Below are 230686 nucleotides of genomic sequence, written 5' to 3'. Positions count from 1 at the left end.
GGCTGAATGCCTTCAAACCACTGGTCATAGACTTCATTCATAGCAGCAAAGTCTGCCATATCTTTTATCCAAACCGTTACTGATAGTAGCTTTGATTTATCGCTACCCACTTCTTCTAACAACGTTTGAATTTTTTCCAAACAAGTCAATGTTTGCGCTTTGATATCGTCTTCTGCATTACCTACCTGACCACACAAATAGATAGTCTGGTTATGGATTACAGTTTTGCTCATACGTTGATTGCTATGCAGCTTCTTAATCATGTTATATACCTTCAATTTATTAATTTAAGTCTGTGCTAAATCTGTCAAATGCGCTGTTAATTAGAAAAACGCTGAGCACTGAATGGCGCAACATCTACTAATAATGGCTTGTCATGAATCATCTCTTCAACCAGACGCCCTGTCATAGGCCCTAAAGTAAAGCCTTGATGACTGTGACCAAAGGCAAACCATAGTTTTTCATGCTTGTCTGCAGGACCAATAACTGGCTTCATATCAGGCATACAAGGACGTGATCCTGCCCATGCTTCAGACTCTACCGCGTCTTCTAACGGTAAGATTTTTCTTGCCAGCTTCAGAACCGTTTTTAATTGACCAAAGTTCTTTGGTGCATCCATGGTAGTCATCTCAGCACCGGTCGTGATACGGATACCCTGCTGCATTGGCCCCATCACAAAGCCTTTGTCCATATCGAACATACTGTGATTGATGGTGTTTTTTTCTGTCACTTTGAAATGCTGATGATAGCCACGCATTGGGAACAATGGCAGATTATAGCCAAGTGGCTTGATCAAATCATTAGACCATGGACCTGCTGCGATAACCAACTTATCACTATAATAAGTGTCATTATCAGTAATGATTTTCCAACCTTCACCGTCTTGTACGATTTCTTTTACATCGCTCTCTTTAATTGTACCGCCCATCTCTTGGAAATTTTTCGCATAGGCTTTTACTAGCGAACTTGGGTTTGACACTTGCCAAGAATTTTTCCAATGAATCGCACCAACGAAACCTTCAAAATTAGCGCTAGGCTCCATGGCTTTTAGCGCTTCAAGGTTTAGTACATTATGCTCAACGCCTTGATTGCGCGCATCAATGGCTGATGCTTGTGCTTCTTTAAACGTTTCTTCCGAGCGATGCAATTGCAACCAGCCGTCACGAGTGATTAGTTCGTCAGCACCAGATGCTGAAATCATTGTCTGATGCTCACTGGTACAATGCGCGATCAGTGTCTGCCATTCTGATTCTATTTTTTTGACCGAAGCGGGCGTAGAGTATTTCCAGTACTGTAGCAGCGCTTGATGGTAACGCAAAATTGCTGGAATACGATAGCGAATATCAGTGCCTTGGTTCGGCAATACTCTGATCATTTCAGTCAGTTGACGAGGAAAAGGATGGGTATGAATGGCTTCGCGCTGAATCAATCCTGCATTGCCATACGAGGTCTCTGACCCTGGCAACTTCTTGTCTAACATCAGTACTTTTGAATTATTTTTTTGTAAATGCCACGCGACTGACGTGCCAACCATACCTGCACCGATAACGATCACTTCATAGCGCATAACCTATCCTTTTCTTATGGTGTTAATACAGAGTATCTAATATGAGGGTCTAACGGAATAAGGTGGTAATAGTAACGCATTGAGCTGAATATTAAACCCCAATCTCATAAATATTTTTGCTATTAAATACTTTTGGTTATGGGGTTTTTGAAAAGGTATTTTTGATAGGAATAATGAGGGTTTGGTTGATAAAATAGTAACGATCAGCCATCATTTTTAAAAATACTAGATGCGACTTAGTGCTATCAATTTCTGTGCTATAGTTTGGTCTTTTTTTAATTTAGAAATGATCAGCCGCCTAAGCATTTTAATTATAAAATCTGATAAACAGTATTTATGATGTGCCAGCAAGGTCAGGGCTAATATTTGATGATTTGGAAGGTTTAACAAATGAGTATTTACGCACAAAGACTGGCCTCTCAAATTGAGTTCATCAAGCAGTGTGCTTTGATGAAAAAAGCGCCTACTCAAGATTTTGCTAAACACAGTGATTTCACTTGTACCGAGGAGCAATTATTAGGCTTGCCGGGTATCAACCTTAACATCACCGACGATACCCCAGAGGACGTTTGGCTTCGTTTAGAGCGATTGCGTGAAAATCCAGCGCCTAAACCCAACAGCGCACTGTTAGCACATTGGTTAAAGTTTCCAGTTAAGTTTAGCGAGCAACCGTCATTAAAAGAAAAAACATCTGTGCAATCATTCATCGATGATGGTCTGTTGTCTTCCACAGAAGTCGTTACTCCATTTGAAGTTGAAAACAGTCATCAAAATGAGTCGTTAGATGAAGCACCATTAAAGACAGAAGTTTATTTAAAAGACTTTCCTGACAGAGCATCTCTACAAGATGAATTTAACGATTACCTCAAAAGCATTTGGCAACCTTGGCTAGCAGAAGAAAAGCTCGTTCGCCAAAGCATTGCTTTGTATTCTAGTCTATTCATGCTGAATCAACAGCTTCAAGGCAATCTCGCTGATGCACAGCTAGAGTTAGTATGGGGTGTAGGTATTGCTCTAAGAAAAAGCGCTGATTATGAGCAAAGCAGCAAGCAAATAAAGTATCCACTATTGACGCAATCTGTTGAAATCACCTTAGATCAAAAGACAATGGCATTGCTAATCAAACCTACCCTATCTGCTCCCACGCTTGAAACGGAACCTTTTTCTATAGAAGAAAATCAGGGTTTAGCGAAGTTATTAAAGAACAGCAAAGAATTTTATGATTCAGAAGAGGTTTCCTTAAGTCCTTTTTTGCCAAGTAGCTATGAGCCCATCTTAAAATCAGCCGTTACTTTGCTTGACTCCTCTGGCGTTTATCAACCAGATCATACTAGTGCAGACGATCGAAAAATCCCTAAAGCGCAGAACAACCTGATTGTTACTGATACATGGGTCATTATGGCTCGTCCTAGAAGTAACAATATCTTTTTGCAAGACTTAAACAACTTATCCATTCAGCTAGAATCGGTCACTGATATCGATTTGCCGAGCGCTCTTAAGGCAATGCTGACAGAGCCTGCTACAGAAAATAAAGAAAATATACTGCCTGCTTATCGTGGTTTGTCTATGGTGAGTGGCAGTGATAGCTATATCGGCACGCCAGCCGAGCTATATTTCCCCAAAGCGTTCAACGATGAACAAGTACAAATCATACAACAGTTAGATGTTCACGATGGAGTCGTCGTTCAAGGCCCGCCCGGCACAGGCAAAACCCACACTATTGCCAATGTCATTTGTCATTACTTAGCACTTGGCAAGCAGGTACTGGTCACGTCGATGAAAGACCCTGCGCTAAAAATGCTACAAGGGCAACTGCCTGAATCTATTCGCCCTCTCGCCGTTAGTCTACTGACCAGTGAAAACGAAGGGTTAAAGCAGTTTGAACATACCATCAAAAAAATATCGAGCGAAGTGTCTAGTATCAATCGCGAGGCCTATAAGAAAGACATCCTCATGCTTGATAATCAAATTGATACCATCCATGCACAGTTAGCCAGCACTGATCATAAAATTACGGCTTGGGCACGGTTAAACCTTGATGATATCACTATCGACAATGAAACTATCAAGCCCATAGATGCCGCGACTGAGGTTGCTCAAAACAGACAGCTTACCGAAAGCTTTCCCGATAAGTTGGGTATCGAAGAAACCTTTAAACCTCGATTTACTCATGCTGATATCACAGCGCTAAAAGATGCAAGAGTAAATCTCGGCAATGATTTGGGTTATCTTAATAAAAAGATTCCTGCCGTTGCAGACATGCCTCCTACCAACGCTATCAAGCAACTTCATAAGGATTTGAGCTATCTCAATGAGTCGCAAGCAGCTGAACAGCAAGGGGCGCTACCAAGCTTAATCAATGACAGTGCTAGTACGATAGATATTGCTCAAAAAACCACTACTCATACATCTCATTTAATTGATTTGCTGCAAAAAATTGTCGCGGCTGGGCAGCGCTGGACGACGGATATTCAGCAGCATCTATCTAATGAGACTAAACAAGACATCATCGGCCATCTCACTATACTGAACGATGAGATCAAAGCGCTTTTTGATGAGAGAACTGTTTATTTAACCAAACCTATTACAATGGCTGATGATTTTGATAAAAATCCAAAGCTCATTGACGCGGTGAAAAATTTATCTGAAGGCAAAAAGCCATTTGGTCTCGCTGGCATTTTTGGTAAATCTGCTGAGAAGAAAAGCCTTGAGTCTATTACGATAGTCTCGTCAGCGCCATCAAGTACGGCAGACTGGCAGTATATATCCAGCTTTATAACGTTTAGAAAAAAATCTCAAGCGCTTATCCTTCGCTGGAATGCTTTATCAAATGAGCTGTCCTTACCGATATTTGAGGTATCGGCCAATAATCTGTCTACGTTACATTCAGCCGTTCATCTATACGATGAAGTCGTTGCTAGTAACAACTTGCAGCGCAGTATCAAGCAGGCGTTAAGCACTATATTCATAGATTGGGATATTATTTCTGCAGCATCGTATGACACAGATATTTTGACTGAGATTGAAAGTGTTCTTAAACAACATTTAAAGAGACATAATCTGGCTGAAAGTCTCACGTTAAAAGAGACCTTACTCAATAACCTTGCTGATTGTACAGGCACGATTATTGAAAAAATGACGGCCTTTGTCACTCAAAATATTGGTGACCCGAGTTTATCTGATGATGAATTACAAGCAGACTATCAAGAACTGCTTAATGAGCTGCAACGAGTAAATAATCTTGCAACAGACTTACAGACAGTCGCTGACGTTACCCAACTCATTGAAGATAACGGTGCACCGCTTTGGGCAAAGAAATTGCGTTATGAACCTCATAATAATTCTCAAGACACCTTGGCATCAGATAACTGGCAGCAGATTTGGCGAATTGCTAGATTGACCAGCTTTATAGACAGCATCGATGGTCGCAAAGAGTTGGTTCAACTGGCCAAAACTCGTGGCAATTTAGAAGTAAATCTGGCAAGACTCTATCAAGAAGCCATCACCAAAAGAGCTTGGCTAAAGGTCGCAGAAAATGCGACGCCAAACGTAAGAGCATCTTTAGAAAAATACCGCTCTGCCATTATGCGTATCGGTAAAGGAACCGGCAAAGGCGCGCATTATTATCGCCGTGAAGCGCGAGAAGCCTCTGCGGGAGCAAGTGCTGCTATCCCGTGTTGGATTATGCCGCATTATCGTATTTCTGAATCCTTGCCAGCAGAGTTTGGCAGTTTTGACTTGGTTATCATCGATGAAGCCTCTCAATCTGATTTAACGGCATTACCAGCCATTATGAGAGCCAAAAAAGTGCTAATCGTTGGTGACGATAAGCAAGTATCGCCAGAAGGTGTCGGTCTCGACATCGAAAAAATTCGCAATCTGATGGCACAGTATTTGAGCAATCAAGTCCCTGTCTATCGCTCACAGATGTCGCCTGATCGTTCAATCTACGATTTATTCAAAGTCGTTTTTGCAGATAGCAGTGTGATGCTAAAAGAACATTTTCGCAGTGTTGCACCTATTATTGAGTTCTCAAAACGTGAGTTTTACAATCATGAGCTGATACCTTTACGTAAAGCCAAGCCCTCAGAACGCTTAGACCCACCATTGATTGATGTTTATGTCACTGATGGCTATCGTCTTAAAGGCTCTGATATTAATCCTTCAGAAGTCAGATTTATTGTCGATGAAATCAAGTTCATCGTTTCTGATCCAGCTTACAAAGGTAAAACCATCGGTGTTGTCTCATTGCTAGGCAATAAGCAAGCACATAATATTATGGAGATACTCAACAAAGAACTAGATGAAGCGGTAATGACTGCTTTTGACATCGCTTGCGGTGATGCCAGAACCTTTCAAGGTAAAGAGCGCGATATCATGTTTTTGTCATTGGTAGTGGTACCCGGAGCGGCCCATGCACAAACGAGAGACACTTTCGCCCAGCGGATGAATGTCGCTGCTTCAAGAGCGCGCGATAGAATGTATTTAGTACGTAGTATTGAACTGGATGAACTAAGCCAAGCCGATTACTACCGAGCAGAGCTTATTAAACACTTTCAAGCGCCATTTATGCAAAATGAAGAGCAAGTAGCTGACTTGAGTGATAAATGTGAGTCTCCCTTTGAGACAGAAGTCTTCGATCTTTTGGTGGAGAGAGGCTATCGAGTGGTTTCACAGGTCAAAGCAGGTGCCTACCGAATCGATATGGTTGTCGAGGGTGAAAACGATAACAGTCTAGCCATTGAATGTGATGGCGATAGATATCATGGGCCTGACAAATGGGACAGCGATATGCAACGTCAGCGTATTTTAGAGCGTGCTGGCTGGAAATTTTGGCGCTGCTTTGCGTCCACTTTTGTCACTCGTAAAAATGAAGTTATCCAAGATTTATTTGCAGAATTGGAACGTTTAGAGATTTATCCAATCACTACCGACACGGCATATAGCAGCTCGTATGTTGAATCTAGAATCGTCACTACGGTTGAAAAATTATAAACCGTAAAAGATAGTCGTATCCAGCGAGTTGGTAGACACTTAAATATCAGGAACATAAACGATATCAAAGTCAGGCTCAAACATTGAAAAACGAGTATGAATCATCTACAGATACTGAACAGTGCTCTACAACCGTTGCTTGATAAATACTGGATGACGATAAGGCACCAGATATCATACTTTGGAATTGTGTTTTATCAACTTAATAAATATCGATATTAATTCGCTTTTTATGTTCAGACAATCCCATAAAATTATTAGTATAATTTCCTTAAATTCTTAACAAAATATCACTGTAGCCTGTTATGACGCTTAAGCCTTTATTCGTATCTTTGTTTATCTTGCCGCTATTTACTATGACTGCCTGTGCCAAAGAGCCTTCGGTTGATAGCGACGGCATCCCGAAAACTCGAGACAATTTAACCGATGCTGAACAGCAGCAGTTAGACGACTTTTTAGCGAAGCAAAAAGCCAATATGCGCTTTATTGAAGGTGGCAGCTTTGAGATGGGTGATTTTGGTCCTAAGCTCGACTGGACCGATGGCTTGCCCTTAACTGGACAATCTGATAATAAACCGCTGCATAAAGTGACGCTTGATAGCTTTAGTATGAATGCCTACAAGGCAACCTATAGCGACTTTGATATCTATAGTATGGCAACAGGGCAAGATGAAGAGGGAATGCAACCTATAACAATAGAGATACGCCAACCGAATGCAGCAGCTGGTATTAATTGGCAAACGGCACAGCACTACTGTCAATGGTTAGGTCAACAGCTAGATGTACCCATGAGCCTGCCAACCGAAGCACAGTGGGAATATGCTGCGCGTAATCGCGGACAATATATATTATTTCCAACCGATACGGGAGAGATAGATCCTGGACGTAATATGTGGACGTATGAAGAGCAAAGTAAGTTTAGCAATAAATATAATACTTCTTTAGCGGTTCCTATGTTGGGATTCTATCCTCCTAATCTTCTAGGACTCTATGATTTAGTCAATCAAAACTACGAATGGATGATCGATTGGTACGATCCAGAATATTATACTAATAGTCCAGAGCATAACCCGCAAGGATCAGAGACAGGCACTGAGAAAGTATTACGAGGTGTGACTGCTACTGAAGGCTCAGCAGGTAATGTACATGCGGGAGGTGCAGTTACCATTAAGCGATTTCAGAAACAACCAAACCCGCCTCTAATATCTGATGATACTAATGTGAATCAAAATGCTTTCACTTCTGCACGTTGTGTGGCTAATTTTAGTAAGTCTATGTCATAAAGAAACATTACGCTCTGATTGGTTAGACATCATAAGTATCATCACCATTTCTTTTGATTGGTGATGTATCTTTAAAACTGTCAAAGACTGAACGACTATAAACAAATTTAAGAGCTTGAATATGAAAAAACTACTTACCACCATACTGGATCATCACTCTCATCTATAGTCTTTTTAATTGTCTCGACCGTTACCTCATCAGCAGATAGCTCTGCGATGAAGCGTGAGACTTTATCGAAGTATCCTGAGTAACTTGAAAAATAATCGGGAGCGGTTAAAAATAATTGGCTCTTGGCCCGACTACAAGCAACATAAAATAACTTACGCTCCTCTTCTAGCGCCTCAAAGTCATCCAACGAGCGATGATGCGGCGTGATACCATCGACCAATGAATTAACAAACACCACTGGCCACTCCAGCCCTTTGGCACTGTGAATGGTCGAAATAGTCACTTTATCTGTGTCATTATCCTCTGGTTTATCCATGGCTGCGACCGAATCATTAGGCGGATCGAGTGCCAAATTTTCTAAGAAGTTATCAAGGCTACTGTGTTCTATTGCCAAATTTTTGAGCACACGAAAGTCCTCGTTGCGCTCTCGCCAATTTTCCTCAATCGTTTTTAGGATGGGAACATAAAACGCTAAAACATGCTCGATGACTGTCTCGACGGATTCAGCCTGATTTGCCTTAGTCAGCGTATTATATAAAGGCTCAAGCTGTGCGCTTTTTTTAGCAAACTTTGGCGTGAGTAGTGGCTCAAAGGAGTTGTCATCGGCATTAATCGCTTGGGTCAAACGCGTCGCGGTGACCGTCCCCACGCCTTGGAACAAGGTCAAAATACGGTGCCAAGCAATCGTATCATTCGGGTTGTAGAGTACTTTAACAAAAGCCAAAACGTCTTTGATATGTCGCCTTTCAATAAACTTAATACCGCCCACCACAATGAATGGAATATGACGCTCCATAAACTCTAGTTGCACATAGTTAGATTGAAACGACGTGCGGCACAGTACCGCAAAATCATTGTAATCATAATCCGACTTTAGCTCGATGATTTTTTCGGCGATATACTTGGCTTCTTTTGTCTCGTCACTTAAACGGCTAAATACTGGTTTTTGCCCAATTATTGATGCGCCAGAGTACAATTTTTTTTGATAGCCTAGCGTGATCTGCGCTGACAGAGCATTGATATAATCCAAAACAGCAGGCGTACTGCGATAGTTTTGCTCGAGCTTAATCAGCTTGGCATCGGGATAGGTCTCACCGAATAACAGAATGTTTTCGTAATTGGCACCGCGGAAAGCATAAATACTTTGATTGTCATCACCGACTACCATCAGCGAGACCGACTCAGATGCACCAATCAAATCTATCAGCTGCTTTTGCGGAATGTTGGTGTCTTGATATTCATCAACCATGATGTAGCGATATTGGTTTTGTAGCATTTGGCGAAAGGTATCATTCGTCTTCAAATGGCGCACGACCTGACTGATAATATCGTCAAAATCGTAGAGATGATTGGCACGCTTATACTCATGAAAATCGACCGCCAATTGTTCGATAATAGGAATATGCACGGCGATATCAGGATAACTGCTTTCGATTAAATCACGGATATGAATACGTCTATTCCGAGAGCTAGAAATAATATTTTGCAGTGTCTTTTTGCGCGGGAATGCTTGGCTCTTATTTTGCGCGGTATACTTTTTTTCTTTGTGAATTAAGTCGATGGCATCTTCACTATCGCCCGTGTCTAAAATCGTAAATCGCGGATTGATACCGAGCAGCCCTGAATACTGACGCAGCAGCATATTACAGAATGAGTGAAAAGTACCACTGGTGATATCGTTGAGCCGCTTATCCGTTGGCAGTTTATCCTTTACCAAGTCTTCATCAGACTGTTTATTAAATAAGGTATTCGCAAGTAAGGTTTTGGCACGGCTTTTTATTTCATTGGCGGTTTTACGGGTAAAGGTCAGTAGCAAGATGCTTTTGGGCGTGACCCCATTCTCTAACAAATAACTGGTACGGTACGTGAGCGTTTTGGTCTTGCCAGAGCCTGCACCTGCAATGACCAACACTTTGCCTTCGATAGTGGTGGCTGCTAATAGTTGGTCAGGATTTAACTCACGGGCATAGTTTACTTTCAATCCTAATTCACTATTGAGCCTTTGATTCAGTAGCTCAATATTTGCATCATCATTAGCATCGATTAAATTTGCCTCTAGCTTTTTAATCGCCTGCTCAAGTCGTGCCAGCTTGGGCTTAATCTCGATGAAATTCTGGGGATAATTGTAGTGGCGCGTATCGAAAATCGTGGGTGTCATTATAGGGTTTTGCCTTTCGTTTTATTTTAGCGGCCTTTATCAATACGGCGCATTTATACATAGTGTTTTGCAGATTTGACTGAGCGCGCTTGGTGTTCATAATGAAGATTACTCGTACAGTGTAACGAGTCGTAGGCGCTTACCTGTCATACGCCTACAAGCCAAACTATCGTTTTATAGCACAGCTTACCATAATCGATAAAACAGCAAAATTGCCAGTAATGACCAAACTCAAAATCTCAGTATACAATACAACAACCTCACCCCTATTCAGGTAAATTTGCTACAATATGCCCAATTTTGATTTATCATTTAACCAATCTTTATACCAACTGATTTTATTATTATATTGAGAGAATGTTATGGGTTTTAATTGCGGCATCGTCGGCCTACCAAACGTGGGTAAATCTACCTTGTTTAATGCGTTGACCAAAGCGGGTATCGCCGCTGAAAACTTTCCATTTTGTACCAAAGATCCCAACACAGGTATCGTACCAGTACCTGACCCACGCCTAAAGAAACTGGCTGATATCGTTAAGCCTGAGCGCGTATTACCAACGACGATGGAGTTTGTGGATATCGCAGGTCTAGTCGCTGGTGCTTCAAAAGGCGAAGGCATGGGCAACCAGTTCCTAGCCAATATCCGTGAGACTGATGCGATTGCGCACGTCGTACGCTGTTTTGATGATGACAACGTCGTCCACGTTGATGGTCGCGTCAGCCCTATTGATGATATCGAAACCATTAATACTGAATTGGCATTGGCAGATTTAGAGGCCGTTGAGCGTGCCATTCACAACCAAACCAAAAAGGCCAAAGGTGGTGATAAAGACGCGCAAGCATTGCTTGATATCTTTAAAAAAGTTGAGCCTTTATTAGCAGAAGGTAAAGCGGCACGCGCAGCGAACCTAGATGCTGATGAGAAAAAGCTCATCAGAAGTTATGGTTTAATCACCCTAAAACCAACCATGTATATCGCCAACGTCAGTGAAGATGGCTTTGAAAACAACCCTTACCTTGATGCGGTACGCAACTATGCGACTGGCGAAGATTCTATCGTTATCGCTCTATGCAACCAAATCGAATCTGAAATCGCTCAGCTTGATGAAGACGACAAAAAAGACTTCCTAGCTGAGATGGATATGGAAGAAGCCGGACTTGATCAAGTCATTCGCGGTGGTTATGATTTGCTAGATATGCAGACTTACTTTACTGCTGGTGTTAAAGAGGTGCGCGCTTGGACGGTTGCAGTTGGCGCAACGGCTCCGCAAGCCGCTGGCGTGATTCATACCGATTTTGAGCGCGGCTTCATTCGTGCTGAGGTCATTGCGTATGACGACTTTATCGAATACAACGGTGAAAAAGGCGCAGCTGCCGCTGGCAAATCACGCTTAGAAGGCAAAACCTATATCGTACAAGATGGCGATATCATGCACTTTAGATTTAACGTGTAACGTTAAGCGGTGCATCCTGACTGATAGTTAATAAGCCGATGTTGGAAATTCTCCATCATCGGCTTTATTTTATCTTAACATTGTTATATTATAACATATCTTTATTTTACTATTTGAGGACTTATACTGTGACTGACTATTTCTCTTTTTCTAGATTTGCCAGTGTTGCGCTTGTAGGAAGTATCATGACAGGCTCTCTATTGGGCTGTCAGCCTAATGCAGAAAGTGATACGGTAGTATCTGAAGAAATAACACCCGTAGACGATCACGCTGAACATGCTCATGAAGAGCACGAAGGGCACGATGCTATGGAACAAGGTCATGAAGGACATAGTCATGAAAGTCATAGCCACGAGGAAAGCGCGCATGCAGGACACGATCATGCAGAACATGCCAGCAACAGCACACCATTCTCTTGTGAGCCTACGGCTACTATCGGCGTGTCCTACCATGATGATACTACACCACAGACAGTGCACCTACTGATCGATGGTATCGAATACGATTTGACCGCTACCTCTGATAGCGACGCCAGTACTGAAAAAACCATCTATACTAGTGATATCGGATTAGATAACACCCATGGCATTATATGGCAAGTAAATAGTGACAAGGCAACGTTGCGAAATAAAACATTGGGCAGCAATGTAGCTATCGAAGAGGAAGAAGTGCTTTTTAACTGCCAGAAATCTTAGTAGCTGTACCAAGGGCGCTATTTTGCTATGCTAGAGGCTTCCTTGGTTTCGGATGTTTCAATATGCTAACTACTCCAACCTCTTTGCCGTCTCCTACCACACAATGGTCTCGCCTTCTCAACTCGCAGCGTCTTGGTGCTGCCAAAAAGTTTAACGCCAATACGAGTACTCGCTCTCAGTTTCACAAAGACTACGACAGACTGGTATTTTCTCACTCCTTTCGGCAGTTGAATCAAAAAACCCAAGTCCATCCATTAACCAATCAGCTCGGTATCCATACACGTCTGACTCATTCGCTTGAGGTCTCCTCTATTGGACGCTCTTTAGCAATGATGGCAGCAGAAAAGCTCCATGATAAATTAGCCAGCGGTCTACCAGCAGGCGTATCGCCAGCCGATGTCGGTGTCATTGTACAAGCAGCGTGCCTCGCTCACGATATTGGCAACCCGCCTTTTGGTCATGCGGGAGAGTATGCCATTCGAGATTGGTTTAGGCAGCCTGACCCTGAAGCGATATTACAAAAGTTAAGTAGCAACGAGCGCTTGGACTTGCTGGCCTACGAAGGTAATGCACAAGGGTTTCGACTGTTGGCGCGTAATGAGCACCATCCTGATAAAGGTGGTATGCGTCTCACTTGTGCAACGCTAGGCGCTTTTATGAAGTATCCGTGGCTTGCCTCTCACAGCAACGATGTCAATGATAAACACCACCATCAAAATGTACAAAAATTTGGCTGCTTTTATAGTGAGTCAGCACAATTAGAAGAGTTGGCAGCCTGTTTGCATTTACCACGTTCAACACAGCACGACGGTTTTGCGCGTCATCCGCTGGCTTATTTACTAGAAGCAGCAGACGATATTTGCTATGCCTTGATCGATTTAGAAGATGGTATCAATCTCAATATGCTGACCTATAGTGAGGTTGCCGCCATATTTTATGAGCTGATTGGTGAGCGCCCTAACAGTATCAATCTGCCCGTACACATGTCTGTCAGGCAGAGCTTAGCGTCATTGCGAGCCCGTGCGATGATGCGCTTGGTCAATACCGTGACTGATGCTTTCGTCGCCAACAGTGATGCATTGCTGGCTGGTACACTACAAGGCAGTCTATTTACCCATTGTGATGCAAATGTGCAAAATGGCATCTTGCAGGCCAAGCAATTGGCACGCGAAAAAATATTCAATCACCCAAGCAAAGTACGTATGGAATTGATGGCCAATCAATGCTTGCACCGATTATTAGACGCCTTTGTACCACTGGCTTGGACAAAGGCAAAAGCTACCCCCATCTCCTTTGAGCAGCAGCGCCTATTAATGTTGTTACAGCCACATCTCGATGAGCATCGGCGGATATTATCAGATAATGTCTATCACAATATTTTAAATATATTGGACTTTATCACTGGGATGAATGATCATGAGGCGTATCGATTGGCACAAGAGTTACAAGGCCATTGGGGTGCAATGGTTTAAAAGACCCGTGCAAGTTTAGTAAATTAACACAAGTTGCGTATTTCAGTCGTATTTTTACGCTGAAATGAGTATGATAAACCCTTATTGGACAATTTTGAAATATTATGAGCAGTCGCGAACAAAAGAAACTTCAAACTCGGCACGCCTTTTTTAATGCCGTGCTTGATTTATGTATGACAGGGCAGTCTTTTAGCTCAATCAGCCTCAGGCAAGTAACGCGTGAGGTTGGCGTGGTGCCGACCGCTTTTTATCGGCATTTTGATGACATGGAATCGCTTGGTCGAGCATTGGTGGTAGAAGAGCTAGGCGGTACGCTGGCGATCCTAAGCGATAGCTTGCAAATTGGGCGTAAACGTAGCTTTGATCGCCAAATTGCTAAGAGCATTCAGCTGTTCTTGTATATGGTTAGTGATCAGCCTTATTACTGGCAATTTTTAGTCAGTGAGCGCTACGGTGGCTCAGAAGCTGTACGCAAAGCCATTAATGAACTTGTCAAAAAACATGCTCAAAGCTTGGCTGATGATTTAGCGCTACAGCCTGCTTTTACTCATATCAATGCCTATGACCGTCGCCTACTGGCTGAAGCTGGGGTAAATATGTTCTTTTCTTGGATTATCGATTGGTTGGAGCTGACTTATACTGAAGACCATGATGATGAAATCGATCTGAATGAGATTGAAGAAAATAAACAGCTGATGCTCCATAATTGCACTCGCCAAGCACAAATGCTGTTTTATGGGGCTTATAACTGGAAGTCTACGGAAGAGACGCACTTAGGAGATTAGGTGACGTCAGCTATTCTACCTCGGCACTGATTGAGACTCTTTTTAGGTGGCTCAACGTTAGAAACTGGGTCTAAATGCCCATAAACGCTGTGTCACCACCTTAATTTCTTTGGCTTGTTTATTATTGCCATTCTCATTATTTCCATTATTATTGTTAGGCGTGCTGTTATTCGCATTATTCCCTACTGCCGCGCTAGCGTCAGTCGCAATTTTACTAATCAATACGGTTGCAAACCGTTGTCTTTGTTGACCAAGACTTGCACTATCCGTTGCGGTAATAAGCGCCATAAAGGCTTGGCTATCGACTGCAAGCAGTGGTTTTAACGCCTTTCGCTGATCATCATTTAAGCTGCTCAACATCGGCAATTTCCACACATCATCGATAGAGGCTAACGCCTGCTTTGCCCGCATATCGACCAATCCCTGCATCTGCTGGCTGGTTGCGCCATCTATCAGTGCAGCCAGCAAAACTGGACTGGCAGTATTGACATTAATAGGCACATAATAAGGAACCGCCGTAATATAAGGACGTAGTGCCGCTAGTACTTCAGCATTTACCCCTCGAATCTCTTGTAATTGATCGACACTCACCAATGCTTGATTGGGCAAAGTCTTACTCGCTGAGCCACTTGATTGCTGAGAATAAACCACACTCTCATCACCACCGTCTTGGTAAACGTCGCTATCTGTATCTTGATAATCAAGAACAGCAATGGCAATATCAGGTTCTAGATTTAATTGTGTCAACAGTCTTTGAAATATGGCTACAGCGGCACTATCAACCGCGCCATTCTGATATAAATTATTAATATTAAAACGACTGGCTTCATCACGCAATTCGATACTGATGCTATGATTAGCTAAAAGATAAGGCGGTAATGGCTGCGCCCAAATATCTTGCTCGCTATCTGTGTCATTCAGCTTATCGTCAGCACGAATCATCGTGATGGCCAATTGCTGACCAGCATTGATATCTTGTGACAGCTGATTTTGATCAAACAATAAACCGCTACGCCTAATAGCAATCTTTTGACTGGCAAGCATTGCCCCCGCCACCACGGTAATACTGACCACCAATAGTAAGATAGTGAGCAGCGCTACTCCGCGCTGAGAGTGCGCTGTCATTGACTTAAGCCGCCTTTATTATTGACCCAGTGGTACATTTTAAATATTACTTCCTGCATTGTTATTTACATTGCTATTCGGGTTGTCATTATTAGTATTATCACTACTATCGTTATTGCCATTATTAGCAGCATTGTTATTGCTTTTGTTGGTATTGTTAATTGGTATTGGTTGGGGAGCAAGCGCCCACTGCCAAGTGATGGGCATATCCTGATAAGTAAAATTGACAGCAATGCCTTTCGGCAATAAAACCACTGCTGGCTTGGCGCTTACGGCATTGGCCGTTTGCCCAGAGGTTGTATTTGTACTGCTATTGCCGTTATTACTGCTGTCTGCATTAGGAAATTTGGTGCTCAGTTCAGGTAAATATGCTTGCCAACGCCCTGCGGTGATGCCTTCTAACAATACACTGTCTAGGCTGATGCTATCGCGCCCACCATCGATGCTGGTATATTGGCGGCGAATTAAACGCTCATCTGCAAAAATGTATTCGATATGCTGGACACTCATGCTACTTTGATAACGTGGATCGGGGTCGGCAAAACGAACAAAGCTGACATGCTCACCATCCAAGCTCATAAAAGGCTCAGGCACTGTTTCATTGGCTTGGGCACTATTGTTTGTGCTATCACTGGCATTTGTACTGTTATTTGTCACACTGATATTTTGAGTATTTGGTATTTGATAAGGGATAATTTGACCCATGTCTTGCTGTAGCTGCAAATAAGCATATTGCAAAACAGCTAAGTTATCAGCATGAAATTGTGCACGTTCTCGGGCGCGGTTGACGCTATCAAACACCTGCCAGCCAGCCACCGCCAGCATCGCAAATATTGCCATGGCAACCATCAATTCAAGTAGCGTAAATCCACGCTGCGACTTCACGGATTGCCTCCAGACTGCCCTGCAATATCAGCGCCCAAACTGCTTAAGTCCAAACTACCAATGTCTTGCTCCGCATTGCTCAATATTACATTGATATCAGTCACGGTGGTGCGCGTCTGTCCATCTATAATGGGTGCGACAGCGATATTCACCTCTTTTAAAGCAGGCGTAATGGCATCACTGACCGTCATCACTACTTGCCAATCACGCCCTTGAGCATTGATTGTTTGTGTGCGATTGGCCGTCAGCCAAGTCTCTTGAATACGCAAATCAGCGGCCGCATTCTGTGCGACAAAATGTGCCAGTGTGCGTGTGCGTAAGACATCCACTGAGCTGAGATACGCACTACTGGCACGGCTAGCAGCCACAGCAACAACCGCTAAAATCGCTAACGCTACCATTACCTCAATCAGAGTAAAGCCGCTTTCATGCTTTGATAGCATTGGCTTTTTGTTTATATCAGCAGATATAATGCCATCCTTATCTATCATCAGTTACAGCCCTTGTCCGATTGTCATACTACCATCAGGCATAATGGTAATGACCTCGCCCACCAGACGCGAATTGTGCAGCACCTCAATGGTGACAGGCGTTGCTTGCCCTGTACCAAACCATAATATTTGTGGGACTGCTTGATTGGCAAACCAAGGCTGCAATGTTTGTCCCTGTTCAGGCATTGATAGGTTGCCAGCCTCCAAGCTTTGCACCCTTAAACTAACCCCAGCAGGTAACTCCGGCAAACTGACTTCTGGCTCAATCTCCCAGCTAGGCACTGGCTGTTGCTTTCCCATCGCCCCCGACATACTTGTCAGATCAGCAGACAATTCCATCGAATTTTTAGACGTGCTGTCCATGCTATTTGACGGGATCTCATTGGTCTGATAGGCAATATAAGGATTTGATAAAGTAACAATCACAGGAGCTACCTGACCTTGTTTATCTGCTTGTAAACTTAAACCCATCGGCTGCATACGCTCAGCAGACAACAACCGTACATAGCTCAGTGAATCCGTTAAATGCTCATAAAAAGCACGGTTTTTACGCGATTCACTACTACCCACCGACAAGCTCATCATGCCGGCAAAGATAGATAGAATAACGACCACCACTACAATTTCGACAAGGGTGAATCCCTGTTGTGCCTGAGCAAGGCTTGAGGATTTATAAGGGGAAACGTAAGCGTTTTGTACTGGAAAGGATTTATGCTGATAAACAAGAGGTAAGAGATATCTATCCGTGTTTTTATGTTGCAAATATTGATGACTTAAGTGTGAATAGCAAGTGACCGCTGAGCTGGACGGAGTCTTGGCAGTGACCGGCATATTGCACCTATAAACCTATAAGTAGGTTGTGGTATGAAGAATAAAACTATGATTGGGCGGTACAGCTGGTAAGCATGTATCCATTTTTAGCATGGATGCACCGTGCTGCGATAACGAATATAGCAACACGAATTTAAAAAATTTGGGTTAAAAGACCATAAGTTAAACAAAGATATTAATAACTGGTATTACGGTGCTCTTCTGACTCAGTATCGATTTGCTCGACCAACTCCTGCATATCTTCATCCATCACCTCATCGTCAGCCGCAGGATAATGGCTCGGCAACTCAAGCATTTGCTGAACGAAGGCATAACGTAGGGTATCACGGCGACCCAAATACCGCTGGTAAAAGCTTGAATTTAATAGTCCAGCACCGCCCTGACCCATCGCCCAAATCGAGGACAAATAGTCGCGCGTGCTCAAACTACTGTGCTGCTCTTGTAAATACGCACTGATAATGTCAATCAAGCGTTTCATACGCTGACGGCGAATATCATATAGCTCACCAAACAAGCGATTAAGACCCGTCACTGATGCCGCCAAACGCTCTTCGATTTGATTGAGCAACATAGCTTTTTGTGGGTTGAATAACTGCTGAAAGATCATACGAGCAACGCCTGCTGATGGACAATCATCAATACGATTAATCTCAAACAGTTGTTCTTCATAGCGGATAATAATACGCAAATATAGTTCATCTTTACTGGAGAAATGCTTATACAGTGTACCTTTAGCCAGATCAAGCTGGTCTGCCAAACTGTCTAAAGTAATATCACCATCGCCTGACTCAAGTAGCAATTGCTCTGCCATCGCTAAGATATTCTCTTCTCGTGCCTTGAACTGATGCTGACGACTCATAATCTCTCCTAAAACCTGACAAGATTAAGCATATGACCATCGTGTGGATGAATGCATCGGCGACAAGCGTATAACATCATACAAAGTCTGCTCGAAAACCACCAAAGGAGATATGCTTATGTTTGCTAAATAGTCATTGATAATCATAGGCTTACGCTCCACATCATAAATACAAATAACGTAAAGCAATAGGACTGTATCATAAATGACTGAGTGGTCATAGCATAACCATTTTAGTGATACTGTGCCAGTAAATTCTCAAAGTTTTTTGCAGTTAATGCCCCAACATCATTGCTACTACAGCCATACATCTCTGCCAGACAACTGGCGACATACGGTACGTAGGCAGGCTCATTCGGTCTACCACGCTTGGGCACCGGTGCTAGATAAGGGCTATCGGTTTCGATAAGCAGTCTATCTCTAGGCATGTTTTTTGCTGCATTTTTAATCATTTGAGCACTCTTAAAGCTAACAATGCCCGAAAATGAGATATAAAACCCTAAGTCAAGTGCACGCTTGGCCGTCTCCCAATCTTCGGTAAAACAATGAATAATACCGTGCTCAGCGCCTTCTGATTTTAGGATATCAATCGTATCTTCTTTGGCATCACGCATATGAATGACGAGTGGCTTTTGCAGGCTTTGACTGGCATGAATATGGCGAGCAAGACTGGCTTGCTGCTCTTTTTTGTTTTCCGTTGACCAGTAATAATCTAATCCTGTCTCCCCAATCGCCCATACATGGTCGGCATCAGCCGTTTCGATCAAACGTTCAACTGTCGCTGATTGCAAGACACTAATATCTTCACAAGGATGAATACCGACGCTCATGCCAAGATTTAGCGCCTCATCGCTATAGGTGCTGACAATATGAGCAATCTCATCATATTCGGCAAAATCACACATAATCGCCATTGCCCGAGTGACATTGGCAGCTTTCATCGCGTCAATCGCGCCAGACAATTTACCATCATACTTGGTTAAATCTAAGCGATTAAGATGGCAATGGCTATCAGTAAACATAAGTAATCTCGTTAATAAAAATGAATAAAATGTGTTAGAACAATAACTTATAACATAAAATTAGTAGTCGTAAGAGCATTAATTGCTCTGATAAGTGCGCTTTTCAAGTCATGATTAGCAAACTTATTTTTAGTACAAAGGCAGCTTTTAATGAAGCGGCACCACTCGCATTACTTCTTCTATGGTCGTCACCCCTTCACTAATACGCTTTGCACCCGATAAGCGCAGTGGCTGCACACCTTCGCGGTACGCTTGCTGCTTAAGCACATCTAAATTGGCATCGGCGGCGACCAGTTTTTTTAGCTCATTTGACAACGGCATGATCTCATATAGACCAACGCGACCTTGATAGCCCGTATGGCGACAATGCTCGCAGCCTTGCGCCGTATAAATTTGCGCTGGAGCGTACGCACGCCAAGGCTGAACCAGTTCCTGCCACTGAACAGCAATTTCACTGTCTGGGATCACGTCTAGGGCTTTTTTGCAATGCGGACATAACGTTCGTAGCAAACGCTGCGCCATGACGCCTAATATCGTCGCTGAGGTTAAAAACGGCTGAATGCCTAAATCATGCAAGCGAGTAAGTGAGCTTGGTGCATCATTGGTATGCAACGTCGAGAGTACCAAATGTCCAGTGAGTGATGCTTGTACTGCCATATTGGCGGTTTCGGCATCGCGAATCTCACCAACCATAATAATATCTGGGTCTTGGCGCATCAAAGAGCGAATACCATCTGCAAAATGCAAATCAACGCCTGGATTGACCTGCATTTGGTTGAAAGCTGGTTCAATCATCTCGATGGGATCTTCAATCGTACAAACATTAACTTGTTCTGTGGCGAGCTGCTTAAGCGTACTGTACAACGTCGTGGTTTTACCAGAACCCGTTGGCCCTGTGACCAAAATAATACCATTTGGATGCGCGGTCAGCTCATGCCAAGTATCGAGCTGCTTACCTGACAAACCAAGCTGAGCAAACGAGCGCACCAGCACTTCAGGATCAAATACCCGCATCACCAGCTTTTCGCCAAAGGCCGTCGGCATCGTCGATAAGCGCAGCTCAGTTTCCAGACCCTTTGGCGTACGGGTTTTCAACCTGCCATCTTGTGGTTTGCGTTTTTCTGCCACATTCAGTCGTCCTAATATTTTAATCCGCGCCGTCACCGCGACAATGATTGCCAAAGGCATCTCATAGACGGTATGTAGCACGCCATCGATACGAAAACGGACTTTACCCGTCTCACGGCGAGGCTCTAAATGGATATCACTGGCTCGCTGCTCAAAAGCATATTGCAACAACCAATCGACAACTCTGACAATATGTTGATCGTTAGCATCAGGGTTGGTATTGTCGCCCAGTTGCAATAATGCCTCAACATTGGTGACATCAGCCGCCGCCCGCTTATGGACACTATTTGCTCCTGCAATCGCTTGGGTGACTTGGTAAAACTCTTGACGGTAGCGATTGATTTGCTCAGGATTGATATAAACCGTACGATAGCTTTTAGACTTGATTAATTTTTCGATACTTGTCTGCCACTCAGTACAAAACGGCTGGTCTGTACCGATGACGACTTCATCATTCGTCACTTCAATGGGCAAAATATGCTGTGAGCGGGCATATTCAAAGGACATCAGTTGAGTGACGGCTGGGACATCGACTTTTAACGGGTCAATACGGACAAGTGCCATGCCTGCTTTGGCAGCCAACCATTGATTCAACCATACCAAAGTCAATTTATGCTCAACATTTTTATCCAGTGCATGACCGTTTGGCAGACCAAATTCACTGATGGTCAGGAGTGGATGCTGCGCTTTATCACGGCGGCTCGTCATCACTAAATTGTAGCCACGCTGATCAATCACCTTATCTGCCAACAGTTCATCTAAGCACCAACGTAAATCAATCACGATTGAATATTTCTGAGCAGACATATTTTTCTTCTTTTATTATTGATGCATTATTTATTGATGCGTTATTTATTGAGAAGTGATTTATGGATAATTCATGCGGCAGTAATGGCGTCACTGGGCACTAAAAGCTCACTTTGACAACAGCCGTTATCTGCAATTGCCCTGATTCTATCAACTGGAAGCTCACATCGGCAGACTTATAACGCATGACAAACGGCGTATTTATCTCCGCGCGACGATAAGCTGGACGCGGGTCTTGCGCAATTAATGCTTTAATAATCTCGATATCGGAAATAAGCAATTGCTCTTGCATTTGTTGAATAAGCGTCGCTACACTATCATTTTTTGCATGAATAGCTTTCTTATTATTTTTATTCTCAGTCTCAGTCCCATTGTCATTGTCATTTTTATCGCATCGTCCAGCATCAACCAACGTCATAAATTGCTCGTAAGCAGACTCCGTGATAATTATCTCTAATAAATCTGGCGCAGTTGGCGCAAACCCACTTTTTGCATCACTGAGCGCATCGCTATAAGCGACATAGGGCTTAATATCGATAATCGGCGTACCATCTATCATATCGGCACCGCTAATAATAAGTAACACGCGCCCATCACAAACCTTGATACTTTCAAGCTTAACGACAGATAACCCAAGCGCTGAAGGTCGATACATACTGCGACTGGCGAATACCCCTATTTTTTGATTGCCACCGAGCCTTGGTGGGCGGACTTGCGCACGAAAGCCAGTGCCGCCTTTGCCAATATGAGTGTCTTTATTGGTATAGTTATGATGAAACTGCCAACTGATCCAGATATGGCTGAACGCGTCTAAACCGGCAAATGCTGCTGGCGAGTCATAAGGCGCTATCATCTCAATGATACTGGTGAGCGCAACCAAATTCGGCTGGCGTGGCGCACCAAATTTCTGTGATAGCGGCGCACGATGGTAGCCAATCATTGGCGCATGGTGGTAACCCGCCAAAGAGATATTATCATCGGACATCATGTTTCTCCAAAAAGCCGTTCAATAGTAAGCATCTGCTTTTATGAGAACGTTTAGCGCATATTATTCAGTGATACAAAATTACTCACTAACGATATTCCATTTTATCATGCCGCATCGCCGCTGCTAGACGGATTTTTATTTTAAATTTTGGTATTATGAGCCATAAATTCGATGAGAGCCTTTATTTTTCAACCCTTATAAGCCATCTACAGCAACAGCCATTTTCGTGGTTTGACAGGTGACAGATTCAGTCGTATCTATCCTTAGACCTTATCAGTCCCTCTCCTGATTTTAAATGCTTAATAAGGTGTTAGAATATCGCCCCATCACATTGGTTAAAACATCGGCTATGCTACTTACTTTGCGTGACAGAGGTTTTAAACGATTGGCTGTTCCAATAGTGATTGAAAATTTACTACCCTTCTATACCCTTTTTCATTGAAAATTTTAATTTAACACTCATTTAAACTTAATAAAACCGATAGCAACTTATTAACGAGGACTTTATGTCAAAACTTCGCACCGAAACGGTCACAGAGGTTCATCACTGGAATGACGCTCTATTTAGCATCAAGACAACTCGCGACGATGGCCTGCGCTTTCGTAATGGCGAATTTGCGATGATCGGAATCGTTGTCGATGGCAGACCGCTATTGCGCGCTTATTCGATTGCTAGCCCGAACTACGAAGATCACTTAGAATTCTTTTCTATCAAGGTTCAAGATGGCCCATTAACCTCGCGCTTGCAGCATATCAAAGTCGGTGACGAGCTGTTGGTCAGCAAAAAACCAACGGGCACTTTGGTACTAGATGATTTACTGCCTGGCAAAAACCTTTATATGCTCTCTACAGGCACTGGACTGGCGCCATTTTTATCGTTGGCACGTGATCCTGAAGTCTATGAACGCTTTGAAAAAATCATCTTGGTACATGGTGTGCGCCATGTCGATGATTTGGCGTATCGTGATATGTTTGAAAACGAATTACCTAACGACGAGATCTTTGGTGAATGGTACCGTGAAAAATTCATCTACTACCCAACAGTGACTCGTGAGGATTTCAAAAATCAAGGTCGCGTGACTGACTTAATGACCTCAGGAAAGCTCTTTGAAGACATTGGCTTACCACCGATGAATAAAGAAGACGACCGTGTCATGATCTGCGGTAGCATGCCATTTAATGCTGAAGTTTCAGCGATTTTGGACGATTTTGGTTTGACTGTTTCACCACGCATGGGTGTTCAAGCAGATTATGCCGTTGAGCGCGCTTTTGTAGGCTAAAGCATTTTTTTGATTTAATTGAAAATTATATCAAATAATTCTTGACGGATAAAAATAGGCTGCTATAATACGCAGCCTATACAGAGTTAACCCTGTAGCCCAATTCGATAATCTCTATCTAATAGACCTTATCTTCTAACATGCCAGTGTGATGGAATTGGTAGACATGACGGATTCAAAATCCGTTGCCTAATAAGCGTGTCGGTTCGAGTCCGACCACTGGTACCAATATTAGTAACAAATCAGCCTCCTCATCAGGAGGTTTTTTTGTGCCGGTAATATTATTGCTATACTTACTTCTCTATTTCAGATTGCAGCACCGCAATTATCTTAATGGGCACGGCAAACTCCCACGGCATGCCAGCATTACAATAAAAATGTCCGTCACGAAATGATACGATATAAGCCGTAAAATCATTACCACAATGATCCATCATTGCTTGCTCATCACTATCATCACAAACCGCACACCATACTTTTTTATCGCCGCGTGCTAGCATCGCCCTTGTTAAATCGCTCCCTTTTAGTTCATTATTCATCATCAGCTCCTTAGTCATTCTAAACTCTCTAACATCAAGCTCTTAAAGAGTTAATTTTACCAAAACTCCATTTTCGATCTTGGCATGAGCGATAAGTAATGTCTTTTTTACATGGTCATAGAGGCGCACAAGGCATTACTTATTGTTTTATAATCATCCATTAGCGCGGATACTATATTGTAAAACACCAGAATCAAAACTGTAACATCTAAATGTGAGATTTATGACAAACGGTGAGGTGGATACGACAGGTGGTGCAAGAGTACAAATGAGTTTGATTTACAGTAGACTTAGATAATTCAATAGCAGAAATATGTTTGCTAAATACGATTTTTTTGAATTAATACCTCTGTTTATCATTAACTAACTCTATGATATATAAGATTTATGACATATAAAATTATTCATATATCATTGCTAGTGTCCTGCTAACCTAGCAAAGGAGTCTATCGATAAATCCAAATTTTGACACTCAATCAAAGCGCTTGAATCAGGTAAAATAGTGAGTATGACAACTTCTATAAATGCTAGCCCTCGTAAAATCATTCATATAGACATGGATGCTTTTTATGCCAGTGTGGAGCAGCGTGACTTTCCTGAACTGCGCGGTAAGCCACTGGTGGTTGGTGGCGATCCAAGTGGTCGCGGCGTGGTCGCAGCAGCCAGCTATGAGGTGCGTAAATTTGGTGTACGCTCTGCCATGTCTTGTTATGAGGCGCGTAAACGTTGCCCAGAAGTCATTTTTGTTAGACCACGTTTTGAGGTTTATCGCGCAGTTAGTAGCGATATTCGCCAGATTATGTACCGCTTAACGCCACATGTTGAACGATTGTCTCTAGATGAGGCGTATCTCGATGTTACAGGGCTCCAAGTCCATAAAGGCTCAGCTACCTTGATGGCGAACTGGCTAAGGGCACAAATACTAGCGCATACTGGGTTAACCGCCTCAGCAGGTGTGTCGTTTAACAAGATGTTGGCTAAAATTGCTTCTGATATCAATAAGCCCAATGGTACGGCTATCATCACGCCAGCGGATGCTGATGCCTTTATCAGTACGCTACCTATCGAGCGCTTTCATGGTATTGGCAAAGCCACTGCCAAGCGCTTACATGCGATGGGTGTAAGTACTGGCGCGGATCTCAAGCGAATGCAAGCGGCTGTCTTGGTGCAGGAGTTCGGCAAGCGTGGGCAGTTTTATCACGATATTGCCCATGGGCGTGATGAGCGTGCTGTCAAATCTGAGCGTGCGCATAAATCTGTGGGTTCTGAGACCACATTCAAAGACAATCTAAATGATAACCATGAATTACGTATACAAATTTATGAACAGAATGCCGATGCCTTTCATCAACTACAACAAAAACAGCTGGTCGCCTATACCATTACTCTAAAAGTTAAATACGCAGACTTCACTCAAATCACCCGCTCACACACGCTATCGACTGCCTTTAACAGTGCTGATTCTGCCCATTATTGGTTGGACAAACTGTTTTTAGACATTCCTCGTGAGCTACCTATCCGCTTAGTCGGTGTTACTTTCTCTTCATTAACACCTGCCGCCCAATTGTTGCCGCAGTTAAATTTGTTTGAATAACATACTGACGCTCATCGCTTTTGTTAATTATTCATTCTAACAATTAATGCTTAGGCTATTTAATGTACAAGCCGTTTTGTGCGCATGAGTCGTTACTAAACTGTCCTTTCATGACATCGTTTCTGCTACAATTACGCCAAAATTTACATTCATTTAAAGATTGATTATGACCGATTTTCACACTATAGACCCTACTACTGCCGCCTCAATTGATGCCGAAAAAAACAACAATGATTTGAATTATTTGAGCGTTGATGACTATGATTATGAGCTGCCAGATAGCCTGATTGCACGCTATCCTCTCTCACAGCGTTCTGCCTCAAAACTTTTGTATTTGCCCGCCAATAATCAAAAAGACTCTACGCTTGTAGAAGATCGCTTATTCACTGAGTTACCTGAGTTATTAAATGAAGGTGATTTGATTGTATTTAATGATACAAAGGTGATGAAAGCACGCCTCTTCGGGCAAAAGGACACTGGCGGTAAGCTTGAAGTATTGATTGAACGCTTGGTTGATATCTCAGATTTAGAGACAGCGACTTTATATGTAGAGGCTGAAAAATCTGTAGAAGCTGCAAATGACAAACCCGTGAATCAAGAACATATTGCACTTTGCCATGTTAAAGCCAGTAAAGCGCTCAAACTTGGACAACACTTGCAGCTTGCTGACGGTCATATGAAGGCGGTGATGATTGGTCGTCAAGACAACTTATTTATTTTAGCGTTTGATGCGCCGATCTTGCCGCATTTAGAGCTTTATGGTGAGCTACCTATTCCCCCCTACTTTGAACGCCATGCGGATGAGACAGACAATACTCGTTATCAAACGGTTTTTCATGATCCAACCAAGCTTGCGAGTGTGGCTGCACCGACTGCAAGCTTACACTTTGATGAATCGGTACTGAGTGAACTTGCGGCAAAAGGTATTCGTACGGCTTTTGTGACTTTACACGTTGGCGCTGGTACATTTGCGCCAGTAAAAACGGACAACCTGCTCAATCACACCATGCATAGTGAGTATGCACATTTACCACAAGCAACCGCTGAGCTCATCAATCAAACCCATGCGAACGGTAAACAAGTCATCGCTATTGGCACCACGGTCACACGCGTGCTCGAAACGGCTTATCAAAAAACAGCCGTTAATGGGCAGCCTCTCTCCAGCTGGTCAGGTGACACTGATATATTCATTTACCCAGGGTTTAAGTTTGGTGTGATAGATCGACTGTTGACCAATTTCCATTTACCCAAATCAACGTTGTTAATGCTGGTGTCGGCATTTTCGGGTAAAGATGCCATTGAGCATGCTTATCAACATGCGATTAAAGAACACTATCGCTTCTTTAGTTATGGCGATGCAATGCTGCTGGATAGAAAGCGAGATTAAACAATACTCAAACATTTTTTGTATTGTCCACAACAGTTGTGAAATAAACTGGTAAACTAAATGGTATTTTGTTATAACAGCACAGATAACTTATATCTTAAAGGTCTGCACATGTCTTGTCATTTATCTCATCGGTTGACTACGGTACATCGCGCGGTCTCGATGGCACTACTTTGTTCCGTAGGCTATGCGGCTCTCGTATCGAGTGCACAAGCTGCAACGATTGGTAAGACTGTTGTGACCTCTGCCCAGCATGAACCGCTAGCTGCGAGCATTGTGGTCAGTGATATCCGAGCCGCTGACTTTTCAGCAAGTTTGGCAAACTCTACTATTTATCAGCAAATGGGCTTGGCCCAAACTGATTCGATGACCGTACGTTTTAAACCTACCTCAGCGACCAGCGGTCAAGTATTTATTACTACCTCAAAACCTGTATCTACACCTTTTGCTGATGTGGTTTTAAACATAAATGATAAGGGTCAACGCAACGTCATTCCCAAGACATTGTTGATGCCGCTCAATAGCCGTCTGCCCATTGACACGCCTAAAAATATCGTTACTGGCGCAAAAAAACCGAATCTACCCAGTGTGTCCTCTAATACGGCTAAACCGTTGACCGTTAGAGAAGGTGCACCGCCGCCATTAACATTATCACCCATACTAGCGACTACTCACTCGTCAACGAGCGAGTTGGTGGCGTCTAAATTGCCAGTACCTAATATCCAAGCGCCTACAACGACTCCTACCTCGCAAGGCAACAATCTTGCTTATGCGCCTAGCCGACTAGATAACGGTCGTCTAAACAACGTTAACAATACTCTTAACGCTAACGACAATAATCGTAATCCAACCAGTCGATTAGACAATGGTCGCTTGAGTGCAAATGGCAACGTTACCACAATGGGTAACAGCAATATCGACCTCAATTCTGCTAAGAATGTAGCGAATGATACAGCCCTAGTCAATAACAAGACCATGCCAATAGATAATAGTCTATCAGCGACAGCTGTCACTGATAAACAGCTCGATATTTTGAATATTCAAGTCACTCGCCAGATACAGCCGAGTAGCAAATCAGAAGCTGGCATGATGGCTGCTTCTCCTATTATGCCAACGCCGAGTGACAACAAAGCAAGTACACCAAAAGCCAGTCTTGACACTAGCAATACAGCTGTCGCCACTGTCCCATCTAGTGTCACCAACAACGCCTCTATCAGTACGGCAGCCAGCACTACTACTGCGTCCCAATATCAAGTACAGCGCAACGATAGTCTATGGGTTATTGCACAGCAAATTGCGCAAGAAAATGACCTAGACATTCAAACAGTAATGAAGCAGATTCAAACGCAAAACCCTGATGCCTTTATTAATAAAGACGCGGGTCAACTCAAAGCGGATGCCAAGCTTAGCTTGCCCAGTTACGATGTTGTACCATCACAACAAAAACTAGAAGCGGCGATTGAGGCGCAAAGACAATATAGCCGCAGAGCAAACTCACCTGTGGTAAAAAAGGCTGCCAAAGCACCCTCTAAAAAACCGTCTGAAACAAATCAAGTCGCTAAACAGCGTAAAAAACCCATGATTACTAAAACACAAACTCTGCCAAAAGCACAATTTTCAGTGCTCGCACCTGGTCGTAATGGCAACGCAGATGGCACCCAAGCAACATCAGCAGCGGCAACAGGTAATGGTCTCAGCACAGATATATTAGCCACGCTCAAGGCCTCAAGACAAAGTACAGCAGCCCAAGCTCAGCAGCTGTCAAAAACCAGCAGTGCACTTGATAGCTATACGAGAAAAATTCAATTACAAAACCAAAAACTGGCTGAGCTCCAAGCTCGTCTCAAAAAACTACGCAATCAATAATTGCCTAACTGATCAACGCAGTGTGCTGTGATCATAGGCGTGGGAGTAACTATGGACAATATGCTATATATCATCGCCGGATTGGTACTTATTCTAATAGTAGCCGGTTTACTATTGTACAAAAAGAAAGCGCAAAAGCCCTCAGCGCAGCCGGGCATGAGTACCGCTACGCCAGCTCCGATGCCAAAAACGGATCACAACACTCCTGCCCAAAGCCACAAAGATGATGACAATAAGTTTGATCATATTACGATTGCCCAGCGCTTCATGGATCAACAGCGTTATGACAAAGCCATTGAAACCCTCAGTCGCGGCCTAAGCGAAAAACCGAATGATGGTCAATTATCTGTTAAATTACTCAGCATCTACGCGACTATTAATCAGCCAGAGAACTTTAACAAAGTTTATGATGCCATCAAGACGCAAAGCGACCCAAAAAGTCTTGCGCTAGCTGATGAGTTAAAAGCTTTATTTTCGGAAGAGCAGAATCAAGTCGCAGCAAAAGAGGCACCCGTAGAAGATAATAGCCATTTTGAAAGCATAGATTTTGACTTACCGATTAATCAAATCGATAGTAAGAACGCGCCATCTGATCAGCCAGCAACCTCTGAAGACAACCGTAGTACGCTGATTGATGACAGCATGTCTAATTCGGCAGTGACAAACACATCTTATGAGGCCAATCTTACTAGCGACAATGTAGAGGATAACTTTGATCTTACGCTGAGTGATTTAGAGAGTAATATTAGCGCATCTGAGGCGACTGATACGGCACCAGTCACGTCATCATTAGAGATGACAGATGATGAAATCTTGAACACTGCCAATATCGACATAACTGATAATGATGTCGCGGTGTCCGCAGAAGATAATGATCTCAATGATCTTAGTGATTTTGACTTCAGCTTTGATTCATCTGAAGAAACTGATGCGCAGGCAACGGATTCTGTCATTCCAGACCGCCCTGATAGTATTAACGATGAAATGACGCTAGAAGATGACGCGTTCATTTTAGACTTTGATGATCTAGCAACTGATGTCGATAAAGATATTGACGAGACTTCTGAAGCATTGTCTATCAACACTGTCCAGAATGACGAAGAAAATGATTTCACTTTGTCTTTAGACAGTCTCGATGCGCCAAACAACATAGAAACATTAACAGAAAGCGAAGTGCCTGTACTTGAAGAAAATAGTGATAATGATAACTTCATTATTGAAGAAGGTCGTTTCGAAACTGAAAGCTTTGAAACTGAAAGCTTTGAAACTGAAAGCTTTGAAAGTATTAATCTCGAAGCACAATCGCTTGATAATAATGATTCAGAATATGCTCTTTCTGAAGAATCTAGTGTCACACCGACAGCCCCGCTGCTATTCGATGATAACTCTTTATTAGACAATGAATTCGATACTCACTCTTCAACAGCACTCAGCCCAGTTGCTCCAATTGAGGACGAGTCTACCCTTACAGCCGAAGATGCCGCTGAAACAGCAGAAGACTTTTCCTCACGCTTTGCGGCCGACTTTGACTTTGTGAAATCATTAGATAGCACTCAAGTTACGCTAGATTTGGCAGGCCAATATTTACAATTGGGTGAATACGACAGTGCCAAACGCTTATTGAATGAGGTATTAATTCAGGGCACTAGTGAGCAACAGAACCAAGCAAAAGTATTACTAGATCGTACTGCGTAAAAGCCCCATCGTTCTTTGGTCAGCAAGTATTCTATAACACTAAGAATACTTGCTGATTTTTTTTGCATTTAACCTTTATACTATTTATTATTACTGAGCGCTATTAGCATCCAACCTTAAACTCTCTTTTTTATCACATACTTCTTTATTACGGCTCATACTATGCCATTTCCTGCTATGACAAATACATTATCCAATCCTGTCAAAATCATTTATGCTGGCGGTACTTTTGGTAGCTATGGACGACCCTTAGCACCGTTATCAGCAGAAGCATTCTTACCGACTTTACAAAAGCTATTGACTGACCAAGATAACGCTAACCACTTGCCTCAAATCTCATGGCTGGATAACACCTTAATTAAAGACAGTAGCCAACTTACCCCTAACGACTTTGTACATTTTTATCAGCTTTTGCTAGCAGCCTATGCACAAGGCGACAGGCGTTTTGTGCTCATCACTGGTACAGATACTTTGAGTTATTTGGGTGCGTTTTTAGCAGAAGCGTTTGCTGGCAGTGATATTTGTATAGTCGTCACTGGTAGTATGCGCCCACTGTTAGACAGCGAGGTGATACATTCCTATGATATCGATGACCATAGCGACGCATGGGATAACCTCAGCGATTCACTAAAACTGGCTGCTGCTGGTGAGTCGGGTGTGAAGATTGCTTTTGGCGGTGAGTCTTGGCCTGCGCAAACGGTACAAAAAATTCATAGCCATGATTTGATGGCATTTGCGGGTCACTCCAGAGCCGCCTATCCTGCCAATAGTTATATCAAAAACTTACCGGATACCCGCCGCCAGCATTGGCTCGATGATCAGCAAGCAATGATTAACCATATCGAATCTCGAGCTGAGCAAGCACGCATTCATGCTTTATATTGCTTGCCAAACGACACTGAGGTAATGACTAGCCAGCTACAGGCGTTATTATCACAGCCGCCATGTGGCATTATTCTATTAGGATTTGGCGCAGGTAATGTTCCTTATTCACAAGCGCTAGCAGAGGCACTAGAGCTTGCTTATAAAAATGGCCACATGGTGATATGCGCTAGCCAGTCTCCATTTGGCGGTGTCAGTGACAGCTATGCGGCTGGTAGTTGGCAATATGAGTATCATGTGATTGCTGGCGGACGCTTAACGATTCCTGCTATCTATGCACGATTATTATGGCTATTGCTGCGTTATGACAATCCCACTCGGCGCAGACAGCGTTGGTTGAACAATGTCAATCAGGCGGGCACCACTATTAAGAAACGTTAGACTATCGTTAAATATATTTACTTTATAAGAACCAATACCAATCATGTCCAATACCAATCATGTCCGAGATTAACATGTCCGAGATTAACAGCAGCAACGCTGAAACGCCCACAACCTATACATTAGCCATTGCAATTGAGTTCTTGGGCACGCGCTATCATGGCTGGCAGCGACAACGAGAAGTATTAGGCGTACAAGAAGCGTTAGAAACCGCTATCGGTAAAGTCGCAAATGAGGCGGTAGAGGTCGTCGCGGCTGGTCGTACCGATGCAAGCGTTCATGCCAGCAATATGATTGCCCACTTTACGACACGTGCCTATCGTCCTACTCATAACTGGCTGCGCGGGGTAAACAGTCTATTGCCTGATGATATCGCCCTGCGGTGGATTCAACCAATGCCTGACGACTTTCATGCGCGTTTTGGTGCCATTGCCCGTCGCTATCGCTACATCACGCTGAATCAAGCACAGCGCCCTGCTATTTTGAATCACCAAGTCACTCACATCTATGAACCGCTCGATTTAGCAGCGATGCAACTGGCGGCGGCTGAGATCGTCGGTACCCACGATTTTAGTAGCTACCGCGCCGCTGCTTGCCAGTCTAATCAGCCAGTACGCTCAGTCAGTCACGCAAGACTCTTTGCTCATGGTCAGTTTATCGTTTTTGACATTCAAGCAGATGGATTTTTGCATCATATGGTCCGCAACTTAATGGGCACCTTGTATGCCATCGGTCGACACGAGTTGCAGCCAGAAGCCTTTTTAGATATTTTAGCCAAAAAAGATCGTACTATCGCACCGCCTACTGCCTCTGGTGATGGTCTATATTTTATCAATGCTTACTATCCTGAGCATTTTCAACAACGACTGCCAAATGCTCCTTTAACCCCTCTTTGGCTAAATTTACCTGACTGAATAAATAGAAGTTGGCATACATAACGGTTACAGGCTGTCAAGTAAAAACCTAGTGCTGTATTGCTTTAATCCGCTAACTTACGTATAATATGGGCTTATTTTTAATTGATTGATACCAACTATGGCAAAAGACGATATTATTGAATTTGAAGGCGAAGTCATTGACACCCTTCCAAATACCCTGTTTAGAGTTCGTTTAGAAAACGGACACGAAATCATTGCTCACATCTCAGGTAAAATGCGCAAGCATTATATCCGTATCTTGACAGGTGATAAAGTTAAGGTCGAAATGACACCTTATGACCTATCAAAAGGTCGTATTACTTATCGTGGCAAAAACTAATTTCTTATAAACTAAAATGGTTATAAAAGCATTTATATAAATACAGCTGGCTTGCTAAATGGCTTCTTTTCGCTGATAGCTGATATAGACGCTTGGGTGGTTTAACTGATAATAATAATGAAAATGCTAACCTGCTCATTATTGCCTATCAATATTTTAGTGATTCAGTCTTAGTTATTTGTTTTTATCATAAAAAATACCGCTAAATTTCAGCGGTATTTTTTTGTCTAAATGTTATGAGTTGACTTACTTTCAAATTTTTAAATCATGATTAATAAGTAGCATGATTAAGAAATAGTGAGGCATTATTTAAACTCGACAGTCGCACCGTTTTGGATCACCCCTAGCAAAGCAAGTGCATCCCAATTTGTCAGGCGTATACAACCCGCTGAAGCTTGACGGCTGATACCATCAGGATCTGGTGAGCCATGAATACCATAAGAAGGCTTACTAAGCCCGATCCATACCGAGCCCACTGGATTATTAGGGCCAGGTGGAAGAATAGACTTGCTACCGTCTTTAGCAGTATAAGTATAATTAGGCTCATGTACCTTCACCTCTACCGTATGCGTCCCTGTTGGTGACGGTGTTGCCGTACTACCTACTGTGGTCGGATAGCTGGCAACTAAGTTGTCTTTATCATCATAGGCATATAGCGTTTCAGTGGCTTTATCAGCAACGACTCGACTGACAGGCTTGGTATTTGGATTGCCAGGATTATAAACTGTGATGGTTTCACCCGCCGTAAAGCTAGCCTTAGGGTTTAACGCTTTGAGATAGCTTTCACTAATATGGAATTTTTCTGCTAGCCCTTCCGTGATGCTCTCGTAATACAATCCCTCAAGTTTGGATTTGGCTTCAGCACCAGCTGGTATTTCTGTCATTTTAATATTAACATCCGCATCAGTTATCTGATAGCTGACTAGCACTGGCTGCACCGTGAGCTCTTCATTCTTTGTCAGCGCTTGCCATGTTTCGTTGGTTAGCGTGTCAGTGACTGCCAAACCATTTGCTTGTTGAAACGCTTGCATGGCCTTGCGGGTATTTTTGCCCCAATAACCATCAACAGGGCCTACACCATTGTGATGCCAATTTAATAAGGCTTGCAATTTAGTACCAATGACACGGTCGATATTCATCCCCTCTTTCCAAGTGGCATCATTCACCTTTTGCGCAGCAACTGATAAATTGTCTGTCGTATACTTGATAGTAGGTAGGAATTTGTTCGAAGCATTTGCGGTTTTGCTATCACGTGCTAGCTTTTGGCTAACGCCATTGGTCACAGGGCTGACTTCTTCAATAGCATTAGCATTCGCCTTATTAGCATTATTAGCATTATTTTTGCTAATACTGGCTTCATCGTTATTGGTCGGTGTTTGGTTGTCAGAGTTATTGGTCGTTGCTTGATTGTTAGCATTGACACTATCCAGTGGTGCTGCAACGCTCTGCCCCATGAAAACTGCCGTAGAAAAACCAATCATCGCTACTGCTGTGCTGATTTTTTTTAATTGATACACCTCATGCTCCTAATTTTTTATAAAAATAATAAGTTTTATTTTGTTATGTTGTCATCAAGGCTTGTTATTTTGAGTTGTAACGCCTTCATAACCAACTTTACTCAAACACCTTTTCATCAGCTCTCTTCTAACGTGAAAGTCTGAGATTCTAGTGGTTTGTAAGCTGTTAATAGTGTCATATTACCTTGTGAGCATATAACAGCTTTATGTTAATAAAGCCCTTGTCCTGCGGTGTCTGTGTTAAAACAAGTACTTTTTTACAACTATCTGGTTTAGTATGTTACCGCTGGAAAGCGATTAATAATAAACATAAAAAAACCCATAATTTGCTGAGCAAACTATGGGTTTAGAACGACGATAAACGACAAATATGAGAATTTTTCCCTATCGAAATAAAACAGGGGAAAATTCAATCTATATCACTATAGTGGGACTAGAGTAATTTAGCCAACACTGCTTGACCCATCTCTTGGCACCCTACTTGCTTCAATCCAGCTTCACTACTGTCCAAGATATCAAGCGTACGCAAACCGTCATCAAGGACATCACTCACTGCTTGCTCAATCGCTTGTGCCGCTGCTTCTTGCTTAAAGGTATAACGCAGCATCATCGCAACCGATAAAATAGTCGCCAATGGGTTGGCTTTGTCCTGCCCAGCAATGTCAGGCGCTGAACCATGACAGGGCTCATACATGCCTTTGCCTGCTTCATCAAGACTGGCAGATGGCAACATACCGATAGATCCAGTGAGCATAGCAGCTTCATCAGACAAGATATCACCGAACATATTGCCTGTCACCATGACATCAAACTGCTTAGGATTCTTGATCAATTGCATACAAGCATTGTCAGCATACATGTGCGATAACGCCACGTCGCTATAATCTGCTTGCTGCATTTGGGTCATCGTTTGCTTCCACAGCTCGGTGACTTCTAATACGTTTGCCTTGTCCACTGAGCAAACTTTCGCTGCTGTGCCTGCTGCTTGCGCACGGGTTTTTGCTAATTCAAAAGCAACTTTACCGATACGCTGAATCTCGCTTGTGCTATAGACCATGGTGTTGTAGCCCTGCTGTTCACCATTCTCTAGTGTGCGGATTCCACGTGGCTCACCAAAATAGATACCACCCGTTAACTCACGAACGATAAGCAAATCCAAGCCTGAAATAATCTCAGGTTTGATACTAGACGCATTGACCAACTGCGGGTAAAGCTTTGCCACACGTAGATTAGCGAACAAACCAAGCTCACCACGTATTTTAAGTAAACCACGTTCAGGGCGCTTGCTGCGTTCAATACCATCCCATTTAGGGCCACCGACCGCTCCTAACAATACCGCATCTGCTGCACGGGCACGGTCTAGCGTCTCATCTGGCAAAGGCTCACCTGTTGCGTCAATGGCCACACCGCCAATCAATCCAGATTCAAGTGTCAAATCTAACGCAAATTTCTTATTGACCGCATTCAGTACGTCAATGGCTTGAGTCATAATTTCGGGACCGATACCATCGCCCGCTAATGTTAAAATCGTTGCCATACTAATCCTTGTGGGTAGGTAGTTTTTTATTTATGTTAGGGCGTGTCCTCATTTTAAAAATGGTGATAAAAATTGCCGTCAAACAAGGAAAGTAGCGCAAATAATATCGAGATATTGATAAACTATTTAACGATGTTTAGCAAAATTTAGCCATTTTTAACTCATTTAGAGGATAATCAATTGAATTGAGGACTCGCCCTAATACTATAAATTTACGATATTTTCCTAAGAACGATTTTTAGTGCCTTCAACAACACAAAAAACCGTGGTCAATCTGCTATTTTTAAAACTCAAATAGGCTTTAAGCTTTGGCTTTTACTTTCGATGATGCAGGCAATGCTTTCACGATACGAGTTTCTATAAACTCTCCTTGATGCTCAGCAGACAGCTCTTTACAAAAGCGGCGCTGTACAGTGTTGCCTTGATACAGATCAACACATAGCGGCTGTGGTGAAGCAGTGTCTAATAAGCTGCCAGAATTATCGTTAGATTTTTTCTGATAAGCCCGTAATTGATAAGTATCAGCTTCAATAAAATCGTGAATTAAAGTAAAACGCTCAACATAGCCCAAATTGTTTTCTGGATAGAAATTCACCTGTACTTCGCGTTTTGCAGGTTTTACTCGCGCATAATAATTGGTTAGACCCGGCATGCCTGAAGCAGACAAAGGTACAATTTTAATCTCATTTTTATGAGCGAGTGGTGTCATATCTATGTTTGCGTGCATTGAGGTTTGTGCATGCTTATTGCTGGTATGACTTTTGACCTTTGCACTCATATCTTTCATAGCAACCAGCATGGCAGGATTGATAGGCTCATGCGTATCAGCCCCTATCACTCGTGTCTTATCTATCCGTGCAATTTCACAATGATAAGTTCCTATACAGGCAATATTGACTTCACCCGCAATCGGTTGAATCTTACCTGCCCATGCTTTGGCGTTTTCTGCCTCATCTATTTTCTGATACCCAGTCAATAGCTGACAGCCTGACAGCAATAAGCTTGCGGCAACAACCGTACTTGTCCATAAAGCATAACGTTTTTTATTCATAATGGCGGCTACTATTTATGAGAGAAATAATAAAATATCGTAAAAAAACTACCCTTCATTTTAGCCAGTTCACCGCCATAACTCAACGTTACATTATTACTGTTCAGCAGTTTTATGAGTAATGGCTTGCAGATTCATTATTTATGCTCGTACATCGTTAAATATCCATGGTGTTTTTTGCATCATCTTATGCTCATAATCTTTAATGGCATCGCTTTGCTGCAAAGTTAAACCAATATCATCAAGGCCATTTAACAAGCAATGTTTGCGAAAAGCATCCACGTCAAATGCATATTCTTCACCTGTTGAGGTGACGACGACTTGGCGTTCAAGATCTGCGCTTAGCTCATAGCCTTCATTAGCAAGCGTGTCTTTCATTAATGTATCTACAATTGCCTCGTCCAAGACAATTGGTAGCATGCCATTTTTAAAGCAATTGTTATAAAAAATATCTGCAAAGCTTGGCGCGATTACCGTACGAAAGCCATATTCAGACAACGCCCAAGGCGCATGCTCACGGCTCGAGCCACAGCCAAAGTTGCGGCGTGCCAGCAAAATAGTCGCGCCTTGATAACGCGGCTTATTTAGCACAAATTCTGGATTGATAACGCGTGTGCTATTGTCTTGCCCCGGATATCCTTCGTCAAGATAACGCCAATCATCAAACAAATTGACGCCAAATCCTGTGCGTTTAATAGACTTTAAAAACTGTTTTGCAATAATTTGATCGGTATCGACGTTTGCGCGATCTAATGGGCAAACGATACCCGTTTGAGTGTTATAAGCTTGCATGAGTTTTCCTTAAAATATCGATTACTAACGTAAATTTTTTTGACGGTCTAATGAATCTTAAAAGAGCGTGCCATTTGTTTAACAATACTTGTCATTTTAGTTTTTTCACTTTCAGGATAGTTCAGATGTAATACTGCTTCCTGACCATCCTTAACTTTAATAACATGATAGAAAACTTGACCGTCTTTTCTATAGCCGCTTGCTGTATAGGTTTTATCTTTTAACAGCTCGTAAGTAACTGTCATGCCTGTTTTATATCGATGCTGCTTCTCTTTTAGATAATCACTATCTGTATAAAAGAAAACAGTTGGTGTATTACTCCCAAAGACCAAAATAGTGGCATTAGAATTGGGTAACTTAAAATGACGACCATCACCATTATCTGCCTCAGGCAACCATGTCAATTGATTTGGCACATCGACACAATAGGCAAATCTTCCATTACAGTAATCACGAGCCATCGCTAGCTGAGAGCTACCCAATAAACAAAATAAAACAAACAGCATTTTCATTTTTATGCTCTATAGAAATGCAAAGCTAAAACGTCCGCACATCGACAAAGTGACCGGCCAATGCTGCTGCTGCTGCCATTGCTGGGCTGACCAAATGCGTACGACCACCATTGCCCTGACGACCTTCAAAGTTACGGTTAGACGTTGAAGCACAATGCTCTTGTGGCTCAAGCTTATCAGCATTCATGGCAAGACACATCGAACAACCCGGCTCACGCCACTCAAAACCCGCCTCAGTAAACAAGGCATCTAAGCCTTCTGCTTCAGCCTGCAATTTCACTTGCCCAGAACCTGCCACAACGATGGCTTCTTTGATATTGTCCGCGACTTTACGACCTTTAATGACTGCGGCGGCATCACGCAAATCTTCGATACGCGAGTTGGTACATGAACCAATAAAAATGCGATCAAGCTGGATATCCGTAATTTTTTGCCCAGCGTCTAAACCCATATAGGTGTAAGCGCGTAACCAGCCCTCTTCTTGCGCTTCATCAAGTGCTTGGTCAGGCGTTGGTACCGATTGAGTAATATCAACCACCATTTCAGGTGAGGTGCCCCAAGAAACCTGCGGCGCAATCTTGCTACCATCCAACTCAACAACAGTATCAAATACAGCGTCATCATCTGAATATAAGGTACGCCAGTAAGATTCCGCTTGCGCCCATTGCTCAGAGGTTGGCGCATAAGGACGACCTTTGACGTACTCGATGGTTGTGTCATCGACCGCAACCATACCCACGCGAGCACCCGCTTCGATCGCCATGTTACAAACGGTCATGCGACCTTCCATACTCATGTCTTCAAATACTTGCCCAGCAAATTCGATAGCATGGCCTGTCCCGCCAGCCGTGCCAATTTTGGCGATAATAGCCAATACCACGTCTTTTGAGGTCACGCCAGCACCAAGCTTACCAGTGACACGAATTTGCATATTTTTTGATTTTTTCTGAATCAAGCACTGAGTTGCCAATACATGCTCAACCTCTGATGTGCCGATACCGTGCGCTAAGCAGCCCAGCGCGCCATGAGTAGCAGTATGCGAATCACCACAAACAACCGTCATACCCGGTAACACCAAACCTTGCTCAGGGCCAACGACGTGTAAAATGCCTTGACGAGCATCATTAATCGTAAACTCAGCGATATCAAATTTGGCGCAATTTTCATCCAATGTCACTACCTGCAAGCGTGATACCTTGTCTTTGATACCAGGCACGCCTTCTAAACGCTCTTTAGTGACTGTAGGTACGTTATGGTCAGGACTGGCGATGTTAGCCGACAGGCGCCACGGTGCTCTATTGGCCAGCTCCAAGCCTTCAAATGCTTGCGGACTGGTCACTTCATGCAACAGATGGCGGTCGATATAAATCAGGCTCGAACCATCGTCACGCTTGGTGACTTCGTGAGCATTCCAAAGTTTGTCATATAACGTTTGACCTGCCATGTTGCTATCCTTTATTGGTTGCTAATTACTGGTTTTTTTACTTGCTTATAGTCATTCCACTATAAAAGTATTACTGCGTTAACCTCGCTTGAAGTATTTCATATACATCTACACTCGGTTGCCTTGTACTACTTTTAAATTGACTCGACTATAGCCTATGGTAAAAATTTTATACGTCGCGATACTTTATCATCAGCGGCATCGTCAGCAGCGCTTGTATCAAAATCGATATTTTTATATTGGCGATTTTACATTGATGACCATTATCAGCACTTAAAACGTGCGATGAGCTGCAAATAGTCAATTTAATAGAATAAATATGTCACAATACGTCTTGATGTCTTGTGATTATAGCAGGCTAATCCTATAATAATAATTGATGATTTTTGCCCAGACGCAAACTTTTATTTCTAATACATTGTGATTGGGTCAGCCAACTTTTATTTATAGCTCGCAAAGTAGCTAAGGACATCCGTTTGAACACCACAAACTTGACGACATTCGTTACCGTTATGCACACTGGCAGCATCTCAGGTGCCGCAGAAAAACTGTTTATCACACAGCCTGCCGTCAGTAAACGCATCAAAAATTTGGAAGATGAATTCAACATTACTTTGTTTGATACGGTGGGACGCGGCATTGTACCGACCCAAGCAGCCAATGAAATGCTGCCGCACGCCAAGCGTTGGCTAGAAGATTATGAGAATTTTAAGATTAATCTGCAACACTCTCAGCATATCGTATCTGGCAAATTAGTGATCGGCACCAGTCATCATATTGGCTTGCACCATTTAGCGCCTGTACTTAAGCATTTTATCCAAGCTTATCCTGCCGTACAACTAGAAGTACATTTCGTCGATTCAGAAAAAGCGCACAAAGCCGTGCTCGATGGCGATTTATCATTAGCATTTTTAACATTGCCGCCCGTTTATGATAAGCGCTTGACCTATCATACGCTATGGTCAGACCCTCTTTACTTTATGACAGGTACGCTATCGCCTTTAGCGACCAAATCTAATGTGACACTAGAGCAATTGGCGCGCTATCCTGCTATTTTACCGTCTGCCAACACCTTTACCAGTCAAATTACCTTAGCTGAATTCGCCAAGCACAATCTGAAACCTTATGCCACGATGAGCACCAATCCTCTTGAGTCTATTCGCATGCTGGTTTCTGTTGGTCTGGGATGGTCTGTATTACCGCAAACCATGATCAGTCAGGATTTAGAACGTATCGATATGGCAGATAATATAGAGTTACAACGCTATTTGGGTGTGGTTATCAATCCGAAATTGACGCAATCTAGCAGCGTTACTGCTTTGTTAGACTTGTTAGCGCCTATTGAATAAGACTCCCGCTAAATGAGGATTAGAGCGTGCTATGGAATCTAAAAAGCACGCTATTCGCATTTATGACCCTCATGCGTTATAATACGCTTGATGTTGTTTTTATAACAAAAATTTACTATAAGAACACTGATAGTCATATATTGAACACTTCGAGTAATATATGATGGTTAACAGTAGGTTTAATGGTTTTAAATGATTGGTTATATAGGTGGCCGATACTGATAAATGAGTCGCAAATGCGAGCAATCGATATTATTTAATATGACATTCTTATTGATCTCTAAGCACTGCGAATTCATATTAGCCCTAGAACAGCATCAATCATATAAAACTAACAGCAGATATTGAATAAAAGCCATTATGTCCTACTTAATGGCTTTTTTCGTCTTTAGATATTGTTTGGGACATCGTCCTATAACACTTAATCTTTATAGTTAAAATAATTACCGCCAACCATGTTGGTTAAGGACAATTTATATGAACGGAGTTTCTAGTGGCGTGCTGGTATCACTTGGCGCCTATTTTTTAGTGATGATTGGTATTGGCATTTACGCTTACTTTAAGCAAGCCAATGATACTGAAGGCTATATGTTAGGAGGACGCAGTTTAGGTCCAGCAGTCACTGCACTATCGGCAGGTGCATCAGATATGTCAGGTTGGTTACTACTTGGCTTGCCCGGCTATATGTATGCTGACGGTGTCGTGAGTATATGGATCGCACTTGGTTTGACACTTGGTGCATTTTTAAACTACCTTATCGTGGCACCGCGTCTTCGCGTTTATACCGAAGTGGCTGACAATGCCATCACTCTACCCGATTATTTCGCCAACCGCTTCGAAGATAAGTCGCACATGCTACGTGTTATCTCAGCCGTGGTTATCATTTTATTCTTCACGGTTTATACAGCTGCAAGCCTAGTAGGCGGTGGTAAACTCTTCGAAAGCTCACTGAATCTTTCTTATAGCACTGGTCTATGGGTCACCGCTGGCGTTGTCGTTGCTTATACGTTATTCGGTGGTTTCTTAGCCGTTTCGATGACTGACTTTGTACAGGGTATCATCATGCTGTTTGCGATGGTCATTGTTCCTGTCGTCGCTTTCACTGATCTGGGTGGTATTTCAGCCACCACACAAGCGGTTAGAAATATCGATCCAAGCTTGCTTAACATTACTAATGGTATGAGTATCCTTGGCATTGTGTCATTGATGGCATGGGGTTTAGGTTATTTTGGTCAGCCACACATCATTGTACGTTTTATGGCCATTCGCTCAGTCAAAGATGTCCCTACTGCCCGTAACATCGGTATGAGCTGGATGATTGTCAGCCTTATTGGGGCACTGATGACAGGTTTTGCTGGTCGTGCGTATGTGCAAAAGACAGCGATGACTTTAGATGATCCTGAGACCATCTTTTTAGTATTTACGCAGTTTTTATTCCATCCATTGGTTTCAGGCTTCTTATTAGCTGCAATTTTAGCTGCGATTATGAGTACCATCTCATCACAGCTATTGGTGGTATCAAGCTCGTTAACTAAAGATGTCTATAAGTTGTTTTTTGATCAAGATGCACCTGAGGCGCGTCAAGTATTGGTCGGCCGCATTTCCGTAATCATTGTCGCCGTTGTTGCCATTTTACTGGCGTCTAATCCAGAAAGCTCAGTATTGAATTTGGTTTCTAACGCTTGGGCAGGGTTTGGTGCAGCATTTGGACCGTTGGTTATTTTCAGCCTAATCTGGCGCGGTATGAACCGTAATGGTGCAGTTGCTGGTATGGTGGTCGGTGCATTGACGGTTATTCTATGGATTTATGGTCCTTTCCAGATGAACGGCATGGCACTCAATAGCTGGTTATATGCTATCGTTCCCGGCTTTATCTTAAGTACAATCGCCATTTTTGCGGTAAGTATCATGACAGGCGGTCCAAAAGCCTCTGTTACTGCGAAATTTAAAGAAATGGAACTCAATTTAAATAAATAAGCTTATCGATATAATTATCACTATAAAAAACCCTCGCCATCATTGGCGAGGTTTTTTATTGATGACTATTAAATATAATACCTAGGACATTGGTACATAAGTAAGCTATGGTTATTTCTATTAGAGATCTCATACTTAGCTAATAGCGCTATAACATTTCATAATTCAGGTGTTAACTTTTCACTCAATCATCACGCTTGTAGCCACTTATGCTATGTCATTAATCATCTAACTTGTTAGTGTAAGATATACTACTGAATAAATTTATAATGCACCTCAAATATCAAAGATAAATGGATAAGCAGAACTACCTCAGCGAGGCTAAAGAGTTAGAGATATGGCGGTTATGATATCCATTAGCGCTGGCACAATACCGAGCACCATAGGGTCATCGATATATAAGATCATCTATAAGAAAAGATACTATTAGCGCTGAGAGGTCAATGAGTCTTGGACTTAAGTGCGTTTCAAGAAGCGTATATTTCAGCTGAAGTATACTTATGATCGTAATAACTCAATGATGTTGTGGCTTATGTTTGAGGCAAATATCGTTTAATTGCGGGCAAGAAACCAATCACTGCCGTCTTAGACATCGTCTAAAAAAGCTGTCAAATAAATTTATTATTTTGCTAAAAACCTTTATGCACACTTTATGACGCTAAAAACCTTTAGAGTCGTTGATTTAATGTTCTTTTATATCAATTTCTATTTCGAACACCGATAAAAAAGCGACCCATCATGGATCGCTTTTTTGTATTGATACTGCTAAATATGCGTATTATTTAGTGTCTTGGTAAGACAACTTCACACCGAAGATATATCCATCATTGTCTTGAAAGTCACCAACAATTTTGTCACTTGGCAACACACCTTGGGCATCGCCAAACCATAGGTATTTGCCACCTGCTGATACTGCCCAGTTTTCTGTCACGTTATACTTTGCACCTAAACCAGCACTGTAATAGCCTTCAATAGGACCTAACGAAGTGACAGGGTTACCAGCACCACTATCCCAACCAACGGTACCACTAATTGCAAGTGCTGGCGCAACACGCTTGGCTAGACCAAGCTCTACTTGCCATTGATCCTCTTCGTACTCAACCAAGTTCAAACCATCAGGTCCATAAGATCTTTTACTAACCTCATTATATAGTGGCGGCGTAATCTTAAAGTCACCCCAAGGTACCCAGCGCACTTTTGCAGTTGCTAACGTCGTTGGATTAATACCGGTTTGAAAATCAAAGTTTACGGATTTAGGAGTAGTAATTTCCATATTACTAGTGCGATTGGCTGCAGCTGGATCACCAGCTATAACGCCAGCTAAAGGATAGGTTTCAGCCACTTTCATGTTGTGATCAATTTCAGAGCGATAGGTCAGTGCTGCTTTTAAGGCAATTTCAGGTTTGCTATAAGCAATACCGGCTATATAACCATAATCCATATCAGGGCTGTTACGTGAGGTATAGCCAGTAGCAGGACCATAAGCCAAACCTCGTAATTTCACTTCAGACTCAATACGCTGAGCGACTGGACCACCGTATACTTGAAACTCTTTATTGGCACCAAATTTTGCGCCAAGAATGGCTGTCAGACTATTACTACGTACTTCAACGTTAGTACTTTCTCCTGCATTAGCTGCTTCTGCTTGTGCTATCGCATTTGCTGTACCGAGACCAGTGGCCTGATTCACAAAACCTTGCGCTGCTGCTGCTTGAGCTTGAGCTTGTTGTGCAAGACCTTGTGCGACTTGAGGGTCTGTAGCTGTTGCAGCTAATTGTCCAAGTCGTTGCGCTTCAGCACCTGCTGCTTGAGCCTGCTGTGTCAAACCTTGAATTGCAGGGCCAAGAGTGTTGGCATCAAACTGGCCACCCGTTAACTGAGTTATTGAGGCATTAATATCGCCTTTCGACACAAAATTGTTATCACCAGTATATTTCGCTGCTGCGCCAAAGGGCTCATCATATAAGACACCAACACTAAAGGTTTCATTGATATCTGTTTTTACACCATAACGAAAGAAGTCATAATACTCAGCGATATCGCCAGTCTTATCACCTCTAACATAGGTGTTATTCGTAGGAACGTTATTGGCGCTATCATAACCACTAACATCAGCATCGATATAGGTGTAAACAGCTTCAGCATAGGTGCCATCTTGGAGGAAGGCTGTGACATCCTGACCTGAACGGTCAAGACCAGCAGCACTGGTTACGCTAGCTACAGAAAAAGCGGCAATCGCTACTGCAAGGGTTTTTAAATGAAAAGTATTGCGCATTGTGTATCTCCAAACGTCCTTGTTGTTTTACTACTTAAATAATCAATATTTAGCATTGCTGCGCATAACTTTATGATTATAAAAGTCGTGTCCTGAGATGAATACTAATGCCTTTTTGACACTAAAACAACAATTAAAGTGCTTTATTTCCCGAATATGACTGGACAGTACAAATAAGATACACGTACAAAATTAATATCTAGTTTTTCATTCTCATAATTTTTAAATTGCTATCAGTATTTATTAGAGAGAGCAGGCAGATACTTATCTGTTATAACTTAATAATTCTAAAACACTCTAATCTTTTATTAAACTTAAACACGCTGGCATAAAAAAGCGACCCAATCAGGATCGCTTTTTATTATTTAGACTATGGATTTATAACTTAGCAAATGACACATCACATTAGTTTGCTTGGTAAGAAAGCTTCACGCCAAGTGCAAAACCATCGTTGTCTTCAAAGTTACTAACCACGGCTTTAGTCGGAATTTGGCCTTTAGCATCACCGAACCATAGATACTTACCACCAGCTGATACTGCCCAGTTTTCAGTCACATTGTACTTGGCACCCAAACCAGCACTGTAGTAGCCTTCGATAGGGCCTAGCGAGGTTACAGGGTTACCAGCACCACTATCCCAACCGACAGTACCTGTCACTGCTAATGCTGGCGTCATGCGCTTGGCGAGACCTAGCTCAACTTGCCATTGATCTTCATCGTAACTAACTAATGCCAAGCCTTCATCATCTTTTGTCGATACTTTACTGACATCATTGTATAGTGACGGTACGATAGCAAAATCACTCCAAGGCACCCAACGGACTTTCGCAGTAGCTAGCATGGTAGGATTGATACCCGTCTGGAAATCAAAGTTGACTGATTCTGGTGTGTTGATTTCAATATCAGAATGTCTGGTAGTCGGCAACGCTAGGCCAGCGGTAGCACCTGCAGCCGTAGCAATTGGAAAAGTCTCAAAAGCTTTTGCATTGTGCTTGATTTCAGAGCGATACGTCAAAGCAGCTTTAAGTGCAATTTCAGGCTTGCTATAAGCCATACCAGCGATCCAGCCATAGTCTTGGTCATTACTGATGTGAGTGGTATAACCCTTGGCTGAACTGTATGCATCACCGCGCAATTTTACATCTGCCTTTACGCGCTGAGCAACTGGACCACCATAAGCTTGAAACTCTTTGTTAGCGCCAAATTTAGCACCAAGAATACCAGTAATGCTCTCAGTACGTACTTCTACTTGCGTCGCTTCGCCGGCTACTGCTGCTAGACCTTTAGCGGCTTCAAGACCAATAAGCTGACCTTGAGCGGCTTGTAACTGCTCAGCAGTTAAACCACCTGGATTACCTGGAGCAAGCGCCCCTTGCAATTGTGGTATTAATACGTTATCGACATAAGCTTCGGTAATATTAGGGTTTTTTGTAAAGTCTTGAATGATAGCGTCACGATCACTGTCGGTAACGAAATCGTTTTGACCGTTATAATCAGCGGCGGCACCAAAAGGCTCATCATATAAAATACCGATGCTAAACGTGTCGTTAATATCTGCTTTTACACCATAACGGAAAAAATCATAAGACTCTGCGATATCATTGAGCTTATTGCCTGACAAGTCTTTACCACTCACATCGGCATCGATATAAGTATAAACAGATTCGGCGTAGGTGCCATCTTGTAAGAATGCAGTGATATCTTGACCTGAACGATCAAGACCAGCAGCACTAGCAACGCTAGCAATAGAAAGAGCAGCAACAGCTACTGTGAGAGTTTTCAAATGAAAATTTGCGCGCATTATGTATCTCCAAACGTCCGCATTGTTTTACTACTTTACTTAATTTTAATAAGCAAGCAGCATCCGAGGTGGAGGATAGTAATGATTTTCGAACATTAAAACAACTGCAAAAACACATTATTTCCCGATTATGACTGAACAGTATCTGTATTTCACAATGCGGATATAATAGTTATAAATTTTCAACCATTTAGTTTTTGCAGATATTAATAATGAGGGGGTCTTTCTGCCATTACATCAAAAGGTGCAATGCCGCCTTCAGGATCCTGACTTTCCACTTGTTTATAAATCAGCTGCAACTGTCGTTGTAATGTCTGAATATCTTTATCTTGCCGCGCAATCACCTCATCGAGTCGCTCTACTGTCATCTCTAGATGCGCCATACTCATCTGTAAATCAATGACTTGTTGCGTTTGTAGATCAGCATGCACAGCTAAAGCCTCGTTCTGAGCCTTATCTTGAGGATTAAATTGATTCATATTTTTCTCTGAATTATCATAAACATAAGACTGGTAGGATTCATTAATAAAAGGGCTCGATGACCGATAAAAAGTAGCAATTAGACGACGATGCTCTTTATAAAATTGCCGCCTTGAACAAAAGTCATAAATAGTGCGGATAAAATCATTTACGCTCACTACAGTCACGTGATGGCATGTTATACTGCTCGCAATTTTGCAGCAACCCCTACCTCACTATTATATAAGCTTAAAATATTCTATGGCTCTGATACATTTAAAAGATATCCACCTTGCTTTTGGCGTCGCTCCTGTTCTTGATGGCATTGATTTTGCTATTGAAGCAGGTGAACGTGTCTGTTTAATTGGCCGTAATGGCGAAGGCAAATCCACCTTATTTAAGCTAATTAACGGCACCTTACAACCTGATAGCGGCGAAGTCATTATCAATAGCAGCGTGCGCGTTGCGATGTTAGAACAAGACGTTCCCGAGACAAGCGGACGTATCCTAGACATCGTTATGGGTGGTAGCAGCCGCACGGCTGAGCTGCTTATCAACTACAATGCCCAAACAGACTTATGCGCCAATGGCGACATGGATGCTTGTGAGCGTATGGCCGATTTGCAGCATGATATCGATGCAGTACACGGTTGGGATTTAGAGCGCGAAGCCACCCGCCTTATCAAAACCATGGGTCTGGATCCAGATGATGATTTATCTTCATTATCAGGTGGTCGTAAGCGCCGTGTACTACTAGCACGCTCATTGGTCACCAAACCTGATGTACTGCTGCTTGATGAACCAACCAACCATTTAGACGTTGATAGTATTGAATGGCTAGAGCGCTTTTTATTGGATTGGCAAGGTCTAACATTGTTGTTTGTCACCCATGATAGAGCATTCGTCAATAAACTATCGACTCGCATCATTGAGCTAGATCGTGGTCAATTAACCAGCTATGACGTTACTCAAGGCGAAGGTGGCTATGCACGCTATCAAGAGCTCAAAGAGCTACAGTTACTCGCTGAAGAAAAAAATAACGCCAACTTTGATAAAAAACTGGCACAAGAAGAAGTTTGGATTCGCCAAGGTATCAAAGCCCGTCGTACCCGTAATGAAGGCCGTGTCCGCGAGCTAAAAGCACTGCGTGAAGAACGTAGTGATCGCCGTGAGCAAGTGGGTAATGTGAACATTACGATGGGTCAAGGCGAGAAAAGCGGTAAACTTGTCTGTAAAGTTAAAAACTTACATCTTGAGTATGATGGCAACGTATTGGTTGATGACTTTACCACCACTATCATGCGCGGCGATAAAATCGGTATTGTCGGACCCAACGGTGCGGGCAAAACCACACTGATTAAAGCCCTACTCGATATGTCTGATGATGAAGTCACCAAAACTGGTAGTGTTGAATTAGGCACTAACTTAAAAATTGCCTTCTTTGACCAGTTGCGCGATCAGTTAGACCTTGAAGCCAGTGTGGCGCAAAACGTCTCTGAAGGCTCAGACTTCGTAGAAGTGGGCGGTCGCAAGACGCACATCATGAGCTATCTACAAGATTTCTTATTTGCCCCAGAGCGCGCGCGTACCCCTGTCAAAGCACTATCAGGTGGTGAGCGTAACCGCGTACTACTTGCCAAGCAGCTATTAAAGCCTGCCAACATTCTGGTACTCGATGAGCCAACCAACGACTTGGATATGGCGACACTTGAGCTACTAGAAGAGTCAGTCGCCAGCTTTGGCGGTACGATTTTGCTAATCAGCCATGACCGCTCATTTATGGACAATGTCGTTACTTCTACTTGGGTATTTGACCAAGATGAAGACGGCAAAGGTATCGTCAAAGAGTATGTCGGTGGTTATCAAGAGTATTTGGTACAAAAAAACCGTGAGCAAGCCGCACACGCGGCTAGAGCACCAGCCAATAATGCAAATACTGCCAGTAAAGTTACCAATAAGACAACCGCAGCAAAACCTAACAAAGCTGCCAAAAAGCTCAACTTCAATGAACAGCGTGAACTGGACAATTTACCAAAAGAAATCGCTGCATTAGAAGCTGAACAAGCCCAATTGCAAGAGAAATTAGCAGATGGCTCATGGTTCACCACTGACGTTAATGCAGCGACTGCTGCCAGTGAGCGCCTACTGACGATTGAAGATGAGATGATGAGTAAGCTTGAGCGTTGGAGTGAGCTTGAGAGCTAACGTTAGCGAATAAAGCCATGTTTTATAAAACATAAAAAGTAATAAAATAATCACCGTTTTGTTCTTATAAAGCGGTGATTATTGGTTTACGACTACTTACATAGTAGTTAGGTACTGAAAGTTAGTGAACATTACCTTAATTTCGAGTATCATTCGCTATTGCAAAATATCCTTATTAATTATAAGGTCATCACGCTTATAATCCTTGCCAAAAAATCTATGTGAGACATTGATAATGCAGCTATTTTGCATCAATTCTCCTATTCAACCTTAGAGTATGTTCTATCAAGGTTGCTTTATTTTTAACGCAATAATTTATTTTATCACCGAAATAGCTTAGAATAGCAACAATTAGCAAAATTAGGCACAGCCAAAGTGGCTTGATATTGTACATTTTCTAAGCCACAAACCCAGTGTGGGATAATCCCATTTCATTCACCTGGAGGAAGTATTAATGAGCCAAGCCGAAGGCGTTAACGTACAACGCCGTAGAGTTCTTATTGCCTCGACTGCCGCGATTGGTGCAGCTGGGGTAGCTGCTGTGGCAACACCTTTTGTCCGTTCTTGGTACCCAAGCGCTAAAGCTGAGGCTGCAGGGGCTGCAGTGACCCAAGATATTGGTTCTATCGAAGCAGGACAGATGATCGTTGTCAAATATCGCGGTAAACCCATTTTTGTGGTCAAACGCACAGAAGACATGCTAGCGACTTTAGCGTCAGTAAAACCTTTACTGTCTGACCCTGAATCTGATGCATCATTACAACCTGAATACTGTAAAAATCCAGAACGCTCTATCTCGCCAGAAGTATTGGTAGTAGAAGGCGTCTGTACACATTTAGGTTGTGCACCAAACTACCGTCCTGATGTTGGCGCGGCTGACTTGGGTGGTAATGATTGGTATGGCGGATTTTTCTGCCTATGCCACGGGTCTAAATATGACTTGGCGGGTCGCGTTTATAGTGGCGTTCCTGCACCGCTTAACTTACCTGTCCCAGATTACAACATGGATGGTACCATCTTGACGATTGGGGAGGCTTAATATGAGCATGGGTAAAAAGTTAATGCATTGGGTGGACGCACGCTTTCCAGCGACCGAAACCTATGAATACCATATGTCAAAGTACTATGCACCAAAAAACTTTAACTTTTGGTACTTTTTTGGCGTGTTATCAATGGTGGTATTGGTTAACCAATTGGTAACAGGTATTTGGCTAACCATGATGTACAACCCAAGTGCCGAAGGGGCATTTGCGTCTGTTGAATACATCATGCGCGATGTCAAAGGTGGTTGGCTCATCCGTTATATGCACTCAACTGGCGCATCTGCGTTCTTTGTGGTCGTCTATCTGCATATGTTCAGAGCACTGCTATATGGTTCATACCAGAAACCACGTGAGCTTATTTGGCTCATCGGTATGGGTATTTACTTAGCATTGATGGCAGAAGGTTTCTTCGGTTACCTACTTCCTTGGGGCAACATGTCATTTTGGGGTGCACAGGTTATCTTGAACCTTCCTGCTGCTCTACCTGTGATTGGTGATGGGCTTGCAGAATGGGTACGTGGTGATTATATTATCTCAGGTATCACCCTAAACCGCTTCTTTGCTCTACATGTGGTTGCTATCCCGCTCGTACTTGTGGGCTTAGTATTCATGCATATTGTAGCGCTACACCATGTGGGTTCGAACAACCCTGATGGTATTGATATCAAGAAGCTAAAAGATAAAAATGGTGTGCCGTTAGATGGTATTGAATTCCATCCGTACTACACAGTGCATGATATGATTGGTATCGTGGTCTTCTTTATCTTGTTCTTTGCAGTGGTATTCTTCTTCCCAGAAGGCGGCGGATTCTTCCTTGAGCCACCAAATTTTGAGACAGCGAATTCATTGAAAACACCAGCACACATTGCACCAGTATGGTATTACACGCCATTCTATGCCATTTTACGTGCGGTTCCTGACAAGTTGGGTGGTGTGATTGCGATGGGTGGTGCGATTGCCGTACTATTCTTGATACCATGGCTAGACAGATCGCCTGTACGCTCTATACGTTATAAAGGCATTTTATCTAAAATTGCTTTAACCGTGTTTGCGATTAGTTTCTTAGTTTTGGGTTACTTAGGCGCGACGCCAACGACACCAACAGCAACATTGATGGCTCGTATCTTCACTGTCTTGTATTTCTTGTTTTTCTTACTGATGCCAATTTATACCTCTATTGAGAAGTGTAAACAGCCACCAGAACGCGTTACCGGAGGTCACTGATGAACACGCTAATTAAATCCCTAGCGGGTCTAGGCTTAGGCGCGGCATTAACCTTGACGGCTGGTTCTGCACTGGCAGCTGGTGGCGGTGGATGTGGTACATTCACCAATGCTGAAGGTGTTGAAGAACACTTAGCTTGTAGTACTGCTCCTATTGATTTTACCAATAAGGGCTCACTACAAAACGGTGCGAAAATCTTTATGAACTACTGTGCTGGTTGTCACTCTGCACAGTATGTTCGTCACTCGCGCATTGCTAAAGATTTAGAGATACCACCTGAGTTGGTCGAAAAGTATTTGATGGTCACCACCGATCAAATCGGTGATCATATCAATGCTGAAATTGATCCTGAAGTACAAGCATCATGGTTTGGCGCAGCACCACCAGACTTATCACTTGAGACCAGACTACGTGGCGATGACTGGGTATATACTTACCTGTTATCGTTTTATGAAGACCCAAGCCGTCCTTGGGGTGCCAATAACTTAGTACTTGCCAATGCGGCGATCTCATGTATTGCATAATATGCAAGAAGAGCTGAGTGCTGAAGAGTTTGAATCTGAAGTGGGTGATTTGGTTAACTTTATGGCGTGGATGGCAGAGCCTAACCGTCATGACCGTCAAGTGATTGGCTTCTTTGTGATTTTATTCTTATTAGTATTACTCATTCCAGTTTACTTATTGAACAAAGAATTCTGGAAAGATGTAAAATAATTAAGTATTAAAAAATATATTTTTATCGAAAAAAAGGCACTACTCTGGTAGTGCTTTTTTTTGTCTCTTAAAAGACCATAAAACACTGAACCATTATTTAAAACAAGGCTCACCCGCAATGTTTACGTACCTTGCCTTGATAATCAGGGCAACTTTGTTTACGATGATAGGCTTTACTATTAACATTAGGCTTTCATGATTGATGCGAACGACATTCCAAGTCAAGGCTACGACCATGCAATGTTTACGTACCTTGCCTTGATAATCAGGGCAACTTTGTTTACGATGATAGGCTTTACTATTAACATTAGGCTTTCATGATTGATGCGAACGACATTCCAAGTAGTCAGCTGATTTTATACGCTGATGACGGCTACGACAGTCATGTAGTGCGCCTATTGCTTGAGGAAAAAAAGCTTGCCTATTATCTATCACGCTTGCACTCCGAACGGCCTGAAGATTTAACCGAGCTGAATCCCTATCACACCTTACCTGTTCTGCAACAACGTGAAATCGCACTGTATGAGATCAACGTTATCTTTGAGTATCTTGAAGAGCGTTACCATACAAACAAGCTACTGCCGGATACCCCGCAAGAGCGTGCCCAATTTCGCCAGCTGGCTTGGCGTATTCAGCATGATTGGCTGGTACTCGGTAAGCGTCTACTCATGCACCCTAATAGCTTTAATAAAGCACAAGCTGCTATTGCGAAAAAACAGTTAAGCGATTCTTTGATTACGTTGTCACCACTGTTTGCTCATAAACCTTATTTTATGGCAGATGATTTTGGCTGGTGTGATGTATTGTTAGCACCTTTGTTATGGCGACTTGAAGAAATGGGAATTGAGCTGCCACGTGCGATTAGTCGCCCTTTATTTGATTATCAACAGCGGGTCTTTGAGCGTACTAGCTTTCAAAAAAGTGTGCGTTAATTAGGGTGTATCCTCAATCTGGGTATTAAACCTTAGATGGGTCAAAAATGACTAAATCTTTGTCAAACTGTGTCAAATAGCTTGCTTATATTTCGATATTATCAGTACTACTTTCCTTGTTTGGCTGCAATTTTTATTACCATTTGCAAGAGCAGGACACACCCTAGACAATGCTTAACCGCTGTCTTAAAATAGAAAACAACAAAATATCTTTAGATTATTATATTCAAATTATCAGTATAGGAAACTCTTAGATGAGCGAAACCACCTCTATTACCCCAACACGTCCCTATATGGTGCGCGCGCTTTATCAGTGGATAGAAGACAATCAACTAACGCCTTACCTGATGGTTGATGCCACTGCCGAAAACGTACAGATTCCAAGGGAACACGTGCAAGATGGTCGTATTGTATTGAATATTGCCAGCCGTGCGACTGGTAATATGAGTATGGAAAATGATTATATTCATTTTAGTGCGCGTTTTGGCGGCGTGTCACAAGAGATTTGGGTACCAATGACGTCGGTGTTAGGTATTTATGCGAAAGAAAACTCGCAAGGGATGTTTTTTGACCCCAATGAATATGACGACTATCAACCTGAAGATGATGCGATAGTAAGCTCACAGAAGAGCCCTACTGCGACACCTAAAGCCAAACGTGATAATAAAGCAGGTTTAAAAGTATTGAAATAGTCAATTTTTCGGTATAAAAAAGGCTGATCGTATTATATACGGTCAGCCTTTTTGTGATTAATCTAAAAGATTTATCATTGTGCACTTTCAGTTAGCATATAAAATTACTAGGTTCTTGGCAATGTCACGCCGCGTTGACCTTGATACTTACCGCCGCGATCTTTATAGCTGGTTTCACATACGTCATCAGCATCACTTTGGAAAAATAGCATTTGTGCCACCCCTTCGCCTGCATAAATACGCGCTGGTAGATTGGTGGTATTACTAAATTCCAAAGTCACATGCCCTTCCCACTCAGGCTCCAGCGGCGTCACGTTGACGATAATTCCGCAACGGGCATACGTTGATTTACCAAGACAGATCGTCAATACATCGCGTGGAATACGGAAATATTCCATAGTGCGTGCTAGCGCAAACGAGTTTGGTGGAATAATGCACTCGTCACCGATGACATCAATAAAGCTTTTTTCATCAAAGTTTTTTGGATCTACAATCACTGAATGAACATTGGTAAAAACTTTAAATTCAGGCGCGCAGCGTACATCATAACCATAGCTTGACGTACCGTAGCTAACCAAACGCTCGCCTGCATCATTAAAACGTACTTGGCCCGCTTCAAACGGCTCAATCATGCCGTGTTCTTCAGCCATTTTACGAATCCAGCGGTCAGACTTGATAGACATTGTTGTTCCTTAGCAGCTATAAAATAAAATTTATGATATGAATGGTATTTTGATAGCGACGATTATACGGAATTGAGCGCTTAATTTATAGGCTTGCCTGCGTTTAATATAAATCTACAATCAATACGACAACCGCCTACCATTTTGCGAAATGATCTTCTGCTAAGCCCATTATCTTATCGATTTTAATCACGTCATCTTTTAGACGAATCTCACCACTATAAAAGCCAAGCCATTGCTCAAATATACTGGCAAGCACACCAAAGTTATCCGTCTTTTTATAAACGGTTATCGGCGTGAAGGTTAAGTCAATATCAACATTGCTCCAGCCTAGGTTTTGATGATAGATGCGCCAAGGCTGTCGCGTATTATCTATGGTTTTAGCAGTATCATCTTGCTCATTAGCTGGCAAATTTAAACCATCACGGACAAACATCACAGGCGGTAAATAATAAATCTGCCCATCTAGCCAGCACGCATTTTCGCTGACCCCTGTTTCATTGACGCCCATCGCTAGATTTAGGGCAAAATGACGACCGTCTGGCAAATAGCTATTGATACAACTCCAAAACCAATTGGTCTTGTGACGCATATAACCAAGCGTCCAATCGAGATTGGCGATAGTCGTTTCGGAAAAGTGAATTTGTTTGGCTTGAGCATCAGTGTTAAATTTTGAATGGGATTTAATCAGTAAATGACCAGATATACCCGTCAACGGTTCTTTTTGAGTAAAGGTCCAGCCGCGCCTGCCCGTTGGTGTGCAGACTGCTAATGGCGCTGATTGCCGCTGTAGCGTCGCATCAAGCGTAATGTGTTTACTGTCCAATGCTACTTCGATTTTTGAAGGCGTAAAATCCAATGTTAATGTGAGATTACTATGGGTAAATGCCATTTGCCCTTGATAGCAATCGCCTTCTAACTGTGTTTGATGCATCAACGGCTGCAATGCTTCACAAACCTCTAACTGCTCAATCTCATCGTTATAAAGATAAACAAAGGCACTGGTGGCCAACTTAATCGTTGCCAATGCTAGACAAACCCGATAAGGCGGCTGGATAATTTGAATAAAGCAGAATTGATTGGCTTTTAACTCTTTGCGCCAGTTTGGCAGCGTCTTTTGCGAAATAAGATGACTGTGATAGTCCAAATAATTGATATTCTTGACTTGAGCAAAAACACCAAAATGAGGCTGACCGTTTTGGATAAGCTCATCGAGCACAACTGGCTTACTGCTGGTAGATAAGTGTTGCTGATCTTGCTCATTACGATTTTGATTCATGATTGAGGCATCCTAGCCAAATTTTTCTAAAGGTACTATTTTTCCTTGATAACTCACGGTAGTATGTACAGTTTTTCTTTTTGCCTTCGCAGAACCCACAAAAAACGCTGCCGTTATCACCTTAACTTCAATGCTGGTCAATCCATCTGCCAACCTTTCCGTTACATTTTCTGATGCCGTTTGCTATTACCATCTTTAGAGTAGCAAACGGCCATCAGTTGATTGTTTGAGAGCTCAATCACATATAACGGCGGGCGGAATAATTTCAGTCACCTATACTGTTTGGGAATATTATCTAAATGTCATTGATAAATTGATAAGCTCAAAGTATTCCCTTTTTAAAACCCAAATCCTTATAAATTCATATACTTAGGCTATTTAGCTATCGCTAAAAATCATCGAGAACCGTTATAAAACTATTAAAAAATACGCTTATCATCGACAGGCTTGGCGAATTTATTAATATTGGCTTCGATATTTTTGGCAATGCTAATATAATATGGCGCAAACTCATCATCGGCTAATACGCTTGGCTCACCTTTATCCACTTGTGCACGAATACCACTGGCCAATGGCAACTGACCTAACAGCGGCACCTGATATTGCTCAGCGATTTTTTCGCCGCCACCTGTGCCAAAGATAGCTTCGGTATGATTACAGTTACTACAGGTATGCAGTGCCATGTTTTCGACCACGCCAAGTACTGGGATGTTGGTTTTGTTAAACATCTCAATACCTTTTTGTGCATCAAGTAAGGCAATATGCTGCGGCGTCGTGACAATCACGGCTCCCGTTACGGGAATACGCTGAGCTATTGTCAACTGAATATCGCCCGTACCTGGCGGCATATCAATAACTAAGTAATCTAGCTGCGGCCAGTTGGTTTGGTTATAAAGCTGCATCAGCGCACCAGTGGCTTTTGGTCCACGCCACGCGACAGGCGTATTGTCACCATCGAGCAAGCTACCAATCGATAACATTGCCATGCCGTGCGCATTGATAGGAACAAACTGCTCGTTTTCCAGCTCAGGTTTGACATTATCGACGCCCAGCATCGTTGGCATACTAGGACCATAAATATCGGCATCCAGTACGCCAACACGGTTGCCTAGCTTTTGTAATGCCAAAGCAATGTTGACCGTGGTAGTGGATTTACCAACACCGCCTTTACCCGACGCCACGACGATAATATGACGAATACGCGGATGCGCGGCGAGTGACGCTTGTGTCGGCGCGGCTTTAGTAATTGGTGGTTCAACAGTAGTATTGCTATCAGCATTTGCCGCTGGTTTATGTTGATTGTCCATGGCATTAGTGGTTTTTGGCATTGCTTTTGGCAGACTTGACCCCGAGCCTTTCGTCGGTGCGGGCAGACGAACATTCATGTGAATGGTTTTGATACCGTGCGGATGTAACAGTTGCCCAAGCTCTTGTTGGATAATTTCAGGATTACTATTTACGGGTAGACGCAAGTCTAAGGTGAGCTGGTCACCATCACGCTCGAGCCCCGTTACCATGGTGGCAATACTGACAGTACCTACCTCATAACCAAGCAGCACCTTGTCCACGGCACTATCGCGCTCTGCTCGCTGCTCTGGTGTTTCTGATTTTTTGGTTGAGGTTTTCTTCATAAAGTTAAACATAGCGACTATTACTGCCTATACAAGTGGGTGGGCATGGCAAAAACTCAGCGAATACTATCGTGAACAATACCGCTCGTGAGCGTATTAGCCAGACCTTTTATAGTGACAGTGTAGCTGAATTACCACTATAAAAAAACCACAACGCTAGTGGGACTAGGCTTTATAGCAGCGTTAACCGATAGACAAAAACTGTGAAGCAATAAACAAATAAATAAGTACGCCCGAGGCATCACAGACAGAGGTAATCAAAGGTGCACTGGCAGTGGCAGGATCAAAACCCAGTTTATTAAGCACAAAAGGTAAGCTCATACCAATCACACAACCAATCATCACCACCGACATCATACTCAGTGCCAGCACTAACGACACCACTGCATCACCACGTACATAACCGATGATTGAAATAGCCACCGCCATCGTCGCCCCAAGCATCAACGCAACCACCGCCTCTCGACCCAATAATGAAAACCAGTCACGCATGACCACATCGCCAGTCGCCAAAGCTCGCACCATCAAGGTCGCTGACTGCGAGCCAGCGTTACCACCACTGTCGACCAATAAAGGCAAAAAGAACACCAATACCAAATTGGCGGCAATCACATCTTCAAATTTTGCAATACTAAAGCCTGAGAGCAAGTTGCCAAATACCAAAAACACTAGCCAGAATACGCGCTTACGGTATAACACTCGAACGCTGACGTCTTTTAATTTGCCAACCATGGTCGAGACACCGCCCGACTTATGGAAATCATCGGTTGCCTCATCACTCGCCACATCCATCGCATCGTCGTGGGTAACAATACCGACCAAAGCACCACTATCATCGGTAATAGGCAGCGCAATTAAATCATAGCGAGCCACGACTTTCGCAACGTCTTCTTGATCATCATTGACATTACAAGACACTACTGTACTCATCATAATGTCATTAATCAGCTGTTCAGAAGCCGCTAAAATAAGTACTCGTAAAGAGACAACGCCTAATAATTTACGCTCGTCATCAATCACATACGCATGATAAATAGTCTCGGCATCAGGTGCTTCTAGGCGCAGTGCTGCCAATGCCTCAGAGACAGTCATATGAGCAGCTAAAGTCGCATAATCAGACGTCATCAACGCACCAGCAGTGCGCTCCTCATAGGCAGATAACTTACGAATATCTTCACGTTGTGCCTGTGCCAATGCTGGTAACAAAGCATCCCGCTGCTCCTGATTGAGGTGCTTATATAAGTCAGTACGCTCATCTGCGGGCATCTCGCCTACTATCTTTGCTAATATAGCCCGAGGAAATACATAGGCAAGTGCAACCTGAATATCCGTTTCTAAATAGGAGAACACGGTAGAACGATTGGGCAGATGCTCAAGTAGCTGCCATGCAAGATTTGGCTCCATGAGTGCTAGAACATCGGCAATATCAATCGGGCGCAAATTTTGAAGTTGATTGATTGATTGCTCAAACTGCTGTTGCTCGATAGCACGGCTTACTGTTACTGCAAGCGTTTTTGCAAAATCCTTATCATTCATTATACTTACTCCGTGCGACTCGAAACGCTATTCAAGCGCTCATAAAAAAGAGCCAATCTAATTGGCTCAAATTAATATAAAACTAGATGCTAATGGATTGGTCTTTTATTAGCAAGCCAATGATTCTTAAACCAATCAAACAACCCGCAAACCCATTAATTCACCACTCAGTTAATTCATAAACCAACCGTGACTGGCAACGATAGACTGACCTGTAAATACATTGCTCGGGAATGCTGCCAAAAATAGCGCTAACTGAGCAATATCGTCAACCGTCGTGAATTCTTTGTCTACCGTATTCACCAACATAATATCATTGACTACAGATTCTTCACTGATACCTTTTTCAGCCGCTTGTTGCGGAATTTGCTTTTCGACCAATGGCGTTTTGACAAACCCTGGGCAAATCACATGCGCGCGTACATTATGCTCAGCGCCTTCTTTAGCCAATACACGGCACAGCCCAAGTAACCCATGCTTTGCCGTGACATAAGGCGCCTTAAACATGGATGCTTCATGCGAATGTACCGAGCCCATATAAATGACCGTACCGCCTTTGTCATCTTTATACATGTGCTGTATCGCCGCTTTAGTGGTCAAAAACGCCCCATCTAAATGAATGGCAAGCATTTTTTTCCAATCCTCAAACGCCATTTTATGGATCGGATCGATGATCTGAATACCAGCATTGGAGACAAGAATATCAATACCACCAAAGGTATCAACTAATTGCTGCATGCCAGCGTTTACCGCCTCCTCTGAAGTGACATCCATGGCAATGGCAAATGCGCGTCCGCCTGCCGCTTTAATAGCATCAACGGTTTTCTGAGCGGCTTCAAGATTAATATCAGCAATACCAACCGATGCGCCTGCCTTCGCATAAGTTTCAGCGATATCACGTCCGATACCGCTGGCAGCGCCAGTGACCAATGCCACTTTGCCGGTCAAATCTTGTTGTAATGTGGTCGCCATATTTTATAGTCCATTATCAAATAGGTTTTTTAAAGGTCTGTGCCAAATATATCTAACAAGCTTATTGAGCAATGCTCACTGGCGTCTTTTCTTGTAGCTCATCAAAGCTAACGCCTTCTGCCAGCTCAACCAATTTCAAACCATTGTCAGTGACGTCTAGTACAGCAAGTTCGGTAATAATCCGATCAACCACCCCTTTGCCCGTCAATGGTAGCTCGCAATTGGCAAGGATTTTTGGCTCGCCGTGTTTATTGACTTGTTCCATCAAGACAATCACGCGCTGCACGCCAGCGACTAAATCCATCGCACCGCCCATGCCTTTGACCATTTTTTTGGGAATCATCCAGTTGGCCAAATCACCTTTTTCTGACACTTCCATCGCACCCAATATCGCAAGATTAACATGACCACCGCGAATCATCGCAAACGACTCTGAGCTACTAAAATAACTGGCACCCGCTTCGGCAGTGACGGTTTGTTTACCCGCATTAATCAAATCTGCATCGACATTTTCTGCCGTTGGAAACTCGCCGATACCTAATAGACCATTTTCAGACTGTAGCCAAACATCGACATCTTTGGGGATATAATTGGCGACTAGGGTTGGTAGTCCAATGCCTAAGTTGACATAATAGCCGTCTTGTAGCTCTTGTGCGGCACGCTGTGCCATCTGCTCTCTTGTCCATGCCATGATAACTTCCTTATTTTTATAACGACCCCAAAAAATATGATGAGCGGTGTGAAACTCGCTTAGTCTACTAAATGTAGCACTTTCACTCGTTTTCCTTGCCACTCAAATTTTTAGGAATAGTATTACAATATTCTATTATTAATTTAACACTTTAAAAAAATCTATAAAGCCTTTAACTAAGCGCCTTCAACGGCCTTAATCGTGGTTTTTTCAATACGCTTTTCAGGATTGCTATTCAAGACGATACGCTGCACAAAGATACCCGGCAGGTGCACGTCATCAGGATCAAAGGTGCCCGTCTCTACGATTTCTTCGACTTCAACAAGGGTAATTTTGCCTGCCATGGCGCAATCTGGATTGAAGTTACGCGCCGTCTTATTGAAGATTAAATTGCCCGCTTTGTCCGCTTTTTGCGCTTTGATTAATGACACATCAGCGCGTAATGAGTGCTCAAGTATATAAGTACGACCGTCAAAATCACGGGTTTCTTTGCCTTCAGCGACCAGTGTGCCGACGCCAGTGGCGGTGTAAAACGCAGGAATACCAGCACCGCCCGAACGTAGTTTTTCCGCTAAAGTCCCTTGCGGCGTTAATTCAACTTCTAACTCGCCTGCCAAGTATTGACGCTCAAATTCTTTATTTTCACCGACATAGGATGAAATCATTTTTTTAATCTGGCGCGTTTGCAATAGCAATCCTAAGCCAAAATCATCGACGCCTGCGTTATTACTGATACAGGTCAAATCCTTAACCCCGCTATCACGTAACGCTTCGATGAGCGCTTCAGGAATACCGCACAGACCAAAACCACCGATAGCGAGCGTTTGTCCATCGCTGACGATACCTTTTAGCGCTTCTTCGGCACTGCTATATACTTTTGATTGACTCATGCTTATCTCCTTGCAAGTCTATTTTTTGTTATTAACTTCTATCATCAATGATTATGAGTAGGTGACATCACTCAATACTTCCATATTTATATTAATACAGTTTCTATCGATATATCATAATTAAAAATCTTGTGCTAACTTACCATATTATTCTCGTAGCGAGAAGAGAATAACCATAGGAATATACAAGCCAGCGCAGTAGCGGTATATATGATGGGTCAATATCTTATTAAGACAAGATTTATGTTTAATAAAATATCAAATATTGCCTATTTTAAGTAATTTTATTGACCAATATCACTATGCTCTGCATACTCGCTGACTGAACTTTGCCAAGGAGGGCGATCATGTTTAGTACCTTTGCTATTGTCATTACTTTATTATTATTGATATTTTTTGCTTATCGCGGTTATTCCGTGCTGATATTAGCACCGATTATGGCGACATTAGCCGTAATATTATCAGGTGATTTTTTAAGCACGATTCCGGCCTATACCGATGTGTTTATGGGCGCATTGAGTGGATTTTTACTTAAGTTTTTTCCTATATTCTTGCTGGGTGCATTATTTGGGCGTTTGATGGCAGACTCTGGTGCGGCGACCGCGATTGCCAAAACCGTGGTCGAAAAGCTTGGTGCCAGCAAAGCCATCTTAGCCGTTATCTTAGTTTGTGCCATTTTAACCTATGGTGGCGTCTCTTTATTTGTCGTGGCATTTGCTATTTACCCAATCGCCAAAGACTTGTTTAAAGCCGCTGATATTCCTAAGCGCTTGATTCCAGCAGCGATTGCCTTAGGCTCATTCACCTTTACGATGACGGCATTGCCAGGTACGCCTGCCATTCAAAACGCCATTCCGATTCCTTATTATAATACCAACGTTTTTGCCGCGCCTATCTTGGGTATTATCGGCGGTACCATCATGTTTATTTGTGGTTGGTTATGGCTACAATCACGCGCCAGAAAAGCCAATGCAGCAGGCGAAGGCTATGGTCAGCATGACGAAGAGGATGTGGGCGGCGTTGGCGCAACCAAAAAAGAAACTGAGGTATTAAATACGCATCACACCTCATTTACTATTGCTATTATTCCACTGGTGTTGGTCATTGGCTTAAATGCTTTATTAACTTACGCTGTCTTTCCATCAGTGGATTTTAGCGGCTTACAAGCTCAGTTTCCTGATCTAAATATCGCAGGCTCACTGGGTTTATGGTCAATTATCATCTCGTTAGTCGTGGCTTGTGCGGTGTTAATTTTGCTACGTATCGGTCATTGGAATAATCTGCAAAAAACCATCAACCGTGGTACTTATGATTCGATGTTGCCGATTTTTAATACCGCCTCAGAAGTTGGTTACGGCGCGGTTATCGCCTCGTTAGCAGGCTTCCTTATCATTCGTGACAGTATCTTAAATCTAACGCCTGACAACCCTTTAATCTCAGAAGCAGTGGCGATGACCACGCTTGCTGGTATTACTGGCTCATCGTCTGGAGGTTTGAGTATTGCCTTATCGACGTTGGGTGAAGACTATTTAAGAATGGCGGTCGCAGCGGGTATTGACCCAGAGCTCATGCACCGTGTTGCTGTGATGGCAGCAGGTGGTTTGGATACGCTACCGCATAGTGGCGCGGTCATCACCTTACTTGCGATTTGTGGTTTGACCCATAAGCAGTCTTATCTAAACGTCGCCATGGTAACGATGGTGATTCCACTTATTGCTGTGGTCGCCGTTATCATTTTAGGGACAATGTTTGGCTCGTTCTAATGTCCTAGAATGATGCATTTATTAAACCTTAAAGATAATTAAATTTAACGATTATTGCTTGATACCAAAGAGCCCACTGAGCGATTGCTTGGTGGGTTTTTTATGCACGCTTTCTCATTACTACCTCTAAATACAACCGACTATTTATCTCTCATAATTGATTGACACTCTATATACCGTATAGAGTTAATCGCTTTATTAGCGACTATATTAATTACTCAGGTAATGTCACAAATTTGGCCGAATTACGGTATCATAGGCACACTTTTTTAAATTTTTATTTGCTTAATACGTTTTAGCATTGATAGTTTGATATTAATAGTATCGCGTCTAATAGCTCAAAATCGCTTAAGACGTTTGATAACCAACCCGTTTATATAAAAATATAGGTGATAAAAGTGCGTGAGATTCTAGTAACCAGTGCGCTGCCCTACGCCAATGGCTATATCCATTTGGGGCATCTTGTAGAATATATTCAGACCGACATTTGGGCGCGTGCCATGAAAGCGCAAGGTCATCAGGTCACTTATGTCTGCGCAGACGATGCACACGGTACGGCAATCATGCTCAAAGCAGAGGCCAATGGCGTCACGCCAGAGGAACAAATTGCCTCGGTGAAAGCGTCGCATGAAGCAGATTTTGCTAAATTTTTGATTAACTTTGACAATTATCACTCCACCCACTCAGAAGAAAACAAGCATTTTTCTGAGCTGATTTATCGTCGCTTGAATGATGCTGGGCATATTAGTACCAAAGATGTCGAACAATTATTTGACCCTGAAAAACAGCTATTTTTAGCCGATCGTTTTGTCAAGGGTACTTGCCCTGAATGCGCAGCGGCAGATCAATACGGCGATAACTGTGAAGTCTGCGGTACGACCTATGATGCAACGGATCTTAAAGACCCGCATTCAACGCTATCAGATGCCACGCCTATTCTAAAAACGTCCAAGCATTACTTCTTTAATTTGCCTGAATTTGAGCAATTCTTAAAAGATTGGACGCGTAGTGACAATCGCTTGCAAACATCGGTCGCCAATAAGCTACAAGAATGGTTTGAAGCAGGTCTGGCAACGTGGGATATCTCTCGTGATGCGCCCTACTTTGGTTTTCAGATTCCAGATACCCCAAGCGATGAGCCAGACAAATATTTTTATGTATGGCTCGATGCGCCAGTCGGTTACATGGCGAGCTTCAAAAACCTATGCGATAAGCGCGCAGGTACAGACGAGGCGCTTGATTTCGACCGTTATTGGATGCAAGAAAACGAACATAAAACCGAGGTGTATCACTTCATCGGTAAAGACATCGTTTATTTCCATGCGCTATTTTGGCCTGCCATGCTAGCCGGTAGTGAGTTCCGTACACCAACGGGTGTTTTTGCTCATGGCTTCTTGATGGTCAATGGCGAAAAAATGAGTAAGTCACGCGGTACTTTTATTAAAGCTGAAACGTATGCTGATCACTTACATCCTGAATACTTGCGTTATTATTTTGCTAGTAAACTGTCTGATAAAGTCGAGGATATCAACCTTGATTTAGAAGACTTCATGCAAAAGGTTAACTCTGACTTGGTTGGTAAAGTGGTCAATATCGCCAGTCGCAGCGCTGGATTCTTGGTCAAAAAGTACGATGGCATGCTATCAGAGATTTGCGTCGAGTCAGAGCTGTTAGAAGACATCACCAAAACGGGCGATGAGATTGCAGCAGCCTATGAGAATCGTGAGTTCTCACGTGCTATGCGCTTAATCATGCAGTGTGCGGACAAAGCCAACGAATATATCGATGCTAAGAAACCATGGTCGCTTGCGAAGCAAGAAGGTACCGAACAAGAAGTTCAAGATGTCTGCTCGGTCGCTATCAATATTTTCCGTCAATTGATGGTATATCTAGCGCCTGTACTGCCTGAACTGACTAATAATGCGAAAGAATTCTTGAACCTTGATGACCTAAGCTTTGCCAGTCGTAACGAGTGGCTGCTGGGGCACAAGATCAATAAGTTCAAGCCTTTAATGCAGCGTATTGAAGAAAAAGACGTTGCCGCGATGGTTGAGGCCTCAAAAGAGTCTTTAGCTCAAGCTGCTGCCCCAGTGGCTAGCAAAGCAGTTGCTAAAAAAGATAATAAGCCAGCAAAAGAAGCTGGTACTGATATAGATGCTGAGACAAATACTGAGCAAGCTGACTATATCGGCATCGAAGACTTTGCCAAAGTTGAGATGAAAGTCGCTCACGTTTTAGCCTGCAATCATGTCGAAGGCGCAGATAAGCTTTTACAATTTACCTTGGACGTTGGCGAAGACAAACCACGCAATGTGTTTAGCGGCATCCGTAAGTTTTATGAGCCTGAGCAATTGCTAGATAAAAAGGTCATTTGCGTGACCAATCTTGCCCCGCGTAAGATGAAGTTTGGTGTCTCAGAAGGTATGGTGCTATCAACTGGCAATCCAAAAACTCAGCTGACAGTGGTTACTTTACCTGACAACTGCGTGATTGGCGATGTGCTTGCTTAATAGTTAGGCTTACTCAACAAACAAAAAAGATGTCCAGCTGGGCATCTTTTTTATTGTCCAAAAACTATCGCTGGTCAATCGCAAAAATCAGTGCTTATATAGAGAATAATATCGATGAATATTGATTCAGCACGTTCTTTATAGAGGTAATGACAAACGCGTTTTAATTTCTTATTGCCATAAGTTACATTACTGTCATAATATGGACGTAATGATCAATGGATTGATTACTTTGATGTTAGCCCGTTATCTCAGCATGCACATAACATTGACTCGGGTAACCTGCACTCTCTAACCTATGAGCCCCAATAAAATGACCTTTGCTACTACTTTACGCTTCAGCCTATTCGGTGCTGCTATGAGCGCCGCGCTTGGATTAATTGGCTGCTCAAACACGACCGACACTGCCGCAACGACAGATACAAGTGCCGCCGCAGATTCTGACAAGCCTGCCAAGACATTAGCCATCACTCAAATCGTCGAACATCCTTCGTTAGATGCGATGCGCCGCGGCATTATTGATGAGTTGGCAGATAATGGCTATGTTGAAGGCCAAAATCTAACCATTAATTTTCAAAGTGCTCAGGGCAATACAGCGACAGCAGGTCAGATTGCTAAGCAGTTTGCAGGAGACAATCCAGATGCCATCGTGGCAATCTCGACGCCATCAGCTCAGTCTATCGTTGCGTCAACTAAGACGGTTCCGGTTATTTATACGGCTATTTCAGACCCTGTCGCAGCAAAGCTCATTAATGAGAACAATACGCCCATCCAATCTAATGTGACAGGACTGTCTAGTGAGCTACCTATCGAGCCGCAACTAGACAATATTCAAAAAATTGCGCCCAATGCAAAAACCATTGGCTATGTTTATAGTCCAGGTGAGGTCAATTCGGTGGTGGTACTCAATCAACTTAAAAAAGCTGCGCCTGCGCGTGGTCTTAAGATATTAGACGTCACCGCCAATCGCCCAACGGATGTGGCGATGGCGACTCGTAGCCTTGCTGGTCGTGTTGATGTGATTTATACCTCACTAGATAACAATGTGGTATCCGCCTTTGAAGCGATGGCAGGTGCTGCCAATGAGCTTGATATTCCTGTCATTGCCTCAGACGAGTTCAGTGTGCGACGTGGTGCGACTGCGGCGCTTGGTGTCAATGATTATGACTTTGGTCGTACCACAGGCAAAATGGTGTATCGTGTGTTAAATGGCGAAGCAGTTAGCAGCGTTAAGCCTGAAGTGATGAATACTTTAACCTTATATGCAAGCCCGAAACATGCGGCTGAGCAAGGCGTCAGCCTGACTGATGAGCTGCTAAAAAATGCCATTAATGTCGACAAACAAGCGCAGAGTTCGGATAAATAATACGGATAAATAGTTTTGACAAGTAGCACTGACAAATAACATTTAGCCTTCTATACAGATAACTGCTTTACCCTTTATCCATCTATACCTTTTATCTATAAATTAAATAATGTACGGACACATTATTATTTTCAGGAGTGAGACCCATGTTGTATCAAAATCGTTTTGGTCATTTTAACTTTAGTAAAGCACTATTATTAGGTGGTGTTTGTACGGCCATCTTAACTGGCTGTAATCAATCAGCACAAGATACCAGCACCACTGATACAGCTGCGACTGGCGATGCAGCCACAGCGATGAAGACTGTCGCCATTACAGCTATCGTCGAACATCCAGCGCTTGATGACGTCCGTAAGGGCGTTATCGACGAGCTTAATGAAGCAGGCTTTAAGGATGGTGAAAACTTAACGGTTAATTTCCAAAGCGCACAGGGTAACACTGCCACTGCTGGACAGATTGCTAAGCAATTCGTCGCAGACAATTCAGACGTTATCGTTGCGATTGGTACTCCATCAGCGCAGTCAGTAGCTGCTGCTACGAGCAGTATCCCTTTAGTATTCTCAGCAGTCACTGACCCAGTTGCCGCCAAACTAGTGACCAAACTAGATGGCTCTGGCACCAATGTCACTGGCGGCTCTGATGCCCTGCCTTATGAGCCACAAATTGAATTGATGCGTCAAATCATTCCTAGTCTAAAAAATGTCGGCTATGTTTATAGCCCAGGCGAAGTCAACTCAACGATTATCTTGAAAAACTTAAAAGAAAAATTGACACCACTAGGTATCAATGTACTCGAAGCCCCTGCCCAGCGTAGTACTGATATTGCGATGGCAGCACGTAGCCTCCAAGGTAAGGTCGATATGATCTACACATCAACCGATAATAACGTCGTATCGGCTTACGAATCACTATATCAAGTCGCCAAAGAGAGCAAAATTCCACTGATTGCGTCTGACACTAGCTCAGTTAAGCGTGGTGCGATTGCCGCATTGGGCGTGAATTACTACGAGCTTGGTCGCGAAACAGGCAAAATCGTGGTACGTATTTTAAATGGTGAAAAAGCAGGTGCTATTCCTGTCTACACCCCGCAAATGTTGGATCTATACGTTAGTCCAAAGCATGCCAAAGAAGAAGGTATCACTTTGTCACAAGCGGTTATCGATAAAGCAAAAGAAGTGGTAGAATAACGCACTTTTATAGCTAGCTCATTACAGCTATCATAAGGTAGATACCGAGTTTGATGGATTTGGTGTCAGCCGTCATCTACCTTTATGCGATGAGGCTAAATGTTTAACCTCAGAAACCCAGCTATGAATCAGTAGGCTGGGCTTCTTATTTAAACCACATTGATTAAATATAAAGTATTTGCGACGTTTCTAAATTTGCCCTTTTTTTAATCAAAGCTTTGAACCTAGGTAGCTTATGATAGCTGTTGATCGTGACATGTTTTGGTTTACCCTAACCGCAGATTGTTTAATCTGTTAAATTCACCGCTTAGTCGTTTAGCTAAAATTGACGTATGGATGAGACAGCGCTGATCTATATCACGCACTCATTCTATGAATCGATATTAGAACGTTAGTGGCTAAACGCTTGGTTATGACTTACTGATCTCTTATGTCTTTAATTGCTTTTTTTGGTGCACTTGAAAGCGGTCTGATTTATGGCCTAGTAGCACTTGGTGTGCTGATCTCATTTCGCACCCTCGACTTCCCCGACTTGACCGCTGACGGTAGCTTTCCACTAGGTGGGGCTGTCGCCGGTATTTCTATCATCGCTGGTGTCAACCCATGGCTTGCCTGTGCTTTTGGTATGTTGGCAGGTTCCGTCGCTGGTATTGTTACGGCATGGCTACACGTCAAACTTGGCATCCTGCAACTACTTGCCAGTATCTTGGTGATGGTCGCACTATACTCTATCAATTTACGGATTATGGGTGCACCGAACTTGCCATTATTGGGTGAAACCACGGTCTTTAGCACCTTGGTCACGGATGGCAACGGCTATTGGATGCGCTGTCTGATTATTGGTGTCGTGGTGATAGCTGCCATGTTATTTTTAAACTGGTTCTATAGTACTGAAACGGGTCTTTCGATGCGGGCGACGGGCTCCAACCTCCGCATGGCACAGGCGCAAGGCATCAATACCTCATGGATGACCATCATCGGTATGGCGATTTCTAACGGTTTGATTGCTCTAGCAGGTGCATTGTTTGTACAGACCCAAGGTGGCGCAGATATCTCGATTGGTATTGGTACTATTGTCATTGGTCTGGCAGCGGTCATCATTGGTGAAACCATCATTCCTGCCAAGCGTATTTGGCTGATTACCTTTGCCGTGGTCGTCGGTGCGGTATTATACAAGCTATTTATTCAGGTGGCGCTATCGAGCGATACGCTACGTAGTATCGGCTTTGGCCCGCAAGATTTAAACTTGATTACAGCGCTACTCGTCGTATTTGCCTTGGTATTGCCAAAAGCTAAAAATAAATTTTTAAGTCGTAAAGTTCGGGCTTAATGTCAATGTGCAACCATAAGGAATAATTATTATGATGCAAGCTACAGATTTGCGGTTGACCTTTAATCCTGGAACGCCCATTGAAAACCTTGCCCTACGCGGTATCAATCTTAATATCGCTGATGGAGAATTTGTCACCGTCATCGGTACCAATGGCGCGGGTAAATCAACCTTTTTAAATGCAGTCAGTGGTACCACGCGCGTCGATAGTGGTTCAATCTTATTAAATGGCATTGATGTTACCAAAAAGACCGCGCACCAACGCGCTCATTGGGTAGCTCGTGTCTTCCAAGACCCGATGGCGGGGACTTGTGAAGCATTGACCATTGAAGAAAACATGGCGCTGGCTTATAAGCGCGGCGGCAAACGTGGTTTGAGCTTTGCACTCAACCAAAATAACCGTGATTTATTTCGCGAAAAATTATCAGTATTAAAATTGGGGCTAGAAAATCGTTTGACCGACCGTATGGGTCTGTTATCCGGTGGTCAACGTCAAGCCGTCAGCCTATTGATGGCTTCACTGCAACCTTCCAAAATTTTATTGCTTGATGAGCACACTGCGGCCCTCGACCCTAAGACTGCTGCCTTCGTTTTAGAATTGACCGATAAGATTGTGACGGACAATCAGCTCACAACGATGATGGTTACCCACTCGATGCAGCAGGCATTGGCGCATGGCACCAGAACAGTGATGTTACATCAAGGACAAGTGGTATTAGATGTGGCTGGCGATAAACGTCAAGGCATGACTGTACATGACTTACTTGATATGTTTGAGCAAACTCGCGGCGAAAAAGTCGAAGATGATAGCTTGATATTGAGTTAAATAACTTAGCAAAATTCTTCAACTTTTGAAAAAATAGAACGTCTGTTTAATATCAGGCGTTTTTTTATGACTGCTTTAATTGATACGACTGTCTTAATTTTTAAGCATCAAGCAATACTAACTTTTGAATCAACTCACTGACATGTTGTGACTTCATTTTTTTCATCACTTGTGAACGATGCACCTCTACCGTACGGACGGAAACGTCTAAATGATCAGCGATATTTTTATTCAAATTACCTTCTAACAATTCATTGGCAACCTGCTTTTCTTTATCGGTCAGCTGCGCATAGAGCTTTTTAATATCATAAAGCGTGGCGCGTTTTATAGTGAGGTCTTGCGCACATGCAAGCGCTTCTTGTAGCCGGCGGCTATTAATCGGTTTTTCCAGATAATCAGCCGCACCTTGCTTCAGCATATTGACAGCTTCAGCAATCTCGCCATTTCCCGTTAGCGCTATCAATGCCATAGGGCTGTCCTGTTGACTAAGATGCACTTGTAGCGCTTGACCACTCATCTCTGGCATCATCAAATCACTCACAATCACTGCTGGACGATAAATATTAACTTGTTGCAAAAACGTTAGCGCACTTGCCCACACTTTGGTCGATAGCCCTAAGCTGCTAATCAAAAAATCACAGGACATGCGCACACTTTCTTCGTCGTCAATGATATGAATGATAATCGATTCTGGTGTAATGCCTGATAAATCGTCAGACAGATGACTGCTTTTATCTTGCCAGCACGTAGGCTCATTTGAGAGTTGATTAGACGTCATATGTGACCTTATGGCTAAATATATTATTGATATTCATTAGAGTTTTTCGTCATTATTCGCTAAAGATAATGGCAGATAAAAAGATATTTGTGCGCCCACCGTGTTTGACAGCTGATAGTTAGCATTGGTTTGTAGCAGTTGGATTCTACCGTTTAAGCTACGTTTAAAACGGTGCTGCTCGCTGCTCATTACTTGGTAAAATTGCTCAATTTCATGCTCGGTATCAATATTGTTTAGCTGCATCATACCGCGCAATGACTTGCATAAGCGCTGACATATCATCAGTCCTAATCCTAGACCACCTGCTTTCGTTGATTGAGCAGCATACTGACTGGGTAGGTTCTCTGGTAGGTGCTGTGCTTTAAGCTGGGCTTGATCAAAGCCGCCAGCATCATCGCTTAGATACAATACCAACCATTGCTTGCCATCGTGTTCTTCTGCCTGACAGCGTAGCATGATATCGGTCGCCCCTTGCTGCACAGCATTGGTCATGCTATTTATCAGTAACTGATCTAATAGTAAATTTGGCAAAGTTAAATGCTGATAATCACTTGCCAGCCAAAAATTGACACCTACTGCTTGCTCACCCAATAATAAGATGCACTGTTGATAGATAGCTGAGATATCGACACGAGTTTCATTCGCTTGCGACCGTCCAGCCCAGCGGCGAATATTAGTCACTACAGCAGCGACACGTTCGTTTCATTGACAATTTGCTGTAGAGCATTCTCTGTTGCCGCATTATCAAGTGGCGCTATGTCGATAGCATTTTTAGACAAACTTGCGTGTTGACTGCGTATCAATAACCCTTGCGCATAATTTTGAATGGTTGCCAGCGGCTGATTGATTTCATGAGCGATAGCACCGCTCATCTCACCGATAACCGCAAAGCGCTCTGATTGGTGTAACTGCTGATCATATTCACGGATTAGTCTATTTTGCCGCACTATCTTTTTTTGCCGCCGCCATGCCAGCCAGCTCATCCACGCATAATTTACTGTCGATATCAGGATAACCAAAATAATCACAGCCATCCATAATCGATGCGCCTTTATCCAGTCGATCATATGCGCGCTCAGCTGCTTTTGGGCGGGATGGCGATTCATCTCATAAAGGATGCGCTCAGCATCGCTACTCGATTCTGCTGGCAACCAGCGCTGCTCTAATTGACTCTTGCCAAATAAATGTTGATTGATCTGGCGCACCAAAGCATCTGGCGCTTGCTCGGTCGCTGCCAATGTCCAATTTGGGTATATTTTCGTTGAAGAGTGGCAGCTGGATACAGTGGCGACTGGATGAATGAGACGGTATTGCTTGTCATTGATTTGACCGCGCCTCGCCATCTCCTCCATCAAACAAAGCGGCGTAATGGCAGCGTCTACCTTGCCGCTAGCCAAGGCATGCAAAGTGCGCTCTATCGGATAACCGACAAACTGTGTTTGGTAATGACTTGGCATAATGCCATTTTGCTGTAATAAATGCGCGCCCAATAAATAACCGCCAAAGGCGTCAGTGTCGACGGCAGCAATATGACGTTGCTCTAAATCCTGCAGACGATAAATATCACTGTCGGCAGCGACCCATAAAGCACTGGCGACCTCTTCCATCGCACTCGGCTGTTTTAATGGCGTATATTCATTTAGCTTATTAAATTCATTGGCGAGGGTGACTGTCGTCGATAGCTGATTTTGCGATTGTTGCCCATTAACACCCTCAGCATCAAATCCTTGATTACTAAAAATTTTATCACGAGAACTTTTATTACGAGGACTTCTATCACGAGCGTTTTGCGCATTATTATTTAATTGAGCCGTCTCTGTTTGTAAGGTAGCCAGCCAGCGCCACCTGATGGTATTCATTTTTATAAACTGTACTTGCGGGCCAAGCACTAGCGCAAACTGCTGTGCTTCTATTTGCTGTTGCCAATTCTCCAGCGCCAAAGGTACCAATATTACGGTGTCATCTGATAACTGATCATTAAGCTCGTCAAGCCACGGCTGCCAGCGATTTTGTGCGGCTGTCTCGCCTTGCGGTGCCAGCACGCCCAAATAGTAAGTCTGGGCAGTGGCATTAGATAGCGGCAACCAAGCAGCCCATGCTACCACGGTAATAAAACAAGCCTTTAAGATAGTCCAAATTTTAGACTTTTTATGCATACACCCAGCCTTATATTTGACCTACCAAACGTACATTATAAGCAAAAACCTTAATTATAATGTGGTTTTCCACAATATCACAATATTACCCGCTACCCTATACTAGATGACAGTCGTGTAACTTTTAATTCGCTGAGCTTAAAGCACAAATATTCGATTTCAATTTTGATTTCAATTTTGATTTCAATTTTGATTTCAATTTTGATTTCAATTTTGATTTCAATAAGAATGATTAATGCACCTCATTAAATATGGGTGATGAATTATAAGCTTAGTAAAAATATCTTATGGAGGGCGGGCTTATGAAAAAATGGCCACTGATTATAATGATAGCAGCCATCATCGGGCTTGTGGTTGCCTTTATTATTGGGCAATTACTGCCAAATATGCGCACCAGCAGTAACGATATCGAGGTCAATATCACTGATCCTGCTCTCATCAAGCAGGGCGAATATATCGCACGCACTGCTGACTGTGTCGCGTGTCATACCACGCTCGATGGCGAGACTTATGCAGGCGGTCTGCCTATGCTAACGCCACTTGGGGCAATTTATTCGACCAATATTACACCCGATAAAGAAACTGGCATCGGCAACTATAGTTTCGACGACTTTAAAAACGCCGTGAAGCATGGGGTACGCAGTGATAATAAAGCCTTGTACCCTGCTATGCCGTACCCCTCTTACCAACTCATGCCAGACGAAGACTTAGCCGCGATGTACGCTTTCTTTATGTCCAATGTCAAAGCCGTCAAGCAAGCCAATCTAAAAAGCGAGCTACCTCCGATAGCAAACTGGCGCTGGCCCTTGGCATACTGGCAGGTCTTATTTGATCGCAAGCGTGACTTTGTCCCTGAAACAGACGATGCCCTATTGACTCGTGGTCAATACTTAGTCGAAGGTCCTGGGCACTGCGGCTCTTGTCATACTGGACGCGGTATCGGCTTTCAAGAAATCGCTCTAAGTAATGCAGATTCTAACAAGTATTTGAGCGGTGCCATAATCGATGGTTGGCGCGCTAAAAGTATCCGCGGTGAGCATCGCGGACTTGGTACTTGGACGGTCGCAGAATTAAATGACTTCTTCAAAACTGGTCGTACTGATACCACTGCTGCCTTTGGTGCCATGGCCGAAGTGGTTGAGCATAGCACCCAGTATATGACCGACTACGACATCAACGCCATGTCATCCTATCTAAAAACATTAACGCCAGCACCAAACAAAGAAGCCACACTGCCTGCGAAAAAAGACATCACTACGCAAAAACTGCTAGATGGCGACTATGATTCGCGCGGTTCGATTTTGTACGCCGAATATTGCCAAATTTGTCACCGTGTCGATGGTAAAGGAGTCGCGCGTATTTTCCCAGCGCTTGATGGCAATAGTGCGGTTTATTCTAACAATGCCGATTCGGTACTACAGATTACCTTAAGCGGTGGTCGTATGCCTGAAACCCCACATGACCGTATGGCGTTTACTATGCCTGAATTCAGCAATCTTAGCGATGCAGATGTGGCAGAGGTGGTCAATTATGTCCGCAATAGCTGGACCAACCAAGCGCCTGAAATCGATGTCGATGATGTGGTAAAAATGCGGGCTTTCCTCGCCGAAAAACCAAAAACCAGTACGGATATTGCCCCAAACTTAAGTATTGATGCGCAAACAAAAGGAGCAGAATAATGAAAAGATCTCCACTCAACTTGCCTACTATTGCTAGCGTTATCTCTCAAAAAATGACCATGGGCAACTTAACCACCGCTATCCTTACTGCTTCAGCGCTTAGTATCGCTGCTATCAGTAGTGGTTGCTCGCAGCCCGAGCCTATCGAGCAGAATGCGCCTGAGTACGGCTTAGTCACTGCTGATGATGCTAACGAAGATATCGGCACTTATGTGCTGCCGCAAGATACGGCTATCTTGGATGAACCAAATGCTGATGAGATATTTTATGGTAAACGCTTATTAAACGAAACCAAGCGCTTACTGCCAGAGCATGTGGGCGCGCAGATGAACTGTAACAGTTGCCATATCTCACAAGGTAAAATTCCACTTGGCGACCCGTACATCAATAGTTATAACTTCTATCCGCGCGTGATGCCACGATCTGGTAAGGAAGTTGATTTAACCAAACGTATTAATGGCTGCTTCCAGCGCTCAATGAATGGCAAACCGTTGAAACCTGAATCCCCTGAAATGCTGGCAATGTTGGCTTATATGAAGTGGCTATCGCAAAACACCCCAAAAGAGCAAAAAGTCGATATCCAAAATGCAGGTAAAGTGGATGAATCACTAATCCCAGATCCTGTCCGCGGCGAACAAATTTATAAAGCTCAATGTGCAACTTGTCATGGTGATAATGGCGAAGGCATCAAAGACAGTCGCGGTGATATCGTATTCCCGCCACTATGGGGCGATGAATCCTTTAACATCGGTGCTGGTATGGCACGTACTTACAAGGCAGCGGCCTTTGTAAAATACAACATGCCGATGGGTATTCAGACCAAAGGCTTATGGGGTCACGGAAATGTGCTGAGCGATCAAGATGCCGTCGATGTGGCGCACTTCTTTACTCATCAGCCGCGCCCTGACTTTGCTGGTAAGGTCAATGATTGGCCAAATGGTAAAAAACCTAAAGACGCGCGTTACTGATATCTTAAGAAGACGGTATTTATAAAGACTTTACTTAATAGGACTTCACTTAGCAGACATCATTCTATGCTCGCTTGTGAGTGAGCATTGACACGATAAACCTTTAAGAAAATGCATTTTTCTTAAAGGTTTTTTTGTTACCTATAGTTAATGCTTCTACAAACTTCTCGCTCGTCACTATATAGTTGCTGTATATCAAAATAGTTGCTGTATATCAAAGTCCGCTACCGCCATTTACTATGAGGTCTGTCATGCGCAAAATTCCTGTCTACTCCCACCCTGCTGCCGGTTGGCCTGCGCTGATTTCTTCTACTCGTAAGCTGATGGATTATCAGACTTTTTTACGGGGTAGCATAAGTGTGCTAAAAAGCAACCAACCTAAGGGCGGATTCGACTGTCCGGGCTGCGCTTGGCCAGATCATAAGTCACATAAAGCCATTGATGTCTGTGAAAACGGCATCAAAGTCATCGCCAGTGAGACCATGACAAAAAAAGCCGATGCGCAGTTTTTTGCGCGACATAGCGTCACCGAACTACAAGGCTGGTCGGGCTATGAGCTTGAGCATAGTGGTCGTTTGTCAGAGCCTGTATATTATGATGCTGCGCAAGACCGCTACTTACCAATCTCTTGGGAAGCCGCTTATACATGTATCGCTGAGCAGTTGGGACAGCTTGATTCGCCAGATGAGGCGCTATTTTATACCTCAGGCCGTGTGACCAACGAGCCCGCCTTTATGTATCAGCTGTTTGTGCGCTGTTTTGGCACCAATAATTTACCAGATTGCTCCAATATGTGTCACGAACCAACGTCGGTAATGCTCGGTAGACAGTTGGGTATTGGCAAAGCGACCGTGAAACTGGAAGACTTTGAGCAAGCCAAACTGATATTGATGTTTGGACAAAATCCTGCGACCAATCATCCACGCATGCTTGAAATGCTTGCTCATGCTCACGAGCAAGGCTGTCGGATCCTCTCAATCAACCCTATGCGCGAACAAGGCTTACGTAAATTTAGAAATCCGCAAAAGCCCATGCATATGGCGGCAGGTCAAAGTGATGAGATGGTCGATGAGGTCATTCAAATTCAGATCGGCGGCGATGCAGCACTCTTAACCGGTATCGCTAAGTGGCTGACTAAAAACAATAAAATCGATCAGAGCTTTATCGATGAACATACCTCAGGATATGAGGCACTCGACGCTTGGCTGCGCCAACAATCATGGCCGGATGTGGAACGTGGGTCTGGTATCAGTAAAGAGGAAATCATTAATATAGCAAAACTGGTAGCGGCGAGTCCTGCGACCATTTGCACGTGGGGGATGGGCGTCACTCAGCACGTCCAAGGCGATGACAATGTAGCGATGATTACCAACCTATTATTATTGATGGGGATGATTGGTATTGATGGCGCAGGCGCGTCTCCCGTTCGTGGTCACTCTAACGTACAGGGCGACCGTACCATGGGCATCCATGAGCGCCCTGCACAAAAGCTACTAGACAACCTTGAGCGTGTGTTTGAACGTCCGATGCCACAAAAAAATGGCTTTGATGTGGTCTCTGGTGCGAAAGCATTGATTGCTGGTAAGCTTAAGGTCTTTATGAGTATGGGCGGTAATTATGCCGTGGCAGCACCTGATACCAGTGCAATTCAACACGCTTTAACCACCACTCAGCTCAATATTTTTGTCGGTACTAAACTTAATGAAACTATGCTGTATCCGGGCGCGAACAATCTTATTCTGCCTTGCTTAGGTCGTACCGAACGTATTATCACTGCCAAAGGTGAGCAATTTGCCACTATCGAAGATTCCATGTGTCAGATTGTACCCACTCGAGGCAACCTGAAACCCGTCAGCGATACGTTGAAATCTGAAGCACAAATTGTGGCAGATATCGCCACTCATGTGCTTGGTGCTGATTCGTCCATTCCTTGGCAAGCAATGAGTGAAGACTTTGACATCGTTCGTGATTATATCGCCCAAGCGATTGGCGGTTTTGAAGACTTTAATCAGCGTATTCGCGAAACCGAGCGTGGCTTTCATTTATACCATTCTGCGCGTCATCGTGTATGGAATACTGATAGTGGCAAAGCGCAATTTGAAGTACCACAATACCCTATCACCTACGTCGCAGCACAAATGGCAGAGACCACCTTAGCCTTTCACCATGACAAAAAACCTAATGATAATATTAATAGTGCACAAAACAATGAACAAAAAATTTGGCAATTGACCAGTGTCCGTAGCCATGACCAATTTAATACCATGATTTTCGGATTTGAAGATCGCTATCGCCAAACCAATCGCCGTGATGTGTTATTTATGCACCCAGATGAAATGACTCGTTTGGGTTGGCAAGCAGGTGACCGAGTAATGGTATCCCGTCATACCACCTCAAATGGTTCAAATAACACAGGCGGTACCGTTCAGCCACGCACGCTAGGGCCGTTAGTATTGACTGAGATGGATATCGCCGCTAACGCTGTCGCAACTTATTATCCTGAATGTAATGATTTATTTGATTTAGACACGCATGCACCAGACTCTCACATACCAGCGTATAAATCGACGACCGTTGTTTTGCAACGCGTTGAGGCAAATGCTGGTACGACCGATCATGCATAGTCAGCAACGGGCGGAGCATTGAATGATGCATATATTTAAAAGAAATGATAACTTTGGCAATGACCATAGGATATAACGAGGTATTATGATTGCCCAAAGTGATACTGAAACTGACGCAAAATATAGCGATAGTTTTTTGATAAACACTCTAACAAATAAGACATCAGAAACTCTAAAATCATCTGCAACGCCGCTTGCACGTAATCATTGGGCACAAAAGCATCATTATCTGACAGATAAATATAACCCTAACAACATTATTGAGACCCGTGTTGCTAAGACCAATATTGCACAGACCCCTATGCAGCAAATCAGTATCGATTGCCAATCAGCGAGCTTAGCAGTGGAAGCTGCGGTTGCTATCGTTATCAATGGTATTCACTATGCGGTATTGATGGCAAGCCCTCATCAGCTAGAGTATTTAGCCGTCGGATTTTTGTTTAGCGAAGGCTTAATTCAACATAGTCATGAGCTGCTTGATTGGGAAGTTACCCAACTGAATGATATCGAAAATTATCAACAATTCACGCAAGACTCATTTATAAAGAAACGATTTATAAGAGATGCTACGGATGAAAGTTTAGAATCTGCAGCATTTGAACAAAGCTTATCGTCACTGCAAGATTATGACATTTATGTGGTGGAGCTAGTACTAAACCAGCGTTGTCATCAGCGTATCCAAGCGCAAAAACGTCAGCTAGCAGGGCGTACAGGTTGTGGTATGTGCGGCATCACAGGGCTAACACAAGCACTGCCTGACTTGAGTATCTATCGTCAAAACAGACAAAAGACAAATACACCAAGTCTTGACTATCTATTAGCAATACGCCAGCAAGTCGATGCCATGCAGCATACGCACCAATTGACCGGTGCCGTACACGCCGCTGCGACGATGTATAATCAGCAGCTATACCTATTCGAAGATGTAGGGCGCCATAATGCGCTTGATAAGCTGATCGGTTGGCAACTGCGTAATAAAGTAGAGATTAGCTGCGTCCTTATGACCTCACGCCTATCGATTGAGCTGGTACAAAAATCGATTCGTGGGTGCATCCCTTGGCTAGTCGGTATGTCTGCACCTACCAGTACGGCAGTGCGTGTCGCTGAGCGTTATGGCTTAGGATTAGCGGGTTTTTTGCGTGATAAAAGAGTCACTTACTATTCGAATTATTCAGACCTATAAAGTTTTATGCTCGACTCTCTCATGAAGCACACTCATTCATAAACTCTCATTTGCAGCGCCTTAATGACAGACATATAACCCTATTTTTTCGATCATACATTATCTCCTTTTATCACAATCAAAGCTTTTCTAAAACACTATCTATTCCCTATCTCGTTTTATCAAACACACAACGAAATAATCAAGATATTATTTCGTACATTATATTCGATGGTTATGATGTTTTTTGACGAACCATCTCTGACTTTTAAGCTTGATAATGGCTTAATTTGACCTCTTCATACTTTGAATAGTCATTAATTTATGGTCAAATAAGAAGAATTAAGTAGATAATTCGCATTTAGCTAAAAAATAACTTGTAATTTAAATTATATTTGCTAATATAGGCGTCCTTGATTGGCTGGGTGGCAGAGTGGTCATGCAGCGGACTGCAACTCCGTTAACGCCGGTTCGATTCCGACCTCAGCCTCCAATTATTTAGGTTAAAATTTTATTCATATTATATTAATTTTAGCTTGCTTTATTAATATAAATGCTTATAATAGCGACCACTATCTAACAAGTAGAAAGCTTACTTTTAGATAATACAAGTTTTGCCCGGGTGGTGAAATTGGTAGACACAAGGGATTTAAAATCCCTCGCTAGTAATAGCGTGCCGGTTCAAGTCCGGCTCCGGGTACCATTACATAGTCCTATACTATCTTATAGAACAGCTAAAGCCCCTGATATCAGGGGCTTTGTTGTATCTGGCGTTCTATACTGTCCTATGAATCTATCCTAATCCATGCACTTTGAGTATACTGTCAAGTATACCGAGTTTTGAGTCTACTCATGGAGACCTAGGATATGGAAAGAAAAGCGATTAGTTCAGACCGAAGCATTAGCAGTCATAAACCTGAAGATAAGAAGTACTTCGTTGCTGTCAAAAATCATCCCAAACTCTTCTTAATGGTGCGTCCTACTGAAACCAAATCATGGATGTATCGCTACTACCCACCTTCAAACCCCAAACAAAGTATTATCTCCATCGGTATATATCCGAGTATCTCGTATGCTCGTGCCTGTGAAGTTTGGCGTGAGTATGAAGATCTGTTAAGCAAAGGTATTGACCCAAAACTCCATCGTGAAGAAATAAAGAAAAGCATTATTAGTAAAACTAAAAACTCTTTTAATCATTTTGCATGGGAGTACTTTGACGGTCTAGATCAAACTCAGAAGAGCAATACCCTCATTCGTAAGAAAGGTCGTCTTGATCTTATATGCAAATATATTGGTGACGAGCCAATCAGCGAGATCACCTCTCCTAAAATGCTTGAAGTCCTGTTAGACATTCAAGCTAACTCATTAAATAAAGCTGGCAAACCCACAGATAAGGCTGAACGCTGTGCAGGTATCGCTAGCGACGTATTTGTCTATGCTGGTGCTCGCGGCTTCTGTAGTAGCAATCCAGCTGCCTTGATCAAAAGCCAATTGGCTAAATCGAGCTATGGTCATCGTCCTGCGATCACTAAGCCTAAAGAATTAGCTAAGCTGCTACGTGATATCGAGACTATAGAAGGTGATCCAAACACTATCAATTCCCTTAGGCTATTAGCATTACTCTTTGTGCGTAATGGTGATCTACGCCGTATGCGCTGGGCTGACTTAGATCTGGAAGCTGGTAGGTGGCGGTTAAAGCCTTTAAAAGGCCAAGGCAAGGTAAATATGGTCAAGGACATGGTCGTGCCCCTACCTCGTCAAGCAGTAGCTATTTTGCGTGAGCAGCAGCAAATCAATGGTCATACTAAATTTGTCTTCTACAGTGAGACAGCAAAAAAGCATCAGATCATCTCTGATGCGACAGCGAATAAGCGTTTAAAAGATTTGGGCTACAAAGACATTCATTGTGCTCACGGCTTTAGAGCTACAGCGAAAACCATCTTACAAGAGCAATTAAAGTATCCTCTCGTGCTTGTTGAGATGGCTTTGGGTCATACAACCAAAGATCCTAATGGCACGGCATATGGTCGATTCGAATACATTGACGATCGTAGTGATATGATGCAGAAGTGGGCTGATTATTTAGATGCTTTGCGAGAAGGTAGAGATACGGCAAAGTTTAGAGCGGATGCGCAAACCAAAGCTGACTCTACCGCGCAGCTACAAGCATTAATTGATCAGCTTGGTGAGGACAAAGTGCTTGGATTACTTAGCCGTAAAGTCTCCGGCTAAAATTTAAAAAAATATTGAGCAATATAATATTTACTAAAAACTGATTGTAAGCTAATAGCCTTACATTAAGAAAGGTGTGAGTCCTATCGGGAGTTTCCCAAACTTTGTGTAACTGCTTATAATCCACTAACCGGAGAATAAGCAATGACTACTCAATCTGACATTAAAAAACTGGCCGAGCAAATGGCCAGCAGCATGAACAGCTTTGATGATATCAAAGACTTCCAGAAGCAGCTCATGCAGTCGTTTATCGACACTGCCCTTGAAGCTGAGATGGAAGACCATCTTGGCTACCCCAAGCATGAAAAGGCGGATAAGCCAAACAAGCGCAACGGACATACTAGAAAGACCGTCCGCAGTGATAGCGGCGCGCTTGAGATCTCCACCCCAAGAGACCGTGATGGTGACTTTGAACCTGCGTTAGTGCGTAAGCATCAAACCCGTATCAGTGGCCTTGATGATAAAATAATCATGTTTTATGCCAAGGGTCAAACCACCACTGAAATTGTCGAAACCATCAAAGACATCTACGACGTTGATATATCAAGCTCTCTTGTCTCAAGAGTCACGGATAACCTCTTAGATGACATCACCGCATGGCAGAACAGGCCACTGAGCAGCATCTATCCTATCGTCTATTTGGACTGCATCGTCGTGAAGATACGTCAAGACAAGCAGATCATCAACAAGGCTATCTATCTAGCGCTAGGTGTTGCTCTTAACGGTAAAAAAGAGCTGCTTGGTATGTGGTTATCAGAGAATGAGGGCGCTAAGTTCTGGCTGGGCGTTCTCACTGAGCTACAAGACCGCGGAGTACAAGACATCTTAATCGCTTGTGTCGACGGCTTAAAGGGCTTCCCCGATGCTATCAACACCGTTTATCCCAACGCTCAGGTTCAGCTGTGTATCGTGCATATGGTGCGTTACTCCATGAAGTTTGTACCATGGACGGATAAGAAGGCCGTAGCGGCTGATTTAAAGGCCATCTATGGCGCTGATACGCTTGAGATGGCAGAGGCCAATCTTGAGCACTTTGATGAGGTGTGGGGCGAGAAATACCCGCACGTGGTTAAGTCTTGGCGCAATAACTGGGAGGGCTTAACGGTGTTCTTTGGCTACCCTAAAGACATCAGAAAAGCGGTTTATACCACCAATGCGATAGAGTCGCTAAACAGTGTGATTCGGACGGCGGTGAATAAGCGTAAGGTGTTCCCCTCTGATCAGGCTGCATTTAAAGTGGTCTATTTAGCAACTCAGCAGGCATCCAAAAAGTGGTCTATGCCCATTCGTAACTGGACGTCTGCTTTAAATCGCTTTATGATTATGTTTGATGATCGTATTAGTAAGCATTTAATCTAAATGGCAGTTACACAGAATTTGGGATGGTCTCTTTTTTATAGCTATCCATCAATTCTAAATCCTAGTCCAGAGGTTTGAGTATTATTTTTTATGAAACTAGCGCTTACATCCCAAGTGTTGTCATAGTATAAAAAAACCGAGTCACTACCCTCACATCCCATTGCATGAATACAGTTACGTTCTACAAACAAGTCTCGAAACTCATAATATGTTAATTTAGCTGCATCATCCTGTTCAACAATCACTACAACACTACCGTCCAACAGTATTCCAAATCCTGCCTTACCTTTATTTTTTGCGATATTTAATGCTGCAAATCTAGCAGAACTTCTTTGCGTAAGGAACTGCTTATGACGTGCTAATGGCTCACCTCCCGGAACAGAATTAACAAGTTGACGACTGTATTGATTGTTTTCGCCATATTTTAAGTTGTTAACAATTAGAGGGTACAATCCTCCGATACACGTGTATGCGTTGCTAGGCGGATCTCCGTATTGAACAACCCACTTATAGTTACTAGTTTGTGAAACGCTCCATAGGCTAGGAAAACTACTACCATATCTTTCACCTGTCCCCAATACAGCAATCCCTTCATTGCCTGTAGTACCAAGAGAAAGATTGTAGTGGTCAACTAATTTAGGACAGCTGATAAGAGGTTTTTATTAAAATAGCGTTTCTCTTTTTCAGCTGGTGTTAAATAATTATTGAAAGTATGCGGTCTCACGGTTTGATAATAGCCCCAAATATAATTACTGATGGCGATCTTAGCTTCAGTAATATCCTCATAACCGCCCTTTGGCATCCATTCTGTCTTAAAGCTTCTAAAGAATCGTTCTGTTGGGGCATTGTCCCAACAATTTCCGCGACGGCTCATACTTTGCGTCATGCCATTACAACTGACCACGGATTCAGCGAATATCTTACTGGTGTAATGAGTGCCTTGATCAGAGTGAAACAACACGCCACTTGGCTTTAAGCGCGTCTGATACGCCATTTGTAGTGCTTTAGCGGTCAATACGCTATCAGGGGAATCTGATTGAGTGCTTTGAATCGTTAAATATTTGACGAATTAGTGCCTTGTACTTGACGATTTCCAAGCAGATGGGCGGCGGCTTTAGTCCATAGTAGTAACTGCTCTTCATCACGCCAAACAGCTTGCACAGAAGGCTTTTATTGACCTGCTTGTCTTGCTCTGCAAGCTGACTGATTAACGATAGCCGTTCAGGCTGTCCAAGGCCAGCAGAGCAGAAGCCTTTTTTAGTATATCGCGCTCCATAGTCAGCCGTTTAACCTGTTTACGCAGTTCTTGGAGCTCTCGCTGCTCATCTGTTAAGGCGTTGCCGACTTTAGGTGCTTCGCCATTTATTTCTTGACGGTACTGAGTCAGCCATTTCTGCAAGGTGGATTTGCCAACGCCCAGTGAGCTTGCCACATCGGGTATTTTACGTTTGTGTTCAACGACTAAGCTGATGGCTTCTAATTTGAATTCTCGGGTATATTGATTGCGCTTGTTGGTCATACTGTTTTCCTCTTTAGGTTAGTATAACCTCTTAGCAGCTGTCCAATTTTATTATGCCACTACAGTTGAACTGTACTACCGTACGCTGTGGACGTAGTGGTAATCCGTAATTCTGTTGCTGATATAAGCGGTAGGCTTCATACTCTTTTTTATAAGGCTGACCTATAGTGTTATAGGTTTTGTTCTTTGAACGTCCCGTTAGATCAATAAACATTTATGCTGTTTCTACCTATTTGAGTCAAAGTTGCTATTGAATGGCAAAGGCTAATGTAATTAAATCCACCGAAACAATAGCCAATCCCACAGCATCTTAAAGAAGCTCGGATAATCGCCATGCGGTCTTGCTGCGCCCATGATATCGATAAACAAGGCAAAGACAGACAAGCCAATGATAGAACCAACGATAAGTAGCACGCCAATACCCGCTTTTTCTAGTAAGCTGTACTCTCGCCTTGGCGGATTGGGCGGGTTTTTATTTAAGTCAAACTTGTCCTTGGGGTCTATGTCACACTCGGCTTCTATCTCAAAAGGAAAGTGCGGGGTGGTTGATGTTAATACGGCTAGGCGACGTCCCAGTAGTTTTAATAACCAAAAAGGTGTTGCAGCTATGTAATGCAGATCAATATCGAGACTAGTTTCAGGATACTCCATATCCTCCCATCTGTTATAAAATTCAAAGCGACTACGCTCAATGCTCTCTTTAACAGTTTCTTTACGCTTATGAATAGGAAAGACATGTCTGATACTATCCGCTACATGCTTGATGTCTTTATTGGTCTTGCTGTTCATATAGGCGTTTACAAAATCAAAATGATGTTTTAAAAACTCGTTTGGGCTGGTATGTATAAAAGGTAGACTAAAGGTGCGCTGAATAATGCCGCTGTCATCTACATCACAGCAGCGAATATCCCAAGGAGTGTTGATATCATTCTGCATATGAATTTTTAGTTTATTCCAGTCGTAGGTTTCCACTTGTTTATTCGCACCAATAACATAGACTTTACCGTTTTTGCGATTAAAGCGAACAGGAAAATAGGTATAGGTAAATAGCTCGCGGCTGAGAAGTCGAATAACAAACCAGAGTATTCCAAAACAGATTACTGTAGTAATAAGGATGCCTAAAAAAGCAATACTTAATCCATCATCTGAGTATACTAAATAAGTAATGGAAAGTCCTACGGCACACCCAAAAGTTCCTAATAAAAATGCAGCACCTTGGATGTGTGTTATTTCACCACGTTCAGACTCCCATCGATCAACTAGCTCCATATAAGTACTGTTAAACTGCACTACTGTTCGCTGTGGTCGCAGTGGTAGTCCATAGCGCTTATCTTGATATAATGGATATACCTTATACTCTTCTTTATAGGGTTGGCCTATAGTATTATAAGTTTTATTTTTCGAGCGACCTGTTAGATCAATAAACATAATATAGTCTCAACTTATCAATCATGTAGTTACATTTATAAAGGTTATAATCAAAGCATGATGAAAACTAAAATAACTATTAGTTTTTATTTTTTTCTAACGCGTCTAATTGACGTCGTAATTTTTTTAGTCTTCGAGCTTTTTCTTCTGCTTTTTGATCATTAATTGGCAGGGATTTGTTTTGTTTCATGACAAGTTCAGTTCGGTCACCTTTTTTGAAATCTATGCTAAATGCTTCTTTAGATTGTTGTATTGGTGAAGTACCTGTGATTTGGTAATCATAATCATCAAAGTCTACTGGGTCATAATCTATAGTAGGCTTATAAAAATCGTTCATATCTAAAGGTTCGGCATTGGCATTGTCTCTATCAAGTCGTTGTCTCGCCATATCAAGCTCTTGCTTTACTTCAGGACTATACTCAACAGGTTCATACTCAATATCTTTATAGTCAAGTGGCTTGTCAGCTTCAAAATATTGATAATCAGGTATATCAGTACTAGAGTTAGATGTAGCTTTTTGATTGTTTGTTGAATTCACAGAGCTATTGCTAGTATCTGAGCCACTGCTGGTTGATTGATCATTATCATCGGATGTTGCTGCTATACTTTCAATGGCTGCTTTATACGCTGCTATATCTGCTGCATGAGATAACCGTAGGCTATCGCTGCCCCAAATACTGTTCTGTATCCATTCTTGAAGCGGTGACAAAGTGAATCTAGCGATTAAAAATCCAACACCAATAGCAATAACAAATAATACCACGCCTATACCTGTCCAGCTGATACTAGCACCGAATAGTATTACACCGCCTTTTAAACCGACTGCTACTACTGCACCAATACCTGAAACTCCAGACACAAAATATAGTCCTGACATTATTGCATTGCCTTTATTTGCAGCTTCATCATAGGCATGGTAAAAATCAAAGCCAGAGAATATAACAGCAGCGCCTATATTAAGTCTTTTTGCCCACCAAGCGTTTTTACTAATAGATTGAGTAAGAGACTCTTTTGTGGCCGCTGAAAGTGCTGGATTTTTAACTTTTATACCTTGTATAGCAACGCGTTGATCTAATATTCCGCCATATAAAAAACCGATACCAGCAATAAGCTTTGCACCGCTCTCAGATACCATTGCTTTTTGTAGTCCTTGCTCTGTAGAACTACTATAAATACCAGCAGCCAAGCTCATACAGGCTATAGCCTGCACCAATGTACCACCCGTAGCTAGTTTGTTCGATATGCTATCTGCTGCTATTCGCGGTTCTATTATCTTAACGAACTCATTTGAGGCAATATCGACAGCATTCTGATAGCGCCTTAAACGTGCTTGAGCTGTTTTGAGATCTGACAAAGCGCCTATATGACCACTTTTAGCTGATGTTTCTAGCGCTTGCAAACGGTCAATTGCCGCTGCTCGTGTAGGTGTACGATTGTTGCTTATAGTTTTGAAGACTGAATTTGCTTCTTTTGTATCTAGCACTAATGTTGTGCCAGTTATATTAGCGTTTAAATCTACACCATCTAAAACTTTTAATTGGTGCATCATTAGACGAGCATACTTTTGCGCGCTCGTTTTTGAGTTTACACTCGTTTGCGTGAGTAGTACATCTGTCAGTCCTGCAATAGCTTGTTTTTTAGTCCCTGCAAATCTCAGTTGCATGATCGGAGCATCAAAATGCAACCCTATTGCATACATAGTTTGAGATATAGTAATGCTACTTGCTTCTTGACTAATTACTTTCAATAATGGCGCACTTAATTGTTCAACAGATTGTTGAATAATCTTTGATTTTTTTAAGATATCATCAGTGTGTTTGCCAGCACGGGTTCCTAATAATGAGGACCATGACGCTTCGAGTACGTTGCTCATCGCAATACCAGAAGCGCCAAAATCTAAGTTTTCCCAATTAAGATTCTTATTACCTTCTGTAGTAACTGCATCGATACAATTTTGATAATTAAAAACTAGAGCGCGGAGTAGGTAGCTTTGCTGATCATTAATGTCTTTAGTCATTAAATCAGCGTATAGTTTAATAGATTCAGAATCATTTACCGTAACCCCTATGCATTCTAAAACTGTCTCGGTATATGACATACCGCTAACCACATCACTGGTATCAAAGTTATACTGCATCTGATCTTTTAAAGTACTGTCGTTTTTAATGAGCTCATTATGAGCTCTAAGAATATATGTTGCTACTTCCTTAAAATTTTTCTCTATTTCTTTAACAGTCACACTATTTAAAAATTCATTCATTTGTTGCTTTCTGTAAAGCTTCTCATACTCTTTTGTCCAAACTTTATTTGCCTGCTTTTCCGCTTCAATCATTATTTGACTTCGTTCGCCAGCTGTCAACGTTAGACTAGCAGTAAGTTCTAAATCTTTATCATATTTGTAGTCATATTTACTAAAATTATCCCTTGGGCTAAAATATACTAATTTTTCTCACGTAAACCGCTAATTCTTTTTTCATTGTCATTTAACAAGAAACTTTCTTTAACGCTAGATTTTATTGAATATTCTAACCCATTGATAATATTAGCAACATCCAATTTATGCTTTATATCTGTAGAGTATTTTTTTTCTAAACCTTCTTCATGCTGAATTAAAAACTCATTTAAATCAATCAATTCGCCTATACGATCATCAAAGATAACTTCTATAACACGATTCGCCATTTTATTTACTTCAATATCTTTTTCTTCATGATCAGCAAATATTTTGCGCAGTGCTTCTCGCTCTAAGCCTCTATATGGCTGATAGTTATCTTTAGTGAAAATATTGATTTGATCACTATAGTATTCTGACGAAAATATCCCATCTTGACTTGGGGAAGCAGGGTTAGTATCGTATCCCCAATGCCCACTACTTCCCGCCTCACTGTCTAAGATAGCATCAGCTAGTAACACTTTGATCATATTATTAGTTTTAGCACCATTGGCATTATTCTGATGTCTTTCGATAACTACTTTTGTCCATTTAACAGGGCTATAAGCAAGCCATAGGGTCTCTATATCATTATTTGGATTAGGAATACGGATAAAGCTGTTTAATGCTGAACAGTTATCACCTCTATGACAAGTATAATCAGAAATTGGTAAATCAGGGGTTTTAAATGTATTCTGCACATCGAATTGCTTTAAATAACGATTTTGTGTAACAACATAGCCATACCATCCCCCAGTGTTATCAAGAATATAAATGTAGCCTTCTCTTAGTAGTCTTCGCGCTCTATTGATAGAGCTACCTTCCTTAAATAAATTGTTGGCTTCTACTCCCCATCGTTGAGGCAATATCGCAATTCCATCAGCCAAACACTGCTCACATCTCTCTGCCATGACCTTACTCCTTATCTTTTAATTATCTATTTCTACTAGACCTGACTGCTCATAGCACTCATACAGCCATCGGTTCATCATCGTCATACGATCTACAGGGTTGGTAAGATGCGTGGCGGCGGTCAGTTGAGTATTTGCTTTGTCTAACCAACTAATTAATGTCTCATATTGATTCAATATCAAATCACAACCACCAACACCCTTTTTCACAAAGAAGCGATTGAGCATACCAATGTCATCTAACTGGTTCTGAGTGAGTGGACAATAGCTTGACTGATGTTGGATATAATTCGTATGGTCAGGGATATAGTGATGAATATTATCTACGCTGTGCCAGTTATCACTTAATGAGAGCCAAAGCCGCTTAGGATAGCCATAGCGATTGGCAATATAGTTATGTTGGTTTAACGGTAACAAGTGAATCAGTACTTGCGCGTCTAAATAGCGTAGATGTTTTTCTTGCCACCTTTGTAGATGATTTGATTAAGACTAAGTGTATGGGCGACTTGCTTAGTATCAAGTTTGAATAGGTTTAAATCATTAGTAGTAGCTGGCGATTGTTGCCATTCAGGCTCATTTGGCAAATACTCCTGAGCACTAATTCTAGTTTTGTTCGCTCTTATCTCAGCTGGGGTGTAGTCAATCAGTGTTAGTAGCCCATGATTACGTGATAATAGTTCACACTCCTGCAAATGCACCTCTAGGATATTACTGATATCTGGGCTTAGCGTGACTATGACTGGACTATCGATCATGTGGTAGCTAAGCAACTCTTGCTGTAATGAATGTATAGCATCGGGGAAAGTAGAATTAATCTCGCCGATCAGCTCTGTCTGGCTATAATGAACAATCATGACATCAAAGGTACTGAGCACCCTAGCGTCAAGCGTTTGCGTCTGTAAGCTTACGCTCAATGGTTTTTCTGGTTGGATATTCATTATGCTGTCATGCTTTGATCTCTTTTAGACGACTCTGATATAAGTTGGTTTCCTTAATCTGCTCACACTCTTCATAATCGAAAAACTGCATTAAATGGCTCCGCCCTGTTTTGCCTTATCCTGACCTAACTTCTCACAAGCCTCAAACTGCATCTGTTTCATCATTAGGTTGTTAGCTTCTCCACCCCCACTGCCCCAATCCACCTTACTTGCCTTATAGCCCACCTGACTTGGCGTGATAAACGTCACATTACCACCCGATATCTCAATGCCACTACCTGCGGCTTTCAGCGTTAGCGTATCAGGCGCGATAATCTCAATACTATCTCGGCTATGGAGTCGCAGTACTTGCTCGCTATCTAAACGCATCTCGTTCTGATGTGCTTGTATGGTCACATCGCCATGAGCAGCGGTATGGGTTTGGGCTTTATTACTGTAGTAATGGATATCGCCCGCTACTAGCTGATTCATTTGCGTTTGACTGTGATGATGAGTATTGTCTGTCGCGTGGCTATGCGTGCTTTGGGTACTGGTATGCTGGCTGTGTTGTCCACTTAGCATAGCGAGATGACGCTGAGAGTCGATCAGTAGATGAGGTTGTTGCCATTTTCCTGACTCGCTAAGACTACTATCGTTGGTGTCTTTGCTAAACTCGGCAAATGGGGTTTGAGCATCTTCTTTACTGTTACTCTTATTCTGGTTACTCTTATTCTGGTTACTCTTATTCTGGTTACTCTTATTCTGTTTGCTCTTATTATTGCTACTGCCTTCTAGTCCCACTGGCTGATGAGTCTCGGCTAGCTGGCCGTAAGCTTGCTGATGTTGGTCAGCAGTTTGTAGTTTGCTGTGGCTGTCATGACTCATGTGAGGATTTGATGCTTGACTGCTACTAATATAGATACCTTTGCTACCTTGCACATTAGCGGCAGCTTGGGTCTCGATACTGATGCCTTGTCCACGGGCTTGCCCTCGGGTGTGGTCGGTATGCTGATACAGATGTCCGATGGTTAAGCTAGACTGGAAGCTGCTGCTATAGACGTTGATTTGTGGACTCTCAGGGTGGGCGTCAAACATCAGCTGGTTATAGCCATTAATAAGGCTGTCTTTGGTGGCGTCGCCTGTTCGACTGCTATCAATACTTTGAGTCTTGATACCGTCTATGGGATAAGCATGGCTTTGATTGATAAACCAAGCTGGACTGGTGGCGTCAATGCTACCTGAGTCACTGACGATGCTGTTGTGCTGAGCATCAGAATTACCTTGGCCGTTATGGGTGCTGCCAATGATGATGGGATGAGTAATGTCACCGCCGATGAAGTCGATGAGAACATGTTGCCCATGACGCAGAGGATGGGTCTGTCCCATGTGGTCGGCGACGAGGTGGCTGGCGATGGGTATCCAATGCGCGCTGTCGTCGCCTTCGCTTTGCCAGTGATATCTAATATGCGCACGATGGTTACGGTCATGAGTAATGGCGCTGCTGTCTGTATCAATAATACTGGCACTCATCAGACCTGTCAGGCTCGGATGCGGTTGTCCAAGTTTGTCCAGCTGTTCCCCATAGGGAATATGGTGATGGTGCGGAAATGGCAGGTAGCAGGCGCTGATATGATGGACGTTATTATCATTGTCGTCATCATTATCATGGTTCGTATTGGACTGCAAGGTAATAGGATCAAAGGGTGCTGCCCCCAACCAATCCGTAGGAATATGATTATTAATGTGCTGATGAATAGACACCAGACTGATGGGATCGGTTAAATAAGGGTTGCCATCGATATAGTGGCTACTTGGCAAACTCAGATGACGGATATTACCAGTGAGGCTGCCTAGATTGGCACGCTGCTGCTGGTTCTGCTGGTAGCGGGTGGCGAGCTTATCGAGACTGTCATCATCAAAACGGCTATGACTGTGCATAAAGCGCTGATGCGTGCTGTTTGATGAGTCGATAGGTTGCTCGCTACTGCTACTGCCAGTATAGATACTCATCAAGCGACTGTCATAACGATGTAAGTCGCTTTGCTGAGTATGCTGAGCAATACGGGGACGAATGGCAGTGATGCGGTCTTGTCTATCAGCAAGGTTGGCAGGGTTTTGACTGAGGATGCTTTGGATATCATTGACATCAGGACGCAATTCTTCTCCATCACTAGGTAGTAAGATTAGAGTGTGCTTGTCGATGTCGTGACGGTAATAGCCTGTGATGCCATAGAGAGCAAGGTATTGGGTTAGATAAGCAAGATCGGTTTGGTTGTATTGGACGCTGTGCTGAATATGATAGTTGCTGTCATCACTGAGGCGCTCGTCAATCTCAACGTTCATATCGTATGGACTGATAATATCGGTAATTAGCTCACTGAGACTGAGATGATGATGACGGCGATTATGACTGTTCAGGCGTAATTGACCTAAGTTAGGTTCACAGATGATGCGGTAGGCGGCCATACCACTGTTACTACCGAGAGCAACGACTTCGGTGATGATACCGTGACGGGTTTGGCTTGGCAGTAGCGTGTCGCCCGTATGCCAATGTATCGAGAGACTTTGCCCTAGCCATTGCTTTATATCCAGTCCTGCCCGTGGATGCAGTAGAGTAATGCTAATACGGTAGCCGCAATAGAGGGCGAGCTGGCGCTGCTGATAAGACTGCTGTCGTTGATCTTGATGATAAGGGCTTGGGTAGGAAGTAGGCACTGGCATAAGCGCGGGCTTACTCCAAACGCTGTCGGGCAAAGGCATGCCAAGTAAGCTTTCAATCAAGTCAGCCTGTTGAATGAGACTGGTGGCAATATCAAGATGGGCACTACTCAGTTGCACATGCCGCTTTGTTTGAGTCCATACCATGATAAGCCCTTTTTTATCAGTCCAAAGGTGGAAAGTTTAATATTGCAAGATTATAATTTGTGCACAGATTGCCCGTTAACTAAGTATTCATTTGTCGTTGATTCAATTAATAGCCATCGTCAGATGAATCACGTTTGGGTTTGATTCCAATCATGTCAGAGAGTATCGCTAACTGATCTTCGTTTTTGATGATATGAGTGAGCCATTGGTCGAGCGGCATATCCGCCCAATCAATCGCCCGACCGAGTAAAAACGTCACCGGGCTGTGCGGCTCATTGGTCGAAAAATAATCTTGAATTTGACCTAATAGTTTAAGCGCTTGCTGACGATTGCTTTGATGATCTCGGTTACTAGGATTAAAACTGGTTGAGCTAATATTTTTTGTGCTAGCAGCTTGTCCACTACTATCAGACATTGCACTTTCACCAATACTGTCCATAGTATCTGCTACGCTTTCTTGAGCGGAAACACTACTAGTACTATCAGAGTATTCTGGTATCAACGGTCGCAAATGCTGGGTCAGGTCAACCAATAAATCCGTGACTGGTGCGAAGACTGGCGCGTCCATGCCCATCAAATCATTTAGCTGATCAGTCAGCGCCTGCCACTGCTCAGTAACTTTTTTAAGATTACTCATCAGTGCTTGTTGCCAAGTCTCACTGCTGGTCTTGATAGCGTGGTTGTAGTCACTTAGTGTTAATTGGTTAGACGATTCGTTATCGGGATTTTGCTGACGCTGCTTGTCATGATCACGCGCGGTTAGATAGTAATTGTAGTTATATTTTTCTGTCTTTGTGTCAGAAAGCGATAGCTGCTTAATATCATCGGATAGCGCCTTGACGAACCATGACAGCAGCCCTGCCCTGATATCCATGCTATCTTCCTCGCCATCTAGCGGCGGATACATAGTGAGCCAATACTCGTCATTCAGTGCTTGTAGCAGACTTAACCCTTGACTGATACCTGCTAAATGATCGGTATGACTCAATGCATCGACGTACCACAGTGCCAGCTTCATATCTTTACTGGTATGGCTGAGCAACTCGGCACATTGGTTTTTGACAAAATCCCAGTCAGCCACTTTTAGTTCAGTGACCCAATTGCCTTGTGCCAGTAACGGATCGTCTTCTTGACGAGCAGCCACGATAGCATCAATACGTGGATCAAATATCAAGTCTTCACCGACCCCATGACGACTGCCATTAATTGGCGCAATCAGGGTGTCAATATTGGTTGCTAAAGAGTTATCGTTACTCATTATAATGACTCCTCTTTCATAGGTTTTTTACTGGCTGTTTTTTTCACTGTTGACTTTTTAACATCAAGCTTTTTAACGGCAGACGTTTTGGCTGAAACTTTTTTGCTTGGTGGTTCCTTAACTTGATATTCAGTTTCATCTTCGCTGTGTTGCGCCATTTGATTGAGCGCCACGACGGCATCAGTATCCAGACGGTAGGCAAAATTATCGTCCGCATCGACGAATACGGTAATTTTCTTTAACACACTTTGACTGTCATCGTGAGCCAGTAGCTGACCCGCCAGCTGCGGTAGCAAGGTATGGCTGATGATGGCATCGGCATTACGTGCACCAGAATCAACCTCATGACAACGCGATAAAATCAGCTCAATCACCTCATCATCAATGACACAAGGCACATCATAATTATCACGAATACGGCCAGTGATTTTATCCAGCTTAAGGCGAATAATTTCTGCGAGCGCATCATCAGTCAATGGATAGTAAGGTATCACTGTCAGACGACCTAAAAACGCGGGCTTAAAGGCTTTATACAAATGCGGATTAATGACTTGTTTTAGGCTATCACTGTCTGGCAGGCTAAAGTCAGTAACACTCGGATCTGTATTGATACATGCCTGCATAATCGCAGACGAACCAACATTACTTGTCAATAAAATAAGCGTGTTTTTGAAATCAATTAAACGCCCTTCGCTGTCTTCCATCACCCCTTTATCAAAGACCTGATAAAACAAATCCAATACGTCTGGATGGGCTTTTTCTACTTCATCAAGTAAGAGTACGCTATAAGGACGACGGCGAATCGCTTCGGTTAATACACCACCTTCACCATAGCCAACATAACCTGGAGGCGAGCCTTTTAACGAAGCAACGCTATGGGCTTCTTGATACTCTGACAGGTTAATCGTAATAAGGTTACGCTCACCGCCGTACAGCACCTCTGATAGCGCCAGCGCGGTTTCGGTCTTGCCTACACCACTTGGCCCGACGAGCATAAACACACCTTGCGGACGATTGGGATCATCTAAGCGGGCTTTTGCGGTATGAATCCGCTTGACGATAGCGGCCACCGAATGATCTTGGCCGATGACCCGGGCTTGCAAGGTATCAGCCAAACCCAAGATATGGTCTTTTTCATTACCTGCCATATCATTCAGCGGTATTCCAGTCCAATCTGAGATGATCTGCTTGATGACCTGACGATCCAATACGGGATGAATAAGGCGCTGCGTCTCTTGTACTTGTTTTAACGATTGCTCGATACTTTGATATTCAGCTTGTTTGTCTAAGCGCTCTTTTGCACTAAGCGCATCAGAACCATCTGTCTTGTCATTCAACTGCTGATTCAAGGAATCAAGCTGATCATTAAGCTCGCGCTGTTCGTGCCAACGACTGGTCATATCAGCAATGCTTTGCTGATTGGTTTGGCGCTGCTCATCTAATACGGCAATTTTTTGGCTGACTTTTTCTTTTTCGTCCACACCGCCGATACGCTCGAGCTGCTGACTGAGATTATTGATATGCTGCTCTAACTGCACCCCTTTGGCGTTTAATCTGTCAAGTTGATTGGGTATGGCGGTCTTGGATAAGCTCACCCGTGCCGCCGCCGTGTCTAATACACTGACCGCTTTATCAGGCAGCTGCCTATCGCTGATATAACGTGCGGATAACTCAACCGCCGCTTGTAGCGCATCGTCATCGATTAATATACCAAAATGATTCTGCATCTTGGCACTTAGACCACGAATCATCGCTACTGCTGTCTCTATATCAGGCTCATCGACTTTGACGACTTGGAAGCGACGTGACAATGCTGCGTCTTTTTCGAAGTACTTTTTATATTCTGACCATGTCGTCGCCGCAATGGTTCTGAGCTCACCACGAGCCAGCGCAGGCTTCAGTAAGTTCGCCGCGTCATTTTGACCCGCTTGCCCACCAGCACCAATCAAAGTATGCGCTTCATCAATGAATAATATAATAGGCTGTAGCGAGGCTTGTACTTCTTCAATGACTTGCTTGAGACGGTTCTCAAACTCCCCTTTGACGCTTGCCCCTGCTTGCAGCAAGCCCATGTCAAGACTACGTATCGTCACATCTTTGAGCTGATCAGGCACTTGACCGGCGACTATCTTTTGCGCCAATCCTTCTACCACTGCTGTTTTACCTACCCCTGCCTCACCCGTCAAAATAGGGTTATTTTGGCGGCGACGAATCAAAATATCGATCAACTGATGAATTTCAAACTCACGGCCAATGACAGGGTCTATTTGCTCTGAACTGGCTTTAGCAGTCAAGTCATAAGTATATTTATCCAACGCAGGGGTTGGCTTAGCTTCAGTTTTCTTAGTGTCTAAAGATTCTTGATTGTTAGCATCATTGTCTGCACTATTCGCACCATCATCAGCACCCTTATTGACGCCTTTACTATTGGTAATTTTATTACTGCTTGATCCACTGCCCTCAGTACTACCGAGACATTGACGCTCATAATCATCTTTTAGGGTAAAGCGGTCGATATACTGTAGTGGCTCAGGAAGAGTTTTGAGTAGCGACTGATAACGCTCATACGCCAATAGCACGAGCAATATATGACCAGAGCGAATTTCTAGCGGGCTATTTTTATCAGCACTTTGATTATATTGGCTACTGGCTAGCTCCCACGCATCTTCTAGTAACGCCATCAAACCTTGACTAAATACTGGCGTTGAGCCTGTTGCCTGACCAAAGGTGTTTAGCAAATCAGTTATATCTGCTAGTAATGACTGCTGATTAATCTTATTAAATTTAAGTATTTGAGCCACATCATTGTGCGGCGTGGCAATCAGTTCATGCAATAGATGGACAGTATCGACTTCACGATGCCCATTATTAATACAAAGCCTAGCTGCCTGCTGCAAACACTGTCGACAGCTTGGGCTTAAGCGGGTAATCACAGCTTTTAACTGGCTCATAATCTTTTCCTTTAACATTCTTATTAGACTTAATACCAAACCCAAAAAGTAAGATTAGCTGTGTCAAACTCGCTTAGCCTACAAGACGTAGTACTTTCACTCGTTTTCCTTGCCACTCTAATTTCTGTGAATGGTATAAAATTATTTTTATTAAACAGCAATATAAAATTGATGCATGGCTCTTCATAATAGGTAAAATCTGTCTATTAACCATGAAATACTTACTGAATCGGCAGCGCATAGCGAGTGTCATCATGATGCTGCGTCGCAGGCTGTGACACCAAAAACCCACCCTGACCCAAACTACCAAAACTGCTCTCTGATAACGACAAAGGGGTAATATATTGTTTATCTAACTCGAGTTGCATCTCGACCGCCAAGCAAACACCGCACCATTTACGGATAAAATCAATAATAACTTGATACATATCCCCTGCTGGTAACAGTCTTAAATAACGCTTGGCATCCAACTGATGAAACACAATTCTAATCTTGCTATCAAACTGTACGACGCGCGCACCGCAAAATGCGGACAACCCAAGGGCAGCATGCTGACCACCAAGTGCTGTCTGCTCACTAGCCGGTAGATCAAACCACTCCGGCACGAACTGCTCGACACTGACGGTGCTATCTAAAAAATGCGACAGTACATGTGACAACTGATCGGCTGTCAGGCGTCCTGGGGCGATCATGCCAGCATAAGCAATCAAGCTATCGATGGCGGTTAGCTTCTTCGGCTGACGCGCCAATGCCCGCAAGCTCAGTAGGTAGTTGTCTTTTTTATTATTTATCTCATACTGTAATGGCAAGTTATAAAACCAACTCGCTTGCACGTACAAATCCGTCAATCGATGGTTAAATAAATCTAAAAAAGCGGGCGCTGCTTTGTCTTTTGCATGATTGACTCGCGAGGCTAGATGGTCGGTATACATCGCTGGCAAGGCTGACAACGGGCCAGTCAATCCGATAACTGCAGGGCAAACCTCTACCTGCCTGGCCTTTAATGAACCAGCCTTTATTTGACCATCCTTTAATGAGCTACCACTGTCTTCCATATTGTCCTGAGCAATGAGCTCCATCGACTCAATTTCAGCTTGCGGATAGGCCAATGACAACGAGGCACGGTAACGTACCTCAATAGGTGCATACCCCATACTGACTTCATGCCAAACCAAACGTAGTGCTTGTAATAACTCATAAGATTGCGGCGCCGCCATTAGATCCGTTAAATAAGAGGACTGAGACCGCTGCGTGGCTGACATCTGTATATCTCCTCTTTAGTAATGGCATCACTAATGGACACTTCAACAAAGCTATTTAAGCTGGCGTGATAGCCAAACACATTCGCCAATAAATGGGCAAACTGGCGGATACTCACTCCAGCAAAATTCTTTTGGTTGATTTGAATATTGATCAGCGTGCCACGCACAAACCCAGGCTGTGGCAAGCGCTGAATACGTCGAGCTTCGATACTGGTTTCGACAGACACAATACCTTCGACCAACAGTTTGCTAGAAGCAGATTGGGTAATGTCATATAGCGACAGATACTCTTTCATCAGCTCCGCATCTTGGGCGGCAAGCGATAAGAAATTCAGACTAATCAGCGATATCAAGCGCCAACGCTCTTCACCGGTATAGTCAAACCTTGCAGTCCGAGTTGGCTGCTTTAACAAAGACAAACTGCTAAAGCCAGTCATCCCTTCGCTAAACAAATCGCCACGGCTTTGACCGAATACCACTTGAGCCGGCAAATCTCTATTGGTACACAATAAAGACGCACTCATACTGACCGCGCCGGCTAAATCTTCGCGGTTTTTTTCTACAAACATAATCTGATATTCAAAACCCTGCTTGAACTCAGCCATATCCTTATCACGTTTAATGTGATAATAACGACCTTCATCTTGCTGCTCATAGTGATTGAGCGCATAAAATGGATGATATTCACGTTGTATCAAACGATTATCACTTTGCTTAGATTCTATGACTTTATTAACCTCATAGATTTCATGTTGAAAAAGCGCGCGCGTATCAGGCACCAAGTCATAATAGACAGAACGATGCGTCACCTGAATAGGCTTAGCAGCTGCTTTGAATAGATTGACAACAGGAGTGCAAAACAACTTAATGCTACTGGCACTTAATTGCTGCAAGTTTTTTAGGCGGATGGTATTTTTTTTATCAAATCTAAAGTAACAGCGAATTTCAAATTCGTTACTGTCAATCTTTAAGTTAGGACAAACTTTGCCAAGATTCAGACGTAAAAAGTTGAATTTTTCAGGGAAATAGAAGTATTCTTTTAATAAGGCAGAAGCAGCATTACTCACTCGATGGCTCGGAAGAATTTGCTGCTCAGGATCGAAGCCTATAATCTCAAACGGACTACCCGTTATCTTATTGACCTGCCTACCATGCAGATGCGTTTGCTTGACATCACACCCTAGCAAGTCCCATAGACTAGTACCCTGACTGGCGTCCTCGTCTATATACAAATCTAATGAGTGGTTTAATAAGGCTTGATAGTCAAAGCTTGAATTGAGCCCCTTAAACTTGATACTAATGCAGCCATTCAGTAGTCCATGCTGATTGTCATACACCTCTTGACGAGTTTCAAAGTCGACGCTATCTATCTGTAGCGGCAGCAAGGTCACATCTTGGGTTGACTGAAACTGGCAAGGCGTACCGTTTATTTTTTGGCTGGCGAACGCACTATTTTTAGGGACTAAGACTGCCTCGCTCATCGCATTGCCCTGTACGCCTAGATTGAACTGTGCAATAGAGACCGACGGAAAAGGTTTGAGATAATCGGGATAAACGACTTCTAATAACGACTCAGTAAAATCAGCGTATGAATCGTCCAATTTTTTATTGATACGTGCACTGATCAGCGAAAAAGCCTGTATCAACCGCTCTATATGCGGATCATCGACGGTATCGTGCCCCATCAACAACCGATTGGCTATTTTGGGATATTTTTTGGCAAACTCTTTTGACTGCTTATTAAACAGGCTAAGCTCATGCTCAAAGTAAGGAAGTAAACTGTCCATGACGCCTCAATATATTGATCGCTGCTACCTGTATAAATTGAGCGGTAGTAGTTATTTCATTAATTAGATAATGATTATTTTATTAAGTAACGCTGAGAGCTTGGCTCAAAGAACGCATCAAAACTGACCAGCTCTTGTGCTGGATAAACCTTTAATAACGCTTCAATAGAAAAACACAGTTGATTGACATCAACTGCGCCAATATCTAACGAGACGCGAACGTTTTTTAGCCGGGTATCTTGTTGCTCGACTGTTTGGGCTATTTGGCGACAGATATAATCACAGTCAGTAGGATTGGCACTGCTGAGTCCCACAAAATCTAATATGCCAAAATTCAATATCGATGAACGCACATGCTGATACTTTTGCAGTCTACTAGACACCACACAGCGCGTATTCAATAAAGCTTCAAGGTCTCGTGCGACCGAAGACTTTAGATCATCGATATTAAGACGACGAACCACGAGCTCATGCGACAAATGACGGGGCTGATCATCAAATAACTGCTCGAACAAATTTGGGCGAAAGCCAATTTCTTTGTTAGAGGCGTTAGTGGCGTAATTCATTGATATAATCATTCCTATTTAACAAACAAAAAAGAAAGGCCTAGATATAAACCTTTCTTTTTCGGTACGACACAATAGATGACACCTGATACAACCTAAATTAGGCGGTATAAGTAGCAGTGTTGTTGGCTAGTGACCATTTTTTAGTCACAGCGCCTTTAGCAGTACCATCGATATCTTGCTGGGTGTAAGTCCACTCAACAGCAGCATATTTGATACCGACTTTTTCGATTGGTACGCCTTCAGAACGTACCGTTGGCTCGACACTTGCGATCAGCGCATGCTTAAGTTTTACTTCAAGATATTTAACGCGTTTGTCACCGTTGGCACGATAAAAATCAATTTGAATCTCATCAAAAGTATAACCAGCAGAACACGCTTCCCATAGTTTAGGACTGGTTGAGTCCAAATCTTTCATAAACGTCATGTCAGCATGCTCACAACGCTCAGAAGTATGGCCACCAACGCTACTTGCTGTCGCTGATTTTGGCTGACGGATCAAGTGATCCCAAGTATTTACTTCAAGCCAACCTTTATGCTCGCTATCACGAGACTCGCCATCAATTTTATATTTACCGCGGAACTGAATATAAATATCTTTCATATCACATACCTTTTTTAAAATTTAAATTTCACGTTAGTTTTAATAAACGATTAGCTGTTGCTAGATTGCGGCAGTTGAGTGACCAGACGCAAAGAAACAGACAATTCGTCAAGTTGAAAGTGTGGTCTCAAAAAGACCACGGACTTGTAGACACCAGGCTTACCCGGCACTTCTACAACTTGTACAGAAGCTTCGCGCAGTGGGTACTGGGCTTTTGCTTCTTGTGAGGCGCCGTCATCTAGCAAGACATAACGAGAAATCCAGTCATTTAAAAACGACTCAACATTACCAGGTGCTAAGAAGCTGCCTACCTTATCGCGCATCATCGCTTTTAGGTAATGGGCAATACGTGACACCGCCATAATGTATTGGATCTGCGTCGATAGCGCAGCATTGGCATTGGCATCATCGTTTTGATAAGTTTTGGCTTTTTGTACTGACTGCGCCCCAAAAAAAGCAGCGTAATTGGTATTTTTGCAATGGACTAACGGGATAAATCCTAAGTCGCTCAACTCTTTTTCTCGGCGATCGGTGATAGAGATTTCCGTTGGACACTTAAGTGCCAAATCCCCTTCATCAGTCTTAAAGGTATGAACAGGTAAACCTTCAACCAAGCCACCACCCTCAACACCGCGAATAGCAGCACACCAACGATAGTCAGAAAAAGCCGCCGTCAAGCGTGAAGCGAAAGCATAAGCGGCGTTCACCCATAGATAATCGTCATGATTATTACCAGAGACTTCTTCCGTAAAGTTAAATCCTTCGACTACTGTGCCATCTTTAGGATCGTAAGGCAGACGACCTAAAAAGCTAGGCACGGTTAACGCAACATATCGCGCATCTTCTGACTGTCTGAACGCACGCCAGCGTATATATTCAGCGGTTTCAAATATCTTTGATAAATCGCGTGGGCGACCGATATCAGTAAAGGAATCAAGACCAAACATTTCAGCGGAAGCTGCCGACACAAAAGGTGCATGAGAAGCGGCCGCAACATGAGACAATTGCTCAAGAAGATACATGTCTGAGTTTTGGCGAGTAAATTCAAAGTCACCAACGATAGCGGCATAAGGTTCACCACCGAAGCTACCGAACTCTTCTTCGTATATTTTCTTAAACAGCGTGCTTTGATCAAAATCAATTGACGATTGAAAATCTTTAGTCAGTTCGCGCTTCGTAGTATTCATCATACGAATCTTTAGCATGGATTCCGACGGAGTCTGGCTACATAAATAATGCAAGCCACGCCAGCTGGACTCTAGCTTTTGAAACTCGGGCGCGTGCATGACGGTGGTCAGCTGCTTGGAGATCAACGCGTCAATTTGGGCAATACGCGCGTCAATCGATGCGGCCAAATTATCTGACAACGTTACGGTGCCTTGCATGACTTCATTGGCAAGCTCTGCAATTTGCGACTTGGCACGATTTTTTTCGTCATCAGACTTGGCAACATTACTTTTATTGACGATTTCTTCGAGTAAGTCGTAACTGTCATTATTTAACGCATCAGGTGCTAGATTTTGCTGGGCTTGGGCACTCATCGTTTAATCCTCACCATCGGTTTGATTTTGTTCCGCCATTTTTTTGACTTGCTCAGTGTTCTTAAGCACGTCATCTAATAGGTCTTCAAGTTTTTCGTTGGCAGATATTTTGTTGCGTAAATCTGCCAAGCGATCTCGTGCTTGTACCAATTGCTTTAGTGGCTCAATTTGATCAGCAACCGCTTCAGGACGAAAATCGTTGATACTATTGAATGCCAAATCAACCGCGAATTCGCCGCCTTTATCACTTAAGTCATTGCTTACTCGAAAGGTCGCACGCGGTGCTAGACCTGACATCACCTCATCAAAGGTATCTAAATCTACTTCGACAAACTTTTTGTCTTTAAAGCGTGGTTGTTCAAGGGTTGAATCTCCTGAAAACTCTCCCAAAACGCCAACGACAAAAGGAATTTCTTTGGTTTCGATCGCATCGCCCACTTCAACGTCATAAGTCAGATGCACCCGAGGCGCACGTACTTTTGCGAGTTTCTTTTGTACACTGTCTTGCTTTGCCATAATAAGTTACCTCAGCAATGTCTAGTTTGAACGCAATATACTGAATGGATCAGTCGATTTGGCGTTACTTTTTTTGGTAGGTGAAGGTTTAGTAACAGGCTTAACTTTTGGTGGTCGTGGCGGTTTTTTTACGGCTGGTTTTTTCATAGGCTTCGATGCTTTTTTTACAGACACCTGGGGCTGAGGTTTTGATTTAGTACCTGATCTACCGCTTCTAGGCTTGACGACTGGCGCTGGTGGTTTCGGCAAAGATTCGTCGTAATTGAAACCATAGATATCACCATATATTTTACTTAAAGCGTACTGATACTCCTTCAAAAACGCTGCATCCACTTCATCAGTGAGATAATCTGATTGCAGTTGGCTTTGGGAGACGATAGCGCTGCTATTGAGTAGTATCTTTTTTAGCTTAGCAGTGCTTTGACCCAGATCAATGGCTTCACTGGCTGCGTAAACAGCATAAGCATGATAGCCATTGTTAGAATAAATCTGCGCCAAAATCTCCCATGCTAGCGAGTCATTAGGATTACGAGATACTCTTTGATTCAAATCCGTGACCAGTTGATGCAGTTGCGGTGATTTTGCATCAGCATTTTTGAGTGCTGAAAATTGATTTATGATGCTAGAACCGGGGTCTTTTTCTTGTATGACAAGCTCACTATGGGCGGTAGTCATTGCTGAACCCATAATGAATAGACCTGCCAAAAACGCTTTGGATAGCGTAAAACTGACTCTAATATTGCTTCTGATACTGGTCATTGTAAGTCGGTGCTCGCCATTATTGGTGTGAGATAAATACATGTGCCTGCTCAAAATTATTTTAATTAGACGCGTTAACTAAAGTAGTGATATTGGTGAGTGTTTCATTCAGTGTCGCCTTATCACCACTATTCATCAAACTATTATCGTGATAAGCATCAATATTACTTTCCATTACTTTAACTGCTGAGAGCATGGCAAGCTGACGTGCATCAAGTCTTTCATTATCAACGCTTAGAGCTTCATTAGCCGCTCTCAATGCCCGTGCATAGCGTTTTGCTTCGTAGTTATTTTTGGCAATAGTCATCCACGCTTCACTGCTAAGTTGATTGCCGTTTGACAAATAGGCAAGCGAAGGCTCACTCAACTGCTTCACTATTGGTTTGCTGACCGTGGTTTGTACATTTTTCTGAGCAGTGGTGCCACAACCCGCTGTCAATAAAGAAGCGCTAAGTAAGACTGATAGCAGACCTGCGGTGGCAAGTTTAGTACGATAAATAGGATTCATAACAACAGTATCATCACTAAAAATATAAAAGGATAGATTTTTTAAAAGAAATAAATATAACTAAAGTTCATTAATCATAAAAAATCAATGAGGTTGATTATACATATACTTGACAATATTTCAATAAACTCTATACTTTTCTTAATAAATAATTTAGTAAGCCACCCATTCAAGCCATTTTCTTGGTATAAAATAAGCAGTAACGGTACCCTTCTTATGCCTTCTAAGACCAATCGTCTACATAATATTACCGTTCATACTGATAATTCAACGATAAACACCTTTTACCCTGTTGCGTTTTGCGGTGCAAGCGGCATTAATCAATCTGATAATATTGACATACTAGTGTTTAGTTATAATTTTATCGAATCGAACGCTTGTTTATCATTAATCAATACTCCGATATGCTTAACCACGTTTTCCGCTGATCGTACCGCTAGCTGTCGTACTGGGCTGATACGAAGCATCCGTTATCAGCAATCTGATGGCGCGATGCACTTTTATACTTTAGAAGTTGTTAGCCCCGATTGGCAGTTGGCACAGTCGATACATACCCGCAGTTTTATCAATCAATCGACGCTCGATATTATTACCCTCATCCTTAGTGATTACGATTTAAATTGGCAAATATCTGAGTCTCTTTTGTCATCAGATGATGAATCATCCGCACGTTTATCGGCACCTTTATCCATGCGTATACAGTCGGATGTCAGCGACTATGAATTTGTTACTGGACTGCTTGCTGATATTGGTATATCGACTTTATGGGTGTCAGGGAATTGCGTCGATGAGCTTGGCACGTGGTGGTTGGTTGATGGTTTAGACACAGGCGAGCGATTACCACTTCACTACAGCTATGCCCAGTCATCCGTACAGTCAGGTCAGGATAGTGTCCATACGCTACAAATGAGGTCGCAGCAACTTGGCAGTGATAGGGTAATAGTACGAGCAGATGGCTTAGCGGCTGATACCATTTATGAAGGTCAAGCGGTAGATGAGTCGCCGCTTGCGATAGATGACACGACGGTATTAATTGGTGCGCCTTCTCGCGTGCACAGCAATGATGCCGCCGCTCATCTTGCACAGCAATGGATATCTGCCAATCACTGTCAGCGCGAAACTTATCAAGCGACTGGTGCCCTGCGTGGTCTAAGTGTCGGTAGCCCAGTGAGTATTAACAACCTACCCTCTATTGGAAGCTTATCGACGCATTGTATCGCGGTTACCTTAATCGGTATTGAGCCTGACAACGATAGCGTTTCATACCATCATCAAATATTTATCAAACAGTGGTTACAGCGCACTGCTCAGCATATGCACTGTCATGCAATGAATCACAGTCACTTTTCAATACCCGATCATGGCTTTGACACCGCCCGCGATACTGGGGTTTGGGTATCAGCGACGTTACTTGACGCAGCTATTCCTTATTGCCCTTATCCCAGTTCTTTGTCCTTTGCCAGTAGCACTTACACGGGTCTCACCCAAGCACGTACTGGTGACACAGGTTTATCAGCCTCCCCCAGCTATGACTCAAGTGTCAGCACTGACAATCTACAACAAACCATCACCACGCCTGTTTGGTCAGGTATCAGCCCTCACGATGACGGCACTACCCCGCCACTGCGCTCATTGCAGCTGTCATCGGGTAGCACTCATGGTTGGCAGTTTGCGCCAAGGCTTGGGCAGTCGGTACTGCTTAACCATTGGTATGGTGATATAGACAGTCCTGTGATTAGCAGATCGCTTTATGACGGTATCGGTATGGGCGATGTCGATAACAAAGACATCACCACTCGTGATGCAGGCTTATCTAATCGACATAACTTACAAGGCGGATCTTCTCCTCGTTGGCATGGTGGTGGTTTAGGTCATTCGCAAATTAGTGAAGATGATACTCACAGTGGTTGGATCTCTGGTATTGCTCAATATGGGCTGACGTCTGATTCTGAAGTGACCCTAAGCTTTGATGATACGCCCAACCAGATAGGAATGCAGTGGTCGGTGAATACAGGATCACGTGCCAATGCTGAAATACCAACCATCACTCCTAGCACCACCTTTGCCCCTGATGAGCATATCGTTGCATTGGGTACACTACGCCATCGCTTTAGTAATCATCAATCAAATGACAGTGGTCAAGGCATCAATGTTGCCACCGATCATGGGCTACAAATCACTGGTGATACGGGTGTGCTACTCTCTACCTTTGATATCAGACACAGCCAGTCAGAACATGAGTCTGCGTGGGTCAATGATGCAGGACAGCAACAGCTTAAGCTAGGCGCTGAGCTGAGTGAGACGTTAGCGGAGGCTAAGCAGGCGCATCTACAATCGACCGAAGCGCTCAGTAATGCCCGAGCGTCGATAGAAGGGTTTAAAAGTACGGCGCAAATCATTGATGAGACGCTAGATACCGAAGTACTTGGCGCAGCGGATGTACTGCTAGTAATCAAAGATAGTATCTTAGCGTCAGCAAATAATACCCTATGGACGGCTAAGACTATCGTTAGGCAATCAGGCAGTACCCAGTCGGATGTGGTAGCAGGCAATTATACGCTGACGGCCAATACGATTGATTCGCTCTCAGGGGTTGGCGGTCAAGTCGATCTATCAGGCTTACATATCAGCGCCAATAGAGAGCCAATTGGTATTCAGGCACAGGGCGGTGAGTTGCAATTGCACAGCCAGCGAGGTATGACGATTGGTAGTGAGTCGGGACAGGTGAATGTGTCGAGTCCGAAGCGGATTAAGCTGCAAACGTCAGCTGGGGCTTCTATTACCATCGATGACAGTGGTATTAAGCTGGTCTGCCCGGGCACGGTTAAGATTAAAGCGGTGAAGAAAGAGATGGTTGCGGGGGCAAAAGCAAAACACGGCATACTTGATTATCAAGACCCTCATGATGAGATGTTTGTCATTCGTGATCAAAATGGCGATCCTGTTCAAGGCTTCCGATATAAGATCGTTGATGATCTTGGTAAGATATTCTATGGTCGCACAGACGAAAAAGGTCAGACGGATCGTATCTTTAGCGGCGCTAGCAAAGTCAAGCTAAAGGTATATCCAGATAGGCGTGGTAGTAGTTATGAGGATGATAAATAATGAGGGGCTATAGTACTCAAAAAGACGAACCAATAAACGGCGAAGACGATCTAACCAATCCAGAAGAGAACTCATCTGTAGATCTTACCATCGCTAACCTGACATTTAATATTTTCTTTGATGGTACATGGAATAGTAAAGAAAACTCAGACCTATATAACGAAATTGCGCCAAAGCAGGTAAAAAAGCTAAAAGATAGAATGGATGAAAGGTATAACCCAGAGCCTATGGTTGGCTCATCGCTCAGCTTTGCCCGAGCGCCAAGCGTAGTAGATCAGTTACATAGAGCGGCCGATAGCGATAGACCACACGTTATCAACCTATATACCGACGGCTCAGGTATCGAAACCAGAACAGAATCAGACGATGCATCGGCACCCATACCAGGATGGGAATATCATGCTGATAACGGCATAGGTTCAGGGTTAGGAATGGGAAGTACTGGTGCTAAGGCGAAGCTTGAGCGTATGTTAGAACATGTACAGACGGCTTTAGCGTCTTATGTTGGTCAAGGCTATAATCCCCAACAGCTGGTATTCAATGTCTATGGCTTTAGCCGAGGGGCAGCAACCGCTCGCATGTTTTGCAAGCGTATCTTTACAGATAGAGGCACTCCAGAAGTTAAAAAGTTCGTTGAACTGACAAAATATGATGTAGTCTTTGACTTTGTGGGTTTATTTGATACGGTGTCTTCTATCGGCACCAACCATGATGACGATGTAGAAGAGGAAGGCCAAGAGCTAAATTTTAAAGAAATAGATGGAACTAAAGTCGTGCATATCGTCGCTGGTGACGAGTACCGTCAGAAATTCAATCTGACCAGTATCGGACAGTCCGTACGAGCTGGCGTCGGACTAGAGTTCGCTATTCCTGGCTGTCATACTGACATCGGCGATGGCCTTAGCACTTTAGGTGAAGTTAAAAAGAATGTTGAAGAGTGGTATGTGAGTGGTCGTAATGATGACGAACAAGTTGTCCTCAGCAAAGACCGTCATGAAATTCCCAAATTTGGCTCTTTTAGAGAAACAAGAAAAGAACCTACTCGTTATAGAGACATTGAGCCTGACCCTAACAGAGACACCGAGATGAGTAGCTTTTGGAAAATCTTTACTCCAAAAGTTCTTGAATATCAAAGTCAGTCCTTTAGCGCACAACAATACGCGGACTTCGATATTATATTACAAGCGTTAAAAGCAGAGGGCTGGGCGGACAACACAGGCAAAGCAGAATATCAATGTATTGGGCCAACGTGTGAGGTTGATACCTGTAAAGTCAAAAGAAAACAAGCAGAGCATGAAGCTGTTGGACTAAAACCAGTAGCAGACGCTAAGACAGAGCTTTTTATCCGCTGTACAGGTGATAAGAATCAACTCATTGTCGATAGAAAACAAGTCTCCCCAGACTATCCAAAAGTACCTACTCATCTAATGCTAACCTTTATCAAAAAATACTCTGCCGACTTTTATCTCTCTAATAAGCTAAAGATGTATACTGTGCCAGCAGAGCTATCCTCTACCTTTAAAGAGTTAAAAACGCAAGCGCTAGCATTAAACGGTAAAAAAGACTATATGGATAAAAACATGCACAAAGCCGATGGCAACCCCCATCAGTTGCACGTTACCAACTTGACCATCAAAAACCGCTATCTACATGTTAGTAGTAATAACAGTGGCTTTCCACATGTGAGTGTCCCTAATATAGACAATAGGGAAAATGTTTTTCCGCTATGTCATTCAAGGTTAACCAACAGGAGCAACATTATGAAAATCATTAGTACTATCCTAGCAAGTATCTGCCTTCTCTCTCTCACCGCCTGCGATACTCTTCAAAACTGGAATAGTAGCTATCTATCAGGGAGTACCGGATACCTGTCAGATGCCCAAGGAATAGTAGCCGATTGTAACGGCTATTTCTTGAATATTAGTAGTAAACCATCGGGAGCCGAGAGATTTTGGCAAGCTAATAATTTACCAAAAGGGACTACTGATTTTGTCTGTAAAGATGGCAAGGCTTATGAAGCCAGTAAAGTCACTGACTGTCAAGGCAACCTTATTGCCAAGCAATCTGGTGGTGTTGAAGGATTTAGATCAAAGTTCAATTTGAATAATGGAAATATAAGGTTTACTTGCAATAATGGCAAGGTTACTTCTGTTCCTTTAAGCGGCGATTTGCTGTCATAGGATAATAAGGCTATTTTCTAATTCAACGCCTGTTGTTATCTTTACGGACAATACGAAAAAAATTCCGCTACGTCATTCAAGGTTAACCAACAGGAATAACATTATGAAAATCGTCAGCACTATCATAGTCGGCATATTTACCAACCAACACTTTAAAGGATAGCCCTGTGTTTGACAACGAAATCCCTGTTAAATGGTCTACCCATATCTTCGCGCCTCGTCACTTCGGTGTGTGGCTTATTTCGGGGGAGTGTTTTTGGTATTACACCGAAGAAGCCGGACAAGGTCTAGGCTTTTCGGCAGATACTGGTGGTGGTTGGCGTAGTACAGGCGTATTGGCATCAGGCGGTTCACCACCTGCTCTAGTGAAGCTTCCCTTAGGTGTACAGCTCACTTGGCTCTCCACCACTGAAAAAAAGTACTATCAAGCCAGAATCACGCTACCTAGAGATCTAATGCTTGCTGAGTTTGCAAAGCGCTTTGAGGTTGAGCTTTATGATCGATCAAAAACAGCTCAATATACGACGATTGATTTCGCACTAGCTCCTGGTGGCTATATTAGCCTGCGTCTAGGAGGTATAAGTGTGACTGAAATCGCTAATTTTCAAGCTCGAGAAATACAAATGTCATGGGATTTCTTCGCGCTTACCCATCACTTTGCACCAGAGACGTATCCTGAGGCTGAGTTTATGGATGACCATTATAAAAAGCTACCTGACAATATCAAAGCCATGGTCAAAGAGGACACATTTCCGCTGACACGCTGGAAGAATTATTCAGACAAATTTAATTGGTATCTAACGACTCAGATAGAGATGGAAGCTTGCAAAATATGGTCGATAAACGGTAATTCGCAATTCTACACTAAAGAAGAGATACAAAAAAATGGGGGTATCCCGCAAGAGTATGTACCGGCATGGCTGCGTTTAGAGTATAAGAAATCAGGCATATTTTATAGCCTCACTATCAAATTCACCGAGCAAAAACAAGGCAAAGCAGAACAGCCAGATGATGATCTTGTCATATATCAAGAGTTTGAAGATTTCTTTAGCTCAAATCAGTTATCAACAGCAATAACACTGGTCATTGAAGACGAAGCCAATAAAATCCGCGCTTATCTAACTGACGGCTACATAAAACAATACCTCACTATTACTCAAGTTTTCACTAAAGAAACTAATGTCGGAATATTGAAGTGGTTTGATTCTGATAAATAATATTTTACTACTTAATGATGCTATTGAATGATTGTTGAATGCAAAAAAGCACTTCTTGCTATTGAGAAGTGCTTTTTTAGTAGCGGCTTTGTCTAAAAGACAATATCATCAGTTAAATATAAAACAAAATATATTTTTGATAGGATTATCAATAATAGCCCATAAGTATTAATTTATTTTACTGTAAGGGATTATAGTTTGAAAAATACAATGCTCAATAGATACTTGCAATGGTCAAGTAAAGTCACACAAAGCGTTAGTGAGCAAGTCGTTTCAGTCAGCCTACCTAGGATCAATCCAGCAACCAATCAGTTTTATCGTACCGTCATTTCTGGTTAGATAAGCACAAAGGATACGCTCATGAAATCACTCTATCTATCATTACTTTTAGTCAGCATGTTAGGCCTCACTTCCTGTATCGATTTAGCTGGGCAGTTTATGTATAAGCAAGAGTATTTAGAAGATGACTCTGGCAATGCAGTAGGAAGATGCACCACACAGATCAATTCAGCAACAGACAAGCTTCTTTTCTCGCCCCTACCCGAAAGATCAGCAGAAGAATACTGGGAAGATAATAACTTGCCTGAAGGCACATTGTATTTTACCTGTGATGGAGATACGCCCCTACTACCTAAAGACTGTCAAGGAAACGAGCTGACCACGCCGCAGCTGCGTCGCTATTGGAAAAAATATAACTTGCCTATAAGTACTTATAAATTTGATTGCAAAAATGGTGTACCTAGTGTACCAGCGGATAGATAGTTGTTAAGACAATGAGACCGTCTGTCTTACTTATCATCAAATCATGGCGATATCACAAAGATATAGTGTACCACTTGAATACGTAATGACAGCGTCATGCTATAGCACTTATAAAGGCACAGTTATGAAAAGTACCAAGCTCGCCATATTATCACTGCTCGTTGTATCGCTCACGGCCTGCATTGTTTCTGGCAAAGATGTGGCTCAGGAATTAAAGGGAGTATTTATGCAAGAGAATAAAATGGGGTTTTCTACAGCAATTTTTGCGCCCCGCTACTACCCTATTGAGCTAGTAGCAGGTGAATCATTTTGGATGTATGACGATGGTTCAAGACGCGGTTTTTATGCGCACGCAGGCGGCGGCTGGAGGACAGCAGGTGCGGATGCGTCGGGTGGCTCTCGCATTCCTGATGGTATCAATCTCACGTGGCTGGCGCCCATAGAAGGCAAATACTATCATGTCAGAGCCAGACTGCCCAAAGCAGAGATAGAAAGACAGTTTCAGCGCAAGCTCACTATGGATTTCGAAGACACGCCAAATACTGAACGGTTTAAGCAGATTCAGTTGGCGCTTGCCCCTGGTGGTTTTGTCTCCGTACGTCTTGGTTGGGCAGAAGTTGTAGAGGTAGCACAGTTTCAAGCAGAAGAGGTGGATATTCCGTGGGAGTATTTTGCACAGGCCAATCATTTTAACCCTGAAGGCTTGAGTGAAGAAGAATATCTTGCAGGGTTTGTTGAGGATCAGCCAGAAGAGATCCAAGCACAAAAAGCCAATGATATGTTTCCTATTGGCAGATGGAAAACCTTTAATACCCAAAAATTCCCTTGGTATCTCTCCACACCGCTTGATGTATATGGTTATACAGAATTCTTAATCAACGGTGAAGACAGCTTTGTTAAAAGATCTGAAGTAGACTTAACCACATACAAGAGTGAAAAAGCAGTGCCTGCTTGGTATCGGCTATACTTTAAACATGAGGGCAAACGGTATCAAGCCATTATTCGCCTTAGCCAAAGTTCCCCAAGTGGAAAAGAAATGCCCGATGGCGATATCGAGCAGTTTGAGATTTTTAAAACTTTTTTTGCGGAAAACAAAGAGCCTGCAGCAATAATGGTCAACATTGTTGATGGTAAGCTGGTTGCTTACCTAACCGTTGATGGTGTCACCAAGCAAAATGTACCCTTACATGGTAGTTTTTATCGTCTACTAAAAGAGGATGAATATAAATGGTTCAAATAAATTTGATCTAAAGATAAAAGCACTTCTTATTTTTAGAGGTGCTTTTTTATTTCTGTTATTCATATGACGCTAAGATCAAGCTGGGGCGTATCGTATATTTCTGAAAAGGAAGGGGTGGAGAATTTAGCTTTAGAGCAGACTGGCGAACTAGACTTAAACAAAGTCTTTGAAGCAATTATAAAAGAGGAAGGCTTCTACAATCACATGTATCTTGATAGTGCTGAACCTAAGAGCCTTGTAACCGTAGGCTATGGCAAAATGCTATCGTCTGCGGATGAAGCGACAAAATATTCTTTTTATTTCGGGAATTTATCAGCAACCGATGCTCAAATAAAACAAGCGTGGCGTACAGTTTACAATTTGGTTCAGGGTAGAAACAATAATCGAGCATCTTATTTTGAATCTTTGACAACAATTCGTATGACAGAAGAAGATGCAAAAGCAATAACACTCGCTCATATTCAGGGTAATCTCGATTCTGCTCGAGAAGCATTTTCAGAGTTTGATAATTATCCAGTCCCAGCTCAAGAAGCTATTTTAGATATGGCTTATAACTTAGGGATATCTAGCACAGGTATTTCGAAATTTCCTAGTTTTAATAGACATCTTAAGAATAAAGATTTCGCATCTGCTGCTACTGAATCAAATAGACCACAACTTCGTAATTCTAGAAATGTGCACGTAAGAGAGCTTTTATTGCTAGCCGATCAACAACAGAAATTGAGACAGTAAATGAAACCTTTTTTAATTTTGGTTGCCTCATCGTTTGTACTAGCTTTTGGATCAGGATGTATGAAAATACAACCTGATAGTATTGAGCCTATTCCTAATACTTTTACAAGCATAGAAGATTCTTTGTCTTCAAATTTAGATAGTGGCAATTCAATCGAAAACACTCCTATTTATAATATTAATGAACTTACTGCAGGATTCATAAAACCAATAAAAAAAGATAATAAATTAACTTTTATTGACAAGTTCATTGATGGCAAATTCAAAGATATTGATTATTTAGACCGAAAGATTGAAATCAGCAATTGTAACGATCTAATAACCTATGATCTAAGAGAGACATCAAACATTGCAAATAGTGATCGAAATATATTATTAACAAGAAAAAGAGCTTGTATTCTAATCAAAGATATCACTAATGACTCAAATATTATTGCATTGAATGACAAATATAAAAATAGCAAATTTATACCTATAAACAGATAAGCATTTAAAAAAAATAGTAGATAGTATTCCTTCTAGAATTTCTGAAAATCGAAACGTCGACTGTTCTATTGATCAGTACGACAATGTTGCTTGTGTGGACGAATACGAGCCTAAAGAGTATTCCATGTATATTAATCAAGTAGCTATTCATAATAATAAAAACTACTACTTCATCACGGTCAATACCTCAGTACCAACTTACTATTACTTGACAACCATTGACGGTGATAAAGTAGATAGTCAGTGGATTTACTATTAATAATCTGATAGTAGTGCTACTGATTTAAAAAATTTATCCACTATAGATTTACTAATTAATTTTCTATAAAGAACTCGCAGGAGTCTAATGCGTGAGTAATACTAAAATTATAAAATTCAGAATAAAGTTTGTAGATTTGTATAAAGTGCCACTGGAAGACTTGTACCATATAGTAACGATAAATGGACGAACCGCTTGTTCAGGAACGTCTATAGCTGGAGGATATACGGTATGGATAACCAGACCAGCAGGTACACTCGTTAATGTATCTATAAAAGATCCTCGTAATGGTTCAATGGTAAGTATCATAAAAGACCTTATCGTACCTATTAGGAAATGACATTCGAAGCGCAAGCTCCTTTTGCAAAGCACAAATTTAAACTTAAAATGTTCGAAGGGTCTGCAGGAGACTATTTTGAAAAACTCACGAAGTTGAAGCTGAAGAAACTTTATCCTCTATTGCCAAAATATATGGAGTAAAGTGGCAGCAAATAGCCCAACTTAATAATTTAAAAGAGCCTTACAACATACGACCAAAGGACTTTTTAAAATTACCACCCACAAAAGCAAGGCAAAAAACCTCCACAGATTCAAGTCCCCAAAATAGTTCTAAAGATGGTGACTTATCACTAAAAAATGAACATACCGTAGGAAAAAATGAAACCCTTTCAGGTATATCAGCAAGAAGTGGGGTATCGGTTGCAGATTTAAAACGACTCAATGGCATAACAGACCCTAAGAAACTAAAATCTGGGCAGACGATTAAGCTGCGTGATATTAGTTCAGCCCGCCCTTCTACTGCTGAACCGACAGCGAAGCCCTCGACTCCTCCAAATTCATCTAGTAACTCTAATTCTAATAGCCCTAATAATGAAGAAAAAGGACTGATCGATAGAGCGCAAGAAGCCCTTAAAGAAGCAGCTGACAGTCTTAAAGAAGGGTTTGAAGATTTCAATGATGCCGTTAGTGGTACTAAAGAGGGAGAATCAGCAGATAGTCCTCGTTCTTTTCCAAGTAAGCCCACCCAAAGAAAGAACAATGAAGAATCAGATAACTCTGACTCTGCTAATTCATCACAATCTAAGCAACCATCAAATCCTATTAAAACACAAGCAAGTGAAGATAGAGGTCAGACTGGAACGCCGAAGGTTGATGTGACCACGGATGGTTGCCCAAGATGTCAAACACTGACTCTTGATGAGCTGCATTTTATATTTTCACAGGACCCTGATACAGCGAAAAAATTAAAGATATGTATTGATGCCTTTAATAGTGTAAATTCAAATTTTCTGATGGATAACTGTTTAAATAAAGCTTTTTCTTTGCTCACATAATGGAAGAAGTCGGAAATAAATTTAATATAAAAAATGGAGAAAGTTTAAATTATAGTTGGGAAAATCTGTATAGAACTGCAACTATTACGAGTAATGGCAAAAAACTTTTGAAAAGCCCATTTAAAGCTTTTAGGGGTAATGAATCTTTATCTAAAATTTATGGAAGATATAATGGAAAACCTGCAAACCAAGAGATGATAGCAAATATCGCGTATGCAAACCGCTTAGGTAATGGGAACGTAGAGTCTGGTGATGGATGGAAGTATAGAGGTAGAGGAATTATACAGATTACTGGAAGAGACAAATATGATCCAATAAATGTAGCTATTAGAGAAAGAGTTCCAGACTTTAATAGAGAAATTACTGCTATCAATATAAATGATATTGAAGAGGGAACAGTGGCTTCTATGGCTTACTGGTATAACAATAAAATTTATAAGATTGCTAATAAAGGCCCGACAGTATCAAATTTTGAAGAGACGGTTGATATTGTTAATGAAAATACTCCATCTCGAAAAGATAGAATAGATCACTTTAAAAAATGCTTAAAGGTGTTCCGAGTTAATGAATGTCAAAAAATACAACCTTCTACTTCATCATTAGAGGGCTCTACGGTTGAGATAATTATTAATAGAACTAGTCAAAACTCCCAATCAACAGTAGGCACCCTTTCCATTCCAAATTATAACTTCGACGGCTTTGTACTAGAAAGACCAGGTCCTGATACTACTACTAGGAATATGCGCAAAAGAGTTCCTACAGGAGTTTATAAAGTGAAATGGCATGAAACAAAGCTAAATCGTTCTTTGGGGAAAGCTTTTGTTCTTTTCAATGATGATGTTCCTGCTGACAGGTATATATTAATACATATTGGAAATTACCCAAAGGATACCGACGGCTGTATTTTACTAGGAAGCTCAAAGGGTAAAGACTTTGTGGGTAATAGCACCAATACTGTATTTGCTTTTTATAAACTATTCGAGAATTCTAACCTTACTAAAATTCGAGTTAAAATAACTGAGAGCTATTAAATGAAAGCATTTACATCTGTATTATTAGTAACTACCCTCGCCTTAGTATCCTGTGACAGTACGGGTAATACAAATAAACCTGAGACTAAGGATGCAGACGGTAGCATTACTACACCAAAACAATCAGTATCTGATATCCCATTACATTTTAAAGACGCTCATGAATTTAGGCTATTTCTTGATACCAATCAGTATGGTGATGAAGAAAAAATAGACATGATTAATAATTTTTTCGATAGTATTTCTGATTACTCTACTAGTGAGTTAACTCACTCGTTTGCAAGCATAGGCGCTAATATTGAATGGGACGTTGATTTAATTTCTCAGTTCAAACACAACATGCAAAAAACAATCATTAATAATCCTAACTTATTGATAATTATTAGTGACAATCTGAATAATGATGAACTTAAACGCTTTGCAAAATTTTACTTTGGTAACGTTATTTGGAACGATGAATTTCCCAGCGAGCTATATTACCTCAAGACAAATAACTCACAGTCTTTTGAAGTATTTATTGAAAATTTTTATGGGCTCTATCAAGCAATGTCGCCTCGCATACTTAATACAAGCTATATCGTAGCAGATAAAGATGGCAATACTAATATTAGAGAATTACCTAGCTCTAATTCTAAACGTGTAGGTAAGTTTAATAATGGTAGTAAAGCTACTGCTTTATGGATAGAAGGCGATTGGCTTTTTGTTCATAACAAGTCCAATGTTGGTTACGTTCATGTAAGTAATTTAAATGCAGTTGATTCAGCCATAGACAAGTTACAATCTAGTGATAACCCTACTAATGTCATTTTAGAAAAAGAAGCTGACTTAGATATGGACGGTGATAGCGATGTCATAAGCGTTGCAAAGCCTAAAGAACAAGACGATAGAAACTTTGATCTTGAAATTTCCGTATATCGAACGGTCAACGGGAAAAGTCATTTGTGGCAACAAAACACGTTAATGTTTAAGGATCCAATCAATGGCTGCATGATGGACGGTTTGGAAGATATCAGTACAAGCTCAGGTAAGTTTACTATTGAATATATGTCTTGCTACGATAACAAGTATGGTAAAAGGTTTGTGAGCTTTTCCTATGACATTCAGTCAGATGATTTTAAGGTGATTAAAAATATAATAAGCTTTTTTAACTCTGAATCGAATGAGATGAACCAAACGTTTAATTGCAAAGATAATGGATATTTGTTTTCATCTTACAATGATGATTGTGAGTGGTTGTAGCAATTTTTTTGAATTTCTAGTAAGAGCAAATTAAATGAAAAATACGCTGAAAACACTCCTTTTACTAATAACCCCAATCTCTATCGTTGCTTGTAATGCACAATCAACTTCTTCAGAACATCAACCAAGCAATGAAGGAACGATAACCACGGCTAAAGTGGATAACGTTAACAGCGACATTAACGCTAAGAGAAATATCGTTCTGTATATGGAAGTGAGCTATGCTGAAGAAACCGTAGAGATAAACTTGGTAAACTAAGCGTATTAATCGGAGTTTACCATGACCAAGAAAATAAGAACCTACAGTAACGAATTTAAAGCCGAAGCTGTTAAAAAGATCACAGACAACAACGGCAATATTTCAGCAACTGCAAAGCAGCTTGGCATCGCCATGCAAACCTTATCGAATTGGAACAACAAAGCTAATCAAGGCAAGCTTGTAGGCACTGAGCAGTATGATCCACAGCTTATAGCTGTTCTAGAAGATAACAAGCGCCTCAAACGACAGCTTAAAGTTGCCGAAGAGGAGCGAGAGATATTAAAAAGGCGACGGCGTACTTCGCCAAGCACAGCTAGTCAGGTACGCCTTTATTAAAGACAATCAGCAGATATTTAGCATCACCACTATGTGCTATGTGTTAAGCGTCAAACCATCAAGTTATTACGACTGGAGTAGTCGCGATATCAGCGAGCAGCAGATACACCGCAACCATTGTGAGCTACTAGTTAAAGCCGCTCACAGTGAAAGTAAAGAACGTTATGGTTATGAGCGTTTGCATGCAACGCTCACCGAGCAAGGCCATGACATTAGCCTATACATGGTTAGAAGCATTAAAGAGGAACATGGCATCAAATGCCGTCGCCACAAGCGCTTTAAAATTACGACAGACTCTAATCACAATAAGCTGGTCTATCCAAACGTACTGGATCAGAAGTTTCATGCCAGTCGCCCTAACCAAGCGTGGGTCAGTGACATCACCTATATCTGGACAAATGAGGGCTGGCTGTACTTGGCAGGCGTTAAAGACTTATACACCAAAGAGCTGGTCGGCTATGCCATTAACAAACGTATGACCGCTGATCTAGTATGCCGTGCACTCAATATGGCAATCAAAAATAAACGTCCAAGCCAAGGATTGATTGTGCACTCTGACAGAGGCAGCCAGTATTGCAGTCATGCCTATCACAAAATCATCAATCAGCATCATTTTAAAGGCTCAATGAGTGGTAAAGGTAATTGCTTTGACAACGCTCCGATAGAAAGCTTCTGGGGCACATTAAAGAATGAGCTGGTGTATCACCAAGACTATAAAACAAGGTTTGTAGCGATCAGCGATATCATTGGCTATATTGAGTTGTATTATAATCAGACTAGGATTCAAAAGGGCTTGGGCTATAAACGCCAAGACAGGTGTGGTTTGACTTTTATTGTCAGGCTGCGTAATTAAAATCTCCCAAGTTTAACTGTACGGATTTGACGGCAGGGGTCAACCCAAATATAGATGACTATGTCTATGTTATTCGACATGTAGATAAAGATTCACCACTAAAGAACACTATTCAAGAATACTTGAACGGTTTAACACCAGAAGAGAAAAAACTAGGGTTTGAGTCTAGTAATTTCGGCAATGAAAATTTTACAGTGAAAATTGAGAACCACATCGCTAAGATTCATTTTACTTCTAATGACTTAACTAAAGATTTGAGATCGCCACAGCAAGTGATCGATTTTACAATGGCTATCATTGTAACAGCCGAGCAATTTGATACTGTTAATGATGCACAGATTTGCGTCAATAATACTTATAATTACGAAATAACTTTTTTTGCTAATGAAGAATCAGTTGATTGTCCCTTTTAACTTTTATTTCAACTATCTACATTTAAAATTAAACCAAAAAAAAATCCGACCACATTAAGTGATCGGATTTTTAATATTTGGTGGAGATGGCGGAAACTAAACTATAACCGTAAAGCATTGATTTATATAAATATATATAATTTTAAATAAGACGATACCAACCATAATACCAACAATCGTTTTCAGTATTTAAATTTATTATCTTGATAATTACTGTCATTGTAGTCTAAAATTACAATTTATACGTAAATCTTAACTATAGATAGATTTTAGCAATAATTTTATTTGTTAGTAAATTTATTTCTAGCTCATAGTTCAGAATTGGTTACATCGTTCATATAATCGCTTTAATTTTGAAAAAATAATGATATCAAGTGACTAGCACTCTTTCTTCTAATGCACTTTGTACTTCGAAGCCTTCAAAAAACTCATTCCGGTAGTAGATTATCTTTCAAAATATACTTACTGCACGAAAAAATATAAAGGATTAAATTTGAAAAAGCCTATTTTTACTAATTGTAAGTTTGCTAAAACTGCCAGATTACATACTGAGGGGCACGTCAGTGTAGGAAATACAGAGTTTTATAATAGTATTTTCATTGGTTTTTCCACTTATATGGGTTCTGGAATTATTCGTGGGAACATATTAATAGGAAGATACTGTAGTATTGGTAAAGATGTAAAGTTAGGTTTATCAGAACATAGGCTAGATAATTTTACTACACATCCTTTATTTCAAGACAAGACCCTATCTAAAGTAGATATTATCTCAAATAAAACTTTGGAATGTACAATCCCCAATTACCCTAATGCTCAAATACATCTTATTATAGGTGATGATGTATGGATTGGAGATAACGTATTAGTAAAAAAAGGAGTTAAAATAGGCCAAGGAGCTGTTATAGGTGCTAACTCTCTAGTGACTAAAGATATACCTCCTTATGCAATAGTCGTAGGTAGTCCAGCTAAAATATTAAGATACAGGTTTTCTGAAGAGATTATTGATAAACTTTTGGTTAGTGAATGGTGGGATATTGAACCTTCTCAAATTAGAGATTTGAGTCCCTCTGATAGTCTGGAAGAATTTATCGAAAAAGCTGCTGCCCTACCTCGAAATTTTGAAAAAAATTACATAAGATATATTCATACCCTATAAATTTTTATTTAACGAGAAATCTATTAATTGAAATTACTTTACTTATTTCAAAATAATGTAACTTTAGATAATTACTTTTATAGCCGTTCATTTGTTAATTGCTGAATTCCTTTGGGTTTAAGTTGATACGTGCCATTCTGCCAACTTAAACGCTTTCTTATTGCTTTCATACGTGCATCAGGTCGCTGTCACGGCTGTATGTGATAGTGCGCTCCCATGTATGTAATGCCTACAAACGTAAACCCCTGCACAGTAGCGCATACCTACACACTTGATACGCGATGGGCACGCCTACCAGTACCGATAACCGCCATAATTGCATTGAGTCCTTGATAGCTCGATGTTATATCTGTATGCCTTGCCCTTATATTGATAGCTCATTGCTACGCTGTGGGCTTCTTTACTGTGTAGCCGTTACGGTAGGCTTTAATGCTTAAATATGGGTAGTGACTCAATGTCTGCTTGGTGGCTGGTGGCTGGTGGCTGGTGGCTGGTGGCTGGTGGCTGGTGGCTGGTGGCTGGTGGGGGCATGATGGTTATCTAAATCATTAGGCAAGTTTGTTTTGTTCTATCTTAGCTTACTTATTTCATTCTCTTTTTATGGACTCGCAAAACTACCCCTTTTTATGGACTCAAAAAAGTCGCTCTTTTTATGGAGTCCAAAAACCCCTGTAATTGGTGCTTGCTTCGCGCGTGTGCGTACTGTTCCATAAAGTCCTCCTAACGTGTCCAACAACTCATTTTTAACCCTGCTTATGATGTCCGTAAATTGCTCCTTTTATGGACTCCGAAAACTAGGCAACGGCAAGAATTAAGCCAGCATTGCGCTGTGTGTGATTTGGTTTTCAATGTAAGGTTCTATAAGGTTCTACTATGAGGGTTTAGGTTCTCAATAACAGGTTTTGACAGGTTCTAGCCTTGTGGTGATCTTGGGGTAGTACGCGCATTAAATGTTAACTTTTAACAACATGCAAGGCAGTGCAAATTGATTTTGAATGTACGGTTTTGACAGGTTCACTACTTCGTATTTGGGTTTTGTCAGGTTCTACGATGTCCAAAAACCTAGGGGAAACCTTAGGGTTTCTTTACACCATAAAAAGGGCTTGGCAGTGATCGCCTACGTTGTCCGAAAAGTTACACGCTACCATAAAATAAGCTCAAAATTGAGCGCATCAAATTAGGTTTACAGCCCCTTGTTAATTTGGCGCTAAAATCACCTCTTAGCCTATAACTAGCAAGCGTTTGCGCTTCATTCGTGTTTTAGTGATCCGTAAACACTGGTAAACCTAAATCATGCTTAATACGTCCAAGAATGGACGCATCAATTTACCTTTGCAGCTCTATGCTATTTTAATGGCGCTATAACGCTATGTGTTGATGATAGCAATGCTTTGGGCAGTTATTACTGCCATTCGTGTTTTGCGCTCTCGTATCGCTAAGTAAAGGTAAACTATGGTCAATATACCCACCTTTGGGGTTATCTTTGACCTGTTACAGCCCTACTATAATTTAGCCCTAAAATCACCTTGCAGCCCATAACGGGTAAGTGTTTGCGCCCCATTCACTTTTTGGCAATCCGTATTTAAATAGTTAACTTAAACCACGCTCAATACGCGCAAGATTGCTCATATCTTTTGTTTTACGGCTCTATCCTGTTTTTTTGGTACTATGACGCTGTGGGCTAATGGTAGTAAGGTATCACGCTAATAGTTACCCCATTGGGGGCTGGTGATCGGTAAAACGTGGTAAAAGTAATTGCACTGTTTGGCTTTGTGGTGATCTTCTCCATACAGTTTTAAACCTTAACATAACTTAACATGCTGCCAGTGCTCAAACTGACCACATGATAAACATCAGGCACAAAAAAAGGCAGACGCTAAACGCCCACCTTTGATTATTTTTGTCTGCATCTACTTTTTTGCTTGGGACACTTGGGACAGTGGGACAACGCCCGTAATTACTGGCTTTCAGCTGTCCCAGCCCTTTTTTAGCCTTTGGGACACTTGGGACAGATTAACAAATTGAGCTATTTTGTCCCAGCTGTCCCAGTGGTGTTTTAACGCTTGGGACAGGTTCTAGACCTTGCGGTGTATGGGTTGTCCCAGTTGTCCCAGCTGTCCCAGTGCTTTTAGTAGTTTCACAACTTAGTATCTCACTTTTGACCGCATAAACACGCGTACGGTTCTTTTTGAATGGTAAAGGGACTTTGCATGTTTTACGGTCATTCTCAGTCACGTTCAACAAATGAGCTTCATCTAATATTTGTAGGACTTTGCTTTTGTTAAATGGTGCACACACTTCATCAAAGGTACTGGTAGAGAAGTAATATTCCCCTGTGTCGTAATTGTGATAGCCAACGCGGTTGATTATCTTGGGTTCAAAGTCTTGGTATGTGTGAATGTGGCAAGGCTGAAAACGACTTGATCCGTGCTGTTCAATAAACGCCTTAATATGATCTATAATTTGGCGCTGCTCATGTTCACCATCACGCCCGTAGTTATCAAGCCAATTATCCAAGCATGTCATCACGGCTGTCGTTGCTTGTCCTGCTTGCCACCCTGTTATACCTGCCTGTGTTGCTATCTCACCAGCTGCGCTCACGATAGCGAACCGTTTAGCCACTCTATGCGCTTGTCCTACTAGGTCGCTGTACTGACTCATAAAGCTACTGACAAGCTGCCCAGCGTTGGCGGTGGTCGCTGCCTTGTCACTGGTGATATGTTCTAGCCATGCAATGCCAGCTGATCCATAGTAAGCGTGTGATAACTCGTTGATCGTATCGGCTTGGGCTTCGCTTGTTTTTGCCAGTACCAAACTGTCAAAGGTCTTTAACCCTTTGCCAGCATCAGCATCTATGTGCGCCACTCGAACCTCAATACCTGCATTGGTTTTTTGCCCTGCTTGTGCCATGAAGTTTTGTAGCGACTCCTCACCATTAGACAAAAAGATAATGCGCCATGTTTTGGCTATGCGATTGTGTCCCGTGGTGGTGCTACGCCCTTTACCTTGACCATTAGCCAGCATGTAAACGGTTTTACCGACTATTTTGGGATCACATTCGCTGATTTCATCGAGGGGTAAAAAGCTGTCGTTATACTCGCTGGCTGTGCCCTCTAATGCGTTGTCAGTGCTGCGCCATGTCTTAACATACTTGTCAGGTTTGCCCCATACACTAGCAGCCAATTTAAGCGATAATGACTTACCCATACTTGATGAGCCTAAGAGGTGAAAACCGCCTCCGTCATACTCTAATAACTCCAGTAATTGACCTGCAAACGCGCAAGCAATAGAGAAAACAAAACGGCTTTGTTCGGCAAGTGGTTTGCATAAGTTATCGCGCCACTGTGCTAGCTCTCCTTGCTGGGTTAGGGTGCTGTTAATGCTGTTTGCAGACTGATAGACAATAAGCTGCTTACCATCGCTGCCTATGGCTCTGTCAGGTAATATATATTGCTTATCATGCCAGCCCAACTTATCCACGCATAACGCCCGTTTGTGAATAGGGTAGTTTTGAATATAGCTGTCTAAGTAACTGCGCTGTTTGCCATTGGGGGTAATGTTTAATCCTTGACTGGCAAGCTCTTTACGATACTCACGGGCATCACCTTGCAGTAATGATAACGGCATTGACCATGTATGCAATACACCATCATCATCGCGCCACTGCAATAACCGCCCCCATGTACCGCTGCTTGTGTCCCGTGTCTTAGCGATAACTTCAAGCGGTGAACAGACAAACGCCTTAGACTTGAAAGTAATGTTTGCTGGCTCATCATCATTGTATTTCACGAAAAACAGCCCATCGTGATAAAGCTCAAAACGCCCATCACTGTAGATCATTGGTTCATTCAGCTGGGGATCATCGCGCCATTCAGGATAGTAGGCAGACTCTTGTAAATTGATTAGCTGGGTGTCACTGTCTGCCAGTATCGCTTCATAGCTGTCATGTTGTAGCATGGTGACGATATGAGCCACAGTAACCAATGCTTGCGCCCTCACACCTGCCAATAGGTTTATCAAGCCCTTGTCATCAAGTGTCATCGGTACGGTAACAAGTGAATCGCTGCTCCAGTGCTGCACCATCTTTTTAAAACACTGCCTAGTTTTTTGGGGGCTAATGATGATCGTTTTATCAATGCCCATCAGGTGCATATAAACATCAATACCGCTATCAAGGTCATTCAGTGCTATCACTTCATTGGCTTTGTTTGGCTCACCAATGACGATAGCGCCATACCCTGTAGGATCAATGACAATGGGCTTTGCTTTGCTGTTTGGTGTGTAGAATACCGCGCCTACTATATCGCCTTTTTTATCGGTCAAACGTAGAGCTATCGTGCCAGCGGTTTCTACTATTTGCGCGTCATCTGTAGTAAGATTATCCGTAATACTTAACAAGCTGTTAGGCGGTGATAGCTCGATTAGCTTTGTCAAAGTAGGATCATCTGCCAGCCCTTGCCGTGTGGCTGCATCAAAACTATTGATTACCACTGTAAAGCCTGTGCTAAATGCACGGGCTTTTTCATGGGTGGCTGTTTGTGGTGTGGTGGTCATCTGTTCCCCCTTGCCTGCGTGTGGTTCGGCTTGCGCTGCTCTCTGTACTTCTTGTAGTAGCTTTTGCGCTTTGCGTGCTTACGGCTTTGTTTTGGTGGGTAGGTTCTCACTGGCTGCCCTCCTTGCCGTAACTGGTCATTGCTAGGGTTTCTTTGATTGATGTTACCTGTCTTTGTAATAAGTCGTCCCACGTTGCAGTGGTATCGTGCGTCAATCGCGCCATTGATATAGCGGTGTTAGTGTCTATTTTCTCATAGTGAATGAGTGCTAATAGCTTGCCAATGTCACTTATGACAGTAGCAGCACTTTCAATGTCACAAGCAATATCTGATAACTCAAAAGACGACATAACAATAACTTCGTCATCGTCTGCTTCGGTTATGTCTATTACTGTGCGTTGGCTTGATTGGCTGCCACTGTATAGCGTGGCTATTGCTTGGCGGTTGGCTGGCGTGTCGTGAAATAGTGACGGCTGATAATCGCCTGTTTCTTTATCACTTGCTGGGACAAAATAGCCTTGCTTGTCGTAGTAGCAATGGCTGCCATCGTGAGTAAGTGCCAATAGCTTACGCTTGCCGTATGGGTCATTGATGAGCACAAACGGTTTAAGGCTCAATGACGGGCATAGAACGCTATCACCTGCCTTGAATATGGCTGGTGTTGCAGTGGTTTGAGTGTTTGAGGTTGTGCTGATTGATTTACCCATGATGGATAACTCCTAATAAGTTTTGAGTGAATGCCACGCTATACGGTAAAAGTATAGGGTGACGGGTCTTACTCTCGGTCTTATTAGAAACCGCCCCGCATATTCGCCTTACGGCTATTTTATTTTGCAGCGTCAACCCGTCATAGTCGGTTAGCAAATGATTTGCTATAGATATGATGGTTTGCCCCCTTGATGCGCTTAAATGCGCTCTTAGGGCGGTGCTTGAATAGATAGTGACAGCTTGAGAGGCTGGGCTATTATCAGGCACAAAAAAAGCCAAAGGTTTACGACTTGGCAAGTCGCTAATAAGATTTGAGATGTCTATATAGTAACCATTGTTGGTATTGGTTGCAATCGGTTTTGCATTGACTGGCTGGCAAGCTACCAATGACAGTAGCAAGCCAATACCTGCCACCCATGCCATAAAGATAGTAAATCTAAGTAGTAAGCTACGTTTGTGTGGCTGTGTGCGACTGTGCGCCCCGTAGTGAGTCTTTAGATTGTGTTTAGCGTTATGGTTACTCATGGCGCGTTACCTCCATTTCAGGCATTGATAGAACACTGTCCATCTGTTCGCTTGCATCTGTTGCAAATAGTGAGTCCCTAAACAATGCAGCAATGACGGCTTGAATAACGCCTTGTGATACGGGGTCATCTGTCTGCACGGCTTGCAATGCCATAGCGTAATGTTCGGTGTCAATTGATAATAAGATTAGCTGCTCGTTGATATGCTCTAACGTATCTGCTATTTGCAATAATCTGTCGTTTGACTGGTTCATGATTGCACCTCATTAGCTGGCTGGTCTATCCAATAGCGTTTAAAGGGTTTGCCGTTATTCTTTACCCATTCGTCTTGAATAGTTACGCCTTGATCTCTTAACTCACTGACACGCTGTAAAAAGCATGTTATTTGCCATAGATCAAAAGCTTCATAAGTGGATAGGCTATTACCTGCCAGCAGGTGATTATGGATAATCTGCTTATAGCTTTTTTTGGGTTGCCGTGTTTGCATGATCTACACCTCGCTAGTAGTTGAGGTGTGTTTGTTGATCCATTCGTGAACCGCTGCATAACTCCACGCGGTCATGGTAGGGGATAGCTTAACGGGTGCTACGAACCGCCCGTCCTTACTCCATTCAAACAAGGTGGTTTTGCTAAAGGGTAAGAACGGCAAAATGTCCTTAGCTCTGCCCATGCCAGTAGTAGGCAGTTGCATAACTGGACTGTTTGCGGTGGTTGGTTCGGTATCGTTCGAGGTGTTATCAGTAAAAGGAATTACTGGGGTGTTTTTCGTTGGGTGTGTCATCTTAACTGCTCCATATCGTATGATTTGTATCGCTGCGTTGTTCTGCGATATGGATAGAATAGACAACAAAAAACCCTCTAAATAGAGGGCTTACGGGCTGTAAAAGGTATTTAACGGGGTGTTTATTCCGTGATAGGTAATTGTTTTTTGAATAAAAGGTCAATATTTACTTTTTGCTTTTCATCATCGCTTTGTCTGCCTTGTTTAAAACCTAAGTTTTTAAGTGATTATCGTACAAGGTGTCATATGTTACCGTTAAATTATTGGCTTTATCTTGCTGTTCATCAGCTAGTACAAACGCTAATTCTTTCATGTATGGCACTATATAGTTAGCTATATCGCCTTTTCTTAACTTGTCTTTGTAGTCCAACTCAATCAATACAGTAGCTAGGCTTCTATTAAACTGCCTAATAGCTGCTTTCTTTATATTCTGAATATCAGTGTTTGAATGTGTAACGCTATCAGCTGGCTTGTCTGTCAATTCGGCTTTACTCAGCTTCTCGATGAGTTCCGCTTTCTCAACCTCCGCCTCTTTGTTCTTTTGTGTATGTGCTTTTATCTCATCTCGGTGTTGCTTGTAAGTGTCTCTAGCGGTATTCAACCTAGAATTAAGATCGTCATTTTCAGCTTGTAACTTTTCTAGCTTTGCGAGTAATTCACTATCATTCTGTACAGATGCATCATCTTGGCTGTCATTGTTATTAGTAAGTGAGGCTATATAACTGTATATTTCTCGCTTTGAAAACCTAATTTCGTCCGCTTCAATACATTTTAGTTCTGCTTTTTCAGTATCATGAAATCCTTGCGGTTTCTTTTCTAATAAAAATACCCCATTATCATTATCTACATATTCCGCTGTTTGTTTCTCTAGAATTCTATAAATTCTGATTTCATTGCCAGTTTCACAAGATGGTATAGTTATATAATCGTCATAACTGCAAATTTCTTCTGTCAATAGTCTATACGTGAAATAGCCTGTTATAACTTCTGTATAAAAATTCTTTGTGTTTTCAAATGAGAAACTACCAACATAGCCGCTAAAGTAAAAGCATGGCGTCAAAAGTTTTTTTCTTGCCAAATCTCTTAACTTTCTCAAATCATAACTCGAAGTATTAAAATCAGTATTAAAGTTAAGAAAATCTAATGTTTCACCTAATGTTAGATAATCATCCTCACGATTTTTCTTATTTTGATTAAAATCATAAGTCCTCCCATAAACGTCATTAACCACGATATTTGTGGCTTGGCTTTCTTTAAAAATACCATGCTTAGTGATTGGCTCAAACGCCATTACCTCGGCTTTCAAGAAGTAAGTTGTCTTTGCGTCATTCTCACCTAATTCACACAACCAATGCTCAATAGCATCAAAATTATAGTAATCGTCTATATGAAATCTAGATAAATGGGTATTAACATAGTGGGCTTCTAGATAATCAACTACCTGATATAGCGTACTATTGGTTGCTTCTGCCATTAGATTTATTAGGTCTGCTACTACAATATAATCATTTTTTCGCGCTTCTAACTCATCAATTAAAATACTCACTTTCACACCTTTACACACCCTTAAATCAAAGTAGGTGCAAGGCAGTGCCAGCCTAAAGGTGTGTGAACGGCTGGCTTTCGGGTAATTAGTCCTAGCCTTGCATAGTTGGTGCTAAGCCTTAGCCTAGCTTTTGTTTGTGTTGTTTGAAGTCTGCACGGATCACGTTGTCCAGCTTGCCATCATAAGCATCATCAATGAAATTTGCCCACTGATTCATCATGTCTATTCTGTATGGCAAGTGCTGCGCTCCGTTGTATGCTGCGCTGATCTTGTTTTCTCTATCGTGTGCCAGCTGTAGCTCTATTGCTTCGTGCATAAACTCTTTTTCATGCAGTGTGGTACTGGCAAGCCCACGGAAGCCGTGCCCCGTCATTTCTCCTTTATAACCCATATTCCATAGGGCATTAATAAATGCGTTTTGGCTGTATGGCTTACGGGTTGAGGTATTAAAGAAAACGTACTGATCCGAAAAACCCAGCTCTTTGATCTGCTCTAATATTGCCATTGCTTGCGGTGCTAGTGGCACAATGTGCAAACGCTTGGCTTTCATCTTATCGGCTGGTATGCGCCATACATTCGCTTGATAATCAATCTCTGACCACTCCATAAAGCGTAGTTCATTGGTACGCACAAACGTATAGCATAAAAACCATAAGCCTAACTTCACCAGTACATCACCTTGATAAGCGTTGATGTCTTTTAGTAGTTTAGGTAATTGCTGGCTAGTAATGCGGTGGTGGTTGGTCGTTTTGTGTGGTTTGATTGCTTCGGCTAGGTCGGTGGCTGGGTTATGCGTGGCTAGTCCATTACGTATGGCGTGTTTGAATATCTGCCCTATCTCTCTAATAGTCCGCCTTGCCATTTCATTAGCGCCGCGGCTTTCTACTGCTTTGCCAATAGCTAATACATCAGGCGCGGTAATGTCGTTGATGTTCTTTTGACCAATAGAGGGCTTAACATCGCGCATATAAGCGGAATAGTTACGGGAAAAGGTGCTTTCTGCTAGGTAGGTTTTGCGTTCTGCATACCATGACTGGGCTATGTTATCGAAAACATTTAAACCGTCTTGGCTGGCTTGCTGCTCTTTTTTATGATCCTTAGGATTCACACCATCAGCTATTAAGCGTTTGATCTCAATATTGCGCTGCCTTGCGTTCTGCAAGCTCATAACTGGATAAGTGCCAATAGTGAGGGTTTGCTGTTTTCCTTGCCACCTGTAGGCGCTAATCCATGACTTAACGCCCGTGTAACGAACCCATAATTGCAGCCCGTTACCGTCACTATGCTTGTCAGGTCGCTTTGTATCAATCGAGGTACTACTGGGCTGTAGCTTATTGATAACGGTATGAGTTAAGGGCATTGGACTATCCTTTGTTGGTATTGAGAGCGTGTATAAACTCTAATACCAACAATAATACCAACATTCTATATGGTTCGCCATACCCCTATATAAACCTCAATACCTAAAAAACGCCCAAAATAAAGGGCTAACAGTCTATGACGGTCAGCCCTTTATCGTTGTTTGGTGGAGATGGCGGGAGTTGAACCCGCGTCCGCCAGCATTACGCTCATGAATCTACATGTTTAGTTTCTGTCTTTAGTTTTAATCCGTACCGATCCGACAGTCAGGATGGATTGGACGATTCTCTACTTTTGAACCCAAGCGATTGAGACAATCACTTGTGGCGAGCCTACATGCGGACGCTTCAACTTAGTTGACCAACTGTAGGTGATCAGCAACTAAGTAAACAGGTTTAAACCATGTAAACAGGGTTTAAGCTGCTAGAGCGTAATTTTCGTCGTTTGCGACTATAACAATATATGTTTGATTAACGAGAGGACATATACTCTCGACATGCATCATTGAGTTTCATCACCAGCGTCGAAGCCAGAACATCCCCAATAAGGTCATCTATTATATAGGACTTATACGTCGACTTTCAACCTATATAATATCTATATTACATTACGTTACAGCTGAACTCTCTAAGCCAGTACTTTGTTGAGCCATTTACCGATATTTTGAATCTGCGGCATGCAAACTTGATGAGCCATCGGATAAGTATGATAAGCAACATTATAGCCTTTAGCGGATAATAACTGCTGCGCCTGCTCGCCCAAAATTACAGGAACAACTGGATCATGCGTACCATGCTCAATCAATATTGGCATATCTTTATTAGCAGCGCTATAGCTAATATTATCATTAGTCGCTAGATAAGTAGAGAGTGTCATCAAGCCAGCTAAACGCTGTGGGTAGCCAAGTGCCACATGATAGGCCACTGCCCCGCCCTGTGAAAATCCAGCAATCACAATATGTTCAGGCTTAACGCCGTGCTCTATCTCACGGCTGATTAAATCATGAATTTGCTGAGAGGATTCTTCAATCTGTGCAATATCTACCTTGCGCTCTAAGCTCATCTCTAAGATGTCGTACCATGCTGGCATTACCATACCCCCATTCACCGTCACTGGACGTTTAGGTGCATGCGGGAAAATAAAACGTACGGCCATATCACTAGCCAAACCTAGCTGTGGAACCACTGGCTCAAAATCATGACCACTTGCGCCCAAACCATGTAGCCAGATAACGGCTCTGTCTATCTTTTTTTGAGATGGATTATGCTCAACGATGACCGCATCTAAATAATTACTCATGTTTTTAAATTCCTTTCAATAAAAATTGTAGGTACATCAAACTTATTTTTAGTAAAACTGACATTCGCAGTATATTTCAATATTTTTTATAATAACGCTGATTATTTTACAGCCTTTCATCAAAACCGCTAGTCAAAAAAGCCTTCACTAATAACCCCAATTTCCATCAACTTTTCACATCTTTTAAAGGCTGATAGCAAAAGCAAGTGCGACTTTTGTGCTACGATAAATTCGTCAACTTAGATAACACTCTTGCTACTGTATGATGCCCTACACTCATTTTTCAATGTTCGTATCTCATTAGATATGAATAAACCCTTTATCTTAAATAGTTTTTCTTTATATAGCGATATAGAGCTTATGACCCATATTTTACTGGTAGAAGACGATCCTGCTATCGCGATGTCACTGAAAGTCACTTGCAAGCGTGAAGGCTGGCAAATCACTTGGCTTGATAACGCCAGTAACGTGTTGCCTTTTCTGCGCAATTTACATAAAAGCGCTGAAGCGCAAAATCTATCGGCGATTATTTTAGATGTTGGGTTGCCAGATGGCGATGGTCTCAGTCTCTGTCAACAGATACGCCACACCCCTGATATTAACGGCTTAAAAGACACTCCTATCATCTTCTTGACGGCGCGTAGCGATGAGGTCGATCGTATTTTGGGTTTAGAGATGGGCGGCGATGACTATTGTGCCAAGCCATTTAGCCCGCGCGAGTTGGTTGCTCGCCTAAAAGCCATTTGGCGACGTGAGCAATTATTGTCTCAGCAGTCTACTAATCATACAGCAGCAGCAGATAATACCGTTAATGACAATTCTTCTAGCAATATGTCGGGGCAGGCGTTAACCTTTGAATGTCAGTCTGGCATCTGGCACTACCAACCGCTTAATTATTCGTTAATGTGGCAAGAGCAGAAGCTTGAGCTGAGTAACACCGAACGCAAAATCTTATTGACCCTGTTAAAAGCGCCCAATCAAGTCTTTAGCCGTGAGCAACTGCTGAGCGCGGTGAGCGATTACCCTGATCATCGCTTGGCGAGAACTATAGACAGTCATATCAAGTCCATTCGTAAGCAACTAGCGACCGTCGATGCCAGCATTGATGTTATCCATACCCATCGCGGCTTGGGTTACGCCTTGTGTCCCGCCTAGCTGCACTACCCATAGCCATATTTTGATTAAAACCGACCTTCTATAACGTCAAATAATACACCTAAAAATATGAATCATAAAACCAACGATAGTGCTAACAGCCATCCTAATACTCATATTAATAAGGCTGATAACAGCGCGCATGCCAGCCAAAGTAATTGGTATGCAAAACTGCATCCTATCGGCACCGCGCAGCAAACGACTAAACCAAAACGACTGCTGAATTTAAGTATATTTTTTAGGATTTGGCTTGCGTTGGCGTTAGTGCTGATTATCTGCGGTGTGGTCGCATTTACTCAGCTGTTTGGTTATGTCAAACCGACGGCGCAGCAAGTCATCGAAGATACGCTGTTAGATACCAGCAAATTGCTGGCAGCAAGTTTGCAGATGCCGTTATCTTCAGGACAGCTATACGATGAGCAGTATCAAACGAAACTCGATGCGGCATTTATCGGTGCGCCCACGATAAGTAAAACAACAGATCCAGAATATAAAAATAAAAGCCCTAGCAGCTTTCGGATATATGTCACCGATGATAAAGGCGTTGTCATATACGACTCACTACCCGAACCTGACAATGATGAAGGACAAAATTACAGCCGCTGGAATGATGTCTATCTAACGTTAAATGGTCAGTATGGCGCGAGAAGTACAACGCTAGATCATAATCAGCGAGATGGTACGGTGATGTATGTGGCACAGCCGATAAAGGATGAAACTGGCAACTTGATTGGTATCATCAGCGTTGGCAAACCTGTCGCTAGCGTGTTGCCTTATTTAGACGATACGCGCAATCGCATGCTTATCACAGCGCTTCTCATGAGTATTGCTGCCCTTATATTAGCAGGACTGGTCGCCTGGTGGCTCAAGCAAAGCATCAGCCTTGTGACCCAATATACCAGTGCACTGGCAGAAGACACCAAAAAGCCCTATTTTTACTTAGGTCATGAACTTAATAGCCTAACGGATACCATTGAGTCTATGAAACATCGATTGGAAAATCGCGCCTATGTTACTGACTATGTTCATACCCTGACCCATGAGCTCAAAAGTCCGTTAACCGCCATTCGTGCCAGTAGTGAGTTGCTAGAAGACGACGGGCTCGATAAAGAAGATCAACAGATGCTCATCCAGTCCATTGGTGAACAAAGTATCAAAATGCAGCAATTGATTGATCGGCTGCTATTACTTGCCAAAGTTGAGCAACCGACTTTTAAGCTGAATCGGCAGCTGACCCCTCTACTACCGTTGTTGCAAACCCTTGCAAAAGACAATAGCGCTAAATTGCAACAGCAGCACCTAGCGCCTATCGACATCTATCTTGATAATAAACGGGTGACTGAAACAGCGACTTTATCACCAGATGCCTTGGCAAATACCAGCGTTTTCGCTGATCAGTTTTGGTTGGTACAAGTGCTGCAAAATGTATTGGACAATGCCATTCATTTTGCCGATAGCACAGTCGTTATTTATCTGCACAACATCGCGCAACATGGTTCAGCGCAAACTGTGACTATTGATATCTTTAATAATGGTAAATTGCTCCCTGAGTATGCCGTTGATAAAGCGTTTGACCGTTATTTTAGCTTATCGCATCAGAGCCAAGCTGCTGAAAAAGCCTCAGAGCATGCACCAGATAAATCTTCCAAGTTAGAAATCAAACAAGCACAGCAGCCCAATGTCACAAGTAATACCCTCAAAAAAGGCACTGGCCTTGGTTTAACCCTTGTGAAGCAAGTTATTGAGCATCATGGCGGTCATGTTGCCATTACTAATATTCAAGAAAATAGCGATGACAGTAGTCACAATAGTAATGAAAAAAACGCTGCTATTAAGCAATATTCAGGCGTGATGGTTAGTATTACCTTGCCTTTGACTAAAGAATAGAGGCTTAGATAAGATAGATAGACAGTTACTCAAATTCATTAAATTATTTTCGATTAGCAATAATGCCAGTTCATGAATTTTCCATCATTCCTACACAGGTTTTCTATCTGCTTGTTTTACGATAGCGTTATTCAAATTCGTAACCCATATTAAGGATAGAAAGACCATGAAAGACGCTATTGAACAAAATCAAATTATAAAAAACTGCTTAGGCGGTAGTCGTCATTTTTGCCTACAAGCGCTGTCAGGTGAAGGGATTGATAGTATCGCTTTTGGGCATTGGTTAGCCATTCCCAGTCAACAACTGCTATTGGTATTTCGCCACCAGCAATGTGTGGCTATTGACCACTATCAAGTAGCGGCTTAAAAATTCATTCAATTTACTGATTAAATCTTATCAACTAAGTTGCTGACTTGTTAATTATTTATAAAAAATCAGTCAAAAAAAAACCCTCTATCATATCTAGTTAGAAACACTAGTTAGATATGATAGAGGGTTTATAATTTTACGGCAAACAATTTAAGTAATCGATTCAACCGGCGGCTTAACATCTGCATTTTGGCCGCGATGGCGCAAATAGTGATCGAGCAAGACAATAGCTAGCATGGCTTCTGCGATAGGCGTGGCACGTACACCAACACAAGGATCATGACGACCTTTGGTCAGCATATCAACCGACTCGCCTTGTGTATTGATACTCTTGCCAGCCGTCGTAATACTAGAGGTTGGCTTAAGCGCAATACTGACACGGATGTCTTGCCCTGACGAGATGCCACCCAAAATACCACCAGCATGATTTGCAGTAAAACCGTCTGGCGTCAGCTCATCACGAGAGCTATGACCGAACTGCCCTGCCACTGCCATGCCGTCGCCGACCTCAACGCCTTTAACAGCATTGATGCTCATCATCGCATGGGCAATATCCGCATCTAAACGATCAAATACTGGCTCGCCAAGTCCGACTGGCACACCGCTAGCGATAATCTCAAGACGGGCACCGCAGCTAGTGCCTTCACGGCGCAAACTGTCTATCAAGGTCTCAAAACGACTGACAGCATCGGCATCGGCGCAAAAAAACGGATTGCTATTCACAAAGTCCCAATCAATTTGGCTTGGGTTTAGGACATTACTGTACTCATTGCCAATTTGGGTGACGTGACCACGGACTTGCACACCTAAGCGCTCTTGTAGATATTTCTTAGCGATAGCACCTGCCGCCACGCGCATCGCTGTCTCGCGCGCTGAGGAGCGCCCACCACCACGATAATCACGAAAGCCATATTTCATGCTATAGGTATAGTCGGCATGACCGGGGCGAAACGTGTCTTTAATCTCGCCATAGTCTTTGGATTTTTGATTGGTATTACGAATCAGCAGGCCAATAGACGTACCAGTCGTCTTACCCTCAAACACACCAGAGATAATCTCAACTTCATCGGACTCGCGGCGCTGGGTAGAGTATTTAGACGTGCCCGGTTTGCGGCGATCTAAATCGATTTGCAAATCATCTGCAGATAAGGCTAAACCCGGTGGCACGCCATCGACGATTGCCATAAGACCTGCACCATGCGACTCGCCGCACGTGGTGACCGTAAAAACCTGTCCAATGCTATTGCCTGCCATATTTATCCTTAAATAAATGAAGTCAATTTTTGAGTATCGCGTAAATCTCGATGGTTTTATTACTCAACAGTTCTAGTACTCGATAGCTCTATTACCTGACAGTTCTATTGAATGCTATCTAACAGTTGCACGTAAGCATTGAACAGCTCACGATGCGCCATGAGCTCATCATAAGTAATCGCAAAGACACCGTGACCACCGTGGGCAAATTTCAACCAATCAAACTGAATTTCAGGATAGGCTTGCTTCAATGCCCACTCACTATCACCTACTTCACAAACTAACAAGCCTTCAGGGCTCAGATAATCTGGCGCTTCAAACAAAATACGATGCACCAAATCCAGCCCATCTTGACCCGCGGCTAGCGCATGCTCTGGCTCATATAAAAATTCAGGTGGCAGCTCTGCCATAATAGCCGCATCAACATACGGCGGATTGGTGACGATCAGTTCATACTGGTGTTCAGCAGGAATCTTAGCAAACAGATCGGACTCAATCACATTAACCTGATGCCCAAGATCATGATGATCGACGTTAACCATGGCTACTTCAAGCGCACTTTTATCAATATCAACAGCATCAACCAGCGCATCAACGAAACGCGTCGCAAGTGCAATAGCAATACAACCAGAACCAGTGCATAAATCTAAAATACGCTCAGGCTGCGACAGTTGCTTGACCTCTAAACCGTGATCATAAAATACAGCAGCCTGCTCGTTGACGCTCTTACCAAGTGGCTTGGCAAGCTCATTGACATCAAAATATGGATGGAACTGCTGACGAATCAATTCTGCGATAGGCGATCTTGGAATTAGTACACGCTCATCGACATAAAAAGGCAAATCACAGAAGTATGATAAATTAATCAAATAGCTTAATGGTTTACGCTCAGCGATACGCTCTTCTAACAAACTCAGTACCAACTGCTTCTCTGAGATGGTCAAGCGACAATCGAGAATCTGCTCATTGGCTGACCAGTCTAAAGCCAGAGAATGCAAAACAATGGCGGATGCTTCAGCAAACTCATCGGTGGTGCCTTGTGCAACGACCACATCATAATTACGGAGCTGGGTGACCGAAAAGCGAATAAAATCACGAATACTGACCAATTGCTCGCGGGCCTCTTCTAATTCTGCAGGCAAATTGGCAAATTGATCGTCTTCACCCAGAATCCCACTCTCTAAATCAAACACCATTTCACTCTCTAGACCATCGTCATTGAAGTATTGATTTTGAAATTCTTCTGCGCTCATTGTTTGGTCTTCTGACATATCGCACCTTGCTGATTACATGTTCACTGACTACATGCGGATGGGTTAAAACGCCTTTTATTAAAAGCCGATCTATTAAATAAAAATTTATTCACCATTATAGACATAAACGCTAAGTTGCGCCAATTTTTGCAGTTTTATATTCATAAAAATGGCTCTAAAAACAATGTGAATAATGAGGATTGTAAGTAAGAATAGCGCATCATCTTATGCATACCCTCGCTCAGTTATTGCCCAACTGTAGTGAATACGTCAACGGTTGACGTTTGGCAAGACTTTAATGAAAAAAGATGTGTCAAAAGTTTGCGAAGCATTCAAATTATGCGCATAATAGCCCCATTAGTTATAACCATAAGTATCCCAATATGATGAAAATGAAGCCTCTTATTACCGCTATATCAATTGCTGTCGTTACTGCCAGTGTCAGCGCCGTTGCCGCACCTGATGATAATACGCGCACCTTACCAGTACGAACCGCTGACTCAATGCCTAGCATTGCCAAAAAAGTCAGCCTTAATGTACAAGAGAATCGCAGTAGCTCAATCGATGGTCGTGCTCCTGTCGTAGCCACGCCTGCTTTAAAGCCTAATATGCCTGACCGTATGACTCAGCTGATTGACGAAAAGCAGGAAGTCGATGTAGAGACAGCGCAACAAGCAGTCAGTGCTGATAACATGACGGTAGAAGAACTGGCTCGTAAGGATGTGCAGTCTGATAGCACTGACGATATTAGTGAAGGTCAAGCCGTCGCTGCCCCTACCGCAGCCATATCTGATACTAGCCCAGCAGATACTTCTATCAAAAGCATCGAAGATGTTAATGGTAAAAAACATACCACGCTGAATTTGTCGAATTATGCCAAACAAGTAAACGGTGCCACATGGACACCGAATATGAAAGTTAACTCGGCAATGACAATCAAAATGCAGGCACTGCTTGATTGGAACCATGCTTCTCCTGGCGCTATCGATGGCGGCTGGGGCATGAACAGTAAAAAAGCGCTGATCAACTTTCAAACCATGAAAGGTCTGCCAGCCACAGGTAAAATGGATCAAAAAACGTGGGATGCGTTAAATAAAAATATCCCAGCGAATAAACCGGTACTCGTGACTTACACCATCACTGAAGATGATATTAAGACCAACTTTGCTAGCACACCTGCAGGTTCAGAAGCCAAGTCCAAAATGAAAGGCTTATACTATCAAGACATTAAAGAGATGTTTGGTGAGCGCTTCCATATGGATGTGCGTTATTTAGATAAGCTGAATAAAAATAAGCAGTATAAAGCGGGCGAAACCATCACTGTTTTAAATACCCGTACACCACTTAAGCAGCGCATTAACCGTGTGGTTGCCAATAAAGCCGATAAGACATTATATGCTTATAACGGCGATAAGCTGGTGGCTACTTACCCAACGACAATCGGTAGCGATGCCACACCATCGCCACAAGGTTCGTTTAAAATCATTAACAAGGTGAAAATGCCTTGGTACAAAGCAACCGTTGGTAAAGGCGCAGACAAACAAATACATATGCTACCACCAGGACCAAATAGCCCTGTTGGCGTCGTATGGATGGGCTTATCTAAACCTTCATATGGTATTCATGGTTCACCAAAGCCTGAAGGCATCAGTCGCCAAGCCTCTGCAGGTTGTGTGCGTTTGACCAACTGGGATGTGTTAGAGGTTTACGCCAATATCGAAAATGGCGCGACTGTTGAGCTTAAATAAATTGAGCTTAATTAATAAGTCATAAATGATGAATAAAAAAAGACCTTACTATCAAGGTCTTTTTTTATGGCTGATAATCGGATTTATTGATTTAAATTGACAACATTATTCATTTTTATGCTTTATAGCCTTCTTCATTACCAGTAATGCTACCGACTTTTTTGGTAAAAAACATGCCTGCAGGGATGGACACCAAAACGCCCAATGCTACTGCTATTTGGATATGAGGTATTTCATTAAAACCTGTGACTAAAGCGCCAATCATAAAAACGCCAATGGTAACGGTTGCTGCGATTGAATAGATAACAGAGAATAATGGCCAGTTCATAACTTATTCCTCATTTTTATTGTGGATATAGTACCTTTATACACTAAACCCACAAAGAAAGTAAGTATTTCCTATAAACCTGCGAGCCAGCTATAGTAGGTGACTAAGCATAAAAAACCCTGTTAAAGTTAAGGTTTTTATTGTTATAAGTTAGTGATGCATAATTTTACTATTTTAAGTATTACTACTTAATGACACTGCGCTCTATTTAGTGGTAAAAAACCCATACGTTGTCCTCTTTTTATCATTACAATAATGTCTTTCTTTTACTTTTTAAGAAAGCTATTTGCCATGACCTCACCTGAAAACAAACCCTCTAATGATTCTTCAGTTATAAAAGATGCCTCAAGCACGGCCAATTATTCAGACAAAAAAGTGGTGCTAACTGACGCAGATGATAGCTCTGTACTAGATAGCACTGTTGAACATACTGAGTCTTCAAAAAGCTCAGAGACTCATGATGACAATGACTGTGGCGAGGATATGGCTTGTGCACAGCCGCCTGAAACAACGATAGCGATAAAGTCCATTGGTGCTGACGAGGTAGTGGCAACGTTAGAAACCGCTCAGCCCAACAATGAGTCTGAAACAACTAAACTTGAAATCACTGGGCTTGAGACACCACTATCCAATGAATCGTTAAAATCGACAACAGCGCCCAATCATAAAAATCTAAAAAATGTATCAGCAGAACATGCTCAAGCAGAAGAATATAACGCTTACGAGCAAAATTCTCAAGAAGATGCTGAGGTAACGGTAGAGGCAGAGGATAGTGCCCCCGCTGATGCACAGAGCACTTATCCTATCTCTGATAACCCTCAGCAAGAAAGCAAAGCAAATAGTAACAACGCAAAACCGTCCTCAATTGATAAACAGCCAGACACGCCTAAAAATAATGACACTATCGTAAAAAATACTGTGAAAGATAAAGTTGATAATCAGGAAGAACTAGAAGACGAGATTAAAGAAAAAAAAGAAGCTAAATTGGAGTCTTATAAGCAATTTGTTGCCGAGCAATTCAGCAATCAAAAGGTAGACTATCCAGAAGTACGGGTCAGAATCGAGGCCAACGCTCTGCCTAGCAAAATATATTTCATTATGAATATACTTTCTGCCATCATCGCCAGTTATGGGTTAGTGACCAATTCAGCTGCCGTCGTCATTGGCGCCATGTTGGTTGCCATGATGTTAGGTCCCATTACTGGCATAGCGTTAGCGATTATTGATCATCGTATGCCATTGCTACGTAAATCACTGATTACGGTTATCGTTGGTGTGTCCTTAGTGGTATTGGTTGGTTTTATCGTCGGCTGGTTACACAAAGATCAGCCACTGACCGCAGAGATATTATCGCGCACTCAGCCAACCTCGATGGATTTAATGATTGCGCTGGCAGGGGGTACTGCTGGTGCTTATGCGATGGTTTCACCGCACCTATCAGTGGCAGTGGTCGGCGTGGCGGTAGCCACTGCATTGGTGCCACCTCTTGCCGCGAGTGGTATCTTATTTGCCAATGGCGAGACGCAGCTTGGACTTGGGGCACTGCTACTGGCGCTAACCAATATTATTGCTATCCAGTTTACCAATGCTTTAGTACTTTGGTTATTAGGCTTTCGCCGTTTGGTCGATGACGATTATAAATCCAGCACCTATTTGACCTTTTTACGGCGTAATGCGGTGACGTTATTATTGTTAGGTGGCTTAGGGACATATTTGACCATCAACCTACAGACCAATGCCAAACAACAGGTTTTTGAGAGTAGCGTCAAAGAAGCCATCAATAGCTACTTTATCGACAAAGGCAACGTGCTGACCAATACTCAGTTTGATACTTCAGAAGAAAATAAAGTCGTACGTGCGGTCATTCGCGGAGAGACGACGCCTACCTCATACGATGTACGGCAAATCGAAACCGTCATTGCTCAAGATATGGCAGAGAATTTCCCTGAGTATTTACCCATTAAGCTACAGCTACGCTACTTGCCAGTACAAGTCATTGAGTCTAATCCATTGATACAAGATAAACTGGATAAGACTGATGCGGCGATTTTGACCAATTAGCTTTTTTGACCAACTGGCTTTAAGATGCGCTACAAATCCATCGAGCATCTACATGCGTAGAATAACCTAGCCGTTGTAACTCTTGTACCAAGAGCTTGGGCGTTTGTGCTAAAATCGTTTGCAAAATTATTTTACTCAATTCTATTCGCCAGTAAGGAGCCGCTGTGAGCCAGCCATTTCGCTCAGCCGATATTCGTCAAGCTTTTATCGATTTTTTCATAAGCAAGCAGCACACCCCCGTCGCCTCATCGAGTTTGATTCCACACAATGACCCGACATTGCTATTTACCAATGCCGGCATGAATCAATTTAAAGAAACGTTTTTGGGTATGGAGCCACGTGATTATACCCGTGCGGTGACGTCGCAAAAGTGCGTACGTGCTGGCGGCAAGCACAACGATTTGGACAATGTTGGCTACACGGCACGTCATCATACGTTTTTTGAAATGCTCGGTAATTTCTCTTTTGGTGACTACTTTAAGCAAGCTGGTATTTGCTATATTTGGGAGTTTTTGACCTCAGATGAATGGCTAGCAATCGATAAAAATCGCTTGTATGTGACCATTTATGAGACTGACGACGAAGCCTTTGATATTTGGCATAAAGACATCGGCATCCCAAGCGAGCGCATTATTCGTATTGGCGATAATAAAGGCGCGCCTTACGCCTCAGACAACTTTTGGACGATGGGTGACACCGGCCCTTGTGGTCCTTGTACCGAAGTCTTTTATGACCATGGTGCTGATATCGAAGGCGGTCTACCGGGCACACCTGAAGAAGATGGCGACCGTTATATCGAGATTTGGAACTGCGTCTTTATGCAGTTTAATCGTCAAAAAGATGGCACTATGCTACCGCTACCAGCGCCAAGCGTAGATACTGGCATGGGACTTGAGCGTATCAGCGCCATCATGCAAGGCGTCCATGGCAACTACGAGATAGATTTATTTGTACATTTGATGGATGCGGCGGCTGAGATTTTAGAGATTGAAAACCAGCAACAATCGTCATTAAAAGTCATCGCTGACCATATTCGCGCCGTTTCATTTTTGATTGCTGATGGCGTTACTCCAAGCAACGAAGGTCGTGGTTATGTACTGCGCCGTATCATTCGTCGTGCGGTACGTCATGGCAATAAACTTGGTGCTGACAGTGAGTTTTTCTATAAAATGGTCGAGCCCTTGGTTGCTGAAATGGGTACGGCGTATCCTGAGTTAAAAGATAAGCAAAGCGTCATTGAAAATGCCATTCAAAAAGAAGAAGCACAGTTTGCCAAAACTTTGGCACAAGGCTTGCGTCTACTTGCCAGCGAACTGGAAGGTCTAAAAGATGGCGACACGCTATCTGGGGAAGCCGCATTTAAACTGTACGATACTTATGGTTTCCCGATCGATTTGACTGCGGATATCACTCGTGAGCGCGGTATTGTGATTGATGAAGCTGAATTTGATGAGCATATGCAAGCGCAACGTGAGCGTGCTCGTGATGCTGGCAAATTTGACGTTGATTATAGCAGTGTCATTCAAGTAGAAAACCCAACGACCTTTATCGGTTATGAGCAGCTTGCAGAAGAAGGCGTCACGATTGATGCGCTGTATCAAGATGGCAATCCAGCCGATAGCTTAGCTGAGGGCATGGAAGGCGTCGTCGTATTGGATCGCACCCCATTTTATGCTGAAGGTGGTGGTCAAGTTGGTGAGCTTGGCGAAATCCGCACTGCAACTGGCGTTTTTGAAGTGCAAGATACCAAAAAATCTGGGCAAGCCATCATCCATTATGGTGTTGTGACCATGGGCGACATTAACACCAAACAAACCGCCGATGCGCAAGTCTTGTCGAGTATTCGCGCAGCCAGTGCCAAAAACCACTCTGCCACGCATCTATTGCATGCGGCATTAAGAGAAGTATTGGGCGACGCGGTCACGCAAAAAGGCTCGCTAGTATCAAGCGAAGTCTTACGTTTCGATTTCTCCTATGACAAGCCCGTCAGCACTGCCGAAATTACGCGTATCGAACGCTTAGTCAATGAGCAAATTCAAGCCAACACCCCTGCTCGCATCGAGAATATGTCTATCGACGAAGCGATGAAACAAGGTGCAATGGCATTATTTGGTGAAAAATATGGCAGTGACGTTCGCGTCTTAACCATGGGCACTGACAGTATTGTCGATGGTCAGCGCAAGCCCTTCTCTATTGAGTTGTGCGGTGGTTTGCACGTTAAACGTACTGGTGATATTGGTGTGCTAAAAATTACCAGCGAATCAGGTATTGCTGCTGGCATCCGCCGTATTGAAGCGGTCACTGGCATGAATGCAATTAAAAATATTCAGCAAAGTGAACAACAGCTGAGCGAGCTTGCCAGTCAGCTAAAAGTAAAACGTCCTGAAGTGGCACAGCGCGTGCGTACCATGGCGGATAAGCAGCGCGAACTTGAGAAACAACTAGAGCGTTTAGAGCAAAAAATCGCCAGCGCCCAAGCAGCCAATTTACTCGATGAAGTACAGACCATCGCAGGCATGCCCGTGCTTATCAGTACCTTAAGCGGTATCGACGGCAAATCTATCCGTACCCTGATGGACGATATTAAGTCTAAACTTCCTGATAGCGTGATTGTATTGATTGGTGATAAAGACGAACAGTTAGCCCTAGCTGCAAGCGTGGCAAAATCAGTCACCGCTAAAGTAAAAGCTGGTGATATCATTCGTCATTTGGCAAGTGAGCTGGGCGGTAAAGGTGGTGGTAAGCCAGATTACGCACAAGGCGGCGCGCCAAAGTCTGGCAACTGTACCGCGGTTATCAACGCCCTACCTGCTTGGATTGAAACTCAGCTTAGCTAGTCCTGAAAAAAACATGAATACAGCGCATCACTTGGGTCTACTACGCATAAAATACGCGATTGGTTATAACGGTTATAACCAATCGCCATGTATCTAAGCGCTACGGGCACTTAACGTTGTGACGTAGATATGATATAAAGGTCAACGTTTATATGCATCGTGCGTGCATTACCTAGTCAGCACTACTGAATACATAAACGAAAAGCATGGGCGCAATTCTTATAATACGGCTTTATCTATACAAGCATTGATTGAGCGTCACATCCGCATACTGGCTCTCATTGATGATAATAAAAGGCCATTAATGAATAATAGGTAGATTTTTATGGCGTTAATAGTACAGAAATACGGCGGCACCTCGATGGGCAGTATCGACCGCATCAAAAACGTCGCCAAACGAGTCAAACGCTGGCATGACAACGGTCATCAAATAGTTGTTGTCGTCTCTGCCATGAGCGGCGAAACCAACCGTTTGATTGATCTAGCACGCCAAATTAGCACTCAGCCTGACCCCCGTGAATACGACCAAATGGTCTCAACCGGTGAGCAAGTATCGATTTCATTACTTGCTATGGCGATTAAAGAGCTTGGTGTAGGCGCTCGTTCATTTACTGGTCGTCAAGTCGCGATTAAAACGGACAATGCCCACAATAAAGCCCGTATCGAAAGCATCGATGACAAAAATATCCGCGCGCAACTCGATGCAGGCAATGTCGTCATCGTCGCAGGCTTTCAAGGTATTGATGACGAAGGCAACGCGACCACATTAGGGCGCGGTGGCTCTGATACCACAGGTGTCGCTATTGCTGCTGCCTTGGGTGCTGATGAATGTCAGATTTATACCGATGTTGATGGCGTTTATACCACTGACCCTCGTGTGACCTCAAAAGCCAAAAAACTTGAAAAAATTACCTTTGAAGAAATGCTAGAGATGGCAAGTCTTGGCTCTAAGATTTTACAGATTCGTTCGGTAGAATTCGCCGGTAAATATGGTGTACCACTGCGCGTATTATCTAGCTTTGATGAAAACAACGATGGTAGCTTCGACCAAGAATTTCAAGACAATGTCGGCACCTTAATTACGATAGACGAAGGAGACAATATGGAACAGGCAATTATCTCAGGTATCGCTTTTAATCGAGACGAAGCAAAAATAGTCGTGCGCGGTGTACCTGATCATCCTGGTATTGCCTCCGCTATCCTAAGCCCGATTGGTCGTGCCAATATTGAAATTGATATGATAGTGCAAAACCTCTCTACTAACGGCACCACCGACTTTACTTTCACTGTCAACCGTACTGACATGGACAAAACCATGAAAGTACTGGAAAATGAAGTCAAAGATGAGATCGGTGCTAAAGAGATATTGGCTAATGATGAAGTCGTTAAAGTCTCTTTAGTCGGCGTCGGCATGCGCTCTCATGCTGGTGTTGCGAGCCTCATGTTCCAAACCCTTGCTGAAAACAATATCAATATTCAAATGATATCAACCAGCGAAATCAAAGTGTCTGTCCTTATCCAAGAACAGTATTTAGAAAAAGCTGTTAAATCACTACATACCGCATTTGGTCTGGATCGTGAAGATGGCGAAAGTAAAATCGCTGGGCTATAATTTATTTTAAAACGCTTAAAATAATCGATTTAGCATCAACAGTTATGCATTAAGTCAGTATCAATTACTTTCAACAATGTATTAAATTAAATAGGGTCTTTTTAGATCCTATTTTTATCTTTTATTATTGCTAGGGTAACTATTTACCCAATAGTTTTGTGAAAATCCGTGACAGTCTCTGTTATGCCCCCTATAATGGGGCTTTCATTTGGGCTAAATGAATCTACCTATCATTACCGCTATTGGCACAATAGTAAGCATTGTGGTTGTCATTGATACATTGTCTTTCTAGTGCTGCGGTAATGTCCTGCAATTGAGAAGTAATCTGATGAGTAATAATTTGTTGATGCGACATAAGGAGTGTGACGCATGTTAATTTTGACACGCCGCGTGGGCGAAACGCTAATGATTGGTGATGAGGTCAGTGTGACTGTCCTAGGTGTCAAAGGCAATCAAGTACGTATCGGTGTAAATGCACCGAAAGATATTGCCGTACACCGCGAAGAGATTTACCAACGTATTCAGCATGAGCGTTCTGTACAGTCGCAAATGCAACATCTTGAGCAAGGCAATTTTGCGCCTTCATTTGATGACGAAGACTATTTCAATCGCTAAGTTACATACTTTCACTTTTTTAATCTGCTCTGAGGTCATTTATTTATGAGTATCCGCCAATCAGATGTATCGGCTCTACTTAATGGTTTGGATAAAAAAGCCATTGGATTCAATGATGTCATCAGTTTTATTGATGATTTTTATCGCTACGCACCTGCCCCGTTTGTGAACGGTATGGTACACAATGCAGCTGGTGAAAATGAAGGTAGTGCGAAAATTTTTGGCTTTGCCAAGCACCATGGTCTGAATCAATTGGACACGCTAAAACTGTTTGGCGAGCATTATGCCAAAGTTCAAGCAACTCCTAACGGTACTGACCATGCCAATATCCGCAATTTTTTACATTGGGGCTGGCAAGGGTTTTTGATGCAAAAAAATCCATTAACGGTTCGCCCTAGTGTTGATACGACGGCGCTTTAAAAAGTTATTAAATAAGAGAAGGCCACGCTGATTAGCGTGGCCTTTTTTATGTGCTTCATTTTTTATCATAAAACTTAGCCACCAGCCTATTTATCACGAAACTTGACGGGTTGGACTGCGCCTTTCGGATTAGGCATGTTTGGATAATGATGCTCGTGCTCGACATCACATTCTGCCCCGACAATAGAGCCATCGTCTTTGACTGGCTTATGAATATAGCCTGTGCGCTCAGCAGGTGGTAGATGCTCGTGCTCCCACACCATCACCGCTTGCATACAGGTCTCGCGCTGCTCAGCGGTCAGCTTGCGACCATCAGGCCACTTACCCAACTCAATCGCCATGCGGAATTTATCCACCACTTCTGGCGTTAAACTTGCTAATATCGTTTGCTTATCCATCCTGCCTATTCTCCACTACTATTTTTTATAACATATTTTTTATAACGTTTTTATATAAAAGAGACACTTATTCGTCGTCCATAATATCATCATCCACGTCAAGACTGAATTCCTCAGCATGGACGTTCCAGTGCAATTTAGTGCGACAAGCTTCATAAAAATCAAACCCTGGCGGGTGCAATAAAGTAAGCTTATCTGGATGCTTACGAATATAGAGCCGTTGCTCCTGCTCAAGTGGCACGCTTGGCTTGCCGTCGGCACTGACCATCGGCTGAGTGCGATTGTCTTCATGAATGCGAATGCATACTTCGCTATTACCGCTCACCACAATCGGTCTGCTAGACAGCGTATGGGGATGCATGGGCACCAAACAGATAGCATCCATACTCGGATGAATAATGGGACCGCCGCCAGAGAGTGCATAGGCCGTTGAACCGGTAGGCGTTGCTGCAATCAAACCATCACTATGCTGACGATAGACATCTTGACCATCGATTTTCATCTGAAAATCAATCATATGAACCGATTTTCCCGCATGCAATACGATATCATTGAGCGCCATGTCTTCATGAATGATAGTACGCCCTTCTCGTATCTCCATCGTTAATAGAAAACGATGATCCAACTGATAATCACCCATCAGGACTTGGCGCAATTTAAACGCCGCTTCATCAGGTTTTACATCCGCCAAAAAACCAAGCCGACCACGGTTGACGCCAAGTACAGGCACACGGTAGCGTGCCAACGCTTCAGCCGCGTGCAATATCGAGCCATCACCGCCAACAACGATGACCAAATCACAAATCTCACCAATCAAACTACGCTTAACGATTTTGACCTTTTCAATCTCAGTAAGGTTCAAAGTGGGCAAGTTCGCCGTTTGCACATCCATAATCAATGTGAGATTCATCTCATTGATAGTCTGGGCAATTTGTACCAAACTTTGAGTGACACTACGTTTACCAGCGCGGCCCATAAGCCCAATACGCCTAAAAGCAGGGTTTTTGATAGCGTGGAACAGCTCTGATTCATGTAAGTGCGGCAATCTTGCGGATTGCGCTGAGTTTTCCATAAAACGACTCGGCATAACGGTAAATTACTCGCCAATGATAGCGATAAACGAGCGTTTAGACTAGCATGTTTATGAATTATCGTTGTTAACTGTCGTAATCAACCCCATATAAAAGCCATCGCACGTTACTCTTAAACGTGTTTGTTTAGCTAGGCAATACGCCAAAATACATCAACTAATAATAGCTCTATAAGGTCGTGAAGCCTTGATGGCTGTCACGTAAACACAGTTGACAATAATGGCGGTTTTGCTAAAGTAGCTAGCATCATTATTATTTATATTTTATTAAGGACAACTTTATGGCCAATCCTATTGTCAGTCGCGCAGAACTTGCGATCGGCGGTAAGCCAATGACGGTCAAGGGCGTGATTCAAAAGACCAGTCTATTACTTGGATTATCTGCGATCACTGGTGTGGGCTTTTTCTTTTATGCCCTTATGGCAGGTTTGTCGCAAGGCTTTATCACGATGGCTGCCTTCGGCAGTATGTTTGCTGCTTTTGGTCTCGCGCTTTTTATCACTTTTAAACCTCATAAGGCCAAAACCTTTGCGGTGCCTTATGCACTGTTAGAAGGCATATTTTTAGGCGGCATCTCGCTGTTCTTTATGCGGATGTATCCGAGTGTACCAGTGACCGCTATGTGTGCCACTTTTGTGACGGCAGCCGTTATGCTAGGGCTATATCGCTCAGGTCTGGTCAAGGTGACTGAAAAGTTCCGCTCAATTGTGACTTCAGCATTGATTGCAATTATGCTGGTTTATGTGGCGCAATGGGTACTTTCTTTAGCGTTTGGTTCAAGCTTACCGTTCTTATTTGAAGGTGGTGCTATCGCTATCGGCTTTAGCTTATTTGTGATTATCATCGCTTCTTTCACGCTGTTATTAGACTTCGATAATATCGATCGCGGTGTGGCAATGGGTGTCTCTGAAGATTACGAATGGTTATTTAGTATTGGTATTCTTGCCACGCTCGTATGGATGTACATTGAATTTATGCGTTTGCTTAGCTACTTACAAGACTAACTGCTCTCTAAATCTACTTGTAGTTTGGTAAAAAACCGCCTTAGCTATTCATATAGTTAAAGGCGGTTTTTTTATGGGTAAAGTTAAATACTTATAATAGACATACTGTTTGGAAAAATGTGAGCAGCAAGGAAGATGAGTCTCAGTACTACATTAGTAGGCTAAGTAAGTATGGCGCAGCTAATCGTTTTTTTGAATAGGTATTAAGCACGCTTTAAGCGCAGCGCATTTAAGACCACAAACAATGAACTTAATGACATACCAATAGCAGCCAGCCAAGGTGGCACATAGCCTAACGCTGCTGGTATTAGCACACTGCCATTATAAATCAGTGCCCAGCGGAAGTTTTGTTTGATAATACGTTCCGTTTTATCAGAGATACGCTTAGCCGCAGTAATAGCGTCGATTTGACCATTTAAGATAATACTGTCACTCGATACTTGTGCCAAATCTGCCGCCCCCGCAATAGAAGTCGAGACATCTGCTGCGGCTAGCACTGGCGCATCATTAATACCGTCTCCCACCATCAACACTACGCCACCTTCCGCCTGTAGTTTTTGAATGTGAGTAACCTTGTCTGTTGGCGATAGACCATTGTAAGCAGAATGCATCCCTAAGCTTTCAGCCAATACCAGCGCTTGCGGGCTTGGGTCACCAGTCAACATAACTGTCTCAATACCCAACTCTTTAAGCGTATCGAGCATGGCTTTGGCACTATCACGCACCTTATCATTGAAATAGAAGCATGCCAGCGCTTGCCAAGTGACCGAGTCATTTTGTTGACAAGATAAAACCACCGCTGAGCTGGCGCGCTGTGATACTAAATCAATGACCATATCATTATCAGTATCGTTTAACGCAAAATCCACATGACCAATTCGATATAATACGCCATCAATCACTGCCTCAACACCGCCTGCTGGATAATGCTGTAAGGCCTGCGTCGATGGCAAATGCAACTGATAGGCAGCAGTCAATAGTGCATGAGCAATCGGATGACGGCTTCCTACTTCTAGAGCCGCAGCGATTGCTAATAGCGTATCTTTTTGCTCATCTGTAGCCGTTGCAATATCATTATCTTTAAGCAGCTCAATATTTAATAAATTTGGCTTACCATAAGTGAGCGTGCCTGTTTTATCAAAAGCGACATGAGTGATTTCAGCGAGCGTTTGTAGCGTATGTCCACGCGTCGTCAAAAACCCATAGCTTGCCAGTCGATTGGTCGCGACCGTCAGCGCAATCGGCGTCGCTAAAGACAGTGCACAAGGGCAAGTCGCGACCAATACCGCGACCGTAGCCCAAATCGCTTGGCTTGGGTCAACGATATACCAACCAATGAATACCAAGACAGACAATACCAAAATACGCGCCACAAACCAGCGTGCCAGCTTGTCTGCTTGCTGTGCCAGTTTGGGCTTTTCACTCATGGCACGGTTCATCAGCCGATCAATCAAGCCAATTTGGCTGTCTGCTGGCAATGCTGTGACCAGCATCTCAAACGGTTGGCTATCGTTTTGTGCACCGCCGACGATATAGTCACCTTGGCTCTTGATAATCAAGTCGCCCTCACCCGTCAATAGGCTTTGCGACACGGTAGCAGTCTGGCTCAGCAAAATACCATCGCTGATGATTTCAGAGCCAGCCTCAACTAAAATGATATCACCCACTTGCAAACTATGGGCGGTGACCATTTGTTTTTCTTTTGCCTCATCTGCTGTTGTTGATATGGCTGATTTTTGAGTACGCGTGCGTTGCCAGTCTTGTGCAATTTTTGATGTGAGCTGATGAACATTGGCATCCATGCTTTGCATAAAATTAGGCGTTGGATTGGCTGATGTGCTCGCCTCATTTGTATCCAAATTACTGACTTGATTACTCACGTCTTCATTTACAGCTGTTTTCTCGAGCTCATTTTTCTTTAACTGCTGTAATATAAGCTCGGCGGCTTCTTTATCTTCCGCAATTTTTTGTACCAGTACTGGCTCAACCACGACCAAGTCATTGGCCATGGTGGCGGCTTTTAGGCGTGCATTATGCTCAATGTAACGCCCTGCCAGTAAAAAGAAAATAAACATACTGACCGAATCGTAATAGGTTTCCCCTTGCCCAGTGATGGTCGCATATAGGCTCGCGAAAAAAGTCACAATCAGCGCGATACTGACGGGTACATCCATATTAACTTGACGGGCACGAATTGCCGACCACGCTGAGGTAAAGAACGGGATACCCGCATAGAAGAACACGGGCGTACTGACAAATAAAGACACCCAGCGCAAAAAATCACGCTGAAATATTAGCATGTCGCTGTATTCACCAAAATAGATGGCAACGGCATACATCATCGCTTGCATCGAGCCCAACGCGGCAATGCCCAATCTTATGAGCATTTGGTTGTTATGACGTGCCAGCATCGCCTCATGCGTATCTTGACGATAAGGCTTGGCTTCGTAGCCTATTTCATTAATGGTGGCAAGAATACGGCTGATCGGCAGCTTATCCTCGTTCCATATCACACGCATCCGCTGATTGGTCAAATTCACCTGACATTTACTGATGCCCTCTAACTCATCGAGACGCGACTCAATTAGCCAAGTACACGCCGCACAGCGTAGGTTATTGACGGACAGCTCTGCAACCGACAGTCCGTCTTGTGCATAGACAAACTGTGATTTGATCTCGTCATGGTCATAGGCCTCAAGGCGAGTCAACTGCGTCGGTAGACTTGCCGTGCGATTGATCTCTGAGCGATCCAGATAATACTGTTCAAGTCCTGCCTCTACGATGCTTTGAGAGGCTAACTGACAGCCCATACAGCACATCTCACGCGACTTACCCAATATCTTGGCATGGAACGGCGGCTGCGGTACAGGATCACCGCAGTGGAAACAGTGACCTGCGAGTGGCAGTACTAAACCTTCGATGATAGAGTTATCTTCATAATGCTGGCTGGTGGTCGATGCCATGGATGAGGGGACATTGGACATAATCGCGCTTACTTCCTTTAGACAGGTTTGCTCGAACCTTATTCGCTTTAAGTAAACTTACTATCACTAACGAGACTCAACGCCTATGCAGAAGACCTATCTAAAACAGCTATTTTAAATAACTCTCAGCACGGCTCGCAAAAAATAAAACAATAACAGTAGCGGTTAATTCATAAAAAACACATCGTTGGCGCATCTCTAAACTGCTATCGTGCATGGCTATGTGACATGGTGACATGAAGCTAATATGACACTTATATAACAATGATACTGCCAATCTAAAGCTTTTAATGCTTTGTTAGCAATGACCGTGTTTTAACAGAGATTATACTATAAGCAAGTGCTGTGAAGAGCATAACGACTCACAGCTTAAAATCAATGAATGCCTGCGTTGACGATGATAGATTGAAAAATTTGTCAATTTGCGTCATTATGAGGCAGTTTTTTATACCAAAATGGTGCGACATCAGTGCAAACATCCAATTCCAAGTTACCAAATACCAAGTTAACACAGCCCTCTAAATCTGTTAACCACACGCTCCCTTCACAGCAGCGTGGGTTGGTATTTAGTAGTCTTATCTTAATTGTCATTATTGCTGGCATGGTGCTCTTGGCGCTATATTTAATCAAACTTGATCGCACCATTACTCATAAGTTTGAGGGTAAGCGCTGGGATATTCCTGCTAAAGTGTATTCGCAGCCGCTTGAATTGTATCAAGGCGCGAGTGTCGACAAAGATACGATGAAGACATGGCTGGAGTTGCTGAACTATCAAAGCAACAAAGCTTATGATCGCACGGGAACCTATCATAGATCAGGTAATACCTACTTTATTCATACTCGCGGTTTTACTTATAGCGCCAACGATGTGGATAAAGAGCAAGTCATAAAAATGACCATTGCTGGTAATAAGATTGAGTCCGTGCAAAGCACTTTGCCTGCCAAAAGCGGCATCATTCGCTTAGAGCCGGTGAGTATCGGTGGCATTTATCCTGACAGTAATGAAGATCGTTTGGTCGTCTCGTTAGATGAAGTGCCACAACCACTCATTGATGCGTTAATAGCCACAGAAGATCGTGCATTTTATGAGCACAAAGGTGTCTCTATACGAGGCATTGCACGTGCCGTACTGAACAACTTTTCTGGTGGCTCTAGACAAGGCGGCTCGACCATCACTCAGCAGCTAATTAAAAACTTCTATCTCAATTCAGATCGTACGCTGAAGCGCAAAGCCAACGAAGCGTTAATGGCAGTATTGCTCGAGCTACATTATAGCAAAGATGAAATTCTACAAACGTACCTCAACGAGATTTATTTGGGTCAAAACGGCAACCGCTCTATTAATGGTTTTGGCTTGGCATCACAGTTTTACTTTGATAAACCACTGAATGAGCTGCGCTTGGATCAGCAAGCCCTGTTAGTCGGTATGGCAAAAGGCCCGAGTATCTACAACCCACGTCGCCATCCAAACGATTCAAAAGCACGCCGTGACGTCGTACTGGGCAACATGCTGGCCGTTGGCTCACTCAGTCAAGAAGACTATGAAAAAGCACTTAAGCAGCCTCTTGGTGTCGTGGACAAACCTGTCGAAGGCAAAAGTCAATTCCCTGACTTTTTGGATATCGTCAAGCGCGAGCTGAACACCGTGTACTATTCTGATGATCTCAAAAATGAAGGTCTTATCATTATCAGTACTTTAGACCCTATTGCACAATTAGCCGCAGACAAAGCAGTTGATAGAAAATTGGGTGAGCTGCGGCGTAACAGTAGCAAAACCAAGGACTTACAAGGTGCCTTAGTGAGTGCCAATCCTGAGACTGGTGAGCTGGTCTCTGTGGTGGGTAGTGGCAGTGAATTTACCGGCTTTAACCGTGCGGTCGATGCCAAGCGCCAAGTGGGCTCGTTATTGAAGCCTATTATTTATATGACAGCACTTGAAAGTGGGCGCTATAATCTTGCAAGCTCAGTCGATGACTCACCGATTACCGTGAATCTAAGCGATGGTACTAAATGGAACCCCAAGAACTATGACAATCGTGACCATGGTTATGTGCCATTTACCACCGCTTTATCAAAGTCTTATAACCAAGCAGCGGTACGCTTAGGTATGGAGTTTGGGGTCGATACCTTTGCCAAGCAGTTACAGCGCATGGGTATTAAAGAAAAAATACCACCCTACCCGTCAGCATTGTTAGGTTCTGTTAATCTTAGCCCAATGGACATGCTTGGTGTCTATCAAGTCTTTGCAACTGGTGGCTTCCGTACGCCTATCCATAGTATTCGCACCGTCATTGATGACCGTGGTCGTATTTTACAACGTACTGGACTCAACACTCAGCGTAGTATTCCGCCTGAGACCAATTTCTTAATTAACTATGCTTTACAAGATGTGGTCAAAAACGGTACTGCCAAACGCGTGCAATCACTTGGTAGCAATCTAAATCTTGCTGGCAAAACAGGTACCACAAATGATTACCGCGACGCTTGGTTTGCAGGCTACAGTGGCAACTATGTCAGTGTGGTTTGGGTTGGCCGTGATGATAACAAGCCAATTGGTTTAAGCGGCGGTACTGGCGCATTGCCAGTTTGGGTTGACTATATGAATCGCTTGAAACTGACGCCTGTGGCACTACCAGAGCCTGAAGGTATTGAATGGTTGTGGTTAGAGAACAACTCAGGCAAGTTGTCTAATGAGCGCTGTGCAGATGCACGCTATCTGCCTGTCCTGTCGGCATATTTACCAGAAGAAGCCAGCAGTTGCGCTGTCGGCTTATATCAACAAGATCGTGCTCGTGAACAAAACCAGCAGCGCCGTAGTGAAGGTTTAGAGATTCCAAATGGCGAAGCTGTTGATAGCGACAACCAGGAAAACAGTGATGGGTCAAATGGTAATGATGCAGAAAGTCGTGCCGATACTTGGTATGATCGTGCCGTTGAATGGTTCTAAAGTTATTTGTGAAACTTAAAAAAGGTCTCAACTTAATGTTATCTCTCAAGCAAACTGTATCAGCTAGGTCAGCCGTCATAACGCGGTCTATCAAAATCAAGCCAGCCAATACGATGCTGGCAGTCAGTGCTCTAGCTGGCATGTTGAGTTTGAGTGCTTGCCAGACTGCGCCGACTGCATCTACCGCAATAAAAACGGTACCGACTCAAACGCTGCCATCATCGCAAACAGCCAAAGCCCCCATAGCGACTGTGACGCAAGCGCCCATTGTCAGAACAGAGGACGACTACCCCATTGAGCCTTATAATTCCTCCGAACCAGCCGAATCAACCAATCCGTTGACTCAAGAGACGCCTGTATTTACACCATCTAATCCTGTGTTGACCCAACCTGATCCAGTTATTATCATCCCTTCGCGTGATGACTACATCATCTCTGAGCCGTCAGCACCGTCACACAACGAATTGCTAGAACAGGCAAGAAAAAACTCGCAGCAACGGACACAGCAAGCTACTACCAACAATAGCAACTTGCCAGCATTTCGCAATTTGATGCAAGCAGGTATCAGTCAACTAAAAGCTGGCAAACTAACCAATGCTGAAAACAGCTTTACCCGTGCACAGCGCCTAGCACCTAAATCTTCTGCGGTGTATTTCTATTTGGCGCAAGTGGCATTAAAAAAGAACCAGCCGCGTAAAGCAGAAGCCATGGCACGCCGTGGTCTGAGTGTTTCTCAAGATACCAGTCGTCGCCGCGCGCTGTGGCAAATTATTTTGCAATCAGGACAAGCCCAAGGCAACGCTCGCGTCATCAGTGAAGCGAAGCAAGCCTTACGCTAATATCAAGACATAGCGAAGTGAATAGAGACCAAGTTTATCATTTGGTATCTATTCACTTTTTATATTGTGCATACGCATCATTTATCCAAAATAGACATTTATTTTTAATTAAGGTTATCGTTATGGCATGGCAACAACTGCATTTACAATGTGAAAAAGCAAACGTCGATTTGGCTGAGGCACTGCTCCTAGAAGCAGGTGCATTATCCATCGCCTTAGACGACGCAGGTGACCAGCCTTTATTTGAGCCCTTACCTGGTGAATCACCGCTATGGGATGAAGTTATCTTGACAGGGCTATTTGATGCGACCACCGATGCTGGCAGTCGTCAGGCGGTCGAGCAGCTCAGTCATGAAATCGCAGCACAAGTGCAAGCCACTCGTATCTGGCTCACGGCTGTCGATGATAAAGATTGGGAGCGCGAATGGATGAGCAATTACCATCCTATCGAATGTGCCAATAATTTATGGATTGTACCCAACTGGCTGACACCGCCCAATCCTGAGGCGACTAACATTATTATGGACCCGGGCCTAGCTTTTGGTACAGGCTATCATGCCACTACCCGCTTATGTCTTGACTGGTTAACAGAACAAGATCTAAAAGACAAAGTGGTGATTGATTATGGTTGCGGTTCAGGTATTTTAGGCATTGCTGCTTTGTTATTAGGTGCGCGCCACGTGTATGCCGTCGATATCGACCCACAAGCAGTGCTGGCAACCAATCAAAATGCCGCACGTAATCACGTTGGGGATCGCCTGCAAGCGTTTTTGCCAGAAGACTTTACTGAATACTGCACACAAAATGATGTGTTACCTGTAGACGTAATCGTTGCAAACATTCTAGCCAAGCCGCTCATTGGCTTAGCGCCTTACTTCGCCACCTTAATCGCACCAAAAGGTCGCATTGTATTGGCCGGTCTAATAGAGTCACAAACCGAACAAGTAACGGCGGCTTATCAACCTTATTTTGCGCTTGATGCAAAGCATGCTTTTACAGCGCAAGAAGACCAACATTGGCAGCGTTTATCTGGTACATTTACAGGCTAGCAACATTTAATTACATCTGTTACGATAGAGGGCAGTCAAATGTCATGCATTTGACGCCACTCTGTCCTTATTCATGATTTATGGACATTTACAGCTAATATTTAAAGCTGATACAAAAGGCAGTATTAGCACTATAGGCAACTATTAGCGAGTGGCTAAGCGGTATTGATAACCATAATTTTTTGGATTCGACCCTATGACCACGCCCATAAAAACTCAGTGCCCTCATTGCCAAGCTTGCTTTAAAATACAGCAAACACAGTTGAATAAAGTAAACGCCACTGTTAGCTGTGATCAATGCCAACAGAGTTTTTTGGTCAATAAACATCTTATCCTCACTGCCGATGCTGTCAGTACTTCCGCGATTCAAGAAAATACAACGACTGACACCAATATGACAGCCGATTCAAATGGACATTCTGCACAAACCGCTGACAATCATAATAAAAATCAACATGCAGTAGGCGCTGCTAAGTCACCACTCACTCCTCCACATTCAAAAAATATTTCATCTGATACTTTAATTGAGGATGATTTGATTCATGACGGCTTAATCTATGATGATATGGATAGCGATGAGCCAGAAGAAAGTATTTTAGAGTATGATTCTCTAGATAGTATGGATGCTTGGCTGACTCAAGCAAGCAATATGAACAATAGCAGTTATACTTCTACAGCAGACAACCAACTAACAAGCAACCTCTCTAAAAAAACAGATAAAAACAATGCGTCATCAGCGAAAGTATCATCTGGTGATACAACAGAAAATTCCTCATCGGCACAAATGGCGCTCAGTTCAGCAGCCGCTAATGATATTCATGCCAATGTGGATGATACTGCGGATAATTCTTGGCTCGAAAAACTCCTAAAAGAACAAAATAAAAGCGAAGAGGTTCGACAAGACGATACCGATTTATCACAACTGTTGCTCGATATGGGTGTACCACTGAAAGATGAAGCATTAACCGCCGAAGAGCGTGTGAGAAAAGCACAAGCAAAGTTTACACCTACGCCGCAGAGACGTTCTATCGCATCCTTACTATGGACACTAGGATGCTTAGTATTAGCACTGCTACTTTTTGCTCAATACGTCATTTTCAATCTAGAAACTTTGATGAAAAACCCAGTGCATGCAGAGCGCTTACAATCAGTATGTGCAGTGGCTGCCTGTAGTTTACCTAGTGCCGATCTAACAGCATTCACGATTACCAACCTTAATCATAAATCGAGTAAGATTAAGATGGATGGAAAGTCGAGCGATGTCAGTGCCACATTAAACAATCAAAGTGCCAAAGCGCAGCTGTATCCGAATATTAAAGTCAGCGTATACGGCGCAAATGATATGATTGGAGAATTCATCGCCACGCCAGCTGATTATCTATTAAGCAAGCAAAGCCAATTAGCGGCGGACAGTAGTCGAAACATATTATTTACCATCCCTGTTGCTAATAGACAAATTCGAGAAGTGACTATAAGTCCTCTGTATTGAATAGATAATTACCAACAAAATATTGTCTATCTATAAACAACCTTGTCTCTTAAAACTTCAGCCGTCAGAAAAACGTAGACAGGTCGCAAGTTCAATAGTGATGCAAGTGCGACACAGCCAGTTATATTTTGTGGCAATGTTATAATAGTAAGCATATACCCTAGTCATACTGCTGCCAATATAAGGTTAATCTGTCAGCGCTAAACGATATTAATTTGATATAATACCCTGATATCTTATGGTTTGACTCTTTCCAATCCCAAGGACATTATCTTATGGCACCTCATGCACAGCATAATGCCAATCATTTTGCCACAAGCTCTGAGCATCCTGCCGATTATAGTACAGCTAACCATCATTCAACTCGTCATGTTGACTCCTCATTAGAACAGCGATGCGAGCCAGCGTCATGAACCACTGCGCGTACATGTGGAGCGTGTGGTACGACAGTACTTCGCGATGCTAGGTGATGAGATGCCGACAGACTTGTATGAGCTTATTTTAAAACAAGTTGAAGAGCCGCTATTATCGGTTGTCCTTGAAAAAACTCGAGGCAATCAAACCAAGTGTGCACAAATCTTAGGTCTGAATCGTGGCACTTTACGCAAAAAACTCAAAACTTATGACTTAATGTAGCATTTGCTATATGCATTTCTCTGTCTTTATTACCAATCATTATGTATGGCAATTTAACGTTATTGACGCTATCCACCATGATATTGTCTGCAAAAATTGTCATTGTCACCTTGCCAGACGTTTACGTCAGGCTTTTTTTATGGAAATTTTCTTATGAGTACAACCCCACTTGCTCTATTGTCAGTCTCTGATAAATCCAATATCGTTGAATTTGCGCAAGGCCTTATTAAGTCAGGCTTTGGCTTACTGTCTACTGGCGGTACTTATCGTTTACTCACAGAAAACAATGTTGCTGTGACCGAAGTATCCGATTACACAGGTTTTCCTGAAATGATGGATGGCCGTGTCAAAACGCTACATCCTAAAATTCATGGTGGCATCTTAGGACGCCGTGGTACAGACGATGCCGTAATGAGTGAGTGAGCACGCGATTGAGCGTATTGATTTGGTTGTCGTCAACCTTTATCCGTTTGCAGAAACCATTGCTCGTGCTGACGTCACCATGAACGACGCTATCGAAAACATCGACATCGGTGGTCCTACGATGGTGCGTTCTGCGGCGAAAAACCACGCTCATGTGGGTATCGTGACTGATCCAGCAGATTATGAGCGCATACTTGCCGCTTTAGATGATGGCACCGAGCTGACACCTGCTTTGCGCTATGACTTAGCGGTTAAGGCTTTTGAGCATACTGCACAGTACGACGGAATGATTGCTAATTTCTTAGGTAGCCGTGTCAATGAAAGCCAGCAGCCTGAGAATTTCTCACGTACCTTTAATGTGCAGCTCGAAAAAGCACAGGATCTACGCTACGGCGAAAACCCACATCAAAACGCCGCTTTTTATACAGAAAACCATCCGCTAAAAAGCCAACAAGCCTCTATAGCGACTGCTAAGCAACTGCAAGGCAAGGCGCTATCTTATAACAATATCGCCGATACTGATGCTGCCCTTGAGTGCGTGAAAGCCTTTAGTGCCCCTGCTTGCGTTATCGTTAAGCATGCTAATCCTTGCGGTGTCGCTGTAGATAACGATCAAGTAACCGCGTATAACACTGCCTTTAGTACTGACCCTGAGTCTTCTTTTGGCGGCATCATTGCTTTTAACCGCCCATTGACGTTGGCGGCGGCTAAAGCCATTATCGACAATCAGTTTGTAGAAGTTATTATTGCACCAAGCATCGAAGATGGTGTACTTGAAGCGACAGCTGCTAAGAAAAATGTCCGTGTATTGGTGTGCGGCGAACTGCCAGCGCCAGATCAACGCGATAGTCAGCTTGACTACAAGCGCGTCAATGGTGGCCTGCTAGTACAAGAGCAAGATCTTGGTTTGATTACAGCCAATGACTTAAAGATTGTCACTGATGTACAACCAACAGAAGCGCAAATCGCCGATCTATTATTCAGCTGGAATGTGGCAAAATACGTCAAATCCAATGCGATTGTTTATGCCAAAGGTCAGCGTACTATCGGTGTTGGTGCTGGTCAGATGAGCCGTGTCAACTCAGCGCGTATCGCTGCTATCAAAGCTGAGCACGCTGGATTGGCTACTGAAGGTGCTGTTATGGCATCAGATGCCTTCTTCCCTTTCCGTGATGGCATCGATAACGCTGCCCAAGTCGGTATTGCTGCTATTATCCAGCCAGGTGGGTCTATGCGTGATGATGAAACCATTGCTGCGGCAAATGAGCATGGCATCGCGATGGTATTCACTGGTATGCGTCATTTCCGCCATTAAATTGTTCCGTATTACTTTGAATATTAGCATTGATAGCAATATTGAATTTCGTATCGCCATTAATGCTAAATCTTTATGATAAAAGTAATACTCATTAAAAAAGCCACTGTAGACAGTGGCTTTTTTATGCTTCAAACTTGAGAAGATTATTTAGAAAGAATGACTAAGTAAGTATCTCAAGTTTGCTTTAACCGTTTTATTTCTAACGCCCTTGCGCATTTGCTATATTGGCGTCATTAATTTCAACTTTATATACCAAGCGGAGATAATCCAAGTAATCTTGTAGCTGATCTTGCCCCAAGTTATCACGAATGATGGCAGCCGTTTGTGCTCTTTGCACATCAGATAATGGCGACTGCTCCTCTGTTTTAATACGATCACCGACCAACAAAGTCGCGCCCATCTCAGTCTCACTGGCAATAGCAACGACACCATTATTAGCTGCTTGCTGACTAAAGGCCAATCCGCGCTCTTTCTCTGTCAATAGAGTGGTTTGGCGATTCACTTCACCTAATGATTGAAAACGTACTGGCTGTTTATTGATATCAGCAGGCGTTTTAATACCAGCGGCTAGTTTCTTCGCCTCTTTTAGCGCCAATGCCGTGGCCTTTTCTTGACGTAATATCTGAGTGATTTTTGGCGTAGCAGCAGCTAAGCTAAGCGTTTTCGTAGGACGATAGTTGCTTGGTTGCACCCATACCGTCCCGTTACCAACTTCGATACCTGCGGTTACTGCCTGATCTTGAATCGTAAACTCATCAAAAGCCTGCTTAATCACTGCTGGTTGTGATAACTCCGATTTGTTGTTTTCTTTACGATAATCCTTGATACGTTTTAGCGTTACGTTCTCTTGCTGAGCGATGTCTTCAATACTGAAGCCATCTGCTGCCAAGTCATTAATCGCTGTCACTTTATCTGCATAGATTTCTTGACGCTTATATTCTTTGGCTTTTGCTGTCAGCTCTGCACGCATGCTTTCTAGGCTTGGGATTTTACTACCGTTATCTTCGGTTACGGTAAATATCTGGTAGCCAAAGCTAGTCTTAATAGGTGCTGTTACATCACCCACACTTAAGCCTTCTAAAGCCTGCTCAACCGCTGCGGCATCATTACCAAACACAGAGGGATTAAAGGTACCAATATCGCCACCTGTTGCTCCCGATGGATCATCTGACTCGGTTTTAGCCAATGCGGCAAAAGACTCACCTTTATCCAAGCGGGCTTTGATTTTGGCCGCTCTGGTCTTCGCGTCTTTACCCGTTAATAGGATTTGACTGATCTTACGTTCATCGACGACCGCTAGCCCTTGCTTATAAGCTTCATATTGCTGCTGCAAATCCTCTTCCGTAACTTCATTCACTTGAATGGTTTTAGGACTTAATTGCAAATATGCCAAATCTACCATCGCCGCACTTTTTAGCGTGTCTTTATTGGCATCATAATAGGCTTGTATATCGCCTTTGCTTAACTTGACCTGATCTGCATAATCTTGCCAATTAAATCTATGCAGCCAGATATTGCGCGACTCAAGTTGTAAGTCAATCAATTGACTGACCGCTTGCATAGGATATACTGCCGTGCCAACGATACTGGCATTGAGTTGGTCGAGGCTTAACTGGTTACGAAACTCAGCAAATAGCTGATCTTTAGTCATGCCGCGCTGGCGCAAGAAGTTTGAGAATTGGTCGTTAGAAAAATTACCTTCTGCGTCCTTAAAAATTTCTTCTTCACGCAACAAACGATTAATCGTGTCATCAGAGACTGTCATACCAAGCTTGCCCGCTTGCTGCTCCAATAGCGTACGATCAATGAGACCTTTGAGCACCTGCTCGTGCAATACATCTTCATTTAATAGACTGGCATCATCAACTTGTTCTAGTATTTCAGTACGACGGTTATTTACGGCAGTCTGATACTCGGACAACCCTACGCTTGCTTCACCCACCTGAGCGACTTGGTTGGGATCGACCCCGCCTCCAAAATAGCTTTCGACACCCAATAGAGCGAGCGGCGATAGGCATAAAATCAATAAAATGCGACCTGGCCAGCTTTTTAAGAAATCGCGCAATTTATCCATAGTTATCTCTGCTTTATAAACCTATATTGATGAAAAACCATTGTAATATTACTATTAATATCAATGCTATCTAAGCAGGCAATGGTAAGAATAAGAACGTGTGAATTTGATATAGAGCAACAAGACTGAGTAAAACAGCCTTATTTAAATAACGCATCTATCGCGCGCCCTATGATACGTGATTTTTGATGCAGACTCAAAATATTCACGTGGTATGATACAAACTATAGCGATAAAAAAAGCACCTAATATCTAGGTGCTTTTTTATGATTCATATTATGACTTTTCAGCCATGCTATAAACCATATAGTGCTTTACTAAGTAAATGCTGTGTTGATTCGTATATCACGTCGTTATACAGCATCCATTTTTAATAAAACGGCTTAGTTTAAACGCTCTTTTAAGTTTTTACCCGCTTTAAAGCTTGGTACTTTACTTGCTGGAATGCTAAGCTCTTCACCCGTCTTAGGGTTACGGCCAGTACGTGCTTTACGGTCTTTTACGCTGAAAGTACCAAAACCAACCAATGAGATGCTATCGCCAGCTTCTAGCGCTTCACCAACACTTTCCATAACAGCATTCAATGCATCGCCAGCTTGGGTTTTGTTTAGGCCACTTTTGTCTGCGATGCTATCAATTAATTCTGACTTATTCATAAAATTTCCTTCAAGTTTAAGGGGGATAATAAACGCTCACGCCAAGCATTGTAACGCTCTCATAGCATTTAAGCAATAAAAACTGCCTGACTGGCGTATTAACAGGTTTCGCTTTGTTATCGTCTTTATATCAAGGCAGCATAAGGAGCGCAAGCGATTTTACATATTTTTGCCTACTGTACTACGTATTTGACACTCAATGTTACGCAAAGCCTCTGCAATGGTCATAACCGCTAGTGACCTTGGCTTTTCCTAACTTCGACTTAGCGAGTCAACCTCTATACTGCCTTATCGTTCAAAGAGATGTTATCTCGTACTGAGGCATCGCCAGTCATAAATATCTGTGTCCTTGTTGATTACCAAATTGTAAAGTAATAATTTCCCAACTGACAGAAACTAGCGTTACTTTTTATTATAAAGGCGTTACTATAAGCAAAATATCACTGCACCTTTTGGGTCAATTTTGACTCTTGTTTGTCTTTTGCCTCTAATTTGCCAAATATAAAACGGATTATTTACATGAAGCGTTCTACGTTGTCTCACTCTTTTCTTAATATCATTCTGGTGTTCATCGAGTCGGCGCTGACACTATTGTTACGTTTAGATCCCGAACTACGTAAAGCCGCTTACCCACTTGCCAAGCAAGGTACTGTCGTGGCGCTACGCTTGTATCTACCGCATGTTGAGGTTTTTGCCACTTTTAGCACCAAAGGCGTATTATTAGACGCAGAGTTACCTATTGACCGCAGCGAACCTGACGTCATTATTAATGCTTATAGCATCCAAGTGATCAATGCGATCACCACTCATGACAGCGAAACCACCGAAAAACTACAAATGCGCGGCGAGTCTGTTCAAGTACAGTTGGTCAAGCAGTTTATTATGCAGCTCGGTCTTGGCAGCTTAATTCAAGGTCTTATTAAAAAGATAAAAGGTGGCAAAGGTAAGACCAAGCCTACTGAAGCTGAAATGGCTGACAAAAAAGACAGCTATAAATTACGCATCAAAGAGCAACAAACCCAAATAAACACCTTAACTATTAAAAACCGTGAGCTTGAAATCACGGTTAAAGAGTTACAGAGCAAACAAAAAACCCTGATAATCGTCACCGTGGCTGCTCTCGTCATTATGATCGCAGCCATTATCACGCTATTGATGAATTAATGTCGCCAACAACGACTTACCAATGTCAGCTTAATAATGAAAGGCTGCTTGCTTTACCAAACGCGTTTGATGCCGATTAAGGCATATTAAGCGCTTAATATACTAAGCGCTTAGATGACTGGGGCGTATTGAACATTCAGCATGCCCTAATATAATTGATAGTCGTTAAAGAAAAAACTTAGAACTCAAACCTCAAGACTGTATTTTAGTATTTCAAAATTTTAGTATTTCAAAAATGCTAGGAATCAATGTTCTCAATCTTATAGTCCCTCCTTTTAATACCATTGTTTTTATCAATCATAGTGATAAGCTCGATTAACCATTCAACCACACTTTAATCTTGACTAAATTACTCAGGATTAAGTATAATTGGCTTAATCGTTGCACACATCGGGTCCATCATCTGCTGTTTAATAACGATAAGACACAACTTAGCGGTTATGTGATTCCATCAGTAGCTTTCATATTGCGCTACAAGCTACCACCACTATCATTTTGCTAAGGTCGTTGTTAAATAAAAATGACTTAAAAGTTTGGAGATAACACATGCGTTTGACTACTCGAGGCAGATATGCCGTTACTGCGTTACTGGATTTGGCATTACAGACCAGCCAACAAGACACTGCAGTCTCCTTATCTGATATCGCCAAGCGGCAATCGATTTCTATCTCTTACCTTGAACAACTGTTTTCCAAACTTCGTAAGCGTGGTCTGGTCACTAGCATCCGAGGTGCGGCCGGTGGCTATCATCTAGCCAAACCATTGCATGAAATAGACGTCATGAGCATCATATCTGCCGTCGATGAGTCGGTTAATGCGATGCAGTGCGAAGGACGCGGCGACTGTCAAGGTGGTACAATGTGCTTAACCCATGATTTATGGTGTGCACTGTCCAATCATATCGAACAGTACTTGAAAAATATAACATTAGCGCAATTATTAGACATGGAAAATGTGCAATCAGTGTCAGAGCGTCAGCACAGCTCTACCAAAGAGATTTCCATAAAAGATATCAACACTATTACCCTATCGAACAGCGAGGCAAACCCAGCATGAGCCAACATAACAACCTTATATACTTAGATTATGCCGCCACCACACCAGTTGCAAAATCAGTAGCTGCTAAGATGAGCGAGTATCTGACAGTAGATGGCATCTTTGGTAATCCAGCCTCGCGCTCGCATGGCTATGGCTGGCAAGCAGAAGAAGCGGTAGAAACAGCGCGTCAACAAGTGGCTGAAGTCATTAACGCTGATCCACGCGAGATTGTCTTTACCTCTGGTGCAACAGAATCAGATAACTTAGCCATTAAAGGTGCCGCCCACTTTTATCAATCTCGTGGTAAGCACATCATTACCAGTAAGATCGAACATAAAGCCGTATTAGATACGTGCCGTGAGCTTGAGCAAGAAGGTTTTGAGATTACTTATCTTGAGCCACAGCCAAGCACTGGGCTAATCTTACCAGAGCAAGTGAAAGAAGCATTACGTGACGATACTATCTTAGTATCACTCATGATGGTAAATAATGAGCTTGGTACGATTACTGATGTCGCTGCCATTGGTGAAATCACTCGTGAAGCAGGTGTGGTCTTCCACGTCGATGGCGCACAATCTGTTGGTAAAGTATTGATTGACCTTGAAACCACGAAGATCGATTTGATGAGCTTCTCAGGTCACAAAGCCTACGGTCCTAAAGGTATTGGTGCATTATTTGTTCGCCGTAAGCCACGTATCCGCTTGAAAGCAGAGCAGCATGGCGGTGGTCATGAGCGCGGTATGCGTTCAGGTACATTACCGACGCATCAAATCGTTGGTCTTGGGGCAGCATTTGCTTTAGCCAATGAGCGTTATGAAGAAGACCATGCACATGCAGCCAAGCTACGCCAAAAACTGTGGAACGGTCTACAAGATATCGAAGAGATTTACCTAAATGGTGATCTTGAGCACAGCGTACCTAACATTGTAAACATCAGCTTCAACTTCGTTGAGGGCGAATCTCTCATGATGTCGCTCAAAGATTTAGCTGTATCATCAGGTTCAGCCTGTACATCAGCGACGCTTGAGCCATCATATGTATTACGCGCTATTGGTCGCCCAGATGAATTAGCACACAGCTCCATTCGTTTCAGCTTCGGTCGTTATACCACTGAAGCAGACATCGATACTGTCATCAAACAAATGCATGAAGCGGTCGATAAATTACGTGCCTTATCACCACTTTGGGATATGTACCAAGAAGGTGTTGATTTAGATTCAGTCGAATGGGCTGAGCACTAAAATTACCGAAAGCAACGATATAGTTATCAAACAGAACCATTAAACGATTGATCAGACACTTATAAATCCAGTTTTTATAAATACCGTTTTTATAAATACCGTTTCTATTAACTAAATGTTTGACCCCAATTATCGATGAGTAGTTAGACATTTAAAGTCAGTAATTAACTACTCATCATCTAACTAGGAGAAAACCCCATGGCCTATAGTGACCAAGTTATTGATCATTACGAAAATCCACGCAACGTCGGCAATCTTGATAAAAATGCCAAAAACGTTGGTACTGGTATGGTTGGTGCCCCAGCTTGTGGCGATGTAATGCGCCTACAGATTCAAGTTGATGATAACGGCATCATTGAAGATGCACGCTTTAAAACTTACGGCTGTGGTTCGGCAATCGCTTCAAGCTCGCTCGTTACTGAGTGGCTAAAAGGCAAAAGCTTGGATCAAGCGGGCGAAATCAAAAACAACGATATCGCGAAAGAGTTGGCCTTACCACCAGTAAAAGTGCATTGCTCTGTACTTGCTGAAGACGCCATTAAAGCCGCTATTAGCGACTATAAAGGTAAGCATAGCGCAGCAGTAGAAACAGAAGAAGCGGCTAGCTAAACCTATTAGCGTAAGTATTGTACTTCTAAGTACACGGTCTTAATGACCGTACTTTAGTAGTCGATGTATTGAACAGCTACTAACGCTAAAAAGGTGACAATAACGCTAATGTAATTGTCACCTTTTATTTTCTAGTGATTCTTAACTGGTCGTTATTAAGATTTTTTTGGCAAGTGCACTATTTTCATTGCCAGTTTATACAGATTTTTTTGATTGATATTTATCATTGATAGTCAATGGGAGTTGGCATGATTGAAATGACAGAACGCGCCGCTCAGCATGTTCGAGACTTTTTGGACAATCGCGGCAAAGGCGAAGGTATTCGAGTGGGTATCCGTACTGCGGGCTGCTCAGGCTTAGCTTACGTTTTAGAGTTTGTAGATACCCCTGATGAAAATGACACGCGTTACGAAAGCCGCGGCGTTAACATCTTTATTGATCCTAAAAGCTTGGTCTATTTAGATGGTTTGTTGATGGACTACGAAAAAGAAGGTCTTAACGAAGGCTTTAAGTTCACGAATCCCAATCAAAAAGGCGAATGTGGTTGCGGCGAGTCTTTTACCGTTTAATGGTTCAAAGGTTAAAAACCCTTGAGCTTAGAGTTTCCTGACTCTATATTTAAGCCATAGTAGATATGTTCTCAGCTAAAGAAAACTTTCAAAATAAATAACAAGCAAGGCGTATGATATGACAGACATTACTGCAGAAGCCCAGTTTGATAACTTCTTTGCCCTATTTGAGCAGCCTGTACAGTTTGAAGTCAATCAAGAGAGTCTCGATCAGCATCTACGTCTGCTACAAAAACGTTATCATCCTGATAATGTCACCAAGAATCTAGCCAATACTACGCAAGCGCAACAGCAGTCTGAGCAGGCCTCAGCGTTAATCAATCAAGCCTACCAAGCGCTAAGTGTGCCTGATAGTCGTGCTAGCTATCTACTAGACATGGCAGATCAAGCACAGAATCTAGAGCATTCAATTGCAGACTTGGACTTTTTAGAAGATGCGATGCAGATGCGTATGGATTTAGATGACGCTATCGAGGGTAAAGATCGTGTGACATTGCAACAATTACACCCTCAAATCACCGAGCGACTGGCAAAACAGTCTAAGCGTTTTAACGATGCTTACCAAAGCCAAGATTGGCAAACGGCGATTGATGCGACACAAAAACTAAAGTTCTTAGTCAAATTAAATGCTGACGTGACTACTGGTATCGATGAGTTAGCAACTGCTGAGCATTCAGATGATGATGATTTATACGTCTAACTAACTGACGTATAAGCTTGTTAATTTATTTTATATGCTAAATTTATTTATAAATGCTATTAGCTTATGACGCTTATTTGAAAACTATATTATAAGCGATGGTTAAAATAGTCACAGCGATGCCGTATAATCCCTTATTTTAAGCACTTTTAATTGCTAAGTATCTTCGTTTTCACGTGTATACAACGCAGTTAAACTACAATAGTGCGCTTATCATATTTGTTTCATTTCACTTATTAATTTTATCTCTTTCATTTTATCTTTGAGTTATCTTATGTCTTTATTGCAAATTGCCGAACCCAATCAAAGCGCCCAACCCCATCAGCATCGTTTTGGCCTAGGAATTGATCTTGGTACTACGCGCTCATTGGTCGCGGTAGTACGCTCAGGCAAGGCGCAAGTCTTAGAGGCAAGCGCAGCTACCGATACCTTATTACCTTCTGTGGTCTATTATCCAAGTGTAGGTAAGCCCTTGGTTGGCTCTGATGCATTAGCTCACTTAGCGGATGACCCAAAAAATACGATCGTCTCGGCTAAGCGTTTTATGGGTCGTAGTCAAGCTGATATCAAATTCTCTCATCCTTATGAGTTAAGCGGCAGCAAAGATGACATGCCAGCATTTGTGACGGCTCAAGGTGACGTATCGCCTGTTGAAGTATCAGCACGTATTTTAGCAGCGCTTGAGCAACGGGCAGCGAGCGCATTGCCTGCAGACAGTATTGAGGGTGCGGTCATTACTGTCCCTGCTTATTTTGATGAAGCACAGCGGCAAGCGACCAAAGATGCAGCCCAAGCGGCTGGTATCAATGTGTTACGCCTGCTAAATGAGCCTACTGCTGCTGCCGTCGCCTATGGTCTCGACCAGTCAACGCAAAACGGCGATAAAGAAAGTTATTATTTAATTTACGATCTGGGTGGCGGTACTTTTGACGTTTCTATCTTAAAGCTGACTGATGGTGTCTTTGAAGTACTGGCAACTGGCGGTAATAGTGCATTAGGTGGTGACGACATCGATCGTCTAATGACCAATTGGCTTATCAAGCAATTAAATATAGATCCAAAAGATGTTAGTCGTCATGATAAGTCGATACTTGCACAGCAAGCCAAAGCTTATAAGCAAGCATTGACTGACGATGAACAAGTTGATATCGATATCACTGTGAATGAGCAATCTTACCAAGGTGTGCTTCGCCGTACAGATTTGCTGGCTATTGCAGAGCCAGTTAGCCGCCGTACATTGAGCGTATGCGAACAAGTCCTGCGTGATGCCAAGCTTTCGAGTGCTGATCTAGACGAAGTGATTTTGGTCGGTGGCTCTACTCGTATGCCTGCTATACAACAAGTCGTGACAGAGTTTTTTGCCAAGCAACCACTTTGTCGTCTAAATCCCGATGAAGTCGTGGCTTTGGGTGCTGCCCAAACGGCGCATCAATTGGTCAATGGCGATAGTAATAACAACCTATTATTGTTAGACGTAACGCCGCTATCGCTTGGTCTTGAGACCATGGGCGGCTTAGTTGAAGTACTGATTCCACGTAATACGCCTATTCCTGTCAAAAAACGCCAAGTGTTTACCACCTATCAAGATGGTCAAACAGGCATGGTGATTCATGTGGTACAGGGCGAGCGTGAGACGGTCGATAACTGCCGTTCATTGGGTCGTTTTGAGCTATATGGTATCCCGCCGATGAAAGCTGGATTTGCTCGTATTGAAGTCACCTTTAGTATCGATGCGAATGGACAGCTAACCGTCAGCGCCCAAGAAACCACAACCAAGACAGAAAGTAAGATTGAGATTGTGCCTTCTTATGGGTTATCAGATGAGCAAAAAGAGCAGTTGCTCGTCGCAGGATTCAAGCATGCAGAAGAAGATAAAAATACACGTTCTTTAATCGAGACCAAAGTAGAAGCGGAGCGTGAAGTATTAGCGCTACAATCTGCCCTTAAAGAATTTGCAGCTTTATTGTCTTCTGAGGAGCAGCATTCATTGGCTGAGCAAATACAAGTGTTGCAGACAACGCTCAGTACTGATGATTTGGCACTTATCGAGGCACAGCAAGCAAAGCTCAAGCCTCACAGTGATGCCTTTGCTGCCCGTATTATGAATCAAAGCGTTAAAGCCAGCATGGCAGGCACGAATGCCCAAGATTGGTAGCAGATACATTTAAAATGTGGCTTAGTCACCATACTAAGCTCATTTCTTATATTTTTATTCTTTTAATTGATTAGCACTGGAAAGACGATTTATGCCAAAAATTACCGTACTACCGCATCATGAAATTTGCCCTGAAGGCGCCGAAGTCGAGCTAGAAGCTGGCAGCAACTTATGTAAAGCGCTATTGGAAAAAGGCATTAAAATTGAACATGCATGTGAGATGTCAAAAGCCTGTACCACATGCCATGTGGTCGTCCGTAAAGGTTTTAATAGTTTAGATGAAATGGATGATATTGAAGCCGATTTATTAGATCGTGCTTGGGGGTTAGAGCCTGACTCACGCCTATCTTGTCAGGTCATGCTCGATGATGAAGACTTAACCATTGAGATTCCTAAATATACGCTCAACCATGCAAAAGAAAACCACTAAACGCTAGAACACGTCCTAATATTACAGTTTACTTCATTAGATAAAAAAGCCAGCTATCATAATAGTAGCTGGCTTTTTTGCGCTTGATTTTATAAACATTATTTTTGGACGATTGTCATTGATTGTCATTACGTTTGCTTGCTGCCGCTATGTCAGTTGCCACTTTTTCTTGCTCCTGCTCGACACGTTCAAGCGCAAAATTTAAGCGTGCTCTGATATCTTGATAATCATTATCCTTCATATCTTTAAAATTTAGATGCAAATTGAAACCTGGTAGTGTGTGATCAACCCACTTTGATAAATGACCTTTATACGTATCTGGATCCAGCACTTGCCATGCATTTACCTTGCTATCAAAACCCTTTAACTTGAACGCACCCGCATGCTGACAGTCATAATTATGACAGATATAATCGTAGGTACTCTCACTGACCAGTATCTCATCTTTACCAGCGCTCGACTCAAGTCTTGCCGCTAGATTGGCCTCTTTACCAATAAGAGTATAGCTTAGGCGATTATTACTACCAAAATTACCAACATGGCAATAACCTGTGCTGATGCCGATACGGATGTATAACCCCTCAAAGCCCATCAAGCGCCATTTCTGCCTCAAAGTTCGCATCTCGCGACGCATGTCTATTGCCATTGCAATACAGTCTAAAGCATCTTGGCGCGCACCGCGACTATTTGGCTCACCAAAAAAACATACCATGCCATCACCAATAAATTTATCAAGTACGGCGCCATGCTTGTTTGCTATCAATGTCATACAATGCATATAAGTATTTAAGATATCAGCCAAATTGTCAGCGCTCAAACTATCTGACAATTCCGTAAAACCAACAATATCTGAGAACATAATCGTCAGCTTAGCACGCTTATTAGCAACGGTAACTGGGCTATCAGATTTTACGATAGGCTCCCAGACTTGTGGAGGTATGAAGCGCGTCAACTTATTAATGACGGAGACCATAGTGCTTAATCGCCCAACGGCCTGATGAGCACGAGTTTCATAACCAATATACTCTTGGTACACATGCCAAAACTGATACAGTATGACGATCATACTGGCTAATAATATTATTGGTGTGGTCCAGCCTTCATGGCAATCTATATCAGCACTGCTTAGAGTAACGCTAACATAATAGAAAACAATGACGGTGATTATAGAGACGGCAATCAGTTTTAAATGATTTTCAGGGCTACTGATAATAATTCTGAGTGCTATGAGCGCGGCTAAGCTAAGCGAAATAACCGTACAAAACTGTATCGACCCAATAACTACCGATAGTAAAATGATAACAATGTTAGACGTCCAAAAGCTTTTTTGGCGGCGATAGTTATAAATCAAAATCATTAAACTTGGCAGACAAACAATAACGAGCAGTGCCATTGAAGTAGGTCTAAAATTAAAATGTACAGCGAGGAGTATGACCGTAAGTATTAAAACGAAGACTTCTGGATAGTCAAATCGATAAATCCCTTCATTTTTTGAAGAGTGATTTGGTCTCAGCGTGTCTAAAAAAGGCATATGAAGTATTCGCTCACGTAAAACAGGCTATGTAAAAAATTAAAAGGCTTGAGGATAGCACACGCGTACTACCTGCCTCTATGCCAAGTTGTGTATAAAATTAATCAATGATTACATTATACTTTTTAAATGCAATAAAACCCATGTCACTGATAGCCAAAAGCCTACCACTCATCACTCATCTTGTCTTAATATGCTACCAAATCGGGATTATAAGACATATCGTTTGAGCAAAACACAAAAAATCCAGATAATATTTATCTGGATTTCAAATACTTAAAACCTATTAATATATAAAAATTAGGGGCTGTAATAACTGAGCATAACGTTGGCACATAACCGTAAAACGACTAAGACACCAAAATAAGGCTTAACTTTAAACGTTTGGCCATTTTTCCAGTTATTTTGATGGGTCAATCGATGCCCAGTTAATCGATACCCAGTTAATCAATACCTCGCCAATAGAGTATCATTATCGATTTGCCAATCAACTTACCGACCTGTTACTACTCAGGTATTTATTACATTTGCCAGTCAAACGGCATCTGATGATGGCCACGTAGCGCCATCATTAACGTTTGCTGCATCTGCGCCAACACCTCTTTAGTATAAGGAATAGCAGGGACGCCCCATACTGGATTTGGCCATTGCATGTCATTTTGATAGCGAACGATGTGATGAAAATGAAGTTGGGGCACTTGATTACCGAGTGCAGCTACATTCATTTTATCAGCTTGAAAGGTCTTGGCTAGCTGACTCGACAACCAGCTCGATTCACGTAAAAACTGTGTTTGATCGGCTTCAGATAACTCATATAACTCTTTGATACCTGATACGCGCGGCACTAATATTAACCAAGGAAACTGGCAATCATTGATTAAACGACAAGTCGATAATGGGAAGTCACCCACTAAAAAGCTATCGGCAGCAAGTTTATGATGAAGTTGGAACATAATGACGGTTCTCTTGTTATGACACTCAGATAAAAGGAATATGAATCTAGAAAAGCAAAATTTAATTTACTAAAAAACAATAGGCTAAATATAGGATGTCGCTATTTTATCAGTTATCCGACCGATAAAATAGCGCTATGACTCATTGTCTTGACGTCCTACTTGAGCACTGGCTAGCTGACTTATTGAGCTGATTGAATCTACCGAAAATCATTGCCAAGCTCTCAAAATGCCGAAATGCCAAAACAACTACGCTGACTCTGCCACCATATGCTCGCTAAAATAGCGTAATAATTCTTGAATCGCGGTGACGCGCTGTTGCGGCGTTGCCAGTTTATCAGCATCTTGATAACGAATACCAGAAGCACCGTTCATACGATAACGCTGACCATTGCTCTGAATCAACTTAATAATTGCCAAGGCATCGACTGGCGTATCAGGTGCAAACTCTAATGTCATGCTATTACTATTGGCATCAATCTTATTAATCTTTAGCGGCTCAGCTTGTATACGCAGTCCGTGGATGGCGAATAACTGCTTAGTTTGCTCTGGTAATGTACCAAAACGGTCAATCATTTCGGTACGAATATCAATCAATGCCTCTTTATCATCGGCATTACTGATGCGCTTATAAAATAACAAACGCTGATGGACATCATGCAGATATTCTTCTGGTATCAATGCTGAGCTATGCAGATTAATCTCACTAGTCAGCGACAATGGTGTGCTTAAATCGGGTTCTTTACCCGCTTTAATCGCCTTAGTTGCTCGCTCTAGCATATCCATATATAGGCTAAAGCCAATCGCCTGCATATTACCACTTTGCTGCTTACCAAGTATCTCACCAGCACCGCGAATTTCTAAGTCTTCGCTAGCCAGCATAAAACCTGCACCCAGCGTATTGGCACGTTCAATCGCATGCAATCGGCGTTTAGCATCGCCTTTGAGACCTTTGATAGAAGGCACAAGTAGATAACAATATGCTTGGTGATGACTGCGACCAACACGACCACGTAACTGATGTAATTGCGCCAAGCCAAACTTATCGGCGCGCTCAATGATGATAGTATTAGCATTCGGTACATCAATACCAGTCTCGATAATGGTGGAGCATATCAGGACGTTGAATTTTTTATGATAAAACTGCTGCATGACTTGTTCAAGTTGGCGCTCTTGCATTTGCCCGTGAGCAACCCCTACTCTCGCCTCAGGCACCAATTCACGTATGGTTTCTGCCATACGCTCAATGCTCGCCACATCATTATGTAATAAATAAACCTGCCCACCGCGCAATAGCTCGCGCAAGATAGCCTCTTTCATTAGAGCGTCGGTCTTCTGCATGACAAAGGTTTTAATCGCCAAACGACGTGCTGGCGGTGTCGCAATAATGGACATGTCACGCATACCTGAGAGCGCCATATTAAGCGTTCTCGGGATCGGCGTTGCTGTCATCGACATGCTATCCACATCGGTCTGAATCGCCTTGATACGCTCTTTATGGCGCACGCCAAAGCGATGTTCTTCATCGACAATCATCAAACCTAGATTAGAAAACTTCACATCAGGTTGTAACAGTTTATGGGTACCGATGACGATATCGACTTTACCTGCTGCTAAATCCGTCAACACCGTTTCTTGATGCTTTTTGCCGCCAAAGCGCGATAGCGTCTCGATACGCACTGGCCAATCAGCAAAACGGTCGCGGAAATTGTCTTCATGCTGACCGGCCAGCAAGGTCGTCGGCACTAGCACCGCCACCTGATAACCTGCGCTGACAGCAATGAATGCTGCCCGCATAGCCACTTCTGTTTTACCAAAACCCACATCACCGCAGATGAGCCGATCCATTGGTTGGTTTTGCCTCATGTCTTCCATCACCGCATGAATGGCATTGGCTTGATCCGGCGTTTCTTCAAAAGCAAATTGACTGGCAAACAGCTCGTACTGTGACGCATCTATTTTAAAATGAATACCAACTTTAGCCTCACGACGCGCTTGCATATTAAGTAGCTCGGCCGCCACGTCATGGATTTGCTCGAGCGCTTTTTGCTTAGCCTTATCCCATTTGCCACTACCAATTTTGTGCAATGGCGCAAGTGCTGGGTCACCGCCACTATAACGGTTAATCATTTGCAAATTAGCAACGGGCACATAAATACTGGCATCATCGGCATATTTTAAGTGAATAAACTCTTGCTCGCCATCACCCACATCTAACGTAATCAGCCCATTGTAACGCCCAATACCATGCTCGATATGCACCACTGGGCTACCTTCGGTTATCTCGGTAACACTCTTAACCAAAAACTCTTCGGACACCCCGCTTTGGCGGCGACGGCGTGTTTGCAGCACTTGCCGACCAAATAACTGCGTCTCACTAATCAGCACCAAACGCTCAGGAACATAAACCCCGCGCTCAATGGGCGCAACGGTTAAACCAACCTGCGGCAGCTTATTACCTTTAACGCTGTTGGTTTTGTCCGCTGCTAGAAACGCTGCAAAGCTGTCATAAGCCTTAATGTCAATCTTGCCTTTGAACAGCTCAATAAGAATTTCGCGACGACCCGCTGTTTCAGCAACGATCAATACTGGCGTCGCTGTTTGTGCTTGTAACGCTAAAAATTCTAATAGCTGGGTAAGAGGCTCAGCCTTTTGGTGATTAACAGCCAATTGTGGCGGCTCTTGCGCACTGAGCGTCACCAAGCCTTGCTGCTTATTTGCCGTCAGCGGCAATTGTGGCTGTAAATCTGATTGGTGTTCAACTTGTAACAATGAACTGTCTGCTAACAACGAATCACCGCTGTCAATCGCAGCGACATCCGTCATGCTAGCCAGCTCATTGCGCGCACTGAGAATCACGCGTGGATAATGATTAAGATGTTCGTTAAGAGTATTTGACAATAAATACAGCAACTCAGGCGCGACAATAGGTTTATCGATATCATGACGACGCTCTTCATAACGGCGCTGAATTTGTGACCAGTAATCTACCTGTTTTTCATTAATCAATTCATCAGTGATAAACAGCGCATCGCTTGGTAAGTAAGCAAACAAGCTACTCTCTGCTGTCCACGCTTTTAAATCAAAAAATAGCGGCTGATAATATTCAAGTCCGCTACTAGCGATACCTGCCATTACGTCTTTATGTAGCTCAAACTTGCGGCTGCTCGCATTAGGGAACATCGTGGCGAAGTTGGTACGAAACGTCTCACGCCCTTCATCAAGCGGGAACTCTTTGGCGGGTAGTATTTGGAATTGTTCGATAGGTTTTGAGATATCTGGCAGCTTGTGTAGCAGTGATAGTGACTCTTTGCCCATACTACTATCGTTGCCGCTCATCATTGTTTTGAGGTCATCAACGGTCAATGTCCGCTGGGTTTGCGGATTAAAAAAACGAATGGTCTCAATCTCATCATCAAACAAATCTAAACGTAATGGAAACGGCTGACCCATAGCAAAGATATCAATGATACTGCCACGTACCGCGAACTCACCCGGCTCAAACACATTCTCAACGGCGCGGTAACCTGCCTTTGCCAGCAATCCGCGCTGGGTATTTATATCAAATCGATCACCAACGCTCAAATCAAAATGCTGCCCAATCAACCAGCTTGGCGGTGCTACGCGATGCATTAATGCCTGTACCGAGATTAGCAGTACGCCTGTCGTTGGCATATCCGTTAATAGATTGATACGCTCACTAACAATATCTTGATGCGGTGACAGCTCATCATAGGTCAACGTCTCCCAATCGGGGAACACATAAGCATCGACGCCGCAAAATGCCAATTCCGTCTCTATCTGATTGAGCTGGTTTTGGTCACGCGTCACCACAACTTTTAATCGGTCGGCAACATTCCATAGCGGTGTTTGCACCAGACTTGCTAGCCACAAACTGCTGACTGCGCCATGCACAGGTGCCAGCCAACGCCGCTCGGCATTCTGGATAGGAAACAACTGCTGGTTAATTGGTTCAAAGGCGTCAGTCAAAGCAGTGATAGGCATAAAAAGTAGGATCAACGTTAAGAGTCAGAGAGCTATTATACGAATATTTCAGCAATTACCAAAATTTATGCCGTAACGGTTTGTCACTTAGCATTTTTATTAAAAAACCAATAGCCAAATAGCTGATAAAGATTATATTCGTATATAAAGACAGGATGATTAAATGTAAAAACCTCAACGGCTAAGCTGAGGTTTTTGAGTGCTATTTATTAAGCTAGTGTTAAATTAATGGCTTGTCGCTAGCGATAATACCGTTATTGTCTGCGTAGACAAACATACCAGAATTTAGTGTTAAATCACCAAAGCTGATTTCAATATCGGTTTGACCTTCATCGCGGCGATTCGATTTACGCGGAATGCAACCAAGCGCCATAACACCGATGTCCATTGCTGCCATATCATCAACATCACGGACGCAGCCGTACACGATAACCCCCACCCAGCCATTATCAATCGCTGACTGCGCAATCATGTCGCCTAGCAGCGCACAACGCATTGAACCACCACCGTCAACCACCAATACTTTACCGTTACCATCTTTATCTTTACCACTGCTATTCAATAACGATTTCACGCGGCTATTGTCTTCAAAGCATTTCACCGTCACAATTTCACCGCAGAATTTTTTTTTGCCACCAAAGCTATGAAAAGACTTACCTTCGATATTTGGCAAACATACCTGCGACTCAGGATTGGCATCCAATAAATCACAGGTCACAAAGTTCTCTTTATTCATTGTTGTTGATTCTGGCATATCTGACGCTCCTTGTTATGTATGATTAGTTATTCATGACTGATTATTTATGAATAGGGCTTAATTTCAATTGTTTCTTCAATTTAATACTTAGGCTATTTTTTAACTTTAGTCATCGCTAGCATTTGCTTATTTTCGATGATATCAGTGGTTTGGATAGCTGGTTCATTACGGTATTTATTACGCTGATAAACATCATGCGCACTCATCGCCATGGCAATGGCAACACGCTTTGCAGAAATAGGATGCAAGGATAGTGACTCTGATACCAAAGGCGAGATAAGCTGAAAGGCTTTTTGCCCAATACTTTCGAGCGGACGACCTTTATGCTTGCCAAGTAACAAGGACGGACGGAAAATGACTAGCTGCGTAAAACCTAGCGCCATAATAGACTGTTCAGTTTCAGCTTTTACGCGATTGTATAAAAACCGACTATGAATATCAGCATTCATGGATGATAACAAAAAGAAATTTTCGACACCTTTTTCTTGGCACAGTTTGGCAAAATTGACATTATAATCATGATCAACCTTTCGAAAGGCCTCATCGCTACCAGCCTGCTTCTTAGTCGTACCAAGACAGCTAAAAGCGTCCGTCTTTCGATCAACACCAACGCTGGCAAATATTTCAGCCAAATTATCAAAATCATTGACCTGATAAAAACGCATGCTGGTATTGATATAGCGTGGCGGACGCCTTGCAATCACAATTAACGTGTCATAAAGCTCACTAAGCTGTTTGACAAGATGCTGTCCGACCAATCCTGTCGCGCCAATTACAATTGCTTTTCGCTGCATAGCCTATCCATTTATAGTGTGTTGGAAAATAGATGATAATGAAAAATCTGATTTTAAAGCCTATCACCAAAGCTTTTTAGTCTATCCATTTATAGTGTGTTGGAAAATAGATGATAATGAAAAATCGTTTTCATCTTAGGGCGTATCCTCATTTTTAAAATGGTGATAACAATGAGATAAATCATAGTCAAATGAGGAAAATAGCGCAGATACTATCAGAATGTTAAATAGTATCGGGATATTAACCAGCTATTTGACATTTTTTTAACATTGTTTGGCAAGATTCAGCCACTTTTAGCCCATTTAGATGTCCATCGATTGAATTGAGGACATGCCCTAGTATCATACCTAAATTAACGCATAACTGAGGGTATTCTATAGAATTTATTGTAAGAGATTTTATCGGCTAAGCGATTTATTCACTCATAAGCGGTTTTTAGTGCAACAATATTGATAAATATTTCAAGAAATAGTTGAGCAGAGACACAAAAAACTGTCGTATATATGATCACACAACTTCTTTAAGCATTAATCATCAAATATATTGTTCTAAGGGCGATAATTTGCTAAGATAACCGGCTTTACACGTTAACGCTGTTTAATTATTCCAAACAGTTTTGGCGCTTGCGATGCTCTATTGCTCATTTAGGTGCCTTTAATAACAGATAGGTACTTTAATATTAGACATCGACATCATGTTTGGCGAGACGGCTGCTCGTTACCGATGATGGTTAAACCCTTTTTTATTGTAATCCACATTCATATTTTTATCTGTCTTTATCAAGGAGATTCGCGTGGCTAATACTGCACAAGCTCGTAAACGCGCCCGTCAAAACACCAAACGTCGTCAGAACTCTGCGTCACAACGCTCTATGGTTCGTACTTACTTAAAACGTGTTGATGCGGCTATCGCAGCTAAAGATTATGACGCGGCTACCGAAGCTTACAAAAAAGCGGTACCAGTTCTTGATCGTATGGCTGACAAAGGTATTATTCATAAGAATAAAGCTGCTCGTCGTAAGAGCCGCCTGAACAAAACCATCAAAGGCCTACAAGCTTAAGATTGGTAACGTTTAGACCACATCTCGCCTTTATAGCGTGATGACTAAAACCTTGTTACTGGTTCTAATACTGGGGCAAGGTTTTTTTATGTCTGATTGAAAAATGAGTAGTAATCTTTTCAATAGTATTTAGATTAAATAGTATTTAAATCCATTTTACTTCTGGTGGTAAGAGCAATGTATTAGGATGAAAGCCGGCAGCACGGTAGTCTTCTAATAAAGTATGAATCGGGCGCACATACACTTCACCGCGCCAAACGAAGTGTGCACTGGCTTGTTCAAACGGCTTATCATCAAACCACAAAAACACGCCTTCCATCATCTTTGGCCAATCATTCCAATCAATCTCGACCACATCAAACATCACTGCTAAAAAAGCAGATAACAACGTATCATGACTAACAGCAAGCATGAGATGCCCTTGCCGCGGCTGATGTTGATAAAACAGCGATAAAATATCGAGACCGCCTTGGTAAGCGTTTTTGGTACCTTCAAGATTGCCTTGCAAAAATCGATTGATAAAGTTGAGTACACCAATTTCTTTAAATACTGGATTTGCTATTTCAGGCTCAGTCACTAGGCTACCAGGCTCGACCAACAATGACTGATGCGTAATATCACGTTGTAGTCCCGCACCTGCTTGCATCAGCTGCGCCGTGTCAATACAGCGTCCAATCGGACTTGAGATACTGTCTACATCGAGCGAGTACGGTAAATGCCCTGCCAACCAACGCCCCCAAGACTTCGCTAGTACTCGACCTTTAGGTGTTAGGGGTAATTGATAACTGGCAAAACCATTGCCATCAGAGCGTTCACGTAAGGAATGTCTGGTAAATAAAATCAGCCGTTTATCTTCAGGCAATAAGCTGACTGAGGAAATCATACTATCAGGCAAGTGCGAAGGCGCCGGAGCACTTGGAGTATGACTCGCAAGTTTTTCAGCCGACAGTTTTGAGGGAGTGTTATTGAGATATTTGCTCATGGTAGCAAGCGTAGCAGATTTTTTGATATGAATGAACAAAATATCAGTTCGATTGTAACATTGCTTACGAGTCTAGGCGGTTAGACTTTAAAATAAGCGTTATTTTAAAAAGACAGATCAAGGTGACAAATAACTAAAAAGATATTTACTTTTGAATGATTAAAATTACTTAGCCGATATCAATGACTTTGTCCCACGCGAACGCTAATGCAGTGCTGCTCACTTCATTTGGATACGCACGTGGATTGACAATGACTCGTGTATTACCAATACGGTAGTCAAATGCTTCGTGTGTATGTCCATGTACCCATAGTATTGGTGCCCAATCTTCATGCATCCAGCCAGATAAATCACTGACAAAAGCTGCGTTACTTGGTAGATTCGCATACTTCTCAGACACCGATAATGGGCTAATACTATGATGACTCATTACAACAGTTTTTTTGCCAAGTGTTTTGGCGGTGATCAATGCTTGCTTTAACCATTGACGCTGCTTAGCATGGATTTGCATCGATACTTCAGGTGAAAAAAGCTCGCCTCCAGCATAGATTTGTTTATAGTCACGCATAAAGCGCATAGCAGCAGCTATAGTATCTTCATTGGCCTGATATTGGTAATCTGTCCATAAAGTACAACCTAGGATACGTATGTCACCAATATCAATATGTTGACACTGTAGAAAACGGACGCCTTGCTGCGACTGGGCATTATAATTATCCCAAGTCGCAAGCTTTTTATCAAAATGTAGCACATCTTCATTAAAGTATTCATGATTACCAGCTATCGTAATCACAGGCACTTGCAAACGTGCTGCCTGCTCTTGTAGCCATGGCATACCACTATCACTGTTAGCAGTATCGCCCGCGACTAATACCACGTCTGCATCAGTTTTGGGAATATGCCCTAGCGGATGTGACTGACGCGCATAACTGTCAATATGTAAGTCACTTAAAATCTGTAATTTCATAAGTTCTAATATCATTAAATAAACGTAAATAGTTTAGCACTTTTTGATATACCCGCAAAAATTAAAAAAAGACAGCGGATGAGGCTGTCTTTTTTATCATGCTGACACTATAAAATGCTAAACATTTTGTAAATATCCAAATATTTTATAAGTATCTAAATACCTTGGAGTATCTTTTGTAATTTAGCCGCAGGATCTGCTGCCTGAGTAATTGAACGACCAATCACCAAATAATCAGAACCATCATCTAACGCCTGTTTCGGTGTGCAAATACGCTTTTGATCATCTGCATTGTCGTCTAGCAAGCGAATACCAGGGGTAATCAATTTAAAATCCTGACCACATAGTGTCTTGAGCGTTTTAGCTTCTTGCGCTGAACAGACCACACCATCAAGACCCGCTTGCTTGGTTAATTGTGCCAATCGACTCACTTGCGCATCTAGACCATTGGTAATACCTGTTTGCATCAATGCTTGATTATCCATAGAGGTCAGCACGGTGACGGCTATCAGCAAGGTATCAAAGTTACCGTCCAACAAGCGCTGTTTAGCCAATGACATCGCCTCTAAGCCCGCGCTGGCATGCACATTCACCATCCAGACGCCAAGCTCAGCTGCCGCTAGTACCGCTTGAGCGGTAGTATTAGGAATATCATGGAATTTCAAGTCTAGAAATACGTCAAAATTACGCTGATGTAGCGCCTTAACTATCTCAGGACCACAGCGAGTAAATAGCTCTTTACCCACTTTTAAGCGGCATGATGTTGGATCTAACTGATCAGCTAATGCTATCGATGCCTCCATCGTCATATTATCTAAGGCAACGATGACTGGGGAATTCATTGTATTATTCATGGTTTTACCATATCTATATCAGAATTATCAAAACACTATATATGGACTGCTCATAGATCAGTACAAAATATAATCTAGTCTCGTTTTTGTTTGGTAAGTGTCGCGCCTTCATCTACAGTAAGTTCTTCTGCGTCTTGCACTTGCACATTGGTTGCTGTCGAACCATAAACAGCTTCTTCCACCGTTGGCGCACTTGCTTGGCGATCAATGACAGCATTGGCTTGTGTCAGTTGCGCTTGCAAGTTCACATTCGCTTTTTGCAAACGCGAGATTTCCCACTTATTCTGTAAGACACGGAAGATAAGCAGTGCCAACAAGATGCCAATAACAATACCAAGCATAAGGCATAAAATCAGTAGCAATCCTAGATTCATCGTCGGTGCTTGAGAAAATAATAAATTTACGCCAACTTCGGTATTATTTGCCAACACCAAACCAAGTGCATAAGCAAAGCTCAAAAACAGCAATACAAATAGTAAAAAGCGCATGAGACGTCTACCTCGATTTGGAATGTCGTTAGTGTTTTAAAAATAGCACTTTAAAACCTTCATCAACCCACACATTTATATGCTTATAAACTCACTAGTGATAAGTTCTAGCAAAAATGGCTGGCAAGCACTCTTGTTGGCAATTTTACCCAATAAATACTTTATAACACACTTAGCTATTTGCTACTGTATCATTGACTGCCTCACGTAATGCCTTACCTGGTTTAAAGTGCGGTATCGCTTTGGCAGGTACAGGTACGCTTTCTCCTGTTTTAGGATTTCGACCCATACGGGCACGACGATGGTGCAGACAAAAACTGCCAAAACCACGAACTTCTACGCGTCCATCATTGGCTAACGTATCGGTCATCAAGTTTAATATTTCACGTACTGCATCATCGACTACAGTATCAGTCATATTGTCACAGTTCGCACTTAAATTACTAATAAATTCGGACTTGTTAATCGCTTGCTGCATTATTACGCTTGCCTTGTTGATTAATGGATAAGATGACTGTGAATTGGACCATCATTTTCGATAGCTGGTTACTTTTAAGACAAGCTATACATCAAGATCATAAGGATAAATAGCCATTCACTAAAATAATCTCAGTGTCTTAAATAAGTAATAATTCACATCTCGTTACTCAATGTTGCAAATGATAGCGGATATTACGGTAAATGGAAATAAGAGTTTGCCCGTTTAAGCAAAAACCTCGTTGATTAAATAGTGCACTTAAAATTTAAGCAAAAAAAAAGCGACCATAGTCGCTTCTTTTATAATCTTATATCAATAACGTGCAGCTTACTGCATTTGCTCTTTGATCAAATCACCAATTGTTTTTGGCTGTGCATCAGAACTGGCAGTAGTACTAGTCGTGCTAGTGCTGCTTAGCTCTTTAATCGCTTGACGCTCTTCAGCTTCGTCTTTCGCTTTGATAGACAAGTTGATGTTGCGAGTTTTACGATCAACACTGATGATTTTCGCTTCAACGTCATCACCAACGCTCAAATGCTTAGTCGCATCTTCAACGCGATCACGTTGAATTTCAGAGGCACGTAGATACGCTTCAACTTCGTCAGCAAGCTCGATAGTAGCGCCTTTAGCATCTACTTCTTTTACTTTACCATTAACGATAGCACCGCGGTCATTGTTGACTAGGTATTCGTTGAATGGATCAGAGCTTAACTGCTTCACGCCTAGGCTAATACGGTTTGCTTCTGCATCTACTGACAATACCATTGCTTCAACGGTGTCGCCTTTATTGTAGTTACGGATAGCGTCTTCGCCAGTTTCGTTCCAAGAGATATCAGATAGATGAACAAGACCATCAATACCACCGTCTAGACCGATAAAGATACCGAAGTCAGTGATTGATTTAATCGTACCAGTGATTTTATCACCGCGCTCATGTTTCTTATCAAACTCATCCCATGGGTTAGCTAGAGTTTGTTTGATACCTAAGCTGATACGACGACGTTCTTCATCGATATCAAGAATCATTACTTCAACTTCATCGCCCACTTGAACAACTTTTGATGGGTGGATGTTTTTGTTGGTATGATCCATTTCTGACACGTGTACTAGACCTTCAATACCTTCAGAAATCTCAGCGAAACAACCATAATCAGTTAAGTTGGTGACGCGTGCTTTAACCACACTACCTACTGGGTAAGTGCCGCCAACGTTATCCCAAGGATCAGTACCAAGTTGTTTTAGACCTAGGCTAACGCGATTGCGCTCACGGTCAAACTTCAATACTTTAACTTTTAGGTCTTGACCAACTTCAACAACTTCAGATGGATGCTTGATACGGCGCCATGCCATGTCAGTGATGTGCAATAGACCATCGATACCACCTAGATCAACGAATGCGCCGTAATCAGTAAGGTTCTTAACGATACCTTCGATCTCGATGCCTTCTTCAAGCTTGTTCAATAGCTCTTCGCGCTCAGCTGAATTTTCAGCTTCCATAACTGCACGACGGCTAACAACAACGTTGTTGCGCTTTTGATCAAGTTTGATAACTTTGAATTCTAGCTCTTTGCCTTCAAGATGCGTGGTGTCACGGATAGGACGAACATCTACCAATGAACCTGGTAGGAACGCACGTACTGAACCGATATCTACAGTGAAACCGCCTTTAACTTTGCTTGAGATGATACCTTTTACGATTTCATCATTATCAGCGATTTTTTCAAGGAAGTTCCAAGTTTCAACACGTTTGGCTTTTTCACGTGAAAGCAAGGTTTGACCCATGCCGTTATCAACCGCTTCAACCACGACATCAACGCTATCGCCAACTTCAACTTCAAGTTCGCCTTCTTCGCTTAAAAACTCTTCACGAGCGACGATACCTTCAGATTTCAGACCAGTATCAACAGTGATCCAGTCGTTATCAATGGCCACAACAGTACCAGTGATAACCGAGCCACGCTCGATATCCAGACCTGTTTCTTCGATGCTCGCTTCAAATAGTTCAGCAAATGATTCCATTATGTCTACCTTTGTATAGCCGTATCCTGTCCAGCACAGTACGGATCAAATTTATGATTGCATAAAACGAGAATACTGGTTTTATATCCCATACAATCATATATAAAAACGTTTGTTGTTAGTAAGCACATAACTTATTAAACTCACTAGCAACAACTGTCTTATATTGCAATGCCTTATACTTTTAAATCTCTATGATTTAGAAAGAATATTTTTATCACTCTCTAGAGATTATTAGCGTCTACTACTGTGATTTTATACTAAAATCAAGCGTATAGGAAACTTTTTCATACTTACTAACTTGTTTTTATTAACTATTAAAGAAAATACCTTTATCCTGACAATGTCTTTTCACTTGTGCATAAACTTCATCAGCATCTAAGTTAGAGCTATCTAGTAGTAGAGCATCTTCTGCAGGCTTTGATGGTGCAGTCGCTCGATTCTCATCACGATCATCACGAGCTTTAATCGTCGCTAAAATCGCGTCAAAATCTGCCGTCTGACCAGCATTTATTAACTGTGTTACGCGGCGCTCGGCACGCGCTTCAGCACTGGCAGTCAAATACACTTTTACATCCGCATCTGGGAACACCACCGTTCCCATATCGCGACCATCAGCGACCAATCCAGAACGAGTTGCCATATCTTGTTGCAACTTTAGTAATGCTTGACGAACTTTTGGAAATACGGCTATTTGTGATGCATAGCCGCCCACGGTTTCATTACGAACCTGCTCACCAACCGCTTCACCATTCACTAAAATATCAACACGTCCTGATGCATTGTTAGGTACAAAAGCAATCTCTAGGCGCTGCGTTAATGCTAATACAACCATCTCGTCAATGGCTTGGCTTCCATCTGCCGCAACTAATCCCGCTTCAAATGCTTTGAGTCCAACGATACGATACAAAGCACCTGAATCTAGCAGTTGATAATTCAATGCTTGGGCTAAACGCCACGTGACCGTACCTTTACCTGCCCCACTTGGTCCATCAATGCAGATAACTGGGTAGCGCAACACTGGCGCTTGGTTATCATTACTGCCAGCACCAAAGTTATCAAGTATAGCGTTATCAGCTGTAGAAACGGTCATAATACTCACTTAATAGTAGACGATACTGATACGGCTTAGTGCATGCTAGCTGCAGAATAATATTTACTTATTTATCAAACGCTTGACAATTAATTCATCATTTCGTCATCAAATAGGGCGATATTATAGCAAAGAAACCTACCCATCACTAGCAGCAAGACTGATATCTTGTTAATTGCTTATATTGTCTTTCTTTTTTGCCGCTTTTCGTCGTTCACGGAAAAAGGTCTTAAGCATCTGGCTACTATGCTCACGACATAAGCCATTATGTACTTCGATAGCATGATTATAAAAAGGTTGTATCGGTAAATTTATCTGACTACCAACCATACCCGCTCGTGGCTCGCTTGCTGCATAAACCAATCTATCTACCCGCGCATGAATGAGCGCTCCGATACACATCGTACAAGGCTCTAAGGTAACGTATAACGTTGTCTGTAATGGTAAACGATAGTTTTTTAAGCGCGCACACGCTTCTCTTAATGCGACAATCTCGGCATGAGCGGTCGCATCGTGACGACCAATTGGCTCATTGAATCCTTGACCAATAATCTGCTGATTATGTACCAGTATCGCTCCTACTGGCACCTCTCCACACTCAGCACCTTGCCTAGCAAGTTTAAGAGCTATGTTCATCCAGCTCATATCTTGAAGTGACCAAAATGCGCTGGCTTGCATATCTTCAATAACTAACTGACTATTTGCAGTTGGATATGGCTTCAAGCTTATATTTTGTTTATGTTTCATTTATTTTGACAACTATTGCGGTAATTGCCAATCGATAGGCGTTTGCCCATACTGTACCAGATAATCATTGGTCTTAGAAAACGGCTTGGAACCAAAGAATCCACCACGATTGGCAGCAAGTGGTGATGGGTGTACAGCGGTGAGAATAAGATGCTTATCAGTATTGATATATTTGCCTTTTTTCTGTGCTTTACTGCCCCACAATATAAATACGGTATGTTCTGTTTGTTCATTAACCACATCAATCACCGCATCGGTAAACTGCTCCCAACCTTTATTTTGATGGCTATTTGGCTCACTTTCTCGCACGGTCAGAGAGCTATTTAATAGCAAAACTCCTTGCTGCGCCCAGTAAGTCAGGTCGCCATGTTTTGAGGGTGCGATACCAACGTCACTTGCCATCTCTTTTAACAAATTATTGAGTGAGGGTGGCTTTGGAATGACTTTGGGCACTGAAAACGATAAGCCCATTGCCTGCCCTGGTCCATGATAAGGATCTTGACCTAGTATCACGACTTTAACTTGTGATAAAGGGGTCAGGTTTAACGCATTAAATATTAAAGGTGCTGGCGGATAGATACTGTTTTCTGATTGATAGGCTTCTTTTAAAAACGCACGCAAGTCGTCCATATTGTTAGAAGTTAACTCGTCTGCTAACGCCGTTTTCCAATCTTCTGGCAAGCGCACATTGTCTAAAATAGCCTGCTTTTGCGCTGGCGTTTTTGGCGTTTGTTCATCGAATAATTCCATAGTATGTCCTGTTATATTTGTTATTAATTAGATAAATATCGAGTAATGATGCGTAAACCAATCTCGCACATGAATGGGAGCTCGCGATTTCATACGTTGGTTTTGTTATGAATTATAGCAATAAAAAAACGGCTACCACAGTAACATGGTAACCGTTGTTATTACATTAGTAGCAAAAACTTAGCTGGCGAGTGACTCAGAGTCTGGATGTGGCTCATGAGTCTCAACGACCGTCAAGATAATACGACTATCTGCTGATCCTTTATATGTAGAGTTATAATCCGTCTTACCACTGTACTTATCAAGCTTAACAGAATCACCATCTTGTTCATCATTAGCTTCAGGCTCTAAGGTGAGATGTACTACCCCACCATTGACCAAATCACCAAACAAAATCATACTTGCCAATGACTTTTTGATCTCATCTTGAATCAGACGCTGCATTGGGCGTGCACCCATTAGGCGATCATAGCCTTTGTGAGCCAAATAATCGCGTACTTCGTCATCAATCTCTAAGGTGACTTGTTTATCATCAAGCTGGACTTGTAGCTCAACCAAGAATTTATCAACCACAGATACCACCACGGAGGTATCTAATGGGTTAAATTGGATGATGGCATCTAGACGGTTACGGAACTCTGGCGTAAAGACACGTTTGAGCGACTCCGTATTATCACGGCTATGGTCTTGCTGAGTAAAGCCCATTGAAGAGCGGCTAATACTATCAGCACCGACATTGGTCGTCATAATCACAATGACTTGCTTAAAGATAGCCACACGACCATTGTTATCAGTCAACGTACCATGATCCATCACTTGCAGTAACAAGTTGAAGACATCAGGGTGCGCTTTTTCAATCTCATCAAGCAATAAAACACAATGTGGATGTTGATTGATTTTTTCAGTCAACAAACCACCTTGATCATAACCGACATAGCCAGGAGGCGCACCAATCAAACGCGATGCGGTATGGGCTTCCATATATTCTGACATATCAAACCGAACCAGTTCTACGCCTAACAAATTTGCCAATTGACGTGAAACTTCGGTTTTACCCACCCCAGTAGGACCGGCAAACATAAACGAACCAATTGGCTTATCTGGTGCTTTTAGACCGGCACGTGATAGCTTAATGGCGTCGGCTAATGTTTCAATTGCTTCATCTTGACCAAACACTAAGTGTTTAAGATCACGATCTAAGTGCTGAAGAATACTCTTATCATCACTCGATACTGACTTGGGCGGAATACGTGCAAGCTTGGCAACAATCGCCTCAATATCTGCCACATCGATTTTCATTGGTGGTTTTTTCTTAGCCTTGGCACTTTTTGACTCACTGAACGATTTGGCACGATCATTGGCTTTTGCAGTTTCCGCTTCATCCTGCATTTCGCTATCGCTATACGTGTCGCCATCGAGACCCTCAACATCGGCATCAATCTGAGCATCAAAATCTTGCTCTATATCCGCAATGAAGATTTCTTCTGCATCAATATCATCAGCATCAGGAATCACGCCTAAACGCTTATAGGCACCTGCTTCGTCAATCACATCAATCGCTTTATCTGGTAAGAAACGCTCGTGAATATGCTTAGCAGATAATTGAACGGCGGTGACCAACGCTTCATCGGTATATTCAACATTATGAAATTCCTCATAACGAGGCTTCAGACCGCGCAAAATATCAATTGTATCGTCGACACTCGGCTCTTTGACATCAATCTTCTGGAAACGACGTGACAGTGCATGGTCTTTTTCAAACACTTGACGGTATTCGGTAAAGGTAGTTGAGCCGATACAGCGCAGCTCACCATTAGCAAGTGCTGGCTTAATCAAGTTTGATACGTCCATATTGCTACTCATTGACGACCCTGCGCCAATAATCATATGAATCTCATCAATAAACAAGATCGCATTGGGCTTCTTCTTTAGCGCATCAAGCAGCGACTTCATGCGTTTTTCGAAATCACCACGGTATTTGGTACCAGCGATTAATGAGCCGATATCAAGGCTATAAATCACGCAGCCATTCAATGGTTTCGGTGCTTTATCATTAATAATCAACCACGCCAAACCTTCAGCGATAGAGGTCTTACCAACGCCTGGCTCACCAACCAATAACGGGTTATTTTTACGGCGACGACATAATACTTGCGCGGCTCGCTCAATTTCAGGGCCACGTCCAATTAACGGATCGGTCTTACCTTCAGCCGCACGCTGGTTTAGGTTGGTCGCAAACTCAACCAAGGGATCTTTACTGGTTTTTTCTGAGGCACTACGGCGCTCACCCGTCATAGAAGCACGTGGCTCAGATGGCTCGTCTTTATCTTGACCATGCGATAAGTATTGGGTCAACTCAAGACGACTAATACCCTGCTTTTTGAGCAAGTAAACCGCATAAGTATCGTGCTCTGAAAACATAGATACTAAAATGTCTGAGCCTTCAACAAGGCGACCACCACCAATAGACTGCACATGGAAAATAGCACGCTGCAGAATACGATCAAAGCTTTGGGTTGGCTGCGGTGACTGCTCAGTGTCTGCGTCTACCGTTGGCGTATGCTTATTGATATAAGCTTCTAACTCGGTGCGCAGCGTTGAAACATTGGCATTACAGGCAGTTAATGTATTGGCAGCGTGAGTATTCTCTAATAACGCCAATAATAGATGCTCAACAGTGAGGTACTCATGCGATTTTTGGCGCGCAAGTGTCATTGCTAAACGCAAAGAAACTTCAAGATGACGACTTAACATAACGACTTCCTACGGTTATACCTATCTTTATAATTGATAGCTTTATGAATGAGTTAGTAAGTAAATCAGGGCGACAGATGGATTGTTCAAGGGCTAAATCTGTATTATCAAAAGACAGCGCTAAATGATATTGACCATGTATTACTCAAGTAGCAGTGCTATCTACTTATCACCAATTAAGAGTTTTGATCACTCATACTTGCTTTTCTTTATCTCAACACGATACTTAAGAAGAGTCAATCTATTAACACAGACTAAAATGTATCAAGGCGTACTGCGCATCAATATTTATAGTAAAGAAATAGTATGAAAGCTTCAAAAGCTGAGCAAATAAAGGAGAAATGGGTAATAGAATAATAAGTGAGAGAGTGAAGGATACAAATGACTTTTTTAAGCCATCAACTGATTAGATTATAGAAAAATTCAATTTAATAGGATGATTAGAAAATGATAGGAATGCAGCAATCATTTCTATAAAATTTAGACAGCTGTTTGATGTGATGACTTAATATAGATAAGGGTATATTAAAGAAAAATCAAGGTTAGGACATTTTTATAATAAGGAATTTATGAGTGACTGCTTGGATACAGAGTACCTATCAAGCTCACAATGAGCGGTTTTTAGAGCTTGAAAGGGTTTCTAAACGATAAAACCATTGGAAATAATAAGATAGAAACACGAGAAGAAGATAGAACTTTAAATTCATATTTACGCTATTTTCTTATTCGCCTTGATGTGGCTCAATCTGGGTCAATAATGGATAGCCTTCACGATGTGCCAGACTATTTACCTTTTTGGCTTTGGTCTCAGCGATATCTTTAGGATAGATACCAGCAATGCCTTTGCTACTGTTATGAATCGTCAGCATAACTTCGACTGCCGAATCCATACTATGACGAAATTCGGACTGCAAAATATAAACGACGAACTCCATCGGCGTATAATTATCATTATACATAACGACGGCATACATAGGCGGCTTAGCCACTTCTGGCTCTGCTACCAGTACATCTGCTTGTGGCGAGGTCTCGCCATCCGTATCACCATCTTGTGCACGGTGAGCAGGTATGGTTGGAAAGTGCCAATCAGCAACAGTTGGCAACGCTTGCAATAGGGTTTGTTTTATCATAATTGGCATACAAATTAATGGTTATATTTATAACAGAATAAAGGGCGCTAGCAGAGGTTGGCAAACGCAATGCTTATTATAGCGCTCTTAAATATGAATAGATTAAGGCTCAATCGGACTTTCGTCGACTTCAGGCAAATCTAAAAGTGATAGCGGCATATTATCAATTCGGTCGCCAAGCTTCCAATCATAGAGCTGCTCCACTTGTTGCCCGCCAGCTTGTAAGCTAAGTTTGACTTGTAACGGTTTAAAGCCTGATGGCATCATGAAACGACCACGAATACGAACGATACCTTCAATAGTATAAACTGGAGGATCTAGCGGCACCTCTACAAAATCATCGTCATTGAGCAACGTCAACGTTGGCTTTAGGCGTTTGGCTTTGCCATCGCTAGCAAGCATGCCTATATCGAAACCATATTCGAAGGCATTTTCAGGTAACGGCTCAATCTTTGCCGCTATTACCTGTAAAGGCATGCCGCCTTTGTCACGAAGGACATCAGCATATAATTCATTCAGTTGAGAGACTTGTCTATTCTCAACCGTTAATTCTTGCTGGTTTTCACGCAACTCTTTGATGTTAGCCAAGCTAATCGCCAGCTCCTGCTTAGCAGTAGCCGCTTGATTGGCCGCTATTTTATGACTAAGACGCAAATCTTCAAGCGCTTCTGTTGCCTCAGTGCTATTGATCATCGCTTGCTTGGTTTCAGTTTGCATAGAATGAAAGCCACGCTGATATCCTAATTTATGACCGAATATCAATCCAACAATGGCAGTCACCAATATGACAACGAAAAAGAGAGCCAACACCAATGTGGATGCCCCTTGTTGGGTACCACCTACCTTAGTTACTGAACTAGCATTGGTTTTAAGAGAATGCGAACTACGCTCTAAATGATACAAATCAGAGTCTTTGCACGATGAAAGTGCGGGCTGTGAGCAAAAGCGTCGTACAAGCTTGACACGCATTTAGACAATATCTCTTAACAGTAATGGCAATATTATAGCGGAATTTATAATCAATACCTAGCACCATAAATGTGAATGATTTGACCACAGCTAAACATCTGCTACGGAACAATAGGTGCAAAGTTTAGACCCATTGTTTCATCGAATCCGAACATGACATTCATATTTTGTACCGCTTGTCCTGCTGCCCCTTTTACCAAATTGTCTTGTACGACAATCACTGTCAATTCAGCCCGTTCATTGTCTTGATGCACAGCAATGCGTAAACGGTTGCTGGCGCGGACACTACGGGTATCTGGATAAATACCTTTTGGCATGACATCAATAAACGCTTCTGATTCATAGCATGTTTCAAATATCTGCTGCCAATCAATAGCAGCACCCGCATCCGTCAGCTCAAGATGAATAGAGCTCAGCATGCCACGTATCATCGGCACAAGATGCGGTAAAAAACGAATGCGATGGGTGAACTGGCTGTCTAATAACTGCGCCACGCCTTGCTCAATCTCGGGCAGGTGACGATGTCCTTCAACGCTATAAGCTTTAAAGTTATCAGTAGTTTCAGCATAATTAAGCGCAAGTGAAGCTTGGCGACCAGCGCCAGAAACACCTGACTTTGCATCGATAACGATGCGGGATTCCACCAATCTCTCTGCTTGCTTATTTTGCATGTCGATTATTGGTTTCAAACCCAAAATAGCGGTAGTCGGATAACAACCAGGATTACCGACGACTAAAGCAGTGGCAAGTTTATCCCGATTGACTTCAGGTAAACCATAAACAGCTGTCTTTAGTAGCTCAGGACAAGCATGCGACTGCTGATACCAGTGTTCAAAATCGGACAGTGACTGCAAACGAAAATCAGCAGCCAAATCAATGACTTTCACACCGGCTTGCGTTAGCGCCTCTGCTTGCTTCATCGCTACGCCATGTGGAGTGGCAAAAAAGACCACATCACACTTTTGCAGCGTTGCAAGCGTCTCATCGCCCAAGTCGCTAAAGACAATATCTGATATACCGCGTAAGCTTGGAAATATCTCATCAGCGCGTGTACCAGCTTCGCTACGCGAGGTTAGCAAATCAATAGATACTTCAGGATGCGCAGATAACAAGCGAATCAGCTCAATACCCGTATAACCTGTACCACCAACAATCGCTGCTGAAATCATAAGATATTCCTTTTTATTTTACTTGGTAAATATCAGTGTTTGTTAAACAAATCTTAGATAGAAAGCTCGATTATATACCTGAACTTTGTCATTTTTAGATTCTAGCAGCTTTAGATTTTATAATCGTGCACCGCATCGATGAATACTTTGGCATTGTCAGGATTGACCCACTGCGTAATACCATGACCTAAGTTTGCTATATAACCCGTTTTTTCGCCGCTTGCATAAGCACTATCAAGCATTGCATTTACTTCAGCACGAATCGTCGCAGGTGAACCATACAATGTTGCTGGATCCAAGTTGCCTTGAATGGCTTTACTACTCTGTAGTTTTTTATGCTGTTTGGTCAATTGACGCTGACTTTCAGCCAATACTTGGCGTGCACGATCAATGGGCATCGTCCAATCCAACCCTAAAACATCGGCTTGACTATCTGCTTGCACATCCAACCATAACCCACCACCTTTGGTAAATAATACCACTGGTATCTGCGGATGGCGTACTTTTAATTCAGCGACGATACGCTTATTATAAGCATGAGAAAAATCAATAAACTGACGATGACCAAGCGCCCCGCCCCAACTATCAAAAATCTGCAGAATTTGAGCACCAGCGACCACTTGTGCATCTAGATAATCAATGACAGAAGTGGCTAATTTATCTAATAATTGATGCAAGAAATCAGGGTTGCTATACAAAAATCCTTTAGTATAACGATAGTCTTTTGAGCTGCCGCCTTCGATCATGTAAGTGGCCAATGTCCATGGACTACCAGAGAAACCAAATAACGGCACTTGACCATTTAATGCTTTGCGGATGCTCGTCACCGCACGCATGACATAATCAAGAGAATCATTGGGTTCAAGTACTGGCAATCTATCTAAGTCTGCTTGCGTACGAATAGGATGTTTAAACTTAGGGCCTTCACCCGCCTCAAAGTATAAGCCCAATCCCATAGCGTCAGGTATGGTCAAAATATCACTAAATAAGATAGCAGCATCTAAATCATAACGGCGTAGTGGCTGTAAAGTAACTTCAGTGGCGCGGTCCGTATCTTTGCACAGACTCATAAAGTCGCCCGCTTCTGCACGAGTGGCCTTATATTCTGGTAAATAACGACCAGCTTGACGCATCATCCAGACTGGCGTGGTGTCTATTGATTCAAAGCGTAATGCCCGTAACAATCTGTCGTTCTTTAAAGGCGCAAATTCTTGCTGAATCGAGTTACTATTGTCTGAAGCACTCATGTACAAATCTCCAAAACAACACCGCATTCATGGTCATCAATGAATACGGTGCTGGATAAAATAAGTTGAATAAAAGAATATTAAAACGTTTAGATAGCGACAATCTATTCTAAAAAACCACAAATAATGAGATATTAGTTAATAACAATTTATTGGTTAATATCCCTCGTGTTAACAATCATAAAAACAATAATCATTAAAAGTATTTGTGTTTTTAGAGCATCATTTGCCGTTAATCTTTAATCAATAATATCGTGCTCATATTTGAAATTGGATGAATACCATCAATGGTCTACATGGTCAGCGCTAAATTATCACGGTGTACCATAACCACACGCTCTTCATTATTACCAAGAATTCTATCAAACTGCTCAGTACGCTCACGAGCCACTCGGCAAGCATCACGAGAGGAGAAGTTCACTTGTCCAACCGCTAAACGCTCGCCCGTATCTTGGTGTACCACCTCAACCACGTCACCTTCATCGAAATCACCGCGTACTTCCACAACGCCGACCGGTAGCAAGCTCTTGTGATGCTCGACTACTGCTTTTGCTGCGCCTGCATCGACTATTAGAGTGCCTGACATACGTAAATGCGCGGCAAGCCATTGTTTGCGTGCAATGATTTTGTCTTGATCATTGGTGGTCAATAAAGTACCAACCGCTTCGCCTGATACCACACGAGTAATAACATCATCGATAGCACCGCTCACGATAACGGTTGGACAACCACCCATCGCTGCAAGACGACCAGCACGAATTTTAGTCAGCATACCGCCGCGACCAAGCTTGCCACCATCCCCTGCAATATCAAATAAGTAATCCGCCATCGCACGCTCTTGGCGAATCATTTTTGCATTAGGATTGTCACGTGGGTTGTCCGTAAACACCCCATCTTGATCAGTCAAAATGATATATAAATCGGCATTGACCATCGCCGCCGCCATCGCGCCCAAAGTATCGTTATCACCAAACTTGATTTCATCAATGGTAATGGTATCATTTTCATTGATGACTGGGAGCACGCGCCATTCTAATAATTGTGTCAACGCGCCCGTCGTATTCAAGTAACGGCTACGATTAGACAAATCATCATGTGTTAGTAGTAGCTGCGAGCTTTGGATACCATGTTGGATTAATGCTGACCACCACGTTTCAATCAAACCCATTTGACCGATAGAAGCACAGGCCTGTAGTGCGGCTAGTTTCTTCGGGCGCTCCTCAAGGTTCATTCGTACCACACCTTCGGCAACGGCACCTGACGATACTAGCAGTACTTCGACGCCTTGCTTGTGCAATTTAGCGATCTGCTTTGCCCACTCGTATATGGCAGTTCGATCCAGCCCTCGACCGTTATTGGTTAACAACGATGAGCCAATCTTGACAATAACGCGCTGAATATCAAAGTTGCGAGTTTGTTTAATAAACCTTGCTTCTTCGGTCGTGTTTTCTATGTCACCTGCCATATAAACTCCTGTCTCTCATGTGAATTGATTACGGGGATTGATCTAAAAAATTCAAGTATATCAGCTCAAGCGTGTTAGCTTAAGGAACATAAATGACCTCAACACCATCTTCGTCGTCATCGTCAAAATCAGCATCGTCGTCGCTTAAATCTACACCTTCGCGAGCCGCTTTACGAGCCGCACGATAGGCTTCACGCTGCGCCTCAGTATTTAGACGTACTTCTACTTCTAAGCGCTCAAAACGGGTTCTTTGTGCTTCAGCGAAGATAGGATCTTCTAGTTCACGCTCACGCTCTAGTTCAATCTCATTCATTAAATGATATTTAACTGCATCCGTCCCTTCACCCATTAAGGTTGACGTGCGAAATACATCGCCTGTCCAATCAAGCTCGGCGACAATATGAGTACAAAGCTCATCTAACTCTTCGTCAGGCACCTGATCAATTTTGTTTAATATCAAAATCTGGGGCAAGTTGGATAACTCAGGCGAAAAACGCTCAAGTTCATTCAAGATAACACGAGCGTTGGCTACCGGATCGCTGCCATCAATTGGCTTTACATCAACCACATGTAACAGACGACGAGTACGAGCCACATGTTTTAAGAAACGAATGCCAAGTCCAGCACCTTCTGAAGCACCTTCGATCAAACCTGGAATATCTGCCATCACAAATGAGCGATGACGACCGATATCAACCACACCTAGATTCGGAACGAGGGTGGTAAACGGATAGTCAGCAACTTTTGGTCTAGCAGCAGAGACTTGACGAATAAAGGTAGATTTACCAGCATTAGGCAAACCAATCAAGCCAACATCAGCCACAACTTTTAGCTCAAATTTAAGAACTTTTAACTCACCTTCAAAACCAGACGTCGATTTACGCGGTGCTTGGTTGGTAGAGCTCTTAAAATGGGTATTGCCCAAACCACCATCACCACCTTTGGCAATCAGTAACGTCTGACCAAGTTCAATCAAGTCACCCAACACTTCGTCAGTTTCGGTATCAACTACCGTGGTACCGATAGGTACTGGTAAAAACAAATCATCAGAGCCCTTGCCTGAACAGTTTCTACTGTGGCCATTCTCTGCGCGCATAGCATCGTGACGACGGGTATAACGATAGTCCACTAGGGTGTTGGTGTTATCCTCTGCAATGACGTAAATATCTCCGCCCTTGCCACCATCTCCACCATCAGGTCCACCACGTGGGACATACTTTTCTCGGCGAAAACTGGCGATTCCGTTACCACCGTCACCTGCTTTTACCGTTACGACGGCTTCATCAATAAATCGCATCTTACGTTCCTTTATTTACACTCTAGTTTATAGACTCAATAGCAGTCATATACTGCTTCTTTTGCCTATAGGTATCTTTTAAAAAATAGGAGACTTACGTCTATGTTGCTATATATCATTATATCATTGCTTTATTTATGACAATAACACCCGATAACCAATTGGACTATCGGGTGCGGTATATATTAACTTAAAAAATCACATCTATTTGTCCATGCTAAAAGTGACTATTAAAGTACTTTCTTATAAAGAGTACCTCAATATTAAAAACTCACTACTGCTGTACAAATGTATTAAGCTGGAATCTGTGTATAACTGATGCCTGCCATTTGTGTGGCTAAACGTAATACTTGCGTACTATAGCCAACTTCATTGTCATACCAGATATACACGATAGCATGATTGTCGGTCAAAATAGTCGCTTGGGCATCAACGATACCAACGTGGGTATCACCAACAAAATCCGTCGATACCGCTTCGGTAGAATCTGTGTTTGCCACTGACTGCTATTAGATACTTTACGCATGAATTCATTTAACGCATCAGCATTTTCTGGAGCTGTTTTAAGATTCAAGTTTAAAATCGCTAAGCTGACGTTTGGCGTTGGTACACGGATGGCATTACCCGTTAGTTTACCACTAAGCTCTGGCAGCGCTTTACCAACCGCTTTAGCCGCACCCGTACTGGTAATAACCATATTCAATACAGCACTACGACCACGGCGATCCGCTTTATGATAATTATCAATCAAGTTCTGATCGTTAGTGAATGAGTGAATCGTTTCAACGTGACCGTTTTCGATACCGTATTCATCGTTCAATACTTTTAACGTTGGGGTAATTGCGTTGGTGGTACAGCTCGCCGCACTGACGATGGTATCTTCACCGACTGTATCGTTATTTACACCATAAACAACGTTTTTAATCTCACCGCCAGCTGGGGCTGTTAATAGGACTTTTTTCACACCAGTCGATTGCAAATGCTTGCCAAGACCCGCTTCATCTTTCCAAATGCCCGTATTGTCAATCACTAACGCATCATTAATACCGTAAGCCGTATAATCAATCTCGCTTGGATCTTTAGCGTAGATAACCTGAACAAAGCGACCATTGATAATCAAGCCGTTGTTTTCATCATCAACCACCACGCCACCAGCAAAGCTACCATGAATCGAATCACGCTCTAGCAATGAGGCGCGCTTGGCCAAATCGCCAGATGCCGCAGGACGTACAACAATGGCTTTTAACTGCATACCTTTAGCACTTGACGCTTGTGATAATAGCAGGCGAGTTAAAATACGACCGATACGACCAAAACCATATAGCACTACATCAGTCGCCAGATTAACCGTAGTGTCATCACTATTAACGGCTTGAAGTGCTGCTTGTAAATCACTGTCATTAGCGATTAATTGACCAACATCAACCTGTGCAGACTGAAGCTTATCATTGGCCGCTAGCGCTTTAACCATGGCTAAAGTGTCAGCGATATCAATAGATTTAGCGTCTTGGTTACGCAAGGCTACTTTTTGATGCAATGCCAATATTTGACCAACTGACGTCGTATTTAACGTGTCACCGAACAAGGTCACTTGTACGTCTTGCTCATTATAGAGCTTATTCAATAGCCCCATCAGCTCAATCGCTTGTTGCTCTTGATTGTTGTAGTTGCTTAAGTGGTCTTGATGTAATTGGCGTAAGGTATCAGCGTTGCTCACGAGAAACATCCTTATGGTCAGTAATGTGTGATCAGTAAATGATAGAGAATACAGATTAGATAGATTATGTGTGGTCTACGCAATCACTCTAGTATGGCAACCGCACGATATCGGTGTCAGTTATTGATATAGAGTATTGAGATCGCCTAGATTTTAGCCTAAAACGGCCTATTTTGCCAGTGATAACCGATCTGCTAGCGCTTATAAAGCATTTTATTGAATTATGCAGGTTATTATGAAAATAAAGGCAGCCAATTATGCTGCCTTTTTGTTTATTATTGCCAGTATCAAATAGTGGATGATAAAGCGACACTACGATTTAACACAGTATCTAGTAAGTGATGCTCGTTATGGAACGAGGCTAACTGTTTGATCGGTCTGCGAGGTTAACTTAAATTCTTTTAAGTCATAGCCTTGCTGTTGAGCGATTTGACGATATTTGGCATAGGTTTCTTGAGTGACGTTTGGCGAACGCGCCAATAACCATAAATATTTTTTATCAGGTGTTCCTACTAAAGCAGTCTTGTAATCAGCATCACGTGCTAGTACCCAATAGTCGGCACGACCAACTGGCAACCAACGAATCCACGATGGTAAAAATGTGACCTTTAACTTACTGCCTGACTCATCAACAGGCTTAGCGATACCCTCAGAAGTAATACCAGAACCGTCTTTCTGTACGCATTTATTAGTGACTATGATACCTGAACCATCGGTTTTTTCCGTATAATTGGCGGTGACATTACTGGCACAATTGCGCTGAAAATACATGGGCAAACGACCTATCTCATACCATGTCCCTGCATACCTTTTTAGATCAACGCTATCCACTGTGGTCGGTGTGCTTGCAGACTTATGAATGATGGCGCTTGGCTTGATTGACAGTGTCTCTGTAGTGGTTCTATCAGTAGTGGCGTTAGCAGTCATGTCAGCGGTAGCATTAACCGGTGGCATCGCTGCATACGCTGAGAATGCAGCTAATGGTATGGATAATAGCTAGGGCTATACCCGTATGCTTGATAAGTCCATTCATAAATATACGCTCCGGTATTTCTTTGTATGATGAGTAAGTAGAGGTTGATGATGAATCAGTATTTTGCGTTGAATGGTGGTTCTGTCCAGATTCTTTTTGCACAAGAGAATTTATTGAACCATTTATCTTATCCCCTAAAAAATCTGATATTAACGGTTCTTTTTCGCTCAACTCTCGTGACCATTTATAATCGTTAGTGCAGTGACCACTATCCTTGGTACAGTAATCACTAGCGAAATTACTGCTTTCGCTATGTTTTGAATCGCCGTCTTTGTTATTGTTGCTGTTAGTCATAGTAGACTCTTTTGCCCGTAGTGGGCTCTTGTCGGCGCTTTTATATCCAAAATAGTGATCTTGCGAAGACGTTTTTTTTGCCAAATGGGCAGAATATTGGTCATTTAGATTATCATGGTTGTAGCTAGCATCGTTGCTGGCGTGACCTGTCTGCCGTGTACTATCCTCATTCAGATGATAGTGGCGCGACTGGGTAGTCTGCTTAGATTGAGAACCAGCTTCCTTTGTATCAGACCATGCTGATTGAGGTAACTTATTGGTTTTCATAGAGGTACCATTATTGATAGTGACTGTTAACTATTCTTCTTATATGCCCTATATGTACTCTCATCTTCTGTGCGTCTTCAACTTTTAAAAATATATTGAATGTAAAAGCTGGCGCTGCAAAAACCAAATATTATGAGAGGGCTTAAGAGGTATATTGATAAGCAATTTGCTTATAAGAATATAGAGTAAGTACTCTTTGTTTAGGTGATATATATTAATGGCAGTTCGACTATTAAAACAGTGTCGCAATGTAGGAAAAAGCAACGGTTTGTAAGTAACTATGCGTTTATGCAGTAGAATAAATACCGAATAAACACATAGTTACTGATTGGATAAATATATTAAAAATCAATTATTTGCCCTGATAGATGCCAATTAATGGCAATTCTGGTTCAGAACTGGTCAGCATTGGTGCCAACACTTCCTCTATGAGGTTTTTACTATTCAAAGAACTGTCGAATACCAGCAACACTGATACCACCATGCTCTAATACTTGATGAATCATCACAGGTGATAAACCACCCAAACCGATAATCGGTATGTCAGCCAATTGTGCCAATGCTGACCATGATTCCCAACCAAGTGGCACAGTATCAGGATGTGTATGGGTGACTAGTACAGGAGACAAAAAGGCGCCAATGACGGGCGGTAATTGCTGTTGTAACCGAGCATGAGCCAGTTTATTGGCAGCATCAATACTGGCGGCATCATGACAACTGACTATTAACGGATAATTTTTAGACAGCACTCTATCTTGTGTATCCTCCGACCATTGCAACAATTCGGTATGAGACAGCTGATTGGCAACGATTGAATTGGCAGTGGTTGTATCTTTCATTGCTAGCGGCGCTTCAATGGTTAAGGTCTGTCCATTGACATCACAAGGGACAATCGCCTTAATATCTGGACGCATATGCATCAACTGCGCTGCTATACTTGCTGAGCCAGCTGCCTTTATTCGAATATATACCCAAGCATTGGCTGTTAGCTTGTTTTGATGAAAAGTCAGCCATGCGGCCACTGGATCAGGTGAGGCATCAAAATGCGTCAATGGATAGGTAATTGCTATCGTTGTTGGCACACTCAGCCATTCGAGAATCGTCTGGTTAGCAGCGGGTAAATGATACTTTCCTGCTAATAAATCTGCCTTATTTACCCACGTTAGCGCCTGACCTTCTAGCCCATATTGGCGATGCTTATGCTGCTCATACTGCTGCGCGGTCAGCTCAACCTTATAAATCTGTAAACTGACCTGCTTATCACCATAATCATGATGCAGACGTCCAAGCTTGACCATCGTATTGTCACAAATTTCAATGCCTGTCTCTTCAGCGACTTCCCGAATTAATGCCTGCTCGGCGTTTTCATTGGTTTCTATTTTGCCACCTACAAATTCATAGCGGTTGCCTTGATGCTGGGCGGCATTTCTAAATCCAAGTAAATATTGGGCTTTATGATGAATGACCGCAACTGCCACGTTTACGATAAGTACTTTTTCGCTATTAAATGAGCTATCAACGTGGTTGTCTGCTTCATTTGGCATCGGCGTCTCCTTTATTACTGTTTTTTTAAAGTGCGATTTAGATAGATTTATACCTTCAAAAAACCAAGTCAATTTAAAACCAACCTATTGATTTATAATAACAATTTGCTAATTTTTATTTATTTAAATCTCATTTACAAAAATTGCTTTAGATAAGTTTACACAATGACTGCATTTTATTTTATCAATTACCTTGCAAAATCCTTCAATGTAAATGATAATTATTATCGTTAAAGATAGTTACTGTATCGCCACTACTATTCAGCCATTTTTTATCAAAAGGAATTTACTATGAGCATGGTTATCTCTCGTTACTTGAATTGCCGTGAAAACCGTTTACCAACTTTACAATCACAACACTTATTTGCACTCACTAAAGAAGTGCGTATCGAGCATGAGGGTGAAGAGTATCGATTACGTTTGACACGTAATAATCGCTTAATTCTGACTAAATAGATTAATATCATTCATCATCAATATTAGGGCGTGTCCTCATTCTAAAAATGGTGATAAAAATGAGATAAATTGCCGTCAAACAAGGAAAATAGCGCCGATAATATCGAGATATTAGTCAACTATTTGACGCCGTTTGGCAAGATTTAGCCATTTTTAACCCATTTAGATAACTATCGATTGAATTGAGGACACGCCCTAGCCTACCTATAAAAAAACGCCTTCATTCAAAGGCGTTTTTTATTGCATAAAACGATGCGATTTAGAACTGCCAACTGTAAACCACATCCACCGCGTTTTCTGCCGCTGAGGTTGCCTCTACATAAATACGTCGAGTTAACTGATAACGAATAGATAAGCTATTTTGAGCATTAAACACCCCTACTCCGTAGCGTATATACAAGTCAGGCGTCACGTAACCGGTGACGTTGACGTTGGTGTCTTCACTACTGCCTGAGGCATCAACGGTCAAGCTCTGAAAACCAAAAATCTGACCGATTTGATTGGTTAGATTGCGCGTGCCACTCAATCCAAAGCTTAAGCCCGCGGCGGCTAGGTTATTCGTCACTTGCGATTTAAAGCCTTGCTCACTGATTTGGGTGGCGCCCTTGTTATTAATTCGACCTGTCACCAAAGCATTCATTGCCTGCTGCTGGGTCAAACCTGCATTATTAAAGACAATAATATTGGGGCTTTCTGTATTGCCTTTGACACGCACACCTACCGTTTTGCCACTGATCGTTTTAACCGCCTCAATACTGAGGTTAGGTTTCATCACATCACCGTTAAAGCGCACTTGTCCGTAGTTAAGCTCTAGATTCTGACCAAAAGCATTGATATTGGTACGACGTGATACTTGCACCACCCCTTTTGCACGCATAACACCCGTGCCATTTTGAGTGATATTAATCGCACCAGCTAAAGGAATAACAGCACCAAAACCACGGAAGTTGATATCATCACCCAAGTCGACACCGATATCCGCATTGATTGACCAAGGTTTCGATATTGCCAATACCTCGTCAATATTGCCAATGAGACGACGATCAAGAACCACAGCATCCTCGGTTTGAGTAATGATATCTTCGCTGGCTTCTGGCGGACGAATGGTCGCTGACGGTACGCTGACCGCTCCCTTAATATCGACATAACGATCGCCTGGACGCACGATGATATCAATATCAGGGTTGATTTCTGCCACTAACAATGGTGGCTGGGTAATCACCAAACGCTCGCCGCTGACGCTAAGCTTGGCTTGGAGTTTTTGTTGCCAATTAACTGTCCCAGTCAAAACCCCTTTACCCGTACCACTGCTAAAGGTTCCATCAATAGTCGCTTGCGTGCCACGAATTTTGGCGTCAGTATTTACATTGGTTAAATTAATGGGCAAATCAAGCATCGCAATACGGCCATTAGCAAGTTTCACATCGCCATAGAATTGCGGCTTATCTAATGTACCGCCCAATCCTCCTGCCATCGTGACATTGCCCTCTAGCACTCGCATACCTGGGAAGAAAGGCTTGAATATCGCAAGGTTAAGCTCATTCAATACCAAAGCACCCGAAATTGGCTTAGGCGTCTTATAAGGATCAACGACCACTTCAGCATAGCCACGCGCACCGCCACCAGTGTTAATATCGGTACGTAGTTTGATGCCCTCAGGGACGGACAATGCAATTAGTGAGACCCGCTTATAAGGCAGAGTGACGGGTAAACTATCACCATCTTGAATCAAGCCAATTTTGCCGTTGTCCGAATACAGTGTGGTATTAATCGTCGGTGGACGACCACGTTGCCAGCCAACAATCGCCTTACCATTAATTTTGCCATGCCAGTCAATATCTTTGGGTAAAAAGACCGAGAGTAATGACGTATCTAGATTTTGCAAGGCGATATTCACCTCACCTTTATCAGGTGACGCGATTAAGTTTTCACGTAAGCATACCTTGCCCGTTTGATCGGTGGCTTGCCAGCAGTGCGCTGCCAACTGTACTTTTAAATCGTTATTATTGCCATTTTGATTGTTGGGTAAATTAACAATTAACTGCGCTGGCTGTAACTGATTTAAGGTCGCATATTTGGATTGAACACGGCCCTTACCGATGACGCCAGACCAGCTCAGTTTATCCCGATTGAAGCCGCCTTTAAGCCTTGCGCCAATCGTAAGCTGCTCATTGGCAACGTCAAGATTGACCACATGCGCCTGCTCAGTACCATTAAATGTTGCTTTAACGCTTTTAAAACTCTGTCCAGCTGCATCTAAACCTTCAGCGGTGATAATAAGCTGACTTGGGCTGTTTGCTAAATTGACCAGCTTACCGCGCACGCGACCTTGGCGCAAAATAAAGCCCGGCAGTGCAATTCGCTCACCGACTAAATCGATATAAATGGTTGGCAGCGCTTGTCCTACTGGCTGTGATAAGGTCGCACCGCCAGTGACTTTGCCAGCCAATTTATCTGACAACTGATCCAGACTGGTGATGTTAATTTTGGTTTGTAATTGCTTAGCATTGCCATTAGCAGTAACATAATTATCACCCCAACGTAGCACTAAATTATCCGCGTTTAAGCTGTCTATCAAGGCATTTACTTGCTTATATTGCGCCTGTGCATCTTGCGTTTGTAGGCGCTTGAAATAGCTTGCCAAATCTTTTGGCAGACGCATCTTCGCCGCTAAGCTACCCTTGGCACTAAGCGGTTGACCCTTTAGCATACCTCTTAAATCAATTTTTTTGATATTAATGATTTGCTGCGAATCACTCCAGCGCCCATCCGTATCGATAGTGCCGGTGATAAGGCTTGGAGTATCTTTGAGGAAATAACCAATATTAAAACGATCCATCACTGCGTCAATATCCCACGCAATGCCTTGACGTACATCAACCGTCCCTTTGGCATCAATACTGCCTGCCGCGCCCACATGACGGAAACGCTTGATACGAATCAGCTGGTCATCGCCACTGGCATCAATGGTCAGCTTGCCCGCTGGCAGTTGCTCAGCATCTAGTACTCCATCGAAATTCACCGCAAAACGTTGCAGTTTGCCTGCGGCATTTTTACTATTCTTAGGCGCAGTTTGCCACTCGCCACTGGTTTTCAAATCACCAGTAATAATCGCTGGATTATTGGGCAAGAAATAACCCAAATTAAACTTGTCGAAGCGACCATCTATCGTCCAGCCGATATTTTTACGCAAATCGATGACGCCCTTGGCGTTCACTGCGCCCGCTTCACCGTTGTAATTGAGCTTACGAATACTGATAAACTTTGGCGTGCCAGCCGCATCAATAGATAGGCGTCCTTTTGGTACATCTGCAGTATCGACTTGCCCATTGAAGCGCGCATCGAACATAGACAGCTCGCCACCAACGATATCGATTTTGGCATCACCCGCACCCGTTATACCAATAGCACGGCCATCTTGAGTCGCATCAAGTTGCACCTGCAAGTCGGTATCGTTTAAGGTAATAATATGACGCTGACCACTAACGCCACCTTTAGTAATAGTCAATAAACGACCACGCGCGCTGACACTACCTGTTAGGCGCTCAAGCGGCAAATCACTGCGATACTGTTTGGGTAATAATCCATTGGTACGCGCATCTATCTGCCATGTGAGCGGACGCTTTTTATTTGCCAATTGAATCTGTCCAGTACCTGATAAGTCGCCCACGACTCCTTTATAGTTCAGGCGATTGATGTCGATGACATCCCCAGCTTTGCGCACGCGCACGTCATAGTTGCCTTTAGGAGCGGCATTCAATTCATTAATGACTGCATTGGCATCTACTGATAACCGTGAGCCACGAATGATGACATCCGCCTGTCCACGCGGACTATCAATATTACCGATATTAGGCACATCGCGGCGGATTAGGTTTTGCCATTTGGCATCGATATACCAAGGCGCTACCTGTGTCGACTTCGCTGACGTTTTGCCTTGGACGATATTAGCATTCACATGCTCGCCATCACGTTGACGCAAATCTGCATCAAGCTCTATGTTACCAGTACTGTTTTGCTGCTGATAATGTAATGACAGTCGACCATTCAGCTTTTGCGGTGCATATGCTTTGAAATCAGCATAGTCATTAGGAATAACGCGGCGAATATCAAAATTGCTACCTGTCGCTCGCACTTTTACATCAAAACTGTCTTGCCAATCTAAAATACCTTGCAGAATTAAATTTCCAGCTGGCACCTGAGCATCTAAGCGATCAATACGCATCTGACTATTTGCAATAACGGCGCGACCTTGATAGTGACCAGACGGAATGTCTTTAGCCGTCAGCTCAGTATTGATACGCAGACGTATTTCAGAGATAACCCCTGTCGCGGTAGCAGTACCACTTTTCAAACGAATTTTTTGGCTTTCCGCATAAGGGATCAAAATATCATCCCATTGCAATTTTGCCTGAAACGGCGAATCCTGATCCAAACCTTGGACAACAAAATCACCGCTCACATCGCTGTCATTGTAGCGACTATGAACCTTACCAACCGTACGTTTTAGCGTCCCTGTTGCTGTGATATTCAATGGGTCAACATAGGCTTTTTCTAGCGCACTGACTTCTGCAATCGCGCTTAAATCTAGCGGATAGTCGCCTTGTAAATCAATTTCACCTTGTAAGGCACTGATTTTGACGATATCAGCATATTGTAAATCGCCGCGACCAACCGTTACCATGCTACCGACCCATGTCAAATCACGGGCAACAATATCCTGCACAACGATTGGCTCTTTGGTCACTTGTTTATAAGTAATATTTTTTATTTTAGCGTGATCAAAGCGTAAGTTCACTGGTAGCTGTAACGTTTTATAATCGAACGGCTCACCCGTTGGTGGCTTGTTATTGATAATCTCAATGGTTTGTATGTCTGCATCACGCAGATGCACTTCTTTGGCAAATATGGCACGCCAGCCTATCTTGACGTAGGCTTTATCAACCAATACTTCAAGGTCTTCAGTCGCCTTGATATCAATATCAGTGACCCAGATACCATCACGTAAATTACCGCGACCATATTTAAAATCAATGCCCGTCTCAGCACTGACTTTCTCTAATATAAACTTCGTACCCGACTCTGTGCCCATTGCGTAAAAAAACACGGCAAACATGATGGCCAGCACAATTAAAATAAGCACCAGTAATTTGAGCAAAAATGACAGCGGATACCAACGTCTGACGGCACGAGCATCGCGCTGTGCTGGATCTTCATCTGGGGCATTATTAGGCGGGGTATTTTTTGTCAGCATGACACTCAACTACGTTAAAGAATGGTCACCGGCAATCGGCACGATAAATAAGGAATACAACGGATATTGCTAATAGCGCGTGTTGAACCTGTCTCTATGTCACTAACGGAGACGACTTAATAATGTTCAATACGCGCTAAATGATGTCACTACTGGATTGCATGGCTATAAAGGCGAGCCAATAAAGAAATGCAGTCTAACGGGTATGCTTTCTTCTGTCACCCCAGCCGCCACATCAACTCTTACCACACCGACTGGCGATGCCCAGCGGATACCAACACCGACGCCGACCTTTGTCTCAGTCTCGAAGTTTTTATCGTAAGCATTACCCACATCAGTGAAGAATGCCCCGCGGAATCCTGGTTTAAATTCATAATTATACTCTGCACTACCAACCGCAAGCACTTGCCCACCAGTCAAATAGCCTTTGTCGAGCGGTGACAAGCTCTCATAGTCATAACCACGAATACTTTGATCGCCACCCGCAAAGAAGCGTAATTTATAAGGCACATCATAAAAATCATCTGCCCAGATGTAGCCCGTATTCAGACTGCCCAGCACTTGATGCTTTTGCTCATCGCCAAAACTATAAATGCCGCTGACACCCGCGCGAATGATTGCCATATTAGTGTCGCTAAGGGCTTTATCAGCCCCTGCTTCAAGCGAGTAATACTGACGCATACCGCGAGTCGGATTGGTCACGCTGTCTACATCGGTTTTGTTCATACCATAACCAAATAGCAGCGCTTGCTGCTTAGGCTTAGAGGAAGTAAAGCGAATAGGTAGATCGTCCAACTCTGTTTCATCGACCCCAGTCTCTAGCTCATCTAAACGGTAATTCACAGAGTAGCTGCGATTCCAGCCACTATCACGGCGAATATTACGCGCCAATGCTGCTTTTAGCGTCGTAGTAGACAAGTCGAAGTTGCCTTCACCTTGGTCGATGACCTCTTCTTCATAGGTAAGACGCGCATCTAATTTATCGTTAAGTGGATGTTTCCAAGGTCGACTGGCATAAACAGCGACGTTTTTAGTAATTCTGGAAACTTCGGTCTCTGCACCAGCTTGATAGCCTTTACGATTGAGCAAATTATAGTCTATTTTTGCCGTCGCTCGCACGCCCGTATCTGTGCCGTAACCAAGACCTACTTGGGCATCGCGTGGCTTACTTGAAGAGACAAAAACATACAACGGTACTTTTTTACTTTCTGCCACTTGTTGCGGTGTTTTTCGACCAGCCAACGTTGGTGGTACAAAGTTTTCATCAGTGATTAAGCTTTCTTCATCAGGGAATATTTTTTGCGCAATATTACTGATGCCGTCGCTTATCTTACCCAAAAGATTGTCCGCCTCTTGGTCTTTTTCATCCAATACACGGTCATTTGGTAAGCGGCTCAAACGCTCTGCTTTTTGTTTGATAGCTTGTAGTTTATCAAGTGTTGCTGCATCAGCTTCAAAATCGATCGCCGCAATGTCGGCGGGATTGACTGTTTCACCGCTATTGGCAGTCGTATTGTCCTCACTCTCTGTGTTATTTTCATCACCGTCATCAGCGCTATTGTCTTGATTAACACGGCTACTATTAGAAGCAGCTGAGCTTTCAGCACCATTATTGCCCGCAATGTCTAAGGCGCCATCACTATTGATATCATCGTCGAGTGTGCCGCTATTATTGGTAGGCGTGTTATCAAAAGCCAAAGTACTGGCTTCACTGCGTTCATCTGGCGGCAATATCGACTCAACGTTGACCGTATTAAAATAACGAGTCGCTGATAAGTCATTGCTAAACTCGGTCACCGCTGGACGATAAAAAGGATCGCCGGGCTTAAAGTCGAACAACTGTTGTAATAGTGGCAACTCAACAGGTAGCTTGTCAGGATCTTGGGTTAAGGTGTTGGTTTCTTCATCGTATGTAAAAAACACAACGTCATCAAACTCATAACGATCACCAGTGTTGTAGACCAGCGATACATCTGCTGTATTATCTGGCAAGATAATATCGACGGATTTGTTGAGCCAATATTGATCAAAATAGCCATAAGTATTACTCAGCGACTCAAGGGCCGCCTTGCTATCTTTATAAACACGGTGATTGAAGATATCGCCTACTTGTGGCGGCAAGTCTTTTTCAAGTGCTATATATTCTGGTTGTTCACTGCCTTCACCGCGAATCTCAACAATACGGCTGTCCACACGTACCGGCTCGCCCAGCTCTTCGATAATGACATCGATCGTGTCAGCATTGCGCTGACGTAGGCGTAACGTAATATCATAGTAACCCACTGCTTGAGCTGCCTCTAATGCTGTTTGGCGTAGGCGTGGCAAGGCGGCCGTAAAGTCGGTAACTGACTGAACTGTCGTATCATCAAGGGCAGCCTTGATGTTTTTCATGGGCTGAACGTCATTGTCCGCTTTGGTGAGCTTTGGCTTACCATTGACAGTACCTTCAGCGGTCGCCTGCCGTAGATAAATTGTGGTATCTACATGTGGTAATGCCATCACACCTGCATTGAATAAACGGTTATAAAGGCGTTTCACGATATTGCCTTTATTACGCGCCATTGGCTTGGGCTTACTCGCTTGTTCGATACTCTGGTTTATTCCCTGAGAGTCCGCTTGATAGTCTGGCAAGTAGTCATCAGGATTGATGATATCTGACGTTGTACCATCTTCATTGGTCTCATCACTGGCATTGGCGACAATCTCATTATCGAAAGTACCGGTTCCATCCACGCGTCCACTACTGACAGAGTCGCTAACATCGATCGGACGCGACATAACTTCAGCCGTCTGTGCGCGTTCAGCGGCGCTCTCATTCCTACCTAATGTCTCAAGATTGTTAGGAGCTGGCAGATTGGTCGCATCCAAATCCACATCTAAACCAATAGGCGGGGTTGTATCATCTAATGTAGCAATTGGCGCGTCAAAATCGCGATCGTTATTGCTGATATCATTATTATTGTTACTGTAATTGTTATTAACGTTGGTACTATTAATGTCAGTACTGCTATTAACGTCCGTACTATTAGTGATGTCATCAATATCTTGGGCATTCTGCATGTCCATCGCAGCCAGCTCACGATTAATCTCCTCGGGCGTCATCATCTGATAACCCTGCTGCTGTATGGCTGCGGCTTGTTGCAACAAGTCATCATTGGCGCTATTAGAAAGATCGAGCTGAGCATCATTTGCGCCAGCCATATTATCCATGGCATTTACCTGAGAATTGACCATACCCTGAGCATCTGGTTTTTTAGCGCTTTTATCTTGAGCATCAGACTTCTTAATGCCTAGGCTTTGTTCGCTGTACTCATCCAATACTGACTGATCGATAATGCCCTGCTCTACTGCCTTTTTTAGGCGCAATGCATCCAAAGCGATATCGAGCTGAGTATCATCATCTGACAGTGTGGTCGATTGAGTGCTGGTTGGTTGAATGTTTGATTGATCGACAGCTATTTGATTGCTCGTAGGTGGTTTAGGAGAACTGACATTATTTGTGGTATCAGCCAATGCAGCAGGTGCCATACCGAAACCCACTAGGCTGGTCGCTAGCGCAGTGAAAAGTGCTGAACGCGTAAAATGAATGCGCGGCGCATTACTATGAGTTGCCATAGCTGCTGTACGACGTGTTTTTTGAAAACGGTCACTCTGAGAATCTTGAATTTTAATATCCTCTCGAACATTATCCGTATCACACTGCATCATCGATACATTGCGCGCGAGCGTTGAAGGCTGGTGTTTCATGTGTATTTCCTATCACCTCACGCGGCACAATATTATGAACGATAACAATCGCCTAGTCTTACCGGTGAATAAACTTATAGCAGTTGGCTGAATTATGGTTTACTGTCTTGCTTTGGATAATGACCGTTTATAACGCAAACCTTGGTGTCAGATTAGCACCATGTTTTTATCAAAAAATAGACATGCGTGAGTGGTAGCAAGCCTTTGCCATTACTCACACCTCGCGACGCAACCATGCAAAATTTACAAATCATAACTTAGATAATTATGAAATCATAGCGTCGAGCGCATGTATTTTTACCAAAGCCTTGCTATTATACGGCTTAATATTGATAAAACCTATGCTATATTTCGATAAGTTTTTGATACTGTTAATAATTATATCGATAATTACTTTCACTTTAAAAGCGGTATTCAGCGCTTTTCTTTGATCTAGCAACCGCGACCCGTCTGTAGGAATTTTCATGGCCAATCAGTTTCAATTATTTAAGCACCGCCGTTTTAGCGCCATGTTTTTTACCCAGTTTTTGGGCGCGTTTAATGACAATATTTTTAAGCAAGCGCTCATACTGGTTTTGACTTACACCGCTGCGAGTCAGTTGGGCATGGAAGTCAGTATTTTGAATAACTTGGCCGCGATGTTGTTTATTTTGCCCTACTTTTTGTTTTCTGCACTGGCAGGACAAATCGCGGATAAATTCGAAAAATCAAAACTCACACGGTTGATTAAGCTGCTTGAGTTCGTAATTATGGTGATTGCGGCAGTAGGGTTCGTGTTTGAATGGTACGCATTGTTATTTGTTGCGTTGTTTCTCATGGGCACTCAATCTACTTTTTTCGGGCCTATTAAATACGCCTACTTACCACAAGCGATGAAAGAAGATGAATTGGTTGGTGCTAATGGTTTGTTTCAAATGGGGACATCGTTAGCGATCTTGCTCGGTATGATTATCGCGGGCGTTTTAACCCAGATAGCACAGCCGCTCTATTGGATAAGTGTTACAGTATTGGTCATCGCCGTCTTGGGTTATTTTGTCGCACGATTGATACCCCACATGCCAGCGATGCAGCCAAACCTAAAAATCAATTGGAACATTGTGACCACTAGTGTGGCGACGGTGCGCTACTTATATTCATTGCCTTTTTTGTTCTTTGTCATCCTTGGTAATAGTTGGTTTTGGTTTTATGGCGCGACGTTTTTGACCCAAACGCCAGAATTCAGCAAGGTCATCTTACATGGTGATGAATCAGTGGTTATTTTCCTATTAACCTTGTTTTCTGTTGGTGTGTCGATTGGCTCATTATTATGCAAATCATTAACCAAAAACCAAGTCAGCTTGCGTCTTTTGCCCTTTGGTATCGCGGGCTTAAGTATTTTTGCGATTGATTTGTATTTTTCGCTGTCAAGTCTCAACATCAATGTGAATAATGCGACTCTGTTTGGCATCAGTGAGTTGTTTGCGGTGAGTGGCAGCTGGCGCGTGTTTGCTGATTTATTTTTTTTGGGCTTTAGCGGCGGTTTATACATCGTACCATTATATGCATCTATGCAGGCCTATGCACCCAAGAGCCACCGCGCGCGCGTCGTTGGTGCCAACAATATCTTTAACGCGATATTTATGGTCACCTCAGCGATTTTCTCTATCGTGATTTTGAATGCTTTGGGATTCAATTTACCTCAGCTATTTTTAGTGACAGGACTCATAAACATTGCCTTCGGTGCCTTTTTATACAGTAAACTCAATAAACATATTAAAAATGCGGTCATCCAAACGCATGATGAAGTGGCTCCATAAGTAAGATTGACATGCTGCTATAGCAATCGGTGTGTTATCAAATGGATAATATTGGTGCTGATAATTTAGATTGTTTGCTATAGTAATACCTATGCGTTAATCACTATCATTATTTTAGAAAAACAGATGATGTTTTTAGAAGAACAGATAAGTTTAATTTTTTGATCGTATTTAAGCCATCAGGAGTGAATCATGGCCCTGCGTCCCTTATCCAAAGTCGACCAATTATTACTTGGGGTCGATAAGGCATTACGAGCTGTCGTACCACATTCAAACCCTAGCACTCGTCCACTACCAGTCAGCAGTGACGAGATTCCTGAGCTCACTATCACCGAGGCGCGACATGTCGCAGGATTGATGCGTATCAATCATACTGGTGAAGTATGCGCGCAAGGTCTGTATCATGGTCAAGCATTTGCCGCCAAAGACAACGGCGTCAAGCAAGCCATGCAGCAATCAGCCGAAGAAGAGGTCGATCATTTGGTCTGGTGCGAGACGCGATTAGACGAGCTTGGCAGTCATGCCAGTGTCTTTACGCCATTATGGTATGGCATGTCTTTCGGTCTTGGCGCAGTCGCGGGTGCCATCTCTAATGAATTTAGCTTGGGATTCGTCGCAGAGACAGAAGCTCAAGTCAGCGAACATTTACAAGACCATATCACCCAATTACCAGAGCACGATAAACGCTCAAAAGAGATACTGGCACAAATGGATATTGAAGAGTTGCATCATCGTGAGCTGGCATTAGCAAGTGGCGGCGCAGCGTTATCACCGCCTGTACGTCATACTATGCGCTGGATGGCCAATCGCATGAAAGCCACGGCATATCACTTGTAATTGCCATCTGTGATAGCAGGTTTTGAGCGATAGATTGTGATGGTAAGTTCGTTGTGATGGTAAGTGCAGTGCGCTTTATTATTGATATTGCTCTCATTTACCCTGCTGTCGCTGGCATAACGTACACGCTATCGCGTTACTATTAACAATCCTACTACTGATAGCGCTCAGTTGAATTTGTTAGGGTATTAAAAATTTGTATGATTTTGCCGCAAAGACATGAGCTAATAACCATTCAATTGCTAAATAACAACTAAATAAATTAAGGTAACGATTTTTATGAAAGCCATCAACCAATCGACTCTCTCTGCCCGTTCGTCTAGCAAGTCGCCTAAACTGGCAACTCTGACAGCACTGGCCACAGCTTGTGCCATGCTATTATCAGCGCCTGTCAATGCGGCTGAAACCAATGCGGCAACAGATGCTGCAAAGACCGATACTACTGCCACATCGGTGCCTAGCGCTATGGATTCTAGCAAACGTGTGATTCGCCTTGCTCGACCGACTGCGGCTAGTACAGCACAAGAGGGTACTCCATCCACTTTACCGACTGCGGCGGTGACAGCCAATACTCAACCAACTGACCTTCAAAGCAGTAGTGTTCCACAAAGCGCTCCTTTGCCAAATAATGCTCAGCCGTATCGTGCGCCAATGAGTACATTGCAACCACAAGATGTTGTACCAGCACCAAAAATACCTGAGTTCACTGGCACCACTCGAGTTTATGAGCCTGGTCCTTTGACCGCTACTGGTGTCGACCTGCGTAGTGGTCAGCTTGCCAATATACCAACGCCGCAAGTGCAATTGTCGGACGTAAGCTTTGTACCGACTGTGTTGATTCCTCAGCAAAACGGTAATAGCAACGATCAGCTAGACGTGAGCTTGCTTGATGACTTCATCGAAGACGTCTCACCAAATGCCCGTCATTACCCACCAAACTTCCCTAACCGCTCACAGCGCCATTATACGCGTGAAAAAATCAAAGTATTGGCTGAATGGATACAGCCTTATGCTGAATCACCAAATGCCTCTTATGATGTATTGATTCGTGCCGCTAAACTCAATGGCATGGGACGTAACTTAGATTTGGGATCAGACTATACGATACGCGGTGGAAAATATGTTGACCGTGCCATTAAACTGCAACCTGATAGCGGCGAAGCCAACTTCTTATACGGCATGATGTTGTCAGAAGGCGGCGGCTTCAAAGAAGGTCAAAAATACCTAGACCGCGCAGTGTCTCTTGGCTATACCGAAGCAGAGCAAAGCTTGGCACAGTCAGACTTATTAAGTGACCGCCGCGATAATGCACTAGAGCGCTTGCGTCGTCTTGAACAGAAAAACCCTAACAATGACATCATTCGTCAGCAAATCAAACTTATTGAAGAGGGTAAATTCTACATTTGGGATATACCTGCGCCTGACATCAATGTTAAGCCTAGTGCTTAACATTGATTAGGTGTTTAAATGTCATTAAGTGAATTTACCAAATACTATGATTGCTCCATAAGCTAGATTGACTCGACTAAGCCCCTGACTTTATATCGAAATTACTTCAATATAGAGTCAGGGGCTTTTTTATGTCTAACGAAACTCCATTGAACCCAACTTGCTGTCTACCTTATTTAAATGCGTGTTCGATTCGATTATCGAAGTTCAAACCGTATTTTTGAAATTTAAATAAAATAGTTTAATGCGAAAAGTTACGCTACACTTCTTCTTATAAATTACTGACTCAATCATGCTTTTACGACTAACTGGACTCACCTATGACTTTCGCTAGCCCTATCAAAAATATGGTGACGCATGCTAAGAAAACCCCATTTTCGATCACATCAGTCGCCTTGATAGCCGCGGTAGCATTATTACCTGCGTGCAGTACGGTATCAGTGAATAAGCAAGCGTCAGCGAAGACGATTACTGCGCAGCGCGGTAATATCGTCACCACCAAGAAACTAAGCAGTGATACGGCATCAGCGCTCTTATCGGCAGGGCTCAATGAGCAAGCCTGTATGCAGCAGTTTGATTTATGCCTCACTCAGCTTACTGACAGTATTTTGAATGAACACTACCGTCCTGCTTTGGCAGTTTTTGCAGAGTTACACTACGCAAAAGCGCGACAGCTTTCTGCCTCTCAGGACTGCCGCAATGCGCTGGCTCGCCCGCCACTTGATCCTTATTATGCCAACGCACCTTTAGAGGATACAGAAGCTAAAGTCCAGCAAGAAAACACCAATCGCTGTCTAACAGGTTATCAAGAGCGATTATTCGATGCTATCAAATCCAGTTATACCTATTTATTTTATGACAGTTTGACGCATGATTTTGAGGGCGCAGATCAAGATAAAAGCCCCTCTCAGGCACAGAATCGTATTCCGAATGACACCGATATTCAAACCCAAGACATCTATAATGCCGCCAGTAATGATGTGATAACCCAGCTTTATAGATCAACCAACGGCTCAAATAAATTGATGGGCGGCACCAAAGTAGATTATTTTCCCACATCCGCTAGCCATCTTAATGACAGTAACCAAGCCGCGATTGCCAATTACTCACCGCTCAAGGGCAAACCTACTGATCAAGTCAACGTCATGAAAATACAAATTGATGATTATGATCTTGGTGTTTATTTGCCTAATGAAAATAACTATTTGCAAAATGCACATAAGCAGACCTCTGCACTAGCAGACTTGGTTTCCACTTACGAGTTACGCCTCTCTGGGCTTAACTCAATCAGCAAACGTCCAGGCTTAGGTATCAGCTTGGTGGCCTCACTGGATGACCGCTATACCACCACGATTCGCCAATTATTAGTGTCATCATTGTCAGGTCGATTGGCCAATGAGAAAGATGGAGACACAGATGAGAGCAAGCCAAGTTCGCGTATCTACCCTACTGGACATTTGCTGCTAACAGGATTGATTGAACCAAGCGGCGATAGCGTATTGGATGTACTAAGCAGTCGCAAGCTCGATATTCATTTATACAACCCATACCAAAGCGAAAGCGTCAATATCCTTAATAGTGACTATCCACTGGCGGCTAACTTTTCTGCAGGTTATGGCTTGTGGCTGTCAGAGAACCAGCTAGATGGCGTCGGTTATCTCAATTTAATCACTCGCCAGCCAGAGGCCAGACTGCCCAAATTATTCATGCTTGAGCCTTATGATCCTAATAAGCGCGTCCTGATCATGCTGCATGGTTTGGCTTCTAGCCCTGCCACTTGGGTCAATTTAACCAACGATATTCTCAACGACGATAAGTTGCGTGATAACTATCAAGTGTGGCAGATATTCTATCCAACCAATTTGCCCATTTTAGAAAACCGTTATCAAATACAACAGTTAATCAACAGCACCTACCAGCAAACTGATCCTAAAGGACAAAATCGCGCCAGCAAAAACAGCGTGATTATCAGTCATAGTATGGGTGCCATTATCGCTCGCATGATGCTATCTGATGAAAACTTGGTCGATGACCTAGATAGACTAGACGATCAAAATGTGCTGTCTGACAGTGAAAAACGTAAGATTCGTGACGCACTTAAAGCATCATTTGGCGAAGATCAGCTAAAAGAACGCTTTGAGCTAAAAGCCTTACCACAAGTAGATACGGCTGTCTTTTTATCAGCGCCTTTTCGCGGAACTGACTATGCAGATCGCTGGTTCACTCGGGCACTACGCCGTATTGTCTATTTGCCAGTCGGTTTGGTAAAAACTGTCACGGACAACTTGGCAACCATTGCCACGCAAGGTGATTTGGCACAAAATCCTTTGGGTGCATTATATTTACAAAATGGTGCAAGTCAGCTGAGCGACAAATCCTCTTTTATACAGCTGACGAAAGACATCACCATCAATGATCGTGTTACCTATCACTCTATCATTGCCAATAATGATGCCGACATTACTAAAGGACTGGCGCAAATGCAGCCAGCTGGTGCAAAGGTTGATTTATCGCAAGCAGTAGAAGAAGACATTGAAAATGAAACAGTCGGTACCAGTAGCCCTTCTGATAGCTCAAAGCTCTCTGCCCAACCACTGGTTGCAGCCGTCACTGTCAATGAAGATATCAGCCAAGCGCTAACTGAACGTTTATCAGATGGTATTGTTCCTTATACCAGCGCTCATCTCGATGGCGCGGCTTCTGAGACGATCATCAGCGGTGGTCATAGCATTCAAACTAACCCGCAAACTATTTTGACATTACGCCAGATTCTACATAAACAATTGCAGGAATAATGATTGCTTGTGTCATATAGCACTGCACTGGTCTTTGCACTTTAAAATTAAGAGTAAAGCAGATGGCTTTGCAACTTTGTACTCTGTTGGATATTTGTGCCTATACTAGGACAAAAATAAAACATTACTGTTATTAAGGTGAACTTTATAACATCTTGTTTTGCCAAGCGATTAGTCTGATATATCTGGGTTTATCTCAGCAGTTTTTAATGACTATCAGGTATGCGACCAATCTGTTGCGCAGCTTGCGTGTGTATCGAGGGAAGCGCATAATATATTGACAGCACCTGACAGTAATGTATTAATTTATAGGGATATAAATTACTTAATTCAGCTAAACAGTCGTTAGCTTAGCCGCACTCTATCCCTAAGATTGCTCGCTAATCAACACTGAGCCATTGCCCGTACTACTTTTTACCTTAATCTATAGACGATTGCGGGCAGTTACTTGAGCGTTTTATGGAAGCCAGCGCTATTCAGCTAACAGATAAGGGTAACCGTTTATGTTCGCTACGTTTATGATTGACCAGCTCGATGCGCTGATGCTCGCGCGTATCCAATTCGCTTTTGTTATCTCGTTTCATATTGTTTTTCCCGCCTTTTCTATTGGACTTGCCAGCTGGTTAACGGTACTTGAATTCCGTTGGCTCAAAACAGGTGAGCCAATTTATGCCGAAGTCTATAAACATTGGGTCAAGATATTCGCTGTTGTTTTCGGCTTGGGCGTGGTTTCTGGTGTAGTAATGTCCTACCAGTTCGGTACTAACTGGGCAGTCTTTTCTGACAAAGCAGGTAATGTCTTAGGCCCACTACTCGCCTACGAAGTATTGACCGCATTTTTCTTAGAAGCGTCCTTTTTAGGTATCATGTTATTTGGTTGGGGACGTGTCAGCAAACGTATGCACTTTGCCTCAACCGCTATTGTCGCCATCGGTACGCTGATTTCAGGCTTTTGGATTTTGGCAGCCAATAGCTTTATGCAAACGCCGCAAGGCTTTATGATGGGTGCCGACGGTCTACTCTATCCAACCAATTGGCTGGAGATTATCTTCAACCCGTCATTCCCTTACCGTTATGCTCATATGATGACAGCGGCATTCTTGACGACTGCCTTTGTCATTGGCGGGGTTGGTGCTTATTATATTCAATCTAAAAAGCATACTGAACATCGCCAGCACGGTCGCGTTATGCTAGGTATGGCCATGATTATGGCGATATTTGTCGCACCCGCTCAAGTATTGATTGGCGATGAGCATGGTCTGAATACTTTAGAGCATCAGCCAGCTAAAGTCGCAGCGATGGAAGGTATTTGGGAGGATGAGCGCGGCGCAGCGTTACGCTTATTCGCTATTCCTGACCAAGAAAACCAAACCAATAAATATGAAATAAGCATTCCCTATGTTTCAGGCTTGATTCTTACCCATTCGTTAGATGGGGAAGTAAAAGGTCTAAAAAACTGGGCACCTGAAGACCAACCACCGGTCATGATTGTATTCTGGGCATTTCGCATCATGGTTGGTATTGGCATGTTAATGGTGCTGGTCGGCTTATTTAGTCTCTATAAATACTTTAAAAAACAGCAATATAATCCCGAAAGTGTCTGGTTCCACCGTGCTTGGATGATGATGACGCCACTTGGCTTTATCGCATTATTGGCGGGCTGGTTTGTGACCGAGACAGGACGTCAACCATGGACTGTATATGGTGTGATACGAACCGCAGAAAGCATGTCACCGCTCGCAGCACAGCAAGTGGCAACCACGTTGATTGGTTTTATTGTTCTCTATATATTTGTCTTCGGTGCAGGCAGTTTTTATATTTTACGCTTGATCGCTCAAGGGCCAAAACCGTACGAAGATCCTGCCGATGATAATTTCTATGAGCACTCAGTGACCGAAAGCCAAGGTCGTGCGCTCAGTGGCGATAGCAATCCTGCTAAGAGTACTGAAGAAGATATAGATACTCCTGCAAACGACGTCGATGATGGAGGGTTACGCTAATGTTTAACTACGGTGATGTATTAGACTTACCTTTAATTTGGGGCGGACTGATCGCTCTATCCGTCTTTATCTATGTATTGCTTGATGGCTTTGATTTGGGCTGCGGCATTTTGTTTCCCTTTGCTGGCTCAGATAAAAACCGTAGCCGCATTATGAACTCTATTGCCCCGTTTTGGGATGGTAACGAGACTTGGCTAGTATTGGGCGGTGGCGGCTTGTTCGCTGCTTTCCCAGTGGCTTATGGCATCATTATGACGGGGCTTTATCTGCCTGTTACTTTTATGCTATTCGGTCTAATAATGCGCGGTGTGGCATTTGAATTTCGCTTCAAAGCATCGTCACGTCGTCACGTATGGGATACTTTCTTTTTTGTTGGTTCAGTCGTTGCTACATTCTCTCAAGGTATTATGCTTGGAGCGCTTGTACAAGGTCTTGAGGCAAGCAACCGCCTATATACTGGTGGGCCGTTTGACTGGCTCACACCTTTCTCGATTGTCTGCGGCTTTGCCATGATTATTGGTTACGCCTTGCTTGGCTCTACATGGCTCATTATCAAAACTGAGCATACCTTACAAGTCTGGGCACGCAAAGTGTCTGGTTGGATGCTGTCTGCCTTGGTAGTGGCAATGATCGTCGTCACAGCGTTTATGTATTTTTCAGACATTAATGCCCTCGAAGGCTGGTTTGGTTTCCCAGGTCTATTATATCTAGCGCCTATGCCAATTATAGTTTTACTATTATTTTTCTTGATGCGTAAAGACTTAAGTGGCGAGCGCGAATATCGTCCTTTCTTGTTGACTGTGGCACTGTTTTTGATGGGCTATATCGGGGTTTGTTTCGCCATGTTCCCATACATCGTACCGTATCAGATGACGATTTATGAGGCAGCCGCAGCTGACACCTCACTATCCTTTATGTTAGTTGGTGCCGTCATAATGCTACCGATTATCCTGAGTTATACCGCTTTTGCCTATTACACCTTTAAGGGTAAAACTGGACATGAGCATATGTACTAAGGGTAAATAGAGGATATAAAAATGTGGCTACTGCAAATATTAGCAGTGGCTACACTTTTTAAAGCGCATTAACACGTAGTAGGAGGCGAGCATGAAGAAGCTCAGTAAGAAACAGTCACAATGGGCATGGTTCATTGGGCTATATATAGCAGGGTTTGCAGTTATTTTTACGATTGCTCAATTGATCAAGTTGGCTATGGGCATCTAGCAATCATTTACAGCCCACTTAGCCATGGCTATATCACATAAAAAAGCAGCGCCGATGAATCGGCGCTGCTTTTTTATGTGATTACTTATATAAGATTAATAAGAATTACCCCACTCTCAACTTGAAATAAGCAAATCAAACTGAAGAGGCGGATTACCAAGTTTTTTGTTGAGTACAAAGCACAGATTGTGTGAAAGAATCTTACGAATCAATCGATGAGACAAATGCCATAAATCTCTTGCTCGTACCCTTTGTATATTAAATCGTTCTGATAGCTGACCAATGACTGTTTCAACGATACGGCGGGCTTTCATCAGCCGTCTTACCACAGGTTTGGGCCTATCCTCTTTCATGTTAGCTCTGAGTGGCGTTTGTAAATCCACGCCTTGAGCGTCGTAGTACGATGTCAGACTAGGGCTGATATACCCTTTATCAGCGCCAAGTAGCCCATGAATATGAGTGGTGATTTCTGGGGCAACGGCTCTTTCATCAACATTGGCAGGAGCAAAGGTAAAGCCTTTAATCATGCCCGATAAGTTAACAAGCAAATGTCCTTCAAAGCCATAGTACCTCTCTTGCTTAGCCGCACAGTAGCTAAAAGCCGCTAAGTCTTGATAGTTTTTATGCCGATAAGCGCGTCCATAATGACAGACGGGTATCGGAAAACCATCCATAAAATGGATGTTGTCACGGCCCTCGAGTTCACTGACTTTATCTTGTATCTGCTGTTTGACTTGCCACAGATTGGCGCAGTGCTTTGCGAAGTTAGGGTATGAGCCGATGGCTGGAAACCAGTCTTGCCAATGCTGGGTAAAGTATTGCCAAATTTGTTTGTCTTGATCTAGGTGTAAAAATTCACCGACCATCTCCATGCAAATGATCTCAGGATCACTCAACTTTGGTGCGTAACCTGCACTTCGCAAGGGTTTGGTGACGACTATTTTGTAATATTGCTCTACCATTAAATAGATATTGATGATAAATTCGTCTATGGGCATCTCATGACTCCACTGTATTCTTGGTCGAAAACAATAGATTAGTGAGGTGCTCTTCTTTTTCAATCACTTTCGAAGTTGAGAGTGGGGTTAAGAATTAGGCATCTTAATCCAAGTGCCTTATTATAAACACCATAGTCTAAACGCCTTGATGGTGATCAACCCGTTACTTTTAATAAATTCATTTACCTGCGCTAAGCGTTCAGGCGTGCCCACATCTATCCAATTATCAGAAATGATTTCAGCCGTGATTTGAAACTTTATCATCGCTTGCTTGAGCAATGGTGCCAACGCCGCTGGCTGACCTGACACCAGCCCATCGACCAATCGTGGTGACATCACACTAATGCCAGCAAAAGTGTATTTGTCTGCATCACCAATCGGCTGCTCGCTGGCTAAACCATTATTGATCGCAAAATCACCGCCGTTATTATGCTCTGGATTATCAATCAATAACAGATGTGCGCGCTGATCAGCGCCAAGCTTATAATCTCGCAACTGCGCAAAATCATAGGTCGTCCATACATCTGAGTTCACTAAGATAAATGGCTCATCGCGCAGCTTGCCAGTTTGTAACGCTTGAAAAATACCACCTGCGGTCTCTAGAGGCTCATCATTCTCTACTGACCAATGCAATTTAACACCGTATTGACTGCCATCACCCAGTGTATCCATCAGCTTATCAGCCAGCCATGACGCATTAATGGTGATATCAGTGATACCAGCCGCTTGTAGCGCTTTAATGTGCCAGACTATAAGCGGTTGCCCACTCACCTCGACCAGAGGTTTGGGTGTATCCAGTGTTAACGGGCGCAGACGCGTGCCCTTACCAGCAGCCAAAATCATTGCTTGGGTAATCATTGCTCGGTCAATCTCAGACATGTGCGCTCCTTTTTTTTATTTTATGGGATTATACATTCAGATTAAAATTTGCTAATTTTTTAACGTCACTTATCAAATGAGCATTACTTATCAGATGAGCATTCGCATCAGATAAAGCTCGCAAGTGGTTCGTTCTAAATATATTGCTGTACAAACTTACTTTGATAAGCTGGCAGTATATTATCCCTGAGACTCTCATTAAACGGCGCTACTGCTTGTTGCATATGCAGTCTACCGTGCGCCTCTAACCATTCTAACTCGAACATTAAATCACGCATCACCTTAGGAATATCTGCCAAATAGCGGTCTTTGCCATCTCGCTCAGACAAGCGAATAAAAATTCCCAACACTTTTAAATGTCGCTGTACACCCATGACATTCATATCGTTTTCGAGCTGCTCTATGCTATCTGCCGTAGTCAAGCCTGCCTGCTTTTGCAACTGCCAAAAATCATTAATCCATGCAGAGACTTGGCTCTCTGGCCATTCTACATAAGCATCTCGCAGCAATGACACCAAATCATAAGTATAAGAGCCGATGACGGCGTCTTGAAAGTCAATCACGCCTAAGCGCGAACGATCCGCTTGGTCTTGCATCAAATTGCGACTGTGATAATCACGATGGACGATGACTTGTGGTTGCTGCAAAATCTCTTTTATTAAGGCTTCTTTTAAAGTATTCCATAATGCTTTATCAAACTCGACACCGATATAAGGTATAAACCAATCGCTAAATAAATCCATCTCACGATCTAATAACTCGGTATCATAATCTGGCAATTGATGTTGCGACTTTGCTGTTTCAACTGGCACGGTCTGTAGCGCGACCAACGTCTGCATTGCCAACTGATAATGCTCATCTATCTGCGCAGGCGTCGCATCAACGAGCAGATGGGCGAACTCTATCGCACCAAAATCCTGTAACACCAAAAATCCTTTCGTCACGTCTTGCGCAATGAGCGTCGGCACATTGATCGCCGGTGCCATCAGCTTAGTCACATTGATAAACTGGCGCATGGCGTCTTGTTCGTCCGCTGAATCCATAACAATATAATGTGCGACTGTCGTGTCATTACTGTCTGACAGCTGGATTCTATGGTATTGGCGAGCACTTGCGTCACCGGGTAGACTATCGAGTTGGAACGCTTGACCAGCAAATACTTGCTGCAACCAGCTCTCTAATTGTTGTAGACGGCTATTGAGTTTGGTATCGATCATATTAGGCTCTAAGAGTGTTTTATCAGTCATAATGGGCATCGCAGGTTAAATATAAGTCATAAACAATTAAAGTAGTGATAAGTCAGGCAAAACCTTGTTAAAATAGCAACGTCTTGAGCCAAAAAAACTGCGATAGCAGGCGTATTGGGATATCATTCGACATCTAGCGCTGAGCATAACCTCAGCAACCATTCAAAAAACAGCTCGGCTATATTATAAATTTTGGTAAATAGTGTAGCTGATTTGGTTTTTTTTGACTATGATTAGTCGTCATTATATGTAAAACAGCCAAATTCTTAAGATAGCATTATCAATCAGTGATTTTTTAGTCGTTTATTAACCGCCATACATGATTAATAATATGGTTACTAAATTCAGTATCGCAATCCAATAGGCTCTGCAATCATAGGTGTGCCCTTGTTATATTCTCCGCTTTACCAAAGCATCCGTTTGATCTTATTTGGTGCCTTAGGCTTGTCCAGCCTAACCGTTAGTGCTGCGCCCAGCAATGCTGACACACAGCAAACTGAGTCGCTAATCACTGACAGTAGCACCCGTTATGTCTCTGATGTTACACCTGATGCCAATCGCAGTAGTGTCCAAAAAGACAGCGACTATAACGATATCCGCTATCAAAATAGCAATAATCAAAAAACTGACTTTCAGCGTAATACGTCTCAAAAGGCTGCTACTGATAACAATGCGTCAGATAGTAGTTTTGACAATACTTTTAATGAAAGCACCTTTAGTGAAAGCACCTTTAACGACAGGATCTCTAATGAGAATACTATTAATGAAAGCGCCTTAAACAACCGCCCTCTAGAAATTACCGCCATCAACGAGAGTGATGATCAAGGTTTTTTACCAGCAGCAGATACGATTGCGACCACTCAAAACAATAGCACTGCTCAGCTTACTGAAACCACTGCACCTAAAGCCGCACAGAAGACTGGTAAAGTTGATGTGAGTGATGAAAGTATTCAAGATAGTCTGCTGCGTTTAGCAGAATTTTATGAGCTGACACCTGATACAGATGCCTCAACGTTAAACAATAGAGATAATGCTAACCAAGATGTCATTCAAAACGAGCTAACACCTACCCCGCAAATCATTCCAAAAGTGGGTAAAAACTTACAGTTATTACCGAATGCCGTAGATAGCGCCCAACGCTGCGAAGGTCAATGGGTTTATCCAAAGAGCAACCCCAACTATCAACGCGCGGTCAATGAGGCGGGAGCAACCAATGGACAGCCTGCGCCAAACTTAAATGGTCTCCCGAATAATCAAGCGCCGCTGTTTTCAGAATCAGATTATGGTTATTATGACAATGTCGACTATGCAGAGCTGTCGGGCAATGTCATCATCAATCAAGGTACCCAGC

177 protein-coding genes, 3 tRNA genes, 1 other RNA gene and 6 pseudogenes (2 of these 187 running past the window's edge) are annotated in these 230686 nt (G+C 42.7%); 87 read left to right on the top strand and 100 right to left on the bottom strand.

Annotated features, from left to right (window positions below; all coding sequences use genetic code 11):
- Both JMW85_RS05650 and JMW85_RS05645 read right to left on the bottom strand, forming a co-directional pair.
- Positions 1–260 carry the 5' portion of a RidA family protein gene (locus JMW85_RS05650; protein WP_055124581.1) on the bottom strand. The gene continues 79 nt to the left of window position 1, outside the view, so 260 of the gene's 339 nt are visible here — the first part of the coding sequence; it begins with the start codon at positions 258–260; the stop codon falls past the left edge of the window.
- 59 nt (positions 261–319) lie between these two features.
- Positions 320–1567 (bottom strand): NAD(P)/FAD-dependent oxidoreductase, encoded by a 1248-nt coding sequence (locus JMW85_RS05645; RefSeq protein WP_109590201.1) that lies wholly within the window; start codon positions 1565–1567, stop codon positions 320–322.
- A 390-nt stretch (positions 1568–1957) separates the two neighbouring features.
- Here JMW85_RS05645 and JMW85_RS05640 point away from each other — a divergent pair, with 390 nt between their 5' ends.
- A complete protein-coding gene (locus JMW85_RS05640) occupies positions 1958–6562 on the top strand; it encodes an AAA domain-containing protein (RefSeq protein WP_201581169.1) in 4605 nt (1534 codons plus the stop codon).
- A 305-nt stretch (positions 6563–6867) separates the two neighbouring features.
- On the top strand, positions 6868–7845 hold the full coding sequence (locus tag JMW85_RS05635; RefSeq protein ID WP_201581168.1) for a formylglycine-generating enzyme family protein: 978 nt from the start codon (positions 6868–6870) through the stop codon (positions 7843–7845).
- Positions 7846–7979: 134 nt separating this feature from the next.
- Here the strand turns inward: JMW85_RS05635 and JMW85_RS05630 are convergent, their stop codons facing one another.
- The gene (locus JMW85_RS05630; RefSeq protein ID WP_201581167.1) at positions 7980–10172 is read right to left on the bottom strand and encodes an ATP-dependent helicase; all 2193 of its coding nucleotides are present in this window, start codon (positions 10170–10172) and stop codon (positions 7980–7982) included.
- Between the two features lie 362 nt (positions 10173–10534).
- Between JMW85_RS05630 and ychF the strand changes: the two genes are divergently transcribed.
- The 4 genes from ychF to JMW85_RS05610 all read left to right on the top strand — a co-directional run bounded on the left by ychF (position 10535) and on the right by JMW85_RS05610 (position 14578).
- Positions 10535–11626: a redox-regulated ATPase YchF gene (gene ychF / locus JMW85_RS05625; protein ID WP_201501482.1), complete on the top strand. Its 1092-nt coding sequence runs from the start codon at positions 10535–10537 to the stop codon at positions 11624–11626.
- 185 nt (positions 11627–11811) lie between these two features.
- A complete protein-coding gene (locus JMW85_RS14385) occupies positions 11812–12321 on the top strand; it encodes a hypothetical protein (protein WP_201559761.1) in 510 nt (169 codons plus the stop codon).
- 62 nt (positions 12322–12383) lie between these two features.
- Positions 12384–13793, top strand: coding sequence for a deoxyguanosinetriphosphate triphosphohydrolase (locus tag JMW85_RS05615; protein ID WP_201581166.1), 1410 nt, complete (start codon positions 12384–12386; stop codon positions 13791–13793).
- Between the two features lie 104 nt (positions 13794–13897).
- Positions 13898–14578, top strand: a complete 681-nt coding sequence (locus JMW85_RS05610) for a TetR family transcriptional regulator (protein WP_045446867.1) — start codon at positions 13898–13900, stop codon at positions 14576–14578.
- Positions 14579–14635: 57 nt separating this feature from the next.
- On the opposite strand, the gene gspK is transcribed toward JMW85_RS05610, so the two are convergent.
- From gspK to tsaA, 8 genes are all read right to left on the bottom strand, one after another.
- Entirely contained in the window at positions 14636–15703 is a 1068-nt protein-coding gene (gspK, locus tag JMW85_RS05605) for a type II secretion system minor pseudopilin GspK (RefSeq protein ID WP_201581165.1), read from the bottom strand.
- Between the two features lie 39 nt (positions 15704–15742).
- On the bottom strand, positions 15743–16588 hold the full coding sequence (gspJ, locus tag JMW85_RS05600) for a type II secretion system minor pseudopilin GspJ (RefSeq protein WP_201581164.1): 846 nt from the start codon (positions 16586–16588) through the stop codon (positions 15743–15745).
- Entirely contained in the window at positions 16585–17079 is a 495-nt protein-coding gene (gspI, locus tag JMW85_RS05595; RefSeq protein WP_201581163.1) for a type II secretion system minor pseudopilin GspI, read from the bottom strand. Before gspI ends, gspJ begins: the two co-directional genes overlap by 4 nt.
- A gap of 3 nt (positions 17080–17082) precedes the next feature.
- Positions 17083–17910 (bottom strand): prepilin-type N-terminal cleavage/methylation domain-containing protein, encoded by an 828-nt coding sequence (locus JMW85_RS05590; RefSeq protein WP_227681674.1) that lies wholly within the window; start codon positions 17908–17910, stop codon positions 17083–17085.
- Positions 17911–18085: 175 nt separating this feature from the next.
- Positions 18086–18769: a TetR/AcrR family transcriptional regulator gene (locus JMW85_RS05585; RefSeq protein ID WP_045446854.1), complete on the bottom strand. Its 684-nt coding sequence runs from the start codon at positions 18767–18769 to the stop codon at positions 18086–18088.
- 233 nt (positions 18770–19002) lie between these two features.
- The gene (locus JMW85_RS05580; RefSeq protein WP_201581162.1) at positions 19003–19791 is read right to left on the bottom strand and encodes a TatD family hydrolase; all 789 of its coding nucleotides are present in this window, start codon (positions 19789–19791) and stop codon (positions 19003–19005) included.
- Positions 19792–19938: 147 nt separating this feature from the next.
- A complete protein-coding gene (locus JMW85_RS05575) occupies positions 19939–21726 on the bottom strand; it encodes a GspE/PulE family protein (RefSeq protein WP_055124271.1) in 1788 nt (595 codons plus the stop codon).
- A 100-nt stretch (positions 21727–21826) separates the two neighbouring features.
- Positions 21827–22711 (bottom strand): tRNA (N6-threonylcarbamoyladenosine(37)-N6)-methyltransferase TrmO, encoded by an 885-nt coding sequence (gene tsaA, locus JMW85_RS05570; RefSeq protein WP_201581161.1) that lies wholly within the window; start codon positions 22709–22711, stop codon positions 21827–21829.
- A 509-nt stretch (positions 22712–23220) separates the two neighbouring features.
- On the opposite strand from tsaA, the gene JMW85_RS05565 reads away from it, so the two are divergent.
- A complete protein-coding gene (locus tag JMW85_RS05565) occupies positions 23221–23994 on the top strand; it encodes a ferredoxin--NADP reductase (RefSeq protein WP_045452050.1) in 774 nt (257 codons plus the stop codon).
- Positions 23995–24136: 142 nt separating this feature from the next.
- Positions 24137–24222, top strand: a tRNA-Leu gene (locus tag JMW85_RS05560).
- Between the two features lie 65 nt (positions 24223–24287).
- Here the strand turns inward: JMW85_RS05560 and JMW85_RS05555 are convergent.
- Positions 24288–24533, bottom strand: coding sequence for a hypothetical protein (locus JMW85_RS05555; RefSeq protein WP_045446843.1), 246 nt, complete (start codon positions 24531–24533; stop codon positions 24288–24290).
- 508 nt (positions 24534–25041) lie between these two features.
- Here JMW85_RS05555 and dinB point away from each other — a divergent pair.
- The 7 genes from dinB to infA all read left to right on the top strand — a co-directional run bounded on the left by dinB (position 25042) and on the right by infA (position 33595).
- Positions 25042–26127 (top strand): DNA polymerase IV, encoded by a 1086-nt coding sequence (dinB, locus tag JMW85_RS05550; RefSeq protein ID WP_201581160.1) that lies wholly within the window; start codon positions 25042–25044, stop codon positions 26125–26127.
- Between the two features lie 166 nt (positions 26128–26293).
- Positions 26294–27514, top strand: coding sequence for a tRNA preQ1(34) S-adenosylmethionine ribosyltransferase-isomerase QueA (gene queA, locus JMW85_RS05545; protein WP_087815025.1), 1221 nt, complete (start codon positions 26294–26296; stop codon positions 27512–27514).
- Between the two features lie 111 nt (positions 27515–27625).
- Entirely contained in the window at positions 27626–29380 is a 1755-nt protein-coding gene (locus JMW85_RS05540) for a type IV pilus assembly protein FimV (protein WP_087815026.1), read from the top strand.
- 51 nt (positions 29381–29431) lie between these two features.
- Complete coding sequence (locus tag JMW85_RS05535) at positions 29432–31075, top strand: FimV/HubP family polar landmark protein (RefSeq protein ID WP_201581159.1); 1644 nt, start codon at positions 29432–29434, stop codon at positions 31073–31075.
- Positions 31076–31252: 177 nt separating this feature from the next.
- The gene (locus tag JMW85_RS05530; RefSeq protein WP_201581254.1) at positions 31253–32338 is read left to right on the top strand and encodes an asparaginase; all 1086 of its coding nucleotides are present in this window, start codon (positions 31253–31255) and stop codon (positions 32336–32338) included.
- A 74-nt stretch (positions 32339–32412) separates the two neighbouring features.
- Positions 32413–33252, top strand: coding sequence for a tRNA pseudouridine(38-40) synthase TruA (truA, locus tag JMW85_RS05525; RefSeq protein ID WP_201581158.1), 840 nt, complete (start codon positions 32413–32415; stop codon positions 33250–33252).
- A gap of 121 nt (positions 33253–33373) precedes the next feature.
- Complete coding sequence (infA, locus tag JMW85_RS05520) at positions 33374–33595, top strand: translation initiation factor IF-1 (protein WP_045446828.1); 222 nt, start codon at positions 33374–33376, stop codon at positions 33593–33595.
- 305 nt (positions 33596–33900) lie between these two features.
- On the opposite strand, the gene JMW85_RS05515 is transcribed toward infA, so the two are convergent.
- The 6 genes from JMW85_RS05515 to leuC form a co-directional block, all read right to left on the bottom strand.
- A complete protein-coding gene (locus JMW85_RS05515; protein ID WP_201581157.1) occupies positions 33901–35112 on the bottom strand; it encodes a L,D-transpeptidase family protein in 1212 nt (403 codons plus the stop codon).
- 433 nt (positions 35113–35545) lie between these two features.
- Positions 35546–36649, bottom strand: a complete 1104-nt coding sequence (leuB, locus tag JMW85_RS05510; protein ID WP_055124339.1) for a 3-isopropylmalate dehydrogenase — start codon at positions 36647–36649, stop codon at positions 35546–35548.
- 301 nt (positions 36650–36950) lie between these two features.
- A complete protein-coding gene (locus JMW85_RS05505) occupies positions 36951–37700 on the bottom strand; it encodes a hypothetical protein (protein WP_201581156.1) in 750 nt (249 codons plus the stop codon).
- Between the two features lie 141 nt (positions 37701–37841).
- Positions 37842–38492, bottom strand: a complete 651-nt coding sequence (leuD, locus tag JMW85_RS05500; RefSeq protein ID WP_201581155.1) for a 3-isopropylmalate dehydratase small subunit — start codon at positions 38490–38492, stop codon at positions 37842–37844.
- A 47-nt stretch (positions 38493–38539) separates the two neighbouring features.
- Positions 38540–39004 (bottom strand): hypothetical protein, encoded by a 465-nt coding sequence (locus JMW85_RS05495; protein WP_045455168.1) that lies wholly within the window; start codon positions 39002–39004, stop codon positions 38540–38542.
- Between the two features lie 25 nt (positions 39005–39029).
- Positions 39030–40448, bottom strand: coding sequence for a 3-isopropylmalate dehydratase large subunit (gene leuC, locus JMW85_RS05490; protein ID WP_087815029.1), 1419 nt, complete (start codon positions 40446–40448; stop codon positions 39030–39032).
- 476 nt (positions 40449–40924) lie between these two features.
- Between leuC and JMW85_RS05485 the strand changes: the two genes are divergently transcribed.
- Positions 40925–41797, top strand: a complete 873-nt coding sequence (locus tag JMW85_RS05485) for a LysR family transcriptional regulator (protein WP_045446822.1) — start codon at positions 40925–40927, stop codon at positions 41795–41797.
- A 477-nt stretch (positions 41798–42274) separates the two neighbouring features.
- Positions 42275–43774, top strand: coding sequence for a sodium/proline symporter PutP (gene putP, locus JMW85_RS05480; RefSeq protein WP_045446819.1), 1500 nt, complete (start codon positions 42275–42277; stop codon positions 43772–43774).
- Between the two features lie 778 nt (positions 43775–44552).
- On the opposite strand, the gene JMW85_RS05475 is transcribed toward putP, so the two are convergent.
- The 3 genes from JMW85_RS05475 to JMW85_RS05465 form a co-directional block, all read right to left on the bottom strand.
- Positions 44553–46049: a hypothetical protein gene (locus tag JMW85_RS05475; protein WP_201581154.1), complete on the bottom strand. Its 1497-nt coding sequence runs from the start codon at positions 46047–46049 to the stop codon at positions 44553–44555.
- 405 nt (positions 46050–46454) lie between these two features.
- On the bottom strand, positions 46455–47849 hold the full coding sequence (locus tag JMW85_RS05470; RefSeq protein ID WP_045455179.1) for an outer membrane protein transport protein: 1395 nt from the start codon (positions 47847–47849) through the stop codon (positions 46455–46457).
- A 206-nt stretch (positions 47850–48055) separates the two neighbouring features.
- Complete coding sequence (locus tag JMW85_RS05465) at positions 48056–48328, bottom strand: SlyX family protein (protein WP_045455183.1); 273 nt, start codon at positions 48326–48328, stop codon at positions 48056–48058.
- A 241-nt stretch (positions 48329–48569) separates the two neighbouring features.
- Here JMW85_RS05465 and JMW85_RS05460 point away from each other — a divergent pair, with 241 nt between their 5' ends.
- The 6 genes and pseudogenes from JMW85_RS05460 to JMW85_RS05435 all read left to right on the top strand — a co-directional run bounded on the left by JMW85_RS05460 (position 48570) and on the right by JMW85_RS05435 (position 55118).
- Positions 48570–50513, top strand: coding sequence for an ATP-binding cassette domain-containing protein (locus tag JMW85_RS05460; RefSeq protein WP_201581153.1), 1944 nt, complete (start codon positions 48570–48572; stop codon positions 50511–50513).
- Positions 50514–50967: 454 nt separating this feature from the next.
- Positions 50968–51552 (top strand): ubiquinol-cytochrome c reductase iron-sulfur subunit, encoded by a 585-nt coding sequence (gene petA, locus JMW85_RS05455; protein ID WP_201581152.1) that lies wholly within the window; start codon positions 50968–50970, stop codon positions 51550–51552.
- A 22-nt stretch (positions 51553–51574) separates the two neighbouring features.
- Positions 51575–52780 (top strand): cytochrome b, encoded by a 1206-nt coding sequence (locus JMW85_RS05450; protein ID WP_173936707.1) that lies wholly within the window; start codon positions 51575–51577, stop codon positions 52778–52780.
- Positions 52780–53494: pseudogene (locus JMW85_RS05445) on the top strand (cytochrome c1). The gene JMW85_RS05450 and the pseudogene JMW85_RS05445 overlap by 1 nt, the downstream one beginning before the upstream one ends.
- A 317-nt stretch (positions 53495–53811) precedes the next feature.
- Positions 53812–54426, top strand: coding sequence for a glutathione S-transferase N-terminal domain-containing protein (locus JMW85_RS05440; protein WP_198329725.1), 615 nt, complete (start codon positions 53812–53814; stop codon positions 54424–54426).
- Positions 54427–54680: 254 nt separating this feature from the next.
- Positions 54681–55118: a ClpXP protease specificity-enhancing factor gene (locus JMW85_RS05435; RefSeq protein WP_201581151.1), complete on the top strand. Its 438-nt coding sequence runs from the start codon at positions 54681–54683 to the stop codon at positions 55116–55118.
- A gap of 107 nt (positions 55119–55225) precedes the next feature.
- Here JMW85_RS05435 and dcd read toward each other — a convergent pair whose 3' ends face one another.
- From dcd to JMW85_RS05400, 7 genes are all read right to left on the bottom strand, one after another.
- Positions 55226–55801 (bottom strand): dCTP deaminase, encoded by a 576-nt coding sequence (gene dcd, locus JMW85_RS05430; protein ID WP_011513914.1) that lies wholly within the window; start codon positions 55799–55801, stop codon positions 55226–55228.
- 136 nt (positions 55802–55937) lie between these two features.
- Entirely contained in the window at positions 55938–57080 is a 1143-nt protein-coding gene (locus JMW85_RS05425) for a DUF2804 domain-containing protein (RefSeq protein WP_201581150.1), read from the bottom strand.
- A 419-nt stretch (positions 57081–57499) separates the two neighbouring features.
- Complete coding sequence (gene apbC / locus JMW85_RS05420; protein ID WP_201581149.1) at positions 57500–58723, bottom strand: iron-sulfur cluster carrier protein ApbC; 1224 nt, start codon at positions 58721–58723, stop codon at positions 57500–57502.
- Between the two features lie 171 nt (positions 58724–58894).
- A complete protein-coding gene (gene mgtE / locus JMW85_RS05415; protein WP_201581148.1) occupies positions 58895–60247 on the bottom strand; it encodes a magnesium transporter in 1353 nt (450 codons plus the stop codon).
- 171 nt (positions 60248–60418) lie between these two features.
- On the bottom strand, positions 60419–61219 hold the full coding sequence (locus JMW85_RS05410) for a 3-hydroxybutyrate dehydrogenase (protein WP_201581147.1): 801 nt from the start codon (positions 61217–61219) through the stop codon (positions 60419–60421).
- Between the two features lie 61 nt (positions 61220–61280).
- A complete protein-coding gene (locus JMW85_RS05405; protein WP_045455208.1) occupies positions 61281–61910 on the bottom strand; it encodes a CoA transferase subunit B in 630 nt (209 codons plus the stop codon).
- Between the two features lie 176 nt (positions 61911–62086).
- Positions 62087–62800, bottom strand: coding sequence for a CoA transferase subunit A (locus JMW85_RS05400; protein WP_201581146.1), 714 nt, complete (start codon positions 62798–62800; stop codon positions 62087–62089).
- 347 nt (positions 62801–63147) lie between these two features.
- Here JMW85_RS05400 and JMW85_RS05395 point away from each other — a divergent pair, with 347 nt between their 5' ends.
- The 6 genes from JMW85_RS05395 (at position 63148) to JMW85_RS05370 (ending at position 71782) form a co-directional block, all read left to right on the top strand.
- On the top strand, positions 63148–64563 hold the full coding sequence (locus tag JMW85_RS05395; protein ID WP_201581145.1) for a GntP family permease: 1416 nt from the start codon (positions 63148–63150) through the stop codon (positions 64561–64563).
- A 398-nt stretch (positions 64564–64961) separates the two neighbouring features.
- Positions 64962–67073 (top strand): methionine--tRNA ligase, encoded by a 2112-nt coding sequence (gene metG, locus JMW85_RS05390; protein WP_201581144.1) that lies wholly within the window; start codon positions 64962–64964, stop codon positions 67071–67073.
- A 313-nt stretch (positions 67074–67386) separates the two neighbouring features.
- Positions 67387–68439: an ABC transporter substrate-binding protein gene (locus JMW85_RS05385; protein WP_109590279.1), complete on the top strand. Its 1053-nt coding sequence runs from the start codon at positions 67387–67389 to the stop codon at positions 68437–68439.
- A 146-nt stretch (positions 68440–68585) separates the two neighbouring features.
- Complete coding sequence (locus JMW85_RS05380; RefSeq protein ID WP_201581143.1) at positions 68586–69626, top strand: ABC transporter substrate-binding protein; 1041 nt, start codon at positions 68586–68588, stop codon at positions 69624–69626.
- A gap of 430 nt (positions 69627–70056) precedes the next feature.
- Positions 70057–70956, top strand: a complete 900-nt coding sequence (locus JMW85_RS05375) for an ABC transporter permease (protein WP_045446789.1) — start codon at positions 70057–70059, stop codon at positions 70954–70956.
- A gap of 31 nt (positions 70957–70987) precedes the next feature.
- A complete protein-coding gene (locus tag JMW85_RS05370; RefSeq protein WP_201581142.1) occupies positions 70988–71782 on the top strand; it encodes an ABC transporter ATP-binding protein in 795 nt (264 codons plus the stop codon).
- A gap of 100 nt (positions 71783–71882) precedes the next feature.
- On the opposite strand, the gene JMW85_RS05365 is transcribed toward JMW85_RS05370, so the two are convergent.
- From JMW85_RS05365 to JMW85_RS05355, 3 genes are read right to left on the bottom strand one after another with little or no spacing between them, the layout of a single operon-like run.
- Positions 71883–72560 (bottom strand): response regulator transcription factor, encoded by a 678-nt coding sequence (locus tag JMW85_RS05365; protein ID WP_201581141.1) that lies wholly within the window; start codon positions 72558–72560, stop codon positions 71883–71885.
- Positions 72561–72596: 36 nt separating this feature from the next.
- The gene (locus JMW85_RS05360; protein WP_201581140.1) at positions 72597–73241 is read right to left on the bottom strand and encodes an ATP-binding protein; all 645 of its coding nucleotides are present in this window, start codon (positions 73239–73241) and stop codon (positions 72597–72599) included.
- On the bottom strand, positions 73241–74716 hold the full coding sequence (locus JMW85_RS05355; protein WP_201581139.1) for a PhnD/SsuA/transferrin family substrate-binding protein: 1476 nt from the start codon (positions 74714–74716) through the stop codon (positions 73241–73243). The genes JMW85_RS05360 and JMW85_RS05355 overlap by 1 nt, the downstream gene beginning before the upstream one ends.
- A 302-nt stretch (positions 74717–75018) precedes the next feature.
- On the opposite strand from JMW85_RS05355, the gene JMW85_RS05350 reads away from it, so the two are divergent.
- The 9 genes from JMW85_RS05350 (at position 75019) to JMW85_RS05310 (ending at position 84740) form a co-directional block, all read left to right on the top strand.
- Positions 75019–76395 carry a cytochrome c gene (locus tag JMW85_RS05350; protein ID WP_227681673.1) on the top strand — a complete coding sequence of 459 codons (1377 nt, stop codon included), beginning with the start codon at positions 75019–75021 and terminating at the stop codon, positions 76393–76395.
- Positions 76395–77363, top strand: coding sequence for a c-type cytochrome (locus tag JMW85_RS05345; RefSeq protein ID WP_265090726.1), 969 nt, complete (start codon positions 76395–76397; stop codon positions 77361–77363). The genes JMW85_RS05350 and JMW85_RS05345 overlap by 1 nt, the downstream gene beginning before the upstream one ends.
- 251 nt (positions 77364–77614) lie before the next feature.
- Complete coding sequence (locus JMW85_RS05340) at positions 77615–79987, top strand: FdhF/YdeP family oxidoreductase (protein ID WP_201581137.1); 2373 nt, start codon at positions 77615–77617, stop codon at positions 79985–79987.
- A gap of 85 nt (positions 79988–80072) precedes the next feature.
- Positions 80073–81170: a formate dehydrogenase accessory sulfurtransferase FdhD gene (locus JMW85_RS05335; RefSeq protein WP_201581136.1), complete on the top strand. Its 1098-nt coding sequence runs from the start codon at positions 80073–80075 to the stop codon at positions 81168–81170.
- Positions 81167–81400 carry an MSC_0623 family F1-like ATPase-associated protein gene (locus JMW85_RS14530; RefSeq protein ID WP_227681690.1) on the top strand — a complete coding sequence of 78 codons (234 nt, stop codon included), beginning with the start codon at positions 81167–81169 and terminating at the stop codon, positions 81398–81400. The genes JMW85_RS05335 and JMW85_RS14530 overlap by 4 nt, the downstream gene beginning before the upstream one ends.
- Before the next feature lie 168 nt (positions 81401–81568).
- A tRNA-Cys gene (locus tag JMW85_RS05325) sits at positions 81569–81642 on the top strand.
- Between the two features lie 123 nt (positions 81643–81765).
- Positions 81766–81852, top strand: a tRNA-Leu gene (locus JMW85_RS05320).
- 164 nt (positions 81853–82016) lie between these two features.
- The gene (locus JMW85_RS05315; protein ID WP_201566905.1) at positions 82017–83381 is read left to right on the top strand and encodes a tyrosine-type recombinase/integrase; all 1365 of its coding nucleotides are present in this window, start codon (positions 82017–82019) and stop codon (positions 83379–83381) included.
- Between the two features lie 144 nt (positions 83382–83525).
- Positions 83526–84740: an IS256 family transposase gene (locus JMW85_RS05310; protein ID WP_087813552.1), complete on the top strand. Its 1215-nt coding sequence runs from the start codon at positions 83526–83528 to the stop codon at positions 84738–84740.
- Between the two features lie 41 nt (positions 84741–84781).
- Here the strand turns inward: JMW85_RS05310 and JMW85_RS05305 are convergent, their stop codons facing one another.
- The 20 genes from JMW85_RS05305 to JMW85_RS05210 all read right to left on the bottom strand — a co-directional run bounded on the left by JMW85_RS05305 (position 84782) and on the right by JMW85_RS05210 (position 106563).
- Positions 84782–85192 carry a hypothetical protein gene (locus tag JMW85_RS05305; protein WP_201581134.1) on the bottom strand — a complete coding sequence of 137 codons (411 nt, stop codon included), beginning with the start codon at positions 85190–85192 and terminating at the stop codon, positions 84782–84784.
- 179 nt (positions 85193–85371) lie between these two features.
- Positions 85372–85734 (bottom strand): integrase core domain-containing protein, encoded by a 363-nt coding sequence (locus JMW85_RS05300; RefSeq protein ID WP_193009431.1) that lies wholly within the window; start codon positions 85732–85734, stop codon positions 85372–85374.
- Positions 85735–85947: 213 nt separating this feature from the next.
- A complete protein-coding gene (locus tag JMW85_RS05295) occupies positions 85948–86259 on the bottom strand; it encodes a transposase (RefSeq protein WP_193009432.1) in 312 nt (103 codons plus the stop codon).
- Positions 86260–86290: 31 nt separating this feature from the next.
- Positions 86291–86473 carry a hypothetical protein gene (locus JMW85_RS05290; RefSeq protein WP_157908384.1) on the bottom strand — a complete coding sequence of 61 codons (183 nt, stop codon included), beginning with the start codon at positions 86471–86473 and terminating at the stop codon, positions 86291–86293.
- 59 nt (positions 86474–86532) lie between these two features.
- The gene (locus JMW85_RS05285) at positions 86533–87687 is read right to left on the bottom strand and encodes a DUF6708 domain-containing protein (RefSeq protein WP_193009433.1); all 1155 of its coding nucleotides are present in this window, start codon (positions 87685–87687) and stop codon (positions 86533–86535) included.
- Between the two features lie 79 nt (positions 87688–87766).
- A complete protein-coding gene (locus JMW85_RS05280) occupies positions 87767–90019 on the bottom strand; it encodes a CvpA family protein (protein ID WP_201581133.1) in 2253 nt (750 codons plus the stop codon).
- Positions 90020–90126: 107 nt separating this feature from the next.
- A complete protein-coding gene (locus JMW85_RS05275) occupies positions 90127–91029 on the bottom strand; it encodes a toxin VasX (RefSeq protein ID WP_201581132.1) in 903 nt (300 codons plus the stop codon).
- An 18-nt stretch (positions 91030–91047) separates the two neighbouring features.
- Complete coding sequence (locus JMW85_RS05270; protein WP_201581131.1) at positions 91048–91446, bottom strand: hypothetical protein; 399 nt, start codon at positions 91444–91446, stop codon at positions 91048–91050.
- 20 nt (positions 91447–91466) lie between these two features.
- On the bottom strand, positions 91467–91967 hold the full coding sequence (locus tag JMW85_RS05265; RefSeq protein ID WP_201581130.1) for a hypothetical protein: 501 nt from the start codon (positions 91965–91967) through the stop codon (positions 91467–91469).
- 90 nt (positions 91968–92057) lie between these two features.
- Entirely contained in the window at positions 92058–94811 is a 2754-nt protein-coding gene (locus JMW85_RS05260; RefSeq protein WP_201581129.1) for a type VI secretion system Vgr family protein, read from the bottom strand.
- Between the two features lie 106 nt (positions 94812–94917).
- Positions 94918–96069 (bottom strand): type VI secretion system protein TssA, encoded by a 1152-nt coding sequence (gene tssA, locus JMW85_RS05255; RefSeq protein ID WP_087816099.1) that lies wholly within the window; start codon positions 96067–96069, stop codon positions 94918–94920.
- Positions 96069–99020 (bottom strand): type VI secretion system ATPase TssH, encoded by a 2952-nt coding sequence (gene tssH / locus JMW85_RS05250; RefSeq protein ID WP_087816102.1) that lies wholly within the window; start codon positions 99018–99020, stop codon positions 96069–96071. Before tssH ends, tssA begins: the two co-directional genes overlap by 1 nt.
- A gap of 221 nt (positions 99021–99241) precedes the next feature.
- On the bottom strand, positions 99242–100282 hold the full coding sequence (tssG, locus tag JMW85_RS05245) for a type VI secretion system baseplate subunit TssG (RefSeq protein ID WP_087816104.1): 1041 nt from the start codon (positions 100280–100282) through the stop codon (positions 99242–99244).
- On the bottom strand, positions 100246–102069 hold the full coding sequence (gene tssF, locus JMW85_RS05240) for a type VI secretion system baseplate subunit TssF (RefSeq protein ID WP_087816106.1): 1824 nt from the start codon (positions 102067–102069) through the stop codon (positions 100246–100248). The genes tssG and tssF overlap by 37 nt, the downstream gene beginning before the upstream one ends.
- A 74-nt stretch (positions 102070–102143) precedes the next feature.
- Positions 102144–102635 carry a type VI secretion system baseplate subunit TssE gene (tssE, locus tag JMW85_RS05235; RefSeq protein WP_176393103.1) on the bottom strand — a complete coding sequence of 164 codons (492 nt, stop codon included), beginning with the start codon at positions 102633–102635 and terminating at the stop codon, positions 102144–102146.
- Positions 102636–102735: 100 nt separating this feature from the next.
- A complete protein-coding gene (locus tag JMW85_RS05230; protein ID WP_025651832.1) occupies positions 102736–103239 on the bottom strand; it encodes an Hcp family type VI secretion system effector in 504 nt (167 codons plus the stop codon).
- A 50-nt stretch (positions 103240–103289) separates the two neighbouring features.
- Positions 103290–104780 carry a type VI secretion system contractile sheath large subunit gene (gene tssC, locus JMW85_RS05225; protein WP_045451930.1) on the bottom strand — a complete coding sequence of 497 codons (1491 nt, stop codon included), beginning with the start codon at positions 104778–104780 and terminating at the stop codon, positions 103290–103292.
- 3 nt (positions 104781–104783) lie between these two features.
- Complete coding sequence (gene tssB / locus JMW85_RS05220) at positions 104784–105296, bottom strand: type VI secretion system contractile sheath small subunit (protein ID WP_045448203.1); 513 nt, start codon at positions 105294–105296, stop codon at positions 104784–104786.
- Positions 105297–105317: 21 nt separating this feature from the next.
- The gene (locus JMW85_RS05215) at positions 105318–106097 is read right to left on the bottom strand and encodes a hypothetical protein (protein WP_201581128.1); all 780 of its coding nucleotides are present in this window, start codon (positions 106095–106097) and stop codon (positions 105318–105320) included.
- 19 nt (positions 106098–106116) lie between these two features.
- A complete protein-coding gene (locus JMW85_RS05210) occupies positions 106117–106563 on the bottom strand; it encodes a hypothetical protein (protein ID WP_201581127.1) in 447 nt (148 codons plus the stop codon).
- A 216-nt stretch (positions 106564–106779) separates the two neighbouring features.
- Here JMW85_RS05210 and JMW85_RS05205 point away from each other — a divergent pair, with 216 nt between their 5' ends.
- The 8 genes from JMW85_RS05205 (at position 106780) to JMW85_RS05170 (ending at position 116285) form a co-directional block, all read left to right on the top strand.
- Positions 106780–109668, top strand: coding sequence for a contractile injection system protein, VgrG/Pvc8 family (locus JMW85_RS05205; RefSeq protein ID WP_201581126.1), 2889 nt, complete (start codon positions 106780–106782; stop codon positions 109666–109668).
- Positions 109668–111848 (top strand): T6SS phospholipase effector Tle1-like catalytic domain-containing protein, encoded by a 2181-nt coding sequence (locus tag JMW85_RS05200; protein WP_201581125.1) that lies wholly within the window; start codon positions 109668–109670, stop codon positions 111846–111848. Before JMW85_RS05205 ends, JMW85_RS05200 begins: the two co-directional genes overlap by 1 nt.
- A 167-nt stretch (positions 111849–112015) precedes the next feature.
- Entirely contained in the window at positions 112016–113065 is a 1050-nt protein-coding gene (locus JMW85_RS05195; RefSeq protein WP_192529627.1) for a DUF2931 family protein, read from the top strand.
- A gap of 198 nt (positions 113066–113263) precedes the next feature.
- A complete protein-coding gene (locus tag JMW85_RS05190) occupies positions 113264–113404 on the top strand; it encodes a hypothetical protein (RefSeq protein ID WP_192529626.1) in 141 nt (46 codons plus the stop codon).
- A gap of 21 nt (positions 113405–113425) precedes the next feature.
- On the top strand, positions 113426–113827 hold the full coding sequence (locus JMW85_RS05185) for a hypothetical protein (protein WP_201581124.1): 402 nt from the start codon (positions 113426–113428) through the stop codon (positions 113825–113827).
- A 124-nt stretch (positions 113828–113951) separates the two neighbouring features.
- Positions 113952–115067, top strand: a complete 1116-nt coding sequence (locus JMW85_RS05180; RefSeq protein ID WP_192529624.1) for a DUF2931 family protein — start codon at positions 113952–113954, stop codon at positions 115065–115067.
- Positions 115068–115130: 63 nt separating this feature from the next.
- A complete protein-coding gene (locus tag JMW85_RS05175; protein ID WP_201581123.1) occupies positions 115131–115799 on the top strand; it encodes a hypothetical protein in 669 nt (222 codons plus the stop codon).
- Positions 115800–116285: a hypothetical protein gene (locus tag JMW85_RS05170; RefSeq protein WP_201581122.1), complete on the top strand. Its 486-nt coding sequence runs from the start codon at positions 115800–115802 to the stop codon at positions 116283–116285. It begins immediately after the preceding gene.
- 779 nt (positions 116286–117064) lie between these two features.
- Here JMW85_RS05170 and JMW85_RS14605 read toward each other — a convergent pair.
- Positions 117065–117499, bottom strand: a complete 435-nt coding sequence (locus JMW85_RS14605) for a hypothetical protein (protein WP_201581121.1) — start codon at positions 117497–117499, stop codon at positions 117065–117067.
- Positions 117500–117877: 378 nt separating this feature from the next.
- Between JMW85_RS14605 and JMW85_RS05155 the strand changes: the two genes are divergently transcribed.
- From JMW85_RS05155 to JMW85_RS14520, 6 genes and pseudogenes are all read left to right on the top strand, one after another.
- A complete protein-coding gene (locus JMW85_RS05155) occupies positions 117878–118909 on the top strand; it encodes a DUF5675 family protein (protein WP_201581120.1) in 1032 nt (343 codons plus the stop codon).
- Entirely contained in the window at positions 118910–120148 is a 1239-nt protein-coding gene (locus JMW85_RS05150; protein WP_201581119.1) for an SH3 domain-containing protein, read from the top strand.
- 34 nt (positions 120149–120182) lie between these two features.
- Complete coding sequence (locus tag JMW85_RS05145; protein ID WP_201581118.1) at positions 120183–120407, top strand: hypothetical protein; 225 nt, start codon at positions 120183–120185, stop codon at positions 120405–120407.
- 21 nt (positions 120408–120428) lie between these two features.
- Positions 120429–121592 (top strand): annotated as a pseudogene (locus tag JMW85_RS05140) (IS3 family transposase).
- A 30-nt stretch (positions 121593–121622) separates the two neighbouring features.
- Positions 121623–122009 carry a hypothetical protein gene (locus JMW85_RS05135; RefSeq protein ID WP_201581117.1) on the top strand — a complete coding sequence of 129 codons (387 nt, stop codon included), beginning with the start codon at positions 121623–121625 and terminating at the stop codon, positions 122007–122009.
- An 832-nt stretch (positions 122010–122841) separates the two neighbouring features.
- A pseudogene (locus JMW85_RS14520) lies at positions 122842–122974 on the top strand (DapH/DapD/GlmU-related protein); the annotation flags it as partial.
- A gap of 2204 nt (positions 122975–125178) precedes the next feature.
- Here JMW85_RS14520 and JMW85_RS05125 read toward each other — a convergent pair.
- From JMW85_RS05125 to JMW85_RS05080, 10 genes are all read right to left on the bottom strand, one after another.
- On the bottom strand, positions 125179–127719 hold the full coding sequence (locus JMW85_RS05125; protein ID WP_201581115.1) for a DUF927 domain-containing protein: 2541 nt from the start codon (positions 127717–127719) through the stop codon (positions 125179–125181).
- Positions 127720–127825: 106 nt separating this feature from the next.
- On the bottom strand, positions 127826–128425 hold the full coding sequence (locus tag JMW85_RS05120; protein ID WP_201581114.1) for a hypothetical protein: 600 nt from the start codon (positions 128423–128425) through the stop codon (positions 127826–127828).
- On the bottom strand, positions 128418–128951 hold the full coding sequence (locus JMW85_RS05115) for a hypothetical protein (protein WP_201581113.1): 534 nt from the start codon (positions 128949–128951) through the stop codon (positions 128418–128420). The genes JMW85_RS05120 and JMW85_RS05115 overlap by 8 nt, the downstream gene beginning before the upstream one ends.
- Positions 128944–129204 (bottom strand): hypothetical protein, encoded by a 261-nt coding sequence (locus JMW85_RS05110; RefSeq protein ID WP_201581112.1) that lies wholly within the window; start codon positions 129202–129204, stop codon positions 128944–128946. Before JMW85_RS05110 ends, JMW85_RS05115 begins: the two co-directional genes overlap by 8 nt.
- Positions 129201–129437: a helix-turn-helix domain-containing protein gene (locus tag JMW85_RS05105; RefSeq protein ID WP_201581111.1), complete on the bottom strand. Its 237-nt coding sequence runs from the start codon at positions 129435–129437 to the stop codon at positions 129201–129203. The genes JMW85_RS05110 and JMW85_RS05105 overlap by 4 nt, the downstream gene beginning before the upstream one ends.
- 3 nt (positions 129438–129440) lie before the next feature.
- On the bottom strand, positions 129441–129731 hold the full coding sequence (locus tag JMW85_RS05100) for a helix-turn-helix transcriptional regulator (RefSeq protein ID WP_227681672.1): 291 nt from the start codon (positions 129729–129731) through the stop codon (positions 129441–129443).
- A gap of 211 nt (positions 129732–129942) precedes the next feature.
- Positions 129943–131277, bottom strand: a complete 1335-nt coding sequence (locus JMW85_RS05095; RefSeq protein WP_201581110.1) for a hypothetical protein — start codon at positions 131275–131277, stop codon at positions 129943–129945.
- Between the two features lie 118 nt (positions 131278–131395).
- Entirely contained in the window at positions 131396–132637 is a 1242-nt protein-coding gene (locus JMW85_RS05090) for a tyrosine-type recombinase/integrase (protein WP_201581109.1), read from the bottom strand.
- 163 nt (positions 132638–132800) lie between these two features.
- Positions 132801–133178, bottom strand: a transfer-messenger RNA (tmRNA) gene (gene ssrA / locus JMW85_RS05085).
- Between the two features lie 85 nt (positions 133179–133263).
- A complete protein-coding gene (locus JMW85_RS05080; protein ID WP_201581108.1) occupies positions 133264–133935 on the bottom strand; it encodes an alpha/beta hydrolase in 672 nt (223 codons plus the stop codon).
- 360 nt (positions 133936–134295) lie between these two features.
- On the opposite strand from JMW85_RS05080, the gene JMW85_RS05075 reads away from it, so the two are divergent.
- From JMW85_RS05075 to JMW85_RS05065, 3 genes are all read left to right on the top strand, one after another.
- Positions 134296–135090, top strand: a complete 795-nt coding sequence (locus JMW85_RS05075) for a response regulator (protein ID WP_201581107.1) — start codon at positions 134296–134298, stop codon at positions 135088–135090.
- A gap of 69 nt (positions 135091–135159) precedes the next feature.
- Positions 135160–136977: a two-component system sensor histidine kinase CreC gene (gene creC / locus JMW85_RS05070; RefSeq protein ID WP_201581106.1), complete on the top strand. Its 1818-nt coding sequence runs from the start codon at positions 135160–135162 to the stop codon at positions 136975–136977.
- A gap of 166 nt (positions 136978–137143) precedes the next feature.
- Positions 137144–137344 (top strand): hypothetical protein, encoded by a 201-nt coding sequence (locus tag JMW85_RS05065; protein WP_055124390.1) that lies wholly within the window; start codon positions 137144–137146, stop codon positions 137342–137344.
- Between the two features lie 153 nt (positions 137345–137497).
- Here the strand turns inward: JMW85_RS05065 and aroC are convergent, their stop codons facing one another.
- Both aroC and prmB read right to left on the bottom strand, forming a co-directional pair.
- Complete coding sequence (aroC, locus tag JMW85_RS05060) at positions 137498–138601, bottom strand: chorismate synthase (protein WP_087814151.1); 1104 nt, start codon at positions 138599–138601, stop codon at positions 137498–137500.
- A 104-nt stretch (positions 138602–138705) separates the two neighbouring features.
- Positions 138706–139872, bottom strand: coding sequence for a 50S ribosomal protein L3 N(5)-glutamine methyltransferase (gene prmB, locus JMW85_RS05055; protein ID WP_087814152.1), 1167 nt, complete (start codon positions 139870–139872; stop codon positions 138706–138708).
- Between the two features lie 290 nt (positions 139873–140162).
- On the opposite strand from prmB, the gene JMW85_RS05050 reads away from it, so the two are divergent.
- Positions 140163–141602 (top strand): L,D-transpeptidase family protein, encoded by a 1440-nt coding sequence (locus JMW85_RS05050; protein WP_087814153.1) that lies wholly within the window; start codon positions 140163–140165, stop codon positions 141600–141602.
- A gap of 115 nt (positions 141603–141717) precedes the next feature.
- Here JMW85_RS05050 and JMW85_RS05045 read toward each other — a convergent pair whose 3' ends face one another.
- Positions 141718–141930 carry a hypothetical protein gene (locus tag JMW85_RS05045; protein WP_087814154.1) on the bottom strand — a complete coding sequence of 71 codons (213 nt, stop codon included), beginning with the start codon at positions 141928–141930 and terminating at the stop codon, positions 141718–141720.
- Positions 141931–142221: 291 nt separating this feature from the next.
- Here JMW85_RS05045 and JMW85_RS05040 point away from each other — a divergent pair, with 291 nt between their 5' ends.
- The 5 genes and pseudogenes from JMW85_RS05040 (at position 142222) to JMW85_RS05020 (ending at position 149475) form a co-directional block, all read left to right on the top strand.
- Complete coding sequence (locus tag JMW85_RS05040; RefSeq protein ID WP_201581105.1) at positions 142222–143991, top strand: DUF389 domain-containing protein; 1770 nt, start codon at positions 142222–142224, stop codon at positions 143989–143991.
- A gap of 164 nt (positions 143992–144155) precedes the next feature.
- Positions 144156–146828 carry an alanine--tRNA ligase gene (alaS, locus tag JMW85_RS05035; RefSeq protein WP_087814156.1) on the top strand — a complete coding sequence of 891 codons (2673 nt, stop codon included), beginning with the start codon at positions 144156–144158 and terminating at the stop codon, positions 146826–146828.
- Between the two features lie 325 nt (positions 146829–147153).
- The gene (locus tag JMW85_RS05030) at positions 147154–148440 is read left to right on the top strand and encodes an aspartate kinase (RefSeq protein WP_087814157.1); all 1287 of its coding nucleotides are present in this window, start codon (positions 147154–147156) and stop codon (positions 148438–148440) included.
- 369 nt (positions 148441–148809) lie between these two features.
- Positions 148810–148977 (top strand): annotated as a pseudogene (gene csrA / locus JMW85_RS05025) (carbon storage regulator CsrA); the annotation flags it as partial.
- 123 nt (positions 148978–149100) lie between these two features.
- Positions 149101–149475, top strand: a complete 375-nt coding sequence (locus tag JMW85_RS05020; protein ID WP_045445094.1) for a HopJ type III effector protein — start codon at positions 149101–149103, stop codon at positions 149473–149475.
- 86 nt (positions 149476–149561) lie between these two features.
- Here the strand turns inward: JMW85_RS05020 and JMW85_RS05015 are convergent, their stop codons facing one another.
- Together JMW85_RS05015 and JMW85_RS05010 are read right to left on the bottom strand one after the other, a co-directional pair.
- Complete coding sequence (locus JMW85_RS05015) at positions 149562–149873, bottom strand: YeaC family protein (RefSeq protein ID WP_045451872.1); 312 nt, start codon at positions 149871–149873, stop codon at positions 149562–149564.
- 67 nt (positions 149874–149940) lie between these two features.
- On the bottom strand, positions 149941–150945 hold the full coding sequence (locus tag JMW85_RS05010) for an NAD(+) kinase (protein WP_227675922.1): 1005 nt from the start codon (positions 150943–150945) through the stop codon (positions 149941–149943).
- A gap of 299 nt (positions 150946–151244) precedes the next feature.
- Between JMW85_RS05010 and JMW85_RS05005 the strand changes: the two genes are divergently transcribed.
- Positions 151245–151967 (top strand): Bax inhibitor-1/YccA family protein, encoded by a 723-nt coding sequence (locus tag JMW85_RS05005; RefSeq protein WP_045445091.1) that lies wholly within the window; start codon positions 151245–151247, stop codon positions 151965–151967.
- 203 nt (positions 151968–152170) lie between these two features.
- Here JMW85_RS05005 and JMW85_RS05000 read toward each other — a convergent pair whose 3' ends face one another.
- Complete coding sequence (locus JMW85_RS05000; protein WP_087816175.1) at positions 152171–154951, bottom strand: heavy metal translocating P-type ATPase; 2781 nt, start codon at positions 154949–154951, stop codon at positions 152171–152173.
- Between the two features lie 469 nt (positions 154952–155420).
- On the opposite strand from JMW85_RS05000, the gene mrcB reads away from it, so the two are divergent.
- The 7 genes and pseudogenes from mrcB to purH all read left to right on the top strand — a co-directional run bounded on the left by mrcB (position 155421) and on the right by purH (position 163649).
- A complete protein-coding gene (gene mrcB, locus JMW85_RS04995) occupies positions 155421–157898 on the top strand; it encodes a penicillin-binding protein 1B (protein WP_087816173.1) in 2478 nt (825 codons plus the stop codon).
- Between the two features lie 35 nt (positions 157899–157933).
- On the top strand, positions 157934–158737 hold the full coding sequence (locus JMW85_RS04990; RefSeq protein ID WP_087816171.1) for a tetratricopeptide repeat protein: 804 nt from the start codon (positions 157934–157936) through the stop codon (positions 158735–158737).
- 122 nt (positions 158738–158859) lie between these two features.
- The gene (gene prmA / locus JMW85_RS04985; RefSeq protein WP_087816169.1) at positions 158860–159786 is read left to right on the top strand and encodes a 50S ribosomal protein L11 methyltransferase; all 927 of its coding nucleotides are present in this window, start codon (positions 158860–158862) and stop codon (positions 159784–159786) included.
- A 196-nt stretch (positions 159787–159982) separates the two neighbouring features.
- Positions 159983–161275: a DUF3426 domain-containing protein gene (locus JMW85_RS04980; RefSeq protein ID WP_201581104.1), complete on the top strand. Its 1293-nt coding sequence runs from the start codon at positions 159983–159985 to the stop codon at positions 161273–161275.
- Positions 161276–161550: 275 nt separating this feature from the next.
- Positions 161551–161688, top strand: a complete 138-nt coding sequence (locus JMW85_RS04975; RefSeq protein WP_201581103.1) for a hypothetical protein — start codon at positions 161551–161553, stop codon at positions 161686–161688.
- A 4-nt stretch (positions 161689–161692) separates the two neighbouring features.
- Entirely contained in the window at positions 161693–161911 is a 219-nt protein-coding gene (locus JMW85_RS04970) for a helix-turn-helix domain-containing protein (RefSeq protein WP_045452018.1), read from the top strand.
- 153 nt (positions 161912–162064) lie between these two features.
- Positions 162065–163649 (top strand): annotated as a pseudogene (gene purH, locus JMW85_RS04965) (bifunctional phosphoribosylaminoimidazolecarboxamide formyltransferase/IMP cyclohydrolase).
- Positions 163650–163851: 202 nt separating this feature from the next.
- Here purH and JMW85_RS04960 read toward each other — a convergent pair.
- Positions 163852–165726 (bottom strand): SurA N-terminal domain-containing protein, encoded by a 1875-nt coding sequence (locus tag JMW85_RS04960; RefSeq protein WP_087816161.1) that lies wholly within the window; start codon positions 165724–165726, stop codon positions 163852–163854.
- Between the two features lie 383 nt (positions 165727–166109).
- A complete protein-coding gene (locus JMW85_RS04955; RefSeq protein WP_045445077.1) occupies positions 166110–166382 on the bottom strand; it encodes an HU family DNA-binding protein in 273 nt (90 codons plus the stop codon).
- A 519-nt stretch (positions 166383–166901) separates the two neighbouring features.
- Here JMW85_RS04955 and JMW85_RS04950 point away from each other — a divergent pair.
- From JMW85_RS04950 to fdx, 8 genes are all read left to right on the top strand, one after another.
- Positions 166902–167546, top strand: coding sequence for a hypothetical protein (locus JMW85_RS04950; RefSeq protein WP_087816159.1), 645 nt, complete (start codon positions 166902–166904; stop codon positions 167544–167546).
- A 546-nt stretch (positions 167547–168092) separates the two neighbouring features.
- Positions 168093–168602 (top strand): Rrf2 family transcriptional regulator, encoded by a 510-nt coding sequence (locus JMW85_RS04945; protein WP_045451863.1) that lies wholly within the window; start codon positions 168093–168095, stop codon positions 168600–168602.
- Complete coding sequence (locus JMW85_RS04940; RefSeq protein ID WP_087816157.1) at positions 168599–169825, top strand: IscS subfamily cysteine desulfurase; 1227 nt, start codon at positions 168599–168601, stop codon at positions 169823–169825. The genes JMW85_RS04945 and JMW85_RS04940 overlap by 4 nt, the downstream gene beginning before the upstream one ends.
- A 198-nt stretch (positions 169826–170023) precedes the next feature.
- Positions 170024–170434: a Fe-S cluster assembly scaffold IscU gene (gene iscU, locus JMW85_RS04935; protein ID WP_055124404.1), complete on the top strand. Its 411-nt coding sequence runs from the start codon at positions 170024–170026 to the stop codon at positions 170432–170434.
- Positions 170435–170682: 248 nt separating this feature from the next.
- Positions 170683–171003 (top strand): iron-sulfur cluster assembly protein IscA, encoded by a 321-nt coding sequence (gene iscA, locus JMW85_RS04930; protein WP_045445072.1) that lies wholly within the window; start codon positions 170683–170685, stop codon positions 171001–171003.
- Between the two features lie 118 nt (positions 171004–171121).
- Positions 171122–171703, top strand: a complete 582-nt coding sequence (gene hscB, locus JMW85_RS04925; RefSeq protein WP_087816155.1) for a Fe-S protein assembly co-chaperone HscB — start codon at positions 171122–171124, stop codon at positions 171701–171703.
- A gap of 274 nt (positions 171704–171977) precedes the next feature.
- Positions 171978–173858: a Fe-S protein assembly chaperone HscA gene (gene hscA, locus JMW85_RS04920; RefSeq protein WP_087816153.1), complete on the top strand. Its 1881-nt coding sequence runs from the start codon at positions 171978–171980 to the stop codon at positions 173856–173858.
- Between the two features lie 91 nt (positions 173859–173949).
- Positions 173950–174288, top strand: a complete 339-nt coding sequence (fdx, locus tag JMW85_RS04915; protein ID WP_045445066.1) for an ISC system 2Fe-2S type ferredoxin — start codon at positions 173950–173952, stop codon at positions 174286–174288.
- A gap of 115 nt (positions 174289–174403) precedes the next feature.
- Here fdx and JMW85_RS04910 read toward each other — a convergent pair whose 3' ends face one another.
- The 5 genes from JMW85_RS04910 to JMW85_RS04890 all read right to left on the bottom strand — a co-directional run bounded on the left by JMW85_RS04910 (position 174404) and on the right by JMW85_RS04890 (position 182328).
- A complete protein-coding gene (locus JMW85_RS04910; RefSeq protein ID WP_227681671.1) occupies positions 174404–175681 on the bottom strand; it encodes an adenylate/guanylate cyclase domain-containing protein in 1278 nt (425 codons plus the stop codon).
- Positions 175682–176340: 659 nt separating this feature from the next.
- Positions 176341–176772, bottom strand: a complete 432-nt coding sequence (locus tag JMW85_RS04905) for an HIT domain-containing protein (protein WP_045445060.1) — start codon at positions 176770–176772, stop codon at positions 176341–176343.
- Positions 176773–177021: 249 nt separating this feature from the next.
- Positions 177022–180777 carry a transcription-repair coupling factor gene (gene mfd / locus JMW85_RS04900; protein WP_201581102.1) on the bottom strand — a complete coding sequence of 1252 codons (3756 nt, stop codon included), beginning with the start codon at positions 180775–180777 and terminating at the stop codon, positions 177022–177024.
- A gap of 220 nt (positions 180778–180997) precedes the next feature.
- Entirely contained in the window at positions 180998–181531 is a 534-nt protein-coding gene (rraA, locus tag JMW85_RS04895; protein ID WP_055124409.1) for a ribonuclease E activity regulator RraA, read from the bottom strand.
- 95 nt (positions 181532–181626) lie between these two features.
- Positions 181627–182328 carry an NAD-dependent epimerase/dehydratase family protein gene (locus tag JMW85_RS04890; protein WP_055124410.1) on the bottom strand — a complete coding sequence of 234 codons (702 nt, stop codon included), beginning with the start codon at positions 182326–182328 and terminating at the stop codon, positions 181627–181629.
- A gap of 794 nt (positions 182329–183122) precedes the next feature.
- Here JMW85_RS04890 and rpsT point away from each other — a divergent pair.
- Positions 183123–183389, top strand: coding sequence for a 30S ribosomal protein S20 (gene rpsT, locus JMW85_RS04885; protein WP_010200097.1), 267 nt, complete (start codon positions 183123–183125; stop codon positions 183387–183389).
- A gap of 145 nt (positions 183390–183534) precedes the next feature.
- Here rpsT and JMW85_RS04880 read toward each other — a convergent pair whose 3' ends face one another.
- From JMW85_RS04880 to JMW85_RS04790, 20 genes and pseudogenes are all read right to left on the bottom strand, one after another.
- Positions 183535–184371, bottom strand: a complete 837-nt coding sequence (locus tag JMW85_RS04880; RefSeq protein ID WP_055124411.1) for a histidine phosphatase family protein — start codon at positions 184369–184371, stop codon at positions 183535–183537.
- 169 nt (positions 184372–184540) lie between these two features.
- Positions 184541–185338, bottom strand: coding sequence for a metallophosphoesterase (locus JMW85_RS04875; protein WP_226950208.1), 798 nt, complete (start codon positions 185336–185338; stop codon positions 184541–184543).
- Between the two features lie 155 nt (positions 185339–185493).
- A complete protein-coding gene (pyrF, locus tag JMW85_RS04870) occupies positions 185494–186192 on the bottom strand; it encodes an orotidine-5'-phosphate decarboxylase (RefSeq protein WP_055124413.1) in 699 nt (232 codons plus the stop codon).
- Positions 186193–186266: 74 nt separating this feature from the next.
- Positions 186267–186680 (bottom strand): lipopolysaccharide assembly protein LapA domain-containing protein, encoded by a 414-nt coding sequence (locus tag JMW85_RS04865; protein ID WP_201581101.1) that lies wholly within the window; start codon positions 186678–186680, stop codon positions 186267–186269.
- Between the two features lie 172 nt (positions 186681–186852).
- Positions 186853–187158: an integration host factor subunit beta gene (locus JMW85_RS04860; protein ID WP_045445047.1), complete on the bottom strand. Its 306-nt coding sequence runs from the start codon at positions 187156–187158 to the stop codon at positions 186853–186855.
- Between the two features lie 327 nt (positions 187159–187485).
- Entirely contained in the window at positions 187486–189177 is a 1692-nt protein-coding gene (gene rpsA / locus JMW85_RS04855; protein ID WP_055124414.1) for a 30S ribosomal protein S1, read from the bottom strand.
- Between the two features lie 310 nt (positions 189178–189487).
- Positions 189488–190270: a (d)CMP kinase gene (cmk, locus tag JMW85_RS04850; protein ID WP_087816139.1), complete on the bottom strand. Its 783-nt coding sequence runs from the start codon at positions 190268–190270 to the stop codon at positions 189488–189490.
- A gap of 171 nt (positions 190271–190441) precedes the next feature.
- Complete coding sequence (tadA, locus tag JMW85_RS04845) at positions 190442–191017, bottom strand: tRNA adenosine(34) deaminase TadA (protein WP_087816137.1); 576 nt, start codon at positions 191015–191017, stop codon at positions 190442–190444.
- A gap of 12 nt (positions 191018–191029) precedes the next feature.
- Complete coding sequence (locus JMW85_RS04840) at positions 191030–191767, bottom strand: uracil-DNA glycosylase (protein WP_087816135.1); 738 nt, start codon at positions 191765–191767, stop codon at positions 191030–191032.
- A gap of 180 nt (positions 191768–191947) precedes the next feature.
- Positions 191948–194521 (bottom strand): AAA family ATPase, encoded by a 2574-nt coding sequence (locus JMW85_RS04835; protein WP_087816133.1) that lies wholly within the window; start codon positions 194519–194521, stop codon positions 191948–191950.
- Between the two features lie 722 nt (positions 194522–195243).
- Complete coding sequence (locus JMW85_RS04830; protein ID WP_087814601.1) at positions 195244–195651, bottom strand: ATP-dependent Clp protease adaptor ClpS; 408 nt, start codon at positions 195649–195651, stop codon at positions 195244–195246.
- Between the two features lie 102 nt (positions 195652–195753).
- A complete protein-coding gene (locus JMW85_RS04825; RefSeq protein WP_087814602.1) occupies positions 195754–196620 on the bottom strand; it encodes a hypothetical protein in 867 nt (288 codons plus the stop codon).
- A gap of 101 nt (positions 196621–196721) precedes the next feature.
- Entirely contained in the window at positions 196722–197789 is a 1068-nt protein-coding gene (gene argC / locus JMW85_RS04820; protein ID WP_055124420.1) for an N-acetyl-gamma-glutamyl-phosphate reductase, read from the bottom strand.
- A gap of 110 nt (positions 197790–197899) precedes the next feature.
- Positions 197900–199036: a uroporphyrinogen decarboxylase gene (gene hemE / locus JMW85_RS04815; protein WP_045445031.1), complete on the bottom strand. Its 1137-nt coding sequence runs from the start codon at positions 199034–199036 to the stop codon at positions 197900–197902.
- A gap of 292 nt (positions 199037–199328) precedes the next feature.
- Positions 199329–200501 (bottom strand): glutamate 5-kinase, encoded by a 1173-nt coding sequence (gene proB / locus JMW85_RS04810; RefSeq protein WP_045445028.1) that lies wholly within the window; start codon positions 200499–200501, stop codon positions 199329–199331.
- A 79-nt stretch (positions 200502–200580) separates the two neighbouring features.
- The gene (gene cgtA, locus JMW85_RS04805; RefSeq protein WP_055124422.1) at positions 200581–201798 is read right to left on the bottom strand and encodes an Obg family GTPase CgtA; all 1218 of its coding nucleotides are present in this window, start codon (positions 201796–201798) and stop codon (positions 200581–200583) included.
- Between the two features lie 293 nt (positions 201799–202091).
- A pseudogene (locus JMW85_RS04800) lies at positions 202092–203524 on the bottom strand (glyceraldehyde-3-phosphate dehydrogenase).
- A 339-nt stretch (positions 203525–203863) separates the two neighbouring features.
- Positions 203864–204469 carry a lipocalin family protein gene (locus JMW85_RS14180; RefSeq protein ID WP_227681670.1) on the bottom strand — a complete coding sequence of 202 codons (606 nt, stop codon included), beginning with the start codon at positions 204467–204469 and terminating at the stop codon, positions 203864–203866.
- Entirely contained in the window at positions 204456–205109 is a 654-nt protein-coding gene (locus JMW85_RS14175) for a hypothetical protein (protein WP_227681669.1), read from the bottom strand. The genes JMW85_RS14180 and JMW85_RS14175 overlap by 14 nt, the downstream gene beginning before the upstream one ends.
- A 440-nt stretch (positions 205110–205549) precedes the next feature.
- Positions 205550–206653 (bottom strand): NUDIX domain-containing protein, encoded by a 1104-nt coding sequence (locus JMW85_RS04790; RefSeq protein ID WP_087814605.1) that lies wholly within the window; start codon positions 206651–206653, stop codon positions 205550–205552.
- Positions 206654–206950: 297 nt separating this feature from the next.
- Between JMW85_RS04790 and hemP the strand changes: the two genes are divergently transcribed.
- On the top strand, positions 206951–207109 hold the full coding sequence (hemP, locus tag JMW85_RS04785) for a hemin uptake protein HemP (protein ID WP_227672156.1): 159 nt from the start codon (positions 206951–206953) through the stop codon (positions 207107–207109).
- Positions 207110–207368: 259 nt separating this feature from the next.
- On the opposite strand, the gene JMW85_RS04780 is transcribed toward hemP, so the two are convergent.
- Together JMW85_RS04780 and JMW85_RS04775 are read right to left on the bottom strand one after the other, a co-directional pair.
- Positions 207369–212363: a translocation/assembly module TamB domain-containing protein gene (locus tag JMW85_RS04780; RefSeq protein WP_201581100.1), complete on the bottom strand. Its 4995-nt coding sequence runs from the start codon at positions 212361–212363 to the stop codon at positions 207369–207371.
- 165 nt (positions 212364–212528) lie between these two features.
- On the bottom strand, positions 212529–216110 hold the full coding sequence (locus JMW85_RS04775) for an autotransporter assembly complex protein TamA (protein ID WP_201581099.1): 3582 nt from the start codon (positions 216108–216110) through the stop codon (positions 212529–212531).
- Between the two features lie 464 nt (positions 216111–216574).
- On the opposite strand from JMW85_RS04775, the gene JMW85_RS04770 reads away from it, so the two are divergent.
- The 7 genes from JMW85_RS04770 to JMW85_RS14515 all read left to right on the top strand — a co-directional run bounded on the left by JMW85_RS04770 (position 216575) and on the right by JMW85_RS14515 (position 226211).
- A complete protein-coding gene (locus JMW85_RS04770) occupies positions 216575–217906 on the top strand; it encodes an MFS transporter (protein ID WP_055124429.1) in 1332 nt (443 codons plus the stop codon).
- Positions 217907–218104: 198 nt separating this feature from the next.
- On the top strand, positions 218105–218743 hold the full coding sequence (gene coq7 / locus JMW85_RS04765) for a 2-polyprenyl-3-methyl-6-methoxy-1,4-benzoquinone monooxygenase (protein WP_201539625.1): 639 nt from the start codon (positions 218105–218107) through the stop codon (positions 218741–218743).
- Positions 218744–219022: 279 nt separating this feature from the next.
- Entirely contained in the window at positions 219023–220192 is a 1170-nt protein-coding gene (locus JMW85_RS04760; protein ID WP_055124431.1) for a hypothetical protein, read from the top strand.
- 320 nt (positions 220193–220512) lie between these two features.
- Entirely contained in the window at positions 220513–222987 is a 2475-nt protein-coding gene (locus JMW85_RS04755) for an esterase/lipase family protein (protein WP_201581098.1), read from the top strand.
- A gap of 503 nt (positions 222988–223490) precedes the next feature.
- The gene (locus JMW85_RS04750; protein ID WP_227681668.1) at positions 223491–224987 is read left to right on the top strand and encodes a cytochrome ubiquinol oxidase subunit I; all 1497 of its coding nucleotides are present in this window, start codon (positions 223491–223493) and stop codon (positions 224985–224987) included.
- Positions 224987–226003, top strand: coding sequence for a cytochrome d ubiquinol oxidase subunit II (gene cydB, locus JMW85_RS04745; protein WP_045445007.1), 1017 nt, complete (start codon positions 224987–224989; stop codon positions 226001–226003). The genes JMW85_RS04750 and cydB overlap by 1 nt, the downstream gene beginning before the upstream one ends.
- 91 nt (positions 226004–226094) lie before the next feature.
- Positions 226095–226211 (top strand): DUF2474 domain-containing protein, encoded by a 117-nt coding sequence (locus tag JMW85_RS14515; RefSeq protein ID WP_372815413.1) that lies wholly within the window; start codon positions 226095–226097, stop codon positions 226209–226211.
- A 116-nt stretch (positions 226212–226327) separates the two neighbouring features.
- Here the strand turns inward: JMW85_RS14515 and JMW85_RS04740 are convergent, their stop codons facing one another.
- The 3 genes from JMW85_RS04740 to JMW85_RS04730 form a co-directional block, all read right to left on the bottom strand.
- Positions 226328–227209, bottom strand: a complete 882-nt coding sequence (locus JMW85_RS04740) for an IS982 family transposase (RefSeq protein ID WP_201580713.1) — start codon at positions 227207–227209, stop codon at positions 226328–226330.
- Positions 227210–227329: 120 nt separating this feature from the next.
- Positions 227330–228088 (bottom strand): N-acetylmuramate alpha-1-phosphate uridylyltransferase MurU, encoded by a 759-nt coding sequence (gene murU, locus JMW85_RS04735; protein WP_227681667.1) that lies wholly within the window; start codon positions 228086–228088, stop codon positions 227330–227332.
- Positions 228089–228222: 134 nt separating this feature from the next.
- Positions 228223–229335 carry an aminoglycoside phosphotransferase family protein gene (locus JMW85_RS04730; RefSeq protein ID WP_227681666.1) on the bottom strand — a complete coding sequence of 371 codons (1113 nt, stop codon included), beginning with the start codon at positions 229333–229335 and terminating at the stop codon, positions 228223–228225.
- Positions 229336–229722: 387 nt separating this feature from the next.
- Here JMW85_RS04730 and JMW85_RS04725 point away from each other — a divergent pair, with 387 nt between their 5' ends.
- Positions 229723–230686 carry the beginning of an LPS-assembly protein LptD gene (locus tag JMW85_RS04725; RefSeq protein ID WP_087814615.1) on the top strand. The gene runs 2186 nt beyond the window's last position, so the window shows 964 of its 3150 coding nt (coding positions 1–964); its start codon is at positions 229723–229725; its stop codon lies beyond the right edge, outside the window.

Origin of the sequence: Psychrobacter glacincola, from assembly GCF_904846075.1 — a bacterium.
GTDB lineage: Bacteria > Pseudomonadota > Gammaproteobacteria > Pseudomonadales > Moraxellaceae > Psychrobacter > Psychrobacter glacincola_C.
This window is presented reverse-complemented; position numbering and strand designations above follow the sequence as displayed.

Bases quoted from the DNA above. Each gene is read 5' to 3' on its own strand.
- JMW85_RS05645 (WP_109590201.1), bottom strand. From the start codon at position 1,567: ATGCGCTATGAAGTGATCGTTATCGGTGCAGGTATGGTTGGCACGTCA.
- JMW85_RS05640 (WP_201581169.1), top strand. From the start codon at position 1,958: ATGAGTATTTACGCACAAAGACTGGCCTCTCAAATTGAGTTCATCAAG.
- JMW85_RS05635 (WP_201581168.1), top strand. From the start codon at position 6,868: ATGACGCTTAAGCCTTTATTCGTATCTTTGTTTATCTTGCCGCTATTT.
- JMW85_RS05630 (WP_201581167.1), bottom strand. From the start codon at position 10,172: ATGACACCCACGATTTTCGATACGCGCCACTACAATTATCCCCAGAAT.
- ychF (WP_201501482.1), top strand. From the start codon at position 10,535: ATGGGTTTTAATTGCGGCATCGTCGGCCTACCAAACGTGGGTAAATCT.
- JMW85_RS14385 (WP_201559761.1), top strand. From the start codon at position 11,812: ATGACAGGCTCTCTATTGGGCTGTCAGCCTAATGCAGAAAGTGATACG.
- JMW85_RS05615 (WP_201581166.1), top strand. From the start codon at position 12,384: ATGCTAACTACTCCAACCTCTTTGCCGTCTCCTACCACACAATGGTCT.
- JMW85_RS05610 (WP_045446867.1), top strand. From the start codon at position 13,898: ATGAGCAGTCGCGAACAAAAGAAACTTCAAACTCGGCACGCCTTTTTT.
- gspK (WP_201581165.1), bottom strand. From the start codon at position 15,703: ATGACAGCGCACTCTCAGCGCGGAGTAGCGCTGCTCACTATCTTACTA.
- gspI (WP_201581163.1), bottom strand. From the start codon at position 17,079: ATGATAGATAAGGATGGCATTATATCTGCTGATATAAACAAAAAGCCA.
- JMW85_RS05590 (WP_227681674.1), bottom strand. From the start codon at position 17,910: ATGCCGGTCACTGCCAAGACTCCGTCCAGCTCAGCGGTCACTTGCTAT.
- JMW85_RS05585 (WP_045446854.1), bottom strand. From the start codon at position 18,769: ATGAGTCGTCAGCATCAGTTCAAGGCACGAGAAGAGAATATCTTAGCG.
- JMW85_RS05580 (WP_201581162.1), bottom strand. From the start codon at position 19,791: ATGTTTACTGATAGCCATTGCCATCTTAATCGCTTAGATTTAACCAAG.
- JMW85_RS05575 (WP_055124271.1), bottom strand. From the start codon at position 21,726: ATGTCTGCTCAGAAATATTCAATCGTGATTGATTTACGTTGGTGCTTA.
- tsaA (WP_201581161.1), bottom strand. From the start codon at position 22,711: ATGTCCGATGATAATATCTCTTTGGCGGGTTACCACCATGCGCCAATG.
- JMW85_RS05565 (WP_045452050.1), top strand. From the start codon at position 23,221: ATGTCAAAACTTCGCACCGAAACGGTCACAGAGGTTCATCACTGGAAT.
- JMW85_RS05555 (WP_045446843.1), bottom strand. From the start codon at position 24,533: ATGAATAATGAACTAAAAGGGAGCGATTTAACAAGGGCGATGCTAGCA.
- dinB (WP_201581160.1), top strand. From the start codon at position 25,042: ATGACAACTTCTATAAATGCTAGCCCTCGTAAAATCATTCATATAGAC.
- queA (WP_087815025.1), top strand. From the start codon at position 26,294: ATGACCGATTTTCACACTATAGACCCTACTACTGCCGCCTCAATTGAT.
- JMW85_RS05540 (WP_087815026.1), top strand. From the start codon at position 27,626: ATGTCTTGTCATTTATCTCATCGGTTGACTACGGTACATCGCGCGGTC.
- JMW85_RS05535 (WP_201581159.1), top strand. From the start codon at position 29,432: ATGGACAATATGCTATATATCATCGCCGGATTGGTACTTATTCTAATA.
- JMW85_RS05530 (WP_201581254.1), top strand. From the start codon at position 31,253: ATGACAAATACATTATCCAATCCTGTCAAAATCATTTATGCTGGCGGT.
- truA (WP_201581158.1), top strand. From the start codon at position 32,413: ATGTCCGAGATTAACAGCAGCAACGCTGAAACGCCCACAACCTATACA.
- infA (WP_045446828.1), top strand. From the start codon at position 33,374: ATGGCAAAAGACGATATTATTGAATTTGAAGGCGAAGTCATTGACACC.
- leuB (WP_055124339.1), bottom strand. From the start codon at position 36,649: ATGGCAACGATTTTAACATTAGCGGGCGATGGTATCGGTCCCGAAATT.
- JMW85_RS05505 (WP_201581156.1), bottom strand. From the start codon at position 37,700: ATGAATAAAAAACGTTATGCTTTATGGACAAGTACGGTTGTTGCCGCA.
- leuD (WP_201581155.1), bottom strand. From the start codon at position 38,492: ATGCAAGCTTATAACACTCAAACGGGTATCGTTTGCCCATTAGATCGC.
- JMW85_RS05495 (WP_045455168.1), bottom strand. From the start codon at position 39,004: ATGAAAATGCTGTTTGTTTTATTTTGTTTATTGGGTAGCTCTCAGCTA.
- leuC (WP_087815029.1), bottom strand. From the start codon at position 40,448: ATGGCAGGTCAAACGTTATATGACAAACTTTGGAATGCTCACGAAGTC.
- putP (WP_045446819.1), top strand. From the start codon at position 42,275: ATGAACGGAGTTTCTAGTGGCGTGCTGGTATCACTTGGCGCCTATTTT.
- JMW85_RS05475 (WP_201581154.1), bottom strand. From the start codon at position 46,049: ATGCGCAATACTTTTCATTTAAAAACCCTTGCAGTAGCGATTGCCGCT.
- JMW85_RS05470 (WP_045455179.1), bottom strand. From the start codon at position 47,849: ATGCGCGCAAATTTTCATTTGAAAACTCTCACAGTAGCTGTTGCTGCT.
- JMW85_RS05465 (WP_045455183.1), bottom strand. From the start codon at position 48,328: ATGAATCAATTTAATCCTCAAGATAAGGCTCAGAACGAGGCTTTAGCT.
- JMW85_RS05460 (WP_201581153.1), top strand. From the start codon at position 48,570: ATGGCTCTGATACATTTAAAAGATATCCACCTTGCTTTTGGCGTCGCT.
- petA (WP_201581152.1), top strand. From the start codon at position 50,968: ATGAGCCAAGCCGAAGGCGTTAACGTACAACGCCGTAGAGTTCTTATT.
- JMW85_RS05450 (WP_173936707.1), top strand. From the start codon at position 51,575: ATGCATTGGGTGGACGCACGCTTTCCAGCGACCGAAACCTATGAATAC.
- JMW85_RS05440 (WP_198329725.1), top strand. From the start codon at position 53,812: ATGATTGATGCGAACGACATTCCAAGTAGTCAGCTGATTTTATACGCT.
- JMW85_RS05435 (WP_201581151.1), top strand. From the start codon at position 54,681: ATGAGCGAAACCACCTCTATTACCCCAACACGTCCCTATATGGTGCGC.
- dcd (WP_011513914.1), bottom strand. From the start codon at position 55,801: ATGTCTATCAAGTCTGACCGCTGGATTCGTAAAATGGCTGAAGAACAC.
- JMW85_RS05425 (WP_201581150.1), bottom strand. From the start codon at position 57,080: ATGAATCAAAATCGTAATGAGCAAGATCAGCAACACTTATCTACCAGC.
- apbC (WP_201581149.1), bottom strand. From the start codon at position 58,723: ATGTTTAACTTTATGAAGAAAACCTCAACCAAAAAATCAGAAACACCA.
- mgtE (WP_201581148.1), bottom strand. From the start codon at position 60,247: ATGAATGATAAGGATTTTGCAAAAACGCTTGCAGTAACAGTAAGCCGT.
- JMW85_RS05410 (WP_201581147.1), bottom strand. From the start codon at position 61,219: ATGGCGACCACATTACAACAAGATTTGACCGGCAAAGTGGCATTGGTC.
- JMW85_RS05405 (WP_045455208.1), bottom strand. From the start codon at position 61,910: ATGGCATGGACAAGAGAGCAGATGGCACAGCGTGCCGCACAAGAGCTA.
- JMW85_RS05400 (WP_201581146.1), bottom strand. From the start codon at position 62,800: ATGAGTCAATCAAAAGTATATAGCAGTGCCGAAGAAGCGCTAAAAGGT.
- JMW85_RS05395 (WP_201581145.1), top strand. From the start codon at position 63,148: ATGTTTAGTACCTTTGCTATTGTCATTACTTTATTATTATTGATATTT.
- JMW85_RS05385 (WP_109590279.1), top strand. From the start codon at position 67,387: ATGACCTTTGCTACTACTTTACGCTTCAGCCTATTCGGTGCTGCTATG.
- JMW85_RS05380 (WP_201581143.1), top strand. From the start codon at position 68,586: ATGTTGTATCAAAATCGTTTTGGTCATTTTAACTTTAGTAAAGCACTA.
- JMW85_RS05375 (WP_045446789.1), top strand. From the start codon at position 70,057: ATGTCTTTAATTGCTTTTTTTGGTGCACTTGAAAGCGGTCTGATTTAT.
- JMW85_RS05370 (WP_201581142.1), top strand. From the start codon at position 70,988: ATGATGCAAGCTACAGATTTGCGGTTGACCTTTAATCCTGGAACGCCC.
- JMW85_RS05365 (WP_201581141.1), bottom strand. From the start codon at position 72,560: ATGACGTCTAATCAACTCTCAAATGAGCCTACGTGCTGGCAAGATAAA.
- JMW85_RS05355 (WP_201581139.1), bottom strand. From the start codon at position 74,716: ATGCATAAAAAGTCTAAAATTTGGACTATCTTAAAGGCTTGTTTTATT.
- JMW85_RS05350 (WP_227681673.1), top strand. From the start codon at position 75,019: ATGAAAAAATGGCCACTGATTATAATGATAGCAGCCATCATCGGGCTT.
- JMW85_RS05345 (WP_265090726.1), top strand. From the start codon at position 76,395: ATGAAAAGATCTCCACTCAACTTGCCTACTATTGCTAGCGTTATCTCT.
- JMW85_RS05340 (WP_201581137.1), top strand. From the start codon at position 77,615: ATGCGCAAAATTCCTGTCTACTCCCACCCTGCTGCCGGTTGGCCTGCG.
- JMW85_RS05335 (WP_201581136.1), top strand. From the start codon at position 80,073: ATGATTGCCCAAAGTGATACTGAAACTGACGCAAAATATAGCGATAGT.
- JMW85_RS05315 (WP_201566905.1), top strand. From the start codon at position 82,017: ATGGAAAGAAAAGCGATTAGTTCAGACCGAAGCATTAGCAGTCATAAA.
- JMW85_RS05310 (WP_087813552.1), top strand. From the start codon at position 83,526: ATGACTACTCAATCTGACATTAAAAAACTGGCCGAGCAAATGGCCAGC.
- JMW85_RS05300 (WP_193009431.1), bottom strand. From the start codon at position 85,734: ATGGCGTATCAGACGCGCTTAAAGCCAAGTGGCGTGTTGTTTCACTCT.
- JMW85_RS05295 (WP_193009432.1), bottom strand. From the start codon at position 86,259: ATGACCAACAAGCGCAATCAATATACCCGAGAATTCAAATTAGAAGCC.
- JMW85_RS05290 (WP_157908384.1), bottom strand. From the start codon at position 86,473: ATGTTTATTGATCTAACGGGACGTTCAAAGAACAAAACCTATAACACT.
- JMW85_RS05285 (WP_193009433.1), bottom strand. From the start codon at position 87,687: ATGTTTATTGATCTAACAGGTCGCTCGAAAAATAAAACTTATAATACT.
- JMW85_RS05280 (WP_201581133.1), bottom strand. From the start codon at position 90,019: ATGATTGAAGCGGAAAAGCAGGCAAATAAAGTTTGGACAAAAGAGTAT.
- JMW85_RS05275 (WP_201581132.1), bottom strand. From the start codon at position 91,029: ATGGCAGAGAGATGTGAGCAGTGTTTGGCTGATGGAATTGCGATATTG.
- JMW85_RS05265 (WP_201581130.1), bottom strand. From the start codon at position 91,967: ATGAATATCCAACCAGAAAAACCATTGAGCGTAAGCTTACAGACGCAA.
- JMW85_RS05260 (WP_201581129.1), bottom strand. From the start codon at position 94,811: ATGGTATGGACTCAAACAAAGCGGCATGTGCAACTGAGTAGTGCCCAT.
- tssA (WP_087816099.1), bottom strand. From the start codon at position 96,069: ATGAGTAACGATAACTCTTTAGCAACCAATATTGACACCCTGATTGCG.
- tssH (WP_087816102.1), bottom strand. From the start codon at position 99,020: ATGAGCCAGTTAAAAGCTGTGATTACCCGCTTAAGCCCAAGCTGTCGA.
- tssG (WP_087816104.1), bottom strand. From the start codon at position 100,282: ATGTCAGCCACGCAGCGGTCTCAGTCCTCTTATTTAACGGATCTAATG.
- tssF (WP_087816106.1), bottom strand. From the start codon at position 102,069: ATGGACAGTTTACTTCCTTACTTTGAGCATGAGCTTAGCCTGTTTAAT.
- tssE (WP_176393103.1), bottom strand. From the start codon at position 102,635: ATGAATTACGCCACTAACGCCTCTAACAAAGAAATTGGCTTTCGCCCA.
- JMW85_RS05230 (WP_025651832.1), bottom strand. From the start codon at position 103,239: ATGAAAGATATTTATATTCAGTTCCGCGGTAAATATAAAATTGATGGC.
- tssC (WP_045451930.1), bottom strand. From the start codon at position 104,780: ATGAGTGCCCAAGCCCAGCAAAATCTAGCACCTGATGCGTTAAATAAT.
- tssB (WP_045448203.1), bottom strand. From the start codon at position 105,296: ATGGCAAAGCAAGACAGTGTACAAAAGAAACTCGCAAAAGTACGTGCG.
- JMW85_RS05215 (WP_201581128.1), bottom strand. From the start codon at position 106,097: ATGTATTTATCTCACACCAATAATGGCGAGCACCGACTTACAATGACC.
- JMW85_RS05210 (WP_201581127.1), bottom strand. From the start codon at position 106,563: ATGAATCCTATTTATCGTACTAAACTTGCCACCGCAGGTCTGCTATCA.
- JMW85_RS05205 (WP_201581126.1), top strand. From the start codon at position 106,780: ATGCCTTCTAAGACCAATCGTCTACATAATATTACCGTTCATACTGAT.
- JMW85_RS05200 (WP_201581125.1), top strand. From the start codon at position 109,668: ATGAGGGGCTATAGTACTCAAAAAGACGAACCAATAAACGGCGAAGAC.
- JMW85_RS05185 (WP_201581124.1), top strand. From the start codon at position 113,426: ATGAAATCACTCTATCTATCATTACTTTTAGTCAGCATGTTAGGCCTC.
- JMW85_RS05180 (WP_192529624.1), top strand. From the start codon at position 113,952: ATGAAAAGTACCAAGCTCGCCATATTATCACTGCTCGTTGTATCGCTC.
- JMW85_RS05175 (WP_201581123.1), top strand. From the start codon at position 115,131: ATGACGCTAAGATCAAGCTGGGGCGTATCGTATATTTCTGAAAAGGAA.
- JMW85_RS05170 (WP_201581122.1), top strand. From the start codon at position 115,800: ATGAAACCTTTTTTAATTTTGGTTGCCTCATCGTTTGTACTAGCTTTT.
- JMW85_RS05155 (WP_201581120.1), top strand. From the start codon at position 117,878: ATGGAAGAAGTCGGAAATAAATTTAATATAAAAAATGGAGAAAGTTTA.
- JMW85_RS05150 (WP_201581119.1), top strand. From the start codon at position 118,910: ATGAAAGCATTTACATCTGTATTATTAGTAACTACCCTCGCCTTAGTA.
- JMW85_RS05145 (WP_201581118.1), top strand. From the start codon at position 120,183: ATGAAAAATACGCTGAAAACACTCCTTTTACTAATAACCCCAATCTCT.
- JMW85_RS05125 (WP_201581115.1), bottom strand. From the start codon at position 127,719: ATGACCACCACACCACAAACAGCCACCCATGAAAAAGCCCGTGCATTT.
- JMW85_RS05120 (WP_201581114.1), bottom strand. From the start codon at position 128,425: ATGGGTAAATCAATCAGCACAACCTCAAACACTCAAACCACTGCAACA.
- JMW85_RS05115 (WP_201581113.1), bottom strand. From the start codon at position 128,951: ATGAGTAACCATAACGCTAAACACAATCTAAAGACTCACTACGGGGCG.
- JMW85_RS05110 (WP_201581112.1), bottom strand. From the start codon at position 129,204: ATGAACCAGTCAAACGACAGATTATTGCAAATAGCAGATACGTTAGAG.
- JMW85_RS05105 (WP_201581111.1), bottom strand. From the start codon at position 129,437: ATGCAAACACGGCAACCCAAAAAAAGCTATAAGCAGATTATCCATAAT.
- JMW85_RS05100 (WP_227681672.1), bottom strand. From the start codon at position 129,731: ATGACACACCCAACGAAAAACACCCCAGTAATTCCTTTTACTGATAAC.
- JMW85_RS05090 (WP_201581109.1), bottom strand. From the start codon at position 132,637: ATGCCCTTAACTCATACCGTTATCAATAAGCTACAGCCCAGTAGTACC.
- JMW85_RS05080 (WP_201581108.1), bottom strand. From the start codon at position 133,935: ATGAGTAATTATTTAGATGCGGTCATCGTTGAGCATAATCCATCTCAA.
- JMW85_RS05075 (WP_201581107.1), top strand. From the start codon at position 134,296: ATGACCCATATTTTACTGGTAGAAGACGATCCTGCTATCGCGATGTCA.
- creC (WP_201581106.1), top strand. From the start codon at position 135,160: ATGAATCATAAAACCAACGATAGTGCTAACAGCCATCCTAATACTCAT.
- JMW85_RS05065 (WP_055124390.1), top strand. From the start codon at position 137,144: ATGAAAGACGCTATTGAACAAAATCAAATTATAAAAAACTGCTTAGGC.
- aroC (WP_087814151.1), bottom strand. From the start codon at position 138,601: ATGGCAGGCAATAGCATTGGACAGGTTTTTACGGTCACCACGTGCGGC.
- prmB (WP_087814152.1), bottom strand. From the start codon at position 139,872: ATGTCAGAAGACCAAACAATGAGCGCAGAAGAATTTCAAAATCAATAC.
- JMW85_RS05050 (WP_087814153.1), top strand. From the start codon at position 140,163: ATGTGTCAAAAGTTTGCGAAGCATTCAAATTATGCGCATAATAGCCCC.
- JMW85_RS05045 (WP_087814154.1), bottom strand. From the start codon at position 141,930: ATGAACTGGCCATTATTCTCTGTTATCTATTCAATCGCAGCAACCGTT.
- JMW85_RS05040 (WP_201581105.1), top strand. From the start codon at position 142,222: ATGACCTCACCTGAAAACAAACCCTCTAATGATTCTTCAGTTATAAAA.
- JMW85_RS05030 (WP_087814157.1), top strand. From the start codon at position 147,154: ATGGCGTTAATAGTACAGAAATACGGCGGCACCTCGATGGGCAGTATC.
- JMW85_RS05020 (WP_045445094.1), top strand. From the start codon at position 149,101: ATGAGTATCCGCCAATCAGATGTATCGGCTCTACTTAATGGTTTGGAT.
- JMW85_RS05015 (WP_045451872.1), bottom strand. From the start codon at position 149,873: ATGGATAAGCAAACGATATTAGCAAGTTTAACGCCAGAAGTGGTGGAT.
- JMW85_RS05010 (WP_227675922.1), bottom strand. From the start codon at position 150,945: ATGGAAAACTCAGCGCAATCCGCAAGATTGCCGCACTTACATGAATCA.
- JMW85_RS05005 (WP_045445091.1), top strand. From the start codon at position 151,245: ATGGCCAATCCTATTGTCAGTCGCGCAGAACTTGCGATCGGCGGTAAG.
- JMW85_RS05000 (WP_087816175.1), bottom strand. From the start codon at position 154,951: ATGTCCAATGTCCCCTCATCCATGGCATCGACCACCAGCCAGCATTAT.
- JMW85_RS04990 (WP_087816171.1), top strand. From the start codon at position 157,934: ATGTTATCTCTCAAGCAAACTGTATCAGCTAGGTCAGCCGTCATAACG.
- prmA (WP_087816169.1), top strand. From the start codon at position 158,860: ATGGCATGGCAACAACTGCATTTACAATGTGAAAAAGCAAACGTCGAT.
- JMW85_RS04980 (WP_201581104.1), top strand. From the start codon at position 159,983: ATGACCACGCCCATAAAAACTCAGTGCCCTCATTGCCAAGCTTGCTTT.
- JMW85_RS04975 (WP_201581103.1), top strand. From the start codon at position 161,551: ATGGCACCTCATGCACAGCATAATGCCAATCATTTTGCCACAAGCTCT.
- JMW85_RS04960 (WP_087816161.1), bottom strand. From the start codon at position 165,726: ATGGATAAATTGCGCGATTTCTTAAAAAGCTGGCCAGGTCGCATTTTA.
- JMW85_RS04955 (WP_045445077.1), bottom strand. From the start codon at position 166,382: ATGAATAAGTCAGAATTAATTGATAGCATCGCAGACAAAAGTGGCCTA.
- JMW85_RS04950 (WP_087816159.1), top strand. From the start codon at position 166,902: ATGAAGCGTTCTACGTTGTCTCACTCTTTTCTTAATATCATTCTGGTG.
- JMW85_RS04945 (WP_045451863.1), top strand. From the start codon at position 168,093: ATGCGTTTGACTACTCGAGGCAGATATGCCGTTACTGCGTTACTGGAT.
- JMW85_RS04940 (WP_087816157.1), top strand. From the start codon at position 168,599: ATGAGCCAACATAACAACCTTATATACTTAGATTATGCCGCCACCACA.
- iscU (WP_055124404.1), top strand. From the start codon at position 170,024: ATGGCCTATAGTGACCAAGTTATTGATCATTACGAAAATCCACGCAAC.
- iscA (WP_045445072.1), top strand. From the start codon at position 170,683: ATGATTGAAATGACAGAACGCGCCGCTCAGCATGTTCGAGACTTTTTG.
- hscB (WP_087816155.1), top strand. From the start codon at position 171,122: ATGACAGACATTACTGCAGAAGCCCAGTTTGATAACTTCTTTGCCCTA.
- hscA (WP_087816153.1), top strand. From the start codon at position 171,978: ATGTCTTTATTGCAAATTGCCGAACCCAATCAAAGCGCCCAACCCCAT.
- fdx (WP_045445066.1), top strand. From the start codon at position 173,950: ATGCCAAAAATTACCGTACTACCGCATCATGAAATTTGCCCTGAAGGC.
- JMW85_RS04910 (WP_227681671.1), bottom strand. From the start codon at position 175,681: ATGGCACTGCTCGTTATTGTTTGTCTGCCAAGTTTAATGATTTTGATT.
- JMW85_RS04905 (WP_045445060.1), bottom strand. From the start codon at position 176,772: ATGTTCCAACTTCATCATAAACTTGCTGCCGATAGCTTTTTAGTGGGT.
- mfd (WP_201581102.1), bottom strand. From the start codon at position 180,777: ATGCCTATCACTGCTTTGACTGACGCCTTTGAACCAATTAACCAGCAG.
- rraA (WP_055124409.1), bottom strand. From the start codon at position 181,531: ATGCCAGAATCAACAACAATGAATAAAGAGAACTTTGTGACCTGTGAT.
- JMW85_RS04890 (WP_055124410.1), bottom strand. From the start codon at position 182,328: ATGCAGCGAAAAGCAATTGTAATTGGCGCGACAGGATTGGTCGGACAG.
- JMW85_RS04880 (WP_055124411.1), bottom strand. From the start codon at position 184,371: ATGAGCAAATATCTCAATAACACTCCCTCAAAACTGTCGGCTGAAAAA.
- JMW85_RS04875 (WP_226950208.1), bottom strand. From the start codon at position 185,338: ATGAAATTACAGATTTTAAGTGACTTACATATTGACAGTTATGCGCGT.
- pyrF (WP_055124413.1), bottom strand. From the start codon at position 186,192: ATGAATAATACAATGAATTCCCCAGTCATCGTTGCCTTAGATAATATG.
- JMW85_RS04865 (WP_201581101.1), bottom strand. From the start codon at position 186,680: ATGCGCTTTTTACTATTTGTATTGCTGTTTTTGAGCTTTGCTTATGCA.
- JMW85_RS04860 (WP_045445047.1), bottom strand. From the start codon at position 187,158: ATGCAGCAAGCGATTAACAAGTCCGAATTTATTAGTAATTTAAGTGCG.
- rpsA (WP_055124414.1), bottom strand. From the start codon at position 189,177: ATGGAATCATTTGCTGAACTATTTGAAGCGAGCATCGAAGAAACAGGT.
- cmk (WP_087816139.1), bottom strand. From the start codon at position 190,270: ATGACCGTTTCTACAGCTGATAACGCTATACTTGATAACTTTGGTGCT.
- tadA (WP_087816137.1), bottom strand. From the start codon at position 191,017: ATGAAACATAAACAAAATATAAGCTTGAAGCCATATCCAACTGCAAAT.
- JMW85_RS04840 (WP_087816135.1), bottom strand. From the start codon at position 191,767: ATGGAATTATTCGATGAACAAACGCCAAAAACGCCAGCGCAAAAGCAG.
- JMW85_RS04835 (WP_087816133.1), bottom strand. From the start codon at position 194,521: ATGTTAAGTCGTCATCTTGAAGTTTCTTTGCGTTTAGCAATGACACTT.
- JMW85_RS04830 (WP_087814601.1), bottom strand. From the start codon at position 195,651: ATGATAAAACAAACCCTATTGCAAGCGTTGCCAACTGTTGCTGATTGG.
- JMW85_RS04825 (WP_087814602.1), bottom strand. From the start codon at position 196,620: ATGCGTGTCAAGCTTGTACGACGCTTTTGCTCACAGCCCGCACTTTCA.
- argC (WP_055124420.1), bottom strand. From the start codon at position 197,789: ATGATTTCAGCAGCGATTGTTGGTGGTACAGGTTATACGGGTATTGAG.
- hemE (WP_045445031.1), bottom strand. From the start codon at position 199,036: ATGAGTGCTTCAGACAATAGTAACTCGATTCAGCAAGAATTTGCGCCT.
- proB (WP_045445028.1), bottom strand. From the start codon at position 200,501: ATGGCAGGTGACATAGAAAACACGACCGAAGAAGCAAGGTTTATTAAA.
- cgtA (WP_055124422.1), bottom strand. From the start codon at position 201,798: ATGCGATTTATTGATGAAGCCGTCGTAACGGTAAAAGCAGGTGACGGT.
- JMW85_RS14180 (WP_227681670.1), bottom strand. From the start codon at position 204,469: ATGCCACCGGTTAATGCTACCGCTGACATGACTGCTAACGCCACTACT.
- JMW85_RS14175 (WP_227681669.1), bottom strand. From the start codon at position 205,109: ATGAAAACCAATAAGTTACCTCAATCAGCATGGTCTGATACAAAGGAA.
- JMW85_RS04790 (WP_087814605.1), bottom strand. From the start codon at position 206,653: ATGCCAAATGAAGCAGACAACCACGTTGATAGCTCATTTAATAGCGAA.
- hemP (WP_227672156.1), top strand. From the start codon at position 206,951: ATGGTTATCTCTCGTTACTTGAATTGCCGTGAAAACCGTTTACCAACT.
- JMW85_RS04780 (WP_201581100.1), bottom strand. From the start codon at position 212,363: ATGCTGACAAAAAATACCCCGCCTAATAATGCCCCAGATGAAGATCCA.
- JMW85_RS04775 (WP_201581099.1), bottom strand. From the start codon at position 216,110: ATGAAACACCAGCCTTCAACGCTCGCGCGCAATGTATCGATGATGCAG.
- JMW85_RS04770 (WP_055124429.1), top strand. From the start codon at position 216,575: ATGGCCAATCAGTTTCAATTATTTAAGCACCGCCGTTTTAGCGCCATG.
- JMW85_RS04760 (WP_055124431.1), top strand. From the start codon at position 219,023: ATGAAAGCCATCAACCAATCGACTCTCTCTGCCCGTTCGTCTAGCAAG.
- JMW85_RS04755 (WP_201581098.1), top strand. From the start codon at position 220,513: ATGACTTTCGCTAGCCCTATCAAAAATATGGTGACGCATGCTAAGAAA.
- JMW85_RS04750 (WP_227681668.1), top strand. From the start codon at position 223,491: ATGTTCGCTACGTTTATGATTGACCAGCTCGATGCGCTGATGCTCGCG.
- cydB (WP_045445007.1), top strand. From the start codon at position 224,987: ATGTTTAACTACGGTGATGTATTAGACTTACCTTTAATTTGGGGCGGA.
- JMW85_RS14515 (WP_372815413.1), top strand. From the start codon at position 226,095: ATGAAGAAGCTCAGTAAGAAACAGTCACAATGGGCATGGTTCATTGGG.
- JMW85_RS04740 (WP_201580713.1), bottom strand. From the start codon at position 227,209: ATGCCCATAGACGAATTTATCATCAATATCTATTTAATGGTAGAGCAA.
- murU (WP_227681667.1), bottom strand. From the start codon at position 228,088: ATGTCTGAGATTGACCGAGCAATGATTACCCAAGCAATGATTTTGGCT.
- JMW85_RS04730 (WP_227681666.1), bottom strand. From the start codon at position 229,335: ATGACTGATAAAACACTCTTAGAGCCTAATATGATCGATACCAAACTC.